Source organism: Solibacillus faecavium (genome assembly GCF_014836905.1).
GTDB lineage: Bacteria > Bacillota > Bacilli > Bacillales_A > Planococcaceae > Solibacillus > Solibacillus faecavium.
Window position 1 is genome coordinate 230,685 of sequence record NZ_JACSPZ010000001.1, and the last position, 230,686, is coordinate 461,370.

At 38.1% G+C, this 230,686-nt stretch carries 226 protein-coding genes, 1 pseudogene and 1 other annotated feature (2 of these 228 only partly in view); of the genes and pseudogenes, 14 read left to right on the top strand and 213 right to left on the bottom strand.

Annotated elements, in window-relative coordinates:
- The 18 genes from H9635_RS01200 to H9635_RS01285 all read right to left on the bottom strand — a co-directional run.
- Positions 1 to 230 carry the beginning of a PH domain-containing protein gene (locus tag H9635_RS01200; protein ID WP_191698317.1) on the bottom strand. The gene continues 385 nt to the left of window position 1, outside the view, so only the first 230 of its 615 coding nucleotides appear in the window; the start codon lies at positions 228 to 230; its stop codon lies beyond the left edge, outside the window.
- A 70-nt stretch (positions 231 to 300) separates the two neighbouring features.
- A complete protein-coding gene (locus H9635_RS01205) occupies positions 301 to 1,878 on the bottom strand; it encodes a phytoene desaturase family protein (protein ID WP_191698318.1) in 1,578 nt (525 codons plus the stop codon).
- A 337-nt stretch (positions 1,879 to 2,215) separates the two neighbouring features.
- A complete protein-coding gene (locus H9635_RS01210) occupies positions 2,216 to 2,959 on the bottom strand; it encodes a 16S rRNA (uracil(1498)-N(3))-methyltransferase (protein ID WP_191698319.1) in 744 nt (247 codons plus the stop codon).
- Positions 2,960 to 3,024: 65 nt separating this feature from the next.
- Positions 3,025 to 3,963, bottom strand: coding sequence for a 50S ribosomal protein L11 methyltransferase (gene prmA / locus H9635_RS01215; RefSeq protein ID WP_191698320.1), 939 nt, complete (start codon positions 3,961 to 3,963; stop codon positions 3,025 to 3,027).
- A gap of 14 nt (positions 3,964 to 3,977) precedes the next feature.
- Positions 3,978 to 5,099 carry a molecular chaperone DnaJ gene (gene dnaJ, locus H9635_RS01220; protein WP_191698321.1) on the bottom strand — a complete coding sequence of 374 codons (1,122 nt, stop codon included), beginning with the start codon at positions 5,097 to 5,099 and terminating at the stop codon, positions 3,978 to 3,980.
- An 862-nt stretch (positions 5,100 to 5,961) separates the two neighbouring features.
- Positions 5,962 to 7,815, bottom strand: coding sequence for a molecular chaperone DnaK (dnaK, locus tag H9635_RS01225; RefSeq protein ID WP_191698322.1), 1,854 nt, complete (start codon positions 7,813 to 7,815; stop codon positions 5,962 to 5,964).
- A 112-nt stretch (positions 7,816 to 7,927) separates the two neighbouring features.
- Entirely contained in the window at positions 7,928 to 8,485 is a 558-nt protein-coding gene (gene grpE / locus H9635_RS01230) for a nucleotide exchange factor GrpE (RefSeq protein ID WP_318245165.1), read from the bottom strand.
- Between the two features lie 48 nt (positions 8,486 to 8,533).
- Complete coding sequence (gene hrcA / locus H9635_RS01235) at positions 8,534 to 9,559, bottom strand: heat-inducible transcriptional repressor HrcA (protein WP_191698324.1); 1,026 nt, start codon at positions 9,557 to 9,559, stop codon at positions 8,534 to 8,536.
- Positions 9,560 to 9,723: 164 nt separating this feature from the next.
- On the bottom strand, positions 9,724 to 10,869 hold the full coding sequence (gene hemW / locus H9635_RS01240; protein WP_191698325.1) for a radical SAM family heme chaperone HemW: 1,146 nt from the start codon (positions 10,867 to 10,869) through the stop codon (positions 9,724 to 9,726).
- Between the two features lie 134 nt (positions 10,870 to 11,003).
- Positions 11,004 to 11,333 carry a geranylgeranyl pyrophosphate synthase gene (locus H9635_RS01245; RefSeq protein WP_191698326.1) on the bottom strand — a complete coding sequence of 110 codons (330 nt, stop codon included), beginning with the start codon at positions 11,331 to 11,333 and terminating at the stop codon, positions 11,004 to 11,006.
- 787 nt (positions 11,334 to 12,120) lie between these two features.
- Positions 12,121 to 12,987, bottom strand: a complete 867-nt coding sequence (locus H9635_RS01250; protein ID WP_191698327.1) for a 2-oxoacid:ferredoxin oxidoreductase subunit beta — start codon at positions 12,985 to 12,987, stop codon at positions 12,121 to 12,123.
- A gap of 2 nt (positions 12,988 to 12,989) precedes the next feature.
- Entirely contained in the window at positions 12,990 to 14,723 is a 1,734-nt protein-coding gene (locus H9635_RS01255) for a 2-oxoacid:acceptor oxidoreductase subunit alpha (protein WP_191698328.1), read from the bottom strand.
- Between the two features lie 339 nt (positions 14,724 to 15,062).
- Entirely contained in the window at positions 15,063 to 15,344 is a 282-nt protein-coding gene (locus H9635_RS01260) for a stage V sporulation protein S (RefSeq protein WP_191698329.1), read from the bottom strand.
- Between the two features lie 714 nt (positions 15,345 to 16,058).
- The gene (locus H9635_RS01265) at positions 16,059 to 16,967 is read right to left on the bottom strand and encodes an LCP family glycopolymer transferase (RefSeq protein WP_191698330.1); all 909 of its coding nucleotides are present in this window, start codon (positions 16,965 to 16,967) and stop codon (positions 16,059 to 16,061) included.
- Positions 16,968 to 17,160: 193 nt separating this feature from the next.
- Complete coding sequence (locus H9635_RS01270; protein WP_191698331.1) at positions 17,161 to 17,958, bottom strand: TIGR00282 family metallophosphoesterase; 798 nt, start codon at positions 17,956 to 17,958, stop codon at positions 17,161 to 17,163.
- Between the two features lie 95 nt (positions 17,959 to 18,053).
- Positions 18,054 to 18,839, bottom strand: coding sequence for an NAD-dependent epimerase/dehydratase family protein (locus H9635_RS01275; RefSeq protein ID WP_191698332.1), 786 nt, complete (start codon positions 18,837 to 18,839; stop codon positions 18,054 to 18,056).
- Positions 18,840 to 18,974: 135 nt separating this feature from the next.
- Positions 18,975 to 19,928: a glycosyltransferase family 2 protein gene (locus tag H9635_RS01280; protein ID WP_191698333.1), complete on the bottom strand. Its 954-nt coding sequence runs from the start codon at positions 19,926 to 19,928 to the stop codon at positions 18,975 to 18,977.
- 48 nt (positions 19,929 to 19,976) lie between these two features.
- Positions 19,977 to 20,888: an ATP-grasp fold amidoligase family protein gene (locus H9635_RS01285; protein WP_191698334.1), complete on the bottom strand. Its 912-nt coding sequence runs from the start codon at positions 20,886 to 20,888 to the stop codon at positions 19,977 to 19,979.
- An 864-nt stretch (positions 20,889 to 21,752) separates the two neighbouring features.
- Between H9635_RS01285 and H9635_RS01290 the strand changes: the two genes are divergently transcribed.
- Positions 21,753 to 22,043 carry a hypothetical protein gene (locus H9635_RS01290; protein WP_191698335.1) on the top strand — a complete coding sequence of 97 codons (291 nt, stop codon included), beginning with the start codon at positions 21,753 to 21,755 and terminating at the stop codon, positions 22,041 to 22,043.
- Between the two features lie 152 nt (positions 22,044 to 22,195).
- Here H9635_RS01290 and H9635_RS01295 read toward each other — a convergent pair whose 3' ends face one another.
- The 23 genes from H9635_RS01295 to H9635_RS01405 form a co-directional block, all read right to left on the bottom strand.
- Positions 22,196 to 22,327 (bottom strand): transposase, encoded by a 132-nt coding sequence (locus H9635_RS01295; RefSeq protein WP_191698336.1) that lies wholly within the window; start codon positions 22,325 to 22,327, stop codon positions 22,196 to 22,198.
- A 156-nt stretch (positions 22,328 to 22,483) separates the two neighbouring features.
- Entirely contained in the window at positions 22,484 to 24,037 is a 1,554-nt protein-coding gene (rny, locus tag H9635_RS01300) for a ribonuclease Y (protein WP_191698337.1), read from the bottom strand.
- A gap of 724 nt (positions 24,038 to 24,761) precedes the next feature.
- The gene (gene recA / locus H9635_RS01305) at positions 24,762 to 25,826 is read right to left on the bottom strand and encodes a recombinase RecA (protein ID WP_191698338.1); all 1,065 of its coding nucleotides are present in this window, start codon (positions 25,824 to 25,826) and stop codon (positions 24,762 to 24,764) included.
- 167 nt (positions 25,827 to 25,993) lie between these two features.
- Positions 25,994 to 27,253, bottom strand: a complete 1,260-nt coding sequence (locus tag H9635_RS01310; protein ID WP_191698339.1) for a competence/damage-inducible protein A — start codon at positions 27,251 to 27,253, stop codon at positions 25,994 to 25,996.
- Between the two features lie 150 nt (positions 27,254 to 27,403).
- The gene (gene pgsA, locus H9635_RS01315; RefSeq protein ID WP_191698340.1) at positions 27,404 to 27,982 is read right to left on the bottom strand and encodes a CDP-diacylglycerol--glycerol-3-phosphate 3-phosphatidyltransferase; all 579 of its coding nucleotides are present in this window, start codon (positions 27,980 to 27,982) and stop codon (positions 27,404 to 27,406) included.
- A 46-nt stretch (positions 27,983 to 28,028) separates the two neighbouring features.
- Complete coding sequence (locus H9635_RS01320; RefSeq protein ID WP_318245166.1) at positions 28,029 to 28,922, bottom strand: helix-turn-helix domain-containing protein; 894 nt, start codon at positions 28,920 to 28,922, stop codon at positions 28,029 to 28,031.
- A gap of 54 nt (positions 28,923 to 28,976) precedes the next feature.
- The gene (locus H9635_RS01325; protein WP_191698342.1) at positions 28,977 to 29,765 is read right to left on the bottom strand and encodes a DUF3388 domain-containing protein; all 789 of its coding nucleotides are present in this window, start codon (positions 29,763 to 29,765) and stop codon (positions 28,977 to 28,979) included.
- A 203-nt stretch (positions 29,766 to 29,968) separates the two neighbouring features.
- Positions 29,969 to 30,226 carry a DUF3243 domain-containing protein gene (locus H9635_RS01330; protein WP_191698343.1) on the bottom strand — a complete coding sequence of 86 codons (258 nt, stop codon included), beginning with the start codon at positions 30,224 to 30,226 and terminating at the stop codon, positions 29,969 to 29,971.
- A 49-nt stretch (positions 30,227 to 30,275) separates the two neighbouring features.
- Positions 30,276 to 31,004, bottom strand: coding sequence for an elongation factor P 5-aminopentanone reductase (gene ymfI / locus H9635_RS01335; protein WP_191698344.1), 729 nt, complete (start codon positions 31,002 to 31,004; stop codon positions 30,276 to 30,278).
- Positions 31,001 to 32,305: an EF-P 5-aminopentanol modification-associated protein YfmH gene (gene yfmH / locus H9635_RS01340; protein WP_191698345.1), complete on the bottom strand. Its 1,305-nt coding sequence runs from the start codon at positions 32,303 to 32,305 to the stop codon at positions 31,001 to 31,003. The genes ymfI and yfmH overlap by 4 nt, the downstream gene beginning before the upstream one ends.
- Before the next feature lie 3 nt (positions 32,306 to 32,308).
- The gene (yfmF, locus tag H9635_RS01345) at positions 32,309 to 33,571 is read right to left on the bottom strand and encodes an EF-P 5-aminopentanol modification-associated protein YfmF (RefSeq protein WP_191698346.1); all 1,263 of its coding nucleotides are present in this window, start codon (positions 33,569 to 33,571) and stop codon (positions 32,309 to 32,311) included.
- A 451-nt stretch (positions 33,572 to 34,022) separates the two neighbouring features.
- Positions 34,023 to 34,982: an ABC transporter permease gene (locus tag H9635_RS01350; protein ID WP_191698347.1), complete on the bottom strand. Its 960-nt coding sequence runs from the start codon at positions 34,980 to 34,982 to the stop codon at positions 34,023 to 34,025.
- A 1-nt stretch (position 34,983) separates the two neighbouring features.
- Positions 34,984 to 36,033, bottom strand: coding sequence for an ABC transporter permease (locus H9635_RS01355; protein WP_191698348.1), 1,050 nt, complete (start codon positions 36,031 to 36,033; stop codon positions 34,984 to 34,986).
- Complete coding sequence (locus H9635_RS01360; RefSeq protein ID WP_191698349.1) at positions 36,033 to 37,574, bottom strand: ABC transporter ATP-binding protein; 1,542 nt, start codon at positions 37,572 to 37,574, stop codon at positions 36,033 to 36,035. The genes H9635_RS01355 and H9635_RS01360 overlap by 1 nt, the downstream gene beginning before the upstream one ends.
- A 318-nt stretch (positions 37,575 to 37,892) precedes the next feature.
- Complete coding sequence (locus H9635_RS01365; RefSeq protein ID WP_191698350.1) at positions 37,893 to 38,993, bottom strand: BMP family lipoprotein; 1,101 nt, start codon at positions 38,991 to 38,993, stop codon at positions 37,893 to 37,895.
- Between the two features lie 61 nt (positions 38,994 to 39,054).
- Positions 39,055 to 39,783, bottom strand: a complete 729-nt coding sequence (locus H9635_RS01370) for a GntR family transcriptional regulator (RefSeq protein ID WP_191698351.1) — start codon at positions 39,781 to 39,783, stop codon at positions 39,055 to 39,057.
- A 206-nt stretch (positions 39,784 to 39,989) separates the two neighbouring features.
- The gene (locus tag H9635_RS01375; protein WP_191698740.1) at positions 39,990 to 42,200 is read right to left on the bottom strand and encodes a DNA translocase FtsK; all 2,211 of its coding nucleotides are present in this window, start codon (positions 42,198 to 42,200) and stop codon (positions 39,990 to 39,992) included.
- A gap of 442 nt (positions 42,201 to 42,642) precedes the next feature.
- Positions 42,643 to 44,310 (bottom strand): ribonuclease J, encoded by a 1,668-nt coding sequence (locus H9635_RS01380; protein WP_191698352.1) that lies wholly within the window; start codon positions 44,308 to 44,310, stop codon positions 42,643 to 42,645.
- A 326-nt stretch (positions 44,311 to 44,636) separates the two neighbouring features.
- Positions 44,637 to 45,548: a 4-hydroxy-tetrahydrodipicolinate synthase gene (gene dapA / locus H9635_RS01385; RefSeq protein ID WP_191698353.1), complete on the bottom strand. Its 912-nt coding sequence runs from the start codon at positions 45,546 to 45,548 to the stop codon at positions 44,637 to 44,639.
- A gap of 15 nt (positions 45,549 to 45,563) precedes the next feature.
- Positions 45,564 to 46,604 (bottom strand): aspartate-semialdehyde dehydrogenase, encoded by a 1,041-nt coding sequence (locus H9635_RS01390; RefSeq protein ID WP_191698354.1) that lies wholly within the window; start codon positions 46,602 to 46,604, stop codon positions 45,564 to 45,566.
- A gap of 84 nt (positions 46,605 to 46,688) precedes the next feature.
- The gene (locus H9635_RS01395; protein ID WP_191698355.1) at positions 46,689 to 47,279 is read right to left on the bottom strand and encodes a dipicolinate synthase subunit B; all 591 of its coding nucleotides are present in this window, start codon (positions 47,277 to 47,279) and stop codon (positions 46,689 to 46,691) included.
- Positions 47,272 to 48,051, bottom strand: a complete 780-nt coding sequence (locus H9635_RS01400; protein WP_225231062.1) for a dipicolinate synthase subunit A — start codon at positions 48,049 to 48,051, stop codon at positions 47,272 to 47,274. The genes H9635_RS01395 and H9635_RS01400 overlap by 8 nt, the downstream gene beginning before the upstream one ends.
- Entirely contained in the window at positions 48,041 to 48,313 is a 273-nt protein-coding gene (locus tag H9635_RS01405; protein ID WP_191698357.1) for a YlmC/YmxH family sporulation protein, read from the bottom strand. The genes H9635_RS01400 and H9635_RS01405 overlap by 11 nt, the downstream gene beginning before the upstream one ends.
- A 409-nt stretch (positions 48,314 to 48,722) precedes the next feature.
- On the opposite strand from H9635_RS01405, the gene H9635_RS01410 reads away from it, so the two are divergent.
- Genes H9635_RS01410 through H9635_RS01425 form a run of 4 tightly spaced genes read left to right on the top strand, consistent with a single transcriptional unit; the run spans position 48,723 to position 51,152 of the window.
- Entirely contained in the window at positions 48,723 to 49,094 is a 372-nt protein-coding gene (locus tag H9635_RS01410) for a GntR family transcriptional regulator (protein WP_191698358.1), read from the top strand.
- Positions 49,095 to 49,096: 2 nt separating this feature from the next.
- Positions 49,097 to 49,942, top strand: a complete 846-nt coding sequence (locus tag H9635_RS01415) for an ABC transporter ATP-binding protein (protein ID WP_191698359.1) — start codon at positions 49,097 to 49,099, stop codon at positions 49,940 to 49,942.
- Entirely contained in the window at positions 49,939 to 50,535 is a 597-nt protein-coding gene (locus H9635_RS01420) for an ATPase (protein WP_191698360.1), read from the top strand. Before H9635_RS01415 ends, H9635_RS01420 begins: the two co-directional genes overlap by 4 nt.
- Positions 50,532 to 51,152 (top strand): hypothetical protein, encoded by a 621-nt coding sequence (locus H9635_RS01425; RefSeq protein ID WP_191698361.1) that lies wholly within the window; start codon positions 50,532 to 50,534, stop codon positions 51,150 to 51,152. The genes H9635_RS01420 and H9635_RS01425 overlap by 4 nt, the downstream gene beginning before the upstream one ends.
- Before the next feature lie 41 nt (positions 51,153 to 51,193).
- Here H9635_RS01425 and H9635_RS01430 read toward each other — a convergent pair whose 3' ends face one another.
- The 92 genes from H9635_RS01430 to H9635_RS01885 form a co-directional block, all read right to left on the bottom strand.
- Positions 51,194 to 52,420, bottom strand: a complete 1,227-nt coding sequence (locus H9635_RS01430) for a M16 family metallopeptidase (RefSeq protein ID WP_191698362.1) — start codon at positions 52,418 to 52,420, stop codon at positions 51,194 to 51,196.
- Between the two features lie 87 nt (positions 52,421 to 52,507).
- Entirely contained in the window at positions 52,508 to 54,619 is a 2,112-nt protein-coding gene (pnp, locus tag H9635_RS01435) for a polyribonucleotide nucleotidyltransferase (RefSeq protein ID WP_191698363.1), read from the bottom strand.
- A 272-nt stretch (positions 54,620 to 54,891) separates the two neighbouring features.
- On the bottom strand, positions 54,892 to 55,161 hold the full coding sequence (gene rpsO, locus H9635_RS01440) for a 30S ribosomal protein S15 (RefSeq protein ID WP_191698364.1): 270 nt from the start codon (positions 55,159 to 55,161) through the stop codon (positions 54,892 to 54,894).
- A gap of 138 nt (positions 55,162 to 55,299) precedes the next feature.
- Positions 55,300 to 56,250: a riboflavin biosynthesis protein RibF gene (gene ribF, locus H9635_RS01445; protein WP_191698365.1), complete on the bottom strand. Its 951-nt coding sequence runs from the start codon at positions 56,248 to 56,250 to the stop codon at positions 55,300 to 55,302.
- A gap of 10 nt (positions 56,251 to 56,260) precedes the next feature.
- Positions 56,261 to 57,172: a tRNA pseudouridine(55) synthase TruB gene (gene truB / locus H9635_RS01450; protein WP_191698366.1), complete on the bottom strand. Its 912-nt coding sequence runs from the start codon at positions 57,170 to 57,172 to the stop codon at positions 56,261 to 56,263.
- Positions 57,173 to 57,539: 367 nt separating this feature from the next.
- Complete coding sequence (rbfA, locus tag H9635_RS01455; RefSeq protein WP_191698367.1) at positions 57,540 to 57,884, bottom strand: 30S ribosome-binding factor RbfA; 345 nt, start codon at positions 57,882 to 57,884, stop codon at positions 57,540 to 57,542.
- 58 nt (positions 57,885 to 57,942) lie between these two features.
- On the bottom strand, positions 57,943 to 58,221 hold the full coding sequence (locus H9635_RS01460) for a DUF503 domain-containing protein (protein WP_191698368.1): 279 nt from the start codon (positions 58,219 to 58,221) through the stop codon (positions 57,943 to 57,945).
- Positions 58,221 to 60,683 (bottom strand): translation initiation factor IF-2, encoded by a 2,463-nt coding sequence (gene infB / locus H9635_RS01465; protein WP_191698369.1) that lies wholly within the window; start codon positions 60,681 to 60,683, stop codon positions 58,221 to 58,223. The genes H9635_RS01460 and infB overlap by 1 nt, the downstream gene beginning before the upstream one ends.
- A gap of 14 nt (positions 60,684 to 60,697) precedes the next feature.
- A complete protein-coding gene (locus H9635_RS01470; RefSeq protein ID WP_191698370.1) occupies positions 60,698 to 61,006 on the bottom strand; it encodes a YlxQ family RNA-binding protein in 309 nt (102 codons plus the stop codon).
- The gene (gene rnpM / locus H9635_RS01475) at positions 61,003 to 61,281 is read right to left on the bottom strand and encodes an RNase P modulator RnpM (protein WP_191698371.1); all 279 of its coding nucleotides are present in this window, start codon (positions 61,279 to 61,281) and stop codon (positions 61,003 to 61,005) included. The genes H9635_RS01470 and rnpM overlap by 4 nt, the downstream gene beginning before the upstream one ends.
- 38 nt (positions 61,282 to 61,319) lie before the next feature.
- Positions 61,320 to 62,447, bottom strand: coding sequence for a transcription termination factor NusA (gene nusA, locus H9635_RS01480; protein ID WP_191698372.1), 1,128 nt, complete (start codon positions 62,445 to 62,447; stop codon positions 61,320 to 61,322).
- Positions 62,448 to 62,460: 13 nt separating this feature from the next.
- On the bottom strand, positions 62,461 to 62,946 hold the full coding sequence (gene rimP / locus H9635_RS01485; protein ID WP_191698373.1) for a ribosome maturation factor RimP: 486 nt from the start codon (positions 62,944 to 62,946) through the stop codon (positions 62,461 to 62,463).
- Between the two features lie 302 nt (positions 62,947 to 63,248).
- Complete coding sequence (locus H9635_RS01490) at positions 63,249 to 67,574, bottom strand: PolC-type DNA polymerase III (RefSeq protein ID WP_191698374.1); 4,326 nt, start codon at positions 67,572 to 67,574, stop codon at positions 63,249 to 63,251.
- A 360-nt stretch (positions 67,575 to 67,934) separates the two neighbouring features.
- On the bottom strand, positions 67,935 to 69,641 hold the full coding sequence (locus tag H9635_RS01495) for a proline--tRNA ligase (RefSeq protein WP_191698375.1): 1,707 nt from the start codon (positions 69,639 to 69,641) through the stop codon (positions 67,935 to 67,937).
- 361 nt (positions 69,642 to 70,002) lie between these two features.
- The gene (gene rseP / locus H9635_RS01500; RefSeq protein WP_191698376.1) at positions 70,003 to 71,259 is read right to left on the bottom strand and encodes an RIP metalloprotease RseP; all 1,257 of its coding nucleotides are present in this window, start codon (positions 71,257 to 71,259) and stop codon (positions 70,003 to 70,005) included.
- Positions 71,260 to 71,397: 138 nt separating this feature from the next.
- On the bottom strand, positions 71,398 to 72,543 hold the full coding sequence (gene dxr, locus H9635_RS01505) for a 1-deoxy-D-xylulose-5-phosphate reductoisomerase (protein ID WP_191698377.1): 1,146 nt from the start codon (positions 72,541 to 72,543) through the stop codon (positions 71,398 to 71,400).
- A gap of 85 nt (positions 72,544 to 72,628) precedes the next feature.
- Entirely contained in the window at positions 72,629 to 73,426 is a 798-nt protein-coding gene (locus H9635_RS01510) for a phosphatidate cytidylyltransferase (protein WP_191698378.1), read from the bottom strand.
- Positions 73,423 to 74,217: an isoprenyl transferase gene (locus H9635_RS01515; protein ID WP_191698379.1), complete on the bottom strand. Its 795-nt coding sequence runs from the start codon at positions 74,215 to 74,217 to the stop codon at positions 73,423 to 73,425. Before H9635_RS01515 ends, H9635_RS01510 begins: the two co-directional genes overlap by 4 nt.
- Before the next feature lie 442 nt (positions 74,218 to 74,659).
- A complete protein-coding gene (gene frr, locus H9635_RS01520) occupies positions 74,660 to 75,217 on the bottom strand; it encodes a ribosome recycling factor (RefSeq protein ID WP_191698380.1) in 558 nt (185 codons plus the stop codon).
- The gene (gene pyrH / locus H9635_RS01525) at positions 75,217 to 75,942 is read right to left on the bottom strand and encodes a UMP kinase (protein ID WP_191698381.1); all 726 of its coding nucleotides are present in this window, start codon (positions 75,940 to 75,942) and stop codon (positions 75,217 to 75,219) included. Before pyrH ends, frr begins: the two co-directional genes overlap by 1 nt.
- A gap of 162 nt (positions 75,943 to 76,104) precedes the next feature.
- A complete protein-coding gene (gene tsf / locus H9635_RS01530; protein WP_191698382.1) occupies positions 76,105 to 76,989 on the bottom strand; it encodes a translation elongation factor Ts in 885 nt (294 codons plus the stop codon).
- Positions 76,990 to 77,147: 158 nt separating this feature from the next.
- Positions 77,148 to 77,870: a 30S ribosomal protein S2 gene (gene rpsB, locus H9635_RS01535; protein ID WP_008403254.1), complete on the bottom strand. Its 723-nt coding sequence runs from the start codon at positions 77,868 to 77,870 to the stop codon at positions 77,148 to 77,150.
- Between the two features lie 159 nt (positions 77,871 to 78,029).
- On the bottom strand, positions 78,030 to 78,623 hold the full coding sequence (locus H9635_RS01540) for a hypothetical protein (protein WP_191698383.1): 594 nt from the start codon (positions 78,621 to 78,623) through the stop codon (positions 78,030 to 78,032).
- Positions 78,624 to 78,631: 8 nt separating this feature from the next.
- On the bottom strand, positions 78,632 to 78,937 hold the full coding sequence (locus tag H9635_RS01545; protein WP_191698384.1) for an RNA polymerase subunit sigma: 306 nt from the start codon (positions 78,935 to 78,937) through the stop codon (positions 78,632 to 78,634).
- A gap of 12 nt (positions 78,938 to 78,949) precedes the next feature.
- On the bottom strand, positions 78,950 to 79,720 hold the full coding sequence (locus tag H9635_RS01550; RefSeq protein ID WP_191698385.1) for a FliA/WhiG family RNA polymerase sigma factor: 771 nt from the start codon (positions 79,718 to 79,720) through the stop codon (positions 78,950 to 78,952).
- A gap of 144 nt (positions 79,721 to 79,864) precedes the next feature.
- Complete coding sequence (locus H9635_RS01555; protein ID WP_191698386.1) at positions 79,865 to 80,236, bottom strand: multidrug transporter; 372 nt, start codon at positions 80,234 to 80,236, stop codon at positions 79,865 to 79,867.
- Positions 80,236 to 80,739 carry a chemotaxis protein CheD gene (locus H9635_RS01560; RefSeq protein WP_191698387.1) on the bottom strand — a complete coding sequence of 168 codons (504 nt, stop codon included), beginning with the start codon at positions 80,737 to 80,739 and terminating at the stop codon, positions 80,236 to 80,238. The genes H9635_RS01555 and H9635_RS01560 overlap by 1 nt, the downstream gene beginning before the upstream one ends.
- Positions 80,736 to 81,374 carry a chemotaxis protein CheC gene (locus H9635_RS01565; RefSeq protein WP_191698388.1) on the bottom strand — a complete coding sequence of 213 codons (639 nt, stop codon included), beginning with the start codon at positions 81,372 to 81,374 and terminating at the stop codon, positions 80,736 to 80,738. The genes H9635_RS01560 and H9635_RS01565 overlap by 4 nt, the downstream gene beginning before the upstream one ends.
- 55 nt (positions 81,375 to 81,429) lie before the next feature.
- Positions 81,430 to 81,879 (bottom strand): chemotaxis protein CheW, encoded by a 450-nt coding sequence (locus tag H9635_RS01570; protein ID WP_191698389.1) that lies wholly within the window; start codon positions 81,877 to 81,879, stop codon positions 81,430 to 81,432.
- Between the two features lie 21 nt (positions 81,880 to 81,900).
- Positions 81,901 to 83,994 carry a chemotaxis protein CheA gene (locus H9635_RS01575; RefSeq protein WP_191698390.1) on the bottom strand — a complete coding sequence of 698 codons (2,094 nt, stop codon included), beginning with the start codon at positions 83,992 to 83,994 and terminating at the stop codon, positions 81,901 to 81,903.
- A gap of 18 nt (positions 83,995 to 84,012) precedes the next feature.
- On the bottom strand, positions 84,013 to 85,152 hold the full coding sequence (locus H9635_RS01580) for a protein-glutamate methylesterase/protein-glutamine glutaminase (protein ID WP_191698391.1): 1,140 nt from the start codon (positions 85,150 to 85,152) through the stop codon (positions 84,013 to 84,015).
- On the bottom strand, positions 85,153 to 86,031 hold the full coding sequence (locus tag H9635_RS01585) for a MinD/ParA family protein (RefSeq protein ID WP_191698392.1): 879 nt from the start codon (positions 86,029 to 86,031) through the stop codon (positions 85,153 to 85,155). It lies immediately after the preceding gene.
- Positions 86,015 to 87,208: a flagellar biosynthesis protein FlhF gene (flhF, locus tag H9635_RS01590; RefSeq protein WP_191698393.1), complete on the bottom strand. Its 1,194-nt coding sequence runs from the start codon at positions 87,206 to 87,208 to the stop codon at positions 86,015 to 86,017. Before flhF ends, H9635_RS01585 begins: the two co-directional genes overlap by 17 nt.
- Positions 87,205 to 89,238: a flagellar biosynthesis protein FlhA gene (gene flhA / locus H9635_RS01595; RefSeq protein ID WP_191698394.1), complete on the bottom strand. Its 2,034-nt coding sequence runs from the start codon at positions 89,236 to 89,238 to the stop codon at positions 87,205 to 87,207. The genes flhF and flhA overlap by 4 nt, the downstream gene beginning before the upstream one ends.
- Positions 89,239 to 89,265: 27 nt before the next feature.
- Positions 89,266 to 90,360 (bottom strand): flagellar biosynthesis protein FlhB, encoded by a 1,095-nt coding sequence (flhB, locus tag H9635_RS01600; RefSeq protein WP_191698395.1) that lies wholly within the window; start codon positions 90,358 to 90,360, stop codon positions 89,266 to 89,268.
- A 1-nt stretch (position 90,361) separates the two neighbouring features.
- Positions 90,362 to 91,138 carry a flagellar biosynthetic protein FliR gene (fliR, locus tag H9635_RS01605; RefSeq protein WP_191698396.1) on the bottom strand — a complete coding sequence of 259 codons (777 nt, stop codon included), beginning with the start codon at positions 91,136 to 91,138 and terminating at the stop codon, positions 90,362 to 90,364.
- Between the two features lie 4 nt (positions 91,139 to 91,142).
- Complete coding sequence (gene fliQ / locus H9635_RS01610; protein WP_191698397.1) at positions 91,143 to 91,412, bottom strand: flagellar biosynthesis protein FliQ; 270 nt, start codon at positions 91,410 to 91,412, stop codon at positions 91,143 to 91,145.
- Positions 91,413 to 91,425: 13 nt separating this feature from the next.
- A complete protein-coding gene (gene fliP, locus H9635_RS01615; RefSeq protein WP_008403271.1) occupies positions 91,426 to 92,091 on the bottom strand; it encodes a flagellar type III secretion system pore protein FliP in 666 nt (221 codons plus the stop codon).
- A complete protein-coding gene (locus tag H9635_RS01620; RefSeq protein ID WP_191698398.1) occupies positions 92,088 to 92,771 on the bottom strand; it encodes a flagellar biosynthetic protein FliO in 684 nt (227 codons plus the stop codon). Before H9635_RS01620 ends, fliP begins: the two co-directional genes overlap by 4 nt.
- Before the next feature lie 4 nt (positions 92,772 to 92,775).
- On the bottom strand, positions 92,776 to 93,138 hold the full coding sequence (locus H9635_RS01625; protein WP_191698399.1) for a response regulator: 363 nt from the start codon (positions 93,136 to 93,138) through the stop codon (positions 92,776 to 92,778).
- Between the two features lie 24 nt (positions 93,139 to 93,162).
- A complete protein-coding gene (gene fliY, locus H9635_RS01630; protein ID WP_191698400.1) occupies positions 93,163 to 94,395 on the bottom strand; it encodes a flagellar motor switch phosphatase FliY in 1,233 nt (410 codons plus the stop codon).
- The gene (fliM, locus tag H9635_RS01635; protein WP_191698401.1) at positions 94,388 to 95,383 is read right to left on the bottom strand and encodes a flagellar motor switch protein FliM; all 996 of its coding nucleotides are present in this window, start codon (positions 95,381 to 95,383) and stop codon (positions 94,388 to 94,390) included. The genes fliY and fliM overlap by 8 nt, the downstream gene beginning before the upstream one ends.
- A gap of 42 nt (positions 95,384 to 95,425) precedes the next feature.
- Positions 95,426 to 95,851: a flagellar basal body-associated protein FliL gene (gene fliL, locus H9635_RS01640; RefSeq protein WP_191698402.1), complete on the bottom strand. Its 426-nt coding sequence runs from the start codon at positions 95,849 to 95,851 to the stop codon at positions 95,426 to 95,428.
- Positions 95,841 to 96,062: a flagellar FlbD family protein gene (locus H9635_RS01645; RefSeq protein WP_191698403.1), complete on the bottom strand. Its 222-nt coding sequence runs from the start codon at positions 96,060 to 96,062 to the stop codon at positions 95,841 to 95,843. Before H9635_RS01645 ends, fliL begins: the two co-directional genes overlap by 11 nt.
- Before the next feature lie 75 nt (positions 96,063 to 96,137).
- Positions 96,138 to 97,118, bottom strand: coding sequence for a flagellar hook-basal body complex protein (locus H9635_RS01650; RefSeq protein ID WP_191698404.1), 981 nt, complete (start codon positions 97,116 to 97,118; stop codon positions 96,138 to 96,140).
- A gap of 97 nt (positions 97,119 to 97,215) precedes the next feature.
- Positions 97,216 to 97,587, bottom strand: coding sequence for a TIGR02530 family flagellar biosynthesis protein (locus H9635_RS01655; RefSeq protein WP_191698741.1), 372 nt, complete (start codon positions 97,585 to 97,587; stop codon positions 97,216 to 97,218).
- Positions 97,588 to 97,599: 12 nt separating this feature from the next.
- Positions 97,600 to 98,289, bottom strand: a complete 690-nt coding sequence (gene flgD / locus H9635_RS01660) for a flagellar hook assembly protein FlgD (protein ID WP_191698405.1) — start codon at positions 98,287 to 98,289, stop codon at positions 97,600 to 97,602.
- Positions 98,290 to 98,292: 3 nt separating this feature from the next.
- The gene (locus H9635_RS01665) at positions 98,293 to 99,567 is read right to left on the bottom strand and encodes a flagellar hook-length control protein FliK (RefSeq protein ID WP_225231063.1); all 1,275 of its coding nucleotides are present in this window, start codon (positions 99,565 to 99,567) and stop codon (positions 98,293 to 98,295) included.
- Positions 99,568 to 99,604: 37 nt separating this feature from the next.
- The gene (locus tag H9635_RS01670) at positions 99,605 to 100,252 is read right to left on the bottom strand and encodes a MotE family protein (RefSeq protein WP_225231064.1); all 648 of its coding nucleotides are present in this window, start codon (positions 100,250 to 100,252) and stop codon (positions 99,605 to 99,607) included.
- Positions 100,224 to 100,670, bottom strand: a complete 447-nt coding sequence (gene fliJ, locus H9635_RS01675; RefSeq protein WP_191698408.1) for a flagellar export protein FliJ — start codon at positions 100,668 to 100,670, stop codon at positions 100,224 to 100,226. Before fliJ ends, H9635_RS01670 begins: the two co-directional genes overlap by 29 nt.
- 2 nt (positions 100,671 to 100,672) lie before the next feature.
- Positions 100,673 to 101,998 carry a flagellar protein export ATPase FliI gene (gene fliI / locus H9635_RS01680; RefSeq protein WP_191698409.1) on the bottom strand — a complete coding sequence of 442 codons (1,326 nt, stop codon included), beginning with the start codon at positions 101,996 to 101,998 and terminating at the stop codon, positions 100,673 to 100,675.
- A gap of 5 nt (positions 101,999 to 102,003) precedes the next feature.
- The gene (locus H9635_RS01685; protein ID WP_191698410.1) at positions 102,004 to 102,801 is read right to left on the bottom strand and encodes a FliH/SctL family protein; all 798 of its coding nucleotides are present in this window, start codon (positions 102,799 to 102,801) and stop codon (positions 102,004 to 102,006) included.
- Positions 102,794 to 103,807, bottom strand: a complete 1,014-nt coding sequence (gene fliG, locus H9635_RS01690; RefSeq protein WP_191698411.1) for a flagellar motor switch protein FliG — start codon at positions 103,805 to 103,807, stop codon at positions 102,794 to 102,796. The genes H9635_RS01685 and fliG overlap by 8 nt, the downstream gene beginning before the upstream one ends.
- Before the next feature lie 14 nt (positions 103,808 to 103,821).
- On the bottom strand, positions 103,822 to 105,417 hold the full coding sequence (fliF, locus tag H9635_RS01695) for a flagellar basal-body MS-ring/collar protein FliF (RefSeq protein WP_191698412.1): 1,596 nt from the start codon (positions 105,415 to 105,417) through the stop codon (positions 103,822 to 103,824).
- Positions 105,418 to 105,474: 57 nt separating this feature from the next.
- Positions 105,475 to 105,783 carry a flagellar hook-basal body complex protein FliE gene (gene fliE / locus H9635_RS01700; RefSeq protein WP_191698413.1) on the bottom strand — a complete coding sequence of 103 codons (309 nt, stop codon included), beginning with the start codon at positions 105,781 to 105,783 and terminating at the stop codon, positions 105,475 to 105,477.
- A 7-nt stretch (positions 105,784 to 105,790) separates the two neighbouring features.
- Positions 105,791 to 106,255: a flagellar basal body rod protein FlgC gene (gene flgC / locus H9635_RS01705; protein ID WP_191698414.1), complete on the bottom strand. Its 465-nt coding sequence runs from the start codon at positions 106,253 to 106,255 to the stop codon at positions 105,791 to 105,793.
- Positions 106,256 to 106,257: 2 nt separating this feature from the next.
- The gene (gene flgB / locus H9635_RS01710; RefSeq protein ID WP_191698415.1) at positions 106,258 to 106,647 is read right to left on the bottom strand and encodes a flagellar basal body rod protein FlgB; all 390 of its coding nucleotides are present in this window, start codon (positions 106,645 to 106,647) and stop codon (positions 106,258 to 106,260) included.
- Positions 106,648 to 107,194: 547 nt separating this feature from the next.
- A complete protein-coding gene (codY, locus tag H9635_RS01715) occupies positions 107,195 to 107,974 on the bottom strand; it encodes a GTP-sensing pleiotropic transcriptional regulator CodY (RefSeq protein ID WP_191698416.1) in 780 nt (259 codons plus the stop codon).
- 84 nt (positions 107,975 to 108,058) lie between these two features.
- Positions 108,059 to 109,450, bottom strand: coding sequence for an ATP-dependent protease ATPase subunit HslU (gene hslU, locus H9635_RS01720; protein ID WP_191698417.1), 1,392 nt, complete (start codon positions 109,448 to 109,450; stop codon positions 108,059 to 108,061).
- A complete protein-coding gene (hslV, locus tag H9635_RS01725) occupies positions 109,450 to 109,992 on the bottom strand; it encodes an ATP-dependent protease subunit HslV (RefSeq protein ID WP_191698418.1) in 543 nt (180 codons plus the stop codon). Before hslV ends, hslU begins: the two co-directional genes overlap by 1 nt.
- Positions 109,993 to 110,011: 19 nt before the next feature.
- Entirely contained in the window at positions 110,012 to 110,911 is a 900-nt protein-coding gene (gene xerC / locus H9635_RS01730; RefSeq protein WP_191698419.1) for a tyrosine recombinase XerC, read from the bottom strand.
- Between the two features lie 262 nt (positions 110,912 to 111,173).
- Positions 111,174 to 112,487 (bottom strand): FADH(2)-oxidizing methylenetetrahydrofolate--tRNA-(uracil(54)-C(5))-methyltransferase TrmFO, encoded by a 1,314-nt coding sequence (gene trmFO, locus H9635_RS01735; protein ID WP_191698420.1) that lies wholly within the window; start codon positions 112,485 to 112,487, stop codon positions 111,174 to 111,176.
- 18 nt (positions 112,488 to 112,505) lie between these two features.
- Positions 112,506 to 114,590, bottom strand: coding sequence for a type I DNA topoisomerase (gene topA / locus H9635_RS01740; protein WP_191698421.1), 2,085 nt, complete (start codon positions 114,588 to 114,590; stop codon positions 112,506 to 112,508).
- A 124-nt stretch (positions 114,591 to 114,714) separates the two neighbouring features.
- Positions 114,715 to 115,608: a DNA-processing protein DprA gene (dprA, locus tag H9635_RS01745; protein WP_191698422.1), complete on the bottom strand. Its 894-nt coding sequence runs from the start codon at positions 115,606 to 115,608 to the stop codon at positions 114,715 to 114,717.
- Between the two features lie 105 nt (positions 115,609 to 115,713).
- Positions 115,714 to 116,616, bottom strand: a complete 903-nt coding sequence (gene sucD / locus H9635_RS01750) for a succinate--CoA ligase subunit alpha (protein WP_191698423.1) — start codon at positions 116,614 to 116,616, stop codon at positions 115,714 to 115,716.
- The gene (sucC, locus tag H9635_RS01755; RefSeq protein WP_191698424.1) at positions 116,613 to 117,794 is read right to left on the bottom strand and encodes an ADP-forming succinate--CoA ligase subunit beta; all 1,182 of its coding nucleotides are present in this window, start codon (positions 117,792 to 117,794) and stop codon (positions 116,613 to 116,615) included. The genes sucD and sucC overlap by 4 nt, the downstream gene beginning before the upstream one ends.
- A gap of 181 nt (positions 117,795 to 117,975) precedes the next feature.
- Entirely contained in the window at positions 117,976 to 118,266 is a 291-nt protein-coding gene (locus tag H9635_RS01760; RefSeq protein WP_191698425.1) for an EscU/YscU/HrcU family type III secretion system export apparatus switch protein, read from the bottom strand.
- Entirely contained in the window at positions 118,263 to 120,179 is a 1,917-nt protein-coding gene (locus tag H9635_RS01765; protein WP_191698426.1) for a hypothetical protein, read from the bottom strand. Before H9635_RS01765 ends, H9635_RS01760 begins: the two co-directional genes overlap by 4 nt.
- 3 nt (positions 120,180 to 120,182) lie before the next feature.
- Positions 120,183 to 120,956, bottom strand: a complete 774-nt coding sequence (locus tag H9635_RS01770) for a ribonuclease HII (RefSeq protein ID WP_191698427.1) — start codon at positions 120,954 to 120,956, stop codon at positions 120,183 to 120,185.
- Between the two features lie 186 nt (positions 120,957 to 121,142).
- On the bottom strand, positions 121,143 to 122,096 hold the full coding sequence (gene ylqF / locus H9635_RS01775; protein WP_191698428.1) for a ribosome biogenesis GTPase YlqF: 954 nt from the start codon (positions 122,094 to 122,096) through the stop codon (positions 121,143 to 121,145).
- A gap of 208 nt (positions 122,097 to 122,304) precedes the next feature.
- Complete coding sequence (gene lepB, locus H9635_RS01780) at positions 122,305 to 122,868, bottom strand: signal peptidase I (protein ID WP_318245167.1); 564 nt, start codon at positions 122,866 to 122,868, stop codon at positions 122,305 to 122,307.
- Between the two features lie 179 nt (positions 122,869 to 123,047).
- Entirely contained in the window at positions 123,048 to 123,392 is a 345-nt protein-coding gene (gene rplS, locus H9635_RS01785; RefSeq protein ID WP_191698429.1) for a 50S ribosomal protein L19, read from the bottom strand.
- Between the two features lie 131 nt (positions 123,393 to 123,523).
- A complete protein-coding gene (trmD, locus tag H9635_RS01790; protein ID WP_191698430.1) occupies positions 123,524 to 124,252 on the bottom strand; it encodes a tRNA (guanosine(37)-N1)-methyltransferase TrmD in 729 nt (242 codons plus the stop codon).
- Entirely contained in the window at positions 124,249 to 124,770 is a 522-nt protein-coding gene (gene rimM, locus H9635_RS01795; protein ID WP_191698431.1) for a ribosome maturation factor RimM, read from the bottom strand. The genes trmD and rimM overlap by 4 nt, the downstream gene beginning before the upstream one ends.
- A 249-nt stretch (positions 124,771 to 125,019) precedes the next feature.
- Positions 125,020 to 125,253, bottom strand: a complete 234-nt coding sequence (locus H9635_RS01800; RefSeq protein WP_008403311.1) for a KH domain-containing protein — start codon at positions 125,251 to 125,253, stop codon at positions 125,020 to 125,022.
- A gap of 27 nt (positions 125,254 to 125,280) precedes the next feature.
- Positions 125,281 to 125,553 (bottom strand): 30S ribosomal protein S16, encoded by a 273-nt coding sequence (gene rpsP / locus H9635_RS01805; RefSeq protein WP_191698432.1) that lies wholly within the window; start codon positions 125,551 to 125,553, stop codon positions 125,281 to 125,283.
- A gap of 94 nt (positions 125,554 to 125,647) precedes the next feature.
- Positions 125,648 to 127,006, bottom strand: coding sequence for a signal recognition particle protein (gene ffh, locus H9635_RS01810; RefSeq protein WP_191698433.1), 1,359 nt, complete (start codon positions 127,004 to 127,006; stop codon positions 125,648 to 125,650).
- A gap of 12 nt (positions 127,007 to 127,018) precedes the next feature.
- Positions 127,019 to 127,354 (bottom strand): putative DNA-binding protein, encoded by a 336-nt coding sequence (locus tag H9635_RS01815; protein WP_191698434.1) that lies wholly within the window; start codon positions 127,352 to 127,354, stop codon positions 127,019 to 127,021.
- A 134-nt stretch (positions 127,355 to 127,488) separates the two neighbouring features.
- The gene (gene ftsY, locus H9635_RS01820) at positions 127,489 to 128,730 is read right to left on the bottom strand and encodes a signal recognition particle-docking protein FtsY (protein WP_191698435.1); all 1,242 of its coding nucleotides are present in this window, start codon (positions 128,728 to 128,730) and stop codon (positions 127,489 to 127,491) included.
- A gap of 13 nt (positions 128,731 to 128,743) precedes the next feature.
- Positions 128,744 to 132,307 carry a chromosome segregation protein SMC gene (gene smc, locus H9635_RS01825; protein WP_191698436.1) on the bottom strand — a complete coding sequence of 1,188 codons (3,564 nt, stop codon included), beginning with the start codon at positions 132,305 to 132,307 and terminating at the stop codon, positions 128,744 to 128,746.
- A gap of 1 nt (position 132,308) precedes the next feature.
- Positions 132,309 to 133,070, bottom strand: coding sequence for a ribonuclease III (gene rnc, locus H9635_RS01830; protein ID WP_191698437.1), 762 nt, complete (start codon positions 133,068 to 133,070; stop codon positions 132,309 to 132,311).
- Positions 133,071 to 133,639: 569 nt separating this feature from the next.
- A complete protein-coding gene (acpP, locus tag H9635_RS01835; RefSeq protein ID WP_191698438.1) occupies positions 133,640 to 133,876 on the bottom strand; it encodes an acyl carrier protein in 237 nt (78 codons plus the stop codon).
- 37 nt (positions 133,877 to 133,913) lie between these two features.
- On the bottom strand, positions 133,914 to 134,660 hold the full coding sequence (gene fabG / locus H9635_RS01840) for a 3-oxoacyl-[acyl-carrier-protein] reductase (protein WP_191698439.1): 747 nt from the start codon (positions 134,658 to 134,660) through the stop codon (positions 133,914 to 133,916).
- Complete coding sequence (fabD, locus tag H9635_RS01845) at positions 134,651 to 135,604, bottom strand: ACP S-malonyltransferase (protein WP_191698440.1); 954 nt, start codon at positions 135,602 to 135,604, stop codon at positions 134,651 to 134,653. Before fabD ends, fabG begins: the two co-directional genes overlap by 10 nt.
- A gap of 24 nt (positions 135,605 to 135,628) precedes the next feature.
- On the bottom strand, positions 135,629 to 136,624 hold the full coding sequence (gene plsX / locus H9635_RS01850; RefSeq protein ID WP_191698441.1) for a phosphate acyltransferase PlsX: 996 nt from the start codon (positions 136,622 to 136,624) through the stop codon (positions 135,629 to 135,631).
- Between the two features lie 5 nt (positions 136,625 to 136,629).
- Positions 136,630 to 137,193 carry a transcription factor FapR gene (gene fapR, locus H9635_RS01855; protein WP_191698442.1) on the bottom strand — a complete coding sequence of 188 codons (564 nt, stop codon included), beginning with the start codon at positions 137,191 to 137,193 and terminating at the stop codon, positions 136,630 to 136,632.
- Between the two features lie 142 nt (positions 137,194 to 137,335).
- Positions 137,336 to 139,375: an ATP-dependent DNA helicase RecG gene (gene recG / locus H9635_RS01860; protein WP_191698443.1), complete on the bottom strand. Its 2,040-nt coding sequence runs from the start codon at positions 139,373 to 139,375 to the stop codon at positions 137,336 to 137,338.
- A 144-nt stretch (positions 139,376 to 139,519) separates the two neighbouring features.
- A complete protein-coding gene (gene sdaAA / locus H9635_RS01865; RefSeq protein WP_191698444.1) occupies positions 139,520 to 140,440 on the bottom strand; it encodes an L-serine ammonia-lyase, iron-sulfur-dependent, subunit alpha in 921 nt (306 codons plus the stop codon).
- Positions 140,441 to 140,452: 12 nt separating this feature from the next.
- Entirely contained in the window at positions 140,453 to 141,115 is a 663-nt protein-coding gene (sdaAB, locus tag H9635_RS01870; protein WP_191698445.1) for an L-serine ammonia-lyase, iron-sulfur-dependent subunit beta, read from the bottom strand.
- A 273-nt stretch (positions 141,116 to 141,388) separates the two neighbouring features.
- A complete protein-coding gene (locus tag H9635_RS01875) occupies positions 141,389 to 143,035 on the bottom strand; it encodes a DAK2 domain-containing protein (RefSeq protein ID WP_191698446.1) in 1,647 nt (548 codons plus the stop codon).
- 18 nt (positions 143,036 to 143,053) lie between these two features.
- The gene (locus tag H9635_RS01880) at positions 143,054 to 143,416 is read right to left on the bottom strand and encodes an Asp23/Gls24 family envelope stress response protein (protein WP_008403339.1); all 363 of its coding nucleotides are present in this window, start codon (positions 143,414 to 143,416) and stop codon (positions 143,054 to 143,056) included.
- 219 nt (positions 143,417 to 143,635) lie between these two features.
- On the bottom strand, positions 143,636 to 144,511 hold the full coding sequence (locus tag H9635_RS01885) for a diacylglycerol/lipid kinase family protein (RefSeq protein WP_191698447.1): 876 nt from the start codon (positions 144,509 to 144,511) through the stop codon (positions 143,636 to 143,638).
- A gap of 217 nt (positions 144,512 to 144,728) precedes the next feature.
- On the opposite strand from H9635_RS01885, the gene rpmB reads away from it, so the two are divergent.
- Positions 144,729 to 144,917 carry a 50S ribosomal protein L28 gene (gene rpmB / locus H9635_RS01890; protein ID WP_004227417.1) on the top strand — a complete coding sequence of 63 codons (189 nt, stop codon included), beginning with the start codon at positions 144,729 to 144,731 and terminating at the stop codon, positions 144,915 to 144,917.
- 196 nt (positions 144,918 to 145,113) lie between these two features.
- Here the strand turns inward: rpmB and H9635_RS01895 are convergent, their stop codons facing one another.
- The 14 genes and pseudogenes from H9635_RS01895 to H9635_RS01960 form a co-directional block, all read right to left on the bottom strand.
- Positions 145,114 to 145,743, bottom strand: a complete 630-nt coding sequence (locus H9635_RS01895; RefSeq protein ID WP_191698448.1) for a thiamine diphosphokinase — start codon at positions 145,741 to 145,743, stop codon at positions 145,114 to 145,116.
- Positions 145,740 to 146,405, bottom strand: a complete 666-nt coding sequence (gene rpe, locus H9635_RS01900) for a ribulose-phosphate 3-epimerase (RefSeq protein WP_191698449.1) — start codon at positions 146,403 to 146,405, stop codon at positions 145,740 to 145,742. The genes H9635_RS01895 and rpe overlap by 4 nt, the downstream gene beginning before the upstream one ends.
- Before the next feature lie 2 nt (positions 146,406 to 146,407).
- The gene (gene rsgA, locus H9635_RS01905; RefSeq protein WP_191698450.1) at positions 146,408 to 147,289 is read right to left on the bottom strand and encodes a ribosome small subunit-dependent GTPase A; all 882 of its coding nucleotides are present in this window, start codon (positions 147,287 to 147,289) and stop codon (positions 146,408 to 146,410) included.
- Between the two features lie 12 nt (positions 147,290 to 147,301).
- Positions 147,302 to 149,266, bottom strand: a complete 1,965-nt coding sequence (gene pknB, locus H9635_RS01910; protein WP_191698451.1) for a Stk1 family PASTA domain-containing Ser/Thr kinase — start codon at positions 149,264 to 149,266, stop codon at positions 147,302 to 147,304.
- A gap of 2 nt (positions 149,267 to 149,268) precedes the next feature.
- Positions 149,269 to 150,015, bottom strand: a complete 747-nt coding sequence (locus H9635_RS01915) for a Stp1/IreP family PP2C-type Ser/Thr phosphatase (protein WP_191698452.1) — start codon at positions 150,013 to 150,015, stop codon at positions 149,269 to 149,271.
- Between the two features lie 10 nt (positions 150,016 to 150,025).
- Positions 150,026 to 151,174 carry a 23S rRNA (adenine(2503)-C(2))-methyltransferase RlmN gene (rlmN, locus tag H9635_RS01920; protein ID WP_191698453.1) on the bottom strand — a complete coding sequence of 383 codons (1,149 nt, stop codon included), beginning with the start codon at positions 151,172 to 151,174 and terminating at the stop codon, positions 150,026 to 150,028.
- Positions 151,175 to 151,177: 3 nt separating this feature from the next.
- Entirely contained in the window at positions 151,178 to 152,545 is a 1,368-nt protein-coding gene (gene rsmB, locus H9635_RS01925) for a 16S rRNA (cytosine(967)-C(5))-methyltransferase RsmB (RefSeq protein WP_191698454.1), read from the bottom strand.
- On the bottom strand, positions 152,542 to 153,483 hold the full coding sequence (fmt, locus tag H9635_RS01930) for a methionyl-tRNA formyltransferase (protein ID WP_191698455.1): 942 nt from the start codon (positions 153,481 to 153,483) through the stop codon (positions 152,542 to 152,544). The genes rsmB and fmt overlap by 4 nt, the downstream gene beginning before the upstream one ends.
- 3 nt (positions 153,484 to 153,486) lie before the next feature.
- Positions 153,487 to 153,978 (bottom strand): peptide deformylase, encoded by a 492-nt coding sequence (def, locus tag H9635_RS01935; protein ID WP_191698456.1) that lies wholly within the window; start codon positions 153,976 to 153,978, stop codon positions 153,487 to 153,489.
- Positions 153,979 to 154,002: 24 nt separating this feature from the next.
- On the bottom strand, positions 154,003 to 156,411 hold the full coding sequence (gene priA, locus H9635_RS01940) for a primosomal protein N' (protein WP_191698457.1): 2,409 nt from the start codon (positions 156,409 to 156,411) through the stop codon (positions 154,003 to 154,005).
- A gap of 26 nt (positions 156,412 to 156,437) precedes the next feature.
- A pseudogene (gene coaBC, locus H9635_RS01945) lies at positions 156,438 to 156,971 on the bottom strand (bifunctional phosphopantothenoylcysteine decarboxylase/phosphopantothenate--cysteine ligase CoaBC); the annotation flags it as partial.
- Between the two features lie 88 nt (positions 156,972 to 157,059).
- Entirely contained in the window at positions 157,060 to 157,284 is a 225-nt protein-coding gene (gene rpoZ, locus H9635_RS01950) for a DNA-directed RNA polymerase subunit omega (RefSeq protein WP_008403352.1), read from the bottom strand.
- Between the two features lie 4 nt (positions 157,285 to 157,288).
- Positions 157,289 to 157,906, bottom strand: a complete 618-nt coding sequence (gmk, locus tag H9635_RS01955) for a guanylate kinase (protein WP_191698458.1) — start codon at positions 157,904 to 157,906, stop codon at positions 157,289 to 157,291.
- 16 nt (positions 157,907 to 157,922) lie between these two features.
- Complete coding sequence (locus tag H9635_RS01960) at positions 157,923 to 158,798, bottom strand: YicC/YloC family endoribonuclease (protein WP_191698459.1); 876 nt, start codon at positions 158,796 to 158,798, stop codon at positions 157,923 to 157,925.
- A gap of 239 nt (positions 158,799 to 159,037) precedes the next feature.
- On the opposite strand from H9635_RS01960, the gene H9635_RS01965 reads away from it, so the two are divergent.
- The gene (locus H9635_RS01965; RefSeq protein ID WP_191698460.1) at positions 159,038 to 160,720 is read left to right on the top strand and encodes an Rqc2 family fibronectin-binding protein; all 1,683 of its coding nucleotides are present in this window, start codon (positions 159,038 to 159,040) and stop codon (positions 160,718 to 160,720) included.
- Between the two features lie 301 nt (positions 160,721 to 161,021).
- On the opposite strand, the gene H9635_RS01970 is transcribed toward H9635_RS01965, so the two are convergent.
- The 21 genes from H9635_RS01970 to H9635_RS02070 all read right to left on the bottom strand — a co-directional run bounded on the left by H9635_RS01970 (position 161,022) and on the right by H9635_RS02070 (position 184,742).
- Complete coding sequence (locus H9635_RS01970) at positions 161,022 to 162,866, bottom strand: oligopeptide ABC transporter substrate-binding protein (protein WP_191698461.1); 1,845 nt, start codon at positions 162,864 to 162,866, stop codon at positions 161,022 to 161,024.
- A 20-nt stretch (positions 162,867 to 162,886) separates the two neighbouring features.
- Positions 162,887 to 163,798 (bottom strand): ABC transporter permease, encoded by a 912-nt coding sequence (locus H9635_RS01975; RefSeq protein ID WP_191698462.1) that lies wholly within the window; start codon positions 163,796 to 163,798, stop codon positions 162,887 to 162,889.
- Positions 163,799 to 163,835: 37 nt separating this feature from the next.
- On the bottom strand, positions 163,836 to 164,798 hold the full coding sequence (gene opp4B / locus H9635_RS01980; protein ID WP_191698463.1) for an oligopeptide ABC transporter permease: 963 nt from the start codon (positions 164,796 to 164,798) through the stop codon (positions 163,836 to 163,838).
- 1 nt (position 164,799) lies between these two features.
- The gene (locus H9635_RS01985) at positions 164,800 to 165,747 is read right to left on the bottom strand and encodes an ATP-binding cassette domain-containing protein (protein ID WP_191698464.1); all 948 of its coding nucleotides are present in this window, start codon (positions 165,745 to 165,747) and stop codon (positions 164,800 to 164,802) included.
- Entirely contained in the window at positions 165,744 to 166,760 is a 1,017-nt protein-coding gene (locus H9635_RS01990; protein WP_191698465.1) for an ABC transporter ATP-binding protein, read from the bottom strand. The genes H9635_RS01985 and H9635_RS01990 overlap by 4 nt, the downstream gene beginning before the upstream one ends.
- A gap of 630 nt (positions 166,761 to 167,390) precedes the next feature.
- A complete protein-coding gene (gene pyrE, locus H9635_RS01995; RefSeq protein ID WP_191698466.1) occupies positions 167,391 to 168,023 on the bottom strand; it encodes an orotate phosphoribosyltransferase in 633 nt (210 codons plus the stop codon).
- Position 168,024: 1 nt separating this feature from the next.
- Positions 168,025 to 168,732, bottom strand: coding sequence for an orotidine-5'-phosphate decarboxylase (gene pyrF / locus H9635_RS02000; RefSeq protein WP_191698467.1), 708 nt, complete (start codon positions 168,730 to 168,732; stop codon positions 168,025 to 168,027).
- Between the two features lies 1 nt (position 168,733).
- Positions 168,734 to 169,645 (bottom strand): dihydroorotate dehydrogenase, encoded by a 912-nt coding sequence (locus tag H9635_RS02005; protein WP_191698468.1) that lies wholly within the window; start codon positions 169,643 to 169,645, stop codon positions 168,734 to 168,736.
- Positions 169,642 to 170,415, bottom strand: a complete 774-nt coding sequence (locus H9635_RS02010; RefSeq protein WP_191698469.1) for a dihydroorotate dehydrogenase electron transfer subunit — start codon at positions 170,413 to 170,415, stop codon at positions 169,642 to 169,644. Before H9635_RS02010 ends, H9635_RS02005 begins: the two co-directional genes overlap by 4 nt.
- Before the next feature lies 1 nt (position 170,416).
- Positions 170,417 to 173,614: a carbamoyl-phosphate synthase large subunit gene (carB, locus tag H9635_RS02015; RefSeq protein WP_191698470.1), complete on the bottom strand. Its 3,198-nt coding sequence runs from the start codon at positions 173,612 to 173,614 to the stop codon at positions 170,417 to 170,419.
- On the bottom strand, positions 173,607 to 174,707 hold the full coding sequence (locus H9635_RS02020; protein WP_191698471.1) for a carbamoyl phosphate synthase small subunit: 1,101 nt from the start codon (positions 174,705 to 174,707) through the stop codon (positions 173,607 to 173,609). Before H9635_RS02020 ends, carB begins: the two co-directional genes overlap by 8 nt.
- Positions 174,707 to 175,981, bottom strand: coding sequence for a dihydroorotase (locus tag H9635_RS02025; RefSeq protein ID WP_191698472.1), 1,275 nt, complete (start codon positions 175,979 to 175,981; stop codon positions 174,707 to 174,709). Before H9635_RS02025 ends, H9635_RS02020 begins: the two co-directional genes overlap by 1 nt.
- 1 nt (position 175,982) lies before the next feature.
- Complete coding sequence (locus tag H9635_RS02030) at positions 175,983 to 176,861, bottom strand: aspartate carbamoyltransferase catalytic subunit (protein WP_191698473.1); 879 nt, start codon at positions 176,859 to 176,861, stop codon at positions 175,983 to 175,985.
- 242 nt (positions 176,862 to 177,103) lie between these two features.
- Positions 177,104 to 178,402: a solute carrier family 23 protein gene (locus tag H9635_RS02035; protein ID WP_225231065.1), complete on the bottom strand. Its 1,299-nt coding sequence runs from the start codon at positions 178,400 to 178,402 to the stop codon at positions 177,104 to 177,106.
- A 25-nt stretch (positions 178,403 to 178,427) separates the two neighbouring features.
- Positions 178,428 to 178,973, bottom strand: coding sequence for a bifunctional pyr operon transcriptional regulator/uracil phosphoribosyltransferase PyrR (pyrR, locus tag H9635_RS02040; RefSeq protein ID WP_191698474.1), 546 nt, complete (start codon positions 178,971 to 178,973; stop codon positions 178,428 to 178,430).
- Positions 178,974 to 179,359: 386 nt separating this feature from the next.
- The gene (locus H9635_RS02045; protein ID WP_191698475.1) at positions 179,360 to 180,052 is read right to left on the bottom strand and encodes a hypothetical protein; all 693 of its coding nucleotides are present in this window, start codon (positions 180,050 to 180,052) and stop codon (positions 179,360 to 179,362) included.
- Entirely contained in the window at positions 180,045 to 180,560 is a 516-nt protein-coding gene (locus H9635_RS02050) for a sigma-70 family RNA polymerase sigma factor (protein WP_225231066.1), read from the bottom strand. Before H9635_RS02050 ends, H9635_RS02045 begins: the two co-directional genes overlap by 8 nt.
- Before the next feature lie 623 nt (positions 180,561 to 181,183).
- Complete coding sequence (locus H9635_RS02055) at positions 181,184 to 182,086, bottom strand: RluA family pseudouridine synthase (protein WP_191698476.1); 903 nt, start codon at positions 182,084 to 182,086, stop codon at positions 181,184 to 181,186.
- Positions 182,086 to 182,562, bottom strand: coding sequence for a signal peptidase II (gene lspA / locus H9635_RS02060; RefSeq protein ID WP_191698477.1), 477 nt, complete (start codon positions 182,560 to 182,562; stop codon positions 182,086 to 182,088). The genes H9635_RS02055 and lspA overlap by 1 nt, the downstream gene beginning before the upstream one ends.
- Before the next feature lie 346 nt (positions 182,563 to 182,908).
- On the bottom strand, positions 182,909 to 184,051 hold the full coding sequence (locus H9635_RS02065; protein WP_318245168.1) for a glycosyltransferase family 4 protein: 1,143 nt from the start codon (positions 184,049 to 184,051) through the stop codon (positions 182,909 to 182,911).
- On the bottom strand, positions 184,044 to 184,742 hold the full coding sequence (locus tag H9635_RS02070) for a glycosyltransferase family 2 protein (protein ID WP_191698478.1): 699 nt from the start codon (positions 184,740 to 184,742) through the stop codon (positions 184,044 to 184,046). Before H9635_RS02070 ends, H9635_RS02065 begins: the two co-directional genes overlap by 8 nt.
- Before the next feature lie 154 nt (positions 184,743 to 184,896).
- Here H9635_RS02070 and H9635_RS02075 point away from each other — a divergent pair, with 154 nt between their 5' ends.
- Entirely contained in the window at positions 184,897 to 185,073 is a 177-nt protein-coding gene (locus tag H9635_RS02075) for a DUF2642 domain-containing protein (protein WP_191698479.1), read from the top strand.
- Positions 185,074 to 185,091: 18 nt separating this feature from the next.
- On the top strand, positions 185,092 to 185,307 hold the full coding sequence (locus H9635_RS02080) for a hypothetical protein (protein WP_191698480.1): 216 nt from the start codon (positions 185,092 to 185,094) through the stop codon (positions 185,305 to 185,307).
- Positions 185,308 to 185,459: 152 nt separating this feature from the next.
- Here the strand turns inward: H9635_RS02080 and H9635_RS02085 are convergent, their stop codons facing one another.
- The 35 genes from H9635_RS02085 to H9635_RS02255 form a co-directional block, all read right to left on the bottom strand.
- Positions 185,460 to 185,786: an AzlD domain-containing protein gene (locus tag H9635_RS02085; RefSeq protein ID WP_191698481.1), complete on the bottom strand. Its 327-nt coding sequence runs from the start codon at positions 185,784 to 185,786 to the stop codon at positions 185,460 to 185,462.
- A complete protein-coding gene (locus H9635_RS02090) occupies positions 185,783 to 186,499 on the bottom strand; it encodes an AzlC family ABC transporter permease (protein ID WP_191698482.1) in 717 nt (238 codons plus the stop codon). Before H9635_RS02090 ends, H9635_RS02085 begins: the two co-directional genes overlap by 4 nt.
- A gap of 92 nt (positions 186,500 to 186,591) precedes the next feature.
- Complete coding sequence (gene ileS, locus H9635_RS02095) at positions 186,592 to 189,357, bottom strand: isoleucine--tRNA ligase (protein ID WP_191698483.1); 2,766 nt, start codon at positions 189,355 to 189,357, stop codon at positions 186,592 to 186,594.
- A gap of 257 nt (positions 189,358 to 189,614) precedes the next feature.
- Positions 189,615 to 189,834, bottom strand: a binding site (T-box leader).
- A 67-nt stretch (positions 189,835 to 189,901) separates the two neighbouring features.
- Positions 189,902 to 190,447: a DivIVA domain-containing protein gene (locus H9635_RS02100; RefSeq protein WP_191698484.1), complete on the bottom strand. Its 546-nt coding sequence runs from the start codon at positions 190,445 to 190,447 to the stop codon at positions 189,902 to 189,904.
- A 96-nt stretch (positions 190,448 to 190,543) separates the two neighbouring features.
- Positions 190,544 to 191,332, bottom strand: a complete 789-nt coding sequence (locus tag H9635_RS02105) for a YlmH family RNA-binding protein (RefSeq protein WP_191698485.1) — start codon at positions 191,330 to 191,332, stop codon at positions 190,544 to 190,546.
- A 142-nt stretch (positions 191,333 to 191,474) separates the two neighbouring features.
- A complete protein-coding gene (locus H9635_RS02110) occupies positions 191,475 to 191,735 on the bottom strand; it encodes a YggT family protein (RefSeq protein ID WP_191698486.1) in 261 nt (86 codons plus the stop codon).
- A gap of 22 nt (positions 191,736 to 191,757) precedes the next feature.
- Positions 191,758 to 192,294 (bottom strand): cell division protein SepF, encoded by a 537-nt coding sequence (locus H9635_RS02115; protein WP_191698487.1) that lies wholly within the window; start codon positions 192,292 to 192,294, stop codon positions 191,758 to 191,760.
- Positions 192,295 to 192,306: 12 nt separating this feature from the next.
- On the bottom strand, positions 192,307 to 192,975 hold the full coding sequence (locus H9635_RS02120) for a YggS family pyridoxal phosphate-dependent enzyme (protein ID WP_191698488.1): 669 nt from the start codon (positions 192,973 to 192,975) through the stop codon (positions 192,307 to 192,309).
- Between the two features lie 75 nt (positions 192,976 to 193,050).
- Entirely contained in the window at positions 193,051 to 193,290 is a 240-nt protein-coding gene (locus tag H9635_RS02125) for a PRC-barrel domain-containing protein (RefSeq protein WP_191698489.1), read from the bottom strand.
- A gap of 107 nt (positions 193,291 to 193,397) precedes the next feature.
- Positions 193,398 to 194,168, bottom strand: a complete 771-nt coding sequence (gene sigG / locus H9635_RS02130; protein WP_191698490.1) for an RNA polymerase sporulation sigma factor SigG — start codon at positions 194,166 to 194,168, stop codon at positions 193,398 to 193,400.
- Between the two features lie 90 nt (positions 194,169 to 194,258).
- Positions 194,259 to 194,969 carry an RNA polymerase sporulation sigma factor SigE gene (gene sigE / locus H9635_RS02135; RefSeq protein ID WP_191698491.1) on the bottom strand — a complete coding sequence of 237 codons (711 nt, stop codon included), beginning with the start codon at positions 194,967 to 194,969 and terminating at the stop codon, positions 194,259 to 194,261.
- Between the two features lie 16 nt (positions 194,970 to 194,985).
- Positions 194,986 to 195,804: a sigma-E processing peptidase SpoIIGA gene (locus H9635_RS02140; RefSeq protein ID WP_191698492.1), complete on the bottom strand. Its 819-nt coding sequence runs from the start codon at positions 195,802 to 195,804 to the stop codon at positions 194,986 to 194,988.
- 185 nt (positions 195,805 to 195,989) lie between these two features.
- Positions 195,990 to 197,147 carry a cell division protein FtsZ gene (gene ftsZ, locus H9635_RS02145; protein WP_191698493.1) on the bottom strand — a complete coding sequence of 386 codons (1,158 nt, stop codon included), beginning with the start codon at positions 197,145 to 197,147 and terminating at the stop codon, positions 195,990 to 195,992.
- Between the two features lie 40 nt (positions 197,148 to 197,187).
- Complete coding sequence (ftsA, locus tag H9635_RS02150) at positions 197,188 to 198,483, bottom strand: cell division protein FtsA (RefSeq protein ID WP_191698494.1); 1,296 nt, start codon at positions 198,481 to 198,483, stop codon at positions 197,188 to 197,190.
- A gap of 113 nt (positions 198,484 to 198,596) precedes the next feature.
- Complete coding sequence (locus H9635_RS02155) at positions 198,597 to 198,950, bottom strand: small basic family protein (protein WP_191698495.1); 354 nt, start codon at positions 198,948 to 198,950, stop codon at positions 198,597 to 198,599.
- 14 nt (positions 198,951 to 198,964) lie between these two features.
- A complete protein-coding gene (locus tag H9635_RS02160; protein WP_191698496.1) occupies positions 198,965 to 199,672 on the bottom strand; it encodes a DUF881 domain-containing protein in 708 nt (235 codons plus the stop codon).
- A gap of 23 nt (positions 199,673 to 199,695) precedes the next feature.
- Entirely contained in the window at positions 199,696 to 200,436 is a 741-nt protein-coding gene (locus H9635_RS02165) for a DUF881 domain-containing protein (protein WP_191698497.1), read from the bottom strand.
- Complete coding sequence (locus H9635_RS02170) at positions 200,426 to 201,277, bottom strand: cell division protein FtsQ/DivIB (protein ID WP_191698746.1); 852 nt, start codon at positions 201,275 to 201,277, stop codon at positions 200,426 to 200,428. The genes H9635_RS02165 and H9635_RS02170 overlap by 11 nt, the downstream gene beginning before the upstream one ends.
- 7 nt (positions 201,278 to 201,284) lie before the next feature.
- Positions 201,285 to 202,379, bottom strand: coding sequence for a putative lipid II flippase FtsW (ftsW, locus tag H9635_RS02175; RefSeq protein WP_191698747.1), 1,095 nt, complete (start codon positions 202,377 to 202,379; stop codon positions 201,285 to 201,287).
- A gap of 6 nt (positions 202,380 to 202,385) precedes the next feature.
- Positions 202,386 to 203,738: a UDP-N-acetylmuramoyl-L-alanine--D-glutamate ligase gene (murD, locus tag H9635_RS02180; protein ID WP_191698498.1), complete on the bottom strand. Its 1,353-nt coding sequence runs from the start codon at positions 203,736 to 203,738 to the stop codon at positions 202,386 to 202,388.
- Entirely contained in the window at positions 203,735 to 204,709 is a 975-nt protein-coding gene (gene mraY, locus H9635_RS02185; RefSeq protein WP_191698499.1) for a phospho-N-acetylmuramoyl-pentapeptide-transferase, read from the bottom strand. Before mraY ends, murD begins: the two co-directional genes overlap by 4 nt.
- A gap of 141 nt (positions 204,710 to 204,850) precedes the next feature.
- On the bottom strand, positions 204,851 to 206,767 hold the full coding sequence (locus H9635_RS02190; RefSeq protein ID WP_191698500.1) for a penicillin-binding transpeptidase domain-containing protein: 1,917 nt from the start codon (positions 206,765 to 206,767) through the stop codon (positions 204,851 to 204,853).
- Positions 206,768 to 206,826: 59 nt separating this feature from the next.
- Positions 206,827 to 209,055 carry a penicillin-binding protein gene (locus tag H9635_RS02195; protein ID WP_450097563.1) on the bottom strand — a complete coding sequence of 743 codons (2,229 nt, stop codon included), beginning with the start codon at positions 209,053 to 209,055 and terminating at the stop codon, positions 206,827 to 206,829.
- A complete protein-coding gene (ftsL, locus tag H9635_RS02200) occupies positions 209,052 to 209,432 on the bottom strand; it encodes a cell division protein FtsL (RefSeq protein WP_191698502.1) in 381 nt (126 codons plus the stop codon). Before ftsL ends, H9635_RS02195 begins: the two co-directional genes overlap by 4 nt.
- A gap of 3 nt (positions 209,433 to 209,435) precedes the next feature.
- The gene (gene rsmH / locus H9635_RS02205; RefSeq protein ID WP_191698503.1) at positions 209,436 to 210,386 is read right to left on the bottom strand and encodes a 16S rRNA (cytosine(1402)-N(4))-methyltransferase RsmH; all 951 of its coding nucleotides are present in this window, start codon (positions 210,384 to 210,386) and stop codon (positions 209,436 to 209,438) included.
- Positions 210,387 to 210,412: 26 nt separating this feature from the next.
- A complete protein-coding gene (gene mraZ / locus H9635_RS02210; RefSeq protein WP_191698504.1) occupies positions 210,413 to 210,844 on the bottom strand; it encodes a division/cell wall cluster transcriptional repressor MraZ in 432 nt (143 codons plus the stop codon).
- A 176-nt stretch (positions 210,845 to 211,020) separates the two neighbouring features.
- Positions 211,021 to 212,637, bottom strand: coding sequence for a bacillithiol biosynthesis cysteine-adding enzyme BshC (bshC, locus tag H9635_RS02215; protein ID WP_191698505.1), 1,617 nt, complete (start codon positions 212,635 to 212,637; stop codon positions 211,021 to 211,023).
- Between the two features lie 107 nt (positions 212,638 to 212,744).
- On the bottom strand, positions 212,745 to 213,140 hold the full coding sequence (locus H9635_RS02220; RefSeq protein WP_191698506.1) for a DUF3397 domain-containing protein: 396 nt from the start codon (positions 213,138 to 213,140) through the stop codon (positions 212,745 to 212,747).
- A complete protein-coding gene (locus H9635_RS02225; RefSeq protein WP_191698507.1) occupies positions 213,137 to 214,030 on the bottom strand; it encodes a ketopantoate reductase family protein in 894 nt (297 codons plus the stop codon). The genes H9635_RS02220 and H9635_RS02225 overlap by 4 nt, the downstream gene beginning before the upstream one ends.
- 69 nt (positions 214,031 to 214,099) lie before the next feature.
- Entirely contained in the window at positions 214,100 to 215,638 is a 1,539-nt protein-coding gene (locus H9635_RS02230; RefSeq protein WP_191698508.1) for an acyl-CoA carboxylase subunit beta, read from the bottom strand.
- A 17-nt stretch (positions 215,639 to 215,655) separates the two neighbouring features.
- Entirely contained in the window at positions 215,656 to 215,868 is a 213-nt protein-coding gene (locus H9635_RS02235; RefSeq protein ID WP_191698509.1) for a biotin/lipoyl-binding carrier protein, read from the bottom strand.
- 136 nt (positions 215,869 to 216,004) lie between these two features.
- Positions 216,005 to 216,391, bottom strand: coding sequence for a transcriptional regulator (locus H9635_RS02240; protein ID WP_191698510.1), 387 nt, complete (start codon positions 216,389 to 216,391; stop codon positions 216,005 to 216,007).
- Between the two features lie 177 nt (positions 216,392 to 216,568).
- On the bottom strand, positions 216,569 to 217,333 hold the full coding sequence (locus H9635_RS02245) for an enoyl-CoA hydratase/isomerase family protein (protein ID WP_191698511.1): 765 nt from the start codon (positions 217,331 to 217,333) through the stop codon (positions 216,569 to 216,571).
- A gap of 184 nt (positions 217,334 to 217,517) precedes the next feature.
- Positions 217,518 to 217,691 (bottom strand): 50S ribosomal protein L32, encoded by a 174-nt coding sequence (gene rpmF / locus H9635_RS02250; protein ID WP_008403415.1) that lies wholly within the window; start codon positions 217,689 to 217,691, stop codon positions 217,518 to 217,520.
- 23 nt (positions 217,692 to 217,714) lie between these two features.
- A complete protein-coding gene (locus H9635_RS02255; protein WP_191698512.1) occupies positions 217,715 to 218,248 on the bottom strand; it encodes a YceD family protein in 534 nt (177 codons plus the stop codon).
- A 187-nt stretch (positions 218,249 to 218,435) separates the two neighbouring features.
- Between H9635_RS02255 and H9635_RS02260 the strand changes: the two genes are divergently transcribed.
- Positions 218,436 to 219,644, top strand: coding sequence for a nucleotidyltransferase (locus tag H9635_RS02260; protein ID WP_191698513.1), 1,209 nt, complete (start codon positions 218,436 to 218,438; stop codon positions 219,642 to 219,644).
- Here H9635_RS02260 and H9635_RS02265 read toward each other — a convergent pair whose 3' ends face one another.
- Positions 219,645 to 220,694: a SepM family pheromone-processing serine protease gene (locus H9635_RS02265; protein ID WP_191698514.1), complete on the bottom strand. Its 1,050-nt coding sequence runs from the start codon at positions 220,692 to 220,694 to the stop codon at positions 219,645 to 219,647.
- A 100-nt stretch (positions 220,695 to 220,794) separates the two neighbouring features.
- On the opposite strand from H9635_RS02265, the gene H9635_RS02270 reads away from it, so the two are divergent.
- On the top strand, positions 220,795 to 221,673 hold the full coding sequence (locus tag H9635_RS02270) for a hypothetical protein (RefSeq protein ID WP_191698515.1): 879 nt from the start codon (positions 220,795 to 220,797) through the stop codon (positions 221,671 to 221,673).
- A gap of 71 nt (positions 221,674 to 221,744) precedes the next feature.
- Here H9635_RS02270 and coaD read toward each other — a convergent pair whose 3' ends face one another.
- Genes coaD through H9635_RS02285 form a run of 3 tightly spaced genes read right to left on the bottom strand, consistent with a single transcriptional unit; the run spans position 221,745 to position 224,239 of the window.
- Positions 221,745 to 222,230, bottom strand: a complete 486-nt coding sequence (gene coaD / locus H9635_RS02275) for a pantetheine-phosphate adenylyltransferase (protein ID WP_191698516.1) — start codon at positions 222,228 to 222,230, stop codon at positions 221,745 to 221,747.
- Positions 222,227 to 222,799: a 16S rRNA (guanine(966)-N(2))-methyltransferase RsmD gene (rsmD, locus tag H9635_RS02280; protein WP_191698517.1), complete on the bottom strand. Its 573-nt coding sequence runs from the start codon at positions 222,797 to 222,799 to the stop codon at positions 222,227 to 222,229. The genes coaD and rsmD overlap by 4 nt, the downstream gene beginning before the upstream one ends.
- A 24-nt stretch (positions 222,800 to 222,823) precedes the next feature.
- Positions 222,824 to 224,239, bottom strand: coding sequence for an RNA polymerase II (locus H9635_RS02285; RefSeq protein WP_191698518.1), 1,416 nt, complete (start codon positions 224,237 to 224,239; stop codon positions 222,824 to 222,826).
- Between the two features lie 52 nt (positions 224,240 to 224,291).
- Between H9635_RS02285 and H9635_RS02290 the strand changes: the two genes are divergently transcribed.
- Complete coding sequence (locus H9635_RS02290) at positions 224,292 to 224,681, top strand: DUF7147 family protein (RefSeq protein WP_191698519.1); 390 nt, start codon at positions 224,292 to 224,294, stop codon at positions 224,679 to 224,681.
- Positions 224,682 to 224,685: 4 nt separating this feature from the next.
- Here H9635_RS02290 and H9635_RS02295 read toward each other — a convergent pair whose 3' ends face one another.
- Positions 224,686 to 224,958: a YlbG family protein gene (locus H9635_RS02295; protein WP_191698520.1), complete on the bottom strand. Its 273-nt coding sequence runs from the start codon at positions 224,956 to 224,958 to the stop codon at positions 224,686 to 224,688.
- A 278-nt stretch (positions 224,959 to 225,236) separates the two neighbouring features.
- On the opposite strand from H9635_RS02295, the gene H9635_RS02300 reads away from it, so the two are divergent.
- Positions 225,237 to 226,145 carry a glycerophosphodiester phosphodiesterase family protein gene (locus tag H9635_RS02300; RefSeq protein WP_191698521.1) on the top strand — a complete coding sequence of 303 codons (909 nt, stop codon included), beginning with the start codon at positions 225,237 to 225,239 and terminating at the stop codon, positions 226,143 to 226,145.
- 65 nt (positions 226,146 to 226,210) lie between these two features.
- Here H9635_RS02300 and H9635_RS02305 read toward each other — a convergent pair whose 3' ends face one another.
- From H9635_RS02305 to H9635_RS02315, 3 genes are all read right to left on the bottom strand, one after another.
- Complete coding sequence (locus H9635_RS02305; protein WP_191698522.1) at positions 226,211 to 226,657, bottom strand: YlbF family regulator; 447 nt, start codon at positions 226,655 to 226,657, stop codon at positions 226,211 to 226,213.
- Positions 226,658 to 226,715: 58 nt separating this feature from the next.
- The gene (locus tag H9635_RS02310; protein WP_191698523.1) at positions 226,716 to 228,185 is read right to left on the bottom strand and encodes a UDP-N-acetylmuramoyl-L-alanyl-D-glutamate--2,6-diaminopimelate ligase; all 1,470 of its coding nucleotides are present in this window, start codon (positions 228,183 to 228,185) and stop codon (positions 226,716 to 226,718) included.
- Positions 228,186 to 228,258: 73 nt separating this feature from the next.
- On the bottom strand, positions 228,259 to 229,308 hold the full coding sequence (locus H9635_RS02315) for a CAP domain-containing protein (protein ID WP_191698524.1): 1,050 nt from the start codon (positions 229,306 to 229,308) through the stop codon (positions 228,259 to 228,261).
- A 150-nt stretch (positions 229,309 to 229,458) separates the two neighbouring features.
- Between H9635_RS02315 and H9635_RS02320 the strand changes: the two genes are divergently transcribed.
- Positions 229,459 to 229,815, top strand: a complete 357-nt coding sequence (locus H9635_RS02320) for a YugN family protein (RefSeq protein ID WP_191698525.1) — start codon at positions 229,459 to 229,461, stop codon at positions 229,813 to 229,815.
- Between the two features lie 212 nt (positions 229,816 to 230,027).
- Here the strand turns inward: H9635_RS02320 and H9635_RS02325 are convergent, their stop codons facing one another.
- Both H9635_RS02325 and ctaG read right to left on the bottom strand, forming a co-directional pair.
- Complete coding sequence (locus H9635_RS02325) at positions 230,028 to 230,489, bottom strand: DUF420 domain-containing protein (protein ID WP_191698526.1); 462 nt, start codon at positions 230,487 to 230,489, stop codon at positions 230,028 to 230,030.
- A 78-nt stretch (positions 230,490 to 230,567) separates the two neighbouring features.
- On the bottom strand, positions 230,568 to 230,686 hold the final stretch of the coding sequence (gene ctaG / locus H9635_RS02330) for a cytochrome c oxidase assembly factor CtaG (RefSeq protein ID WP_191698527.1). It continues 796 nt past the right edge of the window; 119 of the gene's 915 nt are visible here — the last part of the coding sequence; its start codon lies off the right edge, out of view — the gene reads right to left on this strand; it ends in the stop codon at positions 230,568 to 230,570.

Here is a 230,686-nt window from a genome sequence, read left to right on the forward strand (position 1 = left end):
TAACGACGAAGCATCCGCTTTTTACTAATGGCATTGGCACCGTCAACGTGGATTAATGCATAGTTTGTAAAGCAATATTCGTCAGCTTTCGTTTTAATAAGAAAATAGATTTTTTCATCCATTTCATTAAAAATAAAATCATCTGCATCTGTCTTGTCAAAATCTTCTCTTGAAATAACTACACCAATATCAGATAAGCCTAAAGCATCTGAAGCAAATTTTTTAAACATTTTAGCGCCTCCTTTAATTGCATATATCGTTATACGTATTACACAATTAAAAGTTCCAAAAATACGATTATTAGTTCATATGGATTGCTGCAGGCTGATGCGCGAGATCCTTATCCTTACGTACCGGTTTATAGTGTTCAACTTTCGGTAATGGTTTAACTGGATGAAGCGGCTGTTTATGTTCCTTCAATATTCCATTGGCTGTAATACGGGCAGACTCCAAAATAATCGGCAAGCCACTTCCCGGGTGCGTACCCCCACCTACTAGCCAACAATGGTCAAGCTCTTCGAATTTATTGCGCGGACGGAATACAAGCATTTGCGATAATTGGTGCCCCAAATTGAATGTTGCCCCTTTATACACATGAATGTCTCGTTCCCAATCTTCCGGTGAAATGATACGCTCTTCTTCGATATATTCTCTAATATCTGTAATCCCTAATTTATCCGATACCATATTCAAAATTAAATCTTTGAATGGGGCAGTTATTTGTGACCAGTCAATTCCACTTGTATTGTTCGGTACCGGTACTAAAATATAAAGTGTCGACTTCCCATCTGGTGCTACTGTATCGTCTGTAACAACAGCATTTTGAATATAGATGGAAGGATCTTCAGACAATAGCTTTGTTTTCGTAATTTCCTCAACATTTTTACGATAGTCTTTTGCAAACCAAATTGTATGATGCGGAAGATCAAAACGTTTATTTACACCTAAATACAGCATAAACGTCGAACAAGAATATTGCTTTTTCTCCAATTTTTCAGGCGTATATTTTTTTAATACACCTGGCTCTACTAATTTAGTCATGGCATTGGCAAAATCACCGTTTATAATTACTTCATCTGCAATAATTTCTTGACCATCCTCAAGCACTAAACCTGTCACCGTTTTACCATTTACTTTCAGTTTTTTTACACCGCTATTCAGTTGAATTTTCCCGCCCAATTCCTTCACGACTTTGGCCATCGCATCCGTTAATTTATTGATACCGCCTTTAATATGATAAACACCGAATGCATGCTCTATATACGATAGGATCGAAAAGGCACCCGGGCTTTCCCACGGAGACATCCCCAAATATTTCGCCTGGAATGTAAAGGCTAGCTGTAAATCTTCATCTTTATAGAACTTCGACAATGTATCTACAAGCGAGTTGCCGATTTCTAATTCCCCAGCAGCTTTTAGCACTTTCGGATTCAATAAATCTGTCATTCGATTCATAGGAGCTTGTAAAACAGGTGCGAGAACTTCCAATTTCTTTTGAGTACGCTCCATATAACGTTCATAGCTGCCTTCATTTCCTGGGAAAAGTTCATCGATTTGACGAATCATTTCGTTTGCATCACGCGTCATATTGATCTTTTTATCATGGAAAATCAACTGATACATAGGATTTAAATCAATTAAATCTACATAATCGTTTATACTCCGTCCCGTTAACTCGAAAATTTCCTCCGCAATGTAAAGCATGTTCAAAAATGTAGGTCCCATATCGAACTTATATTCACCAAGTTTAATTTCACTTGTACGCCCACCTACATAGTCCTGTTTCTCATAAATTGTTACGTCATAGCCTTTATGTGCCATTAACATCGCTACCGCTAATCCACCAGGTCCAGCACCTACTACCGCAATTTTTTTCATCTCTACTGCCTCCTTTTATCCCAAGCATTGGACAATGATTAAAATAAATAATTAAATGTTGTACAACGTTAGCAACTTTCTTCATTGCCCTATTACTTTATTTGAATATTAATCGTTAAAATAACGACTTATAGCATGATATTTCACGTTAGACTGTTATTAATATATCCATCACCTTTAAAAAGGCTACAAATGTTATACAAACATTGTACAATTAATACATGTGATTATACAAGTGGAAATTTCGAATTTGAGATAAAATTAATCAAATAGGACTAATTCATTCATACAAAAAAGGGATTGATTCGAAAGTTACCTTTCAAATCAATCCCTTTTTTTATTCAAATTCGTAAGAAATGGCTGACAAAGCATATAATGGCGCTGTTTCTGTTCGCAATATACGAGGGCCGAGTGACATTGTTTGGGCACCCGCTTCAATCAGTACCTTTGATTCATTGCGGGAAATTCCACCTTCCGGACCAAAAATACATAGAATGCGTAATTCCTTATCTGTAATAAGTGATTGTAGCTTTTGCTTAAAGCTCGTCCGGTTTTCCAATTTAGCATCTTCTTCATCCGCAATAAAAATCGCATCGTAGTTAGCGAACTTTTGTATAAGCTGTTTAAAGCTTATTGGCTCTTCCACTTGCGGTATATGGGTACGGTGTGATTGCTCCGCAGCCTCCTGCGCAATTTTTTGCAGGCGTTCTTGGTTTTTTTTCGCTTTTTTCGCATCCCATTTCACAATAGAACGCTCCGCCGCAAATGGAATCATTGCATACATCCCTAGTTCCGTTGCCTTTTGTGCAATAAGCTCCAGTTTATCTCCTTTTGGCAACCCACATGCGATATCCACCTTTATAGGCATTTCCGGTGAGGGGATAGTTTGTCCAGTCTTTTTAACGCGTATATCCTGATCGATCTCCACAATTTCACATATATTCGCTACATTCTCATGGACAATGATGATTTCTTCCCCTACTGTCATCCTCATGACTTTACTAATGTGACGTGCATTTTCACCCGTTACAATAAATTCATTTTCATCATTTCCGGCTGATTCAATAAAATACCGTTGCATCGTATTCACTCCTTGTTATACAAAAACAACAGCTGCACAAAACAGCTGTTGTTCTAGAAATTTAATTAAGGACGGCGCGAAATAATCGCTACCCAGTCTTCCATCATTAGAACTTCTTCAATTTCGAAGCCGGATTTTTCCAACGCTTCTTTTACTTCATCTTTTTTAGCACCAATGATTCCTGAAGTAACATAAAGTCCACCAGGTTTCACAATTGAAAATGCATCATCAGTAAATGACATAATGATTTCCGCTAAAATATTCGCCACTACAATATCGGCAGGCTCCTTAACGGTATCCAATAAGTTGCCGTGGAATACTTCAACAATAGCATCCATTTTATTTAATTCCACATTTTCACGTGCCGCTCTAACAGCTACCTCATCCAAATCTAGTGCATGCACTTTTTCCGCTCCAAGCATCGCAGCCCCGATCGACAGGACACCTGATCCTGTTCCAACATCGACAACTGTATGACCTTGCTGTACAACTTTTTCAAGCGCTTGCAGACACATAACAGTAGTTGGGTGTGTCCCTGTACCAAACGCCATGCCAGGATCTAGTTCAATAATCAATTCGTCCGTTGAAACTGGTTTATAATCTTCCCAAGTCGGTACGATTGTAAAGCGCTCAGAGATTTTAACAGGATGGTAATATTGTTTCCATGCTGTTGACCAATCTTCCTCATCCACTTCACAAAGCGTTAAAATATTTTCACCAATATTTATATCAAAGTTTACAAGGTTTGCAATTGCAAGCTTAATTTCTTCGATTGTCTCCGCCAAAAAGCTTGAAGCTGATAAATATGCTTTTACAATGACACCTGTTTTTGGGAAGTCTTCTGGATTCAGCGCATAAATCTCACCAAATTTATCGATTCTTTCCTTATCTAATTCCTTTGAATCTTCAATTACTACACCACTTGCACCAGCTTCATGCAAAATGTTCGTCACTGCATCAACGGCCTCATGCGTCGTTAAAATCGAAAGTTCTGTCCATTTCACTTGCAATACACTCCTTAGTCGCCCTTAATTTTTTTTTTGATTTTATCAAATAGTGAACTACCTTGTTCTTCCGGAATGTCACCACTGATTTCTGCAAACTCTCTTAATAGTTGCTTTTGTTTTTCTGTTAATTTAGTAGGTGTGACAACTTTTACGATGACGTATTGGTTACCCATACCATAGCCGTGTACATTTTTTACACCTTTGTCTTTTAGGCGGAATTGCGCTCCTGATTGAGTACCTGCTGGAATTTTCAACTTCACTTTACCATGGATCGTCGGTACTTCTATTTCATCACCTAATGAAGCTTGTGGGAATGTTAAGTTTAGTTCATATAAAATATCGTCGCCATCACGTTCAAAATGTTCGTGCTTACGTACAGCAAAGATAATGTATAAATCTCCCGCTGGACCATTGTTATAGCCTTCTTCACCTTGACCTGCTACACGTAGTTGTTGACCATCATCAACACCAGCCGGGATTGTAATTTTGATTTTTTTCTTTTTCGTGATGCTACCTGTACCTCGACATGGTGTACATTTATCCACGATAATTTTCCCTTGACCACGGCAACTTGGACATGAGCGTTTGTTTACCATACGGCCAAACGGTGTATCAACCGCTTGATTAATTTGACCTGCACCATTACATTGTGAACATGTTTGAGGCTGAGTTCCTGGTTTCGCACCTGATCCGTGACAAGTATCGCACGTTTCTTCTTTCGGAATTTCGATTTCTGTTTCTTTCCCGAATACTGCCTCTTCAAATGTAATATTCATACGGAATTGCAGATCGTCACCTTTACGTGGTGCGTTCGGATCTTGGCGTCGACCGCCACCAAAGAATGAACTGAAAATATCCTCGAAGCCGCCAAATCCGCCGCCGCCATTGAAGCCACCGCCGCCAAAGCCCGCATTCGGATCTTCGTGACCAAACTGATCATAGCGGGCACGTTTTTGATCGTCAGATAGCACTTCATATGCTTCAGCTACTTCTTTGAACTTTACGTCTGCCCCCTCTTCTTTGTTTAAATCAGGGTGATACTGTTTTGATAATTTTCGGTATGCTTTTTTTATTTCATCTTTACTTGCACCTTTACTTAGGCCAAGCACTTCATAGTAATCACGCTTACTCATTGTTCACTCTCCGCTCTTTTTACATAACGTCTATTTTAGCATGTTGAAAAAATGATGTATACCTTTTGCTATCCTACTTTTTATATCAAATAAATAGTGGGTGTTATTTTATGGTTTCTAGTGCTTTCCATAACCGATAGAAAGCTTTCCACGGGCACGAGGCCAACACGATGTTGGTTACAAAGTCATTGTTACAGGACGTGGCGTTCTTAGCTTTTGTTCCTTCTTCTTAGGCGTCGTGAATCGCTCACCTTCGTGTAAGTTCTGCACTTTAATGGCACAGATGTCTCACTCAGACGAAATAAGCGGAGGATTTCCGCTTATTTAACTGATGATCCTCTTTTTAATTGTAAATAAGGGGAAGTTTTCCGCTTATTCATTAAAAAACCAGTGATTTTCATGCTTTTTACGTTAATAGACGGAATTTCTCCGCTTATTTTTGGCATTTTTCACGATTTTTTTAAAATAACCGGAATTTCTCCGTCTATTTAAGTTCCGTGCTTGCCATTTACACGGTAGCATGGGAGTCTCACACGAAATAAGCGGAGGATTTCCGCTTATTTAACTAATGCCCCTCATTTTAAGTGTAAATAGAGGGACGTTTTCCGCTTATTCATTAAAAAAAACGTTATTTTCCTGCTTTTTAAGTTAATAGACGGAATTTCTCCGTTTATTTTTGGCATTTTTCATTATTTTTTTAAAATAACCGGAATTTCTCCGTCTATTTTTCTCTTTCAATTTCAAAACGGTTAAGCACCCATCCATTTCCGCTAGCTCATCAACAAACTTAAAAGCCAAAGCCGCGAGCGGTCTTTGGCTTTTAAGTTTTATCAATCTCACTTTAGCGAAATTGTGTTAACGATTATTTATTGTCTTTATCGTCTTTTACTTCTTCAAAGTCAGCGTCTACTACACCGTCATCTTTTTTGCCTGCATCTGCAGCGCCATCAAAGCCTTCAGCTCCGCCTTGTGCTTGTGCAGCTGCTGCCGCTTGCTCGTATACTTTCATAACTAATGGCTGTAATACGCCTTCTAATTTTTCTTTAGATTCTTTAATACCATCGATTTCGCCTTTTTCTAAAGCAGCTTTTAACTCATCGCGTGCATCTTCAACAGATTTCTTTTCGTCTTCTGTAATTTGCTCACCTAAATCTGTAACTGTTTTATCAACTTGGAACACTAATTGGTCAGCTTCGTTGCGAAGATCTGCTTCTTCTTTACGTTTAGCATCTGCTTCAGCGTTTGCTTCTGCATCTTTAACCATACGCTCGATTTCTTCTTCAGATAAACCTGAATCAGATTGGATCACGATTGTTTGTTCTTTTTGTGTACCTAAGTCTTTCGCTTTAACTGATACGATACCGTTTGCATCAATATCGAATGTTACTTCGATTTGTGGAATACCACGTGGTGCTGGTGGAATATCAGATAATTGGAAGCGACCTAATGTTTTGTTGTCTGCAGCCATTGAACGCTCACCTTGTAATACGTGAATGTCTACTGCTGGTTGGTTATCTGCAGCTGTTGAGAATACTTGAGATTTAGATGTTGGGATTGTTGTGTTACGATCGATTAATTTCGTCATAACGCCACCCATTGTTTCGATACCTAATGATAATGGTGTTACGTCTAATAATAATACGCCTTGTACGTCACCAGCTAATACGCCACCTTGTACAGCAGCACCCATTGCTACTACTTCGTCAGGGTTAACGCCTTTGTGTGGCTCATGACCTGTTGCTTTTTTAATTGCTTCAACTACTGCAGGAATACGAGTAGAACCACCAACTAAAATTACTTTATCTAATTCTGAAGCAGAAAGACCTGCATCTGATAATGCTTGACGAGTAGGAACGATTGTACGCTCTACTAAGTCTTTTGTTAAATCATCGAATTTCGCACGTGATAATGATACTTCTAAGTGAAGTGGACCATCAGCACCAGCAGTAATGAATGGTAATGAAATTTGAGTAGAAGTTACACCTGATAAGTCTTTTTTCGCTTTTTCAGCTGCATCTTTTAAACGTTGCATTGCCATTTTATCTTTTGATAAGTCTACTGCATTTTCTTTTTTGAACTCTTCTACTAAGTAAGCAATGATTTTGTCGTCGAAGTCGTCACCACCAAGTTTGTTGTCACCTGCTGTTGCTAATACTTCGAATACGCCGTCAGCTAATTCAAGGATTGATACGTCAAATGTACCGCCACCTAAGTCGAATACAAGGATTTTTTGGTCAACATCTTGTTGATCTAAACCGTAAGCTAATGCTGCAGCAGTTGGTTCGTTAATAATACGCTCTACTTCTAAACCAGCGATTTTACCAGCGTCTTTAGTTGCTTGACGTTGTGCATCGTTAAAGTAAGCAGGAACAGTAATAACCGCTTTCGTTACTTTTTCACCTAAGTAGTCTTCAGCATAGCCTTTTAAGTATTGTAAAATCATTGCAGATACTTCTTGAGGTGTGTACTCTTGATCATCCACTTTAACTTTCTCGTTAGTACCCATTTTAGATTTAATAGAAATGATTGTATTCGGATTTGTTACCGCTTGACGCTTAGCAACTTCACCCACTTGTTTTTCACCGTTTTTAAATGCTACTACAGATGGAGATGTACGGTTACCTTCTGGATTTGGAATTACTTTTGGCTCGCCGCCTTCTAATACAGATACACAAGAGTTTGTTGTTCCTAAGTCAATACCGATAATTTTGCTCATAATTTAATTTTCCTCCTAATATTAAAAAACAGAATGTATGTGTTTATTTAACAATTACTGTCCAACCAAGCTTGACAGCCATTTTATATAACTAGCACTAAAAAGTACTGAATTACTCGTTTACTGATACCATTGAAGGTCTTAGAACACGGTCTTTAAGTTTATAACCTTTTTGCAACTCGCGTAAAACGATACCCGATTCCTTCTCACTATCCTGTTCCTGCATTACTGCCTGATGGAAGTTCGGATCAAAAGTTTCGCCTTCTGCTGGAATAATTGCTAAACCTTCTTTTTCCATTGCGGCTAACAATTGACCATATACCATTTCTACACCTTTATATAAAGAAGTCGCTTCTTCAGATGTCACTTCTACTTGAAGTGCGCGATCTAAGTTATCTAATGCCGGCAATAGTTCAGTTAATAAACTTTGCGCACGGTATTTTTCAGCAGATTCACGATCTAGACGACTACGGCGAGATAAATTATCATAATCCGCGCGTAAACGTAGGTAACGTGCATCTTCCTCTGCTAATTTCGCTTCTAATTCAGCAATTTTTTGTTCTTTTTCATCTAATACTGTTTCTTCAGTTTCAGCTGTTTCTACTACTTCTTCTTGCTCAGCAGTTTCTTCTTGCTTCAACTCTTCATTTGTTTTTGTTGTTTCAGACAATTCTCTTCCTCCTCGTATATCAACCATTTATTAAGTTACGCCGCTGCGTTACTGTTTCTTATCGAAAAACGCTTGGGAAAGACTGTTTGTCATAACATCTAATAATGTCACAACCCGTCTATAATCCATTCGCGTTGGTCCGATAATTGCGATAGCGCCTTGCTGTTCCTCACCGACTAAAAAGGAAGCGGTAATGACACTGCAGTTTTCCATCGCTAAATGATTGTTTTCTGAACCTATTCGAATTTGAATACCATGATTGCCCTGATTAAACAGCGTTTGAACTTGATTTTCTTTATCAAATAAGTCCATCAGCATTCTCATTTTGGCTATGTCATGGAATTCAGGCTGGTTTAACATATTCGATTTCCCGCCATAATAAAGTTTACTTTCATTTGGGTGGGTAGTTATGGACAATAAAGACCGAATGATTGATTCCGATGCGTTTATATGAGATTTCAATACCGACACTGCCTCTGTTTGAAGCTTTGTTGGAAGGTCATATAATGGTACACCTACTAATCGGTCATTCAGAATATTTACCATTTTTTCAATATCATGCGGGCTAAAACCCGTTGGTAACGTTAAAGTACGATTTTCTACATGACCGTTATCCGTTACAATAATAGCCACTGCCGTTTCCTCTGTTAAAGGAACGATCTGGAATTTCTTTACACGGTGCTTCTGCACATCCGGACCGAGCAATATCGTCGTATACGTCGTTAACTCCGACAAGATATTCGCCGATTCTTTAATAATTTGCTCCGCCTCAACAATTTGCTTTTCAAAGAGCGAGTGTATTTGTGCTACTTCGCCAGTCGAAATGACTTGAGGCTTAAGTAAATGGTCAACATAAAAGCGATAACCTTTTTCGGATGGCACTCTCCCTGAAGAAGTATGCGTTTTTTCTAAATAGCCTAATTCCTCTAAATCAGCCATCTCATTACGTATCGTAGCTGCACTGTACGTAATACCTTCTTTTTTCGATAGTTGACGCGAACCAACAGGCTGAGCAGACATCACAAAGTCATCTACGATTGCTTGCAATATTTGTAACTGCCGATTTGTTAACATCTCTTCACCTCTGTTAGCACTCGATTAAGAGGAGTGCTAATATATTATATAAATTAGCAAATCTCTAAAATGATGTCAATGAATTCGTCCGAAATTTTTAATATTCTTTTTGTGTCCATTTTACGCGCAGTAGGATTTACATCGAACAGCACCTTTACTTAAATTTATTCCCCTACTAAAAAGCGTTGAAAAACTTCATTGCCTATAAATCGGCCTTTTCTAGTTAAGCGAATGCCTTTTGTATCAAATTCAATCAATTGTTCCTCTAGTAAACGTGAAATCGTTTCCTTATAAAGATCCTCCATTGATTGATTAAATTTCATTTCAAATTCTTCATGTGTGACACCGGCCGTTTTTCTTAGCCCTAAAAACATTTGCTCTTCCAGCTTTTCCTCAACTGTCACTTCATGCTCGTGCAATAGCGGAAGCTTTTCTTCCATAACGATTTCGATATATTTTTTTATCGGTGCGACATTTGAATAGCGAATACCGTTTAAATAACCGTGAGCGCCTGCACCAAAGCCTGCATACTCATCATTATCCCAATAAATTTTATTATGTGTAGATGTATAGCCTTCATGCGCAAAATTGCTAATCTCATACTGCTGCAGTCCGTGCGCTTCCATCTTATCCATTAAAACACCGTACATACTCGCTTCAAGATCTTCAGTCGGCAAAACCAATTTCCCTTTCGCATATTGAATGTAGAAAATCGTTTTCGGCTCGACAATTAACGAATAGGCTGAATAATGGGGAAGCTTTAATGCCAATGCTTTTTCCAGTGTATCTTGCCACTGCTCCATCGTTTGACCAGGCAATCCATACATTAAATCAATGCTAATATTCTCAAAGCCGACGTTTTTTGCGTTTTGAATCGTTTCGTACACATGCTCATTAGAATGTGTGCGACCAATCTTCGTTAGAAGGGATTGATCAAATGACTGCACGCCCATACTTAAGCGGTTTACACCGCCATTGTAAAGCGCCTGTAACTTCTCGATAGTGAGTTCATCCGGATTCGCTTCACTACTAAATTCTTTTACGGATGACATCGGAATATGTTTCGTTATTAGCTGTAATAATTTCTCAATTTGCTGTGCGGATAATGCAGTAGGTGTGCCTCCACCGAGAAAAATTGTTTCTATATTAGTAAAAGCTTCAGGAGTTTTGGCAACCGTCATTGCCATTTCACGTCCTAGTGCTTCAATATACTCATCCACTGGCTGATTTTTAAAAAATACTTTATTAAAATCACAGTAGTTACAAATCTGATGACAGAAAGGAATGTGAATATATACACCTCTAGCCATTTAAATCACTTCCTTAATATTGTTATTCTCCTTTATTGTAGCCTTTCTACATTAAAATACAAATAGAGGCACTCAGAAAGAAACGACAAAAAAAGCTTTGTTAAATGAAATATCATCCAACAAAGCTTTACAACCTATTGCATGGAAAGCACAGGCTCTTCTTTATTCATAAGCATAATCAAATCAATGGCATTTAGTTCAGGTAGCTTTGAGCAAAATAATTCTGCCTCTTCTACTGTTTTAAATTGGAATGATTCAAGTTCCTTGGCTAATTCATATTGATCATCAACTAAACGAATTGTGTAAAGACGTACAATTGGATTGTACTGCTTGGAAGCATCGAAGTTTTCTCCCGCAATCACAATACCCGATGTGCCAGAAGCTTTACTAATGATTGTATCCACAATATGCAGCTCATCTTGGACAAACCACTCAGGTACCATAAGTTGAATTTGACTGTTCATAAAATCCATCCCCCTAAAATGTATTATTCTAGCTGTGTTTTATCTATTTTTTACAGCAGTTTCCCCAATTATTAAAATAGCTAATTTTTACTGTAGATGATTGTTTTCTACCACAGTAACAAAAGCATAAAAACCCAATATTTTTACAGCTTTTATAAAATAATTAATGCTATTGTACTATAACGGGCGACTTAATAAAAGAAGTTATCCCAAAAAAATTTTAATATAAATTACCAAATATTAGGTAATTTAACATATGGGATAATTTAACATATCACTCAGTAATATATCTTATTGATTAAATATAACAGGTATTTTGTTGAATTTCACTACTTTTCTGAAAATAATTATTAAATTTCACATTTTTATGTTTTTTTGTTAAATATCAAAAAAGTAGCATGTTATAAATAAAAAAGCATACTATTTAAAATTATAAATTACTTTATAGGAGTGTTTAGAAAAATATTCGTATAAAAATAATTAGAAATTCCCATAAAAAATATTGTGAAGAAGTTTATTGGATTATTGATATGTGATATTCACCACCATGGGTCACTTATTCGTCACCTTCAATCAGATAATCGTCAAGTCACTCAACATAATCGTCACCCCGCCTCCCTTATTCGCCACTTGATCACCGATATCCGCCACCTTCAACCAGATAATCGTCAACTCGCTCAACTTAATCGCCACTCAACCACAATTATTCGTCACCCTCTCACCACTCCAAAATAAAAAGAGCTATACAAGCTGAAATAACAGCCTGTATAGCTCTAAATTTTTATATTTACATGAATTCTTTAATTAGTTGATCGAATTGATCTTCCGATAAGCTAATATCGATATCAGTTAATGGCAGCTCTGAATAGCCTTTAATTTTATCTTGATAAGAAGTTGTTTCTGTATCCTGATAAATAATGCCTGTTACAAGACCTTCATGGCGCATTACAGTTTGCATCGCCATTTCGCGGTTAGAAGAATCATAGCCTTCGATGTCCGCTAGCTTTGTTAAATTCTCTTTGAACCAGTCGTATGTGTTTACTTTGTTGTACGTTACACATGGCGAGAATACGTTAATGAATGAAAAGCCCTTATGGTTTAAGCCAGCTTCAATCATTGCTGTTAATTCTTTAATATCTGTTGAGAAGCCTTGTGCCACAAATGTCGCACCTGCTGTTAAAGCTACTTCCAACGGCTTTAATGAAGGCTCGATTGCCCCGCCTGGTGTTGATTTCGTAATGAAACCAGCAGCAGAACGTGGAGAAGTTTGCCCTTTTGTTAATCCGTAAATTTGGTTGTCCATTACTACATACGTAATGTCGATGTTACGGCGAATCGCATGGATTGTGTGACCCATACCGATCGCGAAGCCGTCACCGTCACCGCCTGAAGCGATTACTTTTAAATCTTTGTTCGCCATTTTCAAACCTTGTGCAATCGGTAAAGCACGACCATGGATACCGTGGAAGCCATATGAATTAATATAGCCTGAAATACGGCCTGAACAGCCGATTCCTGAAATAACTGCCGTTTCGTTCGGTTCATAGCCTACGTTTGCTGCTGCACGCTGAATCGCCGCTTGTACGGAGAAGTCACCACAGCCTGGACACCAGTTAGGTTTTACGGAATTTCGGAAATCTTTAAATGTTGCCATGATTAAATTTCCTCCTTCACTAAGTTTGTTAATTCACGTGGTAAGAAAGGTGTACCATCGTATTTTAAAATCGATTTCGTCTTCGCGTGACCACCGATATTCATTTTCATCACATTTGCAAGCTGTCCGGTCGCATTGTTTTCCACGACAATCACCTTTTTCGCTTTATCCATTAATGCGCTCATCTCATCTGCAGGGAATGGGTGGATCAGCTTAATATGGGCGTGGTTTACTTTCACACCTTCAGAGTTCAGCTTTTCCTGTACTTCTTCAATTGCTCCGCGCGTTGAGTTGAAGCCTACAAGTAAAACGTCCGCATCTTCATGAGGCGCGTTCACGTATACCGGATTTTCAAAACGGACATGCTGTAATTTACGCATACGCTTATCCATTTGCGTGCGGCGGTTACCAGTCGCTTCAGATGGCTTACCAGTTTCATCATGCTCAACACCCGTTACGTGGTGAATACCGCCTTTTAAACCTGGTAAAACACGTGGTGAAACACCGTCTTCTGTATTTTCATAACGCTTGAAGTAATCTTTCGTTTCTTCATCTTCAACCGCTTCTACAATTTTACCGCGGCGAATTTCAATTTTGCTGTAATCAAATGGATCGACTGACTGTTTCCCTAATGATAACTGCAAGTCTGTCATTACGATTACCGGCAATTGCAGTTCTTCGGCAATATTAAATGCCTGGATCGTATCGTAAAACGCTTCTTCCATTGTAGAAGGCGCAATGACAACTTTCGGAATTTCACCGTGTGTACCGTAAAGCATCGCCATTAAATCCGACTGTTCTTGCTTTGTTGGTAAACCTGTAGATGGACCACCACGCTGTGTATCGAAAATCACAAGCGGCTGTTCTGTCATACCTGAAAGACCGATTGCTTCCATCATTAATGAAAGACCAGGACCTGCTGATGCCGTAAATGCACGCACACCACCGTAGTTCGCACCAATCGCCATTGTTGCTGCAGCAATTTCATCTTCTGTTTGAATAACCGCTCCACCTACTAATGGAAGCTTTTTAATCATGTATTCCATAATTTCAGATGCCGGTGTAATTGGGTAAGCTGCCATGAAACGAGAGCCAGCTGCTAATGCACCTAATGCCGCTGCATCGTTACCGATCATGAACATACGGCGTTTTCCGTCAGCAGGAGCAATCTCCCATGCACCTACACGGTCACCAATTTGCTCAGAAATCGCCTGGCGTCCGCGTTCGATCGCTTCGATATTTTTCGCAACGACTTCTTCACCTTTACGTCCGAAAATTTCATTTACAACACTTTGGAAAACGGATTCATCCAAGTTTAAAAGTGCTGCAGTTGCACCAATTGCAACCATGTTTTTCATTAAAGACGTACCAAGCTCAGCTGCAATTTCCGTAAATGGCACAGCATATAATGGTGCGACACAATCTTCCGGATTTGTTGGATTAAATTTAGCATCGGCTAAAATGATACTGCCTGGAGTTAATTCTTTATAGTTCACGTCGATTGTTTCCTGGTCAAACGCCACTAGTATATCTAAATCGTCCGCAATTGAACGTACTTCTGTTGGACGAACTGTAATTTTATTATTCGTATGGCCACCTTTAATTCGAGAAGAGAAATGACGGTAACCGTATAGGAAATATCCTAGACGATTCATTGCCATTGAGAAAATTTCACCTGTACTCTCAATCCCTTCACCTTGCTGCCCACCGACTTTCCATGAAAGCTGATGTAACATATCAACATCTCCTTAAAATTTCTGTATTATATAATGGTTAGAGCGAATGTAGCTAGCATCAAGCTTTGCTACGTATAGATATTTTTCCTACATTAGTTTAACATGAAGTGTAAGTCTCTTCTATTGCAAATGTCATATAGTAGTAAAAATCAGACCTTTGACGGAAAGTTTCTGTACACAATTTGTTTTGCGGGTAAAGTTGATTATTTATGCAGTTATTTAAGAAACGAAATTTTTTACATTTTGTTTCATTATTATGTAATATATTTGTTCTAACAAAATTTCTTGAAAATAAAAAACACCCGCTTAGCACTACCTAGGTGCTAAGCGGGTGTAGGACTATTGATTATTAGCTGAACGAGTTCTTTTTTCAACGAGTAATTTTAACGCCGTACGATCTTCTCCTGCAATTGTAATGTCTGCGAAAGCCGGGGCACAAATTAAATCTGTACCACTTGGTGCCACAAACCCTCGAGCGATTGCTACTGCTTTAATTGCTTGATTTAACGCACCTGCACCTACAGCCTGCATTTCTGCAAAACCCTGCTCTCGTATAACCGCCACGAGTGCTCCTGCAACAGAATTAGGATTAGAACGAGATGATACTTTCAATGAATCCACAGCTATTTCCCCCTCATCTAGTACTGCAATATCTTTTTAGACAATTTTTATTGCCTGTACGTCATTGTATGCACGTTATTTCTAAATTAGACTTCCAAAATCATAGATTACTTAAGAAAAATTAATCTGCGAAACTACAGTTCTCATAATAATAATGATGGTTAGGTGATTTGTAATTATTCATTACAAATCCAAAAATTTTCGTCTGCTCAGAAGTCAAAATCGTGGTCGCTTTTTGACCGCTCTTTTATCGACACCTCCTCTATTCAGAATTTCACATTTACTCGTCAATATTTGCAGGTCCGATAACAATGTGACTGAACTTATATCAATATCAGAATCCGAATAAATATTAAATGTCGGATGCAATAAAAAAACTAATAAAAATGACTGACAATACAATCAACGAGTCTAGTATGGAAAAAAACCGTGTGCCTGGCAGTATAGTCCCCTAATCATCCCTACCAAAATACCTATAAAATGCGATTTAAAATTTTTTAACTTCATATCCTAAAAAATCGGTCGTTTTAGCATATTATCGAAAGTTGAAAACTATAACTTACTACCAAAAAAGAGAGTAGAACCTTGAAAACAAGATTCTACTCTACATTTTATTCATATTTCCAAACCTTTTCACTGGTTCTTTATCCGTGTCTTTTTAGAACGAGGATTTCTACTTTTCCCTATAAAACTAATGATAGAGGCAATAGTGGTTTATATTTCCATATGTTTTTTCAAATCTTCCTGAAGCTGCTGCAATTCACCTTCATCCGGCATATAGTAATAAATGCCGTCCAGCTTCGTATTCGTGCCTTTGTTCATATAAAGCTGCTCTATCTTTTTCAAACTATCACCATAATTTTTTTGAATACTAAGGAGGTCCTCAAATGGGACATTCATTTCTACATTTTTCTCCAAAGTTTTGAAAATCGATTTGTAGTTCCATACTTTTTTTATCGACAAGCTTTCGTCTAAAACGCCCTGAATGACTTGTTTCTGTCGATTTTGTCTGCCGAAATCACCAGTAGGATCGTCATAGCGCATGCGTACATATTTCAAAGACTGCTCGCCATTAAGTACTAATTCCCCAATTGGAAAATGCTCGCCCTGAAAATTGAAATTCAAAGTGTTTTTAACCTTTACTCCACCGAGGATATCTATAATATCGACAAAGCTTACCATATTCACTTTCACTACATAATCAATTGGAATGCCCAATAAATTTTCCACCGTTTTCATCGACATTTCCATGCCACCAAAGGAATAGGCATGATTAATCTTGTCTTTAAAGTCTTTCCCCACCATCTCGGTATAGGTATCCCGTGGTATACTCAGCATCTTTGTCGTTTGAAGTGTTGGGTTGACGGTCAAAACAATCATCGTATCCGAGCGCCCTACATCGCCTTCCCGTTCATCTACCCCTAGAACGAGCGCTGAAAACGGCTCCATTTCTGTTGTAATATTAACTGGCTGCATCCGTATTTCAGATGATTTATCCTCCATCGGTGTATAGATCTCATTTGCAGTACTTTTTATATCTCCATATACATTCAAAATGACAATGAGACTCGTACTGACTAAAACAATTGCGGTGCTAATTATCCATTTCCATGCTTTTTTCATCCTGATTCTCCTCAGACTCTTTTCAACTATAGTAGAGAGCATATGAACTATAATTTCCACCGCAATTGCTAAATATTCACTTAGTTTGTGCAATTAATATCCTATAAAAAAACACCTACACATTGATTAAAAATAGGCAATCGCCAAGTTTTTCAATAGTAGGTGTTATATTTTGACCGATATTTTCTTTTATTTAAGCTCTAAAAGGGTTGTCTTCGTTAATCAAAACACGTTCCTGTCTGATCGCTTTTCCTGTTTTATCATCAATTTCAACAAAGAATGCACTCAATACAGCACGGCCTTTTTTCGGTACTTCATAGCGTGCAGGCATATTTGTCAAAAATTTATAAATGACATTGTCTTTACCCATACCTAAAACTTCATCGTATGGACCAGTCATACCAACATCCGTAATATATGCTGTACCACCTGGATATATACGATTGTCAGCTGTTTGTACATGGGTATGCGTTCCAACAACAACAGACGCTTTGCCATCCAAATGCCAGCCTAGTGCAATTTTTTCACTTGTTGCTTCTGCATGGAAATCGACAAATACGATTGGCGACGTTTTTTTCGCTTCTTCGACCATTTCGACTGCCATTGCAAATGGATCTTCATGTGGCGGTAAGAACACACGACCGTGTAAGTTAATAACTGAAATCGTTACACCGTTTTTCGATACTTGCGTCATACCACGACCTGGTGCATCTTTCGAAAAGTTTGCCGGACGGACTAAATAATCCGCATCATCGATAAAATCAAAAATGTCCTTGTTATCCCACGTATGGTTGCCCATCGTAATGACATCGACACCCATTTGCAGTAAATCATTATAAATTGCACGTGTAATGCCGCGCCCTGCTGCAGCATTTTCTCCGTTAGCAATAACTACATCCAAATTATATTTTTTCTTTAATCGGGGTAAATACTGTTCCACAGCATCTCGACCAATTGAACCTACGATATCTCCAATAAATAATACTTTCATTTTATACAACCACACTTTCTCATGTTAAGCATTCATTTTACCATTGTTTTTGGAATGTACGCAAAAAAACTGCTACAAATTGAATTGTAACAGAATCAGAAGTTGAAATTTTTATTTTGATGACCATTCCATGTATCAGAGATGATACGCTGCAAATTTTTCTCAGCATATAAGCCTAATTCTTGCTGTATTTTTTGCAGATTTGCAATGAATACAGGTGTATCTTCTATACGGCTCTCTGACTTAGTAATCGTCTCTTTTTCTTTCGTTTCCTTTACCGAGTAACCTTGCCCATTTCCTAAATTATAAATTTTAAAAGACTGCTCATTTTTTACAACCGTTTCTATTGCTAACGAATAGGCGTTCACTAGATCTTCCACTTGTATATCCGAAGCATTTAAATAGCGCAGCACAATACAGTTCATCTTATAGGCCATAGTATAATCCTGCAAAATTTGTTCACTAAAATATTTAGACCTTGCATATGGATTCGTCGTCTCGATATAGCTTTTCTCATGCAAAGGCTCTGTTAAAGCTGTAGACGAGTAGACAATATTTTTAACATGATGTTCCCGCATTATTTTCAGCAACACTAACGTTGCAGTTACATTGTTTTCATAATAAAGTTGCGGATTTTCATGGGATTCAACTTCCAGACCTGCTGCTGCCAAATGCACAACAGTCTTAATTGGGAAAAGAGAAAAGACCTGCGTTAAACGCTTTTCATCTGCTATGTCCCCTTCAATAAAGATCGCCTGTTCATTCACTGCTTCACGACAACCTGTCGATAAATTATCGTACACAACAACCCGTTCTGACTCGACTAAGCGATTTACAACATGACTCCCAATATAGCCTGCTCCCCCAACGACTAAAATCATCGTGCATTACCCCTTTCTATTCAAGAGTGAATAAATCTATTTGTATGGTAATGATGTCCTCCCCATGATGCATCTAGGTATTTGTATATTAATTTGATCCCCCTTAAAGTGGGGTTGATTAGCAAGTAACCCCTATCAAGCCTTAACTTTACGTACTAACCGGAAAAATGTCGGATATACTCTTAATCTCACTAACGGCTTCATCATCCGGTGTTTCCACGGTAACTGAGAGAAATTTTTGCTCTCTCTTATAATTTGCCGTTCCAGAGATTTTAATTGCCTTGTGTTCGAAGTGGTCAATAATACATAATGATAGCGGTGAATATACAGCCGTAAATTTAGCGCTTCTATTACATTTCGATATTGTCTTTTATCAAAAAACTGCTTTAGTTGAGCGTACGTTTGCTCATGTGATTGTGCAATGGACGGGTTGTAGATTTTAGCAGGTCTACCCTCGCTTTGTACAAAGTTATACTGCGGCTCATTGACAATCGCAATTTTTTTCGCAAACGATAAATAACGGGCAACAAACCCTACATCCTCAAAGAAGGTGCGATTTTCAAAATACAGTTCCTCATCGTGAATGATTTTCCGTAAAAACAGCTTATTCCACGCCACCGTATATGCTTCATTATGCTTTGCCAAAAAATAATCTACCGGATTCGTTTTAGACAATAACGCTTCATTGATTTTATAATGCTTTTTGCGGTTCGTTTCCGGCCAATATTTCGTATAGCCGCATAAGACGAAATCTGCATATTTTTGCTCCGCCCGCTCGACAAGCTTTTCATACATTCTATATTCTACGAAATCGTTCCCGTCAACAAAGGCAATGTATTTTCCTTTGGCCTCTTTTATCCCCTCATTGCGTGCTTCACTTAAACCGAGTTGATCAGAATCAATGAGGCGAAAACGGTCATCCTCTTTTACAAACTCTTCACAAAGACGGACTGTGTTATCGGTAAAAGCATGTTTAACAATAAGCACTTCTATCGCTTGCAAAGATTGGTTTTGCAAGCTATGGAGACACGGTTTTATAGAGCCCTCCATACTATGGGCAGCGACAATTATTGATACAATTGGTATCATGTAAAATCCTCCTTGCAAATTAAAGTAATGAAATAATTTAGAGCATCGTTACGATTTTGACCGAGCAATTGAAATAGGTTGTTTACGTTTTCCGATATTCAACTCAAGCCATTGCCCAAGTTCTCGGTTCGCCTGCTCATGAATATCGATATTCAGGCAGGCATCAGGTGTAAAGCTCAGCTTATTAAAATAAATTTTCTCATCCACGATATTCAAATCGACACGGACATACGTAAATGGTTTACTTAGCTTTTTAGCAATTGCCAGTAGATCTTCCAGCTGTTTTGGCTTAGATTCTGAAATCTCATAAGGAAGCTTTTTCTCAATATATCCCGTATCTTCCCAATCGGGTGTCAGCATAACCGATTGCTCATTTCGTGTATTACGTTTTAATGCAAGTTCAATAATTTTAGGTTCTCCATGGAAGCAATGTATTTTGTATGCATTGGAAATGTCGCTTCTTGAAGGCTCTATATATTTCTCAATAATAATTCTCGGTTTAATCTTTAAATAATGAGGTTCCGCATTAATAAGTGCATAGTTCGTCGCCATCATTTCCGCTAATTGTAACCTCGTTTTTTGGTAGTCCAATTCTCTTTTATTCTCGCAAACAATTGTAAACCCAGAGCCATGCGTGCATTTCATAACGAATTTCCTTGGTAATTGCTCAAAAATAATATCCTCTATTTCTTCAAAAATACCGATAATCGGTACTAATAAATGGCTATATCCGAGTGCAATCATATATTCTCGCATCTTCACTTTATCCGTAAACCTCACTTTGAACTCTACATCCTCAAACAATTTAAGCCACATAAGCTTCTCACTGAAAGTTTGCGGATTGTCCAAATTCAAACTATGTTTAAACGTTTTCCAGAACAGCAGTTTACTTGCAAAGACCGGGGATAATTTCACAATCTGCGCAAAAGTAAAACGCTTTGCTTTTAAAGTTGTTTGCATTAACTAACCTCCTCTTTCACATTACTAATAGTCTTCAAAGATTAGTGGAATGAAAGTGAGTGTGAATAATAATGCAGATGTAGTGCAGTTAAATTTATATTGATCGCTTAAAATATTGCTGTTAATAGATTATAAAAATAAATTTAATGATTACAGAAAATACCATAACTTTCTTTTTTAATATTATAGTCACGAGTGATTTAATATATACCTAATATTGTAAGATTTCTCTCTATTAATTATTGAAATGCCAAATAGCACCCGCCTGATAGAAGACGGGGGCTACTCTATATTTTTTAATTGTCGATTTCACTCGAAATACCATTTCTACTGAAGGTTTTGATAAAAATGGACAGCATTCGTCAGTACGTTATTTTTTATTGGAAATCCAAAAATAATGTAGAATGATGTCATCAACATATTTTAAATAAGTCGTTTTTTGTTTTAAAAATTCACGAAAAATAGAGTATACTACATATAAGTATTATGTAAACTAACTTTCTCTATGAGCAATAATTAATTATTTTAAAAAAATTTTCTTTAACAAATTTCAACCTCATTTCAACCTCATTTCTTCAGTGCAAAAAAACCTCTTCCATCAACCTGTTTTAATCCTCTCAACAACGAACCATTTTTGTCCCTTCACATGAGCACAAAAAAGTCCGCTCAAAAAGATTTAATTATTTTTTTAATTATTTTTAAAAAGATATATTGTTGCGTTAAAACGCAACTGCGTGTTTTTTTTCTCTGTGCATTTCATAATCGGATCTCCCCAAAAAATTATTTTCAATTTGTATGTCCCTTTTTTTGATTTTGGAAGCCATATATAGGGCAAGACAGAATTCAAAGGATGGAGGTTGCAACATGCAATTATTAGAGAATGGTAGACAGCTATTTTTATCACAGGATTTAGCGGTACGTATCGGTATTGTGTTGGCGCTATTCCTTCAGCATCTGTATTACCGATTACAAACGCAAGATGTGGTGAAGGACGGAACATTTGGTACCGGCAAACTTATCAAGGGTGAGCAAAGCAATGCTCATTTATGGATGCAAAAGACCATATCCGACTGTATAGCTGATATAAGTTTGCTACAATATGATTTCTTTCTCTTTACTACAAAATTAGAGAAACTATCCTCTACAGCTCCGTAATATTAATGATAATAGTGACTTTTATCAATTTTTTAATTATTTAATATTGCTCCATAAATATTCGCTTTAGAAGCTATTAACATATCTTTCGCTTAAAGTATATTATCTTTCTCAGCTTCTTCTGAATTAATAATTAAAAGAGTGCCTTCACATTATTGTTTCGCCCAATTAAGAATTGCTTTGTGATCTGTTCCAATAGTTTTAGCAATTTCGTGTGAACTTTCATTGCCTTTTATGTATCGGAAGACTGCTTGTAGTTTTTCTTCTAATGTAAATTTAGCCATATAAAAACTACTCCTCCAAATGAAAGAGGTGTCTGACATTTGGGGAGCAGTTCAATAGCAGGGGGGTTCATTTCCATAAAAAAACTGTAGAAAAACTCAAGTTCTTTGAGTTTTTCTACAGTCTAAATTTAATTATAAATATCCAGTAGTTTTAGATTACTTCGCGTATTCCACCGAACGTGTTTCACGGATAACCGTTACTTTAATATGCCCTGGATAATCGAGTTCTTCTTCAATACGTTTGCGAATATCACGCGCTAAACGATGTGACGCAAGATCATCAATCTTTTCCGGTTGTACAATAATGCGTACTTCACGGCCTGCTTGAATCGCAAACGATTTTTCAACGCCATCATAGCTTTCCGAAATTTCTTCAAGCTTTTCAAGTCGGCGAATATAGTTTTCAAGTGTTTCACTACGTGCACCTGGGCGAGCGGCTGATAATGCATCGGCTGCTGCTACAAGTACTGCAATGACAGAAGTAGCTTCAGTATCACCATGGTGAGAAGCAATTGAGTTAATAACAACTGGGTGCTCTTTATACTTAGTTGCTAGTTCCACACCAATTTCTACGTGGCTTCCTTCAACTTCGTGGTCAATTGCTTTCCCGATATCATGCAGTAAACCTGCACGACGCGCTAATGTCACATCTTCGCCTAATTCAGCAGCAAGTAATCCTGCTAAGTGGGCTACTTCGATTGAGTGTTTCAATACATTTTGACCATAGCTTGTACGGTATTTCATACGACCAAGGATTTTCATTAAATCTGGATGCAGGTTGTGAATACCTACTTCAAATGTTGTCTGTTCCCCTGTTTCGCGGATTTGTTCATCCACTTCACGGCGGGATTTTTCAACCATTTCTTCAATACGTGCCGGGTGAATACGACCATCTTGAACTAGTTTTTCCAGTGCAAGGCGTGCTGTTTCACGGCGGATTGGATCAAAGCCAGATAGAATAACTGCTTCAGGTGTATCATCAATAATTAAATCAATACCAGTTAGCGTTTCCAGTGTTCGAATGTTACGACCTTCACGACCTATGATGCGACCTTTCATCTCATCATTTGGTAAATTTACAACGGACACTGTTGTTTCTGCAACATGGTCAGCTGCAAAGCGTTGTAGTGCAAGTGATAATATTTCGCGAGCTTTTTTGTCTGAATCTTCTTTCGCACGTGTTTCCGCTTCTTTTGTCATGACTGCAATATCCGTTGAAAGTTCATTTTCAACTTCTTGCAAAATAACCTCTTTTGCTTCTTCACGTGTCAGAGCTGCAATACGCTCAAGCTCTGTTTTTTGACTTGCAACAAGTTCTTCTACTTTGCTTTCCATCTGTTCAATATGCTGTTGTCTGCTTGCCAGAGCTTCTTCTTTACGCTCTAGGCTCGTCTCTCTTTTATTCAGAGCATCATCTTTGCGGTCAAGATTTTCTTCTCTTTGCAATAAACGGTTCTCTTGTTTCTGAAGCTCGCCACGACGGTCTCGAATGTCGTTTTCTGCTTCAGAACGAAATTTGTGAGTTTCATCCTTTGCTTCAAGTAGTGCTTCCTTTTTAAGAGCATCTGCTTCGCGTTTCGCATCTTCTACGATTTGCTCAGCTACATGCTTTGCACCAGTGACTTTTGATTCATTCACGTTTTTCATGTAAAAATAGATAACAGCAACACCGACAGCGAATCCTAGCAAAGCAGGGAGAATCATTTCCATAATACTAATCCCTCCTAAGCTGATATGTCTGATGTTCTTCTAGTCGGCTATATATGTTTTCGAATTTTCAAACATATTGCCTATTTCATTTCAAAATTTAGAAATTATACATTTTAATTGTATAGTTCATAATTAGGTATGTCAAGAATAGCCATGGTTAAAGGGGTTTTTATATTTTTAGGATTGGGTTGTTTCAGAGCATGCCGCGTCGAGGTGGAAAGTACTTGTTTATTGCGGTGGCACACGGCGACTGGGTTGGCAGGATTTTCTAATAAATCTTTAAAAGTTCTAATATATTTTTATTTGTGCTAATAAACTTTCGATTTTCTAATATATCCCAAACTTTTTTAGATATCTTTATCTTAAAGTGTCTCTTAAGACGTGTCCATTTTTCATACTAACCTCACTTTTGCTAATAAGTGAACCCCATTTTCCAATATCCCCATCTGATTTTCTAATATCAGGTGGAGATTTTCGAATAAAGAAAACAATTGTTCTAATAAAATCCCCGAAAGCATTCCCCAACGGTTTCCCCAGAGCAAAGTCAGACCAAGTTTCTAATATCCACCTCTAAACTTCTAATCTAACGCAAAGTTCTTCTAATAAATTTACACGCCGCACACTCCACATGACTAAATGAAGTCATTCAACCGCCCCAGCCCATGCACTCCCCCCTACCAAAAACAAAAACCCAAGCAAGAACACTCGCTTGGGTTCGCAAATATTATTTTTCTTCTTCAAATAATTCCAGTTCATCGATTTCTTCTTCTGCTGTGTCATTGGCACCGATTGTATAGCCAAGCTCGCCGATTCCGAAATGTTGACGGATTTTTTCTGTTACATCCTCTTTAATTGCAGGGTTTTCTTTTAAGAATTGTTTTACGTTTTCACGGCCTTGGCCAATTCGTTCATTATTATATGAATACCATGAACCGCTCTTTTGGATAATATCCAGTTCTGCACCGATGTCGACGATTTCACCTTCTTTTGAAATCCCTTCACCGTACATAATGTCTACTTCTGCTGTACGGAATGGTGGAGCTACTTTATTTTTAACAACTTTGATTTTCGTTTTGTTACCGATAATTTCTGTACCTTGCTTAATCGCTTCACCGCGACGTACTTCTAAACGGATAGAAGAGTAGAATTTAAGGGCACGTCCACCTGTTGTTGTTTCCGGATTACCGAACATAACTCCGATTTTTTCACGAACTTGGTTGATGAAAATAGCAAGCGTATTTGATTTGTTGATAACACCTGATAATTTACGTAATGCCTGAGACATTAAACGAGCTTGAAGACCCATGTGCGAGTCACCCATTTCGCCTTCAATCTCTGCTTTTGGTACTAATGCTGCTACAGAGTCGATTACGATAATATCAATCGCACCAGAACGTACTAATGCTTCCGCGATTTCAAGTGCTTGTTCACCTGTATCCGGCTGTGATAATAGTAACTCATCTATATTAACGCCTAATTTTTGTGCATATACCGGGTCAAGTGCGTGCTCAGCATCGATAAATGCTGCTGTACCGCCATTTGCCTGTATTTCTGCGATGGCATGTAATGTAACTGTTGTTTTACCAGATGATTCTGGTCCGTATACTTCTACAATACGTCCACGTGGGTAGCCGCCTATACCTAATGCTGCATCAATTGCGATAGAGCCTGATGAAGTTGTCTCCATATGTCGGTTGGAATTTTCACCTAACTTCATGACAGAACCTTTACCGAATTGTTTTTCTATTTGTTTTAACGCCATGTCTAACGCTGCTTTACGATCGCTCAAACTATTTCCTCCTTAAGAAAAAAGCTTTATTTAACTTATGTCTCTATTATACTTGCTAATGAGATAACATTCAAGAAAAAAGCGAACATATTTTCGCTTTTTCTTAGAAATCTTCTGAATGCCTTATTTCCCGCTTCCAAATCTACATTTTTCCACTAAAGCTTAAACTAGATTAGCTTTTTATAACCTAGTTTAGCCAGTTCCCTCATTAAATAGCTAAATGTAAATTTAACGGCCCTGATTCGATTCGTGTTTCGGGACCCTGTTAGCTGCAAACGATATGTGAAAGGCTCATGGTCGCCGATACTAATTCCTACCCAAATGGCTCCTGCAGGTAGACCGTCATGACTGCCTGGTCCTGCTGCGCCTGTTAACCCTATACCGATATCTGTATGGAATTTTTCTCGAACTTTCGTAGCCATTGCAGCTGCACATTCACTGCTTACAATGCCATATTCTTCGATAAGATCCGCGGAAATGCCGAGCTGTTCTATTTTTGTTTCCTTCGTATACGTCACAACGCCGCCAATTAATGCAGAGGCGACACCAGGGACCTCTGCCAGCTCTGACTGGAACAGACCGGCAGTTAAACTTTCTGCGGCAGAAATCGTTAATTCATTTTCCAATAACATTTGGACAAGATTAAAGCCTAGTGATTCATCATTAACCCCGTAAAAATACTCTCCGACGATATCCAAAATTTCACGTTTCTTTAATTCAATTAAGCGAAATGCCTGCTGTTCATTTTGCGCTTTCGCTGTAATTCGCAGTGTCACTTCCCCATCTGAAGCAAGCGGTGCAACAGTTGGGTTCGTTTGTTCATCCAATATATTCTCAATACGATCTTCCAGTTCTGCTTCCCCAATGCCATAAAAACGCAGTACATGCGATAAAATAACGCCACCATCATGTAAAAGTGCGGCTAACTTCGGTTTCGTTTCATATTGGAACATTGGCTCCAGCTCTTTAGGCGGTCCTGGCAGCAAAATATAAATGCGGTCATTAGCGGATAAGAACATGCCCGGTGCCATGCCATGCTGATTCAGTAGCACATCGGAGCCTTCCAATACAAGCGCCTGTTTCCGGTTGTTTTCTGTCATTGGACGTTTTTGTTTCGAAAAGAACTCTTCAATCGCATAGAGTGCCGTCTCATCAAATACTAAATTTCGATCTAAATGCTTTGCAATTGTTTCCTTCGTTAAATCATCCTTTGTCGGTCCTAAACCGCCGGAGAAAATAATCAGGTCTGCACGCTGCTCTGCAATATGGATTGCCTCGAGAAGCCGCGCCTCATTGTCCCCTACAACGGTATGATAATAAACATTAATCCCAAGCTCAGATAGCTGGCTTGAAATAAATTTTGCATTCGTATTGGCAATTTGTCCCAATAACAATTCCGACCCTACCGCAATAATTTCTGCATTCATTCAAAGACCCCCTTATATAAAGAAAAACTAGATTAGAAAAACATCATCCTGTACAAACGTGCGGGAATTTGTTTTATCTTAATGGATTCATAATACTACTATTCCTATCCATAAAGAAAATCTAACCTAGTTTTTTGAAATTTATTTATTTTATTTCGAATCCAACAGTACACGACGGTTAATGTAGAAATAATCCCATCCGGACCATACTGTAAAGATAAGGGCAACATAGAGCATAATCATATCAAATGGTATGCCAACTAAAGTAAAAATTGTGTTGTGTAAAATCAATGCGGAGATTGCGACAATTTGGGCCCAAGTTTTAATTTTACCGAGCTGATTTGCGGCCACCACTTCACCTTGACCGGCCAAAATCAGTCGTAAGCCTGTTACTGCAAACTCACGCGAAATGATGATAATGACAATCCAGGCAGGCGCTAATTCGATTTCCACCAATAATATAAAAGCAGCTGAAACGAGCAGTTTATCTGCAAGCGGGTCCAAAAACTTCCCTAAATTCGTCACTAAATTATATTTACGGGCATAATAGCCATCTACCCAATCCGTTGCTGAAGCGAAAATAAAAATCAGTGCGCCTACAAAATAGTTCACTTGCATTTCCGCGCCAAACAGCGTCATATTCCCCCAACCAAAATCAAACATCATTACAATCACAAATACTGGGATTAATAAAATGCGGGAGACTGTTATCTTATTTGGAATGTTCATTTGTTAACACCTTTCATCGAAAGAAAAGAGCCATCTTAATAGATGACTACTCCCCTTGTTGTTCATTCACTAATTTTAATATGACATTTTGCGTCATACGATCTTGTGCATATATTAATTCTACATCATTTATATATACTTTAGCCACTTTTGAATTTCCTAAACGAATTCTTGCATATCCATCTGCCGTCGAATCATTTTCAGCAATTTCCCCTGCTTTGTATACACGTGCAGGAATTTGCTCCTGGCGTTGTTCATTACGAATGCCAACCCAAGTTTCGCCCGACACTTCAACTCGAACATTCAATGTATCTGTTCCAGTCACTTCAAATGTTGTATCTTCTCCAGAAACAACTCCTGAGCTAATTGTTTGTGCAGGTTCAGGTTCTTCTTCAACCGGTTCTTCTACTGGTTCTTCATCTTCTTCGTTGTTTTCCTCTGTATCTTCTACAGGTTTAGTCGGTGCTGAGTTTGGATTTTGTTCATATTCAATCGGTTTATTCTCATCTTCTACTATATCTGGAACACTACCTATTTTTTTCATAGAAAGTGTAGTAATCACAATGATTATAACAATCGCAAATAATGCTACTATTATTTTAGGCATTGTTTCCATCATCTTATTACTTGATGTTGCCTTCATTGAACGGCGACTTGGACTTTGTGAAAAAGACTGTGCTACCTCTTCTTTCTGAATCTCCGGAATATCTTTGCGATACTCGGTTAAAGTTTCATCCGCATCCAATCCAACAGCCTCTGCATACTGCTTAATAAAAGCTCGTACATAAAATGAACCCGGCATAATCGCATAATTGCCTTCTTCTATTCCAATTAAATACCGCTTTTGAATTTTCGTGATATTTTGTAAATCTTCTAAACTATAGCCTCTAGCTAATCTCGCTTCTTTCAAGCGAGCTCCTAGTTCTGTCAAAAAAAACACCTACTTTTAATATATTGAACTAATTAATTCATAATAAAATGAATTACTATTTTTCTAAAATTCAAACCCTCCAAAATGATCCGTACTTGATAACATATTATTCTTTTCAATAATTTCATAAGTAATTTCTTCGTCCGGATCGTGACGTAATTCAATAATGTAATCGAAATCTTCTATTTTATATGATGAATGCTGTACGAAAAGATCTGGATGTTCAATTACTTTAATCGTCGGCATTCCCATGATTTCTCGAACTAATTGCTGGTGTCGTTCGTCAGTTGTACGACGCGTAACAGCACCATCTAAAATAAATATATTATTCCCATTAAACTCATCGCCCATTAAAGCATTTCGGACAGTTTGTTTAATCATTGTAGAAGAAATGAAAATCCATCTCTTATTGGCACAGACACTTGCAGCAACAATCGACTCTGTCTTTCCTACACGAGGCATTCCACGAATCCCAATTAATTTATGACCATCCTTCTTAAATAATTCCGCCATAAAATCAACTAAAATCCCTAATTCATCCCGGACAAATCGGAATGTATTCCTTTCATCGGCATCCCGTGGAATATAGTACCCATGGCGAACTGCAAGCCGGTCCCGCAACTTTGGTTCACGAAATCTAGTCACATTAATATTTTCCATTGTGGAAACGATCGAGATAAACCGTTGAATTGATTCTTCGTTTTCAGTAGACAGCAACATACCGCGATGCCCTTCATCCACACCGTTAATCGAGACAATATTAACACGAAGCATCCCTAGTAGCGAAGCGATATCGCCTAATAAACCTGGTCGATTCACTTGAATTTCGTATTCAAAATACCATTCGCCCATTTTTTATCTGTCCCCTCGTAATAGAAACGTTTTTATTTCTTATAAGTTCCATCATAGCGGATTTTGTACCTATTGAAAAGTTAGAAACCCACGTTTTTCTTAGATTTCTTGAAATTATTTTAGAAAAACCTCTTGCAAAAATTTAAAGACCGAAAAAAATGCCGCTCACAGATTTTGTGAGTGACATCTTTTTCAAAATTCAATTAATGTGTTGGTTTATTTTGAACAAGTTTCATGATACAGCTAGCAATTGCTTGCTTTTCATCTTTCTCAGCAACTGACCATAAATCTGATAATACACGCTCTTGCTCATTTTGTGGGTCAACGTTTTTCGCAAGATACTCACCAATCTGAACTGCTGCCTTCTCAATCATTTTCGTAGGCATACCGCTTTCTTTTGCGTCAGATACTTGTTTACCTAAAAAGCTTGTCCATTGCTCCCAGTTTTGTAAAATTCCCATATGTTTTTCCCCTCCTCTCGCACAAATAGTATGTGCAAGTATCGGGAAATTATATGTACCATCCACCATTAATCCGAATTATTTGTCCGGTTACATAATCTGCCTGACCGCTTAAATAAAAGGCCGCCATATTTGCAATATCACGAACTTCTCCAAATGTTTGCAAAGGAATTTGACTTTCAATTTCAGCCCGCTCTTCGGTACTGAACTTTGCATTCATATTCGTATCAATAATGCCTGGAGCAATCGCATTAACGCGAATGCCATTATACGCAACTTCTTGAGCATAGGCTTTAACGAAACTATGCTGGGCACCTTTCACTGCGGAATAGGCAACTTCCCCGGCAGCACCAACATCGCCCCATATAGAGCCGATGACAAGCACATAACTGACTTTATTGGCACGCAGTTTACTTGCCAGTAACGCTGTTGTACGCATTGGATTTTGCACGTGGACATGCCATAGCTTCGTCATTTCCTGTGCAGGTGTATTTTCCAATAAGTCATAAAACGCATGACCATTTGCAAATACTATTGCTTGCAATGAAAAAATTTGTGCCGCAATTTGTTCGGCCCCGGTGTCACTGCTGAAATCTGCTTTTACTGGCATAAACTCCTGATTCGGGTACTTTTCAATAAAAGTATGGAGCATACCGTCAATGACAGTATGCCCAGTGTGGTAATGCAGATAGAGTGACCAGCCATCCTGTGCCAATTGCTGACAAATTGCTTGCCCAATCGCACCGGATGCACCGCACACTAATGCAAATTTTTTCATTTTTTATCGCGCTCACTAATCGGTAAAATCGTAAACACTGTTTGTTGATCATCACCTTGTATTGTTTCAAATGCTTTTGCAATATCTTCTACATTAATCGTTTCAAGTACCGGCACAACATCAAACAAGTTCATATCATTAAATTTATAACGTGTAAACTGGTTGGCGATAAACTCGATTGAATTCAGTGCGCGCAGGAAGAATCCAATTTTTTTACGTTTAATTCGCTCTACATCTTCTGTCGTGAATAAGTTTTCACCTTCAGCCTGTGCCAGCTTCTCTTTAATCAAGTTAACAAGCTGCTCCGGCTGTTCTGTATCCGATCCAATTAACGCAAAGCCAAAGCCGCTTTCCAATGTAAAATCATATCCATACGACTCATCAATCAGGCCCTCTTCATATACATCTGTATAAAACGAAGAAGCACGCCCGAATAAGCATTCTACGGCAATTTGTACGGCAAGTTCATGCTTGAGCATTTCTTCGCCGCTCAGGTCGACTTGTTTAGCCTTTAATCCAACATAAACTTTTGGCTTTTGAACATCCATGTGAAGAACGCGTTCTGATGTTGCAACATCTGTAGGCTCTTCATCAAACATTCTCTTTATATCAGTCGGTTCCGGGAATGTCTTTTTACTTTGATTGTCTTCAATAAATGCCATCATTTCAACAGGATCTACTGCCCCGATAACGAACAGCAGCATATTCGATGGATGATAAAATGTGTTGTAGCATGTGTATAAATGCTCTGCCGTAATACCATCAATCGATTCAATCGTACCGGCGATATCAATTTTCACAGGGTGATTATGGTACATATTTTCAATAGTACCAAAATATAAACGCCAATCTGGCTGATCATCGTACATCGTAATTTCCTGTCCGATAATCCCTTTTTCCTTATTAACCGTTTCCTCAGTGAAATAAGGTTCTTGAACGAAATTCAGTAATGTCTCAGTGCTCTTGTATATATGATCTGTTGCAGAGAATAAATAAGCCGTTCTTGTAAACGATGTAAAAGCATTTGCTTGTGCTCCTACTTCACTGAACTTTTGAAATACATCACCATCTTCTTTTTCGAACATTTTATGCTCCAAAAAGTGGGCAATCCCATCTGGAACGGTAATCGGCTCCGTCTCTCCAAGCGGAACAAAAGTCCGGTCAACCGAACCATATTTAGTCGTAAACGTAACAAATGTTTTAGAAAAACCTTTTTTCGGCAAAATATATACGTCTAATCCATTATTTAGTTGCTTATAGTATAATGTTTCATCTAGTTGCTGGAATTCAATTGTCTCCATGGATTACTCCCCCTTACCGCATAAGAAATACGTTGCTTGCAATTCGATTTGCTGCGCCATTTTCTGCACATCTTCTTTTGTGACAGATTGCCAGCGCAATGTCCACGTATCTAATGTAAACGGCTCGTCTAAAGTTTTATACTGGTCAAAAATTTCAATTTGCCCACGAGGCGAATCTAATGCTTCTTTTAACTGGTTAATAAGCATTGCCTTCGTTTGCGCCAATTCTAAATCAGAAATTTCACCGTTTTGCATCGCTTTTAACTGGTCTTCAATTAAATTGCGTGCCTTCTCTTCATTTGCCGGCTCAATACCTGAAACAACAAATAATAATCCGTAGTGTGAAGCATAGGAGCTTGAGGCATAATAAGCTAAGCTTTCTTTTTCACGTACATTCATAAATAATTTTGAATGCGCATAGCCGCCGAAGATGCCGTTGAAAATTTGCATTTTCGGGAAATCTTCATCTCCGAATCGGACTGGAGTCGAGTAGCCGATATGCAGTTTCCCTTGCTTCATTTCTTGCGTTTCTTTTGTATATGGTTCAACTTTTGTCGAAGTCGTATCTTCTTTAGTCGGTTGTGGTACATTACGGTCAGCAAATGGGAAGGCTGCTTTTAACTGCTTCGTCATTTCTTGAACATTAATATCACCGACAACATAAATATCAATCACATCATTTGCGATCATCTCTTCATATGTTTTTGTAAGTGATTGTGGTGTAATCGCTTTTACCGTTTCAATTGTTCCGTTCGCAGAAATAGACGCTGCGCTATTTGGACGCATAATTTCTGTTAAACGTTTTTGTGCATAGCGTGATTTGTCATCAAAAATTGATTGGATACGTTGGATGACCATTTCTTTTTCGCGTTTTACAATGGCCTCTTTAAATACTCCGTTTTCAAAATTCGGTTTAAAGATGGCTTCCTGAATAAGGCTAATTACCTCATTTAATACATTGCCATGCGATAAGTACTGGTCATTAACCGTTTCGACATTTAATAGTACCGTATGCTCTTGACCGCGCTTTGTCGTATCAAAATACAATACCGTCCCAAAAAGGTCATCTAAATAGCTGCGGTAACTAGCCGCTGTTGGAAATTTCTCGTTACTGTGCTGTAGTACATTTGATAATACCGTACGTTCTGCCGCTGTTTCTTCATTTAATGGCGCTCTCCATTTGATCGAAAAGTTCACCGTCTTAAATTGAGCGGTTTGTCGTATATGAAGCGAAACACCTTTCGCAATTTCTGTCTTTAAAAACAAAAAAACTCCTCCTGACTACCTCTTGAATATGGATAAAATTGCTTCTTCTCTACTATACATGTGTTGCCTTCATTTATGCAAAGTTATTATACGTACTAAGTGTTCCCTAAATCGTGACAAATATGAACAAAAAGTATTAGCTATTTTAAAAAATGATTACTTTATACTTTCCGGGCAATATGTTCTACTTTTCTGTGAATAGTTTCAACTTTTGCATCAGAGCTTTCTACTTTCACACGCTATCTGGCTAATTAATTCAGCGCTTTCTACTTTCCGAGCGATTCGTTCTACTTTTCTGTGAATAGCTTCCACATTAGCCGCAAAAATTTCTACTTTCTCTTCAATCCGTTCTACTTCCTCACACTACCCGGCTAATAAATTCAGCGCTCCCACTTAATCCACAAAAAAACCGCCTGCACAAATGTTACTTTGTACAGGCAGTTATTAAAATTTATCGTTTTCCTTTAATATATGGAACTCCTGAAGCTTTTGGAGCTACTGCTTTACCGATGAATCCTGCCAACGCTAAAATTGTCAGTACATATGGTAAAACTTGCAGAATAACGGATGGAATATCCTGAACGAAAGGAATGTTACCTCCAGCGATACTCAATGTTTGGGCTAATCCGAAGAACAATGCAGCACCTAATGTACCTAGTGGATGCCATTTCCCGAAAATCATCGCAGCGATCGCAATGAAACCTTGTCCTGCTACTGTAGAACCAGAGAAATCACCAGATGCTGTCATCGCTAATGAAGCACCACCAACACCTGCTAATGCGCCGGAAATCATTACGCCGATATAACGCATTTTTGCTACGTTAATCCCCATTGTATCCGCAGCCATTGGATGTTCTCCTACCGAACGAATACGTAAACCGAATGGCATTTTGTAAAGAACAAACCATGCACCTACCGCAACAACCAATGCGATAATGGTTGTGGAATATACATTCTGGAACAATAGCGGACCTAAAAACGGTATATCTGATAAATACGGTATTTCAAAACGTTGTAATGGCGCAGAAACCATATCTGTTTGACCTTTACCATAAATTAATTTTACTAAGAATACTGTTATCGCTGCAGCAAGCATGTTCGCTGCTACACCTGTAACTGTTTGGTCTGCACGGAACGTTACAGCAGCAACGGCAATAATTAACGAGAAAATTGCTCCTGCCAATAATGCAGCTAATAAAGAGAGCCAAATGACATTTTTCCCAAAGTCAGCATAGTATTCTAAGTTTACATAAATACCTGTAAATGCACCGACAATCATTAACCCTTCAACACCAAGACCAATTACCCCAGCACGCTCCGAGAATAGAGCCCCGATACCTGTTAAAATAAGCGGTGTTGCGTATAAAAGAGCGGAAGGGACGATAAAGTATAACACTTCTAAAAAGCTCATGTTACTTGCCCTCCTTTTTCTTTCCAAATTTCTCTAAACCGACACGCAGAATATAGCCTGATGCTACGAATAAAATGATAACCGCGATAATAATTGATACAATTTCTTCTGGAATTCCAGCTGCGTTTGGCATGTTTAAAGCGCCGTATTTTAGGGAACCGAATAGAGAGGCACCGAAGAATACCCCGATTGGATTGTTTGCACCAAGTAATGCAACGGCAATACCGTCGAATCCAATTCCTGATGCGGCAGCTTTAATTGATGCGTTTTGATATGTACCTAACGCTTCCATTGCACCACCTAAACCAGCAAATACACCTGAAATTGTCATAGCTAAAATGATATTACGATTTACATTCATACCTGCATATTCTGCAGCATTTTTATTGAAACCAACTGATTTCAACTCATAACCACGAGTTGTTTTTTCCAAGATGAACCACATTACTACGACCATTAAAATGGCCACGAAAATCCCTAAGTGCAAACTTGAGTTATCAGTAATTTCACGTAGCCACTGATTACGTAATGTTGCAGATTCTACAACTGTCGGTGTTTTAAAGCCACCGTCAGATAATGATTTAATGGCAGCATTCGTTAAGTATAATGCTGTGTAGTTTAACATAATTGAAGCAATTACTTCGTGTACATGAAGTTTTGCTTTAAGGAAACCTACGATAAATGCCCAGAAAGCACCTGCTGCAGCTGCTGCAAGTAACGCCAATGGCAAGTGGATAATTCGTGGTAGCCCTTCGATTGCATAACCTACATAGGCAGCAGCAAGCCAACCCATTAGTAACTGGCCTTCTACCCCGATGTTAAATAAACCAGTACGGAATGCAAACGCTACTGCAAGACCTGATAAAATATATGGTGTGATTTGGCGAATTGTATTACCAATTGAATAGGCATCTCCAAAAATACCATTCCATAGAGCGATATACCCATCCATGGCGTTATATCCACTGACAACCATGATAATACCACCAACTAGTATACCTAAAACTACTGAGATTAATGGAACGAGTATATTCACAACGCGATTTGACATTATTCGTTCCCCTCCTTGATGGCTTTTGCCTTACGCTTTTCACCGGCCATTAATAAGCCAAGTTCCTGTTCAGAAGTTTCTTTCGGATAAACAGTATCTACAATCGTTCCATCATAAATTACCGCAATACGATCTGAAACGTTCATTACTTCGTCCAATTCAAAGGAAACTAATAATACGGCTTTCCCTTTATCACGCTGTTCAATTAAACGCGAGTGAATAAATTCAATTGCCCCTACGTCCAGTCCACGTGTAGGAAGTGCAGCAATTAACAGATCCGGATCACGATCTACTTCGCGTCCAATAATTGCTTTTTGCTGGTTACCACCTGAAAGTGCACGTGCAGGCGTCATTTCACCTTGACCTGTACGAACATCAAACTCTTCAATTACTTGACGAGCTTTTTCGTTAATTTTACGGTAGTCCATAATGAAACCTTTTGAAATTGGCGCCTTATAGTAAGTTTGTAGCGCGATATTATGCCCAATTGGGAAATCCAATACTAGTCCGTGCTTATGACGGTCTTGTGGAATATGGCCAAGACCTGTTTCCGTAATTTCACGAGGCTTCAAACCAGTAATATCTTTGCCGTTTAAAGTAACTTTACCGCTTTTAATTTTACGCAATCCTGTAATTGCTTCGATAAGTTCAGATTGACCATTTCCGTCAATACCAGCAATCCCGACGATTTCGCCACGGCGTACTGATAAGTTCAACCCTTTTACCTTATCAATATTACGGTAATCGGCTACGACTAGATTTTCTATAGTTAGAACCTCTTCTGTAGGATGAGCTTCCCCTTTTTCCGTTTTAAACTCGACTTGACGGCCAACCATTAATTCCGCAAGTTGATCCGGGTTCGTTTCAGCAGTAACAACTGTTCCAATCCCTTCACCTTTACGAATAATCGTTACTCGGTCAGATACTTCCATAATTTCTTTTAATTTATGTGTAATAATAATAATCGATTTACCTTCTTTAATCAGAAGCTTTAAGATCGCAATCAATTCAGTAATTTCCTGTGGAGTTAACGAAGCTGTCGGTTCATCAAAAATTAGGATTTCTGCACCACGGTATAACGTTTTTAAAATTTCAACACGCTGCTGCATCCCTACAGAAATGTCCTCAATCTTTGCGTATGGATCCACATCCAAATTATATTTCTTTGATAAGGCCGCAATATCTTTTGCCGCATCTTTAATATTAATAGCACCTAGTTTTGTAGGCTCACTACCTAGAATGATATTTTCGGTTACCGTAAAGTTTTCAACAAGCATAAAGTGTTGGTGAACCATTCCGATTCCTAAATCATTTGCTTTGTTTGGATCAGTAATTTTTACCGATTCCCCACGTACTTTTATTTCACCTGCTTCAGGTTGATAAAGACCGAAAAGCACATTCATTAAAGTCGACTTACCTGCACCATTTTCACCGAGTAGTGCATGAATTTCGCCTTTTTTTAATTGGAGGGTGATATTATTGTTCGCTACGAAACTCCCGAATTCTTTCCGGATTCCTAGCATTTCAATCACGTATTCCACAAGACTCACTCCCTTAGGCTTATTTATATTTTAAAAATTTTTAGAAATTAACACATGAAAGATTTTTTACAAAATCTTTCATCTATTAACTTTTATTCCAAACTTTTGTTTCAATTATACCATTCGACGCATTAACAATTATATCCTTTTCAATATTATATTGAAATAGAACGCTTACATTTTCACAATTCCTACAATTATGAAATTTCTGGTAATATACATTATACTTTGCAGAATATTTAAATAAATTATCGTATACAGTAGAAAATCATCATGGGGGAATAAACCCCCATGATGATTACTCCGTAAAAGTTTATATTATTGTTTTGGTTTTTCTTCAGAAACTGTAATTTCACCTGAAGCGATTTTTTCTTTATATTCTGCTACTTTATCCATTACATCTTGTGGAATTGCGCCACGAGAATCTGCTAAATCAACGCCATTTTCAGCTAAACCGTAAACAGTTGTTGTACCACCAGGGAACTCACCATTTTTTGTTTTAGTTGCGATATCAACTACAGCTGTATTAACACCTTTTAACATAGAAGTTAAAGTGATGTTTGTTGAATCATCTACTTGTCCTTCTGCGTATTGGTCAGCATCTACACCAATTACCCATACGTTAGCGTCTTTATCTTTTGTTTTACGTTCTTTTGCTTCTGAGAATACACCGTTACCTGTACCACCAGCAGCGTGGAAAATAATATCTACACCTGAAGAGTACATAGAGTTTGCAGCGATTTTACCTTTAGAAGCATCATCAAATGCACCTGTATAGTTCACTTGAATTTCGATATCCGGGTTAACTGCTTCAGCACCCTCTTTGAAACCAGCGTGGAAGCGGTTAATTACAGGAATATCTACGCCACCAATGAAGCCGATTTTACCAGACTCAGACATAGAAGCAGCAACAACACCAGCTAAGAATGCACCCTCTTGCTCTTTGAATAAGATATTTGCTACGTTATCAGCAGCAACTTCTGCATCGATAAGAGCTAATTTTGCTTCTGGGTTGTCATTTGCGATTTCTTCAATTGCGTCACCCATCATGAAACCAACACCGAATACTAAATCGAAGTCACGGCGTAATAAGTTGTTTAAGTTTGTGTTGTAGTCAGCATCTGTTTGTGATTGTAAGTAATCGAAACCACCGTTACCTTTAGATAAGCCGTTGTCAGCACCAAACTGTTGAACACCTTCCCAAGCTGATTGGTTGAATGATTTATCATCAACGCCACCAACATCAGTTACCATTGCGATAGAGAAATTATCGTCAGAACCTGTGTTTGTTTCAGAACCAGTGTTGTTGTTTGAAGTGTCTGTTGAATCCGTTTTTTCTTCGTCGGTACCACATGCAGCTAAGATTGCTCCAGTTGCTACTACAGATGAAATTAATAAACCAAATTTACGCTTTTTCATTAATGAGTCCCCCTCAAAGGTAATTGATATTAGCAGGAATTAAATAATAGAAATTATTGTTCTACACCCGTTTTCGTACTACATGGAAACTAAATTTGTCAGCTCTGAAATAATTTTTTGAATAAAGCACTACACGATCACTTTCGTCATAATGTAGCTGTTTCAATACAAGTAAAGCTGTTTCCGGACCACATTTTAATATCGGTGATACTTCATCATGGAAGCCTACAGGATCAATATAGGTCACCGCATATGCGACACGGATGGCACCAGTTTGCTCTAATGCCGAAAATATTGAAACGTTTTGATCACTTATAAATTCTTTTGGCAGTAAACTTGCCGGTACTTTGTCTACACAGTAGACTACTGGCTCATTATCTGCCGTCCTTACACGTTCAATCGTGATAACATTGTCATCAATGTCCGTTTGGAAGCGTTCCACATCATCTTCCGTAGCCGTTTCTTCCTTTGCACTAATAAAAATAGTACCAGGCTTCATCCCAGCGTTTTCTATCATAGATGATACACTCGATAATTGTTCAATGCCTGATGAAAATACCGGCTTTGGATTTACAAATGTTCCAACTCCATGACGACGGACTATGATATTTTCTTCTTCTAACAGTCGAAGTGCTTCACGAAGCGTTGCACGACTTACTCCGAGTGTTTTTGAAAGTTCAAATTCAGAAGGTAATTTTTCGTTTTCACAATAAATCCCTTTATCTATATCTGATTTTAAACGGTCAATAACTTGTAAGTATAGATGACGATGATCCGCTTTAATTGTCATTTAGTATCACCACCATAACATAGAGATCAGACATCTGATGTACAACATTCCTACTAATTCGTGAATAATATAACACTTTCAACGTAAAAAGAAAACATATTTCTTTAAATGTGTTATGTTATTGTGAAAATTTAGCGAATTTATTTAAAAACTTATAGAAAATAATATATTCAGAAATGTTGAAATAGTCCGTTATAATGGGCTTTCTAATACTTTAAAACTTGTCGTGGTTTGCTTCCTTCTGGTGGTCCTACGACACCGCGCTGTTCCATTTGATCAACAATTCTCGCTGCCCGCGAATACCCGATTCTAAATCGACGTTGCAATAAAGAGACAGAAGCGGTTTGCATTTCCATTACAAGTTGAACTGCATCATCATACAATTCATCCGTTTCATCCATTGCATCTATTATCGGTTCATCCGTAGGTATCATCGCTTCCTCGTATTGTGCTTTTTGCTGCTGGATGACACTTCCGATTACTTTTTCCACTTCCTGATCACTTACAAAAGCACCTTGAACACGTACTGGCTTCGATGCACCTGCTGGTAGATACAGCATATCCCCGCGTCCAAGTAAACGTTCTGCACCACCCATATCCAAAATCGTCCGTGAATCGACTGCGGAAGATACGGCAAATGCAATTCGTGATGGAATATTAGCTTTTATTATTCCGGTAATAACATCTACAGACGGTCGTTGTGTAGCAATAATAAGATGGATTCCTGCAGCTCGGGCCATTTGTGCAAGCCTTGTAATTGCGTCTTCCACTTCACTAGAAGCGACCATCATTAAGTCTGCCAACTCATCCACAATAACGACAATATACGGAAGTTTTGGCTGTTTTTCAGATAATCCTTCATTGTTCATCTCAATGAAATCATTATAGCCCTCGATATTTCTTGTACCTGAGTGCGAAAATAAATCATAGCGACGTTCCATTTCCGAGACTACTTTTTGCAATGCTTGGGCTGCTTTTCTTGCATCCGTTACAACAGGGGCCAATAAATGTGGAATCCCATTGTACACACTGAGCTCTACCATTTTTGGATCAATCATCATCATTTTCACTTCGCTTGGCTTAGCCCGCATTAATACTGAAATAATAATCCCATTAATACATACACTTTTACCACTGCCCGTCGAACCGGCAACAAGTAAATGCGGCATTTTATTCAATTCGGCGGAAATGGATTGACCTGTAACATCTCGACCTAAGCTGACGAACAACTTTGAGCCCACTTTTACTTGTTCGTTCGCTTCAATCACTTCTCGTAAAGTTACCATAGCGACTTCACTGTTCGGAACTTCTATCCCAATTGCAGACTTCCCAGGTATCGGTGCTTCAATTCGAATATCTTTTGCAGCAAGTGCGAGCGCTAAATCATCTTGTAGGCCGACTATTTTACTTACTTTCACGCCTATATCCGGCAAAACCTCATATTTCGTTACGGCAGGTCCTAAATGAACTTGCGTCACTTTTGCCTTTACACCGAAACTTAAAAATGTTTGTTCCAGCTTTTTAGCGTTCATTTGAATGACCGAATATTCCCCACTTTGATCGTGTTCAGGCGGTGCATTTAATAATTGAAGGGATGGCAACATATACGTTTGATCTGTATTGGACGCCATACTCATAATCGGCTCACTCAATGGTACTTCTTCCACGTCGATGTCTTTTTGTTTCTCTTGTTTTACTTGCTCAACAAAATTTGAAATAATGGGCTCCTGTCGGACTGGTGCGGCTGTAATAATTAGTTGTTCCAAATCCGCGGCATCTTCTTCTTCCATGGGTGGCTCTACATTAGAACGTCGAACTTTTTTTTTGCTTTCGGCATTTGCCTTACTTAATTTGCTTCGTTTCGTTCTTTTCAATGTGCCCTTAATATCTGGTGCTTTTTCCAGTAGAAACGGGACGAGTGCTTTACCAGTAATTAAAATAACACCAATGGACAATAATACGAATGCAGCAATTTTTGTACCTGATGAATCAAACAGTACATGGAACATGCTGAACAAAAGTCCGCCAATCATACCACCGCCAAGAGAGTTACTGCGATTCGTAATACCTTCCATGCTGATTAGTATTCTCCAAGTTTCTTTTAATACCGAATTTGATAGCAGCGTGTTTGTGGCAAGTAATTGTTCAAATAACAAGCCATGACTAAATACCGTTAAGCTTGCCCCGACAAAAAGCACTCCATAAACAACACGGCTATTAAAAGCGACGCCACGTCGTTTTACCATTAACATTCCTGCGACTAAAAAGCATAGTAACGGAATAATGAAATGTAAATTCCCAAAGAAAAACATTGCCAATGAATGGAGCCATCTACCGACCAGGCCAAATTCCAAAAACTCAATAATAGCTATGGCGATCAGCAGCACTCCGATAATTTCATATGCAAGTGGATGCATTTCCTCTTTACTTTTTGCTTTTAAGGATGGCTTTGCTTTTGGTTTTGGTTTTGGTTTTGGTTTTGATTTAATATTTCTCTTTCTTTCCAATTGATGTTCACCTACTTCAAGTTGTTCCTAATTATAAACGCCGTACTTATTCATTTGACTTCCATTTCCCCTATAGTAATTTCATCATATCCTTCGTCTTTTGCAAGAATCGTACTGAAATTAAGTTAGAAAAAGGGCTTTCTCACGCAAATAGTAAGAAAACCCTTTTTAATTTATTCATCTGGTTCATCCTTATCATATAGGGATGATTTCCATTACGGGTCGGACGCTTTCCGCGGGCACGGCCTGAGCCTGTAGTCTCAGGCGTCGCGCTATTCCCGCTGGAGTCGCCTCCCCTTCATTCCAATCATCTACTTTAATAGTTGAAGTGGATTTATAATTATTTTAAAAATTAATATTCCATAATAATTGGAATGATCATCGGACGACGCTTTGTTTTTTGGAATAAGTATTGATTTAATGTATCTCGTATTTCCTGTTTAATATTCGTCCATTCAAACGTTTCTTTGCCCACGTATTTTTCAATTACTTCACGTGCCATGTCAGCCGCTTCTTCCATTAACTGTTCTGACTCACGCACATAAACAAAACCACGTGATAAAATTTCCGGACCTGAGGCAATTTTCTTCTGTGCACGGTTCAGTGTCACAACGACAATGAAAATTCCATCTTGAGAAAGTAACTTACGATCACGTAATACGATATTTCCTACATCGCCTACTCCAATTCCGTCAATTAGAACATTTCCGGCTTGTACACGGCCTGTCATGCGCATTTTACCGTTTTTGTATTCGATGATATCGCCTTTATCCGCGATGAAAATTTGTGACTTTTGTAAACCTACTTGTTGCGCCAGCTTAGAGTGCGCAATTAGCATACGGTACTCCCCTTGAATTGGCACAAAGTATTTAGGCTTCATAAAATTAAGCATTAATTTTAAGTCTTCTGCACTGCCGTGACCCGAAACATGTACTTTCTTATTCGATGTCATGACATTTGCACCTGCTTTTGCAAGTTGATTCATCGTGTTGTACATTTGCACTTCCATGCTTGGTGAAGGTGTAAATGTAATTAATACTGTATCTGTATTTTTGATTTTAATATCACGGTGATGTTTACGGACAATTTTATCTAGTGCATCAAGTGGCTCGCCTTTATTGCCTGTTGCCATCACAATAATTTCATCGTCCTGGTATTTATGGATTTCATTTACTGGCACAATGATGTCTTCGTCTACTTCCAAATAACCTAAGTTAACGCCGATATCGACAATTTTCTCCAAAGATTTTCCGACTACTGCAACTTTTCGGTACGATGAAGCAGCTTGTCTAAACACTTGCTGAATACGAATGAAATTCGAAGCATAAAGTGCTACGATAATTCTGCCTGGTGCCGAGTGGAAAGTTTTTTGCAATTCTTCTGCAACAACCGCTTCACTTGTTGTATAGCCTGGACGTTCTGCTTCAATAGACTCCGATAAAAGCATAAAGACGCCTTCTTCTCCAAGCATCGCCATTTTTGCTAAATCTGGCTTAAACTTGCCTGTTGCTGATTGGTCAAATTTAAATTCACCAGTATGAACGATTGCCCCTTCAGAAGTATGGAACACAATACCTAAAGAATCCGGAATACTATGCGTTGTATGGAAGAATGTCACATACGTTGAATTAAAATTCATACGGCTATTGCTTGTTACTTCAAAGAATTTCACCTGATATGGTGCCGGCAATTCTTTTAAATGTTCTTTTGCTAGTGCAATCGTTAATTTAGACCCGTATACAGGAGCCTTTACTTTTTTTAGTACATACGCAATCGACCCAATTGCATCTTCATGTCCGTGCGTAAGGAAAATTCCTTTTACGCGATCTTTGTTTTCCTCTAAATAAGTAATATCTGGAATAACTATATCAATACCCAGCATTTCGTCCTCTGGGAACATGAGCCCGCTGTCTACTACGAATAGCTCTTCATCGATTTCTATTACATACATTGATTTTCCGATTTCGCCAACTCCACCTAATGGAATGACACGGATTAGTTCATTTTTTGTTTTTGTCACTTTATTTCCTCCTAAATTGTTCCGAACAGCAACCACTTAAACTTCATTATACGGTGAGAATGTCGTTAGTACAAATAAAAAAGTGATTTTATCTTTTTTATGAAAAATATGTAAAAGCTAAACCACTACAGCGCCTAAAGAGTTTGTTGTTTACAATATAACATATCACGCGCTCAAATCGATAGCATCGGTCCCGGAATGGAAATCAACGGTTTTCATTAGTTAACTTTATTTTAATAAAAAAGACTGTAGGCAATCCCGAATTTCTTCGAGTTTGTCTACAGTCTGCAACCACTAACTCTTTGAAAGTAGTGGTTGTTTACTTATTAGTTTGTTTGTAGAGCGCGGAACTGTTCTGCTTTTGCCTGATACGTATTCCAAATGTCATCAAATGCTGCTTTTTCTTCAGGCAGCATTTCCATCATTGGCATACGAACATCTAATGTATCAAAGCCTAATTTTGTCATCGCATATTTAATTGGTGATGGATTAGGCTGTGCAAATAATGCACGGACTAGTGGTAGTAAAGCACGGTGAATTTGGGCAGCTTCCTGATGGCGTCCTTCTTCAAAAGCACGAACCATTTGCTGCATATCTTTTCCGACTACATGTGAAGCAACTGAAATAATGCCTCGACCGCCGATTGCAAGTAATGGTAACGTCAACCCGTCATCTCCCGAGTATACAAGGAAGTCTGAATTAACATTTTCAATAATATCACCCATTTGATCCAAATTGCCGCTCGCTTCTTTAATGCAAGTAATGTTCGGTACATCCTTGCTCAAAGCGATTGTCGTTTCCGCTAATATATTTGCACCCGTTCGACCAGGTACATTATATAGCATTACCGGCAGTGAAGTTTCTTTGGCAATCGTTTCAAAGTGGGCATACATACCGCGCTGGTTTGGCTTATTATAATATGGTGTAACAAGCATAATACCATTTGCGCCATTTTCTTCAGCTTTATGTGTCATCATAATTGAATAGGCAGTTTCGTTATCCCCTGTACCTGCAATAACCGGCACACGTCCCGCTACTTTTTCGACAGTAAAACGAACGACCTCAATTTTTTCCTCCGTTGACATCGTTGGGTTTTCTGAAGTTGTTCCACAAGCGATAATCGAATCTGTTCCATTATCAATCAAATGGTCAATAATTCGTTCTAGTTCAGGATAATTAATCGTGCCGTCCTTTTTAAACGGTGTAATCATCGCTGTACCAATTCGTCCAAAATCCATTACTAAATCCTCCCCTTATAGTAAGTTATCCTCTAGCATAGCCTCTGCGATTTGAATAGAGTTGAGTGCAGCACCTTTTAGTAAATTATCTGACACAATCCATAAGTGGAATCCTTTTTTATTGTCCAAATCTTGGCGAATACGTCCAACGAATGTCGGCTCCTCGTTTTCTGCAAATATTGGCATCGGATAAACTTGCTGTGTTACATCATCCTGTAACACGATTCCTGGTGCATCTTTTAATACGTCGAAAATTTGCTGTACTGTCGCTTCTTCGGCAAGCTCGATATACACTGATTCCGAGTGACCTGATACGACCGGTACACGGACACAAGTAGCAGCAACTTTTAATTCAGGTGCTTCCATAATCTTTTTCGTTTCGTTAATCATTTTCATTTCTTCATATGTAAAGCCATTGTCCGTAAACTTATCAATTTGCGGAATGACATTACGTGCGATTGGATAATGTTTTTTATCCGATTTTACAGGAAGAACTTTTGCTTCCACGTTTTTGCCTGCGTCCCATTGTGCGCTTTGATCACGCAATTCATCAATCGCTGCAATACCTGAACCTGATACAGCCTGATATGTCGATACAACGATTTTTGTTAAACCAAACTTTTCACGGATTGGCTGCAATGCTGCTACCATTTGAATTGTTGAACAGTTTGGGTTTGCTATAATCCCTTTAGGAATCGTTTTTAATGCATGACGGTTTACTTCTGGTACTACAAGCGGTACTTCCGGATCCATACGGAAATGGCTCGTATTATCTATTACAATTGCGCCACGTTTTGCTGCTTCGGGTGCCAAAGCCTCCGAAACAGCGCCACCTGCTGAAAATAATGCAATATCAATACCTTCAAAGCTTTCAGGTTTTGCTTCTTCTATTGTATAAGTCTCACCGTTGAATTCTATTTTATTACCTGCAGAACGAGCAGAAGCTAAAAATTTAATAGATGCAATCGGAAATTTACGCTCTACTAATTTCTCCATCATTTTTGTACCAACTGCTCCAGTTGCTCCTACTACCGCAACATTTAACTTTTTCAACATGTCTCATCTCTCCTAAAAATATCGGTATGTATATAATGTTGGATATTGTAACATATATTATTTGAATTGTGTTAGGAATTTTGATTATTTAAAATATTGTATAAATATTGGCTGGATCTGTTTTTTATGAGCGAGCGTATATGCTACAGTATCGAGCATTTTTGTAAAATCCGCTATAAGTGATGTAGGTTTATTAATTGGATCATCTTGACCGAATGGAATAAAGAAGATGTTTTTTGCATTCATTAGTTTCATTAAATTCATACCATTTAAACCAAGTGCATCATTCGTCGAAATACCAAGTACAACAGGTGAGCCATTGCGCAATGTCGCCTTTGCAGCCATTAATACTGCACTGTCTGTAGCAGCATTGGCAAATTTACTAATTGAATTGCCTGTCATTGGTGCAATCACCATACAATCCAATGGGTTTTTAGGTCCAAACGGCTCTGCCTCTGCTATTGAACTGACAACCTTTTCTCCCGCCTGCTCTTCTATTTTTGCAATCCACTCTTCACCCGTACCGAATCGTGTTGCAGCATGTAATACAGAAGGAGTAATAATCGGTACTACTGTTGCACCCGCTTCCCGAAACTGAGAAATTTTCGGTACAACATCTTCATAAGTACAATGTGATGCAGTTATCCCTAAACCAATGCGTTTTCCTTCAAGCACTTGTATCCTCCTTTCGCAATTCTAGTATTGTTTCTGTTAACAACTTTGCCGCAGCCTGCGGAAAGTATTTGCCGGGTAATCCAGGTAATAATTCATATTGAGATAATTTCACATCATTTAGACATCCTGGATTTGAAGCAAGATCATAAATGGGACGTGTAGTCCATGATGCATAGTTTTTTGTTAGCCAATCTGTTGGAATCGTATTAATAAGGAAATCAGCATCCACACTGTTTCCTTCCTTAAGTTCTATACCTTTATAGCCATATGCAAGCGCCTCAGCTTTTTGATGATCGGATCTTACTGCGATAATGACTTTCGCATTTAAACGAGTCAAAAACAATGCAAGCATTTTTGCTACGCGTCCAAATCCAGTGATAATGAATGTTTTATACTGCACATTCACTTTCCCCTGATATAAATGAGCTAAAAAGCTTTCTGCAGTAAGCGCTGCATTTTTCCAAATAAATGTTTCATCTGTTAAATAATAATGAATACGCTTCCCCTGAAGAAGTTGATTCCACTCATCATTAAGTTTTCCTGCAAAGAACTGCGCTTGACGTATACCTAATAATTCATCTACCTGGATCGTTAAAGGATGAATCGGCAGCACAATTTCTGTCGGGTGTAACTCTAACGCTACTTTGTTTAACGCTTCATCCCATACAGCCGTGTTTTTGTAGTAAACGGTACGATCATTAGTAGATAATTGCTTTGCTAAAAAACGCATTCGTTCATCTGTTCCAATTATGAGCCAACGTTCATTCATCATTTGCATGCTTTAAAGATGATGTTGTTTTTTGAAATAATACTCGATCTTCGCCAATCAAAATAATTTCTTCCCAAGGAATATACTTCACCATACCTGGCTTTTTCTTTTGAAATGGCATTTTCACCATTTGTGGCGGCATTTCAAAGCCTGTAATTTTCCCTGTCTTTGCATCGAAAATACATTCGGTCTCTGCTAAAAAGCCATATCGAACCCCGTTTTCCATTTCGATTAATTCTTTCTCAGCGAGCTCTGATAAAAGCATTGTATCCCTCCTCTTGTAAGAGCCTACCATTACTATATGCATCAAGTCAGTTAGAAGTGAAATGGTTCATCATATTAAGTTGAATTGCAGTAACTAAAGATTTTCTAGGTATTCGCTTTGTAAAAATAAAGGTAAGAATTTCCTTTATTTGATAAATCTCATTAAAAAACAGCTGAAAATAGCGGTAGAAATTTCCGTTATTGAGTGAATATCAATGGAAAAAACTAATTTTTCGAAGGATAACGGAAATTTGTTCCCTTATTCCCCCTAAAACACCCGTCATTTTGAAAATAAGCGAAAAATCTTCCCTTATTTCATTACATCCAAAATTTTCAAAACTTTTAATAGACATCCACCGAACAACTGTATATACTGTACATATACAGTTTTACATTAGGTGGTGATCACAGTGATAATTAAATTAAGCAATAATAGCGAAAAGCCGATTTATGAACAAATTACCGATCAATTAAAGCAAGCTATATTAACAGGTGCGCTTGTTACAGGAGATGCCCTACCATCAATAAGGGCTCTGGCGAAGGAATTGAAAATTAGTGTCATGACGACAAAGCGGGCGTATGCGGATTTGGAACGGGACGGCTTTATTGAAACAATTGCCGGCAAAGGAAGCTATGTATCCGAGCGCAATCAGGATTTTCTTCGTGAAGAGCTGATCCGTCACATTGAAGTTCATTTTACAAAAGCAGTATCCATTGCAAAAACGGCAAATGTGCAAAAACAGGAGCTGCATGACTTACTCGATTTACTATTGGAGGAATGATGATGAATGCAATTGAAGTAAAAAATGTATCGAAGCAATTCAAGAATTTCCGGTTAAATAATATTTCATTTACTGTTGAAAGTGGGACAATTGCAGGCTTTATCGGACAAAATGGGGCCGGGAAATCAACAACAATAAAAATCATATTAAATTTACTGAAAAAAATCGAAGGCGATATTCTCCTGTTCGGAAAGGATCATGTTGCACATGAAGTGGAGTTGAAGTCTCAAATCGGTGTTGTGTTTGATGAACTGCATGTGCCCGAAAACTTTACCGCAAAAGATCTCGATGTCCTTTACGGCCATGTATACCCTACTTGGGATCGTCCATATTTTTATGATTTACTTGAGCGGCTGAATGTACCAAAGTACGACAAAACAAAAACGATGTCCAAAGGGACGAAAATGAAGCTGGCTCTATCATTGGCATTGGCACATCGACCGAAACTTTTGCTGTTGGATGAACCTACGAGCGGACTTGATCCGATTGTACGTGATGAAGTGCTGAGTATGCTGCAAAGTTTTATGGAACAGGAAGATCATGCGATACTGTTTTCTTCGCATATTACAACCGATTTAGAGAAAATTGCGGATACGATTACGTTTATTCATGAAGGCGAAATACTGTTTAGTGAAAACAAAGACGACTTGCTGTACGGCTACGGGATTTGGAAAGGATCACTTGAAGAAGCGAAAGTAATCCCGAATCATTCGATTGTCGGTAAACGGGATTATGTATTTGGAGTCGAGTATTTAGTCATGCGTGAATTTGTAAACCCTGTTATTGAACTGCAAAAACCGACGATTGATGACCTCATGCTGTTTTTCGTAAAGGGGCGAAAAAGATGAAACAAATGCTTTTTCGTTATTATCAACAGGAGCTGTCCGCTTGGATTTTGTTTACACCACTTGTGGCATCATTTTTTGCTCTTCCTTTACTTTTTGAACGTGCTGAGCTAGCTTCCTTATTTATACTATCCATCACTATATCCGTACTTTGTTCACTTTATTTAGATCTGCGTGAAAGACAGCTCATCATGACAAGTCTTTTTCCTATTTCCAAAAAGACATTTTTCTTTGTGGATATTTCTTTTATCGGCCGGTACACCTTGTACTATATCCTTTATACAATGGTAGTAACTACGATTTTTCAAACTTTACTAGAGCAGCAGCTTATACTTCCATCTGCCAAGCAAATTTTATTAAGTATTGTTATCAGTCTTTTAATAATTAGTATTTTCCTGCTGTTACGCCGTATCAAATATGGTTATTACGTTAACCTTTCCATGTTTTTTATCCCGTTAGCTTTTACACAGTTAATTTCCTTGATTGTTAGGCTTTCTACATTTCACAGCATACTATTATTCTTTAGTTCACTCGTACTTATTATCATTGCAGCTAGGATTACTTATGTTCGCGAACAGAGGAGGGATATTACATGATTTCATTGCTGAAGATGCACTTTTATTTATCAAGAAAGCTATTCATTACTGCTTTGATATTCATTTTAGGACTTTTAGCCACTCAGTGGATAATTTTAAAAGAAATTAATTTAGGGTTTCTAACTTTATATTTTTTAACTTTGACACCGGTATTCGGTATTAGCTATTTACTCGAAAACCATTTTATAAAACAGATGAGGGTAATGCCAATCGCACCGAAAGACTTTGTGAAAAGTTTATTTATATTCAGTTTAATTCAGATACTTGTCATTTTAATCCCTATTGGAATTTATCAAACTGTTTTGTATATGGACAATGAAATAGGAGCCTTTGAATTATCATTTCTCGTCATCTTCTTTACTGCAGGGATTGCTTCTATTGGCTCACTGCTGAAAAACTATTTAAGCAATCCGTCAAAGGGTACGAGAAGTATTTCATTGTGGTCCATCTTCGGTTATTTTTTGCTATTTACCTTTATTCATCTCCTTATAATGCTCATACTTAGTATTATGGACATCAAACTATTAGGGGCAACTATCTTGCCGATTGTTGGATTAATTGTTTACTATAAGCACTATAAAACAGCCGTAACAAAATTTATGACAGCAGAATTTTAAAAGGACAGCGCTTGCTAAATGTTAGCCGCGCTGTCCTTTTGTTATTCGTTTTCCGGTCCAATAATAGCAATGGCAGGCTCGGTTAATAAAATTTGTGTAATGAGCTCATCAATTGTTTCCATTGAAATCGCATCAATTTTTGCCAACACTTCATCAACAGTACGATGGTTTTGATGAATAAGCTCATTAACCCCATTACGGTTCATAAAGTCTTCTGTTCCTTCAAGACCTAATACAAAACCGCCTTTTAGTTGCTCCTTTGCATTATCCAGTTCCACTTCCGTTATCCCGCCTGTTACGAGATCAAATAAAGTTTGGTCGATTTGCTGCTTGAGCGCATCCAAATTTTGTTTGGAAGCTGAAGCGTAAATTGTAAATGTTCCAACATCCTCATAACTCGACTGATAGCTGAATACGGAATATGCTAGTCCGCGTTCTTCCCGTACTTCCTGGAACAGGCGTGAACTCATATTGCCACCGATAATATTATTCAGTGCAATAAAGCTGTACATTTTCGGGTCTTTTACAGAAATCGCTGGGAATGAAATGGCGATATGTGCTTGTTCTGTATCTCTTAACTTTTCAATTTCACCTGGTATAAATGTTGGATAAGAAGGCTTAGAAACAATCGATTCCGCGCTAGCTTCATAGTTTCCAAACAAAGCTTCCACCTTTTCCAATAAATCTTTTTCGATATTACCAGCTATTGAAATGACAACATTTTGAGGACCGTAATGTTTCGCCATATAGTCACGAATCATCTTTTCATTAAAAGTCGCCAATGTTTCAGGTGTCCCTAAAATTGGTCTCCCTAAAGCATCCCCTGGGAACATGACACCCCATAATTTCTCATGTACATCATCAGCCGGATCATCTTCGCTCATATATATTTCTTCAAGCACTACTTGTCGTTCCCGCTCGATATCTTCCTGCGTAAATAATGAATTAAAAAACATATCCGCTAAAATATCAACCGCCAGCTCACCATGATGGTCCAGCACTTTTGCATAATAGCACGTATGCTCCTTTGACGTGAAGGCATTAATCTCCCCGCCAATCCGGTCAAATTCTTCTGCGATTTGACGAGCTGTTCGGTTTTTTGTTCCTTTAAATAGCATATGCTCAATAAAATGGGTAATCCCGTTTTCTTCTTTCGTTTCATAGCGTGAGCCTGCGTTGACCCAAATTCCGACAGATAATGAACGGACATGCGGCATTTGCTCTGTTACAATGCGCACGCCGTTTTTTGCTTTAATTACTTGTACCATAAATTTCTCCTTTAATTCGGCTCTTATTTCTTATTTAAAAAAGAGGCTGTACATAGTGTACAACCTCCCTTTTTATATTGTTGAAAATTACGCTTTTTCTGCGCGCTCTTTTTCTTCTTTGATAACGACTTTGCGTGATAAGTTTACGCGACCTTGCTTGTCGATTTCGATACACTTCACAAGTAATTCATCGCCAAGTTTTAATACGTCTTCTACATCTTTCGTACGTTCTTCTTGAATTTCCGAAATGTGCAGTAAGCCGTCTTTACCTGGGAAGATTTCACAGAATGCACCGAATTTTTCAATACGTTTTACTGTTGATAAGTAGTACTCGCCTACTTTAGCTTCACGTACGATTGATTCGATCATTTCTTTTGCACGGTTAATCATTGCTTCATCTGCTGAAGCGATGTAAATTGTACCATCTTGTTCTGTATCAATTTTAACGCCTGTTTCATCAATAATTTTATTGATTACTTTACCACCCGGTCCGATTACATCGCGGATTTTGTCAGGGTTAATTTTGATTGAAACAATTTTTGGTGCGTATTGTGATAATGAAGTACGAGAATCAGAAATCGTTGACATCATATGATCTAAAATGTGTAAACGACCAATTTTCGCTTGAGTTAATGCTTCTTCTAAAATATCACGAGACAGACCATCAATTTTAATGTCCATTTGAAGTGCTGTTACACCTTTAGCTGTACCTGCCACTTTAAAGTCCATATCGCCAAGGTGGTCTTCCATACCTTGGATATCTGATAATACTGTATAGTGCTCGCCTTTTTTAACAAGACCCATTGCAATACCTGCAACTGGTGCTTTAATTGGAACACCTGCAGCCATAAGTGCCATTGTAGAAGCACAAATTGATGCTTGAGAAGTAGAACCATTTGATTCTAATACTTCCGATACACAACGGATTGCATATGGGAATTCCTCTTCTGATGGCATTACTGCTAAAATCGCACGCTCACCTAATGCACCGTGACCGATTTCACGACGACCTGGGCTACCGTAACGACCAGTTTCCCCAACTGAGAATTGTGGGAAGTTGTAATGGTGCATCCAGCGTTTTGACTCTTCAATACCTAAACCATCAATAATTTGCACATCGCCTAAAGCACCTAATGTACAAATTGATAATGCCTGAGTTTGTCCACGAGTGAATAATGCAGAACCGTGTGCACGTGGCAATAAATCTACTTCAGAAGATAGTGGACGGATCTCATCTTGTTTACGACCATCCGGACGAACTTTGTCTTCTGTAATTAAACGACGCACTTCATCTTTTACCATTTTATCTAAAATAGCTTTCACTTGCTTCATCGTCTCATCATCAGCTTCTTGAGCTTCATATGATTCAATAATACGTGTTTTTACAGCTGTAATATTTTCTTCACGTAATTGCTTGTCTACTGTTTGGATTGCTGTATTCATATCAGCTTCACATTCAGCTTTGATCGCTGCTGTTAAGTCTGCATCTAATTCATATAATGTAACTTCTAATTTTTCTTTACCAACTTCAGCAATAATTTGCTCTTGGAAAGCGATTAATTTTTTGATTTCATCGTGACCGAACATAATTGCTTCAAGCATGATGTCTTCAGATACTTCTAAAGCACCTGCTTCTACCATGTTAATCGCATCTTTGTTACCTGCTACTGTTAAGTGAACAGTCGATTTTGCTGCTTGTTCTACTGTTGGATTCACAACGAATTCACCGTCGATATAGCCTACATGAACACCAGCGATCGGTCCATCGAAAGGAATATCCGAAATAGCTAATGATAATGAAGAACCGAACATTGCCGCTACATCTGCCGGGCAATCTGAATCATTTGACATAACCATTAAAATTGATTGTACTTCATTACGGAAACCATCTGGAAACATTGGACGGATTGGACGGTCGATTAAGCGAGAAGTTAATACTGCCGCTTCTGATGGACGTCCTTCACGTTTAATGAAACCACCTGGAATTTTTCCTGCTGCGTATAGACGTTCTTCAAAGTTAACTGTTAACGGGAAGAAATCTAATGGCTTTGGGTGTTTAGACATTGTTGCTGTAGCTAACACTGCTGTTTCGCCGTAGCGTACCATTGCCGCCCCATTTGCTTGTTTTGCTAACTGACCTACTTCTACTACGAGTGGACGACCTGCCCATTCATACGAAAAGACTTTTTTTTCGTTCATTAATTGAACCCCTTTCTTATTGAAACACTCTACGTATCATTTTATGTACCATAGTAAGTGTATCAAAAAAGCGTTTTCTATGCTAAATTTTTTGATTAAATTTATATAAATTTAATCATTATTTTAAACCTTCCAGCAATGGTTTAACTTCTTTCAACAGGCGTTTTTACACCTGCTCAAAGAAGTTAAACATCGCACCATTATTCTGGAAAGCTGACTGATTTCAAAACATAATAAAAAGCGGGAAAAATCCCGCTTTTTATATTGTCAGATTAGCGACGTAATCCAAGTTTAGTAATTAATTCACGGTAACGAGCTACATCGTTTTCACGTAAATATTTTAATAAATGACGACGTTTACCTACCATTTTAAGAAGACCACGTTGAGAGTGGAAATCTTTCTTGTGAGTAGCTAAGTGAGCGTTTAAAGCGTTGATTTCTGCAGTTAATACAGCTACTTGTACTTCTGGAGAACCAGTATCTGTTTCGTGCACGCGGTACTCAGCGATAATTTCGTTTTTACGTTGTTGTGTAATTGCCATTTTAAAATGACCTCCTAATAAATTAAATATCCCCAATAGCACAGCAATCGCTGGAGTTGCGTGAAAGCCGAGCTAAGGTTCATACGAGAGTTTCGTACTTATGAATAGTACCATAGTTCTTTATATGTGTGCAACTATTTAGCGCAGTTCTTCAAAATAGGCGATTGCTTGTTGTTTATCCATTTCGATTTGCTCAATTAAAGCTTCAATTCCGTTGAATTTACGCTCACTGCGAATTCGTTTATACCAGCCGACAATTACCTCTTCACCGTATATATTTTTATCAAAATCCAAAATATGCACTTCGATGGATAGTCGCTTTTCGTCCGGATTGTGGAAAGTCGGTTTATAGCCAACGTTGCATACACCATTATACCACTCGTTTTGCACTAAAATTTTTACTGCGTAAACACCTGTAGCTGGTATGTAACATCCTTCCATTGCCTGTACGTTTGCTGTCGGGAATCCCATCGTACGTCCTCGCTTGTCCCCATGAACAACAATACCAGGCACTTCAAATGCACGACCTAATAGATTACGAACTTGCTCCATCTCACCATCCTGTAAAGCTTTTCGGATACGTGTTGAACTGATTTTTTCTTCAATATCTGAAAGCTTATCAATCACTGTTACACCGTAATGGCCGTTAGACAATTGTGCCATTAGCTCCATATTCCCTTTGCCAAACGCACCAAATGAAAAATCAAAGCCTGCTGTCACATGCTGGACGTTCAAATCAATAATAAAATACTCGATAAATTGTTCAGGAGTTAACTTCGCAAAGTCTGATGTAAAATTCACAACAAATACAGTATCGACATTCAGTTTTTCCAGCGTATCTAATTTTTGTGAAAGTGGTGTAATATAAAACACTTTTTCATTGCGTCCACCTAATACGATTGATGGATGCGGATCAAATGTCATAACAGCACTTTTAATATTTAGTTCTTCTGCTTTTTGTATTGCAGATTCAATCACCGCTTTATGACCTTTATGTACCCCGTCAAAAAAACCAATTGCCAATGAATATGGCTGATCTTTAACTTTTTGTGCTAATTGATGGGGGTATTTTAAATGAATAACGTTCATCATATGCCTCCTAATTAATTTCGGGGAACATTTTATCCGGCTTCATTTGCCCTTGTTTAGTCGGGTGGGCGATGTAAACCGCAAATGCTCTTCCCTCTACACCATACACAATTTTATCATGTTCTTTTAATAATGCATGCATTGGAAGTACTTGTCCATTGAAAATTTGCTTCTCAATATCAGCCGTAACTTCAATATAAGGATAATCTGACAAGGCATATTCTACAGGCAGTAAAAATTTCTCCTGTTCCCCTGCTTCCATCATTTCTGCAATTTGTGCTAAGGTGAAGCAATTGTCTTTCGTAAATGTGCCGGAAGCTGTTCGGACAAGCTCATGCATATGTGCAGGATAGCCTAGCGCTTCCCCAATTTGTACAGCTAATGTACGGATATACGTGCCTTTTGAACACTTAATACGGATTGAAAATGTTACTTCTTCTCCCTCGAACTTTTGTGCATCATCTAATAATTCCAACTCATAAATTGTAATTTCACGTGTTGGGCGCTCTACCGTTTGACCTGCCCGAGCATATTCATAAAGTTTTTTCCCATTTACTTTTACAGCTGAGAACATTGGGGGTGTTTGTTCGATTACGCCTGTTAAAGATGTGAGTGCCTGTAAAATATCAGCACGTGAGAAGGATTTAACATCGCTGTTTTGTTCGACAGTTTCCCCTTCTGCATCTTCTGTTGTAGTCGTACGTCCGATTGAAACGACCGCTTCATATGTTTTGCCTGCATCAGTTAAATATTCTGCAATTCTTGTTGCCTGGCCTATACAGATTGGTAAAACACCTTCAACACCTGGATCCAGTGTCCCGGTATGTCCTACCTTTTTTGTCTTCAATATTTTTCTTAGCTTGAACACGCAGTCATGACTTGTCATACCGCGCTCTTTCCATAATGGTAAAATACCGTTCATTGTTTTGCTCCTTTGTTGGTTGGCAATCCACCTTGTACGTGCTTCATGCGGATAATATTAATTGGTTCATTATTATAAATAAGTTTTGACGTATTTAATCAGTTTTAAAATAAGCGGAGAGTTTCCGTTTATTTTACTGACTACCCTTCATTTCAGGAAAAATAAAGGTATGTTTTCCGCTTATTCATTGAAAAATCATGTTTTTAGTTATTATTTTAATTAATAACCGGAATTTCTACCGCTATTTTGACCTTTTTTCACTCGATTTTCCAAATAAGCGGAATTTCTCCGTCTATTTCATCCAATATACTTTCGTATTACGAAAAAAAGTCTGCCTGCATAGTTATGCAGTGCAGACTTCTTTGTATTATTTATCTTCGTGTAAGCCACGTAGTAATGCATCAATTTTATTGCCGTATTCGATTGCTGTATCGAATTCGAATGCTAGTTCAGGCGTACGGCGTAAACGAATACGTGAACCAACTTCCGAACGGATAAAACCAGATGCTTTTTCTAAAGCTTGCAATGTTTCCGCACGTTCGCGGTCATTACCTAACGATGTAATATAAACAGTTGCTTGCTGTAAGTCACCTGTTACGGCTACATCTGTAACTGTAACGAAACCTACGCGTGGGTCTTTGATTTTGCGTGCAATGATTTCAGTAATTTCCTTTTTCATTTGCTCGCCAACTCGATTAGAACGTAGAGACATAAATGTCACCTCATTTAACTTGCGTAATTGATGTTTTAGTTTCCACTAGATGTGGATTTTATAAATATTCACGATAAAAATCCAGCTGTTCCCATTGTGGATTTGACTGTAAAAAGTGTACTGCACGCATTAGCTCGCGTTCAGCCGCTTCTTTTGAAGAAGCCACTGAAACAAGTGCTAACCTCGTACGCTGCCATACATCCTGATGGTCAATTTCAGCAACGGAAACATTGAACTTTTGTTTCGTCCGCATTACCATTCGTTGTAGAACAGCACGCTTTTCTTTTAATGAGTGGGCAGTCTGAATGATGAATTCAATCTCTGCATACACAATCATTATTTACGAACAATCTCTTCCATTACGAAGGCTTCAATAATGTCGCCTTCTTTAATGTCGTTGTAGTTTTTAATTGTGATACCACACTCATAGCCTTTTGCTACTTCTTTTGCATCATCTTTAAAGCGTTTTAATGAATCTAATTCGCCTTCAAAAACAACAACATTTTCACGGATTACACGTACACCCGCATCGCGTACCATTTTACCTTCAATAACGTATGAACCGGCAATTGTACCGACTTTAGAAACTTTGATAGTTTGACGAACTTCCGCTTGACCAACGATTTTTTCTTCGAATTCAGGATCAAGCATCCCTTTCATCGCATGTTCGATTTCTTCGATCACTTTATAGATGATACGGTGTTGACGAATATCTACACCTTCTTCATCCGCAGCACGCTTAGCATTCGTATCTGGACGTACGTTGAATCCGATAACGATAGCGTTTGATGCAGCAGCAAGTGAAATATCTGATTCTGTAATAGCACCCGCACCTGTGTGGATGATTTTTACGTTAACACCTTCAACATCAATTTTCATTAATGAAGAAGCCATTGCTTCCACTGTACCTTGTACGTCTGCTTTTACGATTAAGTTTAACTCTTTCATTTCGCCTTGGCTCATTTGTTCAAATAAGTTATCAAGTGTTACACGTTGCTTTTCAGAACGTTGTGCTTGAATCGCTGTCATTGAACGTGATTCCCCAACTTGACGAGCAGTTTTTTCGTCTTGGAATACTACGAAACGGTCACCTGCTTGCGGTACTTCATTTAGACCTGTAATTTCCACTGGTGTAGATGGACCAGCAGTTTTAATGCGACGGCCTAAATCGTTTACCATTGCACGTACACGACCATATGCATGACCAACTACAATTGGGTCACCAACACGTAATGTACCATCTTGAACTAATAAAGTTGCAACAGCACCGCGCCCTTTATCTAATTGTGCTTCGATTACTGAACCGATAGCAGCACGAGTTGGGTTTGCTTTTAATTCGCCAACCTCTGCAGTTAAAAGAATCATTTCTAATAATTCATCGATTCCTTCACCTTTAAGAGCTGAAAGTGGAACGAACACTGTGTCTCCACCCCATGCTTCAGGAACTAAACCGTGCTCAGTTAATTCTTGCTGAACGCGATCAGGATTTGCCGATGGTTTATCCATTTTGTTTACAGCTACGATAATTGGTACTTCAGCTGCTTTCGCATGGTTAATTGCTTCAACTGTTTGAGGCATTACACCGTCATCAGCTGCTACAACAATAATAGCGATATCAGTGATAGATGCTCCGCGCGCACGCATAGTTGTGAAGGCTGCGTGTCCTGGTGTATCTAAGAACGTGATTTTTTTGCCGTTTTCAGTAACTTGGTAAGCACCGATATGTTGTGTGATACCACCTGCTTCGCCAGCAGTTACTTTTGTGTTACGAATTGAGTCAAGTAACGTTGTTTTACCGTGGTCAACGTGACCCATGATTGTTACAACTGGTGGACGCTCTTCTAGAGCATTTTCATCCACTTCTACGATTGTATCATCGAAGTACGTATCTAAATCTGTTTTGTCGATACGGATTTCTTCTTCTACTTCTACACCGTAGTCAGCACAAATAAGCTCAATCGCATCTTTGTCTAACTCTTGGTTAATTGTCGCCATTACACCAAGCATGAATAATTTTTTGATAATTTCCGATGGCTCACGGTGTAATTTTTTTGCAAGTTCTGCAACTGACAAGCTTTCGTAGAACGTAATTTTTTCCGGTAATTCTTTTTGTACCATTGGCTGCGGTGCTGGGCGATGCGTACGACGTTTACCACCATTAATTCCTGGCTTTCTACGTTGTTGGTAGCCACCCTTATTCTGCGTGTTACCGCCTTTATTATTACTATTATTTTGGTTTGTGCCGCCTTTGCGGTTGTTATTATTATTTTGAGTCATATTTCGATTTTGGTTACCTTTTTCATTTCTTTGTTTTTCGCCTTGTTGCGATGATGTTTGCCCTTGGGCATTTGTAGGTCTGTTTGATTGTTGCGGTCTTGATTGCCCTTGGGTATTTGTTGATTTGTTCGGTTGTTGCGATCTAGTTTGCCCTTGGGTATTTGCTGATTTGTTCGGTTGTTGCGATCTTGTTTGCCCTTGGGCGTTTCTTTGCTTGTTCGGTTGTTGGTTAGTTGAAGCAGATTGTGGACGATCCTGCTTTAGATTCTGTTGTGATTTTCTCTGTCCTTGCTCACCAGGTTTTGGCGATGCATTTACAGCTTTGACAGATGGTCTTGCAGGAGAATCTTTCGTTGGTTCTGCTGCTTGCTTAAAGACAGAATTTAGTTTTGATACCGCCTGGTCATCAATTACCGCCATGTGATTTTTCACCGGCAGATTGAAACTTGCAAGCTTCTCAATAACTTCCTTACTTGTTTTATTTACCTTTTTCGCATATTCATGAACTCTTACTTTGCTCATCTGCTCACCCCCGATTAATTTTCGTTGAGTAGACTAGACATTTTTTTAGCAAATCCGCTATCTGTAATAGCAATCGCTACACGGGCTTCCTTCCCGGTAGCATGTCCAAGATCATATCGATCTCCGAAAACATAATACTCAACGTTATAAAACGTACATTTATCTTGAATTTTTTTACTTGTATTCGCTGAAGCATCTGATGCTAAAAATACTAGTTTAGCTTTGCCATTACGAATTTCCCTTATGACAAGCTCTTCTCCAGAGATTGTTTTTCGAGCACGTGCCGCTAAGCCTAATAGCTGCAGCAATGCAGGGTTTGTCATAAAATCGACTCCCTGCGGATTAGTGTCAGCAATTCCTCATACACTTCATCCGGCACTTTTGCATCAAGCTGGCGATCTAAAATATTCTTTTTACGTGCGATTTCCACCGCTTGCTCCGTTTTAGAAACATATGCTCCACGACCGGATTTTTTTCCTGTAATGTCAACTGTTACTTCGCCTTCTTTGGAACGAACGACACGAATCATTGACTTTTTTGGAAGCATCTCACCTGTTGCGACACATTTACGTAAAGGAATTTTTTTATTAACGACCATTTTGCTCACCCTCCTTGCAAAATCATTCCAACAGATGGTTACTCTTCATCGTCACCATATAAATCAAATTGTACATCTTCTTTATCTTCATGTGGTATAAATGTGCTCGTTTCAGAAGGATAGATTCCTAATTCACGGGCATCAGTTTCACTCTTAATGTCGATTTTCCAACCAGTTAACTTTGCAGCTAAACGTGCATTTTGACCGCGTTTACCGATTGCTAAAGATAGTTGATAATCCGGTACAACAACTGTTGTTGACTTTTCTTCTTCATTTACTTGAACGTCTAAAACTTTTGAAGGACTTAATGCATTTGCAACGAATACAACTGGATCTTCAGACCATTCAACGATATCGATTTTCTCACCATTTAGTTCGTTTACAATTGTTTGCACACGTGCACCTTTTGCTCCGACACATGAGCCTACAGGATCTACTTCTTCATTATGTGCATATACAGAGATTTTTGAACGGTCTCCCGCTTCACGTGCAATTGATTTAATTTCAACTGTGCCATCATAAATTTCAGGAACTTCCATTTCAAATAGACGACGCAGTAATCCAGGATGAGTACGAGATACGATTACTTGTGGACCACGTGTAGTGCGCTCAACTTTAGTAATGTAAACACGGATGCGCGAAGTTGGCTTATACACTTCACCTTGAATTTGTTCGTTTACTGGTAATGCCGCTTCTACTTTACCGATGGATACGTAAATATTACGTGCATCTTGACGCTCAATTACGCCAGTTACGATATCATCTTCACGGTCTACATACTCTTCATAAATTAAACCGCGCTCTGCTTCACGTACACGTTGTGTTACAACTTGTTTTGCAGTCTGTGCTGCGATGCGCCCGAAGTTACGTGGTGTTACTTCTTCTTCTACGATGTCACCAATTTCATAAGCTGCATTAATAAACTTCGCATCTTCCAATGCGATTTCTAAGCGATCGTCTTCTACTTCTTCCACTACGTCTTTACGCGAATAAACGACCATTGAACCTGTTGCAAGGTTAAGGTCGACACGTACGTTTTGTGCTTGGTTGAAATTACGTTTATACGCAGTTACTAAAGCTGCCTCAATCGCTTCAATCAATACATCTCTTGAAATACCTTTCTGCTCTTCAAGGGCAGTTAGGGCATCTAGTAATTCACTACTCATTTTGTTTTCACTCCTAAATTTGCTTATCTGAAAAATCGATGGCAAGACGTGCCTGCGCAATTTTTTCTTTTTCAATTTGTACTGTAACTTTACGTGTTTTAATACGGAATTCAAGTTCTAAATATTCATCTGTATATGCGCGTAAATAACCATAGAATTCTTTTAAATCCTTAACTGGCTCATAAGTTTTTACATAAATGTATTTGCCGATTGCTTTTTCAAAGTCCTGTTGTTTTTTTAATGGACGTTCGGCTCCTGGTGAAGAAACTTCTAAATAATAGTTTTGCTCGATTGGATCGTTTTCATCCAGTTTCTCGCTTAAACGTTCACTCACTTGTGCGCATTGTAAAATATCAATGCCGCCCTCAGGTGTATCAACGTAAATACGAAGGAACCAGTCGCGTCCTTCTTTTAGGAACTCGATATCAACTAATTCTAACTCAAGCTCTTCCACGATCGGTGTCACTAGCTCTTCAATGATCGACGTAACTTTGCTCATCGTATCCTCCCTAGCGTCTTTGTCTCTTAAAAATCATGATGTTATTTGTTAAACAAAAGACGAGTATTCATTGAATTTTATCAATTGAAACCTGTGATATTCGCCAGTGGTTTATCTTCATTCAGCACGTGTTTAAAACACGTGCTGAATGAAGATAAAATAGTTGTGTAAACAACAGAAAAGAGCGGGAAAACCCACTCTTTTGCTGGCGAACTATCAACAAATTATTGATTTTAGCATAGCATAAAGGCTTATTGAATGCAAATATTGCCTATTGCTGTAGGCTACAATAAAGTTTCTTCTTAAAATAGTGAAAGCTGATTTGCATCTGGCATACCTTCAAGGCAGCCTAATTCATCCATGTACTCAATTAAAGTTTTCGATACACGGCCTCGTTGCTGTAAATCCTCTTTTGATAGGAATTCACCGTTTTTACGTGCTTCAACGATTTGTTTTGCTACGTTTGTACCTAGTCCAGGTATAGCATCAAATGGTGGGATCAGTGAATTTCCTTCAATTATAAACTCACTCGCATGTGAACGGTATAAATCTACTTTCTTGAAGCTCATCCCGCGTTCACACATTTCAAGTGCAATCTCCATAACCGTTAATAAACTTTTTTCTTTCGGAGCTGCATCGAGACCCTTCATATTAATCTCATCAATTTTTTTGCGAATCATAACAGAACCTTGTGTCATCGCAATTAGGTCGAAATCAGATGCACGCACTGTAAAGTAGGCTGCGTAGTAAAGGATTGGATGGTGAACTTTAAACCATGCGATACGTACCGCCATTAAAACGTAGGCTGCGGCATGGGCTTTCGGGAACATGTATTTTATCTTTTTACATGAATCGATATACCATTCCGGTACTTTTTTCGCGCGCATTTCAGCTTCCATTTCTTCTGTTAAGCCTTTTCCTTTACGTACAGATTCCATAATTTTAAAGGCAAATGATGGCTCTAAATCCTGATAGATTAAATACACCATAATATCGTCACGACAACCAATTACTTCTTTTAATACACAAGTACCGTCTTTTATAAGCTCGGCTGCATTTCCTAACCAAACGTCCGTACCGTGAGAAAGTCCGGAAATTTGAACAAGTTCACTAAATGTCGTTGGTTTTGTTTCTTCGAGCATTTGACGAACAAATTTTGTACCAAACTCAGGAATGCCTAGTGTACCCGTTTTTGCACCTATTTGTTTATCTGTCACACCAAGCGTCTCTGTCGAACTGAAAATTTTCATAACGATTGGATCATCGGTTGGAATTGTTTTTGGATCAATTCCTGATAAGTCCTGCAGCATACGAATGACAGTCGGATCATCGTGACCGAGTATATCGAGTTTTAAAATATTATCATGAATTGAATGGAAGTCAAAGTGCGTCGTTTTCCATTCAGAATCCTGCGCATCTGCAGGGAACTGTACTGGAGAGAAATCATATATATCCATATAATCTGGCACTACAATGATTCCACCTGGATGTTGTCCTGTTGTTCGTTTTACACCCGTACATCCTTGAACTAATCGGTCCACCTCGGCGTTGCGGTACGTGATACCATTATCGCTTCCATAGCCTTTTACATAGCCATAAGCTGTCTTTTCCGCAACTGTTCCTATTGTTCCAGCACGGAATACATAATCTTCACCGAAAAGCACTTTCGTGTAGTTATGGGCTTGCGGCTGATATTCTCCGGAGAAGTTCAAATCGATATCGGGTACTTTGTCTCCCTTAAATCCTAAGAACGTTTCGAACGGAATATCCTGACCGTCTTTTTTATACTGTGCCCCACACTCCGGACATTCTTTGTTCGGTAAGTCATAACCGGATGCAACTGAACCATCTGCGATAAACTCCGAATGTTTACACTTAGGGCAAACATAATGCGGTGGCAACGGATTTACTTCGGTAATTTCCATAAATGTAGCGACGAGTGACGATCCAACCGAACCACGTGAACCTACTAAGTATCCATCTGCCAACGATTTTTTTACAAGCTTTGCCGATATTAAATAAATAACGCCGAATCCATGTCCTAAAATGGATTTTAACTCCTTATCAATTCGGGCTTGTACAATTTCCGGTAAATTTTCACCATAAATCAAATGGGCCATTTCATATGTCAAGTTCGTTACTTCGTCATCGGATCCTTCAATTTTCGGTGTATACAAGTCATCTTTAATCGGCTTTACATCACCAATCATATTGGCAACAAGCTGTGTATTCGTTACAACAACCTCTTTCGCTAAATCCGGTCCTAAAAAGTCGAATTCCTTCAACATTTCATCCGTCGTACGGAAATGGACTTTTGGCAAAGGGTTACGATTTAGTGGGTTTGCTCCTCCCATTGAACCGACTAGAATTTGGCGGAACTTTGCATCTGTTTCATGCAAGTAATGAACGTTTCCTGTTGCAACAACAGGCAGGTTCAGCTTTTTGCCAAGTTTTACGATACGGCGAATAATATCTTCTAGCGCCCATTCATCATGTACCGTTCCCCCATCAACCAATGGAGAGTATACAGGTTTAGGCATGACTTCCAAGTAATCATAAAATTTCGCAATACGTTCGGCTTCTTCCTGTGTTTTATTCATCATTGTTTCAAACAGCTCACCATTCGAACAGCCCGAACCGACGATTAAACCTTGGCGTAACCGCTGCAAATCCGAACGGCGAATACGTGGTACTCGGTAAAATGTTTGCGTGTGCGATATCGAAATTAATTTAAATAGATTTTTCAAGCCTGCATCATCTACTGCAAGTATAGTGCAGTGACTTGGGCGAGCCTGCTTATATCCATCTTCTCCTCCGACATGGTCATTCATTTCAATAAGGTTTTTAATACCTAAATCGGCAGACTGTTTGAGTAAATGCAGGAATAGTTCACCGGTTGCTTCAGTATCATAGATTGCCCGGTGATGCTGTGTTAATTCAATATTATATTTTTTCGTTAATGTTTTTAAGCTATGCGATTTTTGCCCCGGATTTACTAGTCGGGAAAGCTCCACCGTATCGATACCTGGGTGCCTTACTTCAATACCAGCATTTTTATAGGCAACATATAGGAAACCTAAGTCAAACGCTGCATTGTGGGCAACGACAACCCCACCACCAATAAAGTCATGGAATTCGCGTATGACATCATTAAGCTCTGGTGCATTAACGAGCATATCATCGGTAATATGGGTAAGTTCAATGATTTTTGCTGTCAGTTTGCGGTGAGGATTTGAAAACCGTTCAAATGTATCTATCACTTGGCCGTTTTTTATTTTAACAGCGGCCAGCTCGATAATCGTATCATATACGTTTGAAAAACCTGTAGTCTCTACGTCAAATACGACGTACGTAGCTTCTTCCAAATCAATATCAATCGGATCATACACAATTGGTTTCCCGTCATCCACTAAGTTTGCTTCCACACCGTAAATCACTTTTATGCCATTTTTCTTGCCTGCTGCATATGCGTCCGGGAATGCCTGCACGACTGCATGGTCGGTTACCGCAACAGCGGGATGCCCCCATTTTGCTGCTTGGGCTACTAATTTATCAACGGATGTCATGGCATCCATCTGGCTCATCGGTGTATGCAAGTGAAGCTCTACTCGTTTTTCACCTTCTGGAGCTTGATCTTTACGAGGTTCATGCTTGATTTCATTAATATCCTTGACCATCATTACTAAGTCACGGGCAAATGTATCAAGTTGAATAGAGCCGCGTACACGAACCCACATTCCTTTACTAATTTGCTTCATTTTAACTACATCTTCGTCACCGTTTGAGAACATTTTTACGAGTAGCGAATCGGTGTAATCGGAAATTTTGAGTTCCAATAATGAACGGCCACTTCGCAGTTCCTTCACTTCACAGGCAAATATAAACCCTTCCAATACAATGGAGCGTTCCTCTTCCAATACTGTACGGATTTCAACTGGATCTGGATTTTTTATAAGTGCACCGATTTGGAATGGCGTATCTCCTTGCATCGCAGCACCTGGATTATTTGCCTTCTCTTTTTCACGTGCCGCAAAATCTGCCATTGCCTGTTTGGACAGACGCTCTTCCTCTTCTTTACGTTGCTCGTAAAATGCTTCCTGCTGTGCGATGAACTCATCCGATTCCTCGATAAGTTGGAATTCTAACGGAATATGTGGAAAACCAAATGTTTTATAGGACTCTGCAATTTTATCCGTATACTTTGATTTTAATGATAAGTATTCCACTTCCAGCATCGATGTCACAACAAGCTTATGACCTGTCCACCGAGGTGTTTGCTTCATAAGGTTTTCGCGTAATAAAGGCGACATTTCACCCATTTGTTCAATCGCCACTTGCCAGTAATCAAGTATATGCTGCTCATTCACTACAGGGTTGTGGGATTCTACTGTTAACAGGACATTGGCTATATGTGAAAACTTCTCTGCTAAACGCATGCGAAGTAACTGATACACTTGGAATGGTAATATATTTTCTATTTTAATTTTAAAATGCCAAATTCGTTTCTTTTTATGGACGGTTACTCGTTCGAGTGTGCCATTTTCAAAAAAGGACATATAGACATCATCAGTCAACTCAAGTTGTTGGATTAATAGTAGGAATTTTTGTCTTCCTTCCTGTTTTGACAATTGTTTCAACCCTTTCTTTTTAATGCTTTTTTCAATATGAGATGGATTGGATTTCCGTTTCGTTTAAAATAAGCGGAGTTTTAACCGTTATTTGCAAAATAAGTATCATATAGAGGTAAATAAGGGTAGTTTTTCCGGTTATCCATTGAAAAATCAGTGTCTTTCATGTTCTTCAGCTTAAATAAGGGGAATTTTTACCTCTATTTTGGCTAAATTTCAATTAATTTATCAAATAAGCGGAATTTTTACCCTTATTCAGTGATAACTTCATTCCCCCATAAACTACAGACCCTTCACATGAAAAAGAAAAGAAAGTACATGTAATTTGTACTTTCCCATTCTCTCTATCTTAACAAATTATTAGTTTTGACGGAAAAATTCGTTTAAACGGTCTACTACTTCTTCTTTAGCCCATTCTGCCGATTCGCCAGTCGCACGGAACTTCACTTCTACTAAACCTTCAGAAGCTTTTTTACCTACTGTAATACGGACAGGCAAGCCAATTAAGTCTGCATCGGCAAATTTAACGCCTGCACGCTCTGCACGGTCATCATATAGCACGTCATAACGATACGATTTTAATACACCGTAAAGTTCGTCTGCTAATTGTACTTGCGCTTCGTCTTTTGTATTAATCGGTACTAATTGTAAATCATATGGAGCTAATTGTGCCGGCCATACAAATCCATTTTCATCTTGGAAATGTTCTGCAACAGCAGCTAATAATCGTGAAACCCCAATACCGTAGCATCCCATAATGAACGGTTGTGCTTTCCCCTGCTCATCAAGGAACGTAGCATTTAATTTCGCTGAATAAGTTGTACCTAATTTAAAGATATGACCAACTTCAATTCCTTCAGCAAATTTAATAACTCCCTCACCATCTGGAGAAGGGTCTCCTACTTGGATAAAGCGAATATCTTCATAAGAACCAATCGCAAAGTCACGCTCAGGATTTACGTTTAATAAGTGGAAGCCATCTTCATTTGCCCCCGCTACACCGTTACGAATTGATTTAATTGCATTATCGGCAATAACTTTTACATTGACCGGTAATTTAACTGGACCAATTGAACCTGGTGCGCAGCCAAGCAATTCTTTTATAGAAGCATCATCGGCTAACTCTACAGACGTAGCTCCCAATGCATTTTTTAGTTTAATATCGTTAATTTCGTGATCGCCACGTGCTAAAACAACAACCAATTCCCCATCAACATTAAATACTAATGATTTAATAACATTCGATGCTTCTACATTTAAGAATGCCGAAACTTCTTCGATTGTCTTTTGATCAGGTGTTGCGATCTTTTCAACTTCTTTCATTGGCGTTGTAGGTGCTGTATATTCTACAACAACTTCCGCCATTTCAATATTGGCAGCATAATCAGAAGAATCCGAGTAAGCAATTGTATCTTCACCAATTTCAGATAGAACCATAAATTCATGAGTACCTTTACCGCCAATTGTACCAGCGTCGGCAATTACCGCACGGAAGTTTAAGCCAAGGCGTGAGAAAATATTCGAATAGGCACGGTACATATCATCGTAAGTCGCATCTAAAGATTCACGTGAAGAATGGAAAGAATAAGCATCTTTCATAATAAATTCACGACCGCGTAAAAGACCGAAACGAGGACGTTTTTCATCACGGAATTTACTTTGGATTTGATAAAGTGTTAACGGTAACTTTTTATATGATTTTATTTCATCACGTACTAAAGTTGTAATTACTTCTTCATGTGTTGCACCTAATGCGAAATCACGGTCATGACGGTCTTTTAAGCGCATAAGTTCTGGACCATATGCTTCCCAACGACCTGATTCCTGCCATAATTCAGCTGGTTGAAGTGCTGGCATTAATAACTCAATGGAATTGACTGCTTCCATTTCTTCACGGATGATTTGCTCGATTTTCGCTAATACTTTGCGAGCTAATGGTAAGTATGAATATACTCCTGATGCGTTTTGGCGGATAAAGCCTGCACGCATTAGCATGCGGTGTGATTTCACATCGGCATCAGCTGGATTCTCCCTTAAAGTAGGGATAAACGTTTTTGTTTGTTTCATAAGTAGTGCCACCTTTTTTTAATTTAAGAATGATCTATATTTCATTATTATCTGCGCTTTAGCCAATGATTGCTCTATATCCATTAACTAATATTAAATGCTACTTCTATAATACTAATCAAATTTAGCTTTGAACGCTAGTATTATTCATACAAACGCTCAAAGCCGTCATTTTTAAACCTATTTTGTTAAATTAAGATTACTCAACTGACATAGAGGTGCTTTCCATTACTGGAAGGCGCTTTTCATGAGGCACAGCTCGAGCCTGTAGTCCCTCCCTCGTGCTTATCCCCCAAGGAGTCGCCTCCCCTTCATTCCAATCACCTTGCTTGCCATTAAGTTAAATCATCTCAAATTGACTTTAGAAGAAGAATCGCTGGATATCGTTCCATGTTACGACGACCATTAAGATCATCAGGAGGAGGATACCGACGAAGTGAACCATACCTTCTTTTTGGCGATCGATTGGTTTGCCTCTTACCGCTTCTACTGCGAAGAATAATAAACGGCCACCATCAAGTGCTGGTAGTGGTAACAAGTTCATGATTCCTAAGTTTACGCTTAGCATTGCCGCAAAGTATAAAACGTTGTAAAGACCGAACGTTACGACGGTTTCAGTTGTTTTATATATCCCTACCGGACCTGATAAAGCATCAATTGAGAATTGACCTGTAACCAGTTTCCCAACAAGAGTACCAATTAACACAATCATATTGTAAGTTTCCTCCACACCATAAACAACTGCTTGGAGTGGATTTTTTTCCATCGTACGCATAACACCAATTTGTCCATAAGTTGTACCATCTTCCTGCACAACTTGCTTTGGTGTCAGTTCAATTATTTCATTCCCTGTTTCACGTTCTACTTCAAATGTTATTGCTTTATTTGGGTTGTCGTATATTTGTTCTGATAATTGCTCCCAGGTAGAAATGGCTTGACCATTCACTCTCACGACTTTATCGCCTTCCATTATACCTGCACTGCTCGCCACGTTATTATCAATTACTTCTGCAATAATCGGTTCCTCAGAAGGAATCCCTTGAATAAGCCCGATAATCAGAAAGATGAAGAACGCTAAAATAAAATTGAATAATGGGCCAGCGAAAATCGCCATTGCACGAGCACCGACAGATTTTGAATTAAATTGGCGGTCAAGAGGCGCAATCATTTGCTCCATCCCATTCTCAACAACCAACGCTGTACGCGATACATTGTAGCGAACGAATTGGTCATCCTCATCATAGCCTTCTATCCAAAGTTCACGTTCTAAATCTGCACGTTCTACTTCCAAAAATATAACATTTTGATAATGTGTTTTTTGATTTAGAATAATTTTTTCTACAATATTATCTTCGTTGGTTATTAAAGCTACCCGATAACCCGGTTGTAATTCTACGGTATCAGTATCCTCACCAGCCATTCTCACGTAGCCGCCAATTGGCAAAAGACGCAGCGTATAAATGGTTTCACCTTTCGTCATACCGAAAATTTTCGGTCCCATACCTATTGCAAATTCACGAACCATAATGCCCGCGCGCTTTGCAAGTAAGAAGTGACCTAGCTCATGGAAAAAAACGAGTGAGCCAAAAATTAAAATAAAGGCTATAACTGTTTGCATAATCTCCCACCTTCATTGGAACTGAGTCATAAAGTTAGTTCTCTTTTTTTCTAGTGTTAACTAATAAAAAAATATGCTTTTAAATGCATATGAATGTCCAACTTATAGTTGACTGACACTCTTTTTTCTCGCACTTCACTATTTTACCATGCTTGCTACTGTTTTTCTTGTTTCACTATCTACATGTAAAATTGTTTCTAAATCTGGTAATGCGATATTGTTATGACTATTCATAATACGCTCAATACATTCTTCAATTTCTAAAAATGTTATTTTTTCTTGTAAAAATAATTCGACAGCCGCTTCATTTGCCGCATTCATTGCCGTTAAAATTGTACCGCCCATTCGACCGGCGTCATAGGCAAGTTTTAGGGCGCGGAATCGATCAAAATCAACTTCCTTAAAGTGAAGTTGTCCAATTTGGGCTAAGTTTAAACGTTGACCATTTGAAAGGGGCAAGCGATCCGGATAGCTAAGCGCATACTGTATCGGCACACGCATGTCCGGTGTTCCAAGCTGCGCTATAACGCTAGTATCTTCATATTCCACCATAGAGTGAATAATACTTTCACGGTGCAGTAATACATCGATATTGTCATACGGCATATTGAATAATACATGTGCCTCAATAACTTCAAGTCCTTTATTCATCATCGTTGCGGAGTCGATTGTAATTTTAGCCCCCATTGACCAGTTCGGGTGATTCAGAGCATCTTTTACCGTTACACCGACTAATTCATCACGTGTTTTATCGCGGAATGAACCACCTGAAGCTGTTAAAATGATTCGTTCAATACGTTTTTTATTTTCACCGTTCATCGATTGGAAAACAGCAGAATGCTCACTATCTACAGGCAATATTGGTGCATTGTACTTTTGCGCTTCTGACATCACAAGGTGACCTGCCGTTACAAGTGTTTCTTTATTCGCAATGGCAATCGTTTTCCCCATACGTATTGCTGCAAGTGTCGATTCCAACCCAACACTCCCTAAAACTGCATTGACTAGAACCGTTGAATCAGGATGAGTCGCAACTTCCACTAACCCTTTTTCACCATATGTAAAGGAAACATGCGGAAATTCCTCCTGTAAAGTTTTAGCCGCTTCCTCTGTTTGCATTGAGACTAACTCTGGTTGTAACTTTTGGATGATTTCACGAGATTTTTCAATATTTTTTCCGGCAGAAAAAGCAACAAGCTGAAAAGCATTTGGATGTGCAAGTAAAACATCAAACGTTTGCCATCCAATGGAGCCCGTTGCACCTAATAAACTGATCTTTTTCACAATGATACTTCCTCCTAACAAATCAATTGCGTTACACTGCAATTATGTCTAATACAAACTATCTTTATCTATTCACTGAAAGAAATTAATTAAAAAAGTGCAAGAAATGAAGTAAAGGCACTACAAATAAGAGACTGTCAAAACGATCTAAAATGCCCCCATGCCCAGGTAAAATATTTCCTGAATCTTTTACACCGTAATGGCGCTTAATTGCCGATTCGACAAGGTCACCCATTTGTCCGACAATCGATGCTACAATCGTTACAATAATTAATTGCATCCAACTTGAAGCTATCGGATAAATAAGTTGCATCGCGATCGCAAAACATACAGCAATGACAATGCCACCGACAAAACCTTCTACTGTCTTTTTCGGGGATATTTCCGGCCATAATTTATTTTTCCCTAGCTTCCGCCCAACAAAATATGCGCCAGAATCCGTTGTCCAAACAATTAACAATACAAATACGACAAATTCCAGTCCGATAAACCGAGTTTCGATAAAATAATGGAAACCAAGTCCGACATAAAATGCGCCAATTAATATAAAACCAATTTCATCAAATGTCATTTTATTTTTTACAAGCACTATATAAATTAACAATAATATAACTAAACCGTATACAATCATTAATGTTGATTCATATTGCAGAAATTCTACTATGTTTTTGGACCAGTCACTTGGTACCACCAATAGTAATAGTGCAAGAGTTCCTAATATTCCTGGAACAGATGCAATTGAAATTCCTTTCATTTTTAATAATTCATAAAAGCCGACGACTGCGATAATACTCATTAGCACCGCAAACGGCCCGCCTCCATAAATTACAAATGGGATAAATAGTGCTGCAGCAATTACTCCAGTAATGATGCGCTGTTTCAATTTGTTTCTTCTCCTTTCAGCCCTCCATAACGGCGGTTACGGTTTTGATATACAGAAATCGCCTCTTTTAAACATGCTTCGTCAAAATCAGGCCAATGCGTATCAGTAAACCAAAACTCCGTATAAGCAAGCTGCCATAGCATAAAGTTACTTATGCGTACTTCTCCACTTGTCCGTATTAGTAAATCCGGTTCAGGTAAATGAGCTGTCATTACATATTGTGAAATATGTTGTTCATTTAATTCGTCAATTGTCAGTCTTCCTGCTTCAACATCATTCATCAGTTGCTGCATCGCCATAACAATTTCCGCGCGCCCACCGTAATTCATCGCAAAGTTTAAAACCAATCCGGTATTATCTTTCGTTTCATCCATCGCTTTTCTAAGAGCTGATTGAGTATATTCCGGCAAGGAATCCATTACACCAATCATTTCAACTTTAATATTACGCTCCATAAGCTCCGGTAAAAAGGAAGTTAAAAATTGCTCTGGTAAACGCATTAAAAATTCAACTTCTGATTTAGGACGCTTCCAATTTTCTGTCGAAAATGCATACAGCGTTAAAACTTTTACTCCTAAATCACAAGCGCAACGTGTTATTTTCCGGACATTTTTCATTCCTTCATGATGTCCTGCAACTCTTGGCATTGAACGCTTTTTCGCCCAACGTCCATTTCCGTCCATTATAATTGCAATATGGGTAGGGATATCCTCTCCCTTAACTAAGTCCATACTTCCATCGCTGAATGGTTGCTCTTTACTTGTATTTTTCCCAAAAAGTTTTTTAAACATAGTTAATTCCCCCAACTGCATAAATCGGACTACTTACTTCTCCATCATATCAAAAAAGGTATAGCCTGTCCTTCTTATATTCGCCATCTCTTTTTTAAAAAACAGAAAAAATGTCCTTTTATTTTCTATCCTATGTATCATTCTTCCAACTCATCCTTCAAATAACAGGAAAAAATGGGGGGTGACCTAGTATTTCTATACCGATATCAAAAATTCCCTCCAATGTTAACTTTTCAAAATGAAATTTTATCTCCATTATTAAAAAAACGTCCTTACTAACAGGACGTCTTAATCCATTTAAAGTTCATACAACTTCAGTAAAAGATTTCGCGCTATAGTTGTCCAATAGCGCGAAATAAAGTAATTATTAACAATAGTGTCTTCACCGCGGAGAGTAAACTCCATTAAGGATTCTTTACCACCTTTAAGTGAAGGATCAAAATTAAACTGTTAAAATTTCTTTTTCTTTTTCTTTAACTAATTCCTCAATTTTTACGATTGAGTTATCTGTTAATTTTTGGATATCTTCACCGAAGCCGCGTAATTCGTCTTCTGTGATTTCGCCATTTTTCTCTAATTTTTTCAAGTCATCATTAGCATCACGACGTACGTTACGTACAGCAATTTTTGCTTCTTCAGCTTCTTTTTTTACTTGTTTAACGAGTTCTTTACGACGCTCTTCTGTTAAAGCAGGAACTGCCAAACGAATAACATTACCATCGTTTGTCGGTGTAATACCGATATCAGAACGCATAATTGCTTTTTCAATTTCACCTAAGATAGATTTATCATAAGGTTGAATTACTAAAAGGCGTGCTTCCGGTACTGCAATACCCGCCATTTGGTTGATCGGTGTTGGAGAACCATAGTAGTCCACCATAATACGATCTAATAATGAAGCATTTGCTACACCTGCACGAATTGATGCCAATTCACGTGAGAAGGCACCGATTGATTTTGTCATTTTTTCCTGTGCTTGATCTAATACTTGTTTAGTCATTACGCATCTCTCCTAACAACTGTTCCAATTTTTTCGCCCATTGCGGCACGTTTAATATTACCACGTTCTGACAAGTTGAAAACGACAAGCTTAATATCATTATCCATACATAATGTTGAAGCTGTTGAATCCATTACTTGTAAACCTTGCTGAATAACGTCTAAATACGTAAGTGTGTCATACTTAACTGCTTCAGAATCTAATTTTGGATCTGCAGAATATACACCATCCACATTGTTTTTCGCCATTAAAATTGCATCTGCATTAATCTCTGCGGCACGCAAAGCTGCTGTCGTGTCTGTTGAGAAATAAGGGTTACCTGTTCCCGCAGCGAAAATTACGACACGTGACTTTTCCAAATGACGAACTGCTTTACGTCGAATATATGGCTCTGCCACTTGCGTCATAACGATTGATGATTGAACACGTGTTGGAACGCCTAGATTTTCTAATGAGTCTTGTAGAGCAAGTGCATTCATCACTGTTCCCAACATACCCATATAATCTGCATTGGCACGCTCCATACCCATTTCAGCGCCAATTTTCCCGCGCCAAATGTTTCCGCCACCGACAACTAATGCAACCTCTACACCCAAGTCGATAACATCTTTAATTTCTGCAGCGATTGATTTAATTACATCTGGTGAGAAACCGAAGCCCAATTCCCCAGCTAATGCTTCCCCGCTTAGTTTAATTACTACTCGTTTGTATTGTGACACACTCATAGTAGACCTCCGTTACTCATTTATTTTAAAGGAAATACGACCCGATTTGCTATGTATCGCACTTCACTTAAATCAAAAATAGATTTCTTTAAAAATAGGGAACACGCAAATGGTGCTCCCTACTGTTTGCTTAAATTAAGGTTAATTTAAGTTGTAATTTAATTAGTTACCTTTAACTTGGCTCATTACTTCTTCAGCAAAGTTATCTTCACGTTTCTCGATACCTTCACCAACAGCATAACGAGTGAAGCTTGTTACAGTAGCATCTAAAGATTTTACGAAGTCACGAACTTTTTGATCTGAGTTTTTAACGAAAGCTTGGTCTAATAAACATACGTCTTCGAAATATTTACCAAGACGACCTTCTACCATTTTCGCTACGATGTTTTCTGGTTTACCTTCGTTTAACGCTTGCTCAGTTAATACTTTGCGCTCACGTTCAACTTCGTCAGCAGAAACTTCGTCACGAGAAATGTAAGTTGGGTTGATAGCAGCGATATGCATTGCGATATCTTTTGCAGCAGCAGCATCAGTAGAACCTTCAAGAACTACTAATACACCAATACGGCCGCCCATGTGTAAGTATGCACCGAATGCATCTGCATCAGTTTTTGTTTTGATTTCAAAACGACGTAATGAAATTTTCTCACCGATAGTAGCTGTAGCTGTAGAAATTTGATCAACGATTTTCACGCCGTCTTTTTCTAACTCCATAGCAGCTTCTACTGATTCTGGTTTAGCAGCTAATAATTGCTCTGCTAATGAAGAAACTAAGAATTGGAATTTATCGTTTTTCGCAACGAAATCTGTTTCAGCGTTTACTTCTAAAAGAATCGCTTCATTACCGTTTTCTAAAATATAAGTTGTACCTTCAGCAGCGATACGGTCAGCTTTCTTACCAGCAGCAGCTAAACCTTTTTCACGTAGGAAGTCGATTGCAGCATCGATGTCGCCTTCAGTTTGTACTAAAGCTTTTTTACAGTCCATCATACCTGCGCCTGTTTTTTCGCGTAATTCTTTTACTAATTGTGCAGTAACGTTTGCCATGTTGAGTTTCCTCCTAAATATATTGAAAAATTTATTTATACTATTTCATACTTTAAGCGATAAATCGTGAAGTTTCAACGATTCACACATTTTTACATTCATTTCTCAAAAAAAGGTGATAAGGGGTTCATCCACTTATCACCTTTTCTAAAAGTGAATTACTCAGCTGTAGCTTCTTCTACTGCTGGAGCTTCTTCTTCACCTTGTTTAGCTTCTAATAAAGCGTCAGCCATTTTAGCAGTTAATAATTTAACCGCGCGGATAGCATCGTCGTTTGCAGGGATTACGTAATCAATTTCATCTGGATCACAGTTAGTGTCTACGATACCAACTAGAGGGATGTTTAATTTGATTGCTTCTGCAACTGCGATACGCTCTTTACGAGGGTCTACTACGAACATTACGTCTGGAATAGCTTTCATATCACGGATACCGCCTAAGAATTTAACTAAGCGTTCGTGCTCTTTTTTAAGTTGGATTACTTCTTTTTTAGGAAGTACAGCAAAAGTACCATCTTCTTCCATTTTCTCGATATCTTTCATACGTTTAACACGTTTTTGAATAGTACCGAAGTTTGTTAAAGTACCACCTAACCAACGTTGGTTGATGTAGTAGTTACCTGAACGTTCAGCTTCTTCTTTGATCGCTTCTTGTGCTTGTTTTTTCGTACCTACGAATAAAACTTTACCACCGTCTTGACCAACTTGACGCATGAAATCGTATGCTTCTTCTAATTTTTTAACCGTTTTTTGTAAATCGATAATGTAAATACCGTTACGTTCTACGAAGATATATTTCTTCATTTTTGGGTTCCAACGGCGAGTTTGGTGACCGAAATGTACACCAGCTTCTAGTAATTGTTTCATTGAAATTACTGACATGAGTGTTTCCTCCTAATATGTTTGGTTTTTTTCCTCCGCATTTTTCATCTGCAACAAGCTACCCGTAGACTTACGAGCACCACTTACTACATCAAAATACGTGTGTATTGTTAACACCGCTTGTAACTATATCACACTCGCCTTTCAAGTGCAACTCCTTTACGCGTGAAACTTTACGAGAAGCTCAATTTCAGTTTTGCCTCGTTGCATGATTTTAGCGATTTCTTCTATTGTCTTTCCATTTCGGTAAAGCTCGACTGCTTGCTGTTCAGTAGTTAACTGTTTTGGCGGTACATCTTCGGCTGCTGTGAACAACTCGGATTCTACTGATTGTTCCACTGCATCGAATTGTTTGTTCTTTTGTTTCTTGTATGCATTTGCTGCTTGCTTGACGGGAATGAATTTTCGCGGTTCTTGTTCTGTAACCGGACTTTTTTTAGTTATTCCAGTCGCAGCTTGTTCCTCATTCATCTTTATGTTTTTATCTCCGGAATGCTGTGTAAGCTGCTTATCTGTGTTTTCATGCACTGCCTTTTGAGGAACAGGCTGCTTTTTTAGTTCATTAATTAGTCGGTCATTCTCTTCTCTCATTTCCATTAAATACACACTGATGGCGTTGTCCATCTCATTTACCAGTTCATTTTGACGCTTTTCTAAATCATTAAATTTAGAAAGCTTACTGTTCAGAATGACAATGGCGAAAATCGTAATTAATTGGATGAGAAAGAGCATAACTATTAGTGCTGTCGTCATAACTTCTCCTAACCACTAAAATCAAAAAGATTCCCTTTAAAAGGGTGTTGTGCTTTTTGTTCCAATTGGTCTTTATTTTTCTTATCGTGCTGCGTTTGTGACTGATTGTTTTCAGAGTGTTCATCATCATCTTTTAGGGCATCCATTTTATCCGATTCATTTACCGAAAGTTGCTTGCGTTCTATTTCCCTTTTAAGTGCTTCATTTGCATGCATTTGCTGGAGAATAGTGTTTTGTTGATGCTGATCCGCCATTTTCCCTGCATCAAAGGTTTTTGGAATCGCAATTTGGAGCTCCAGCCCTTTTAAACTCATACAGACGCCTCCTTACGTATTAATCATTTCTGAAGACAATAATTTACGTAATTTAAACAATGCTTTAGAGTGTATTTGAGAAATGCGTGATGTAGATAACTCCAAGACTTCCCCAATTTCAGTCAATGTCATTTCTTCTGAGTAGAATAAGCTAATGACAAGCTGCTCTTTTTCGTTCAGCTTTTTTATATTGGCTGCCAAATCGCCTAAAAGCTCTAAATGTATTGTATGCTGTTCGGGTGTCTTTGTATGGTCATCACGAATGACAAAAGTTTTGCCTTCACTATCTTCTTGATCAAGTTGCTCATTTATTGAAAGTACATTTGAAAAAAAATGTTCCTGATAGGTTTGATAAACTTCTTCAACAGGTAAATTCATTTGTGCAGCAACTTCCTCAGGGGTTGCATGGCGCATTAGCTTTTGCTCAAGTGATTCAATTTGTGCTTCCAACTTTTTAGCCTTTTCACGTGCTGAACGCGGAAGCCAGTCTTCTTTCCGAAGTCCATCAATTATTGCGCCCCGTACACGAAAGGATGCGTACGTATCAAACTTTAAATCTCTATTTATATCAAATTTATTTAAAGCATCAAAAAGTCCCATCATTCCAAGACTCATTAAATCATTTCTCGAAACATTTTTAGGAAGTCCAACAGCTATACGCTGTACATGATACGTTACAAGTGGCTTATATTTTTTGATTAACATGTCTCCTGCTTCAGGATCTCGGTTCTTTGTCCAACGAACCCATAAGGCTTGTTCGTCTCCATGTCCTTGTTCAGTCAAACGTACCTCCCCCTTTTGTAGTTAAAGTGAGTATAATTACTATTCATTATACCAAAAAGCCCAAGAATAAACATGTAAGGAACTGTGAGACACAACATCTACACATTTTCAAAAAACAAAAAAAGAGCCGAAAGTACGACTCTTTTATCGGGAAAGTGCCTCATCTCCATGCAACATCGTTCGAACGACTTGAGCAATATCCTCCGTATTTTCTTCATCAAATTCCATTGTGGACTGATTACTACGAGTTGAAAATTGCTGATCACTCTCATCTAACATTGTTTGACCGATAATCTCATCTTCGGTTTCTGCAAAGACAGGCGTTTCCGGTGTATAGAAAACATAGCCTAGAAAATAACGCAGGAAATACATCCCAACGAATGCTATGAACGCGACTAAAAAAGATGTACTTATTATTTGGAGTGGCAAAGCATACGGATTTTGAATTGCCAAAATAAAATAACTAGCGAAGGATAGTAATGCTGCCCAACAGTTATAAAATATTGAACCAAACATCAAATTTCACTCACTCCTTTATTTACTGTTCGGACATTCAGTATATTTGTTTCCGGACTAAACTCGATTGTGCGACCACTATTTCCACCCGTATCCTCTGAAATAATCGGTATGTTCAGCTTTTTTAATTGCGCTTTTACCGCTTCGACATTTCTTGGACCGATACGCATCGAATCTTTATCCGATGTAAATTGGAACATTTGTGCACCACCGGCGATTTTAGCTTTCAACTTATAGCTTTGTGCCCCATCCCGCTTTAATCTGTCTACTAAAGCAAGAATACCTGTATCTGCGAATTTCGCTTCATTTAAAGTGTTAGTACGATTCAGGCTTGAATCAGGCAGCATTACATGAACCATGCCGCCTATTTTTTTGGATTCGTCATAAATAACAACTCCAACACATGAACCAAGACCTGAAGTACGGATTGTATGAGGGGCTTTAACAATATCCATTTGTGCAATCCCTACTTTAATCACTTCGTATAAATTGGTAACCATCATGTAGTAGGCACTCCTAATGCTTTAAAAATTGTTTCGAATGAATCAGGCTCCGGCATCAAAAGGAAATGCCCCTTCACTGCCTCATCATCGGAAATAGCTTCCTCATAAATGGATGTATTTATAACAATTACAGTGTCGCTTACTTGCGAGAGTTCAATAAGTCCGATACTAATAATGGCACCGAACATATCAATACTTAAACCTGGTACAGTCGGATAAATTTTAAGGCCTGTAAAATCCGATAAAGCAGATAAATAAGAGCCCGATAAAATGTTACCCATTTCCTGCATAGCAGATAAACCTAACTCAGAATATGGAGGCGTATTGAAGTCAAAAGAATCATCGCGTATTAAGCTACGAATAAATCGATTGGCCTGTTCAAGCGGCAGAATAAAAAACATACTTCCCTGGGCATCACCTTCAATACGTAGGTAAATACCTACAACAACATTTTCCGGCCCACCCGCCAATTCCATCATTTCATTAAATGAAACCATTCTCACATCTGGTACACGCATATCGATTTTCTTTTGCAGTAAAGTCGATAATGCCGTAGCAGCATGGGCAGCGCCGATATTTCCAATTTCCTTTAATACATCTAAATGGAGTGAAGTGATTTTTTCACTGAAGTTCATTAATAATCCCTACTTTAATAGATTCCAGGTAAGATGAACTTACCCGGAAAATTAATCATTTCTCATTTAGATTTAACACTTTATCTAAATGAAGTAAAATCAATAAGCGGTTTTCCAATTTAGCAACTCCTGCGATAAAATCCTCTTCCAAGGAGCCAACTACTTCCGGTTGCTGTTCAATTGAGGCTGCATCAATGTCCAATACGTCGTTTGCAGAATCCACTATAAAACCAACTTCCATTGTTTCAAGTGTTATGATAATAATTCGTGTTGTTTCTTCGTTTCCCGAGATAGGCAAATCAAAACGTTCTCGTAAATCGATAACTGGTGTTACGACGCCCCTAAGATTAATGACACCTTTAACGAAACGTTCAGTTTTCGGTACACGGGTGATGTGCATTAATTTTTCGATTCCCTTAACGTGAGAAACAGGAATTGCATATTCTTTATCAGCTAATTGAAATACAATTACTTTTAAGTTTTTTTGCTCTATTGCATTCGTCATCTTTCACACCTCTTATCCTTTTTACTTCATTAATGCATTACAATCCACAATTAACGCCACTTGACCATTCCCTAAAATTGTTGCACCAGAAATCGCAAAAATATTAGTTAAATAGTTTCCTAATGACTTCAGGACAATTTCTTGCTGTCCGATGAATGAATCCACTACTAATCCCGCTAACTTATCACCTTTACGGACAATGACCACAGAATGGAAACCATCATCATTTTTTTCGTCACGCGGCACTCCAAAAATCTCTTCAAGGAAGACAAGCGGCACAACTTTCCCACGGAAATCAATTACTTTTTGATTATGTGCATTTAAGATGTCTGAAGTCCGTATAATGGATGTTTCAATAATTGAAGATAACGGAATTGCATAAATTTCCTTCTCAATTTCCACTAACATAACAGAAATAATCGAAAGAGTTAACGGTAATTGAATAGAGAACACAGAGCCAACATTCAATGTCGATTCGATGGAAATATTCCCACCTAAAGATTCAATTGTCGTTTTAACAACATCCAGGCCTACACCTCGACCGGAAACATCAGAAATGACATCCGCCGTTGAGAATCCTGACGCTAAAATCAGCTCATTAATTTGCTTTTCTGTCATCGTCAATGATTGTTCATGTGATACGATTCCTTTGGAAAGTGCTTTTGCCAGCACTTTATCACGATTAATTCCTGCTCCGTCATCCTCTATTTCAATAAAGACATAATTGCCGCTATGGTAGGCGCGTAGTTCAACTGTTCCTTCTTCCGGTTTGCCTTTTGAACGTCGTACTTCCGGACTTTCAATGCCGTGGTCCACAGAGTTTCGGATTAAGTGTACAAGTGGGTCACCGATTTCATCGATTACTGTACGGTCTAGCTCTGTTTCAGCGCCAACTATATTAAGTTCGATTTTCTTATTTAAATCACGGGATAACTGACGCACCATTTTAGGGAAACGGTTAAACACTGTTTCCACCGGAACCATCCGCATAGTTAGGACGATATTCTGCAAATCACCCATTGTACGGCTCATACGTTCTACCGTTTCATTTAATTCTCCATGATTGACTTCAGAAGCAATTGACAATAAACGACCACGATCAATTGCAAGCTCTTCAAATAAATTCATTAAAATATCTAGACGCTCAATATTTACACGAATTGTTTTGCTAGACGTATGGGCAGAAGATTTACTGTTAGTATTTGGCGTTGATTTTTGTTTTTCAGTTGGAACTGAAACATCATTGGCTGAAGGCGCCACTACTTCCAAAATAGGTGCTACTTGCGTATCAATCGCAGTTGTCTTTGTAACAAATACTTCCTTATGAATTTCATTGACAATAACATAATCAATTTCTGAAACTTTCATTAGCATTTTATGTAGATCTTCAGATGACTCCCTTGAAATAAACGCAACATGGAATTCACTATCGAACTGTTCGTCTTCTAATCTATCTACTGTTGGCGATGATTTAATAACATCACCGTTTTTCTCCAAAATTTCAAATACCATAAAGACACGGGCAGCTTTTAATAAGCAATCTTCCCGTAAAGCTACCGTTATTTCATAAGCATTAAAATCTTGTTCAGACGATTGTTGAATAACAGTTTTTTCAAAGTCATCGTAGGATAGTTTTAATCCAGCTGCTGTAATTGTAATCTTCTCATTAGGGATATCAGCGGTTGTAGCTACTGTCTCCTGCTGGGACATCTTCTCTTCTGCTGCTACAGAAGGTTCCCCAGCTTCAATGCGCTTTAATTTTTCAACCGTTGCCTGGACATTGCGTTTGCCATCTCCGCCATCAGCGATATGAAATACCATCTCTTCAAGATGATCAACAGATTCAAAAACTACATCTAAAATTTCAGCATTAACTTTAATTTTTCCGTTACGGATGGCATCTAGTATATTTTCCATTTTATGCGTTAAATCTGCTAAATCCTCATAACCCATTGTTGCTGCCATTCCTTTTAATGTATGGGCAGACCGGAAAATTTCTCCGACAATTGTTAAATCGTCCGGATTTTTTTCCAATTCCAATAAGTGTTCGCTGCATGCTTGCAAATGTTCTTTGCTTTCTTCAATAAACATTTCTAAATATTGATTTAATTCCATTTAGAAGACACCCCTTTTTTAAGGCATATATTTCATAATTGTCTGTGCAATATTATCAACATCTGCCACTTCATCTACAAGCTGCGTTTCCACAGCAGCTTTTGGCATTCCATAAACGATACACGTTTCGGCTGACTCTGCAATAGCAATTACATTTCCTGTATTTTTAAGTGAAACTAATCCTTTTGAACCGTCATATCCCATTCCAGTCATAATTACAGCGATTTTATCAAAATCGGAATATTGACTTACATTTTCAAACATGACATCTACAGATGGACGATGACCTGATCGAGGAGGCTCATCTTGGTCCAGTACGACTGCGAAACTTGATCCGACCTTTTTTAATTTAAGATGATATCCGCCTGGTGCAAGGTAAGCAGTTCCTTTTTGTAATATATCGCCCTGCTCTGCTTCTTTCACATGAATTTCACTTAATTGATCAAGTCTTGTAGCCAATGATTTTGTAAATCCTGCAGGCATATGCTGTACAATCAAGATTGGAGCATTTACTGTTGCAGGTATTTTGGTAATTACTTCTTGTAAAGCTCTTGGACCTCCTGTAGAAGTACCAATTAATATAATTTTTTTGGACGTCTTTGCCCATGATTTTTGTGAAATTGTAGGAAATGACGTTTCCAATGGTTTTGTCTTTGTAGTGTCAATAGATTCTTCATTTGAAACTGTTACTCTCATTGGTTGATTAATGGCTAATTTTGTACGGAGCGGCTTATGCAACTTCGAAATAGAAATTTTCGAAGCACCTATCACTTTCCGAACTAATTCATCTTGAATTTTATGTAAATCTAACGAAATTGTCCCACTCGGCTTCGCTACAAAGTCAACTGCACCATACTCCATCGCCATTAAGGTATTATCGGCTCCACGCTGTGTGGTACTAGAAAGCATGACAACAGGCACAGGATGCTTTTGCATAATTTCCTTTAAAGCCTCCAACCCATTCATTTCAGGCATTTCTACATCCATAGTTACGACATCCGGCTTTAACTGTTCAATTTTTTTTAGTGCGTCTTTACCGTTGCGTGCTGCTCCTATTACTTCGATGTACGGATGGTCCAAAAAAAAATCACTTATTAACTTCCGCATAAAGGCGGAGTCGTCAACAACCAATAATTTACTTTTCTTTAAGATGCTCATTTAACCACGACCTCTCGAAAAGATGTTTTTTAATTTGGATAAAAACTTACTTGACTGACTTGAAGCGTGCACTTCTTTCATTTCCGTTTCTACTGTTAAAAACTGCTGAACGAGCTTGCCCATAGTTTTTGAAACAGGAGCATCCGGATAGATCGTCGTAAACAAGGATTGTTGACGCACGGCTTGGCGGACAACTGAATCTTCCGGAAGCGAACCAAGAATGTGGACATCCTTTCCCAAAAATTTCATCATGACTGTTTTTAATCGCTGAGTCGTTTCTAAACCTTCCTCTACTGTAAATGCTCGATTACATAATAAATAAAATTTCTTCTGAGGATCATTTAGGTGAATAAACTTCATCATCGAATAGGCATCCATAATTGAAGTCGGTTCAGCTGTTGAAATGACGATGATTTCTTCGATTGATGTTAATAAATCGAGCGACCAATTAACGACTCCTGCACCCATATCAAAGAATACAAAATCATATTCCTTCTGCAGTGTTTCAAAAGCAGTTATTAGACGATCAAAAACAGCCGGTGACCAATCCATTAATGACGACATGCCAGATCCTCCAGATATATAACTGACACCTTCTTCTGTTTTGAACGTGACATCCTCCAATGCTATTTGGCCATCCAAGTAATCTTTCAAACTATATTTTACAGAGTTGCCCACGAGAATATGGACATTTCCCATCCCGATATCCATATCAAGGATGATTACCTTTTTACCTGTTTTAGCCAATAGTGTTGCAAAGTTGGTTGTAAAATTGCTTTTTCCTACCCCGCCTTTACCGCTTACAACTGCAATTGATCTTCCTATCGTCTCTTCGCTTTCAAGCATTTTTTGACGTAGTTTATCAGCTTGATCCTTCATCTAAATTCTCCTTGAAAAAAAGCTCTAGTAGCTTATCACTACTTGGCTGTTCTATATCTTCTGGTACTTCTTGACCATTCGTATAGTAAGCGAGTCCTTTATTATATTTAATCATTAAATTAAACATAGTGCCAATAGAATTTGTTTCATCAAGCTTTGTAAAGATAAATTTTTCTATATTTATGTCCTTAAATTGTTCAATAATTGATTCCAAGTCTTTTTGCTTTGCCGTTAAAGATAATACTAGGTAAGACTCCAGTTGGTCATCAAATTGTATTAAAGATTTTAAATCATTTACGTATTTAGCTTCTTTATAGTTTCTTCCAGCAGTATCAATAAAGATCAAGTCTAAATGCGCTAATTTTTTTATCGCCTCTGCATAATCTGCAGCATTATAAACGACCTCTACAGGTGCCTGTAATAGGGCAGCATAAGTTTTTAATTGCTCTATGGCCGCAATTCGGTATGTATCGGTCGTAATAAATCCAATCTTCTTTTTCTTTTCCAAAACTGATCGTGCTGCTATTTTAGCAATCGTTGTTGTTTTTCCGACACCGGTTGGACCTAAAACATTAATATATTTTTTATCATATGACATCCCACTAATGGGAAGGTCATATAATTCTTTTCTTAAATAGTCTTTCGCTATTTCCTGCATTTCGTTCCATGTAAGTTGATTATTTTGACTGTAATGTTCAAAAAGCTCATCACTAATTGCTGTGATAAGCTCCTCTCCAAGTTCCTGCTGTTTTAAAAAATCGACAAAAGGTAAGAGCTCATTCGGATATTGAGATTGCGTCGACATGCGTTGCATTGACTGCATCATAGACTTTAATTCTGCAATGTCTTTCACTAAATTTCCTGATATTGCAGAACTATCCTCCTGTGATGCTTTTTTAGGCTTTTCCACAGGTGAAGATGACTGGTTCATAGGCATTGTTCTATCATCCTTGAAAGTAGGACGAGTTGGAATGTCTTGTGAAGAGAAGTAGGCTGGTATTTTCTCTACCTGGTCATAGCCAGCGACTACTTCATAGCTTTTATTTTTTACCAATCCAAAAAATCTTTTCGTTACGACAACTTTTGAATTTAAAATAACTGCATCCTCGCCTAAATCTGACCGGATTTGTTTCATCGCTTCGGCAATAGAAGGTGCATTATATTTTTTCATCTTCATTCAACATTCACCACCCCAACACTTTGAATTTCTACTGCTGCATCTAGCTCATTATAAGATAGAATTGGAACTTGTGGGAAATACCGCTCTGTCAACTGTCTTAAATACATACGCACACCTGGTGAGCAAAGCATGATTGGTGATTGCTCCATATAAGATACACGCTCCACTTCCTTTGCTATTGCTTCCAGAACAAATTGTGATTCTTGCGGATCCATTGCCAAATAGTTTCCATGGTCTGTTTGTTGAATGCTGTCTGCCAATAACTTTTCCACTTTTGCAGAAACAGTAATGACTTTCAGGGCTTGTTGACCACCAACAAACTGAGCCGTTATTTGTCTTGCCAATGCTTGTCTTACATACTCGGTTAATATATCCGTATCACTCGTAAGTTTTGCATAATCTGCAAGTGTTTCAAATATAATTGGTAAATTGCGTACGGAAACATTTTCACGTAGTAATTTCGCCAATACTTTTTGCACTTCACCAATTGAGAGTGGCGCTGGGATTAATTCGTCTACTAATATCGCATGTGTTTCACGTAAGTGGTCTATCAATTGCTTCGCTTCTTGACGTCCTAGTAAATCATGGGCATTTGCACGAATGATTTCCGTTAAATGTGTTGATACAACACTTGGTGGATCCACAACTGTATACCCAAACATTTCTGCATCTTCTTTTACTGCTTCTGTAATCCATTTTGCAGGAAGGCCGAATGAAGGCTCGATTGTATCAATACCATCAATTGAGTCGTCATCCCCGGGGCTCATTGCTAAATAATGGTCCAGCAATAATTCACCTCTTGCCATTTCATTTCCCTTAATCTTAATTCGATATTCATTCGGTTGTAGTTGTATATTATCACGGATACGAACAATTGGAATAACAATCCCAAGTTCTAATGCAAGCTGACGGCGAATCATGACAACTCTGTCCAGTAAATCCCCACCTTGCGCAGCATCTACCAATGGAATCAACCCATATCCAAATTCAAACTCTATTGGATCTACATTTAATAAGTTAATAACATTTTCGGGACTTTTCATCGTATCTGAAGCTACTTCTTCTTCAATTTCCATCATTTCTTCTGGAGTTTCATCCTTTTTACGATCCATTAGAAACGCACCAATTGCCAAAACTGCAGCGACAGGCATTGTTATCCAATCAGGAATTGGTGTAAACAATCCGAGCAATAAAATCGTACCTGCAGCAACATAAAGTAGTTTTGAATGTGCAAATAATTGATCGGTAATATCCGAACCAAGATTTCCTTTAGAGGCAGCACGTGTTACTACAATCCCTGTAGCGGTTGAAATTAATAACGCGGGAATTTGTGATACAAGTCCGTCACCGACTGTCAGCAGTGAATATTTTGCTGCAGCTTCGCCAAAACTTAGCTCCATTTGCACCATACCAATAATCATACCAAACAATAAGTTTATACCTACCATGATAATAGAAGCAATTGCATCACCTTTTACGAACTTTGTAGCACCATCCATCGCGCCATAAAAGTCCGCTTCTCCGGATACCTTTTCACGTCGTTCACGCGCTTCCTTCTCGGAAATCATTCCTGCATTTAAATCAGCATCAATACTCATTTGCTTACCCGGCATCGCATCCAACGTGAAACGTGCAGCTACTTCAGCAACACGCTCGGCACCTTTTGTAATAACGATGAATTGAATAATAACAAGTAATAGGAAAATTACTAAGCCGACTAAAATATTCCCGCCTGTAACGAAATTACCAAATGTCTCTACTACCTGTCCTGCATCACCTTCTGCTAAAATAGCACGTGTTGTTGAAACCGATAATGCCAGACGGAATAGGGTTAATAAAAGAATAACTGTCGGGAAAATCGAGAAATCAAGAGCTTCTTTCATATTCATGGCTGTTAATAATACAAGAATCGCCAATGTAATATTGACGATAATTAAAAAGCTTAATAACCAATGTGGAAGAGGGATAATGAGCATCGCTACAACCATAATAACTGCAGCTAAAACCCCTAAATCGCGTATTTGCATTGATTGATGTCCCTCCTGAAATCTATGTTAAATTTTGCGTTTAATACGGTATACATATGCAAGAACTTCAGCGACCGCTTTGAAAAATTCTTCAGGCACTGCTTGGCCGATCTCCACTTGATCATACATTGCACGGGCAAGTGGCCGGTTTTCGACCATGATGACATCATGTTCTTTTGCAATAAGCTTTATTTTTTGGGCAACAAAGTCAGTCCCTTTTGCCACCACTCTTGGCGCATCCATTTCGTCCTCATCATATTTTAACGCAATGGCATAATGGGTCGGGTTTGTAATAACCACGTCTGCGGCAGGAATTTCCTGCATCATTCTTCGCATCGCCATTTCCCGTTGACGCTGTTTAATTTTGGACTTGATTAAAGGATCACCTTCTGCATTTTTATGTTCATCTTTAATATCCTGTTTTGACATTTTCAATTGTTTTTCATATTCAAATCGTTCATAAATATAATCAATCAATGCGATGAATATGAGCATTATGGAAGCCGCTATCCCCATAATGGCAGATAAATAGGCAACAGTCGCCAATATTTCTGCGGGACTATGTAAAGCAAGTGATAATACATCTTCCAAGTAAATGATGATTACCACTGTCGTAACCGTACCGATCAACGTCACTTTCAATAATGATTTAATTAAATTGACGATTGCCCGGACAGATATAATTTTTTTTATCCCTTTAATAGGATCCATTTTCTTTAAATCAATTTTTAAAGTTTCTGTTGTAAATAATAAGCCAAACTGAAAAAAGTTAGCTCCAATACCTGCAATCATGGCGACAACCATAATAGGTAAAACTATAATCGCCATCTCTTTTATGGACTCGACATACATATACATAACTGTTTCGGCATTCAGCGTTTCGATTAACATATTGCGCTCAAGCCCTTGTAATAAAAATCCTTTTACCCCGTTATACATAAATGGTGCGAAAAAGAGTAAAAAGAAAAATGAAAGTAATAATAAAAAAGCTGCAGTAACATCTTGACTCTTTAATACTTGTCCCTTTTTACGTGCATCCTGTCGCTTTTTTGGAGTTGCCTTCTCAGTCTTTTCTCCTGCAAAAAATTGAAGATCTACTTTTATTAAGAGTTTTAACTCCATCTTAGCCACCACCTAAAATAACCATTAAATCACGCAATGAAACAATCATAAATTCAATCAGTTCTTTCATAACTCCAACTAATACACCCATTGTCACTATCATTACAAGAAAGCCTACCGCTATTTTAATAGGAAAGCCGATAACAAAAATATTCATTTGTGGCACGGTTTTCCCTGTAATCCCTAACGCTAATGTTACTAAAAATAGAGTTGCAACTATTGGAGCTGACATTTGAAATGCAATGGCAAAAACAGAAACAAACATTTTCATAATAAATAAGACAGTTCCTTCTTCCCCAAATTTCGGAAAGAATTGATCCATTGGTAAAAATTGATAACTATAAAATATACCATCCAAAAGTAGATGGTGACCGTTAATCGCCAACAATAAAAGCAACGTTAAAAAGTTTAGAAATTGCCCCATTAAAGGAGATTGTGCGCCTGTTTGAGGATCAATAATGTTTGCCATCGCAAAGCCCATCTGGAAATCAATGAACCCCCCTGCTATCTGAACAGCAGATATAATAATCATCGCAGCTAAACCTAACATGAGCCCGATAATGGCTTCTTTTAAAACGAGCAATAAATACACACCATTAATTTCAAATGGTTCCATATTAAACGTGTAATACATCATCCACGCTAAAACAACTGCCAAAGTAATACGTACTTGTGGGGGGATAGTACGGTAAGAAAATAAAGGTACAGTGACAAAAAATGCAGAAACGCGAACTAAAATTAATAGTAATATTGATAGATTCGGTATTATTTCCGTCATTTTCTCACCCAATATACCGGACTAAATTATTCAAAATATCATGAAAATAATCTGTCATTCTTGAAATCATAAAAGGACCAAAAAATATAATCGCAACTAATACAGCTACGATTTTTGGTACGAAAGCCAATGTCTGCTCTTGAATGGAAGTTGTTGCCTGAAAAATACTTACAACTAGACCGCTAGCTAAAGCGATTAAAAGTAATGGTCCCGAAACTATCAATATTGTAAAAACTGCATTTTCTGCAACTGCAATGACCATTTCCTGTGTCACTATGTATCATCCCCTAAAAACTTTGAAGTAAAGATTTCATCACTAAATACCAACCATCGACGAGTACAAACAGCAATATTTTAAATGGTAGTGAAATCATTACTGGAGGTAGCATCATCATCCCCATTGACATAAGTGTACTTGCGACAACCATATCAATAACTAAAAATGGAATAAAAATCATAAAACCCATTTGGAAAGCTGTTTTAATTTCACTTAAAGCAAATGCAGGTACTAACAGCGTCATCGGAATTTCTTCTATCGAATCCGGATACTCCGCTTGGTTATATTCTATAAATAATTCCAGATCTTTTTGCCTAGTATGCTGTGCCATAAATTGTTTAAATGGTATCGTTGCCCTGTCATACGCTTCTTCTAAATTGATTTCTTCATCAAAAAGCGGCTGCAATGCCTGCTCATTTACTTGCTGGAATGTCGGCGCCATGATAAAAAATGTTAAAAATAATGCCAAGCCGATAATGACTTGGTTCGGAGGCATTTGGTTTGTCGCAAGGGCCGTCCTAGTAAATGACAGTACGATGACAATACGAGCGAACGATGTCATTAATATTAAAAGACTTGGTGCTAATGAGAGAACCGTCAACAGGAATAATAGCGTAACCGATGTGGATACATTTCCCGGGTCGCTTTCAGAAAAGACGGAAAGAAGATCGTTCATCGTTCATCACGCTCCCGCTCTTTCCAACGCTCTAACTCATTACTACGCTGTTTTTTTATTTCCCCTATTTTTTCATTGAACATATCATTAAATTTAGGGCTATTCGATACATCTTCCGGTCGGTTCTTTTTTGAAAATTTTCTGAACAGCTCTGCAATATACGGTGAAGTATTCATCATAGTTTGGTTGCTTTCAGTTTGACTTAGCAATTGTTCAATTTCCTCTTCGGAATCGATTTCCTTGAGAAGCTGAATATTATCCCCTACACCTACTACATATACATTTTTACCGATTAACAGTAATTGTACGGACTTTTGCTGCCCTACAGACAAGCCGCCGATATTTTTAACTACGGCATTTTGTTGATAGTTTAAGTTACGTTTGTTTAAATACTTCAAAATAAACAATAATAGCCCTAGTACAAATACAAGTGCTATTAAAACTTTTATGTAATCCAAGAAACCGATGCTGTCAGATGCCGATTCAGTAGATTCTGCGTCGGCATCTGTAACATTATCTTCTGAAATATTTTCTTCCGAACATACTTCAGGATTTTCATTACAGTTCTCATATACGTTACTTACCATCGCAAAAGTTCCATTTGAGATTGGTGCAAACAATGCCGTCATCAATACTATTCCAACAGCAAGCCAAAATCGAAATGATTTTTTTGCTTTCATATCATTAACCTAATGCTTTTTGAATGGCTTCGATTACACGGTCAGCTTGGAATGGCTTAACTATAAAATCTTTTGCACCGGCTTGAATTGCATCAATTACCATAGCTTGTTGTCCCATTGCTGAGCACATAATGACCACAGCATTTGGATCTGTGCCTTTAATTGCTTTTAATGCCGCAATGCCATCCATCTCAGGCATTGTAATATCCATTGTCACTAAATCCGGACGTAGCTCATTGTACTTTTCAACTGCCTGGATACCATCAGCTGCTTCCCCAATTACTTCATAGCCATTTTTCGTTAGAATATCCTTAATCATCATGCGCATGAAAGCTGCATCGTCAACAATTAAAATTCTTTTAGACATACTCTGATTCCTCCAATTAGAAAACTATCTTAGATTGTTCAAGCGATCGGCTTGACTTAAAATATCTGTGATTCGAACACCAAAGTTCTCATCAATTACTACTACTTCACCTTTTGCGATTAACCGGCTATTTACTAAAATATCAACAGGCTCACCTGCAAGCTTATCAAGCTCAATTACAGAACCACTGGAAAGCTCCAATATTTCTTTTACTGAACGCTTTGTACGTCCCAACTCCACTGTTACCTGCAATGGAATGTCAAGCAGCATATTTAAATTGCGTGCTTCTGTCTGTGTTATATTTGCAGATTCGAAGCTAGCAAATTGAGCTTGCTGAACATTTGCTGTTGGTGCCGAATAAACCGGTTGTTGGTACATTTGCTGTTGTGCCGGTTGTTCGTACATTGGTTGCTGATACATTGGCTGCTGGACCGGTTGCTCATGCATCGGCTGTTGAACTTGCTGTTGTTGTACATTTTGTTCCTGTTGCATCGTTTGTTGTGGTTCTGGTTGTGATACCGGTGCAGGCGGAGCTGCTGTAGTTGCAACAATAGGCTCGTCAGTTTCTCCCAATAATGACTTTACTATTTTTTTACTAAACTTTAAAGGCAGTAATTGCATTAAATTTGAATCTATTAATTCCCCTATGCGCAATCTAAATGAAATTTTCACTAATAAATCATCCGGCGGTATATTATCTGTACCTTCATTTTGCGAAAGGTTCATTAAATCAATGGACGGTGGTGAAATATCCACCTTTTGATTAAATACAGTCGACATCGATGTAGCAGCAGAACCCATCATTTGATTCATCGCTTCCTGTACTGCACTTAATTGTATTTCATTTAACTGGGGTTTCGGGTTTAACCCATCCCCACCAAGCATTAAGTCCGCTATAATTGCAGCATCTGATTGTTTAATTACAAGTAAATTCATACCTGATAAACCAACAGTATATTCTACTTGAACGGCAACGTAAGGATTTGGAAATTCCTCTTCTAAACGATTACGATTAATCATTGTGATACTTGGCGTTGTAATATCAACTTTTTGTCCTAATAATGCAGATAAAGCAGTGGCAGAACTTCCGAACGATATATTTCCTACCTCACCTAATGCATCAATTTCTATTGGAGTTAAGTAATCCTCAACTTTCACTTCTTCTTTTTGAGGTTCCAAATTGGCAGAGACATCATCTAGTGTCTCCCCTCTTAATAGGGCCTCTATCTCTTCTTGGGAGAGCATTTCATCACTCATCTTCGTCTCCTCCTTTCAAAGGTTCGATAATTTGAACAGCCATTTTTTTATTTAATTTTCCAGGCTGTACGGTGAATTTAGGTAAATCCCCTACTTTTAAAGTTAACGGATGATCAATTTTTTGATTTAGCGGAATGACATCGCCTATCGTCATCCCCAAGAAATCTTCAATTGTAATATCTGTCGTACCTAATTCGGCAATAACAGGTAATTTTGCTTGTTTCACTCGTGTTTCAAGCATCTTTGTTTGTTCAGGAGAAATCTCCTTCGTATTAGTCTGCATCCAGTAACGAACAGATAAATTCGGTACAATTGGCTCCAATACGACATGCGGTATACAAATATTAATCATCCCTGTCGTTTCACCAATAATAGTATTCAATGAAATGACAACAACGGTTTCATTTGGTGAAATCATTTGTAAGAACTGTGGGTTAACTTCTAATTCTACAAGCATCGGATCGATTTCAGCAATATTTTCCCATGCCTCCCGTAAATTATCAAATGAACGTTCAAATAGATTCGTCATAATTTTCGTTTCTATTTCGGTTAAATTATCGACATTGCTATGACTTGCACCCGTTCCGCCCATTAAGCGATCCAACATTGAATAGGCAATATTCGGGTTAATCTCCATTAGTATATTGCCATCTAATGGCGGCACCTCAAATACATTAATTAATGTCATATTCGGTATAGAACGAACAAATTCTTCAAATGGAATTTGGTCAACAGATGCAACTGTTATTTGTACATAGCTTCTTAACTGAGCAGAAAAGAAGGTTGTTAACAGTCGTGCAAAATTTTCATGTATACGGGTCAAACTTCGGATTTGGTCTTTAGAGAAGCGTAATGCACGTTTAAAGTCATACACTTTAACTTTCCGTGTTTCGTCTTCTTTTTTCATGTCCGCTGCCGACATTTCTCCTGTTGAAATCGCTGACAAAAGCGCATCAATTTCGGATTGGGACATTATATCTCCTGCCATTTGCCCACCTCCATTTCAAGATATAAAATAATGTAAATTCATTTATTGAAGTACATATGAAGTAATATATACTTGTGTAATCTCTCCAACTTGCATTAACTCATTTACTTGAGATTTTATCGAATTCTGGAAAGCTATTTTACCTTGTTTACCTTCCAAAGCCTCTTCTTCCATTTCTGAAAGTTCCTGAATAACGATGTTTTTCACTTGGAAATCACGTTTCAGTAATTCTTCTCCAGCTTTTTTATCTGAAGCCTGAATTTTTAATGTTATTCGAACAAAGCTTCCATCAGCTAAATTCGTTGTAATTTCCGGGATATCGACTGATGACTCAACAATTTCATCGATTGACGGACCACTTGATTTTTGTTTATCAAGCTGAGTTATTAATACCACTACAATAATACCTAATAGTGTAATAGTCACTAAAATAATGAGCATTATCGTTAATAATTTATTATTCTTCATCTTCTTCACCTCTTAGATGCGGATTAGATAAAACTTGTATATTTTGATAAAATACCTTCACCTTCTGCCGCACCTGTTCTTCAGTTTCTAAAACAATGAATTTACGCCCAGTCGTCAGCGTAATTTGGGTATCTGGAAAAGCTTCGACTGTTTCTATGTATAGAGCATTTAAAGTAAATGCTTTGCCATTCAGACGAGTTACTTCGATCATTGAAATAGGGCCGGAACTGCACTTGAGAGCCGGCCCGCCCCCCCTTTACAATGAATATATAATTTGTATTTTAGATTATCGTTTTAAGTTAACTAACTCTTGTAAAATCTCATCTGAAGTTGTGATAATTCGAGAATTTGCCTGGAAACCACGTTGTGCCACGATCATTTCAGTGAATTCTTCAGAAAGGTCTACGTTGGACATTTCCATGAATCCTGATTGAACAGAACCGATACCTTCAACAGTAGCTGTTTGACCATACGCAACTCCCGAGTTTGCAGTTTCTTGGAAATAGTTACCGCCATTTTTCTGTAACCCTGATGCATTTGGAAACTTCGCTAATATGAGTTGTCCCGCATATTGACGGTCTCCTTTATAGTCAACATAGTTAACTGTTCCATCTTGACCAATTGTCATTGACTGTGCTGTAGTAGGAATACGAATAGGATTACTAAATGTTGCTAAATCGATTTGCGGCGCACCACCACTCCCATCAATTAAGTTTCCAGGCAAAAGTAAACCATTTTCTTCTTTATCATTATCCGCTTCACTACCGTCAATTGTAGTTGTATCGTCAATCGATAAAGTATCATTAGCATGACCTACTAAATATTTACCTTCTCCATTTACTAAATAACCATTTCTATCCATATAGAAATTACCAGCTCGCGTATAAAGAATGTTTTCATAACCTGGATCTGCAATATCACCAGTAATAGGATCTGGTTCACCCAACGAGTCGGCTACCATGAAGAAACCATCACCTGAAATTGCTAAGTCAAGAATACGTCCTGTTGTCTGCATTGATCCTGGATTATGAATAGTATCAATTGCTGCTAATTGAGAACCTAAACCTACTTGAGTTGCGTTTACTCCCCCACGAGTTGGAGTAGGAGCAGATGCACCTGCTTGTGTTTGTGATATTAAATCTTTAAAAATTGTGCGTTCCTTTTTAAATCCATAAGTATTAACATTTGCGATATTATTCCCAATCACGTCTAATTTCGTTTGGAAGTTTTTTAACCCTGAAATACCTGAATACATTGAACGTAACATATTATGCCGTTCTCCCTTCAATTTCCAATTTTATATTTTTGTTTAGTTGTCTCAATCAGTCAACAACTGTAGGCTTCCTTACTTCTGAAGGTCCAGCCTATAAGAGAATTGTTCCATCGATATTTGTAAATATTTGTTGTTTTGCTTCGGTACGGTCTAATGCTGTAATGACCGTTGCATTTTTAGCACTTACAATCAAAGCCGCCTGTTCTAAAAGAACTAATGGCTGTTTCACACCTTTATCTTTTGCCTCGGAAACCTTTTCAGTAATTTGCTGCCATTCTTTCGCTGAAATTGAAATATTACGTTCCTTCAGACGTTCTGATGCATGCTTACTTATTTTAAGGTCCTCTACCGTTGCTTGTTTTAAATGGTCTATAAACGACTGTTTAGATACCTCGGTATTTTGTTTAACTGCTGGCTGGATAGGTGGATGATACGGTATATGTTGTATATTTACTCGATTCATCATATTCCTCTCTTACTCTGGCGCCGTTTCAGTATTTTGTGTGATGACAGTAAATTGTTCCTTCGTTAAACGAGATCCATCATTTAAAATATACTCGATATTTACGTTATTCGTTTTAATGGCTTCAATAATGGCTTCAATTAACTGTTCTCCACTCGTATATTGAACTTTTTGTCCAATAAGTTGACTAGCTTCTGCTAATGGATTCCCAGCTGGGATACTCGGTTGTGCTGAACTGTCACTACCTAAAATAGATGATATATTACCGGGTTTTATTTCTTTTCCATCTGCTAAGACGAATACTGCGTCACCGTCTACAAATTTCAATTCTTTAATAACGCTTGTACCTTCGCTATAAATCGGCTTATTATCTGCATCTACTTTATCTGTAAGCTCATGCCATTTCACTTCTTTACCGACGAAAGTTGAATAATTCATTAACTGCGTTTGCTCTTGAGATGCGAGTAAGTTCTCCATCGCTTTTGTCATATTCTGCATTTGCTCTAAAGAAGAAAACTGTGCCATTTGTGAAATAAATTCTTTATCGTCCATTGGGCTTGTTGGGTCCTGATTTTGAAGCTGAGTAATTAATATTTTTAAAAACGCATCTTTTCCAAGTGCTCCGTTATCTTGCTTATCTGTTACTTTGAAATTAGGATTATTTGCAGGTAAATAATAATCAGTTGAAATTGGGTTTGTCATTGACTATACCTCCTCACTTAATAAATCTTTAAACGAAATAGTTTCTTCTTCAGGGTTATCTTCCTTTTCCTCTAATTCTTCTTCTTTTTGTTTACCGAAGAAGTTATTGAAGAAATTTTGATCACGAGTATTACGATCCGCATCCTGTAATGATTGTGCGACATCTATTCTATCCATTTGGATATTTTGCGCTACAAAGCCAGCTTTTAATTGGTTAATATTATTTTCTAATAGTTCTTTACCCATTGCAGTCGTTGCTAATAATCGAGCAGTAAGTACACCATCTTTTTGCACTAATTCAATACGGATTTGACCTAAGTTTTCTGGGAATAGTTTTAAAAACAATTTCATATTGCCTGGTTGACCAGAAAGTTGACTACGATTGATTAAGTTTTGAATTTCTTTTACTAGCGCCTCTGATTGTGCTGGTTTTTCAGCTGGTAATGTAATTGTAACGTTTTTTATTTGAGTCGATTGTTGCTGTAATTGAATAGCCGATTGTGTATCAGATTCAATTTTCACAGTAGTCTGTTGAGTCGATTGATTTTGTTGTGATTGATTTTGACTGTTTTGCTGAGACGATTGCTGTGTTACTTGTTGTACTATTTGTTGAAAAGTACTTGTTTTCGTCGTATTTTGCTCTAGATCAACTGTTTTTCGAGTTTCATTTGCTAATGCTAATAATGCTTCTTTTAATTGCCCTAATTGAACTTCCTGCTGATATACTGTGTCAACTTTATTTCCTAAAAGCTCTGTCATTTTTAAAAATTGAATGACTTGTTGTAATTCTTTTGGTTGAACATTTAAGGAATCATTTTGTTGTAACCCTTGAATTGTCGCTAATATTTCACTCAAAATTTGTGGTGCTTGCTCGATAATTGACCAAATATCTTTAATTTCATGATTTGTATTACCTAATAATTGCTCAATAGTTCGAGTAAGTTGCTCCTCAGTCATGCCTACAAGTTCTGCTAGGTTTTCAAGTGATAACATTTCATCAACTGAAATTGGTGTACTTTCCTCGCCAATGAAAGCAAATAACTCCGAATCGTCCATTTCAATACCTAATTGCTGTAACAAACTTGGCAATGAATCATTTTCTAAGATATCTGTCACACTGTTAGCTAAAGAATCTTCAGTCGATTCTATTTGTTGATTAGTCTGCTTTGTTGTTGAGACGATAGATTGAAACACACTCCCAAAAGCCTTTTCATTGGGTACTGAAGATTGTACTGTATTTGATTGCAATACTTGCTTCGGCATTTTTGTTTGTAACATTCCTATATTCATCTGTTCCACCTCCCTTCAAAGTTACTTATTGTTGAGATAATAACTCGGTATAACGAGCCGCATCTGCAGGAGTCATTTTCGTAAAAATTGCTGATAATGTATCGGGTTTCATACTCGACATTATACGCAAGCTTTCCGTATCACTCATTTGAACTAGTATCGGTGCTGCCGTTTTAGCGGACATTTTTTCAAAAGTTGATAGGATTTCTTTAAATTCCTTTTGTGTCTCTTCCTGATTGCGTTTAAGTTTTTCTATTTCAAACAGTAGACGTTCCTGCTCAACCAACAGCTCTTCCTTTTCAATTACAGAAGAATCTATTTGTGATTGGAGCTGAGAAATTTGAGCTTCTTTCTCCTGAATCTCCGCTTGCAATTCTACAACTTTTTGTTCATTTACTAAACTGTTTTCTATAACTCCTTCGCCTTCTTCAGAGCTGATAAATGGAATTTTCTCAACGACACCATCCGCCATTTTAAATACGTTATATTCCGTCACAGATGTAATAATTAATAAAATTGCAATAAGGAACATAAATGGAATTAAAAACAAATAAAAAAACTTTTTAAAAAAACCGGGTTGAGATTCTACTTCATTTTCTTCCACCTGTTGTTCTATTTTATTTTTATTTCTTTTTGCCACGGAATCACCTAATTTCTTTCTTGAAAAACGCAATCGTTGAAAGCTCATCTAGTTGCATTGCTTCAATGCGTAACTGATCCTCTTTAAATCTTTCAAAATCGTTTTCACGCATTTTTTCGTATTTACGTACTTCCAAGTTTTTTTCTAATAATTTTTGCTCATGCCAATTCATTTTTGCCCGCGCCTGTACTACTTTTTGCTGGGCATCTTCAATTGTTTTTTCCATGCTATCGATGAATTTAGAATAATGGTTAATTTCATCTATAGAAGAGCCTTCTTTTAAGCGTTCCTGCTGATAGACAATTAAATCTTCCTTTTTCTTCAATAGTCCATATAGCTTTGTCGCAATTTCCTCAAATACATGGACTGATTCTTTAAAGGCAAGTTCAGATTCTGTTTTTTCCTGATCTTTTACAATAAGGATTTTTTCAAAACGATAATTGTAATTCATACTTAACGTGCACCACCATTCGATAACGCGATAATTTCATTTACAGTTTGATCGATTGAAACTTTATCTTTATACCCTTGCTTTAGAAACGCGGTAATAAGCGGTTCATATAAAATAGCTTCATCGATTTCTTTTGATGTACCACGTTTATAAGCACCTATATTGATTAAGTCCTCCGATTTCGAATATGCGTAATACAATTCCCGCAATCGGCTTGCTGCACTTACATGTTCCGGATCAGCGATATGATTCATCAAACGACTTACGCTCTTTAACACATTTATCGCAGGATATTGTCCTTTATTTGCAAGATTCCGATCCAATACGATATGTCCATCCAATATTCCGCGCACTGCATCGGCAATCGGTTCATTCATATCATCACCGTCTACTAACACCGTATAAAACGCGGTAATTGTGCCGTTCACATTCGTACCGGAACGCTCCAATAATGTTGGCAAAATAGCGAATACAGAAGGAGTATATCCTCTAGTTGCCGGTGGTTCTCCGATAGCCAGTCCAATTTCACGTTGGGCCATCGCTACACGGGTCACGGAATCCATCATCAACATAACGTTTTTTCCACGATCCCGGAAATATTCTGCAATCGCTGTTGCTGTAAACGCTGCTTTTATTCGCATAAGTGCCGGCTGATCACTAGTTGCTGCTACCACTACAGAACGCTTTAACCCTTCAGGACCTAAATCACGTTCAATAAATTCCCGAACTTCCCGTCCACGCTCACCGACAAGGGCGATTACATTAATATCTGCCTCTGTATTACGTGCAATCATACCGAGCAATGTACTTTTCCCGACTCCTGAGCCGGCAAATATACCGACACGTTGACCACTTCCCACAGTAAGCATCCCGTCTATAGCCTTTACCCCAACTTCCAATTGTTCATTTATCGGGGGACGACTTAATGGATTTGGGGGATCTTTTTCTGTCTGGACAGTTGTTAAACCTCTTGGCAACGCTTGCCCATCAAACGGGTTTCCCATCGCATCCAATACTTTCCCGATTAGTTCCGGACCTACTTTCACTTCTAACGGTGTTCCGGTTCCTTCTACGAGACAGCCAATTGATATTTCCTTTAAAGATGAATAGGGCATTAAAATGACGATTTCATCTTTAAAGCCCACCACTTCAGCCAGCAAAACCTGATTACCGTTTTTGGATGTTTGAACATGGATTTTACATACATCCCCAATCGAACTCTCCGGACCTTGCGACTCTATCATCAAGCCAACAACCCGTGTAACTCTTCCATATTTTTTAAATGTATTTAAATTAGGAATTTGTTCAACTAATTGAGCCGCTTTCATCCGTATCATTCCTTACTTTCGATTAGTTCATATAATTGTCGGCGAAGCTCTTGCAATTGGTCATCTATCGATACGACAATTCGTCCATGATTCGTTTCTATATAACTTTCAGTAGACTCTAAATCTTCATTGACAAAAATCATAAAAGGTACATTTGCAGGAAACATTTCAGCCAATTCATTATGATGCTCTGTAATGAGCGCATGGTATTCAGGCGAAACATATAGTTTTATTTCTTTCATTTCACGTGCCTCTTTTAATCCACGTTCAATAATAGAGACAAAAAGCTGATCATCCCGGTCCAGCTGCGCATTAATAATACGCTCTGTAGCCGTTAAAGCTAGTTCCAGTAATACTGTTTCCTGTGATTCTATATAGGCGGCAGCATTTTTTTGTGCATCATTCATTGTATTATTGGCTATTTGCAATTGCTGTTGCATATTGGCATTTGCCTTTTGAATACCATCTTCGTATCCTTGGGCAAATCCGGCATCATACGCTTCTAGTTGAAGTAATGATTTTTCTTCTTCCCATGCTTGCTTTAGAGCATCAATTGTAGCGAGCTGTTCATTACGATATTGCTCGAACTGAAGTTTTTGCTGCTCTATTTCATTTGATGTCTCCTTTAACATTTGTTGACGTTCACGTTGAATGTCTTCAATCGTTAATTGAGGTGTATCGTCCATTTGTTCTTCTTCCGTTTTCGCATAATGAATAGGCTCGAAGAAGTTTTGAAGTTTAATCTCTACAGTAGACGCTTCTTCTGCTTTTTGTGCATTTGTTGAACGGATGATTCTAGACAATTACGTCATCTCCTCCACCACGTGCAATTATAATTTCCCCTGCATCTTCTAAGCGGCGTATTACTGCAACGATGCGGGATTGTGCTTCTTCTACATCACGCAGACGTACTGGCCCCATAATATCCATTTCTTCACGGAATGTCTCAGCCATACGTTGCGACATATTGCGGAAAATAATTTCCTTTACTTCATCTGAAGAAACTTTCATTGATAATAGTAGGTCTTCGTTTTCACAGTCTCGGATAACCCGTTGAATTGAACGGTTGTCCAATGTAACAATATCCTCGAACACAAACATACGTTTCTTAATTTCCTCCGCAAGTTCTGGGTCTTGAATTTCAAGCGCATCGAGAATTGTCTTTTCTGTTTGACGATCTACACCATTCAATACTTCCACCACTGCATCGACGCCACCTGTTTCTGTGTAATCCTGTGTAACTGTCGATGACAATTTGCGTTCCAATACGGATTCAATTTCACTAATTACTTCTGGTGAAGTAGATTCCATAATGGCAATTCGCTTTGCAATATCTGCCTGTACTTCCTGTGGCAATGAAGAAAGAATTACCCCTGCTTGCCCCGGTTCCAAATAAGAAAGAATAAGGGCAATTGTTTGAGGGTGTTCATTTTGAATAAAATTAAAAATTTGTGACGGGTCTGCTTTTCTAGCAAAATCAAATGGTCTTACTTGCAACGAGGAAGTTAGACGATTTAAAATAGCCTGCGCTTGTTCAGCACCTAATGCTTTTTCAAGAACGGTCTTTGCATAACCAATACCACCTTGCGTAATATAATCTTGCGCAAGTGCAATTTGATGAAATTCTTCTATAATCTCTTCTTTAACATTCGATTCTACTTTTTTTACACCAGAAATTTCTAGTGTGAGGCGTTCAATTTCCTCTTCACTTAAATGCTTATATACAGAAGCCGAGACTTCCGGTCCTAGAGAAATCAGCAGTAAAGCAGCCTTTTGCTTTCCTGACAAGTCTTTATCTTTCTTGGACACAGCTGAACCTCCTATTAGTCTTCAGCAATCCAACTACGCAATAGCTTCGCAAAATCTTCTGGCTTTTCTTTTGCCATTTTTTCTAATTGCTTACGGCGTACAGTCGCTTCAGTTTCTTTTTCTTCAGAAATATCTTCTATTTCAATTAATTGTTGTTGCTGTTCTATTATTTCCAATTCTTCTTCTTCTTGTTTGCGTCTACGTACTCGAATGACGTAAATTATCAGTAAGACAATTGCTACTAGTAAAATACCGCCAATGACCCATACCCACCAAGGAATAACTGATTCCGGCTGTCCGTCGGATGAATTGTTACCTTGGAATTGCTGTACAGATACAACTATACGATTGGCAATCTCTTCATCTGTTAAATTACCTGCAGCTTCTTGATCAATTGAAGTACGGACAATTGTCGACAAAATTTCCTCGATATCTGTACGGACACCTTGATCAAACTCATCTACTGCGTTAGGTGGTGCTACCATTACTTGAATGCCTAAATTCCGAATTTTGTATGGACTTTCCTGGATTTCACGACGTATACGATTGACATCGTTATTAATTGTTTCCTCTACACGCTCATAATCGCCATCACCTGTAGCACCTTCCACATAATCAACAAAGTTATCCGTAACGCCTCCAGCTTCTGTGGAACCCTCTGCTCCGGCTCCAGCTGCACCTGAATACGTTTCCGTAATACGTTGGGCACTTATTTCTATACCCGTCATATTTTCTTCGTCAACAGGCTGTACTAAGTTTTCTTCACGATTTTCTTTTTTAAAGTCAATATCTGCCGATACATTTACTACGACATTCTCCGGTCCGATTAACGTAGCAAGCATTTGCTGAACTTGGCGCTGTAAATCGCGTTCAATCGTCTTCTTTACTTCCATCTGTCCCGTAACCGTATTGATCCCGTTACCCCCACTTTCTGCAGAAGCAAGGTCATAATATTCGGAATACTGGTTCATAATGGTAATATTTTCTTTCGGTAAATTCGGAATACTCATAGAGATTAAATTAAATAATCCTTTAATTTGATCATCCGAAAATTTATGTCCCGGAGCTGTATTTAATACAATCGCTGCTTGTGCCTCACCTTTCGCATCCTTAAGAAATACGCCTTCTTCCGGTAAACTTATCATGACACTCGCATCTTTAACACCTTCGAATTTACGGACTAAGTTAGCTAAATCAGTTTCGATTGTCGCTTGTTTTATAACATTAAATTCATTGTCCGTCATACCAAACCCGGCATTCGATGTGAAAAACGAAGTATCAATTTCACCAGAATCAGGATATCCTTGTGCCGCTAACGATACTTGTAGATCCTGCACTTTATTTTCCGGTACCAGTATTGTAGTACCACCATTTGTCACTTCATATTTTACACCTTGTGAAGCAAGTACTTCCGTAATCCTTCCTACCTCAGCTTGAGACATTTCCGGAAATAACTGCGCCATTGTAGTGCGTGTCGAAAAATATGTAATTGTAGCTGCAATTGCAATCACAGCTAAAAGTGCTCCAATTATCGCACCTTTTTGATTTTTTGTGCGACTTTGCCAGAAACCAGTGGAGTCGCTTTTAATTTTAGTAAGTCGTTCATTCATTATGAATCCTCCGCTAATAGTGAATGCCCAACAATTTATTATTCGTTGTTCAAATCATTACACACTCATACGCATAATTTCTTGATAAGCTTCCACAGCTTTATTACGAACTTCAATTGTTGTGTTTAAAGTAACACTTGCTTTTTGCGCTGCAACCATTACTTCAAATAAATCAACATCTCCACCATTGATTAATTTTTGTGTCATTGTATCTGATGTTTTTTGATGTTCATTTACACTAGCAATCGCTTCTTTTAAAGTATTTGCAAATTGTTGCTGTGCATTTGCAGGTGTTATTTGATTCTGAACATTTAACTCATTCACAGATTGTGCGGGAGACATAAATGTTATTGGATTAATTGCCATTTAATAATCATCCTTTCCCAATTTCTAGAGCTTTTGTTAACATATTTTTGTTTGCATTAAAAGCAGTAATATTCGCTTCATATGATCTGCTCGCAGAAATTAAATCAACCATCTCTCTTAATACGTCAACATTCGACATTTGTACATAGCCGTCATCATTTGCATCAGGATGTGCCGGATCATAAACTAGCTTAAATGGAGTCTCTGTATCATCTTTAATGGAGGAAACTTTCACTCCACTCCCTACACCGCTTTTCACCGTTTTGCCCATCGCAGTATTCAAGAAACTGGAAAATTGACCTTCCTGTTCTTTTAAAGTAACGGATTTCTTACGGTATGGCTCCCATTCTCCGTTCACTTGTTTCGCCCGGGTCGTATCAACATTTGCTATATTCGAAGAAATAACATCCATGCGCAAACGTTGTGTCGTTAAGGCAGAAGCTGTCGTATTCATACTATGAAAAATCGACATGATTATCTCCCTCCTTTGACAACATTATTTAATGTTGAGAATTTACTGCTAATCCGGTCGATAAGCGCATTGTAGTAAATTGTATTTTCCGCCAATTTTGCTTGTTCGGCATCCATATTCACTGCGTTACCATTTGGTCTACTACGGAAATTATTTGAGTAAACACCATTACCGCCAATTTCCATTTTAAAATCGTAATGTCTGGCATCTGTACGATAGGCCGAGATAGAATCTTTTTTCACATCATTGAAAACGTCTTTAAAGCTTACTTCTTTTGTTTTATAGTTCGGTGTATCAACATTTGCAATATTTTGGGAAATTGCTTTATTCTTTAATGTAGCATACGAAAGTCCATTTTCCAGGTTGCGTATAGTGCCACCAAATAAATCCAAATTGCTCACCTCATTCATTGTTTGCTAAATAATGTTCCTAAAAACTTAATAATACAATTGTAATTATAATAATCCATAGTGTCTATTGACTTTTGTCCCTATTAGATAGGCTTATTTAACTATTTTTTGTATTTTTATTTTTACTAAATTAGTATTTAAATCAATAAAATTGAAATATTACAGAGTAACTTAATCCTTTTGCACCTAACATTTTATTATTATAATATAAAGTTACTACTTTTTAGTATATTAAGCACTTCATCACAAATGAGTATTTAGTGCTTCATTTAAATTCAACCTAACATATCATACACTAAAACCCTGTGAAAGTCGGGTTTTATTATAACAATTCATAATATTGTAACAAAACATTTGTCACATCATTTATAATTTATCATAGGTATAAATAATATTTATTTGATTTCTTATTCTAATTCATAACTATCATTACTTTTACATAATTAACCATTATAGTTCTTTATAATTATTCGGCTAAAATAAAAAAACAGACATAACAAGGAGAACCTCATTATGTCTGTAAATTTTTTTATTTCATTTTGATTTCAGCTAAAGCTGTTAAGAATTTATCATTTAAAACTTTAATATATGTTCCCTTCATCCCTAAAGAGCGTGATTCAATAACACCCGCGGATTCAAGTTTACGTAATGCGTTAACGATAACCGAGCGAGTAATTCCTACACGGTCAGCAATTTTAGAAGCTACTAGCAAACCTTCATTACCGTCTAGCTCTTCAAAAATATGCTCAATCGCTTCAAGTTCCGAATAAGATAACGAGTTAATCGCCATTTGAACAACAGCCTTCGAACGTGCTTCCTCTTCAATCTCTTCCGACTTTTCACGCAAGATTTCCATACCAACAACAGTTGCCCCATATTCAGCAAGTATTAAATCATCATCTTCAAATTGATCACTTATGCGCGCTAAAATTAACGTTCCTAAACGATCACCGCCACCAATAATAGGAACAATAGTAGTTAAACCGTTTGAAAACAGATCTTTGTTTTCAACAGGGAATGCTGTATGTTCATTGTTAACATCCAAGTTAGGAGATGTTTCAGTAATATTGAATAGGTTTTGTGTATATGCTTCCGGGAATTGACGCACTTCAAACATTTTTTTCATACGCTCATTCTCGATTTGCTGGTGAATTGAAATACCCAACAATTTCCCTTTTCGGCTTACGATAAATACGTTACTTTCGATTATATCACCTAAAGTGTTGGCCATTTCTTTAAAGTTAACTGGTTTCCCAGCGGATGCTTGTAACATTGAGTTGATTTTTCGTGTTTTTGTTAATAAATTCATTTCTATTTCCTCCTACAGGACTTGTTTAATTCACTTAATATTCTAAAGGTTTTTACAATTTAAAGATACTATTTCAACTTATTATTACAGAATAAATTGCGATAAATCTTTATTTTTTACTATATTCGACAATTTTTGATCGACATAATTCGGGGTAATGTCGATATGTGCCGGTGCAATTTCAGAAGCTTCATAAGATAACTCTTCAAGTAAACGTTCCAAAATTGTGTGAAGTCGACGGGCACCAATATTGTCTGTTTCCTGATTTACTTCTGTAGCAATTTCTGCAATACGTTCAATTGCTTCTTTTGTAAATTCAAGAGTAACGCCTTCTGTTTCAAGTAACGCTTTATATTGTAAAATTAACGATTGATCCGGCTCCTGTAATATGCGCACAAAATCATCCTTCGTTAATTTTTCAAGTTCTACACGAATCGGGAATCGCCCTTGCAGTTCCGGGATTAAATCACTCGGCTTAGATATATGGAAAGCACCTGCTGCGATAAAAAGCATATAATCGGTTCTAACAGTTCCATATTTCGTATTTACGGTCGAACCCTCTACAATTGGTAATATATCTCGCTGCACCCCTTCACGGGATACTTCAGCAGATGAAGAACCTTTACTCGCAATTTTGTCAATTTCATCAATAAAAATAATACCTGACTGTTCCGCACGGTGAATTGCTTCACTGGATAAAGCATCTGTATCGATTAGTTTATTGGCTTCTTCCTGAACTAAAATGCGTCGCGCATCCTTTACTTGGACTTTGCGTTTTTTTGTTTTTTTCGGCATTAAATTAGACAGCATATCTTGCATACCGTTTGCATTATCCATATTCATCCCCGGCATTGCATCAAAAAGTGATGGTGCACTTTCCGTTACTTCAATCGTAACCCACTGTTCTTCTAATTTTCCGTCTTTTAAATCCTGAGCAATTTGCGCACGTCGCGTACGAATTTCTGGCTCTTCCTGCTGAGCTGTATCTTCTTGGGCAGTATCTTTTTGACCAAACAGCATTTCAAATGGATTTTGCGTAAGCTTTTCTTTTACTTTTGTAGGGACTAATAGTTTTATTAGTACATCATTCGCGTTACGCTCAGCTTGTTCCTTAACCGCTTCAACCATCTCGTCTTTCACAAGACGACGGGACGCTTCCACTAGGTCACGTACCATTGATTCGACATCACGACCCACATATCCGACTTCTGTAAACTTCGTTGCCTCCACTTTAATAAATGGAGCATTCGTTAGTTTAGCGATTCTACGTGCAATTTCTGTCTTCCCTACACCAGTAGGTCCAATCATTAATATATTTTTCGGAATTACTTCAGTTTTTAGTTCTTCACTTAGCAGTGAACGGCGATAACGGTTGCGCAATGCAATCGCAACAGCACGCTTGGCAGTTTCCTGACCAACAATATGTCGGTTCAAATGTTCCGTAATCTGTCTTGGTGTTAAATTGATCGAAGTCATTATAATACCTCCACGATTATATTATGGTTTGTAAACACACAAATATCCGCAGCAGTCGTTAATGCAGCCTCTGCGATTTCCTTTGCCGTCAAATGATCTGCAGCATGTTTCTTTAATGCACGACCAGCAGATAATGCGTAATTTCCACCTGAACCGATTGCTAAAATACCATCATCCGGTTCAATTACTTCACCTGTGCCTGATACAAGCAGCAATGTTGATTTATCCATTACGAGTAGCATAGCCTCTAGCTGTCGCAGCATTTTATCTCCACGCCATTGTTTCGCTACTTCGACTGCAGCCCTTTGTAGATTGCCATTATATTCATTGAGCTTTGCCTCAAACATTTCAAATAATGTAAATGCATCTGCAACAGAACCTGCAAATCCCGCTAACACTTTCCCATTAAACAGACGTCTGACCTTACGTGCCGTATGCTTCATTACAACAGCATTTCCTAGTGTTACTTGACCATCCCCGGCCATTGCACATTCACCTTTATGATGAACGGCGAATATCGTTGTCGCATGAATTTGACCCATATTTCATTTCCCCCTTAACTTATGCTCTCGGATGACTTTTCATATATGTCTTTCTTAAAGCTTCTTTCGTTACATGAGTATAAATCTGAGTTGAAGATAAATTCGCGTGCCCTAGTAATTCCTGAACTGTACGCATATCCGCTCCATTATTCAATAGATGCGTAGCAAAGGTGTGGCGCAGCATATGTGGATAAATTTTAGTGTGCATACTTGCATTATCGATCATCTCACTTAATATATAACGCACACCGCGGGTAGTAAGTTCGCCACCTCGCATATTGACAAAGACTTTTTGATGGTTTTCTTTTTTCATTAAAGATGGACGGACCTGCTCTATATAACGAGTAAGTGCCTCATGCGCATACTGTCCAAACGGGATAATTCGCTCTTTACGCCCTTTTCCCATGACACGGACAATACTGTAATGAAAATCGATGTCTGCAATTTCTAAACTTACACATTCACTTACACGCATGCCGGTAGCATATAGAATCTCCAACAATGCAATATTGCGAATTTGGATTGGCTCATTGCCTTCATTTTTTTCGAATAGTTGTTTCAATTCTTCCTCATAAAAAAAGCTCGGTAATCGCTCTTCCTTTTTCGGATGATAAAGTGAACGAAACGGAGCATCATCAATATTCAGTTCTCGATTTAAAAACCGAAAAAAAGAACGGATAGATGAGATTTTCCTTGAGATGGAAGTTCTTGCTTTTTGTTCATCATAAAGCTTTGTTACATACAAACGTGCATGGATATATTCAACTTCTGTAATTTTTTGTACACCTTCAGAATGTAAAAACGCAAAAAATTCATGTAAATCAGATTGATATTCTCGAACGGTATGTAGAGAAAAGTTCTTTTCCAACTGTACATATCGAATAAATTGTTCTAAATGATTTTGCAATGATACATCCATCCTGTATACCCCCATTTCATACAAAAGAAAAATGATGTGTATGGACACTTAATATTTCCTAAAAAAACATACATATTGACACTATACCTATCATGATAACTTTTCAAGTAAAATATGCTAGAATTATTCGTTTTTCTTGTATTTATTCAGCTAATCTAATAATTATCACGATATTTTTTCTATTTTATCCATTATTTCACGGAAATTATTGTATAAATGTAAAAGCCCTTAAAGTATATCAGTCTTTAAGGGCTTTTCGCAATTAAATTACTTGAGTATTAATAAAATTCTGAATTGATTCCAATGCGCGATTTGCATGTCGCTCTGCACGCTCCGGCTTTGATTTAATGCGTTCGCCAAGTTCTGGGAAAATCCCGAAGTTAACGTTCATCGGCTGGAAGTTTTTCGCGTCTGTATGTGTAATGTAACGAGCCATCGCACCTAACGCTGTTTCGTGCGGGAAGTACAGCAACTCTTGACCTAGCGCCATGCGAGCGGCGTTGATTCCCGCTATTAACCCACTACCTGCAGATTCCACATAACCTTCAACTCCAGTCATTTGACCAGCAAAGAATAGGTTTGGACGTGCTTTTAACTGATACGTCTGTGTTAACACTTTCGGTGAGTTGATAAATGTATTGCGGTGCATTACCCCGTATCTTACAATTTCCAAATTCTCTAAACCTGGAATCATTGAGAAGACACGCTTTTGTTCAGGCCATTTTAAATGCGTTTGGAAACCTACCAGATTATAAAGTGTTCCTGCTGCATCATCCTGACGCAATTGAACAACCGCATATGGACGTTTATTTGTTTTAGGATCCTCTAAACCTACTGGCTTCATTGGACCGAATGTCATTGTTTTTTCACCACGAGCAGCCATTACTTCAATTGGCATACAGCCTTCGAAATACTTTTCTTTTTCGAATTCCTTTAGTGGTGCACATTCTGCAGTAATTAATGCTTCACGGAATGCGTTGAACTCTTCTTTCGTCATTGGACAATTCAAATATGCCGCTTCACCTTTGTCGTAGCGTGATTTTAAGTATACTTTGTCCATGTCGATTGAATCTTTTTCGATAATAGGTGCAGCTGCATCATAGAAGTATAAATACTCTTCCCCAGTCAGCCCTTGAATTTGTTTTGCTAATGCTTCGGATGTTAATGGTCCTGTCGCAATAACAGTAATTCCTTCAGGGATTTCAGTTACTTCTTCATTAATAACCTCAATTAACGGATGGTTTTTCACTTTATCTGTTACATGCCCCGCAAACTCATGACGGTCTACAGCCAAGGCTCCACCTGCAGGTACTGAGCTATTGTCTGCTGCTGCAATAATAACAGAATCCAATTTGCGCATTTCTTCTTTGATTACACCAACAGCATTTGTTAAGCCATTTGCACGTAAAGAGTTGGAACATACAAGTTCAGCGAATTTATCAGTGTGATGTGCAGGAGTTTGCTTTACAGGGCGCATTTCATATAAACGTACGTTCACGCCACGCTTTGCAATTTGCCATGCTGCTTCAGAACCGGCTAAACCAGCACCAATTACATTTACTATTTGTTGTGTCATTTTTGTTACCTCTTCATTTTATTGTGATGGTGTTTCTTCATAATCACATTCACTGTTTGTACATTGAATTTGAACACCTTTTTTCAATTTCTTCTCTACTAATAATGAACTACACTTCGGACAAGGTCTACTAATTGGCTTATCCCATGAAACAAAATCACAATCCGGATAGCGATTGCAACCGTAGAAAATCCGCTTCGTTTTGGATTTACGCTCAACAATTTCACCATCGTCACATGTTGGACATTTAACATCGATCGGTTTGACTATCGCTTTTGTGTTACGGCAATCAGGGAAGTTGGAACAAGCCATAAATTTCCCGTAACGTCCAAGTTTAAATACCATTGGATTACCGCATTTTTCACAGTCTTCTCCTGCAGGCTCATCTTTTATTTCGATTTTTTCCATCACTTCATCCGCATGTTTAACACGTGGTTCAAAATCTTTATAAAATTCATCGATTACATTTACCCATTTTGTAATGCCTTCTTCGATTTCATCCAGATTCTGTTCCATTTGTGCAGTGAATTCGATATTAATGATTTCCGGGAAAAACTCCAGTGTTGCCTGGTGGACAATTTCACCAAGCTCTGTAGGTACGAAACGTTTTGCATCCAGTTGAACATAGCCACGTTTTTGAATGGTATCCAATGTCGGTGCATATGTTGATGGTCGACCTATACCTAGCTCCTCTAACGATTTCACAAGACGCGCCTCCGAATAGCGTGGTGGTGGTTGTGTGAAATGTTGCTTTGGCTCGATTTCAAGTGACTTAACTTTATCGCCAACCTTCATTTCAGGCAGGAGTTTGTTCGTTTCTTCGGTTTGATCATCTGTACCTTCGATATAAAGTTTCATGAATCCCGCAAACTTTACTTGAGAACCATTTGCACGGAATAATACATCGTTATTCTGAAGGTCTACTGTTACCGTATCCAGGACTGCCGGCGCCATTTGACTAGCGATAAAGCGTTCCCAAATTAAACGGTACAGACGAAGCTGGTCACGGCTTAAAATCGTTTTTAGTTCTTCCGGCGTACGCATCGCACTCGTTGGTCGAATTGCTTCATGGGCATCTTGTGCATTCGCTTTTGATTTCACTTGTTTTTGCTCTAACGCGATGAAGTCTTTGCCGTACTTTGTTTCGATATACGATATAGCTTCCGATTTTGCAGTTTCCGAAATTCGGGTTGAGTCTGTACGCATATACGTAATTAAGCCGACTGCGCCTTCTTTTTTGCTTAGCTCAATACCTTCATAAAGCTGTTGGGCAAGCATCATTGTTTTTTTCGCACGGAAGTTTAATTTACGCGCGGCTTCTTGTTGTAGTGAGGATGTAGTGAAGGCTGGTGATGCATTACGCTTACGCTCTTTCTTTACAACATTCATAACTTCGAAGTCAGAGCCTTTTACACGTTTTAAAACATCCTTAACTTGGGCTTCATTTGTTAGCTTAATTTTTTCTTTGCCGTCTCCGTAGTAGAAAGCATCAAATTGCTTTTTACTTTTCTCGAAGCTCGCATCAATAGACCAATATTCTTCTGGTATAAAGCTTTTAATTTCATTTTCCCGATCGATAATTAGACGCAATGAAACCGATTGCACACGACCTGCAGACAAGCCTTTTTTCACTTTTTTCCATAGAATCGGACTAATATTATAACCTACTAGACGGTCTAGAATACGACGTGCTTGTTGTGCATCCACTAGATCCATATTAATCGGACGTGGGTGTTTGAAGCTTTCTAATATGGCTTCTTTCGTGATTTCATTAAATACGACACGGCAATCTGATTGAATATCAACATTCAATGCTGTTGCTAAGTGCCAGGCAATTGCTTCCCCTTCACGGTCTGGATCGGCTGCGAGATAAATCTTTTTTACTTTTTTTGCTGCCGATTTCAGATCCTGGAGTACCGGACCTTTTCCTCGAATCGTAATATATTTTGGTTCATAATTATTTTCGGTATCAATTCCCATTTGACTACGTGGTAAATCACGTACATGTCCAATTGAAGCTTTTACTTTATATTTTTTTCCTAAGTAGCGTTCAATTGTTTTTGCCTTTGCAGGTGATTCAACAATTACTAAATAATCTGCCATCTGTTTTCCTCCTTATAGAGGTATTGTTATTTTCTTAAATTCAATCATATGAATTTGTCAATGTTTTTCAAAGCTTTTCCTGTTGCAAAATGTATAACAGATTGGCTAATAATGCAACTTTTTTTCAACGATATTTTGAAAACATTTGTAATTCCTGAAGGATTTGAAAGCCATTCCATACTGGAATTGCCCCTTCTTTTATTAATTTATTTGTACCTCGCGACTGCTCACTGAATATATTTCCAGGCACCGCAAACACTTCTTTTCCTTGTTCAAGTGCAAGCTCTGTAGTAATTAAAGTACCGCTTTTAAGTGCAGCTTCTGTAACGATAAGCGCTTCACTTAGACCGCTAATAATTCGGTTGCGTGCGGGGAAATGCCATTTTTGCACTCCTACATAAGGAGGGTATTCTGTTACTAATAAATGTTCGCTTGCCATATGCTTGCTTAATTCTATATTTTCTTTCGGATAATGATGGAACAACCCATGTCCCAATACACCGATTGTCTTTCCACCATAACCAATTGTTGCCTCATGTGCAAGTCGGTCTGCTCCTTTAGCAAGACCGCTGACTATGATGAATTGTTCATCGATTAGTGGAGGAATCAGCATTTTCAATACTTCCTCACTATAGCTAGTTGCTCCTCTGGAACCAATGACCGCAATTATTTTTGATTTATTTAATAATTGTATATCCCCTTTTGCATAAAGCACTGATGGCGCATCGTAAAGTTGTTTCAATCGTTCCGGATAAAATTGACTTGTATAGGGGATGGCGTGAATATTTTCTTGCTCATAATAACTTGTTATTGATTTTGGCAATAGTTCTTTATAATGACGTAGAAGCTGTATGGCTTTTTCTTCTTTAATTTTTAAATGCAACGCTAAAATTTTTGGTGAAACATGTAACATTTTGTCGAAATCTTCTAAAATAGTCATCAATTTTTGGAATTTTTGCCATGATAGAGGGAGGATATAGTGTAGTTTCAATAATTGTTCATTTAAGTGATTCATCATTTCAACACTCCTTTTATAATAGAAGAAATTAAAATGACCGCTTTTATAAATAGTGAGGTAGACATACGAAAAAGATGTAGCGAGGCGACCGCTACATCTTTTATATTAATGTGTTTTACAAACTTCGTATAGACCTTTTTCTTTAATTACTTTAATTAGTGTCTCTCCAATAACAGAAGGTGTAGGGGCAACTTCAATACCCGCTGCGTTCATCGCTTTAATTTTCTCTGCAGCTGTTCCTTTACCACCAGAAATGATAGCACCAGCGTGTCCCATACGTTTACCTGGAGGAGCTGTTTGACCACCGATAAAGCCTACAACCGGTTTTGTCATGTTAGCCTGAATCCACTCTGCTGCTTCTTCCTCCGCTGTACCGCCGATTTCCCCAATCATTACTACTGCATATGTTTCAGGGTCTTCATTGAACGCTTTTAGGCAATCGATAAAGTTTGTACCATTTACTGGGTCTCCGCCGATTCCTACTGCTGTTGTTTGGCCAATACCCGCTTGAGATAATTGATGTACAGCTTCATATGTTAACGTTCCAGATCTAGATACAACGCCTACATGCCCTTTTGTATGAATATAACCTGGCATAATACCAATCTTGCATTCATCTGCTGTAATAACACCAGGACAGTTTGGACCTACTAAACGTGTTTTTTTGCCTTCCATATAGCGCTTAACTTTTACCATATCAAGGACAGGAATGTGCTCTGTTATACAAATAGTCATATCCAAATCAGCGTCAACCGCTTCAATAATTGCATCTGCTGCAAACGGTGCCGGTACATAAATAACCGATACGTTTGCACCAGTAGCATCTACTGCTTCCTGTACAGTATTAAATACAGGAACACCCTCGATTTCTAGACCGCCTTTACCAGGTGTTACCCCAGCAACGATTTTTGTTCCGTATTCCAACATTTGTTTCGTATGGAAAAGGGCTGTTTCCCCTGTAATCCCTTGTACGATTACTTTTGTGTCTTTATTAATGAATACGCTCATGCCTTAACCCCGCCTTCAGATTCAACTAATTTCACGATTTTTTGTGCGCCATCAGCCATAGAGTCAGCGGCTACAATATTTAAACCAGATTCATTTAATAATTTTTTACCAAGTTCTACGTTCGTTCCTTCCAAACGTACAACTAACGGAACTTTTAAGCCTACTTCTTTTGCAGCTGTAATAACACCTTCTGCAATGATATCGCACTTCATAATTCCACCGAAAATGTTTACAAAAATACCTTTTACATTTTTGTCTGATAAAATAATTTTAAATGCTTCTGTTACTTTTTCAGCTGTTGCACCGCCCCCAACATCAAGGAAGTTTGCGGGTGAACCGCCATAATAGCTAATTGTATCCATCGTAGCCATAGCAAGACCTGCACCATTTACCATACAGCCAATGTTGCCATCTAAAGAAATATAGCTTAAGTCATATTTTGAGGCTTCAATTTCCTTTGCATCTTCCTCATCAAAGTCACGTAATTCTACGATATCTTTATGACGGTACAGTGCATTTGCATCAAAATTGAATTTTGCATCAAGCGCCACTACCTGGTCATCACCAGTTACAACTAGCGGGTTGATCTCTACTGTCGATGCATCTTTATCGATAAATGCTTTGTAAATACCAAGCATTAATCCTACTGCTTTATTTACTAACTTCGCCGGAATATTCATATTGAATGCCATACGGCGTGCTTGGAAGGCATTCAAGCCTGTTACTGGATCGATTATTTCTTTGAAGATTTTTTCTGGATTAGATTCTGCTACTTCCTCAATATCCATACCGCCCTCTTCAGAACCCATCATTACTACTCTAGAAGTTGCACGGTCTAATACTAAACTTAAATAGTACTCTTTTTTAATGTCCGAACCTTCCTCTATATAAAGACGTTTTACTTCTTTACCGTCTGGACCTGTTTGGTGCGTTACTAAAACTTTCCCTAGCAGTTCTTTTGCGTAAGAGCGAACTTCATCTAAGTTTTTCGCAATTTTTACGCCTCCTGCTTTACCTCGGCCACCTGCATGGATTTGCGCTTTTACTACTGTTACATTTGAACCTAGTTCTTTTGCTGCCTTTACCGCTTCTTCTGGTGAAAACGCGACACTCCCTTTAGGAACCGCAACGCCGTACTGCCTTAATATTTCTTTCCCTTGATACTCATGGATATTCATGATACATCCTCCCATCGGACATTTGGAAATTATTCTACTAACATAATCTATTTTATACAATAATTCAGATAATGTCTATATTTGTCACACAAGCAATTTTTACTTTATTTTATGTCAAAAAATTCTCTTCAAATATATTTTTTAATTTTCTGAAAGATATATTCTACTAAATAGATAAATTTCACTTATTTAGCGTTAGCTTATGCTTCTCATCCAAGTGATAAATAAAGGCAAATACTTCAGCAACAGCCTGATACAGTTCCTCTGGTATGGAGGTATTTAAATCCAGTTGGCCAAGCAGTTCCACTAAGTTTGGATCTTCATATATAGGCACATCATGCATTGAGGCTTTCTCTAGTATATTGTCGGCAATTTTACCTTTCCCTTTTGCGACAACAGTAGGTCCACTACTTTTCTGAGAATCATATGATAGGGCAATTGCTTCTTTTCGCACATATTTTTTTTCGTTCATACCCGAATATCCACACCGCCTTGTTGATCTTCCAATTGTTTTGAAAGTTTTGTGTCAGTTTTTAATTCCTGATTTCCAAAAGGTTTGATAAATAAACCGGACAATGTATATTCCTTTTCAAGTAAACCAGTTTTTAATGTAGCTTTTAATGATTCAGCTAATGAATCCAAATGTGGAATATCATTATATACATTAATTGTCACTACTCGATTTTGCACTTGCATGTCAATGACGGTTTGCTGCAGGGATTCCATATCTAAATAAAACATAATCCGCGCAAAATTAGCATCAATTTTACCATCTTCCTTCATGCGGCCATTCCATTGAAGTGTTGCATCCATTTTCTTACCAAAAAAGTCCAATGGCAGTTGCATTACAAGTTGATGTTGGTGCCCGTTTTCCCCAGAAGACAACTGCATGCCATTAAGCCTGGCCATTACCATTTCAGCCGTGTCCTTTAAAACCGTGGGTGTCTGTACGTCTTGAAGAAGCGCTAATAGTTGCGGTTTAAGCTGCTGTGTAATCGCCTGAATATCTCCTGCCTTATTTGCAAGCGTTGCCTCATAGCTAACTCCTAGCCCTTTTAAAATTGTTTTTATTGCTTGTTCCATTGCACGGCTATCTACCGCTGCCTGTACTTGCGCTTCAGCTTGAGTAAGGGTACTTTGCATGACTGGTTGTGGACTATCAGCTGTAACTTTCACTAAATTTCGCAAGAGCTGATCAGCTAGCGTAAGATTAGAATCGGGCTTAATCAATGAAAGAAGTTGATCCTTTGCTGAAATCCCCTGGTCATTTTGCACAAATAACCTTGACGTCACACTTTCACTGTAACCACTTGTCAATTGTTGCTGTACTTGATTAGTCAGTACTTCTATTGCCTGCCTTGTTGCAGGTAACTGCTCAAAACGTCCCAATAATTGCTGTAATTGTTGCTTTTGTGTTTGGGATAACAGATTATCATTGTTAATCCAACCCTTTACCTGGTCCAGCATCGGCTTTATATGCTTAGGAGCAGTTTGGGCCAACTGCTGTAGCATTTGCCCTGCTTCCTTTAATAGCGGTGTTGCAGGAGACTGATTAATAGATTGCTGGTTTGCTTGCAGATTAACAGTTTGCCAATTTTGTAGATTCGCATTTTGCGGTAAAATACCGGCTTCTTTTAAGATGGTTAGCGCTTGAAGCTTGGAGGAAATCGGCGCACTATTATCTACTAATGTTTGTGTAGCACGTGCAAGAAGTAGGCCCCCTGTTTCATTGTTCAATGGCTTTGCAAGGAGTTCAATTTGCTGACGTAAATTTGTTTTAATCGTTTCATTCCCACCAGGCTGATTTGCCAACAGCTGGGCCAAATTTGCCAAATTGGTAGATAATCCATCAGTTTTTATTCCTTGCGTTAATGCTTGAAATACTGTATTTGTAAATGGCATCTTTAACTCAACCATTCGTTGCAATGCTTGCAGAGCATTGTTTTTATCCACTCCAGCAGGCAAGGCTTTCATCCAGCCTTCTGCAGCTAGCAACTGTTCTTTTGCAAGGGGGAGCTGGTTCTTTATAAAATGCGAGAGTACTTGTTGCAATTCATTTGTTTTTGGTAAATTCATCGTGTCCAATAGCTGGGATATTTGTTGTCCAGATGTCATTGATTGCGACATAGGTCCTGTTACAACTTTCAACTCTGTTTGTGGATTAGTTGCTGTTACTTGAAAGAAATGCGCGTCCCCTAACTTTAAAGGCACCTCAAGCTTGGCCATGAGCTTTTGATTACCGACTTGAACTTCCGCCATTTGATTTGGATACAGCTGCTTAATCGTCCCGTGAAATATTTGATCTTGTTTCAATGATAATGGCTGATTTACTGTCGTTTGTTGTGCCATATTCGTTTGAATGGAATTTGATGATGCAAAGTTCATGCGTTACTCCCTTCTTTGAAGCATCGATTTAATCGGTTCAAATGTTTTTCGGTGATGAACTGTCGGTCCATGCTGCTGGAGTGCTTCTAAATGTTGCTTTGTACCATAGCCAGCATGTTGGGCAAATCCGTATTGAGGGTATTGTATATCCAAGTTTTCCATATACTCATCACGTGCTGTCTTTGCTAAAATGGACGCCGCTGCAATTGCTAAGCTGCGTGCATCACCTTTTATTATTGAAGCTTGGGGAATCGCTACTGGAAGCGACATTGCATCCGCTAAAATAAAATGTGGCGTTGCCTCAAGTGCTTCTATACTTTTTAACATCGATTGCCGTGTCGCCTCATATATATTAAGTCGATCAATTTCTTCAACACTTTGGAAATGAACGGCATAGTATAGTGCATGTTTTTTAATTCGCTCGGCATACTCTTTACGCTTTTCCTTTGACAATAGCTTCGAATCATTAACACCTAGCAACTCTTGACAGTAGTTTGGCAAAATAACTGCTGCTGTTACAACAGGTCCTGCTAATGGACCTCGTCCTGCCTCATCAGTACCTGCTATATAAGCATCTTCATATGGTAGGTAGCCTGCATCAAATTGTAGTTTTTCATCATGTGCTTTTTGCAGTACCTCTATTTTTTCTAAACGTTTTTGAAACTGCGCCCATACTTTCACTACACCTGCACGGTCATCTTGTGCAATTTCATCCATCCACGGCTCAATTTGCGTAGATCCTTTTAATACTTCTGTAATCTCTTTGATTGTTTTCATTTATATTCCTCTAATCTAATAAGTTCACTGTAATTTTATAGAGTTGATTTTCATATGGGTATATTATTTGTTATTGCCCTTAACTCCAATCAACTTAACTATAGTTCTAACTGTTATATCGTCTATTCTTTTCATTATAAAAGAAAAAACCTTTTTCAAATAATGAAAAAGGCTTTGTTCCTAATTTTATTGCTCGGTTTCCTGTTTTTGTTGGCGGCGAAGTTCTGCTGTTTTTTTTCGACGTTCTTCGTTTTCTTTTTCAATCGCTTCTGCTAATTGTTCTTTTTCAATTTGCTCAGATACAAAGTCGAATGTGAGCTTTCCTAGATGTTGATCACGAATATCACGTACAATCAACACTGCTACTTGATCGTAATCAATTTCTCCACCTTGTCCAAATACACGACGTAATTTTCCAATGGCATCAAACGTTTCAACTAACTCTTCAGACACAGAAGAAATTTTATACCGTTCTTCCATTCGGGCTGGGTAATGTAACGCTAAAAAGTTTAAGCCATATACAGCCAAGTCTTCCATATTAGTAATTGTATCTTTAATGGCACCTGTTAGAGCAAGCTTGTAGCCTACTTCCTGATCTTCAAACTTTGGCCATAATATACCTGGCGTATCAAGAAGTTCTATTTCCTTGCCGACTTTAATCCATTGCTGTGCCTTCGTAATCCCTGGTGTATTTCCCGTCTTCGCTAAGTTTTTCTTTGCCAAACGGTTAATCAATGTTGATTTCCCTACATTCGGAATCCCTACAATCATTGCCCGAATTGCACGGGGCTTCATACCTTTTGATCGCATACGGTCCCATTTGTCAGCTAGAATCTCCTGTGCAGCTTTTGTTACTGCCTGTAAGCCTTTGCCTTCCAATGAGTTGATAGCTACTGCCTTGAAGCCTCTATCGGCGAAATATTGAATCCAGCGCCGTGTTTCATGCTCATCTGCCATATCTTGTTTATTTAAAACGAGTAGACGTGGTTTTTGGTGAATTACCTCATCAATCATCGGATTACGTGATGATAAAGGCAAACGTGCATCCACCAGTTCAAAAATAATATCTACAAGCTTTAAACTTTCCGATACTTGACGGCGCGCCTTTGCCATATGTCCCGGAAACCATTGAATTGTCATATTAGTACCCTCCTGAAAATAATTCATCTCTTTATTCACACACAATTGTGTTACTTTTTTCAGCCCAGACATCTCGATTTTTTTAAAAATAGAAACCCATTGCTTAGTTATTCCAATTGTCATGATGATAATTTCTTAAACAAAAAAATGAGGAGTTTAAACTATCCCCCTCATTTTAGACAATATTTATAATTTAGAATGATAAATATTATTTTACGATTTCAATCTCGCTTAATGGCCAGAAAATAATACTCGTATTACCGATAATTTCCTTTTGTTCTACAATACCGATATGACGACTATCTTTACTGAAGCGTCGGTTATCACCCATTACGAATACATAACCTTCCGGAATTACATCTAATGATGGATCAATATCTTTTAGGGAGAAGTCACCTGTTAAGTTGCCTTCGCTAATTTGTGCTTTATATGCATCTAAATATGGCTCATCAATTGCTTCACCATTAATGTATAATTGGTCATCTTTATATTCCACAAAGTCCCCTGGAACGCCAATGACGCGTTTTATATAATCTTTTTGTTCAGGTGCGTGGAATACGACGATGTCAAAACGACTAGGCTCGCCGATTTTATAGCTAAATTTGTTAACAATCATCCGATCACCATTCTCAAGGGTTGGCATCATTGAATCCCCATCTACTACAATCGGTGTAAATAAAAAGTAGCGAATAAATGCGGCAATTGCAAACGCAATAAGTAGAGCTTTTGTCCATTCCCACAGCTCATTTTTTTCTTTTTCAGTTTTTTCCACGTAGCTATCCCCCTTGCTCATCACATTTATTGTATACGAAATATGTATTTCAAGCAAAAATCTAACCTATATTTATTTATCCAACTAATATGCTTTATGTGTTTAAACGTATATTTAATACAATTTATTTGAGAAAGAAAGAAAGGGACTTGTAGATACAAGCCCCTTCTAAATAGTTCTTATCGAATTTCTTTAATACGAGCAGCTTTACCACGTAGGTTACGTAGGTAGTAAAGTTTAGCACGACGTACTTTACCTTTACGAACTACTTCTAAATTAGCGATTTTTGGAGTGTGTACTGGGAAAGTACGCTCTACACCAACGCCGTAAGAAATTTTACGTACTGTGAAAGTTTCGCTAATTCCGCCACCACGACGTTTAATAACTACACCTTCGAATAATTGGATACGCTCACGAGTACCCTCAACGATTTTAACGTGTACCTTAACTGTGTCACCTGGTTTGAATGACGGTAAGTCTGAACGTAATTGATCTTTAGTGATCTCTGTAATAATGTTTGACATTGTTTTCTCTCCTTGGACAGATGCTCTTGCACGCTAATCTCAGCCACAGCGGAACACCGTAATTCAGTGCCTACATAGAAGCACAAAATGAATCTTATCATAAATTTTACAAGCTTGCAAGTAGTTTTGCTTTACATTTCACTCTTAATCTTTTCAAGCAATTTCAATTGTTTATCCGTCAATTCTAATGCATCGAACAAATCGGGTCTGCGTTCCAATGTACGGACAAATGATTGTTCCTCACGCCAGGCATCAATTTTCGCGTGATTACCTGACAACAGTATATCCGGTACTTTCATGCCTCTAAAATCAGCCGGTCGTGTATAATGTGGATGCTCTAGTAGCCCTGTAGAAAATGAATCCTGGATATGTGAATCTTCCTGCCCAAGTACCCCTGGCAATAAGCGAACCACTGCGTCGATCACCGTCATCGCTGGAAGCTCTCCACCCGTCAACACGAAGTCTCCAATGGAAATTTCATCTGTTACAAGGTATTGACGAATACGCTCATCATACCCTTCATAATGACCACATAGGAATACTAAATCTTCTTCCTTCGCTAATTCCTCTGCCTTTTTCTGGGTGAAGCGCTCACCTTGTGGGCACATTAAAATAACGCGTGGCTTGCGGCCTTCTGTAATAGCCTCAACAGCATTAAACATTGGCTCTGGCTTTAATACCATTCCTGCACCACCACCATATGGGTAGTCATCAACTTGCTTATGCTTATTTTCACTATAGTCCCGAATATCTGTTACTGCTAACTCCACCGCACCTTTTTCCTGAGCCTTTTTTAATATCGATGCACCAAAGACACCGGAAAACATGTCAGGAAATAAACTCAATACATGAATCTTCATTCTAATAGACCTTCCATTACATGTATAATAATTTTCTTCTCTTCGACATCGATTTCTTTTACGATATCCTCAATATAAGGAATATAATGCTTTTTACCGCCTGATGCTTTAACTTCCCAAACATCATTAGCACCTGTTTCCAGAATGTCGGTTACAACTCCAATTAATTCGCCTTCTTCCGAAAACACTTCACAATCTTTAATTTCAAAGTGATAGTATTCGTTTTCATCTAGCTCGTCTTCTTCTAGCTGGTCCATCGTTATTTTCAGTAGACCTTCCTTAAAAGGCTCCACTAGGTTAATGTTTTCCATTCCTTCAAATGTTACTAAAATAAAGTTTTTATGGCGACGTGATGAAGCGATTGTTACCCAAGTCGGCTTTTTATCATCCTTTTTAAATGCCGCTAATTTAGAACCTACAGCAAAACGCTCTTCTTCAAAATCTGTTGTCGATAAAATCCGAAGTTCTCCACGAACTCCATGTGTATTTACAATACGTCCTACATTAAACCATTCCATATATATTCCACCTTTAATATCCCGTTGATTTCCATTTCGGCGGACGCTTTCCGCGGGCACGGCCTTACACGAACGTCTCAGGCGACGGTGCTCCTGACGCTACGCTTTCGTCGCAAAATAAATTTTGCTCTTCCCGCTGGAGTCGCCACCTCCATTCCAATCAACTAGTTGTAATTGTTCAATAAAATATTGCTGATTGAATTATCATAACAAAAAAAGAAGGGTTAGCAAAATGCCACCCTTCTTTTATTAATCCAATATATCGACATACGTCTTTTTCTTCTGGTGGCCGCCCGCTGCTGAGTACACAATCGTACGAATTGCCTTCGCAACACGTCCTTGCTTGCCTATTACTTTCCCTCGATCCTCTGGATGAACAAAAAGCTTATAAACAACTCGATTTGAAGTTTCGTCCGTCTCAATACGAACGTCTTCAGGATAATCGACTAATGGTTTAACAATTGCTTCAATCAGCTGCTGCATAATGCCACCTCCGAATTAATCATTGAATTATTTGCTGTATTTAGCGTTATGGAATTTCTCCATGATACCTTGTTCTGAGAACAGGTTACGTACAGTATCAGATGGTTTTGCACCATCAGCTAACCATTTAAGAGCTTTCTCTTCATCGATTTGTACTGTAGCTGGAACTGTAAGTGGGTTGTAAGTACCTACTGTTTCGATTTGACGACCGTCACGTGGTGAACGAGCGTCTGCAACTACGATACGATAGAAAGGAGATTTTTTAGCTCCCATACGTTTTAAGCGAATTTTAACTGCCATTTTATATAGCACCTCCGAATAAGTTTCACACAAGATATTATATTATCAATGTCTTAGTGGTTTGTAAAGTGTTTTTTCTTAACACCCTATTTTTTTATTTAAATAACGAATCTAAACCAGGCATTTTCATCTTTTTCTTACCTTTACCCTGCGTCATACCTGTCATTTGTTTCATCATTTTTTTCATATCTTCAAACTGCTTCAATAAGCGGTTTACTTCTTGAATTGTCGTCCCTGAACCAGTTGCGATACGTTTTTTGCGGCTCGCCGAAATAATTTCAGGGTTTGTCTTTTCTTTTGGTGTCATCGAATAAATAATCGCTTCAATGCGCCCCATTTGCTTTTCATCGACTTTGACATTATCTAAGCCCTTCATTTTGTTCGCACCTGGAATCATTTTTAGTAATTCATCCAGCGGTCCCATTTTTTTCACGGCTTGAAGCTGCTCAATAAAGTCGTCAAACGTGAATGATTGCGTCATAAACTTTTCTTCAAGTTCTTTCGCTTTTTCCATATCAACGTTCGCCTGTGCTTTTTCAATGAGTGATAACACGTCACCCATACCTAGAATACGTGATGCCATGCGTTCTGGATGGAATGGCTCCAATGCATCCATTTTTTCGCCCATACCAACAAATTTGATCGGCTTTTCAGTAACGGCACGGATTGATAAAGCCGCACCACCACGTGTATCCCCATCTAATTTTGTTAAAACAACGCCCGTAATGCCGACTGCTTCATTAAAGTTTTGCGCAACATTTACCGCATCTTGACCTGTCATCGCATCTACAACTAAAAATACTTCGTCCGGCTCTTTTAATCCGCGAATGTCTTTCAGTTCCTGCATCAGCTCTTCATCAATATGGAGACGACCAGCTGTATCGATTAATACAACATCATGATGCTCTTCTTTTGCATGTTCAATCGCTTGACGTGCAATTTCAACTGGAGAGACATCTGTACCAAGTGAGAACACTGGTAAAGATAGCTGTTTCCCTATTGTCTGTAATTGCTGAACAGCGGCTGGACGGTATACATCCGCTGCTACTAATAGTGGTTTTTTATTGTATTTTTTACGTAATACATTTGCCAATTTACCTGTAGTCGTCGTTTTACCGGCACCTTGTAACCCCACCATCATAATGACTGTTGGGGGACGGTTGCTAAATTTAATAGGGCTTTGTTCTCCACCCATTAAGTTCTTCAATTCATCCTGTACAATTTTAATGACTTGCTGACCAGGCGTTAATGACTTCATAACGTCGACGCCTACCGCACGCTCACTAACCTTTTTAACGAACTCTTTTACTACTTTTAAGTTTACGTCCGCTTCGATTAAGGCAAATCGGACTTCACGCATCATTTCTTTAACGTCTTGTTCCGTAACTTTCCCTTTACCTTTAATCTTTTGGATCGTACCTTGGAGTCGCTCTGCTAAACCTTCAAAAGCCAACTCGTTCGCCTCCTAATCCGATTCCTTTAATTGTTCAACCAATGCCAGTTTCGCTTCTATTGTAGAAGCCTCATCTTGTATCGCATCCGTCAATTGTTTTAGCACTTGTTGACGTTGTTGAAACTTTTCGAATAAATTTAATTTATCTTCATATTCTTCAAGCATCGCCTCAGTACGGCGAATATTATCATAAACAGCCTGGCGTGAAATATTATAACTTTCGGCGATTTCTCCTAACGAGTGATCGTCTAAGTAATAAAGTTCCATATAGCTGCGCTGTTTGTCAGTTAATAATGCTTGATAAAAGTCGAAGAGAAAGTTCATGCGTGTTGTTTTTTCAAGTAGCATTTTTATCTCTCCAATCATAATTTGTCTATCTTATCATAATCTTGTGAGCACTTACTGTCAAGGTAATCTCCTTGTCCAAGAGATATGTTAACGGAAAAAACGAGCAACAAATTCCATCTGTTGCTCGCTTATATTTAATCTTCTATTTTCTCTAGTTCTTTTTCCAGACCTTCAGCAAATAATCCATATACATAACGTTCTGCATCAAATGGCTGTAAGTCATCCATTTTTTCACCAAGACCAACGAATTTTACCGGAATATGCAATTTATTACGAATAGCTAATACAATACCACCTTTAGCAGTACCATCCAATTTCGTTAACACAATGCCTGTAACATTCGTTACTTCTTTAAAAGTTTGTGCCTGTACAAGCGCGTTTTGACCTGTTGTTGCATCCAATGCCAATAGTACTTCATGAGGTGCATTTGGAATCTCGCGTGAAATGACACGGTGTACTTTTTGAAGTTCGTTCATCAAGTTCACTTTATTTTGCAAACGACCTGCTGTATCACAAATTAAAATATCAACACCGCGTTTTTTCGCTGCACGAATTGCATCATACATTACTGCTGCAGGATCAGAACCTTCTGATTGCGCAATTACTTCCACGCCAACACGTTCGCCCCACACTTGTAATTGATCAATTGCGCCCGCACGGAATGTATCTCCCGCAGCAAGCATAACCGATTTACCTTCAGATTTCATACGATGCGCTAATTTACCAATTGTCGTTGTTTTACCAACGCCATTAACACCTACGAACAAAATAACCGTTAAATCGCCATCTTGCTGAATATTTAAGTCCGTTAAGTTTTCTTCTCCAGACTCATAAATTTCAACTAATTTCTCAGAAATAATAGATTGAATACCGTTTGTATCTTTAATATTTTGACGCTGTACTTCGTAGCGCAACTTATCCATTAAATCCATAACCGTTTCAAAGCCTACGTCTGCCTGTAGTAGTAATTCCTCAAGTTCTTCAAAGAAATCTTCGTCAACTTTACGGTAACGGGCTACTAAATCATTCACTTTGGAAGTAAATGAATTACGCGTCTTTTCCAAACCGGCTTTGAATTTTTGTGTTATGGACCATGCGGAAGGTTTCTTTTCTTCCACTTGCTCCTCAACAACTACTAACGCTGTATCATTATCGCTCAGTTCCGGTTCTTCCTGAGGAGTCGATTCTTCTTGATTTGAAGCTTCTACTTCAACCGCTTCTTGTTCCACGGAGTTTTGAACTGCCGTTTCTTCAATTAATTCAGGTTCGGGCTTATCAGCCGGTTGCTGTTCATCAAGCTCTGGTTGGTCAACTTTTTGTTCCAGTTCCTCGTTGCCGCCAGTTAGCTTTTCTTTTAGTCGTTTAAAAAAGCTCATTTATGACACTCCCTTACATTACTAATTCCGTTTGTTCTTCCAGTTTTACCGAAACAAGCTTCGACACACCTGATTCCTGCATTGTAATACCATATAGAACATCCGCACCTTCCATCGTACCTTTACGGTGAGTAATGACGATAAATTGTGTATGCTCACTATATTTACGTAAATAATCGCTATATCGGGCTACATTCGATTCGTCCAATGCCGCCTCAACCTCATCCAAAATACAGAATGGAACAGGCCGCGTATTTAATATAGCAAATAATAAAGCAATGGCTGTCAATGCACGTTCACCACCTGAGAGCAAACTTAAGCTCTGCAGTTTTTTACCTGGTGGTTGAGCAATAATTTCAATGCCTGTCTCTAGCATATTATTTGGATCCACCAACACTAAATCTGCTGTACCGCCTCCAAATAATTCCCTGAATGAAATAACGAATTGCTGACGAATTTGCCTAAATGTGTCGCTAAACCGTTCCGTCATTTCTTCATCCATCTCACCAATCGCTTTGTGGAGCGTATCTTTTGCAGAGACTAAATCTTCTCGTTGTTCACTTAAAAATGTATAACGTTCCTGCACACGATCATACTCTTCGATTGCTGACAAGTTAACTGGACCGAGTTCCTCGATCGATTGTTTTAACAGTTTTACTTTACGGCGTACATCTTCTTCGTTCTCTATATCAATTACTTCGTCCTGAGCAGTCAAGAAGTCCAGCTCATACTGTTCAAGTAGCTGCTCTTGTAAATTATTCATTTCAAATTCAGTACGACTGCGCTTTAATTCTAACGATCGCAATGCATCCACATAACTTTTATGTACACGCTGAATTTCCTGTAAATGAATTTCATTTTCCGTAATTTGTTCGTGTAGAACGGAACGAGTTGTACGGTTTTTTTGAATAATATCTGTTAATGCATCCTTTTTCGTCACCCATTGAATAATCGTTTGTGCCAACTCATCTGCAGAAGGACCGTTTAACCCATCTTCAGATTCGATCCACTCTATTTCCTGGGAAATTTTTTCGACCGTATTTTGTGCTTTCGCTAAGTTAAGCTCAATTCCTGCAATGGATGCCTGTACTTGTGTTAACTGTTCTTGTGCAACTGCAAGTTCTGATCGTTGGACTGCCAACTGTTCACGCAATACATCTTTTTGCGTTTCACTTTGAGTTTTAGCGAGTGTGAGTTCATCAACCGTTTGCTGTATTTCCTGCAATTCTTCGCTCAATTCTGCTAATCGTTTTTGTGCAATTTTTTGCTCAACACTTAACGATTGCTTCCTTGTAGAAACGGATGATTGCTCCGATTGTGTAATCGTAGCAGTCGTTTGCAAACTTTTTACAATCATATCCAACTCTAAAAGCTTTGCTCGATGAATCTGCTCTTGCTCCCGCATCGCCTCACCTTGCAGCTTCAACTCTTCCAATGCATGACGCATTTCGGCAATTTGTTCTTTTTTCTTTGCTACTGTCTGCTCGGCAGATCGGATTGTTGCTTCCATTCCCTCTAATGTAGCGACAAGTTTATCAAGCTCGGCTTTCCGTGAAAATAGTGAGCTTTGTTGCTTTAAAGCACCACCTGTCAACGAACCACCTGCATTGACGATATCCCCTTCAAGAGTGACAACACGGTATTTAAAGCCACATAAACGAGCTATTTGACTCGCGCCTTCTAATGAAGAGGCTACAAGTACATTACCTAAAAGATTTTCAATTATTGTCGTATTTTCCTGCGCATAGCTAACAAGCTCATATCCTAATGCAATATAAGCCGGGTGTGATTGAATATCACTCAGTTGTTGTGCATTAATTTTTCGGGAACGCATAACTGTTTTCGGTAGAAATGTTGCACGTCCTGCCCGCTTTTGCTTTAGCCAGCTTATTGCCTTTTGAGCATGTTGTTCGTTTACTGTAACAATATGCTGAGATGCTGCACCTAATGCGGTTTCAATTGCTTGAGAATACTTTGCTTCAACTTGAATTAGTTCTGCTACAGCGCCTTCAATACCATGCAGTTCCCCGCGATCCCGCGCTAACAACACTTCCTTAACGCCATGGAAAAATCCGGAGAAGTCAGCCTCTAATTCGGCTAATGTTTCTTTTCGTGCCTTTAATTGCTGATGGTGTTGATACGCTTTATATAATAGTGCCTGCTTTTCATCTAAATCGGACGAAGCTGTTTTTAATTGTGCTTGCATGACATCAAATTGGCTAAGTTGCTCTTTAACAGATAGTGACGTCTGCTGAAGTGCCTGCTCTGTCGTTTCCTTTGCCAATAGGGCTTCCGTCAGATCTTTTTGGACTTCCGAAGAACGACCTGTCATTCGTTCAACAGATGCTTGCTCTTGTGTTAATTGTTGCTCAATATGCTTTAATTCGTTTTTAACTGTTGCCTCTTCATTAAGCAAATTGATATACGTATTTTTTGCTTCTTCAATTTCTTGCTCAATTTCAGACGCTGAACGTGTCAATGCCTGATCGACTTGTTTCAGGGTAGAGCGAATTTGCGAAACTATTTTTTGTTTTTCAGTAAATTGCTGATGTTTTTCCAGTTTTGCCTGTTCCAACTCAATAACAGTGTTCGATGCTTCTGTTAAAGTTTCACGCAATTGTTGCGCTTGCTTTTCGGCATTGGAGCGCTTTTCATTAAAGAGCGCTTTTCGTCCTTCCCATCGTTCTACTTCCGCACTGGCTTCAACAAGCTGTTCTTGGGAACTATCCAATACATCATCAATTGCTTTTAACTCATTACGCATTTTACGCAACTGTTGCTCAACTTTTGATATTTCGATTGCATGTTCCTTCTCGGACGTATTTAACTTTTGCTGTTCTTGATTGTAATTTTGCAATGTATTTTCAAATGCACTGATATCATGCACCATTAATGCAATATCAAAGTCTTTTAATTCCTCTGTCATTCGAACATAATCTTTTGCGCTCGATGCTTGAATTTTTAACGGTTCCAGACGCTGATCAATTTCATGCAGAATATCCAGAACACGATTTAAATTCTCATCCGTTTCAACAAGCTTATGCTCCGCTTTTTTCTTGCGTTGTTTGTACTTCAGTACACCAGCTGCTTCTTCAAAAATACTGCGGCGATCATCGGGACGACTGTTTAAAATTTCATCAACGCGTCCTTGCGAAATAATAGAAAAAGCTTCTTTTCCAAGCCCTGAATCCATAAACAGGTCCGTTATATCCTTTAGGCGGCATTGCTGATTATTAAGCAGATATTCACTCTCACCCGAACGGTATACACGTCTTGTTACGCTAACTTCAGTGTATGGTATCGCTACTTGCTGATCCGTATTATCCAGTACAAGTGTTACTTCTGCAAAATTCAATGCTTTACGTGATTCGCTTCCTGCAAAAATAACATCTTCCATTTTAGCACCACGTAAACTTTTAACAGACTGTTCACCTAAAACCCAGCGAACAGCATCTGTTACATTACTTTTCCCACTACCATTTGGTCCTACAACTGCTGTAACACCCGGAACAAAATCAATTCCGATTCGCTCGGCAAAAGATTTAAAACCTATTACTTCGAGTCTCTTAAGGAACATGTTATTCCCCCTCTTGCTTTGACTGCTTAAGCATTAGCATGGCACTTTGCGCCGCTTGCTGCTCAGCCTCTTTCTTTGATTTTCCACGGCCAATACCTAATTCGTCATCATTTAGCAGCACACGAGAAACAAACGTTCTATTGTGTGCCGGACCTTTTTCATCAACAATTTCGTAGTATAAAAGACCGTTATTTGTTTGCTGTATAATTTCTTGCAATTGACTTTTAAAATCCATCACATGCGAAAAAGCACCGACTTCAACTTTAGGGAATACGATACGCTCTAAAAAGGCGACAACTACATCTAAGCCTTGATCTAAATAAAGGGCACCAATAAATGATTCAAATACGTCAGCAAGTAGTGCTGGACGTTCACGACCACCAGTTAGCTCTTCCCCTTTACCTAATAAAACATATTGTCCAAAATCAAGTTCATTCGCAAATACAACGAGCGATGGCTCACATACAATTGATGCACGTAATTTAGTAAGCTCACCTTCACTCATATTTGGGAATTTTTCAAATAAATATTTGGATACAGATAATTCTAGTACAGCGTCCCCTAAAAATTCTAATCGTTCGTTGTCCGTAAATAATTTGCGGCGATGCTCATTCACATAGGATGAATGCGTAAAAGCTTGATATAATAAAGCTTTATTTTGAAAATGAATATTCATTTCGTCTTGGAAAATTTGGAATTGTGATTTTACTTTATCAGGGAGTACACCAGGTTTGTGGTTGTTCCCTTTTCTTCTTTGGGTCATAGAGTTTCTGCCTTCCTATTAGTTTCTCACGTTTAGTTTACCTTGTTATATAGTATTGTGCAAAGGGTATCAGCCAAAATAGTTCCGAAATCCTTTTTATTTTGTTTATCCAATAAAATCTTGCAATTCCCCTGAAAAATCAGTTAATTACCCCCTTCCTGAATTTTGGTTGGATGGGGAAGTAAAATAAGTGGTTCATACTATAAGTGGGGGAGAGAGATTGAATTGCGGAAGGAGATAAATAACGGAATGAATTCCCCTTATTTCGAAAATAAAATAAAAAGCAGCAAAAATAAGGGAAGTAATTTCCGTTATTGATCAAAAAAACATAAAATTTCACGATTTTATTTAAATAACGGTAAAACGTTCCCTGATTTATCCTAAAAATGGACTACATCATTCAAATAACGGTAAAAATCTCCCCTTATTTTAGGAGGGCACTGAAAACTTATATTTTGCTGCGAGACTAATTCCAAATAAGCAACATTCCTCCGTTTATCTCCCCAATACGTAAAAGGGCTGTATTAAAGTCAAATCGACTTTTAATACAGCCCCAATAATTCTATGAATTAGCTAATTTTGCTTTCGATGTATGAAATTGCATTACCAACTGTAGCAATTTTTTCAGCATCTTCATCAGAAATTTCCATATCGAACTCATCTTCAAGTTCCATTACTAACTCAACAACATCTAATGAATCTGCACCTAAATCCTCACGGAATGATGCTTCTAATTTCACTTCGCTTTCGTCAACGCCTAAACGGTCAACGATAACTTTTGAAACACGCTCAAATACTGTAGACAAATCAGTCACCTCCCCTCAAGAATTTTAATAAACCATTTTAAGCCATCACCATGCCGCCGTCTATTTGCAGTGTTTGCCCTGTAATATAATTGGCGCTGTCTGATGCAAAGAACACTACTGCTTTTGCGATATCTTCCGGTTGACCTAGTTTCGCTAATGGAATTTGCTTCAGCATCGTTTCTTTTATCTCTTCCGGCAACGCTTCTGTCATTTCAGTTGTAATGAAACCTGGAGCGATTGCATTCACTAAAATATTACGTGATGCAAGCTCTTGGGCAGTTGTTTTCGTCAATCCGATAACACCGGCCTTTGCTGCCACATAATTTGCCTGTCCTGCATTTCCTGCCACACCTACTATAGAGGAAATGTTAACAATACGACCTGCTCGTTGCTTCATCATTTGACGTGTTACCGCTTTTGTACATAAGAAGACACCTTTTAAATTCGTATCAATGACGTCATCCCATTCATTTTCTTTCATACGCATTAATAAATTGTCGCGTGTAATACCTGCATTATTTACTAGAATATCAATTGATCCATATGTATCAATTGCTGTTTTCATTAAGTTTTGAACGGAATCGGATTCTGCAACATTCGCCTGTACAGCAATCGCTTCTCCGCCATTATTTTTAATCTCTTCTACAACTTCCAGTGCCTTTTGCTCGCTGCCGCTATAATTGACAACTACTTTAGCCCCTTCGCTTGCCAATTGTAACGCTATAGCGCGTCCAATACCGCGTGATGCCCCTGTTACGACTGCACATTTACCACTTAAACCCATTGTTTCCACTCCTTTGATGCTTCGACAACTTGCGTTAAACTCGCTTCATCATAAACACAATATGTTTGTACATTGCGGTCAATTTTTTTCACTAAGCCTGATAATACTTTTCCAGGTCCACACTCGATAAAGACCGTTACCCCTTCAGCAATAAGCTTCTCAATGTTTTGTTGCCATTGTACGGAGCTCGTTACTTGGGCTACCATTTCCCCTTTAATCGCTTCAACGGTTGTTAAGAGCTCTGAAGTTACATTGCTCACTACCGGAATGTTTGGTACCTGTAATGGCAAAGTTTCTACTGTATTCTTTAAGTTATGTGCAGCTTTCTGCATTAATGAACTATGGAATGGACCACTTACCACTAATGGCAATGCCCGTTTCGCTCCTGCTTCCTTTGCTCTTTTACACGCTTCTTCCACACCTTGTTTCGTCCCTGAAATCACAATTTGGCCCGGGCAATTGAAGTTTGCTACTTGCACAACTTCACCTTCAGCGGAAACTTGTTGGCATATAGCGTCCAGTTTTTCGGCATCTAACGCTAAAATTGCTGCCATCGCTCCCTGACCTGCAGGTACCGCCTCGTCCATAAATACACCCCGCTCATGAACTGTTTTTACTGCATCCTCAAACCCAATAACTCCCGAAATGACAAATGCACTATATTCTCCTAATGAATGTCCCGCCGTATAATGCGGTGTAATGCCCTCATCCATCAGCTTATTGGCAATCATTACCCCCGTTGTTAACAATGCAGGCTGAGCATGGTAAGTAAGTGTTAACGTTTCTTGAGGACCGTTCAACATATAGTCCGACAATGGAAGTTGCAACACTTCATTTGCTCGCTCATAAAATTGTCTGCTTTTTTCATCATTCGCAACGAACTCCGCGCCCATCCCTACAGATTGTGAACCTTGTCCTGGAAAAATAAAAGCAATTTTCGTCATTAAATAATCCCCTTTGTGAAGTTCTTATTCTGGCTTTGGCATTTGCTCGATTGTTTTGGCAATCGTTTCACATACTTCATGCTCTACCATAATCGTCGCCTGGCGAATGGCACTATAAATCGCACGTGCATTCGATGAACCATGAGCCTTAATTACCGGTGCTTTCAACCCGAATAATGCTGCACCACCATATTCTGTGTAGTCCATTTTATCTTTAAGTTGTTTTAAATCATTCTTTACTAAAGCAGCTGCGATTTTCGTTTTAGTTGTAGAAAACAGTGTTTCCTTCAGCATTTTGAATATTGTACCCGCAGTTCCTTCAATTGTTTTCAGTACCATATTACCTGTAAAACCATCTGTAACGACAACGTCTGCAACGCCATTTAATAATTCACGTGCTTCCACGTTCCCCTGGAAATTAAAGTCTGCATCCTTCAATAAGGTAAATGCAGATTTTGTCAGCTCATTGCCTTTTTTATCTTCTGTACCGATATTCAGCAATCCAATACGTGGTGCCTTTTGAGCACGTACTTGCTTTACATAAATATCGCCCATAATAGCAAACTGAAGTAAATTTTCCGCTTTAGCATCCGCATTGGCACCAAGATCCAGCATTAAAAAGCCGTCCCCATTCATTGTTGGCAATGTCGTTGCTAATGCAGGGCGTGATACTCCGTCAATGCGACCTACTTTAAATAGACCACCCGCCATTAAAGCTCCTGTATTTCCTGCTGATAGACAGGCATCTGCCTTCCCTTCAGCAACAGCATCCAGCATACGTGCCATTGACGAATCCTTTTTACGACGTACAGCACGTGCCGGATCATCTTCGGCTTCTACTACTTCACTGCAATGTACAATCGTTAAACGGTTATGTTCTTTTAAATATGGAGCCATTTTTTGTTCGTCACCATATAAATCAATTGTTATATTCTGAAAGTCATCCAGTGCAAGTAGCACACCTTCTACGATAGCTTGTGGGGCGTTGTCTCCACCCATGCCGTCTACTGCTATTTTCATATTATTTATTCACCTTTCGTACGGTACATTTCAAATTCCCCTTTGAAAACTAATTCGTTATCAACAGAAGAAATCACTTCAACAAATGTACGATTTTTTTCAGAGTTTTTCCCTTTTACAATTGCTTTCGTTACGACACGGTCACCCGCACGAACTGGCTTTACGAAAGCAACACTTGATTTTACTGTAAGGGCAAGCTCGTCATCAATTACCGCCACCGCCAAAGAGTTGGCCTGTGCAAATAAATGATGCCCACGCGCTATGCCATTGCGTTGGAATACATGTTCATCTCCAACATCAAAAATGGAGATAGCCCGGTTATCCAATTCAATATCAATAATTTCACCGATGACTTCATCTAGTGGTAAAGATTTTACTTCGTCATATTTTTTAGCAGCAACATCTTTAATACGCTCCCGTAATTCCGGGATTGCAAGTTCCATCCGATCCAGTCGAATCGTTTGAACGCTCACATTAAATTCAGCTGCTAATTGTTCATCAGTAACGAAAGGATTGTCGGCGATTTTTTCAGTCAATAAGGACTGTCGCTCTTTTTTGGAACGCTTCATACGTATTTGTTACCTACCTTTAATTTTATAAAAGATTAGTATTAGCACTTGGTACTAATATCAATATACAGGTATAAAAAAAGGAACGCAACATATTTTTGCTACGTTCCTAAAAAACCTGTGTTTCTAACTGTCCCACTAACTAATCGATTCGTTCCCCTTGCAGAACACCAGAAGCCTCTAACTCTTTACGAAGATACTCATATTCAGCATCGTGCCAAAACGCTTCTTCATATAGCATTTTAGCAGCATCTTGTCTTGCAGTTTCCAATGCACGATAGTCGTGTACGAGATCAGCCAATTTAAATTCAGGCAACCCACTTTGACGCTTTCCAAAAAAATCTCCAGAGCCCCGAAGTTCCAAATCTTTTTCAGCTAAACGGAATCCGTCATTCGTCTCTGTCATGCTCATCATGCGCTCTTTTCCTTCATCTGTTTTTGGATCCGCTATAAGTACACAATACGATTGATGCTCTCCCCGGCCAACACGTCCACGTAGCTGATGAAGTTGGGCTAAACCAAATCGTTCCGCATCATAAATTGTCATAAATGTAGCATTTGGAACATTTACCCCTACTTCAACTACGGTCGTTGAAACAAGAACATGGATTTTCCCTTCACTAAATCCGCGCATTACCGCATCCTTTTCATCAGAATGTAAGCGCCCATGCATGAGCCCTATTTCAAACTGATTGCCGAAGTAAGCTTTTAACTGTTCATATGCTTCAACAGCATTTTGCACATCAAGCTTATCCGATTCTTCAATTAACGGCGTAATAACATAAGCTTGGCGACCTGATACAAGCTCTTGTTTCATACGCATTAATACACTATTTAACTGCTCTTTCTTTAGCCAGTGAGTTTCAATTTCCTTACGTCCTGCAGGCAGCTCATCGATAATGGAAACATCCATTTCACCAAAAGCTGTAATCGCCAATGTACGCGGAATGGGAGTAGCAGTCATAAACATAACATCCGGACTTTCTCCCTTTTCCCGTAATACTCGACGTTGTTCTACCCCAAAACGATGCTGTTCATCTGTAATTACAAACCCTAGGTTATGAAATTCGACATCTGGCTGAATCAATGCATGTGTACCAATCAGAATATCGATTTCACCTGCTGTCAGCTGTGCCAATAATTCACGACGGGCCTTTACTTTTGTTGAGCCAGATAACAAGGCGACCTTGACACCAATTGCATCAAACCATGTATGTAAGTTTTCAGCATGCTGCTCTGCCAAAATCTCGGTTGGTGCCATTAAAGCCCCTTGATAGCCTGCTGTTACCGCAGCATAAAGACCGATTGCAGCCACAACAGTCTTACCGGAACCTACATCCCCTTGTAGAAGACGGTTCATACGCTGTGGAAGCAGTAAATCTTTACATATTTCATTGACCACTCGCTTTTGTGCACCTGTCAACTCATATGGTAATGTAGCGATAAACTCCTTTAATTTTTCTAAATCAAAACGAATTGAAATTCCCTTTTCATTTTCCTTATTCGCTTTTCTTAAGGCTTGAATACGGAGTTGAAATTGTAATAGCTCCTCATAAACAAAACGACGGCGCGCCTGTTTTGCATGTTCAGCATTTAGTGGGAAATGTACACCTTCAAGTGCATCATGAATATTAACTAATTGATAATTTTCACGAAATACACTCGGCAATGTTTCAGGCAATTGTTCCTTTACAGAATCTAATGCTTGTCGCATGTATTTACGAAATCGCTTTTGCTGGATATTTCCCTTTAAACTATATACCGGCTCAAAATCTATTTGATCGGTTTTCGGACCAAATGTAACAGTGGACCCTACAATTACTTGACGGCCACGATCCCATTTACCTGTCACCGTAATAATATTGCCCGTTAACAGCTTTTGCCGCAAATAGTTCTGATTGAAAAACACTACTTTTATTAAATGTCTTCCTGCAAGCGCCGTAAATTGAAGTCGGGATTTATTTTTCCCTAAAAATAATACTGTTGGCTCACTTTCAACACGCGCCTCAATAGTGACACGCTCATTATGTGGTGTTTCTGTTAAATCCTTCAATCGGAAATCTTCATGGCGATACGGAAATGTCCAAATCAAATCATGAACGGTATGTATGCCAATTTTCATCAAATTTTCAGCTGTTTCTTTTCCGATACCCTTTAATTGTGAAACTGGCTCATGGATCATTTTCGACACTTCCTTTACGAAATATTTGTTCCTTAAGAATAGCATAAAATAGGTGCATACGTTCTCTTTCAAATGAAAAAAAGCTTGTGCTAAAAATCTGAAAGATCTTTAACACAAACAAATAAACCTCTATACATTCAAATACTAATTGCTGTTTACACGTGATTTTAACAGGCTCTTTAAATCTCCACCTTCAAAAATTGCATGTGTAATCGCTTTACCAGTCGGTGTTGCCGCTAAGCCGCCACGAGCCGTTTCTTTTAAGTTCGGGCTCATTGCCTGACCGATACGGTACATTGCACCAATAACTTCATCACACGGTATGCGGCTAGTCACACCTGCCAACGCCATATCCGCTGCAACAAGTGAATTCGATGCACCCATTGCATTTCTCTTTACACACGGTACTTCTACTAAGCCGGCAACCGGATCACAAACTAAACCAAGCATATTTTTCAATGTAATTGCGAATGCTTCTGAACTTTGCTGAGCAGTTCCTCCAGCCATTTCGACAATCGCTGCAGCAGCCATTGCGGATGCACTTCCTACTTCCGCCTGACAGCCACCTTCTGCTCCTGAAATCGAGGCATTGTTTGCCACGATAAAACCAAATGCTCCTGAAGTGAATAAATAGCGGATCATTTGTTCACGCGTCGGATTCAATTTATTTTGCACAGCAAATAATGTCCCCGGAACTACTCCCGCAGAACCTGCAGTCGGAGTCGCACAAATTGTACCCATTGCTGCATTTACTTCATTTGTTGCAACAGCTTTGCTGACAGCATCAAGTAAAAGATCTCCGGCTAATGAATTGCCTTTTTTAATATAATTTTGAATGAGTACAGCATCTCCACCAGTTAAACCCGTTACGGACTGTACTCCTTTTAAGCCGCGCTCCACCGCTTCTTCCATAATCGTCAAGTTACGATCCATCTGCGCAAAAATTTCTTCACGAGTACGGCCTGTAATTAACATTTCCTGCTCTATCATTAATTCAGAAATTAGCTTTCCTTCTTTCTCTGCTAATTCCACCAATTCTCGAACACTACGAAATAAAACATCCATTTTTGTCACCCCTTAATTATTAATTTTTGAAACTTTCGTAATATGCGGGATGTAAGAAATTTGCTCTAGTAGACGCTGATCTATATTCTGGTCCACTTCAATAACCATTAAAGCAGTTAAGCCACGTTCGATACGTGATACTTCCATATGCCCAATATTTACGTCATGCATCGCTAAGCAATTAGCTACGTTTGCGATACATCCTGCACGGTCATCATGCACGACTAAAATAGCCGGCATTCCTCCTGTAAGTCGCAGTTTAAAGCCATTCACTTCGCTAATTTCAATTTTACCGCCGCCAATTGAAATACCTTCAACACTCATTTCCGACTCATCATCGCCCATTAAAAGACGTGCTGTATTTGGATGTTCTTTATTTGCTGTTTCTGGAATAAATTCAAATTGCAAACCGGCTTTTTCCGCTTCGGCAAAAGCTGTTTTAATACGTTCGTCATCTGTATCATAGTCGAGTAATCCTCCGACAATAGCGACATCAGTGCCATGCCCTCGATAAGTTTCAGCAAATGAACCATATAAATAAATTTTTACCCATTTAGGTTGACGTCCGAACAAATCACGCGCGACACGACCAATGCGTGCTGCACCAGCTGTATGTGAAGAGGATGGCCCAATCATAACTGGACCGATAATATCAAAAACTGATGTAAATTTCATAATGATAATCCCCCATTTTCTTTCATACTTTCATATACATCTAGTGTACTCATTTTCTCTGCAATTAACAAACTTCTTGTTGTTAAAACAGAATAATAACCATTATAAGGAGAAATACCCTTATCATTCCGGATTGAAAAATAAACGGAGAAAATTCACTTATTATAGGTTACTTCGTAAATTAAATCATGATTGCAAACAGAAAAACATCAATTTTTCTCACAAAGAGAAATAATTGATGTTTTTCGTATGATCCCAGTTGCTTTTTACTATTTATTCTACAGAAAGAATGAATGGGTAAAGGGATTGTTTACCTTCAACAATTTCCACTTCTGCATCCGGGTAATTTTCTTCGATAAAGTTTTGTAATTCATCTGCCTGCTCTGCTGTTGCATCTTCACCAAAAATGATTGTAACGATTTCCGAATCTTCATCCATTAATCCTTCAAGCACTTTTTTCGCTGCATCCATCATTTCAGGAGTCGATAAAATAATTTTACCTTCAGCTAATGCCATGTAATCATCTTTGCGGATTTCAACACCATCAATCGATGTATCGCGTACTGCAAATGTTACTTGACCTGTCTTCACATGAGCAAAACCTGATGTCATGTTATTTTTATTATCCTCAACCGACTCAGCAGGATTGAATGCTAAAATAGCTGCCATCCCTTGAGGAATTGTTTTTGTTGGCACAACAGCAGCTTCAATTTCCAGAAGCTCAACTGCTTGTTCTGCTGCCATAATGATATTTTTGTTATTCGGCAAAATTAATACACGTTCTGCACCAATTTCCTGAACAGCTTTCACGATATCCTCAGTAGAAGGGTTCATCGTTTGTCCACCTTCTATTACATAAGAAGCACCGATTGAACGTAATAAATTTGAAACACCTTCACCCATTGCAATCGTTACAATTGCATATGGAACTTTTGTTTTTTGCTGTTTAGCAGGCGCTTTTGGTGCATCATTTACGATAGCAGAATGCTGTTCACGCATATTATCTACTTTAATTTTAATAAGACTACCATATTTTTGACCAGCTGCAAGTACGTCTCCAGGAGTTTCCGAGTGAATATGTACTTTCGCAATTTCATCATCTGAAATGACTAATAATGAATCACCCATTGGATTTAACTCTTGGCGGAACCGCTCTTCGTCAAATGGTGTTTTATCTTCTTCAAAGCGCACCATGATTTCTGTACAATATCCAAATTCAATATCAGATGTGTCCATGAAATCCTGTACACGATGGTGTTCAGCATTGATTAAATCATCTAGTGAAGATTCATTTTTCGCTGGTAAAGGTTCACCTTTCATTGAAGCAAGGAATCCTTCGTAAACAAATAGTAAGCCTTGGCCACCACTATCCACAACACCAACCTCTTTTAATACTGGTAAAAGATCCGGTGTGCGATTTAATGATTGCTTGGCTTCTTCGATAAATGCTTCCATTAGCGTAATCATATTATCTTCTGTTTCCGCTACTTCGACACCTTTTGCCGCAGCTTCACGTGCTACCGTTAAAATTGTACCTTCCACGGGTTTCATAACGGCTTTATAGGCAGTATCTACGCCTGCTTGGAAAGCATTCGCTAAGCCCTTTGCATCAATTTCAGCATCTTTCTCGATTGCTTTACCGAAACCACGGAATAATTGAGATAAAATTACACCTGAGTTACCACGAGCTCCCATAAGTAAGCCCTTTGATAGCGCTTGTGCCGTTTTACCGATATGTGCACTTACATTTGCTTCTGTTTCATCTGCACCAGATGTCATTGATAAATTCATATTTGTCCCTGTATCACCATCCGGCACAGGGAATACATTTAGTGAATCAACATATGCTGCATTTTGGTATAGGTGATGTGCACCCATTTGGACCATTTCAGCAAATTTAATTCCGTCTAAAGACTTCATTCGATTCATTTCCTCCTCTTACACATTCGCAACACGAACGCCCTGTACAAAAATATTAACTGATTTAACGCTCATACCTAATGTTTTATTTACTGTATATTTTACTTTTGATTGTACTTGATAAGCGATCTCAGAAATTTTTGTACCGTAGCTTACAATAATGTACATATCAATATGTAAGTCATCACCTTCTTGGCGGATGAGCACACCTTTAGCAAAATTCTCTTTTCGTAAAATATCTGTTAATCCATCACGAATTTGATGTTTTGATGCCATGCCTACAATGCCATAACATTCAATCGCTGCTCCACCAGCAATTTGAGCAATAACATCATTGGAAATATCAATATGACCGAATTCGTTATTTAATTCTACTGACATAGTGAATGCCCCCTTGGCTCTATTTAACTAATTTATATTGTACTACACAAAAGTTGATTATAAAAGAAAACGTTCATCCCCGTCTAGCTTGAAGTCATCTTTTTAACAAACTTCACTTTTTTATTTCAAATTTTTCCATTCAGATATAGAATTATTTAAACTTGATAATTTGAGTATTCGACAAAATCCAATTGTTATACGGGAGCATAATTAATAATGTTAATTATTACAATAAAATTCGATATGATTATGCAAAACTGAAATTTTTGCCGGTAATTGACTGATTAAGTCACCATCAACATTTAAAGCAAGTGGTTGATCCGCTTTAATTTGAATTTCCTGTGCATCAAATTTTGTTATATTATCGTCCTTCTCATGATTGCCTGTTATAAGGTTTTTAGCTGTACCGACTACCTGTAATGTATTGGTGCTCTTCACGATAAAACCGTGCAGTAGACCATCCGACGTGTCAGCATCTTCATTGATTTGTCGGAAACTGCCGACAGAGTTCGTTAACACACATATAAAAATCATTATATCTTCTTTATAAGTTTGTCCGTTTGCTGTTATTACTATATTACAAGAGTCATTTTCGATCGCTGCTTTTACCCCCTCAAATAAATAGGCGAGTGCACCAAGTGATGTTTTTTGCTCTACTGACACCTCTCCTACTGCTTCCGCCAATGAACCAATGGCAATAATGTTTGTAAAATATATATCATTGACCTTACCAATATCCGCCTTTCTTGTACGCCCTCCAAGTAAAGCGATCGCTTCATCAGGATCGAGGGAAATATTTAATGCGCGTGCAAAGTCGTTCACTGTTCCTAAAGGGACAATTCCGACAACCGGTCTGTGCGGCTGTTCAGCAATTCCGTTAATTCCTTCATTTAAAGTTCCATCTCCCCCTACTAAAATGACCGTGTCATAGTTTTCATCACATGCCTTTTTAGCATATCGGGTCGCATCCCCTTCACCCATTGTTTCTTTCATCACCACTTCATAATTATGTAATTGGGCAATGATTTTTTTTTCATATTCTAACGCTTTCTCTTTTCCTGAAGACGGATTTATAATGACCATACATTTTTTCATGCATATTCCCCCAATAAAATATATTTTTTCATATATTCTATTACCTTTTATCCGGAATTTTTAATCTATAATTTCAAATAGGGTGTAAAGGTTTTTTTCTTGAAAGGTTATGTAAAATGTCTTGCACTCATTGCTTTGGTATGTTAAATTATTATGGTATGTGAAATAACGAACTGAAATAAAGATTTCAGATTCAGCTGTAAGGAGGAATTTTACAATGCCAAAACAATGCGTAATTACTGGCCGTAAAGCTCGTACAGGCAACAACCGTTCACACGCTATGAACGCTAACAAACGTACTTGGGGTGCTAACCTTCAAAAAGTTCGTATCTTAGTTGACGGTAAGCCAAAACGTGTATGGGTTTCTGCTCGTGCTTTAAAATCAGGTAAAATCGAACGCGTTTAATCGCGTATAGAGTATCGGCTCTCTTGCTGGTACTCTATTTTTATGCAAAAAAACTACAGCCCCCATTCTTTATGAGCTGTAGTCAGGAACTTTATTTTTCTTTCTTTTCTTTACGAAACAACTTCACGCAGCCTCTCGCGACCCCACTTAACCATTTCGGCATTTGAAATGTATAGACTTTCAGTGTTGTTCCTCCTTAATCTTTACTCTTTATCATTAAACATATGCCACCCGTAAACGAAATAGACCCTTCGTCTATTATTTCATTGCTTGTAAAACGCGATGTCCCTTGCTCAATCACTTCATCAAATGTTTCATATTTAACACCGCGCAACGTCACATTTTGAAGTGTCTTACCATATGAAAAAAAGGAAACATATGAATAATCGGATTGTTCTAACAGATGTGTACCCGGGAGTAAAAATTGAATGCTATTTTGGGAATTAATAATCTTAAATACTATATGAGGATATTGTTGCTGCATGAAAGATACAGATCGTAATGTTGCTTCATAATGATCTAAGCGACCACCTGTAACACCAGTCAATAATACTTCCGTCGGCTCATAGGTTAGTGCTTTTTGCAATGCCAAATCTGTATCTGTTTCGTCCTTTTCTGCCTGAAATTGTTCAATATGATCAATAGCTTCGGATATTCGCGCAAACTCCTCCGCGGTAACTGAATCAAAATCTCCTACTATATGGTTTGGGTAAATGCCTTCGTCGATTAAATATAAAGCCCCCCGGTCAACCCCAATCCATATGTCAGGCATTAAAGAAAAGGCGACCTCATAGATAGGGCCGCCTGAGCAGATTGCTACAATCACTGGATTGCCGCTAGTCCTGCTTGTTTAATTTCCTGTAAAGCCTGTGCGCGATCTTCTTTACTGTAAATGGCAGAGCCCGCTACAAAAACCGTTGCTCCTGCTTTAGCACACGGGACAATTGTTTCTGCATTAATGCCACCATCAATTTCGATTTCAATATTTAAACCGCGTTCTTTAATAATTTTTGATAACGCTTCTACTTTTGGTACTACTGATTCGATGAACTTCTGCCCACCAAAGCCTGGGTTTACAGTCATAAATAATACCATATCTACATCTCCTAAAACGTGCTGAATCGCTTCAATCGGTGTATGTGGATTTAACACGACACCTGGCTTTACACCGTAAGAACGAATCAATTGGATTGTACGGTGCAGATGACGGCATGCTTCCACATGAACAGTAATATAATCTGCTCCTGCTTTAGCAAATTGCTCAATATATTGGTCTGGATTTTCAATCATTAAATGTACGTCCATCGGTAAAGTAGAGAGCGGGCGAATCGCTTCTAGTGCAATCGCACCGAATGAAATATTCGGTACAAAATGACCGTCCATTACATCGATATGAATCAATTCTGCTCCTGCTGCCTCTACTTCTTTCACTTCTTGTCCCAGCTTTGCGAAATCTGCTGCTAAAATCGATGGTGCAATTTTAATCATGTCTAATACCTCGGCTTTCGATCGATAATTTCTTGTAAAATTTGTTCGTAATGCTCATAACGGTAAGGTCGAATTTCACCAGCTTCTACCGCTTGTTTTACCGCACATTTCGGTTCCTTTATATGTAGGCAACCACGGAACTTACAATTCTCGCTGATTCGCTCGAATTCCGGTAAACAAGATGTCAGTTCTTCCTTTTCAATCATATCAAAATCAAATGAACTAAAGCCCGGTGTATCCGCCAACAATCCACCACAAACTTCAATAAGCTCGACATGGCGTGTTGTATGTTTCCCACGCCCTAAGCTTTTTGAAATAATGCCTGTCTTCAAATCCAATTCAGGAAGTAATGTATTTAATAAGGTTGACTTCCCAACACCTGACTGTCCGGCAAGCACTGATGTCTTATCTTGCAGAAACGGTTTGATTTTCTCCAGTAATGTTGGATCATCGATATAAGTTTCAATAATTTCATAGCCGATTTCTTTATAGTCATCGATATATGTTTGTAAATGCGCACGTTCCGCATCATTCAATAAATCCATTTTTGTTAAAATAATAATCGGTTGTACTTGGAACGATTCTAGCACGACTAAAAATCGATCAAGCAGAACCGTATTAAAATCGGGCTCTTTTGCGGAAAACACAAGTAATGCCTGATCAACGTTCGCAATCGGTGGTCGAACCAATTCATTTTGTCGTTCCAAAATTTTATCAATAGAACCGTCCGATTCTCCATCATACGAATATTCTACAAAGTCACCGACAAGTGGAGATTCTCCGCGATTACGGAAAATCCCACGTCCACGGCATTGTATTAATTTGCCTTCTTTTTCAACATAATAATAGCCACTTAATGCTTTTCGAATTTGGGCTTTCGCCATCCAATTCCTCCTCTATTCCATTAATTCTTCATAAGTTATTGTTTTATTTTCAATGACACTGTTATCACGATCAATTCGGTAGGCCGCTTTATCACCTTCGACAATAAATAGTTCAATTTGATACATTGTGTCTTCGGTAATCGTAAACGTTTCTACAGGCTCTACCATCGAACGTGATTTATCCTGAATATAAATCGTTACTGTCTGTTCCATACCTTCTTCAGCAGGTTCGTACGGAATTTCAATTGTACTTCTATATGGCTTTTCTTTTTTTGCCTGTGGACCTTTAGATACTACTACATTAATGGTACCGCCCTTTTCAAGCGTAGTGCCTGCCTTTGGTGTTTGGCTAATTACTTCTCCGACTGGTTTATCCGAATATTCCTCACCTGTCACATTCACTTTAAAGCCTGAGCTAAGTTCGTATTCTTTACGGTTTGCTTCGTTAAAAGTTAGTAAGTTTCGTACTTCGACTACTTCTTTCCCTTTACTAACTTTCAAAACAACATCCGTTTCATTGAAGAGCACTTCTTCTCCCGCTTCTGGTGTTTGCTCAATAATTTCGCCTGGTACGTGATCAGAAGAATACACCTCTTCAAATTTGTAGTCCTTAAAGCCGCCTTCCTCTAAGAGCGATATAGCTTGATCCCGTTGAATCCCTACAAAATTCGTCATAGCTATAGGTGCTTTTCCAATGCTGACAATTAAATCTATTTCCGAACCTTTTTCTCTTTCGCGGCCGGCAATTGGATCTGTTTCAATAACTCTTCCCGCTTCAATCTCTTCAGAATTACGTTCCTCTTGTTCGCCAATAACAAAGCCTTGTTCCTGTAAAATACGGATGGCATCCTCTAATGTTTCGTTTGTCACATCTTCTATTACAACTTTATTCGGTGTCATCATAAATGCTATGACAGTAAAAATTATCGCTAAAGCAACCAGTATACCGACAATTAGTGGCCACTTTTTCTTTTTTTGTTTCTTCTGCTCCTGCTGTTGCACTGTCGGGTCTGTTTCCATGCGTACTGTTTGTTCCGTCAAACCTGTGGATGGTTGCTGAACAGATGCTACTGCAGGTTTAGGGTCTTTAATAATTGGAATCAGCTTTGTTGCACCGTCATCTACAGGTGGTACAAATTTAGGCTCATTCACTCGTTGAATGGATAAACAAGTATCTAAATCTTCTTCCATTTCTTCTGCGCTCGTGTATCGGTGGTTCGCATCTTTTGAAGTTGCTTTTAATACGATATTCTCTACACTTTGCGGAATGCTCGCATCAAATTCCCGAACAGACGGTGTTTCTGTCTGTAAGTGCTTTAAAGCAATTGAAACAGCTGATTCACCCGAAAATGGCAATTCCCCTGTTAACAACTCATATAGCACGATACCGAGTGCATAAATATCGGATTTCATCGTTGCAATGCCACCACGCGCCTGCTCTGGCGATAAGTAATGAACTGTTCCTATGACCGAATTTGTTTGAGTAAAGCTTGTAGCTCCAAGCGATGTCGCAATCCCAAAATCGGTAATTTTCACATTGCCTTCTTCATCCATTAATATATTTTGCGGCTTAATATCCCGATGAATAATACCATTCTCATGTGCATGTGCAATCGCAGAAGTAAGCTGTTTCATAATATGAACACTCCGCGCTGCAGATAAAGGTGAAAACTCCTGTATGTATTGTTTCAATGTTTTCCCTTTAATATATTCCATAACAATATAGTGCATATCCCCATCTTCGCCAACATCATAAATGCTAACGATATTTGGATTTGTTAAACTTGTAGCGGACAATGCCTCACGCTGAAAACGACGGTGCAATTCTTCTTCATTTGCTAAATCATAGCGTAAAATTTTGATCGCGACATCTCGACCTAAAATAATGTCATGTGCTAAATACACATTTGACATACCGCCTCCGCCAATTAATTGTAATATCTTATAACGGCCACTTATATGTTTTCCTACAAGCATTGCTACACCTCCTGCACCGTTGTCATTAAAATAAGGGAAATATTATCTTCGCCACCACGGTCATTTGCTAGTTGCACTAATTTTTTCCCCTTTTCCTCTATGGAGATTTGGGGCGTAATAATTGTTGCCATTTCTGTTGTCGTCAGCTTATTGCTTAGACCATCTGAACAAATGAGTAAGTAGGCTTCATTCGATAAAGTCAATTCATAAAAATCCGGTTCAATTGAAATTTCTGTACCTAGTGCTTTTAAAATGAAGTTTTTCTGAGGATGATTTAGTGCCTCTTCTTCACTAATTTCTCCATTTTCCAATAAAATATTTACGTAAGAATGATCTCTTGTTACTAACTTTACTTCTTCGTCTGCAAAATGGTAAACACGACTATCACCTACATGACTAATAAGGCACTCATTTTCATCAAGCAGCGCCGCAATCATCGTCGTTCCCATACCTTGACAATTTTCATGTGTTAAGGAATATTGATAAATTTTTTGATTAATATGTGAAACCGCATTGCGTAACCAATCCAACTTTAATTGTTTCGATGCAAAATCTTCAGCATCCACCAGTTTAAAAAGCCTGTGCATTTCCGTGATGGCCATTTCACTTGCAACATCACCTGCATTATGTCCACCCATACCATCTGCTAAAATTGCAAGCTTAAAATGATCGGGGCGCTCAAAAAACGCGGCCCGATCTTCATTTATTTTTCGCTTTAACCCAATATCACTTTCCACTGTAAAGTTCACTATAGTCCACCTACTTTGTTTCGTGTGATCGTTCCTGTGCACGTAACTGGCCACAAGCAGCAGCAATATCCGCACCTTGCTCACGACGGATCGTTACGTTAATACCTTGCTCTTTAAGCGTTTTTTCAAAGGCAAAAATCTTACTGCGTGACGTACGAATATAATCGCGCTCCGGCACGTAGTTAATAGGGATTAAGTTGACATGGCATTTAATGTTTTTAATAAGCTTAGCAAGCTCTAACGCTACTTCTTCTGTATCATTTTCTCCGGACATTAGACCATATTCAAACGTGACACGGCGTCCAGATTTCTTCGTATAGTATTTTACCGCTTCCATCAGCTCTTCTAATTTATATGCTTTCGCAATCGGCATTAGTTTTTGGCGTGCTTCCTGATTTGGTGCGTGAAGTGATACAGCAAAGTTAATTTGCATGCCTTCATCAGCAAATTCATAAATTTTCGGTACGATACCAGAAGTTGAAACGGTAATATGACGTGCACCGATATTTAGACCTTTGTCATCATTCATGATTTTCAGGAAGTTCATCATCGCATCATAGTTATCAAATGGCTCACCGATTCCCATAATTACGATTGATGATACACGTTCATTTGTTTCATCTAATTGTTGCTGCACTTTTACAACTTGCTCAACAATTTCACCAGCCATTAAGTGACGTTTTAAACCGCCTAAAGTTGAGGCACAGAATGTACAGCCAATCCGGCAACCTACTTGAGTCGTAACACAGATTGAATTTCCGTAATCATGACGCATTAATACTGTTTCGATAGAATAACCATCTTGCAATTGGAATAAAAACTTAATTGTACCGTCTTTTGATTCCTGTTTAATAATTGTTGAAAGCGTCGTTAAAGCAAACTCCGCCTCTAGCTTTTCACGTAATGCTTTCGGTAAGTTTGACATATCCTCAAATGTTTGGACACGCTTTTCATATAGCCATTCATAAATTTGCCCTGCACGGAAAGCTTTTTCCCCGTTTGTTGTTAACCATTCTTTCATTTCATCTAGACGCAATGAGTAGATTGAAGGTTTTAACTGAGGCTTTTCTTTTTTCACACGACGTACTGGCTTATCTGCTGTTTCTTCCACTAAATCCTGAATTCGTTCATCAAATTGTTTTAATTGTTCTTGCTCCATTAGTTAATTGGACGCTCCTTTTTTTACGAATGCAGCAACGAAAAATCCGTCACTACCAATATCTTGAGGGAATACTTGCAGCATCCCATTTTGTTGTTTCGCTTTTAGTTGTTCTGGCAAATTTTCTATTGGCTCCAAATTCATTTCAGGATGCTCATTTAGGAAGGCTTGTACCGTACCTTCATTTTCTCTGCGGTCAACTGTACACGTTGAGTATACTAATCGCCCGTTTTGCTTTAATAGCTGTACTGCATTATTTAAAATCGCAAGCTGGATTGTCTGCAGACTTTCCAAATCTTCTTCGCGCTTCGTATATTTAATATCCGGCTTACGTCTCATTACACCAAGTCCTGAGCAAGGGGCATCAACAAGTATTGCATCATAGCTTTCTTTTGTTAAAAAGCTGGCTGCCTTTCTTCCATCAAGCGGTGCCGTTTCAATAATATTTAATCCTAAACGTGCAACATTCTCATCGATTAAATCTAATTTCTTCACATGAAGATCAGTCGCTAAAATTGAACCTTCATTTTTCATAACTTCTGCTAAATGCGTCGTTTTTCCGCCAGGTGCTGCACACATATCCAACACTTTCATACCCGGCTGTGGATTCAGTACTTTTGCCGGAAGCATTGAGCTTTCATCCTGAATCGTAATGAGGCCATTTCGGAAGGCTCCTGTTCGTGCTGCCTGACCGCTTTCCAGATGGATACATTCAGTCATAAATTCACTGCGTCGCGCTTTTACACCTTCACGCTCAAGTGTTGTCAAAACTTGTTCAACAGTTGCTTTCGTCGTATTTACACGAACGGTTTGCAACGGTGCGATATTGTTTTCAAGAAGCATTTCGCGTGTTTGTTCATAGCCATAGCTTTCAACCCAACGATTAACTAACCACTGCGGATGGCTCGTTTCCACGGCTAAACGTTCATTTGCATCCTTTATTAAATCAGTTGAACGAACACCTTCACGTAAAATGGAACGTAATATTCCATTTACCATTGAGGCAATCCCTTTATGGCCACGACGTTTTGCAATTTCCACAGCTTCATTCACTGCAGCATGTGCCGGAATACGTGTTAGATAATGCATTTGGTACAGCGACATGCGGAGCAGCCAGCGAACCCAGATATCAACCTTGCCATGAATAAAAGGTTCTAAATAATAATCAAGTGTCAGCTTATACTGCAAAGTTCCATATGTCAGCTCTGTCAACAGGCCACGATCTTTTGCTTCTATTTTATATTTTTCAATCGTTTGGTGTAATAATAAATTACTGTAGGCCTGACTTTTATCGACCGTTAATAAAATCGTTAACGCCGCATCCCGCACATTGCCATCCCAAATTACTTGCTTTTTATTATTTTTACTCATTCAAAACGGTCCCCAATCTGTAATTTCGAGCCCGTTCCACGTAGAAATTCTTCTGCGGTCATACGTTTTTTCCCGGCTGGCTGGACATCATAAAGCGCCAATGTATTTCCATCACCTGTCGCAACTTCAAAGTGATCTTTTGCTATTTTCACTACTTCTCCCGGTGTCGCATTCGTTGTAGTATCCCCAACTTTTGCCCACCAAACTTTAAAATTAGCACCTTCAAAAGTTGTATATGCTACTGGCCATGGATGTAGTCCGCGCACTTGATTATACAATGCACGTGCATCATTATTCCAATCAATCAACTCCTGCTCACGGCTAATATTGCGTGCATATGTCACAAGCGTTTCATCCTGTACGATGCGTGCATTCGTACCATTTATAATCGAAGGCATTGTTTCTTTTAATAATTGACGGCCGACCATACTTAGCTTTTCAAACATGCTACCTGTATGATCCGTATCTTCAATTGCGATTTCGCTTTGGGAAATGATATCCCCTGCATCAAGCTTTTCCGCCATATACATAATTGTTACACCTGTTTTTGACTGACCATCGATAATCGATTGGTGAATTGGTGCCCCACCTCGATATAAAGGTAAAAGAGAGGCATGTACATTAATGCAGCCTAGTCGTGGAGCTTCAAGAAGTTCTTTCGGTAAAATTTGACCGAATGCAGCTGTTACGACTAAATCCGGGTTTAATGCTAAAATTTCTTCAAGCTCCTTCGAACCGCGCAACTTTTCAGGTTGAATTATTGGTAAGCCTAATGCGAGTGCTTCTTCTTTTACAGGTGGTGGCGTCAATACCTTTTTACGTCCTACAGGTCTGTCCGGTTGAGTAACAACAGCTAGAACCTCATAGCCTTCTTCATGAAGCATACGCAAAATTGGCGCTGAAAAGGCAGGCGTTCCCATAAATACGATTTTTGTCATCGATTATTCCTCCTCAACATCCGCGTACAGCTCTTCTATTTCTTCCTCTGTCAATACCCGCGTCATTTTGGAATCAAATAATACACCATCTAAATGATCAATTTCATGCAATATACAGCGTGCTTCAAAATCTTCCGCTTCAAGCTCATATACACGGCCTTCACGATCAGATGCTTCAATTTTTACGTAAGTAGGTCGCTTTACCATACCAAAAAGGTCAGGGAAGCTTAAGCAGCCTTCCACATCTTCCGCTTCGCCGCGCGTTTCAAGTACAATCGGATTAATCATTTCAAGAATATCTTCACCTAATTCTACAATCGCTACACGCAGGCTAACGTTAATTTGAGGTGCCGCAATACCTACACCATCATTTTCGACCATTGTGTCATATAAATCATCCAGAAGCTGAATTGTACTTTCATCAATCACTTCTACTTCTTTTGTTACTTGCGATAATACATTTGCCGGGTTTTTTACTACTTCTTTAATAGCCATTTCTACTACCTCTTTCTATATGCATTAGATCATTGTTGGATCTAAATCAACTGTCAACACAATGCCTTTTTTTATCCATTCCGAACGATACATCTTAATAAGCTGTAAAAGGACTGGTATTAATTGAGGCTCTACTTTATATTTTATCAAACATTGATAGCGATATCTATTTTGGAGCCGGGCAATACTAGCAGTCGTTGGCCCAATCACCGAAACATTAAATGATAAATTCTCTCGCAAATATTCCGCTACACGTCCTGCATATTCTGCAGCAAGCATCACATCTTCGTGAGAAACTTGAACAAGCGCAATATAATAATACGGTGGATATCCCGCTATATGTCTAGCATGCATTTCCCGTTCGTAAAACGGTGGATAATCCTGATCTTTCGATAACTGGATCGCATAATGATCGGGCGTATACGTCTGTACAAATACTTCACCTAATTTTTCATGGCGCCCTGCTCGTCCACTTACTTGCGTCATCAGCTGGAACGTCTTTTCTGCCGCCCGGTAATCCGGTAAATGGAGCGAAGTATCGGCACTTAAAACCCCGACTAACGTAATATTCGGGAAATCAAGACCTTTCGCAATCATTTGTGTACCGAGCAGAATGTCTGCTTCACCACGCCCAAAAGCATCGAGCATTTTTTCATGTGCCCCTTTTTGCTTTGTCGTGTCTACGTCCATTCGAAGTACACGTGCTTCGGGAAATAATTTATAAATCTCCTCTTCTACCTTCTGTGTTCCGGTTCCAAAATAACGAATGTTTTCACTTTGGCATTCAGGACAAGTTTCCGGAATGTATTCATCATGACCGCAATAATGGCATTTCAGCTTTTCCTGATAACGATGATACGTTAACGAAATATCACAGTTTGGGCATTGTACCGTCGTTCCGCAATCACGACATATAACAAAGGAAGAGTATCCTCTGCGATTTAAAAAAAGCACGGTTTGCTCTTTTTTATTCAGTCGATCCTGCAATGCCTCCATTAATGGCTCAGAAAACATTGAACGATTTCCCGCCTGGAGTTGTTCACGCATGTCTACAATATGAACTGTAGGCAATGCTTGGTTTTTCGCACGATGGGCCAATGTAAGCAATGTATAAACACCTTTTTTCGCCCGCGCAAAAGATTCCAAAGCAGGCGTCGCACTACCTAAAATTACCGGGCAGTTATAATATTTTCCGCGCCAAATTGCTACATCTCTGGCATGATAACGTGGTGAATCTTCCTGCTTATATGTGGACTCATGCTCTTCATCCAAAATAATTAACCCTAAATTTTTAAAAGGGGCGAAAATAGCTGAACGAGCTCCAACGACAACTTTCACTTTCCCTTGTTGTACTTTTCGCCATTCATCATATTTTTCACCAACAGATAATCCACTATGCATTACAGCAACTTCATCGCCGAAACGTGACTTGAAACGCTCTGTCATTTGAGGTGTCAATGAAATCTCAGGTACTAATACGATGGATTCTTTTCCGTCCGCAATAGTACGTTGAATCGCCTGCAAGTAAACTTCTGTTTTACCGCTCCCTGTAATACCGTGCAGTAGAAACGTTTCCTGACGCTGATCATCTATTGCAGCAATAATTTTTGTCAGTGCATGATCCTGTTCATCTGTTAGCTGTAGAAATTCTGTTTTCTCAACATTTTTTGTGAAAGGATCACGGTATACTTCCTCTTGAATATACGCTGCAGCACCTTTATCAATGACACTATTCAATACACTATTTGTAATATGCACAGCTTCGCAAATATCATCAGGCAATAAGATTTCTCCCGCATGCTGCATCAGCCATTCGACTAACGCTACTTGCTTCGGTGCACGTTTCCCCATTTGCTGCAGTACATTTTCTAATTGCTCCTGAGAATGTATTTGGACTTTCCGTACTTGCTTAACTTGCCCTTTTTGTTTCACTTCATTGTCGATAATTATAAGACCATCTTTTACTGCACGCTTTATCGGTTTTAATAAGTTCGCTTTTTCAAACTGAGACAAATTCACTTTCGCTGTTTTCTCATAGTATGGCTGAAGTGTTGTAGGTAAATGTGAAACTTCCCCATTTAAAACCGCATACTTTTCATACTTCACCCGCAAAGCACCTGGCAGCATTACTTGTAATGCATCAATTTCATAGCAAATTGTTTGGTGCTTTAGCCATTTTGCCAAATTAAGCATTTCCTCTGTTAAAATCGATTCTATATCAAGTATTTCGGTAATCGGCTTCACTTTTTCTACTGGTACTTCAGACTCGGACGTAATACCTACGACAAAACCGAGTACATTCCGTGGCCCAAATGGTACTTTCACTCGACAACCTAAATCGATTAATTCTTCCCAATCTTCCGGTATTAAATAATCAAACGGACGGTCCACCGGATAAGCTGAAACATCTACGATTACTTGTGCAAATCTCATTGTCCATCGCTTCCTAATTGATGATGGAAATAATTCACTACAAGTTCAGTAATTTTCTCCGGCTCTTCTAATCGGCCTTTTCCAACATACCCACATGCTAAAAACCCTTCAGACGGTTCGATAAAACGAATGCCATCTTCATGTAGCTGGTTGATATTGCGTAGAACTGCCGGATGCTCGTACATATGCACATTCATCGCCGGTGCTACCCAAACCGGAGCAGTAGCCGCCAAAAGTGTTGTCGTCAGCATATCATCAGCCATTCCGTGCGCCATTTTCGCAATAACATTTGCAGTTGCTGGTGCCACGATGATTAAATCAGCCCAATCAGCTAAATCGATATGGGCAATGACATTTGAATCTTTTTCATCAAAAGTATCGTAAAACACATCATTTTTTGACATCACTTGAAAACTTAAAGGTGTCACAAACTTTTGTGCTGATGCTGTCATCAATACTTTTACATTAAACCCTGCCTGTGACAGCTTACTTACTAACGCCACAGCTTTATAAACGGCTATTCCACCGGAAACACACAATAATACATTGTTTTTCTTCATCACTTTAACCGTCCTTTCAAAGGATAAGCTCCCAAAGAAAGATTCTTAGGGAGCTTCTACTCAAAGATTATTCGATTATGCGCAAAAACTAAATTTCGTCTTCATAAACAGTAGAAGCATCTTGCTGAACTTTACGTAGCTTACCAGCAGCTACCTCTTCTAATGCTTTTCCTACTGGTTTATAAGAAACGTATGAGCTTAAATGCTCGCCGCCCTCTTCTTGCATTTGGCGTGCGCGTTTTGATGCTAAGCTCACTAAAGAATACTTTGAATCGATTTGTTTTTTTAACTTATCCACTGATGGGTATAACATGGTTTCATTCTCCTCTCAACATTGACAAATAGCGTTTTTCCACACGTTCACGACGACAGTGTTCCGCTACAATGATTGCATTAATTTTATCACATGCATTATAAACTTGGTCGTTTTCTACAACATAATCGTATAAACTCATCATTTCGACTTCTTCACGAGCGGTTGCGATACGACGGGCGATGACATCTTCTGTTTCCGTACCACGTCCAACTAAACGTTGCTCAAGTTCTGTTATGCTTGGTGGTGCTAAAAAGATAAACAACGCATCTGGTGCTTTTTCACGAATTTGGGCTGCTCCCTGAACTTCAATTTCCAAAAAGACATCACGCCCAGCTTCAAGTGTTTCTTGTACGTATGCAAGCGGTGTACCGTAATAATTACCAACAAACTCTGCATGTTCAAGTAATCCGCCTTGTTCGATTAATGCTTCAAATTCCTCACGTGTTCTAAAGAAATAGTCTACACCATCTACTTCGCCTTCGCGAGGATTACGTGTTGTCATCGAAATCGAATATTCGTAATTTGTATCAGGCTGCGAAAAAAGCTCTTTACGAACCGTACCTTTTCCAACACCCGATGGACCAGATAAAACAATTAATAATCCACGTTGTTTCTTCATAAATAACTCCTTTATTTCATTCAATATTTTGAACTTGTTCCCGCATTTTTTCTAAAATGGTTTTTGCTTGCACAACTGCCGCTGAACAATCAGTTGATTGATTTTTTGAACCAATAGTATTAATTTCACGGTTCATTTCCTGCATGATGAAGTCAAGCTTTCGACCAATTGCTACTCGTTCGTTTAGCGTTTCTGTTAACTGATTAAAATGACTATCCAGACGATCCAGCTCTTCTGAAATATCAATTCTCTCTGCAAAAATCGCTACTTCTGTAAGCAGGCGATCATCTAATGTTTGCCCATTCGCCACTTCTTCCAATCGAGTCATTAAACGATTACGATACTTTTCAACAGCACTAGGCGCAGTTTGTCTTATATGAGCAATTTGCGCTTCAAGGTCTGCCTTATACTGTAACATTACGCCCTCTAATCCTTGTCCTTCACGTTCTCGCATGGCAATCAAGTTTGAAATAGCTTCTGACAAAGCACTTTTTACAGCTTCAACGATTTCCTCCTGCTGGAGCTCTACCTTTTCCACAAGAAGCACTTGTTCAAGACTTACAATTTCCTGCATTGTCCATTTCTCCTGCATCGGAACCGTCTGAGACAATTCTTCTTTAGCTTGAAGAAAAGAATTAAGCAACGACCAATTAATTTGGATTGTTTGTTGTGTATCATTAAGCTCTTTCAAAAAAATGATAACATCTATTTTCCCACGGGAAATAGAATCCGACAACATTTTTTTTGCTATAACTTCGGATTCCATCCATTCTTTCGGAAACTTCGTATTAATTTCTAAAAAACGATGATTCACAGCACGAATCTCAACAGTTAGTTGAAAGTTTTTCGTTGTTGTGACCCCCCTGCCGAATCCGGTCATACTGCGTACCAAGGTTCGTCACATCCTTCTTTACATATTGTTTCAATTATAGCATATGTTCTACATATATTGCTTTAACGTTTATTGTATAGAAACATATTTTATCATAGTTAAGTTGTAATAAAATAGTTTTTATCTTTTTAATAAATGTTTAATTATCATTATGGTAGATCTGATCAACTACAGAATTGAGCTAAATAATGGTATGATAAAACAATCAAGTAGACTTATTTAATGAAAGAGGCATAAAGATGGCATTTGACGGACTATTTACTCGTTCGATGAGTAAGGAATTACAAAACTTAACATCTGGACGAATTACAAAAATTTATCAGCCGAATGCACTTGAAGTCGTATTACAAATCCGTGCAGCCGGTCAAAACGTGAAGTTATTATTTTCTATCCATCCTTCATACTCACGTATTCACTTAACAAATCAATCTATTGAAAATCCAGCAGACCCTCCTATGTTTTGCATGCTTTTAAGGAAACATCTAGAAGGAGGATTTATTCAGTCTGTTGTTCAAGATGGTTTTGAACGAGTAATTACATTGGAAATTGATAGTAAAAATGAAATAGGCGATGCTGTAAAGCGAAAACTCATTATCGAAATTATGGGACGCCACAGTAACTTATTATTAATCGATTCAAAAAAAGATACAATTATAGATAGTTTAAAGCATTTACCTCCATCGATGAACAGCTTCCGAACTGTTTTGCCTGGTCAGCAGTATATTGCGCCACCAAAACAGCAAAAGGTTGCGCTTACTAGTTTATCAGATGAGGAAATTAAGCAATTCTTTTCTAAAGAAGTAACGACGAAGGAAATAATTGAGCATTTTGCAGGCTTTTCTCCTCTCCATGCTACCGAATTATTACATCGTTTATCCACAACTGATGCTGTTACGGCATGCCGACAGCTAATGAATGAAATTGCAACGAGCGCACAGCCAACTTATGTAGAGCAAGACGGTAAAATTTATTTTTCTCCTACAAGCTTGACACATTTATCAGGCGTTTCAACAACTTATGAAACGCTTGGTGAATTATTGGACCGAGTATTCTTTGCTCGCGCTAAACGAGACCGCGTGAAGCAGCAAGCCGGTGATTTGGAACGCTGGTTGCAAAATGAATTAAACAAATTAAAGCTCAAACAGAAAAAGCTTCAAAAAGATTATGAACGCGCACAAAATTTGGAGCAGTTCCAACTATACGGAGAATTATTAATGGCAAACCTTTATAATTTTTCAAAAGGTGCCGAGTTTGTAGATGTAGAGAACTACTATAGTGAACAGGCAGAAAAGGTAAGAATTCCAGTCAGCCCAAGGAAATCACCGATTGAAAATGCGCAAAGTTACTATACGAAATACAATAAGGCTAAAACAGCTTTAATCATGATTGAAGAACAGAAGAAGAAAGCTGCAGATGATATTGATTATTTAGAAATGCTTACTCAACAAGTGCAACAGGCGTCACCTGCTGATATAGAGGAAATTCGTGAAGAACTTGCTGAACAAGGTTTACTTCGTATTCGACAAGCGAAACGCAAAAAGAAACCGACAAAACCCGATCCTGAAAAGTTTACTTCTTCAACAGGGGTTCCGATTTCTGTCGGTAAAAATAATAAGCAAAACGATTATTTAACATTCAAAATTGGAAAGCGCAATGAAATTTGGTTGCACACGAAAGATATTCCAGGCTCACACGTTGTCATTCATTCTGAAAATCCGGATGAAACGACACTGAAGGAAGCCGCAATGTTATGTGCATATTTTTCAAAAGCACGTGATTCTTCTTCGGTTCCTGTCGATTATACGGAAATCCGCCATGTAAAAAAACCGAATGGAGCTAAACCTGGATTTGTCATTTACTTTGAACAAAAAACAATTTATGTGACTCCTGATGAAGCAATCGTTATGCAGTTGAAAAAATAGCTATAACTGGTGAAACTCTGGCTCGATTTGAAAAATAAGCGGACGTTTTACCGCGATTTACGAAACACTCTAGTTTTAGGGATAAATAAAGGGAATTTTTCCGTTTATTCGTTGAAAATTGGCCTATTTTCATATTTTTTAAATAGATAAACGGAATTTCTCCGTTTATTTTAACTCATTTTTAGATTCCTTTTTAAATAGACGGAATTACTCCGTCTATTTTTTATGAAATTATAGGAATCCTTCTGAAATACAAAAAACCGCTTAGAAAATTCTCTAAGCGGTTCTTTTATGCTAAAGCTTATTTAATTGGGTCTTCAGCTGTTACTTCAAGTAAATGTAAATTATCCATTGAATCATTTGCATAGTTAACATTATAGTGTTTTACACGTTTGTTAACTGGGATAATTTCTGTACGGAAGTACATTGGAACTGTTGATGCTTGCTCGAACATGTACTCTTCCCATTTACGGAATGCATCAGCACGGTAACCTGAATCAATCGCCTCTTTAGAGTCGATATCAGCTAATAATGTTTGTAATTCAGGAGTTACGAAACGGCTGTAGTTGAATGCCGAACCTTCACCGTATAAACCAAGTGGTGATGGGTTTGTACCTGTACCCCAAGCTGCCATGAACATATCAATTTCCGGATCATCCGCTTTTACTTTATCATAGAAGCTGTTGAACTCGATTAGGCGGCCAGTAGTTAACTGTACATCTAAACCTACATCTTTCCAGTTTTGACGGTAGTACTCTACGATTGCTTCGTCAGTATCTGAACCTGACATACCCGCTAAACGGATTGCAAATTTCTCACCGTTTTTATCTTCACGGATACCATCGCCATCAACATCTTTATAACCTGCTTCGTCCAATAATGCTTTTGCTTTTTCTGGATCATAATTGTATCCTTCTAAGCTGTTATCATGGAATGATGCGAATGCTGGTGGAATTAATGATGTTGCACGAGAACGTAAGCCTTGGTAGAAGCGCTCTCCAACTTGCTCAATATCCATTGCATAAGCAACAGCTTGACGTAATTTAGCGTCGTTCATTTTCGCATTTTCATCCATAATGTTTAAGCCTGCATCACCTGCAGCCGCATCCCATTTACCAAGTTTGAAACCAATATAAGAGTATGCTAACTCTGGGCGAGCTAATACTGTTAAGTTTTCTAAATCTTTTACACCGTCGTACTGGTTAGTCGGATAAGATGATGCCATATCATATTGACCAGTACGTAATGCTTCACCGATAGAAGCTGAAGGTACTACTTGTAATACAACTTTATCTAATTTCGGTTTACCTTTCCAGTAGTGCTCGTTGGCTACGAATTGAACAGATTCACCGTCGATTAATTTGTCTAATTTGAAAGCACCTAAAGTTACTGGAGCTTTACGAACTTGTGGTGAAGAAATTAAATCTTTGATTGGTGTTGTTTCTAAGTAATGTTTAGGCGCTGCAGTACTCCATAAACCGTCACCACCAGAGTAGATCGCTGGTGAAACTTTTGTCATCGAAATCTCTACAGTTTTGTCATCAATCTTTTTAATCCCTGAAATTGTATCAGCTTTACCAGATTTATATTCCGCAGCCCCGATAATGTTTTGGAAGTCCGCATCATAACGAATTCCTGTATAATCTGGGTGACCAATAATTTCATATGAATAAATAATGTCATCAGCAGTTAATGGTGTACCATCAGACCACTTAACATCATGTTGAATTGTAATTGTAACTTTATTGTTATCAGCATCAACGTCTAATTTTGCGATACCTTCGTCAGTAATTAAGAAGTCACCATCTGTAGCAAAAATTGAGTTTGTCATAAAGTCCATAATGTCAGCGTCATAACCATTTTCATATAATTCAGCTAATAAAACCCCTGAGAATGGAGAGTCTGTAACTAAAGCGAACTTTAAAGTACCACCTTGAATCGCTTCACCATCGTTTGTTACTTCTTCTGGTAATGTAGGTGATTCAGCAGTAGTAGCACCGTCATTTTTATTTTCCTCTGTTGTTGTATCTTCCTTCTTGTCAACTGGTTTTTCAGTTGCTGTTTCTGTATCGTCTCCTCCACAAGCAGCTAATACTAAAGCAGTAGCAAATACAGAAGAAAGCATAAGACCTTTCTTTTTCATCATTTGTTTTTCCTCCCTTTTTTTTATCCTAAACGTTGTTTTGCGTCAGCTGCACGACGTAGCGCTTGGCCAACGTAATTTATACCAAGCATCAAAATTAAAATTAATAATGACGCGGGTAACCATATCCACCATTTACTCGATAAGATTATCGGGTTCATAGCATAACTTACTAAAGTACCTAGACTTGGTGTTGACGGTGGTAAACCGAAACCTAAGAACGAAAGACCTGTTTCGATCCCTACGTTGCCTGCAAAGCTTAATGTCACTTCAACAATTAACAGCGAACTTAAGTTTGGTAGTAAACCTTTAAACATAATCGCGAAATCGCTAGTACCCATTGTTTTAGAGGCACTAATGTAATCGCGACGTGCTTCAGATAGTGCTTTTGAGCGCACAAGTCTGGCCGTCGACATCCATTGAAATGCTGCAAGAATTAAAATTAAATCCATTATTCCGTATGATGGAATGATTGTTATAACTACAATGACAATCATAAGAGTTGGTAGAGTGATGAAAAAGTCGATAATACGCATGAAGAAGTTATCGATAAATCCACCGTAGTACCCCATGATAATCCCTAAAGCAATACCTACAACATTGGCTAGAACCGTAATAGCGATTGCAATTAAAATCGAGTTTTTTGCACCTATGATCAGCTGACCGAACATATCTCGACCAGCTTCATCGGCACCAAGAATATAACCTCTTACCCCCGGTTCAGTAAAGCGCTCCAATAATTGAATATTCATGATTTTAGCTTGGTCGATTACAATTGCTAATACCATAACTGTAACCATTAATAAAATAACCCCTATTAAAGAGAACATTGCTAATTTATCTTTTTTAAACTCCCGCAAAATAACTTGAATACCAGTTGGCGGAGAGCTTTGAGATTCTAACTTATCTACAGTCTGTGCATCATTATTTTCCATGATTAAAATCACCTCTCCTTAGTCATTATTAATTTGATTAGTCTATGCGAATGCGCGGGTCAACAATACTTAAAATAATGTCGGACAATAGACTACCTAATAATGCTAAGAAGCCAAATAACATAACTAGTGCTGTAATAACACTGTAGTCACGACTTAAAATTGAATCGATAAATAATTTACCCATACCTTGATATCCGAATACCGTTTCAATAAAAATTGATCCGCTAAGTAATCCGGTAATTGTGAATCCTAAAAATGCTGCGATTGGTAATAGTGAGTTCCGGAAGATATGTCGAGAATATACTTTCTTCATCGGAATTCCTTTACTGCGCGCTGTTTTCACATAATCCATCGTCTTTGCATCAATAATCTCTGTACGTAAATATTGAATTATCCCTGTTGTCCCTAACAGCGCATATGTTATAGCTGGTAACAGCAGGTGGTAGAAACGGCTCCAATAATACTCCCATGTCCCTGCATCGAGAGATATATCTACCGTACCACTTGTTGGAAACCACATGAGCCTGTACCCAAATACGTATACGAAAATCAGCGATAATACAAACGTCGGGATAGCATAAGAGATAAAGCTATATAGGACGATAGATTTATCCAAAAATGACTCTTGATAACGACCTGCAAGCACCCCTAGTGGAATGGCAATTAAATATACTAAAATCACACTTAATAATGAAAGTAATAAAGTATTCATTCCACGAGCTCCGATAATATCGGCAACCGGTTTTTTATACGTATAACTTTGTCCAAAGTCACCTTGTGCGGCATTGGCAATCCAGTTATAGTACTGAACATACCACGGGTCATAGAATCCGGCTTTAATTCGTAATTCCTCAATTACGTTTGGATCAGTTTCCGGTGTAATTAAGCCTGTAAAAGGATCTCCCGGCATTTGTTTCGCTAATATAAAAATTAGGAGACTTAAAACAAATAGCTGCGGAATCATTATTAATACACGGCGAACTATCGTTTTCCACATACTATACACTCTCCTTTTCATCTGCAGACATGGCCACTTTATGTGTGTCTGAAATCGATTTTAAAGGATATACTTTTCCATCCTCATCATAATATTTATGCTGTTCTTCACGGTATGCTGCTTCAACTTTTTGACGTTCAAGCTTTCGCTCAATTCTCGTTTCCGGCTCTATATCAGGAATAGCAGAAAGTAGTCGGTTCGTATAGATATGCTTTGGATTTGTATATATATCTTCACGCTTTCCTGTCTCTACAAATCTACCTTTATACATAATTGAGATGTTATCACACATATGACGAACTACCCCTAAATCATGCGAGATGAATAAATAACTTATTCCATATTGCTCTTGAATGTCCTTCATAAAGTTTAAAACTTGTGCTTGAACAGATAAATCAAGTGCTGATACTGGCTCATCCGCAATAATCATTTTAGGGTTACATGCTACTGCTCGGGCAATCCCTAATCGCTGCTTTTGACCGCCTGAGAATTCATGCGGATATTTTAGTAGAACATCTTCTGACATCCCTACGATTGCAAGAAGCTCATTAATACGTTTACGTTCTTCTTGCGGTGACAATTTCAAGAAGTTGCGAATTGGTTCTGCTAAAATATCCAAAACACGCTTTCTTGGATTCATACTGGAGTGTGAATCCTGGAAAATCATTTGAATATCCCGGTTATATGCTGAATCACGTTTACGACGCGCATTTGTTACATCTTCACCTTCATAAATAATGCGTCCTGATGTAATTTTCTCCAACCCAATTATTGCTTTACCAGTCGTTGACTTCCCTGACCCAGATTCTCCTACAAGACCGTAAGTTTTTCCACGTTCAAATTCCATTGTTACACCATCTACTGCATAAACATGGTCAACTACTGTGTTAAAAAATCCACCTCGGATAGGATAGTGAACTTTTAAATCTTCTACTTGCATAAAACTCATTGATTTACGCTCCCTTCCTCATCCTCAAAATGGAATTCCTTCCAGCAAGTACAGCGAACAAGATGGCCTGGAGCAACTTCATGAAGCTCTGGGTTTTCTTCGTGTGCTGATTGCGGAATCCACGGGATACGTGATGAGAAACGACAGCCTTTACGCGGCAGCTTCATAAGAGAAGGTACCATCCCTTGTATTACTTCCAATTGTTCACTCTCACTATTCGTTTGAGGAATTGATTTCAGTAATGATCTTGTATAAGGGTGCTTTGGATTTCTAAATAACTCTATAACCGGTGCTTCTTCAATAACTTCACCTGCATACATTACTGCTACACGATCTGCCACTTCAGCAACAACACCCAAGTCATGTGTAATTAGAATAATGCCTGATTGAATTTCATCTTGAAGCGATTTTAACAAGTCCAATATTTGAGCTTGAATTGTTACATCCAGTGCTGTTGTCGGTTCGTCAGCAATTATAATTGCCGGCTTTCCTGATAATGCGATCGCGATCATTACACGTTGACGCATACCACCCGATAATTGGTGAGGAAATTGTTTAGCAACACGCTGAACGTTTGGAATCCCCACTTGATCCAATAATTCCAATACGCGGCTTTCACGTTCCTGTTTGTTTAATTTAGTATGATAAACTAAACCTTCCTCAATCTGATCTCCAATACGCATTAACGGATTCAATGCCGATAGTGGATCTTGGAATATAAATCCAATATCGTTACCTCGCAGTTTGTTAAATTGGTTATCCGTTAAATTTACTAGATTTTGATTGTTATAAAGAATTTCACCTTCAACTTTTGTATTATTTGAATTATGTAATCCAACGATTGAAGTTGCTAATGTACTCTTCCCACAACCTGATTCTCCTACAATTGCTAAAATCTCATTTTTACGAAGCGTTAATGAAACATTGTCTACAGCTGGGTAGTATGTATCTTTAATACGGAAACTCGTACGTAAATTTCGGATTTCTAATAATTCGTTCGTATTAGTAGACATTAAATAATCGCTCCTTTCTACATAAACATTCTTTCAACTCAGCTAAGCTCATCCTATAATCAAGTACGCTCTAGCGTAATTGCATCTTCACTTGAGAACCGCAGTACATTTTTCCTGGATGTCAGTAGTTCGTACAATACTTTTGAACAATTTTTCATCCGCGCACTTAGTCCAATTTCCTGATTGTTGATCCAGCTTTAAATTTTCCCAAACGTGTAATATACCCCTGTTGAAAGAATTAAAACTTTTAAAATAATCAGATTTCTTTAAGTGTTAATAATTTGTTGGTTTTTTGTCAAATTTGTTAAGACATAAAATTTTATGTTAATTATTAAACTTTCTAACTATTCTAATTTAACATTTAAAATTTATCAATAGCAAACTATTCTTTAAAATTAAAATTTTCCATTAATTTTTTATAATAAATTGCGTTTATGACTATATTTATATCTTTTTTACATAAAACAAACAGAACAAATCAATCAAAAAAGTTTAATATGACAACTATCTATTAAACTTCACTTTTAAAAAAACTGAAAATTTTCATAACTGGATTATATAACTATAATAAAAACGTGTAAAGTAATTTTTTTTTACTTTCACACGTTTTTGAAATTTTATAATATTTTTTTATTTTAATTTTCCGTCTTTTAAGTCTTTATGCCAATTTTTCAAGAATGGAATCTCTGTTTCTTGAATATTTCCTGATTCTTTAGCCGCATCCACTAAAAAGTCAAAATTAGTTAAAGAAGTATATTTTACATTTGCCGCTTCAAATGCCTGCTCAGCTTTCGGTAAATTATATGTATATACACAAACAACACCTAAAACTTCACAGCCTGCCGCTCTTAACGCCTCTACCGCGGTAATTGATGAGCCACCCGTCGAAACGATATCCTCTACTACAACAACCTTTTGACCTTTAGCATATTTCCCTTCAATTTGTTTTCCACGGCCATGTTCCTTTGCCTTTGAACGTACGTAAACCATCGGCAATTCTAAGATATCTGAAACCCATGCAGCATGTGGAATACCTGCTGTTGCTGTACCTGCTACAACATCACAGTCTGCAAAATTTTCTTTAATTAGCGTTGCTAGGCCATTTGCAATTTGTTTACGAATAGTTGGATCGGAAATTGTTAAACGTGTATCACAATATATGGGTGATTTAATACCGGAAGCCCATGTAAATAAATCTGTCGGATTCAGTTCAACTGCTCCTACCTTTAACATTGCGTGTGCGATTTCGTTTTGTAATGACATATTATTTTTCCTCCCATAGTTCACAAACTTTTTTATAGGCAATAACAGGATTGTCTGCACCTGTTATTGCACGGCCAACTACGATAAGCGATGAGCCGTCTTTTTTTGCTCCATCTGGTGTAGCAATTCGTTTTTGATCATGCGCTTCGCCGCCAAGCATACGAATACCTGGGGTCACCCGTAAAAAGTCTTCGCCGCAAGCTTCACGGATTGCGTGTGCTTCATGAACTGAGCATACTACTCCGTTAAGGCCAGCTTGTTTCGATAACTGAGCATAATGTAAAACCGACTCTTGAAGCGATAAACCGATTTTTTGTTCATTTTGCATTTGCAGTTCTGTCGTTGATGTTAGTTGGGTCACTGCAATGAGTGCAGCGCGTTTTCCTCCTGCTACTGTTCCCGCTTCTAAACCTTCCAAAGCACCTTCCATCATTGCACACCCGCCTGCAGCATGAACATTCACCAAGTCCACACCAAGACGTGCTAAGCCCTTCATAGCCGATTTGACAGTATTAGGTATGTCGTGAAGCTTTAAATCCAAAAAGATATCATGCCCATCACTTTTTACTTGATGAACGATACGGGGACCTTCCTGCATATAAAGCTCCATTCCAATCTTAACGAAAAGCTTTTCTTCAAACTGCGCTAAAAAGCCCATTACATCCTTTTCACTCGGAAAATCCAATGCAATAATAGGTTTTGTGTTCATATTAACGGTGGCTCCTTCCGATAATTTCTGATATATGTTCAACCTGCAATACATCTAGCAAGCCTGGTAATTCTTCAATAATCGTAGGACATACGAAATGATCGACAAAGTTTGCAGTACCAACTGCAACGGCTGATGCACCTGCCGACATAAAATCAATGACATCTTGCGCACATGTTATGCCACCCATACCGATAATCGGAATATTTACCGCTTTATAAACATCATATACCATACGAATAGCAACTGGTTTAATTGCCGGACCGGATAATCCACCTGTTCCATTTGCAATAACTGGTTTACCTGTTCGCTCATCTAAACGCATACCAACTAGTGTATTAATCATTGTAATGCCATCCGCCCCACCTGCCTCAACAGCTTTTGCGATTTCGACAATATTCGTTACATTTGGCGATAATTTTACATAAACCGGCACACTCGAAACCGCCTTAACAGCAGCAGTTAATTGTTGCGCAGTACTAGGATCTGTTCCGAACTGAATACCCCCACATTTAACATTCGGACATGATATGTTTAATTCCAACGCTTTTACATTGGATGCTTTCGAAATACGTTCTGCGACTTCTACATAGTCTGCAACTTCAGTACCCGCTACATTTGCAATGATTGGAACATTATAGTTTTCTAAAAACTTAAGTTCTTCTCCCATTACCTTGTCGATACCCGGGTTTTGCAGCCCAATCGCATTTAACATCCCCGCAGAGGTTTCTGCTACACGTGGCGTTGGATTTCCTTTACGTGTTTCTACAGTTGTTGCTTTAATCATAATTGCACCAAGAAGTGAAAGATCATAAAGTTTTGCATATTCGCGACCAAAGCCGAAGCAACCTGAAGCAGGCATAATTGGATTTTTTAGTTCTAATCCTGGAAGTTGTAAATTTAATCGACTCATAATGCCACAACTCCTTTCGGGAATACTGGTCCGTCTGAGCACACTTTCACATAATCTTTTACATAGTTTTCCGTTGTATCACATACACAGGCAAAGCACGCCCCGATACCGCAACCCATACGTTCTTCAAATGATAAATAGCCCTCTTTGTCCGGGTAATAACCTTCCAATGCTCTTAGCATCGGTAATGGACCACACGAATAAAATACATCAAACTCAGGTTTCACCTCATCAAATACAGTTGTGACAAAGCCCTTCGTTCCTTTCGTGCCATCAACAGTTGCATAATACGTGTCGCCAAGAGCTTTAAATTGCTCCTCATAAAAGCACACATCCTCAGATTGGAACCCTAAAACGTGAATTGTTTTCACTCCGCGAGCATTTAGTTGCTTAGATAATTCGTGAAGTGGCGGGACACCAATTCCTCCACCGACTAAAAGCGCAGTTTGACCAGGTTCCGCTGCTTCAACTGGGAAGCCATTTCCAAGAGGACCTAATACATCCACGATTTGACCTTCACGGTTTGTTGCAAGGAATTTTGTTCCGCGGCCCTCTGCACGGTAAATCATCGTAAACTCATTTTTTTCTTTATCTACATTTGCGATACTAATAGGTCTACGCAGCAACGGTTCGAATGTATCTGACACTTTTACATGAACAAACTGGCCAGGAGTCATGTCCTGAACCAGTTGTCCTTGTAGTGTCAATTCGAAAATATTCGTGGCAATTTGCTTTTGCAAAATAACAGTCATTTTCTCTTGACGAATCATTTTAATGTACTACCTCCGCTTTCGGCATTTCTTCTGCAGTAAATGTCATCGATTCAATAACACGCAACATTGCTTCTGCTGTATCAAGTGATGTTAAACAAGGTACACCATTTTCCACTGACTCACGGCGAATTCGGAAGCCATCACGTGCCGGTTGTTTACCTTTAGTTAATGTGTTAACAACTAATTGTGCTTCGCCATTTTGAATTATATCGATTAACGTTTTCCCTTTACCGCCGATTTTTTCAACGACATCGGTTTTCACACCATTTTCTTCAAATAGCTTCGCTGTACCTTCTGTCGCTACAATGCGGTAGCCAACTGTTGAAAAGCGTTTAGCTAAAGTAACAGCCTCTTCTTTATCTTTATCCGAAACTGTGAATAGGATTGTACCGTGTGTCTTAATTTCCATACCTGCCGCTACAAAGCCTTTGTATAATGCCTTTTCGAAAGTTGCATCTTTCCCCATTACTTCACCTGTCGATTTCATTTCAGGTCCTAAAGTGATATCAACACGACGTAATTTTGCAAACGAGAATACCGGTACTTTCACGAATACGCCTCGTTTTTCAGAAGCTAATCCTGTAGGGTAGCCTTGCTCGATGATTGTTTGGCCTAGAATTGCTTTTGTAGCAATGTTTGCCATTGGGATATTTGTGATTTTACTTAAGAATGGTACTGTACGAGAAGAACGCGGATTTACTTCGATTACGTAAATCTCCCCTTCACTCATGACATACTGGATATTCATTAACCCAACAATCCCCAAACCTTTTGCAAGACGTGTTGTATAGTCTACTAATGTTTCTTTCTGTGCATCTGTTAATTTTTGCGGTGGATATACTGAAATGGAGTCACCAGAGTGTACCCCTGCACGCTCAATGTGTTCCATAATGCCTGGGATCAATACATTTTCTCCATCACAGATTGCATCAACTTCAATTTCCTGACCTGTTAAGTAACGGTCAACTAACACCGGGTGATCTGGAGATGCCTCTACCGCATGCTCCATATAGTGTGCCAGTTCTTCCATATTGTAGACAATTTCCATTGCACGTCCACCAAGGACATATGAAGGGCGGACTAATACTGGGAAGCCTAATTTCTCACCGATTATTAACGCTTCTTCCTTCGATACTGCTGTCTCCCCAGCAGGCTGTGGAATACCAAGTTCCTGTAAGGCTGCTTCAAATTTATTACGGTTTTCGGCACGGTCAATATCTTCCAATTTCGTACCTAAAATTTTCACACCGTTCGCTTCTAGCTTGTCTGCCAAATTGATTGCTGTTTGACCACCGAACTGGACAACAACGCCAATTGGCTGCTCTAAATCGATAATATGCATAACGTCTTCGATTGTCAGTGGCTCAAAGTATAATTTATCTGAAATCGAGAAGTCCGTTGATACCGTTTCAGGGTTTGAGTTGATAATAATCGCTTCGTAACCTGCTTCTTGAATTGCCCATACCGAGTGAACTGTTGCATAGTCAAACTCTACTCCTTGACCTATACGAATTGGACCTGAACCAAGTACAACAACAGATGGTTTGTCTGTACGGATTGATTCATTTTCTTCCTCGTATGTACCATAAAAGTACGGTGTGTTCGACTCGAATTCGGCAGCACAAGTATCTACCATTTTATATACCGGGATGATGCCTTCTTCTTTTCGGAATGCATATACCTCTGACTCTTTCATCTCCCAAAGCTGGGCAACTTTCTTGTCTGCAAATCCTAAACGCTTCGCTGTTCTTAATACATCTTTATCCATTTTATTTTCGACAAGAGTCGTTTCCATATCGACAATTTTCTTCAATTTTGTTAAGAAGAATAAGTCAATGGCAGACCATTCATGGATTTTTTCTACTGAAACACCACGGCGGATCGCTTCTCCAATGAAGAATAAGCGCTCGTCTCCTGCTTTTTTAATACGCTTTTCAATCCATGAATCCGACAAATCTTCAGCGTGTTTCATCTCAAGGTGTACATGACCTGTTTCTAATGAACGGACTGCTTTTAATAATGCTTCTTCAAATGTACGACCAAGTGCCATAACTTCACCAGTTGCCTTCATTTGTGTACCTAAGTTACGTTTTGCAGACTCGAACTTATCAAATGGCCAACGTGGAATTTTAGCTACAATATAGTCAAGTGCTGGCTCGAAACAAGCGAATGTTGAACCAGTTACAGGGTTTTTGATTTCATCCAAAGTAAGGCCTACTGCAATTTTAGCTGCAAGTTTCGCAATTGGATAACCTGTCGCTTTAGAAGCTAGTGCAGATGAACGGGATACACGTGGGTTTACTTCGATAACATAGTATTGGAATGAATATGGGTCTAACGCTAATTGCACGTTACAACCACCTTCAATTTTTAGTGCACGAATAATTTTCAGTGAAATATTACGCAACATTTGATTTTCGCGGTCCGATAATGTTTGTGTCGGTGCTACTACGATTGAATCTCCCGTATGAATACCTACTGGGTCGAAGTTTTCCATATTACAAACAACGATTGCATTATCTGCAGCATCACGCATTACTTCATACTCAATTTCTTTAAATCCGGCAATTGACTTTTCAAGTAAACACTGCGTTACTGGAGAATATTTTAAACCTGATGTTACAATCTCCTGTAAATCCTGGTCATTGTAACAAATTCCCCCACCTGTACCGCCTAGTGTGAATGCTGGACGGACAATTACTGGGTATCCAATTTTTGCAACGAAAGCTTTTGCTTCTTCCATGTTGTGGATGATGTCTGATTCTGGAACAGGTGCTCCTAGCTCATACATTAAATTACGGAACAAATCACGGTCTTCAGCTTTATGGATGGCATCCAGTTTTGTCCCTAAAATTTCGATTCCCAACTCGTCTAAAATTCCAGACTCATCAAGTTCAATCGCCATGTTTAACCCTGTTTGCCCACCTAAAGTTGAAAGGATCGCATCAGGACGCTCTTTACGTAAAATACGAGATACGAATTCTAAAGAAATTGGCTCGATATATACTTTATCTGCAATTTCTGTATCCGTCATAATTGTCGCCGGGTTTGAGTTAATTAAAATTACTTTATAGCCCTCTTCTTTTAATGAAAGACAAGCTTGTGTTCCTGCATAGTCAAATTCTGCTGCTTGTCCGATAACAATTGGACCTGATCCGATTACTAAAATTGTATTTATGTCTGTACGTTTAGGCATACTGATTCTCCTTCGCTGCTTCTTTTTCCATCATTTCAATAAATTCATCAAATAAGTGATTCGAGTCTTCCGGGCCTGGTGAAGCTTCCGGATGGTATTGCACAGTGAAGATTGGATATTTCTTATGGCGTACACCTTCACAAGTCCCGTCATTTAATGCAACATGTGTCAGTTCTAAATCTGTATCTTTTAAAGAATCGATATCTATAGCATAGCCGTGGTTTTGGCTCGTTAAATCGGTACGACCTGTGCGTAAATCTTTTACTGGATGATTGCCGCCGCGGTGTCCAAACGGTAACTTAAAGCTTCGCGCACCACATGCTAATGAGAATAATTGGTGACCTAAGCAAATACCGAAGATTGGCACTTTTCCGATTAAACCTTTAATTGTTTCAATACCTTCTGATACGTCTTCCGGGTTACCTGGTCCGTTTGATAACATAATCCCGTCCGGATGCAAGGATAAAATTTGCTCAGGCGTTGTGTTATAAGGAACAACAAGTACATCGCAATCACGTTTGTTCAATTCTCGTAATATGCCATGCTTCATTCCGAAATCCAGTAAAACTACTCGTTTACCACGACCTGGTGATGGATATGCTGCTTTAGGCGAAACTTCACGGACATGGTGCGTAATAAATGGTGTTTCTTGAAGTTGTGCAACCGTTTCTTCTATATTTACTTCTGCATCCGCTTCAGTTAAGATGGCACGCACCGCACCTTTTTCACGAATAATTCGTGTTAATTTACGAGTATCTATTCCTTCAATACCAGGAATGTCCTGTGCTGTTAAATAAGCATCTACCGACATATCAGATCGCCAATTTGAAGGCTGATCTGCCAATTCACGTACGACAAATCCTCTGATAGCAGGTGTAATAGATTCAAAGTCATCACGGTTAATGCCGTAGTTTCCGATTAATGGATATGTTAAAGTTACAATTTGACCATAAAATGATGGATCAGATAATGTTTCTTGGTAGCCTGTCATCCCTGTTGTAAATACGACTTCTCCCTGACTTGCTTTATCACTACCAAATGCCGTACCTGTAAATACAGTGCCGTCTTCTAAAATTAATAAACGTTTTTTCATTATTCTGCCTCCTGGTATACAATTTTGCCTTCGAAAATCGTTGCTACTGGCCAGCCTTTTGCTGCCCATCCGTTAAATGGTGTATTGCGACCTTTTGATACAAAACCTTCAGCATCAATCGTCTGCTCTTTTTCTAAATCGATTAGTACGATATCCGCTGAAGCACCAACCTCCAATGTTCCGTATGGAAGATCAAAAATTTGAGCTGCCTTCACACTCATCCAATCTACTAATTGTTTTAATGTCCATTTTCCTGTTGCTACAAAGTTTGTATATAGTAATGGGAATGCTGTTTCAAAACCAACAATTCCGAATGGCGCACCCACCATGCCACAGCATTTTTCTTCTACTGTATGTGGGGCATGGTCTGTTGCGATACAATCAATCGTTCCGTCAAGTAATGCTGCATGCAGTGAATCTTTATCGTCTGCAGCACGTAATGGCGGGTTCATCTTCCAGTTGGCATCATCTGAAGGAATGTCCATTTCTTCTAATAATAAATGATGCGGACAAACTTCTGCCGTCACTTTAATTCCTGCTGCTTTAGCGTCTCTTACTGCGCGTACAGATTCTTTCGTCGATACGTGGCATACATGGTAGCGCGCACCTGCTGCTTCAGCAAGTAGTACATCACGTGCAATTTGAACAGATTCACAAATTGACGGAATGCCAGGTAAGCCAAGCTCTTTATTTCGTTTTCCTTCGTGCATAACACCATCGTAAATAAGTGAGTTATCTTCACAGTGTGCTACAACTACCGCATCCAGTTTTGCTGCTTGTTGCATTTGCTCATACATTGTAGAAGCGAGCTGAATACCAACACCATCGTCAGAGAATGCAACTGCGCCATGTGCTTTTAACTCTTCCATGTCAGTTCGAACTTCTCCTGAAATATCCTTAGTTAGTGATCCATATGGCAATACACGAATGATTGCACTGTCTTGAATTAAATTATTAATCAGTTGCATATTTTCAACAGAATCTGGTACAGGCTTTGTATTTGGCATGGCACAAATTGTTGTAAAGCCTCCCTTTGCTGCTGAAGCTGTACCTGTTGCTATCGTTTCTTTATGTTCAAATCCCGGTTCACGTAAATGTGTATGTACGTCTACAAAACCTGGTGATGCAAAAAGACCTTTTCCGTCTATAATTGTTGCATTAGATGGTATATTTCCATTAATTGAAGCGATTTTGCCATTCTCTATTACAATAGTAGAAATTACTAATTCTCCTTTTTCATTTAGCAACTTCACGTCCTGAATAACTGTTGTCATCTTAATCTCTCCCTTTCAAAATCGTTTCTAATATAGCCATTCTTGTGTAAACACCGTTTCGTACTTGTTGGAAAATTCGGGAACGTTCACATTCTACAAGAGCATCAGCAATTTCTACATCACGGTTGACCGGGGCCGGGTGCATAATAATCGCATTTTTTTTCATCAGCTTTTCTCTTTCAACCGTTAAACCGTACTCTTCATGATAGCTCTCTTTTGAAAAATTTTTACTTACTGAATGCCGTTCATGTTGAATCCGTAAGAGCATAATGACATCACTATCTTCGAGCACTTCATCCCAACTATGCGCAGCTTCAAAATCACCTGCCCAGGCAGGCGGACATAAAAATCGGATATTTGCCCCTAAACGCTGCAGTGCTGTTGCATTTGATTTTGCGACACGGCTATGTGATATATCTCCGACAATAGTTATATTCAAGCCTTCAAATTCACCGAACTCTTTACGAATGGTATAAAGATCGAGTAAACATTGAGAAGGATGTTGACCAGCACCATCTCCTGCATTAATAACCGCACACCCGATTCCTTCTAAAAGCTCATTGTAATATTCATCTTCTTTATCCCGGATTACGACTGCGTCTATTCCGATCATTTCTAATGTTCTGACAGTATCGTACAGCGTTTCTCCTTTTGTAGTGCTCGAAAATTCTGCATCAAAGGGGATTACCGTACATCCTAGACGGCGCTCCGCCATTTCAAAGCTTGTTTTTGTACGGGTGCTAGGTTCAAAAAATATATTTGCTACATTGTAAGCGCGCTTTAGAATCGGTTCTTTTCCATTTTCGAAATGTTGTGCTCGATCTAAAATAGACATTATTTCTTCATTCGATAAATGTTCCATTGATAATAAATTTTTCATGCCCGCGCCCTCCGCTACTATCAATTACATGTCAAAGTAACTGATAGCTTAATTTTATTTTATTACATTATGTATATTTAATCTACTTTTTGTTTAAATATGCATACGTTGTTTATAAATAAGCCCCGCTATAACTTTAGCGAGGCTTAAAGGGTGTAACAAACTAAGGTATCATCTTGATAATGAACCTTGTATGTCATACCCTTCGTAGCCTCTCTGGACAAATCTTTAAAAGGTATTGCTTATTCTTCTATTTCATAAATATCTTTTTCAACTATTTCACGACCTGGTAATACTAGATTTAAAACAACACCGATAATCGACGCTAACGCCATACCTTCAATAGCAAAGCTTTCAGTGAATCGCATTGCGGCTCCGCCGATTCCTACTACTAAAATGACAGAGGCAATTACCATATTTCGGTTGTTCCCAAAGTCTATGTTGTTCTCCACAAACATACGCAAACCGCTTGCTGCGATGATACCGAACAGTAAAATTGAAATCCCCCCAAGCACTGCTGTTGGAATTGTTTCAATTAAAGCCATTAGCTGCCCTGAGAATGACACAATAATTGCGACTATCGCTGCACCTAAAATAACGTAAACCGAGTAAACACGTGTGATTGCAAGTACACCAATATTTTCGCCGTAAGTTGTTTTTGGAGGTCCTCCAATTAAGGCCGATGCAAATGTTCCTAGCCCATCCCCTAAAAGTGAACGATGTAAGCCTGGATCCTTAACATAGTTACGATTTACAACTTTCCCCAACACCAGCTGGTGACCGATATGCTCTGAAATCGTTACAATAACAACTGGTACCATACCGATTAAAATTGCACTTGTAACTTTAAATTCATAATCAACGCCTGGAATCAGGAATTCCGGCATTGCCAGGAATTTCGCATTTTGCACTGCTGTAAAGTCAACGATACCGACAATTACTGAGTAAATATAGCCAACTACGATTCCAAGTAAAATTGGCATTGCACTTAATATATTTTTAAAGAATACGTTGAAAATAATAGCTGCTGCCAATGTTACTAATGCTGCCGAGAAGTGAAGTCCGTTGTATTTCCCATCCACGTTCATCGCCATATCGACTGCTACACCTGATAGTCCTAATCCAATAACGATAATAACCGGTGCTACAACAATTGGTGGTAAAATATTCATTAACCATTTATAACCTGTTTTCCAAATTAATAAAGAAACAATTCCGTATACTACCCCGACTGCCATCGCTCCGATCATGGCATTTCCTGGATTTACTTCTACACCCGCTTGTCCAAATCCTGTTACTAAAATAATTGGTGAGATAAAAGCAAAGGAAGAGCCTAAGTAAGCCGGCACTTTAAATTGTGTTACGAGCAGGAAAATAATTGTGGCAATTCCGCTTGTTAATAGTGCAATTGCAGGGCTTAACCCGACTAATTTCGGTACTAAAATTGTTGATCCGAACATGGCAAACATGTGCTGGAAACTAAATGTGATCAGCTGACCAGCACTTGGCTTCTCTTGAATATCTAATACTGCTTTTGACATTATTTTCTCTCCCTGTACGCTCTAATTAATCTACTTTATGAATCGTGATAATATCTTGTCCATCTGTTTCTTCTAAATTCACTAGAATACGCTCTGTACTCGATGTCGGAATATTTTTCCCTACATAATCTGCTCTAATTGGAAGTTCTCTATGACCACGATCCACTAAAACTGCTAATTGAATTTGCGCAGGTCTTCCTAAATCCATGACAGCATCCAAAGCCGCGCGTACTGTCCTTCCTGTATAAAGCACATCATCAATAAGAACAATTTTTTGGTCGCTTACTTGATATTCAATATCTACTTGCTGTACTTGAGCTTGATCATCCACTTGCTTTGTTGATAAATCATCACGGTACAATGTAATATCCAGCTCTCCTGTACGAATTGCTTTGCCTTCAATTGTTTCAATTCTTTCTGCAAGACGTTTAGCTAAATAAGCACCACGTGTTTTAATTCCTACTAGAATTACTTCATCAATACCTTTATTACGTTCAATAATTTCATGGGCAATCCTTGTAATGGCACGATTCATTGATGGGCCATCCAGTAATACGGAAATATGTTCCATGTTGTTTCTCCTTTCATTTTTTAGTAATGTTCACGGGATGTTAAATGTCTTCATTTCAAACAAAAAACCCTCTAGAAGTTCTAGAGGGTTTGAAAAGGTCATGTTGAAAAAACTGCATACGGATATTTTTGCGCACAAAAATGCCGTAAATGCTTACATTATCCCTTCTCAGCCTCTCTGGACTGCCATTAAAGGTGAACAATATTCTGAATAGTAGCGTCTACCTGCTTGCTCTCGTCAAGGTCTGTAGCTCACTGTAGTCAGTATATGCCTCATCAATTTAGAAGTCAATAAACATTCCGAAGGTCAGACAACTGAAAATAAATGTTTAAATAATCATAATTATCTGTTATTTTTAAAAAAACTAAATCACCTAATATATAAAGCTAATTTGTACTTTCCATCAATTTTATATACCCTTCATTTTCTCTAAGCTGCTCTAGCTCGGCAATTGATAAATATAAATACAAATTCCCCATAGGCGTTATCTCAGCTTTTATTATTTGTGAAGTTTCACTTGAATAAAGGTAATGTTGTCCATAAGCCGTAAATTTCATTCCATTGTATGCCTTATATATTTTTTCAAACTGTTCTTCATTTGTATTCAGAAGCAACATTGAAAATAACTTCTCATCATAAAAGTAAAATCTGGCCTCTCCCTTATAATTTAATATAAAGTCAGCACCATTGCCGTCCTCCTGAATCTCTGTTAACTCACTGTCAGCTATTAATTCTGCTACTCGAATTTCTGTTAAATTCTTTTCTCCTAAGCGTTCTACTATATCTGATTTTAAATCACCTAAAGTAAATCCATTTAAATAAAATAAACCATGTTCTTCATAAAATTGCGGTTGAGTAAAATCAAATTGCGGGGTATTAGCTGAATGCTGGTTATCACTCATTATTTGGTTTAGCATAAAGAACATCATACATAATGTAAAAATTGCGCTAATCATTATAAATCGCCATCTATATTTTGGTTTTGTTCGTTTATTCTCGATCTCTTGCACTACATTTTGAATAACACGTTGTTTCATTACTTTTAAATCTTTTATCTCTTTAGGTGTATAGTTATCCATTTAGCAGCACCTCCCATTCAATATCTTTCAATACATCTTTTAATAATTCTTTTCCTCTTCTTAGACGTGTTTTGATCGTACTTTCTGGAGTAGATAGTAAAAGAGCGATCTCACTAATTTTCATATCATTAAAATAATAATAGATAAGTACTTCTCTATGTTTTAACGGTAATTCTAGAATTGCATCACCAACGATTGTTTGTTCATCTTTCCTAACCAATCCATCTGAATCTATTTTAATCGTGGAAGGAAAAATCTTTTGCAGTTGTACTTTTTTATATGTCCAACTTTTTAAGTAATCTTTACTTTTATTAGCAGTCATTTTGTATAAAAAAGCTTTTAGTTCTCCACGTTCTTCATATTTATATTGAGCATGATAGATCTTTATAAATACTTCCTGTACAATATCCTCTGCTGCCTGGCGATCCTTTACGTAGTAATAAGCCAAACGGATTAACGGCTCTGTATAGAGATTCATTATTTCTTTTAAATCATGAATAGTTAACAAGAATACAACTCCTTTCTCTAGATTATTAACGATTTCCAATATGTGAGAGTTTGGATTTATAGAAATATTTTTATGAATGTTTTAATTTCTCAGCAAGATCAAATAATAATATGGCTCATCACCATAACATGTGGTTGCTTTTCTAATAAAATTCCACTTGATTGGTGGGCTGGGGCAAGACAGCGCTAAAGCCACGTGATACGTGTCTTTATCACTGCCTTTATTGCCGTTTACGAGGCCCACCAATCCCAAAATTTTGCCCTCGTTATAAAGTGAGATAAAAAACACCTAATCAAGCCGCTTGCGCCATCGCGAGGCGGCAATTTTGTCATCCCCAACTTTTTGGTGATGAATCAATAATATGGTATATATTGTATTATTTTACATTATCCCAACACAAACGAATAAGTTTTTTATTGCCTTCCTAAAATAAGGGGAGAATTGACCGTTAATTTTATGATGTAGATCATTTTTAGGTCAATAACGGAAATTCCTTCCTCTATTTTTCTCGTCACGCAATTCAATAAAAGCTTTGGAGCCAAGCCATCCGGAATCCCTGCCCCGGGACAGCAAAAAAACCGAACCCTCTAAAGGATTCGGTTGCTCTTATAAGAAATGTATTATTACCCGCGTAACTCTTCTATTAATTGTTTGAAGTCTTCCGGTAGTGGTGATTCAAACTCTAAATATTCTTTCGTAACTGGATGGATAAATCCTAATACACCTGCATGTAATACTTGCCCACCAAAATCGATTGTTTTCTTTGGACCGTATTTTGGATCCCCTGCCAATGGGAAACCGATATAATTCATGTGCACACGGATTTGGTGTGTTCTTCCTGTCTCCAAGCGACATTCAACTAAAGTAAACTCACCGAAACGCTCTATTACTTGGAAGTGCGTCACGGCATGTTTGCCTTTATCTACAACTGCTTGCTTTTGGCGATCTTTTTGATCACGCCCGATTGGAGCATCAATTGTTCCTTTTTCGTGGGCAATATGACCATGTACCAGCGCTGTATATTTACGTGTTACCGATTTATCGACTAATTGATTCACTAATCCTTCATGGGCAACATCATTTTTTGCAACCATTAATAAGCCCGAAGTATCTTTATCAATACGATGCACAATTCCTGGACGTGCTACTCCGTTAATACCTGATAAATCTTTGCAATGATGCATTAAGCCGTTTACTAAAGTACCTGAAGTATGTCCAGGTGCTGGGTGTACCACCATACCACGTGGTTTGTTTACAACTAATACGTCTGCATCTTCATAAACAATTTCTAAATTTAAATCTTCAGGAACGATTTCTAAATCTTCTACTTCAGGGACGTCTACTTCAATGACATCCCCTTGTCTTACTTTGTATTTTGCTTTTACTTTCACGCCATTTACTAAAATGCGCTCTTCGTCAAGCCAATTGCCAATTTGTGAACGTGACCATGATCCTTCCATTTGTGAAAGTGCCTTATCAATACGTTCTCCAGCTAGTTCCTCTATCGTTAATGTGACTACTGCCATTATTTCACCTTTTTCTTATCCTTTTTTTCTTCTAGAATGATCGTAATAAAGAGCATGACTACAGCAATTGTCAGTGCTGCATCAGCTATATTGAAGATTGGGAAATGATAATTGACTACCGGTATATAAACATCGACAAAGTCAACTACTTCTCCTCGGAATAAACGGTCAATAAAGTTACCAACCGCACCACCTAAAAGTAGCATTAAACTAATATGAAAAAGTGGCTTACCTTTTGCTTCTGTATGATTAAAATAAATAATGGCGATAATGACTGCAACTGTTACGATTGTGAACAACCACATTTGTCCTTCCAGCATACCCCATGCTGCACCACGGTTACGATGCGATAAGATGCCAAACCAAGGATCCCAAACACTGATGCGTTCACTTAATTCCATATTTTTAACGACTAGCCATTTTGTCCATTGATCTAAAATGACTGCAACTATAGCTATTCCGTAATATTTATACACAGCAAATCCTCCGTTTACGATATATCTTTCCTATCTTAACATATAGACAATGCAACAAGCTACAAAAACACAAGCTCAAAACCTTATAATATCAAGGTTTTCTATTTATATTATTAACTTCAACTTTGTAATAAAATGTATAACAACGTTTGTATTTGGGGCAAATTGGGACTAACCTTATGTACTAAATTTGCAGAGAAGGGAAATTGATAAAGCAAAGGTTTATGAATTTAAAAATTTATGAAAATAGCTCAATTCCACTGATTAGGGAATTGAGCCATTATTATGTAATAGATGGACCAGCGATAAACAATTAATCCAATCCATCCAATATAAAATAAATTTTTCACTTTGAAGTGTAATCTTTTTTAGTTTCATAGTAGATTTTCAAAATTTCTTGTGTGACTGTCTGAATGTTAAATTTCTCTTTGACAATCTCTCTAGATTTCTTTCCATTTAGCTTGAGCTGTTCTTGATCCTTCAATAATTTTGTTAAATCGTCTCTTAATATGTGTCTGCTACAAGGCATTATTGATCCATGGTCTCCAAAGTAATGGTTCCATGCTTCTTCTAGATTGTCATTATTCACAATCCCAAAATAGCCATGGTTTCCAATCGCAATAATTTGTTTTTCCGATGCCATTGCTTCTAAAGCCACGCGTCCTGTTCCGACTATACAATCAGCAGCTCCATAAAAAGCATTCAAATTTTTTTGTTCACCTACTACATGAATGAACTTGTCATTACATGTTTCTTCAATCTTTTGGGATAAGAATTTAATGTCATCTAATTTGTCGCCATCTCCTACAATAATGACATGAAGATCAGGAAATAAACTCAATTTCAAATCCTTACAAGCTCGTAAAAAAATACTACAAACATGAGCCTTTGCCCATGCAATTCTACTTGCGTAAAGAAGGACAATAGAGTCTTCATGTATCTTCAATTCATTTCTAATCTCTTCAGAAGATGAATTTCCTGGATAGTCCTCTAAATTAATTCCGTTTGGTACTAAGTAAGGATTTTCTATATTAAATGTATTTGCATAATTACATAAAGGAGGACTTACACAGATTACTGCATCGGCTAATTTAAAGAGCTCCTGTATTTCATGGTTTGGATAATAAGTTCCATGTATAGTTAAGACTGTAGCAATTCCTTTATTATTTGCTGCCTGGCCAGCTAAATAACCTGATGGCGTCTGATGAATATGAATATGAGAAATATTTTCAAATTCTATGATCTGTTCTATTTTTTGAACTAACTCTAACTCATGTTCTTTTGGAAGGGAAATCGTTTTGGGGAAATCTATATTATAAATAGGGCATTGTAACTCTTCAAAGGAATTGACTAAACTTCCGTTTTTTTGAGCAGCAATTGCAACAAAAATATTATTTTTAATTAATTCTTTTGCTAAACCTAATACATGTGTTTCAGTTCCTCCAACATATAATGCATCGATTACAAGTAAAATTCTTACCCTATCCACTATTATCTCCTCCATAAAATTTTTTAGATCGTTGTTGATCATGTTGTCGATAGTAATATAAGACCTCATTTAGGTTTTCTATATTTAAATGCGCATTTAAAAATTTAACGATAAATTCATAGTCTTCTGCACCATGTATTCTTCGAGTCGGACCTCCAAGCATGTCAAAAATCTTTCCACGAAACAAGATGGTTCCATGACAGATGCAGTGACCACCTTCTGCATAAACCTTACGAATAGCATCTCCATATTCTAACCAATTTGCCATTTGACCACTTTCTTTTAAATTGATATCCGTAAACACCTGATAATTTGTTCCAATTAAATCATACTCTTGATTTTCTTCTAAAAAGTCTACTTGTTTTTCAAAACGTAAAGGATGTGAGATATCATCTGCATCATTTACCGCAATATACTCACCCGAACTCATAAAGTATCCGACTGTAAGTGCTCCTGCAAACCCTATATTTATAGGAAGATTACATACGATTATTGGGAAAGGCGGATTTGATTTTTCTACCCACTTTTCTACTATACTTTGCGTTTGATCAGTCGAGGCATCGTTCACCAGTATTACTTCCATTTTTTTGTATGACTGTGCTTGTAGTGAATTTAGGCAATCTACTATATATGGGCCAGCATTATAGCATGGAATAACAACACTTACTAAACCTTCTTGTCTATCCTTCATAATCTTCACCTCAAAGCTATGATATGAATCTTACTTCACATACTTTGTGCGCAATACTCAATTTTATTAAAATAACAAAAAATAGAATATATACCTAAGCAACTTTTTATTACAAACATATACTTTAAGATTCCATTATAGAAGGGGGATTATTATGCAACTACTTCGCACTTTTCTTAATTCTTTAAAAGGTTCGACTTTAGAAGTTACAACGGAATATTCAAGAGTTTCCGGGAAGTTAATAGAAGTTAAAACTGACTATATCAAGCTTAAGTCAAATTCTAATTTACTGTATATTCCATTAGGAAGTATTCAAAATATAGCTTATTAAAATAGGGGGGTGATTGAATTGAATGCAAAATTATATTTACAGCTTGGAGAGTATTTGAATAAGGAAATAACGGTCGCGGTAGGTGAAGTGCTTATTACTGGAACATTAGTATCGGTAAATACGGAATTTTTAACACTAATTGAATCAACAGAGCAGTACGAAAGAGAGTCTATAACTAGAGTCATCATTTTATCACAAATAGGCTTTGTACAAGTGGCCGAACAGTTAGTATAAATAAATGCATAGTTGATGTAGTGGAATACAAAAGGTTACTGTAAAAAAACGGCTATCCGAAAGTTCAGTTTTTGTGGATAGCCTTATTAATGTAAAAATGTAATTTTAGCAAGAAAATTATGTTTGGAATCATAAAATATAAACTTTTCACTTTAACTAAAAAAAAATCTAAATCCAGCCATCGTTAGAACACCAGCAATAACAGTTTTAGATAAACTTTTTGTAAGTAATGCGACAAATAATGTCGGGATAAATACCAACACATTTATCCATTGTACCGTTACTATAGTTGAATCTTTTTCAAAAAAACCTTCAATTACCAATGCTGATAATATACAAACCGGTATGTACGCAAGCCATCTTAACACTATTTTAGGCAACTTCATGTTTTTCACTAATATAAATGGTAATATTCTTGGAATCCAAGTCACGAGTGCACAGCCTAAAATTAATAATACCATCGCAATAGAAGTCGTCATTTTTCCATAGCCACCCCTATCGTTGCTACAATAATTGTAGATAGTAGTACTGCCAAATGGCCAGGCATAAAATACAGCATCCCATACATACTTATCGCCATGATGCCAATAAGCTTTATGTAATGCATAAGTTTTTCTTTCGGAATGCTGGCAAGTGTTAGGACAAGTAGTGCTACAAACATTGCTACCAATGCATAATCTAAACCCAATTTTTCCGGATTCGGCAGCCATTGACCGATGACTCCACCTATTGTGCACGCCGCAATCCAAGTCGTATACGCTGTAATATTTAATCCATCCATCCATTTCCCGCCAAGGTGCCCTTCTTTCCCGGCTGTAACGACAGATACACCGAATGTTTCATCGGTCAGTAATGTGCCAAAGCCTATGTTGCGCAATGTTGAATACTGAGTGAAATACGGGGCAATTGTTAAGGACATTAGTAAATGGCGCAAATTTACGATGAAAATAGTGATGATAACCGCAGTAACTGGTGCACCCGCTAAATAGAGTCCACAAAAAATAAACTGTGCAGATCCTGCGTATACAAGTACCGACAGTAAAAACACCTCAAGTAAAGAAATACCGGATGCAATTCCAACGACACCAAATGCAAGACCAATGCTTATATAGCCGAGTAAAGTCGGAATACAATCTTTTACCCCCTGGATGAATGTATCAGGTGTAAATAGCTTTTGTTCTACTTGTGCCAAAGCTATATCTCTCCTAAATTTTTTATTTTTCAGAAAACTAAAAATGCTATAAAGAACGCCATTACCTTATCGGCAACAGCGTTCTAACTTTTTTATACGTAATAGTCTTCTACAACATCCGCACAGCGTTTACATAATGTTGTATGTGATTCGCTCGTACCTACTGTTTCTGAAATTGTCCAGCAGCGCTCACATTTTTCACCGTCTGCTTTTTCTACTACTAAAGCTGTTTTCTCTAGAACTAAAGCTTCTTCCGGTGCATTTTCTTTACTGCCGGCGATAAAGAATTGAGAAACGATAGAAAGCTGTGCAAAGTCGATATTTGCATCATTTAACAATTCGATTGTTTCACTATCTGCATAAACTGAAATTTTTGCTTCTAATGATTTACCGATCGTTTTAGCATTACGTGCCTCTTCTAACGCCTTTAATACTTCATTTCTTACTACAATTACTTTCGCCCACTTCGCACGTAATTCGGCAAAGTTTTCTTGCTCCACAGCTTCAGGGAAGTCTGTTAATTGGACAGATTGTGGTTTGCCTTCGAATTCGATGTAGCTCCATAATTCTTCTGTAGTATGTGGAATAATTGGAGTTAATAATTTTACTAACGCCATTAATGTGTCATACATTACTGTTTGCATAGCACGACGGTATTTATTATCTTTTCCTTCGATATATACAACGTCTTTTGCAATATCTAAATAGAAAGAAGATAACTCGATCGCTACGAAGTTATTCACTGTTGTATAAACTGTAGAGAAATCATAACGGTCATATGCAGCACGGACTGTTTTGATCACATCTTGTAAACGCATATACATATATTGATCCATTTCACGTAAATCTTCATATGCCACACGGTCAGTCAGTTCGTTGAAGTCTGTAACGTTACCGTGCAGGAAGCGTAGTGTATTACGCACTTTACGGTATGTTTCAGAAACTTGTTTCAGCATATCCATTGAAATACGAACATCACCCGTATAATCAACAGATGCTACCCACATACGAATAATATCGGCACCATATTGCCCCATAACTTTGATTGGATCAATCGTGTTTCCTAGTGATTTGGACATTTTGCGTCCTTCACCGTCTAATACGAAGCCATGTGTTAATAGACCTTTATATGGTGCATGACCATTAATGGCAACAGATGTGATTAGTGACGAGTTGAACCAGCCACGGTGTTGGTCGGAACCTTCCAAATAAAGGTCTGCCGGATATTTCATACCGCGTTCAGCAAGTACACCTTGGTGAGATGAACCTGAGTCGAACCAAACATCCATAATGTCATTTTCTTTTGTAAATTTACCGTTCGGGCTACCTTCATGTGTAAAGCCTTCCGGTAATAAGTCTTTCGCCTCGCGCTGGAACCAAATATTTGAACCGTGCTCACGGAATAATTTTGAAACATGTGCAATCGTTTCAGGTGTAATAATTGGTTCGCCGTTTTCTGCATAGAAAATCGGAATTGGTACACCCCATGCACGTTGACGGGAAATTACCCAGTCACCACGGTCACGAATCATATTGTAAAGACGTGTTTCACCCCATGCAGGTGTAAAATCAGTTGCAGAAACTGCATCTAATAACTCGTTACGGAACATTTCTACAGATGCGAACCATTGTGGTGTTGCACGGTAAATTACTGGTTTTTTTGTACGCCAGTCATGTGGGTATGAGTGTTGGAATTTAGAAACGCTTAATAACGCGCCTTCTTCCTTTAATTTTTCAATTACAATTGGATTAGCTTTTTCATAGAATAACCCTTCAAAGCCAGGTGCTTCGTCCGTATAGCAACCACCGTTATCTACTGGTGATAAAATATCCAAGCCGTATTGTTTACCTACTTGATAGTCATCTTCACCATGTCCTGGTGCTGTGTGTACACATCCAGTACCAGCTTCAGCCGTTACGTGCTCACCAACCATTACTAATGAATCGCGTTTATAAATTGGGTGCTCAGCTACAATCATATCAAGGTCTGCGCCTTTTACTTCTTGAACAATTTGCGCATCTTCCCAACCGAATGTAGAAGCTAATTTATCTAATAAATCTTTTGCTACGATATATTTGCCGCCATTTGCTTCTACTACAGCATATGTGAATTCCGGATTCACTGAAATCCCTAAGTTTGCTGGAATTGTCCATGGTGTTGTTGTCCAAATAACAAATTTTGCATCTGCAGGAACAACTCCTTTTCCATCTTTAATACCAAATGCCACGTAGATTGAATACGACTCAACATCTTTATATTCAATTTCCGCTTCTGCAAGTGCAGATTCAGAAGATGGTGACCAGTAAACTGGTTTTAAACCTTTGTAAATATAGCCTTTTTCAGCCATTTTACCGAAAACTTCAATTTGGCGTGCTTCGAATTCCGGTTTTAATGTGATATAAGGATTTTCCCAATCACCACGTACACCTAGGCGTCGGAATTGACCCTTTTGGTTTTCCACTTGTTCATAAGCATATTTTTCACAAAGCTGACGGAATTCTGCTACCGACATCTCTTTACGCTTAACACCTTTATTTGTTAACGCCTGCTCGATTGGTAAACCGTGTGTATCCCACCCTGGAATATAAGGCACATGGAAACCTGTCATCGATTTTTGACGATTGATCATGTCTTTTAATACTTTGTTTAATGCATGCCCGATATGGATATCACCATTGGCATATGGAGGACCATCATGTAATACATAATGTGGACGATCTTTTGTGCGCTCTAACACCAATTTATTGATGTCCATTTCATCCCATTGTGCCTGAACTTGCGGCTCCTTCGTTGGTAATCCTCCGCGCATCGGGAAGTCGGTTTTCGGCATTAATAACGTATCTTTATACTCTACCATTTAAAATTCCTCCTAATTATCTTATTGATTGCTGATTACTGATTGTTGATTTCCATTCCGGGTCGGGGGCCAACACGATGTTGGTCACGAATGCGTTGTCACAGGACGTGACGATTTTAGCATTCGTTCCATCTCCCCTCCATTCCAATCAACGTTTAAGCAAATGATTTAGCATTCTATATTAATCCTAATTTTTTTAACGCTCTTAAGGATTTGGATACTTTTTAAACAACAAAAAAGCCCCTCCATCCCTTATAAAAAGGGACGAGGAGCATTAGTCTCGTGGTACCACCCTAAATTCGCTAAAAATATAGCCTCATTAGACACTGTAACGTCGTGTTCTACGAAATAGCTTACTCAATTTCAGCTATTTAGCTCAGGAGTGATTTTCATTTTAACCTGCTTCGTTCGAGCTCCCACCGTCCTCGAATCGCTAAACCACAATGTTAAATTTACTGTCTCCGTCAACGCATGATGCATTATACATCCTATTCATTATTTTTCAGTATATGAAAAGGCTAGATGAAATGTCAAGCCCCCACTATTAATAGACCGCATTTTCATCATTTTGACTATCTTCATTTGTCTCATGACGATTATTATTCTGTATTTCTGTTAAATCGACATCATATTCTAACAAACGATCCCAATCATCCGTATTTAACAAATCTAGCTGAGCTTCTACCAGCATTTTAAAACGATTACGGAAAACTTTAGATTGCTTTTTTAATTCGTCAATTTCAATTGCAATTTTTCGTGCTTTTGTTAAGGCATCATTTACAATACGATCTGCATTTTTCTCGGCTTCTTTGACAATTAATTTTGCCTCTTTTTCTGAGTTGCGACGTACTTCACCCGCAGCCTCCTGTGCAACGATAATCGACTTTTGTAATGTGTCTTCCAAAGAATTATAATGATTCATTTGAGTAGACATCATTTTCACTTTCTCTTCCAGATCCTTTTTCTCACGCAAAATAATTTCATAGTCTTTAATAATCTGATCTAAAAACTCATTTACTTCGTCTTCAGCGTATCCACGGAATCCACGCGTAAATTCTTTATTATGTATATCAAGAGGGGATAATGGCATATCGTTCTACTCTCCTTTTTTTACGTATGTTCTTAAGAGTATTATAATCGTTTCTCTAATGAATAACATCATATTTCCCCAAAAACAGTTGAAAATTTATACTTTTTGCTCTAAACGTCCTACTTGCAAACGTATTTTATCTTTTTTCGTTCGCCCTTCTGTCATAATGACTTTCATGCGTCCATAGCCGCGCGCAGAAATAATATCCCCTTCCTGTAATTCGAAGGCAACCGCTTCACGCACTGTCCAATTTACTTTCACTTTGCCGGCCTGAATTAAACTTTGCGACTTTTGACGTGAAATATTTGTAATTGTTGCAAGTACAACATCTAAACGCATCGAAGATACTGTGTGTGAACTTTCACTCCATTGTTCCTCATTTAGAATATATGGTGTATCAGGGTTTACTACTTCCGCATGCACCTTTACTTTGCCAATTCCCGATAAATTTGCTCTTACATAATCAGCTATTTCTGTCGCCAATGCAAATTGTACGGTATTTTCACTAAGTCGTATATCCCCAAACTTTCCACGATCCAAGCCAATGGACAAAAGTGCACCTAATACATCAGGATGGCGGAGCTGCACGAATTTTGATGGATAACTTAACGAATAAACTTCTATTTGAAAATCTGATTCTTCCGGCTGTAAATAGGAAGGGGCAATCAACATGCGCTTGCGCTCTGCCTCTTCAAAAACTCCTTCTGTAAACACTTGAAGATCTTCCGATTGCTGAATGATGGATTGCACGATAAATCGTTGTCGCGGATCTAAAAAATCAGTCAGCTTTGGGGCGTAACGATCCTCTACTTCACGTTGCCAACCGATTACCTGCTCAATAAATGGTTGCTCATCTTTGCGGAAATGTTGTATTAAATGCTCCATCATTATGCCTACTTTCTTATAGAATATCTTTCTATTTTTTCCACTTTTCTTTTAAATTAAACTTCTCGTTAAAACATTAATTGTATATTTCATTATTAAAATAAAGAAAACTCCTACATTGGCAGGAGTTCTTGCAACTATATTATAAGAAAAATGCTAGTACGCTATAAACGCCGCGCTCAATAAATACTAATGCAAATAAACCTACAATTGGTGATATATCAATCATGCCAATCGGTGGAATAAACTTACGGAAGAATCCTAAATACGGTTCACATACTGTTTCAAGGAAACGACCCACGGCTGAATCTTGTAGCGCTGGAATCCAAGACATTAATATGTAACCAATCAGCATAAAACGATACACAAGAAATGCTGTTTGTACAATTGAAAATATAATCATTTTTTTACCTCACAAAATTTAATTACTCAAACGTTAAATTAGAAATTTCTCCGGATACTTCTACATTTTCTGGTGTACATAAGAAAATATCATTTCCAATACGTTGAATATCTCCACCTAAAGCATACACTGTTCCACTTAAAAAATCGATAATTCGTTTCCCTTGGTCACGATCGATTCGTTGTAAATTAACTACGGTAGCGCGCTTGTTTTTTAAATGTTCCGCGATATCCTGCGCTTCAGCATATACTCTAGGCTCTATTAAAACAAGTTTTGAATTTTTTGATGACGATGCAGCCTGTAAGCTCACAACATTGTTATGATTTTGCGTAACAACTTCATTGCGTGGTGGTTGCTGTTGCATTTTACGCTCCTTTTTCATTCGATTTTGAATGAGTTGTGGTTGTTGTTTTTGCCCTGAATCCTGGTAATATTGCTGTGAATCACTGTGTACAGCTTTTGGTACTTGTTTTTGCGATGTTTGCGTTTGAGCTTGATCATATTCTTCTTCCAATTCTTCTAAATAGAAGAATTTATCAAAAATGTTTTTAATGCTCACATTAAACCCTCCTTAACCAACAAGAGCTGTTCCAATCCTAACAAATGTCGCCCCTTCTTCAACTGCAATTTCGTAGTCATTTGACATGCCCATCGATAATTCAGTACAAGGTACATTTGGTATGTTCAATTGTGACATTTCCTGTTGCAATTGTTTTAACTGTTTAAACACTTGTCTTATAACGGTTTCGTCTTCTGTAAAAGGAGCCATTGTCATTAAACCCACTACTATAATCTTTGAAAATTGCTCAAGTTGCTTCACAAAATCCAGCGCTTGCTGCTTCGTTAAGCCATGTTTCGATTCCTCTCCCGAAACATTCACTTGTATAAAACATTTCACAGCTTTTGTAGCTCTTTTTTCAATTTCCTCAGCTAAGCTTAAACGATCAAGTGAATGTAAATAGTCGATATCATTGATGACTTGTTTAACTTTTCTCGTCTGCAGGGAGCCAATATAATGCCAGGAGACATTTGAATTTATAGATTGTAATTTATTCATTAAGCCTTCAGGGCGATTTTCTCCCAAGTTTGTTAGCCCGGCTTCTATAGCCTCTTTAGTACGAGCGATATCTACTTCTTTTGTCACTGCGATAATATTTACTGTTTGATCTGTATTTGCTCGTTGTTTAGCGTTTACTATTTGATTTTGAATATTTAATAGATTTTCTTCGATTTTCGCCACTTTTTTCCCAACTTTACAACAATAGTTTCTTACATTGTATCAAGGCACACTGGAATTTTCAATGAATAGGGTGAACTAATCATCGTATGATTTCACTAATATAACATCTTTCCCAACTGTGAGTATATGACTAAAAGCAATCTTCTTTACTAACTCTTCCCCTTGAAATAAATGGTAAAACTTTTTTGGAGGAGATATTATAAAGGCCGTGATGACCCCTTCCTTTTCATCCACTTCTGCGTCCACAATATACCCTATAAATTTTCCACTTGTCGCTTCAATAATTTCCTTCTCCTGAACGGTTGAAAAACGCATTCCTCCATCCTCTCTTTGAAATTTAAATTACTTTCGAATAAAGTATTTGAATATAGAATAAAAGGACAGCCCTACAAGTTGGACAGTCCCTCATCATTTCTATCTATTTAACGAAAATCACGTTTCATCATTTCTACTGCACTTTTTTCCAATCTTGAAATCTGAGCCTGTGAAATACCTAAAGATTGGGCAATTTCAGTTTGTGTTTCACCTAAGAAAAAGCGTTTTTCTATAATCATTTTTTGTCTACTATTTAATTTTTTCATGCTTTCTTGCAGTGAGATTGAACCGACCCAATGTTCCTCCGTCACTTTATCTTTGATCTGATCGATCATAAATATAGCATCACCGCCATCAGAATAAATAGGCTCCTGCAATGACATCGGGTCCTGAATTGCATCCAGTGCAAATAGTACATCTTCTTTTTTCATCTCAATAGCATGAGCTAATTGCTCGATAGTTGGCTCTGTTAAATTTTCTGCAATAAATTGCTCCTTCGCTTTCATCGCTTTGTATGCAATATCTCGCAGTGATCTGGAAACACGCAATGCATGGTGATCCCTTAAATGACGGCGAATTTCTCCCATAATCATCGGTACAGCATATGTCGAAAATCGGACATTATGCTTTAAATCAAAATTATCAATTGCTTTCATTAAGCCAATGCAACCTACCTGAAATAAATCATCCGCCTGTTCACCACGATATGCATAGCGACCGACAATGCTGAGCACTAACCGTAGATTGCAAAATACCAATTGCTCACGAACAACCAATTCCCCTTGCTGTAATCGGATAAATAAATCTTTCATTTCATCTGGCTTTAGTACTGGTAATGTTGATGTATCTACACCACATAATTCCACTTTTGTACGCATACAACTTCACCTTCCGAACTTGATTGTCTTTTGTCTTTTCAATCATTTTGTCCGAATTGTCCATTGCTATGCGCGCCAAAATTAACCATCTTATGCAATTGGTTCGTTTAAATATTCCCGTAAATCTAAAATGATTTTTTTCTCTAATCTAGAGATATATGATTGCGATATGCCTAAATGATCTGCTACTTCCTTTTGCGTCATTTCGTCTTTCCCGTTTAATCCAAAACGGCATTCCATAATGTATTTTTCTCTTGGAGTTAGTTGATTAATGGCATTGAACATGTGCTGACGTTCAATTTTACGTTCTACGTCTAATGTAATAATATGTTCCTCAGTACCTAGTATGTCTGATAGTAATAATTCATTGCCATCTGCATCAGCATTTAACGGCTCATCAAAGGAAACTTCGCCTTTCATACGGCTCGTCTTACGTAGATGCATTAAAATTTCATTTTCAATACAGCGTGATGCATATGTGGCTAATTTTATATTTTTATCTAAATTAAATGTTTCAATTGCCTTAATAAGCCCAATTGAACCTATGCTAATTAAATCCTCTATCGGTGTGCTAGTATTATCAAAACGTCTTGCAATATAAACGACTAAACGTAAATTTCTTTCAATTAACATATCTCTGGCATGCAAGTCACCATTCATAAAGGCTTCGACTACGACAACTTCTTCTTCTCTAGTTAATGGAATAGGCAATGAATCATGTCCCCCTATATAGTATGTCCCTTTTTTTCTTCTAAAGTAGCTCAGTATGTTTAAAATTATCGATTGAATTTTTTTAAGCAATATCGATCCTCCCTTATTAATTCGTTAGGACAAACACATGTGCAATCATTTGGGCATTTTGCGGAAAGCGCGCATCATTTTTCGTAAAAACAACATAGTGGTTTGAATACGCTTTATCGCCAACACTAATCGAGGCACGGAAAGCTGGTACAAGTACTGTGCCTTTTTGTACCGTGGTAATCGGAACTATACGTATTCGTTTTTGTACTTCTTTTGAAAACATTGTCAATGAGTAAGGCTCCTGTTCGTTCCATGCAAGCAAACATTTGTTAAACTCCTCGGATAACATAGATTGAACGGTTTTAAATGAAATAAAATGTACGGGTGCTTGGCTAAAAGGTTCCGTGCATTCATTCCCTGTATCGATATACGTTAATAGCTCTAATTGCATATCCAGTAATTCAACTTTACTAGTTGTCACATAACGACTTTGTGCAACTTGCTGCAATTTTTGAAACCAGCCTTTTCTCATTACTGTCAAACTAATACATACTATGCCGAAACATATAAAAATATATGCGAAAAATGGAGATGCAAGCAAAAATGGCTGTAATGCTGTTAATAATCCACCAGCGAGCAAAGTAGCAATCAATATCCACTTGCCTTGCTCATAAAATATTTTCCATTTAAATGAAAAAGCAATACCTAATAGTAAGATGAAACTTACAAGTAACATAAAGATGTTTCCCATAAATAACACAGCAATCATCGCACTACAAAAGGCTGCTAAAATTAATCTCCAAATTGGAATGATGGCGTTAGTCATAGTTGCTGTAAATTTTAGTAATACGAGATTCATTAAAAAGTTCATTAAAAGAATCCATTCTGCATACATGTATTGTCCTCCTAAAACAAGATTATCAAAGCAAATGCGAGATTTTTGTCTAACCGTTGCAGTAAAACCCAATAATCGTATGACATAGTATTACTTCATTCAAAAGCATTCGACAAAAAAAGCTAGCTTAACGTTTCCATTTCGAAACGTTAAACTAGCTTTTATATTGTATATTGGATTGATAATTAGCGATTGCGACGATTACGTAAAAACGTCGGAATATCCAGCGCATCATCCTGTTGATAGTTTGTTTGCTGTTGTTGTTGCTGCTGTTGACGCGGCGCTTCCTGTTGTACCGGTTCTTGCATACGTGAAGGTTGCTGTTGTGTCGCAGCTTGTTGGCGCGCTCCAATTGACGGACGCACAGGCTGTGGTTTTTGGACAATAAAGTCGTCAGAGAACCCTGTTGCGATTACAGTAACAATTATTTCATCATTTAAGTTGTCATTAATAACAGAACCGAAAATCATATTAACCTCTTCATCTGAAGCTAATTGTACGATATCTGCTGCTTCCTGAACTTCAAATAAACTTAAGTTCGTACCACCTGTGATGTTCATAATAACGCCTTTTGCTCCATCGATCGATGTTTCAAGCAATGGAGAAGAAATGGCCTTTTTCGCTGCTTCTACTGCACGGTTTTCACCAGCAGCAATACCAATACCCATCAATGCCGAACCTTTATCAGACATGATTGTTTTCACGTCAGCAAAGTCCAGGTTGATTAAACCAGGTGTAGCGATTAAATCCGAAATACCTTGTACACCTTGACGCAATACATTGTCCGCCTCACGGAAGGCTTCCAGCATCGGTGTTGATTTATCAACAATTTGTAATAATTTATCGTTTGGTATCACGATTAATGTATCAACGGCTTCCTTCATAGAAGTAATCCCGCCAATAGCCTGAGTTTGACGTTTACGGCCTTCAAATGTGAATGGACGTGTTACAACACCTACTGTTAATGCACCTAAATCACGTGCAATAGAAGCGATTACTGGTGCTGCACCTGTACCTGTACCTCCGCCCATTCCAGCAGTTACGAATACCATATCTGCTCCGCGCAATACTTCTTCCAGCTGCTCACGGCTTTCTTCAGCGGCTTTTTTTCCTACTTCCGGATTGGCACCTGCGCCAAGTCCTCGCGTTAATTTTCCGCCAATCTGTAATTTATATTCTGCTTTTGATAGATTTAAAGCTTGTGCATCTGTATTAACAGCAATAAAATCTACACCTTGTACACCATGCTCTATCATGCGGTTGACAGCATTGTTACCGCCCCCACCAACGCCGATTACTTTAATAACGGCTAATTGGTCCATATCCGTTTCGAATTCTAACATACACTTCTCCTCCTAATTATTCACGTCATTCATTTTCGTATTAATCGAAAAATTTGTTTAATAGGTTTTTTGCGCGATCAATCACACTTACTTTATTTGCGCTTTCTACTCTCTCCGGCCCATTTGCTTGTTTTTTAGAAGGAGTTGATTGAGTAGGATAAGGTGCTACATATGAAGAAGGGTCTACCGGCTCACTTCTTCCGTAAAAATCGTCTTCTGCATTTGCGTATCGTATTAAACCAACCGAAGTTGTAAAGGCCGGTTCACGAACACCGATATAATCAGGCGTATAAATACGAACTCGCGTCAGCATAATTTGACGTGCCAGTTGGGCAATGCCCTCCAGCTGTGCTACTCCACCAGAAATCACTATACCACCAGGTAAATCCTGTACACCCATTCGAGCTAATTCATCTAAAACTAATTCAAATAACTCTTCTAAACGTACACCGATAATTTCCGAGATATAGCGTTGGCTATATTGATCTGTTGTATCTGTTCCAACAACAGGTACATCAAATAGTTGCTCATCTGAAGCATCATCATAAAAAGCATGTCCATACTGCTTTTTAATTTTTTCAGCTTGTTCAGTAGGTGTTTTTAGTACAATCGATAAATCTTTTGTAATATGATCTCCACCGACTGGTATAACTGCCGTATTCTTCAGTAAACCATCCTGGAATACAGCAACCGTTGTGGAGCCGCCACCTAAATCTATATAAGCCGTTCCTTGGTTTTTCTCGTCTTCCGTTAGCGCAAAGTTTCCTGCTGCCAATGGTTGTAAATAAATTTCACGAATTTGCAAACCTGCACGTTCTACACATCTTAATACATTATGTACAAGCGTCTTTGAGGTTGTAATCATCGTTGCATCCATCTCTAAGCGAATACCAATCATTCCGCGCGGGTCCTTAATTTCATCCAAGTTATCTACTATAAATTGTTTAGGAATTAAGTTTACTAGCTCTCGCTCTGGTGGAATCGACATAACTTGTGCAGAGTCAATTACCCGTGCCAAATCATCATCCGTAATTTCACGGTCTTCACCATTTACCGCCACTACTCCCTTTACAGGCTGTAAAATGGTTTGATTTGCTGGTACACCGAGCACTACTTCCTCTATTTTTATACCAGTCATTCGTTCTGCTTGGTCCACAGCTTTTTTTATCGATTGTACAGTTGCATCTATATCAACAATTGCACCTTTTCTTATACCAGTTGATTTCACATGACCTACACCAATTACGTGCAATTGATCATCGTTCATTTCTCCGATTAGGACCTTTATAGAAGAGGATCCAATATCGAGCGAGACATATATTTCTTGATGATTCAACTTCTGCACCTCCTTCGATTACTCCTATAGTTTATTCTATTGTAAATTTACATGATTGTCTAAGTAAAACGATAAATTGTAATGATATTTTAACGTGATTGTTATGAGTTTTCCTACTTATTATGTTTTCTATTTTCAAATTTTGTCAAAATCAGCCTGCGAATTACCGCAATATTTTGAAATAGTCGTACTCCAAAGGCAAAAATTGCAGCTAAATACAAATCTACACCTATATGAACGCCTAAAAAAGCCAATCCTGCTGCTAAAATTATATTAAAGAAAAACCCTGAAATAAATACTTTATCGTCATATACTTGTTGTAATTGTGCGCGAATTCCGCCGACCATCGTATCGAGAGCAGCTAGTACAGCAATTGATAAATAGTTTTCATAGACAGATGGAATTTGAATATCTGTTAAAATACCCAATACCACACCAAATATAAGTCCTAAAAGTGGTAACCACATATTCGCATCCCCTTCTATTTCTCAGTTAAATAATTACTTTTTTGTACGGTTACGACTGAGTTTATTCGTACATTTTTTTCTGCTTCATGAATTGTCAATACAAGATTGTCGATGTAGAATTCATCCTGAAATGAAGAAGCCAATAAATGATTCTTTAACTTTTCAGCTTGCTCATAAGTGGGTGTTATCACATTTATTTCTATATTAGTTTCCCCTATCGGCTCACTATTTATAGTTGTTTGTCCGTTAATATCACGAATGGCGGTATTATAGGTCAACCTTTTGTCATCAATTTCAATTGCATGTGCATTACTACGGTATAAATCGTTAACAAGGCGAATTAATAATTCAGGGGATACAGGCTTGATTTCATAACCAAAGTCTATTAGCTCCTGTGAAGGTTCGACGCTCAATGTCAAACCTGGTCCGCTTATTGGTAAAATACCTGCACGCTCTTTTAAATTATTTACTGTTTGTTCTAATAAAATTTCAGGATTATTAAATTCCTTATCTTCGTATTTACTTACTGTTTCAGACAGGTCGCTAATTGCTGTCAGAAGCTCTGAATGCCGCTCCTGTTCCACTGAAAGTTGTTGACGTATTTCCCATATATCTACTGTGTTACGTTCAGCCGGGCTTTGAACAGTGTTGTATTGCACCGCCAGCATAAAGCCAATGATGAACGAGATCATCGTAATATTACGGTACATTTTTTTCGTCATCATCTTCCCTCCGATATTATGCCTTACTCATCGCTGATAGTTTTCATTTCTATTAAGTCGCTTTTTTCTACAGTCACGACAATTTGTTCATTGATCAACTGGTCAAATACCCCACCTGACAATTCCAACGAGGAGACTAACACCTCTTGGTTACCTACTGCTTCTACTACAAATGGTGCTGGATACTGTTGCCCATCGACCGTAATAACCGGTCCGTTACAAATAATATACGAATTCGGTTTTAACCGCTGTCCGTTTATTGATATGGCCTCAGCCCCAGCAATTTTCAGCTCATTTAATAATTTAAATATGTGACTTTCGTGAACAATATACTCATTTGGATTCGTTGTATTGGAATTATAATCACCATCTCGAAGCGTAACTTTAATGCCTTGTCCTACTCCAGCCGATAACCCTAATAATAATCGTAATTGTTCTGCATCCTGCCGATTTTGTTCATATTGAGCCTCATTAGAGGAAAATTGCTTTTCATATGCACGAATTTTATCTTCCAATTGCGCAAGTTCCTCTGCCAACTCTTTGTTGCGTTCCTTTTTTGCAATTAAATCTTCCCTATATTGATTTTCTTGCTCAAATTGTGGAGAGGCAGAACTTAGCGTACGCTTGTCCTTTGATAAATTATAAGAAAAACCGATTATAAAACCGGTTATTATACATACTATTAGTAAAGCAATATATTTACGAGACAACAATATTGATTTTTTCTTAGGTTGTTTTTTGTTGTTGTTTTCGCTATTCATCATTTTCTACTTCCAGTTGCCCCCCTTCTTCGACCTCCGCACTGCCTTCATCATTTAGATCCAGGTTTTCTGAATCCTTGTCAACTAAAGAATATTCATCTGAAAAAGGTCTGTAGTAAGAACCAACTTCAATATCTACAACCCCTTTTTCAAATGCTTCCTCATTTTCGATTTGGGCAACGATTGACGGATAGTAATTGAGCTTTTCGGCTAGAGTATTCGCATCTGCCCGAACTTCATAACCATCATTCATATAAAGCGTTATCGAATAGGGATCGGCTTCGGAAGGGTTTGCATTGATTTGAGATATAAGTGACAATACCTCAGGCTTCAATTTTGCAAGCTCCTTTAATAACTTTTTCCGTAAAGACTCATCTTCAAATTTCAAAAAAATTGGCGCATCGATTGGAACAATTGCATTGGGTTCATTAAAAACAACCCCATTATCAAGCATGGGGTAAAATTCCCCATCCTTTGATATATAGGCAACTTTTTGCCATTCCTCGACAGTGATTTCAACTTCATTTAAAAACTTCCGTCGTACCTCTACAGACTTTACCCATTCATGCTGAGCAATCTTTTGCTGCACATCCGGAATTTTAAATCCCCATAAGGAATCATCAATATTTAGATTCGTCTGTTCAATATAAAATGTGTCTTCTTTAAGTTGTGCACCCTTTATATTGATTTTTTTAATATCACTATAAGGTAATTGAAAATAAAGAAGTATCATGATGACGAAAAGAAATACCGTAACTAATGCAAGAAATTTTAAATTTGTACGGCGTCTTCTACGTTTTTTCATAGTAGGTACGCGCTCTGTAATATCGATTATCTTTTCCATCATCTGTCTACTCCTTTCTTTTATCATTTGAAAGATTCAAAATGAGCGCTACGGTAACCCATATTACGACTAACGAAGTCCCCCCATAGCTTATAAATGGCAATGTTACACCTGTTACGGGTAATAAATTAATGACAACCCCGATATTAAGACCTGCCTGGACAGCAATCATCGTTGTTAATCCGCATATTGCATAAAAGTGAAAAACATGATCACACTGTAAAGCCAATCGATAACCAAATACTAAAAAGCACGCAAAAATAAGCAGTAGTCCCATTCCACCAACAAGTCCGATTTCTTCTAAAATAATTGCGAAAATAAAATCATTCTGCGGTTCTGGTAAATATAAATACTTTTGTCTGCTTTTTAATAAGCCATGTCCAAATAATCCTGCGGGACCTATTGCAAATAAGGATTGTACTGCCTGGAATCCACTACCCAAAGGATCGGCCCATGGATTGATAAATGCTTCAATACGTTTTAGCCGGTATGGGGCGGCAATGATTAACCCGACCAATCCAGCCATTCCTAGACTTATTAGAACGACATATAGGCGTAACGGATATTGAGCAATAAAAAATACAATTAAAACGACGACGACTAAAATGAATACAGCACCAAAATCCGGTTGTAGCATAATAAGAGCGGATGGAATCATTAAAATCATAAAATGTTTCCATTGAACAATTCGTTCATACGATTTCCGCTGTGATAACAATGCGCTAATATAAATAATTGTGGTCACTTTGGCGATTTCAGCAGGTTGAACAGTTAATGGACCTATGCCAATCCAGCTTTGTGAGCCATTTCTAACGATTCCGATACCAGGAATCATTACTGCAACAAGTAACACTAACGAGACAATATAGAGCATACCCCATATTTTTTGACTTCTTAATAATTCCCAATTCATCATTGCTATGCAAATAAATAGCGCAATAATAAAATAAATGGCCTGCTTTTGGTAAAATGGGGTTTGTCCAGTATAGTGAACATTACCCCAATATGTACCAGCAGAAAAAATAAAGACTATACCTATAATCGACAAAACGATTGCACTTATAAAAAAATATTGTTGTAACTTTTGCGACAGTGTAACTATCCTTTCTTATGAAAGTTTCATAACACGATCAATAAATAAGTCGCCACGAATTTCAAAGCTCGCATGTTGATCCCAACTTGCACATGCAGGTGACAATAAAATGATGTCACCTTCCTCAGATATTTTTGCCCCGTAACCGACTGCATCCTCTACATCAATTGCACGTACGATATTTGTAATGCCACATGACTTTGCAAATTCAATTAAGCGAAGTGCAGTTTCCCCAAATGCGACAACTGCTTTTACGCGTGTCATTTCCTTACGAAGCTCTTCAAATGAATGCCCACGATCCAATCCACCGGCCAACAAAACAATTGGACTGTTAAAGGCTGCTAAAGCGCTTTTTGTTGCGAGTACATTCGTTGCCTTTGAATCATTATAAATTTTTCGCCCTTGCCATTCTCGTACAAATTGTGTACGGTGGCGAACACCTGCAAAGGTTGCAAGTACTTCCTGAATCGCTTCAATCGGACAGTTTTGCAGCTTAGCGGCCGCAACGGCACATAAAATATTTTCTAAATTATGATCACCGGGTAATACAATTTGTTCACGACTTAATATCGCTTCTCCGTACCAGTAAATATTTTTTTCATCTGCACTAATGCCATGATCTGATCGGCCTTTTGTAGTGAAAGGTATTAGTTGAGCTTTTGACTTACTTGTATATTCAGCAACAATTTGCTGATCCGCATTATAAATAAAATAGTCATCGCTCGTTTGATTGCGTGTTACACCAAATTTAGCTTCTGCATATTCCTCAAATGTCCCATGATAATCTAAATGGGCTTCATAAAGATTTGTTAAAATGGCAATGTGTGGTCGGAAAGTACGTGTACCCATTAATTGGAACGAGGATAATTCAGTTACAATAACTTCATCCTCACTTGCTTCTGCTGCAACGCCACAAGCCACAGTTCCGATATTCCCGGCAATTAACGGCTTTAACTGACCAGCTTTTAACATTTCATAAAGTAAAGTCGTTGTCGTCGTTTTACCATTTGAACCCGTAATACCGATGAAAGGTGCTTCACTTACTAAATAAGCAAGTTCCATTTCTGTAATGACTGGCAAACCCTTTTCAATAGCATCTGCAATAATCGGGTTTGTATAGGGAATACCTGGATTTTTAACGACAAGTTCAAACCCTTCATCCAACAAATCCTCTGGATGCCGTCCGCAAATCACCGTAATTCCTTTTGATAATAGCTCTTGCGCCTCGGGATTTGCATCAAATGGTTTTGCATCATTTACTGTTACAAATGCTCCTAATTGATGAAGTAGCTCAGCTGCCGCAACTCCACTTTTTGCTAAACCTAACACTAGTACTTTTTTTGATTGCAATCCTTCATACTCCCTCATAATAACGCCTCCGCTAAAACTGCTATAAGTGCTACGACACAACCAGTCGACCAAAATACAATAACTACTTTCCATTCAGACCATCCTGATAATTCAAAATGATGATGAATAGGACTCATTTTAAAAATACGTTTTTTACGAAGTTTATAACTTCCTACCTGTAAAATAACCGACAATGTTTCAATGACGAATACAAGACCGATTAATAATAACAACAGCTCTTGCTTTACTAAAACAGAAATCATTGCCAATGCACCACCAAGCGCAAGAGATCCTGTATCACCCATAAATACTTTTGCCGGGTTTGCATTGAAAATTAAAAAGCCAAGTAGAGCACCTGTTACAGCAAATGCAAATAGCGCAATATCGGCCTGCTCATTAAACAGTGCAATCACACCGAATGCTGCAAACGCGATGGAAGCCGTACCTGATACAAGTCCGTCTAAGCCATCTGTTAGATTGACTGCATTTGAAAACCCTACTAACCAAAAAATTAAGAAACCTACATACAAGATTCCTAAGTCTATGGATATATCTGTATATGGAATACCTACAGATGTGTCAAAAGATCCTAAACGTAACAGTAAGAATGCTGCGATCGCAATTGCGATTTGGCCAATTAACTTTTGTAGTGAAGTTAATCCTAAATTACGTTTAAAAATAACTTTTAATCCATCATCCAAAAAGCCAATTACCCCAAATCCAACTAAAACAAGTAATAGTACAACCGTTTGTGTTGTAAATAAGTCAAAAATTATTGCGACAACAATTGTCGAAATTATAATAGCTAATAAGAAAATTAATCCACCCATTGTAGGTGTCCCAGCTTTTTTCATATGGGATTGAGGTCCTTCTTCTCGTATGCTTTGCCCGAACTTCAATCTTCGTAAAAGCGGTATACCCATTGGTGCTAAAATGACCGTCAATAAAAATGATGAAAAAAGTATGGTCAATGTTGTTGATAATGTCATAATATATCTCCTTTAAAACTTCTGTCTGGATATGATGGATCGTTTGATTTTTCAACGGTTTGTATCTGATATGTTATTGTGAAAAAACAACCCTCACTATAATAGTTGTTTTAGATGAATTTTAAAAGGCTGAAATCCAATTTAATTTCCTAAATATAAATGAACAATGTCGGTTTGAAGAATCTGGCTATCAGGCGGTGGAACTTGCTCGATTATTTCATTTCCTTCTCCATGCCATTGAATTCTATAAGGATACAAATTCGGTATAACCTTTTCCTTTGTCAACCCAACAAAATTTGGTATGCGCTCTGTCAATTCATCGCCCCAAACGTAGTTTCGTTCTATTTGATTCTCTTGCTTTTCTATATTGTACAGTGGTGCCGCGTCTTCGATAATACGCCCGACAATCGGTGCAGCAATTACACTACCAAACTGCAATGAACTTTTCGGGTTATCTACCGCTACATAAACAATAATTTCCGGATCATTCGCAGGTGCAAAACCGATGAAAGAAACGATATAATCTCCATCCTTATAACGGCCATTTTCAACCTTTTGGGCAGTCCCAGTTTTTCCTGCAATACGTAATCCATCCCGGAAAGCTTGACGACCGGAACCTTTCGCTACAACTAGCTCTAAAGCATGACGAACTTTCTCCGAGGTTTCCTCACTAACTACCTGTGCTTTCACTTCAGGTTTCTGCTCCATAATCACTTCATTGGTATTTCCATCCAAAATTTTCGCTACAGTATATGGTTTATATAGTGTGCCGCCATTAACAGCTGCTGCAACAGCCTGCATTTGTTGGATTGGCGTTACGGAAACACCTTGACCAAAGGACGTAGTAGCGTGCTCTACCGGACCAAATGCCTCTTTTGAAAACAGTATTCCTGAAGATTCTCCTGCTATATTAGAACCTGTTTTTTTACCAAATCCAAATCGATGGATATAATCGAGTAATTTATCCGAGCCGATTCGTTGACCAAGCTCGACAAATCCAGGGTTACAGGAGTTTTGGACAACTTCGTAAAACGTTTGGTCTTTATGTCCCTCACGTTTCCAGCAGCGTAAACGTGCTCCTTCAACCATCGTATAGCCTGCGTCATGAAAATGGTCATGTTCCATATCTACAACGCCTTCTTCAATAGCCGCACTTAGAGTAATGATTTTAAATGTTGAACCTGGCTCATACGACATAAATACTGGAAGATTACGATTGTATATACTTGGATCCACTTCCGAAAACTTGGTTGGATCATACGTCGGGAAAGAAGCAAGTGCCAGTATTTCCCCACTGTTCGGATTCATGGCAATAGCCAGCGCCTGATCAGCATCGTATTCCACCATTGCCTGCGACAATTCCCGTTCAACAATCTTTTGGAGCTTTAAATCAATTGTCAGCTGGATTGTTGCTCCATCCTTACCGTTTTTCCATTCATCATCTACATGTTCTAACGTATTTCCTTTTGCATCAGTAAATAATCGAATTGCTGCATTCGAGCTTTTTAATAATTCATTATATTCGTATTCAATTCCTGCTAGCCCTTGATTATCAACACCTGTAAAACCTAAAAAACGCGCCAATAAGTTCCCATGCGGATAGGACCTCACATAATCAACTCCACTGTACAAGCCTGGAATTTGCATTTGTTGGATTGCCACTGCTTGATCATATGAAATATTTTTTGCTTCTGGTGCTATTTTCACTAAAGAAATACGTTGCTCTAATCTTTTTAAAATTTTGGCACGATCTTTGTTCAGCACTTTAGAAATGGCATCTGCTACATATTCTTTATCTTCGTTTTGCGATGGCATGAAGTACAACGTTGGCGCTAATTCATTCGAAACGATGACTTCTTCGTTTCGATCGGTAATTTTCCCTCGCTCCGCATGGAATGGAATTTCCCGGTCCCAATTCTCTTTCGCCATTGTCGAAAGCTTATCGTACTGAATCACTTGAACGGACACTAACTTAACAAAAATCGCCACGCCGTATACTACTAGTGCGATGGCGATCCATGTTAAGCGTTTTTTTGATTTCGTTGTTACCCACTTCATATTATGACACCTCACCTAAAATAGCGTATGTTATAAATGAAGTTTGTATTCAACTCTCTCTAATCTTGTGGAAGTTCTTCTTCAATTTCTTCGTCTACCATTTCCATATCTTCTGCTGGTGGTGTCGAATGTTTCTCTTCAGGTGTTTTAAGCTTTACTACGATTGGTGCATCGTCAACAATTACTGTCCCTTGGGATATACTCTGACTTTCTACATACCCTTCACCGACAATTTCAATCGGCAGTTTTGACAATGATTTATAGACAAGTAGATTACGTAAAGACCAACTTTCAAATGAAGGTACCGTTATGTCGCCATTTGTTTTTAAAAATACAATACTTCCTTTTGTTAACGAAGTATCGGCAGCCGGAAACTGTTCTGAGATTTCTCCCCCTTGACCGATTAATACCGGTTGTAGCCCTTCTGCCTGTAGTTTGGTCATTACCGAGTCAGTTTGTTGTCCTATATAATTCTCAATTTTGCTCGTTTGCACTTCAGCTACGTCTGCTGGATTTATATTCATGTATTTCAAACTATTTAATATCACAGAGTTAAATACTTGGGATACAGGATCAGAACCGATTTCTGTATCTGCAAGTTTGGGTTTCGCTACGGATATAAACATAACTAGCTCCGGGTCTTCCATAGGTGCCATTCCTAAAAATGAATAAAGGAATTCATTTTTCCCCCAGTCATAACCTACACCACTTGCTTTAGGCATTTGCGCTGTTCCCGTTTTTCCGGCTACTTTATAACCTTCAATTTGGAAACGTTTCGCATTACCTGCTTCCCCATAAACAGTAGAAGCTAAAAGCTCCCTTGCTTTTTTTGCTGTATCTGCAGAAATGGGTTGTCCTTTTTTTGTAGGCTCAGAATCTACTACAATCTCACCTGTATTTGGATTTACTATTTTATCAATGACATATGGTTGCATCATTTCACCGTTATTCGCAATTGCAGTTATTCCTTGAATTAACTGAATTGGAGTAACTGTAGAGCCTTGTCCAAATGTTGTTGTATACTTTTCCAAAGGATAACGGGAGTTAATAATTCCACTTGCTTCATTTGGAAGGTCAATACCCGTTTTTTGTCCGAAGCCAAATTCCTTAATATAGCTCTCGTACGTTTCCCATCCCATAATATCAAGCAAATTTGTCATTGCTGTATTTGATGAGCGTTGAAAGCCTACCAAATAGGAGATTTTCCCCCATCCATACCGATTGTGGTCACGGATAGTATCTTTATAAACTTTATACTGGCCCGACTGGTATTCGGCATTCGGGTACCAATTTCCAGAATCGATTGCTGCTGCAACCGTAAATGCTTTAAAAGTAGAACCTGGCTCAATCGTGTTTTCTATCACATCGTTCAGCCAGTTGCCATCCAATCCTTCACGTGTATCCGGGTTAAATGTTGGCCGTTGTGACATTGCCAATATCTCTCCTGTTTTAGGATTTGCAACGACAGCAACCATTGACTGGGGTTTGTACTGATCATTTACACGGGACATCGCCTCATCCAAAAAATTTTGAATGGTTTTATCGATTGTCAAATAAATGTCATTACCATCTTGTGCATCCTGTATAATTTTATCGCTATTTGGCAATAAATAATTACGAGCATCTCGTTGGTATGACAATTTACCATCTTTACCTGTTAACTGCTCATTATAAATAGATTCAAGCCCCATTTTGCCTACGACAGAGGAATTTCCATTATCATCCGTTTCGCGCAATGCAAAACCGATTAGATGGGATGCGAAGGCACCGTTCGGATAATAGCGCTTTTTGTCGCTATATAAAATAATCCCAGGTAATTTAAGTTCTTCAATTTTCTTTTTTACTTCATGACTGATTCCACGTCCGGCAAGTCCAAATTCAACTTGATATGTGTTTGCTCCAGACTTTGGAGTTAGTCTAGCCAATATTTTTTCTTCATCCATCGGGATAAACTGGGCTAACAATTTGGCTGTTTCCGCCTTATCTACAACATGGCGAGGGTTATTTTTATTTTCTGTTGCAGATTCATTAATCACGGCAACAAGTCGATAACTTAGTGTATCTTCAGCAATTACATTTCCATTGCGATCTAGGATTTTCCCACGGTCTGCCGATAGTACATAACCCGTCTCGTACCTTGCTAAAGCTTCAGCTTCCAACTCATGCCCTTTCACTACCCCTGTAGCCTGTATCGAAACGAAGCGCCAATATAATAGTAAAAAGAGCCCCCCAAAGATTAAAAACATTAGAAAGGCTCCATACTGGTAACGAAATCTTCTCTTTTTCATTCCCCCGGCACTACCTTCACATTTTTCTCATTAAGTGTTAATCCGAGTTCTTTCGCTTTTTCCCAAATACGTTGATGAGTGGAGCGTTCACTTACTTGTACTTTTAAATCAGTATTATTGTTATTTACCTCTGCTATGTCTCGTTCAATTGATTGGATTTCCATACTAAGTGTTTGGATTTCTCCTTGAGTATGTAATATGGAAACAGCGAAAGATGCTACTATGACTGTAAAGATTACGAACAAAAACTTTTCCTGAACAGAAAAAAACTTTAATTTAGGCTTTTTTCTTACGACAGGTTGTCTTTGTTCTTGCTGCTGATGTTGAGGTAGTTCTGGCTGCTGTTGAACATAAACTTGCCTAGCTCTTAATGCCATTTATTACCCACGTCCTTTGTCGTTAATTTTTTCAGCGATGCGCAATTTTGCTGAACGTGAACGATTATTCGCAGCTAACTCCTCGTCTGTTGGTAGAATCGGCTTTCTCGTCACTAATTTAAGAATAGGTTTCATATGTTCCGGGATAACCGGTAATCCATGAGGTAAATCCGGTAATGATGAAGCCTCTTTAAATAGAGTTTTTGTCAAACGATCTTCTAATGAGTGGAATGTAATGACACTAATACGACCGCCAATTTCCAATAAATCGATTGCATCTACTAATGAATCTTCTGCTGCACCTAACTCATCATTTACAGCAATTCGAATTGCCTGGAAGATTCGTTTTGCGGGATGCCCACCTTTTCGACGTGCTGGAGCTGGAATACCATCTTTAATAAGCTCTACCAATTGTCCTGTCGTTTCAATTGGTGCAATTTCACGAGCTTGTTCAATTTTACGCGCAACTTGTTTTGAAAACTTTTCTTCTCCATACCGGAAAAAAATACGAACTAGATTTTCGTAAGACCATTCATTCACTACATGATATGCACTAATTTCTGCCGTTTGGTCCATACGCATATCAAGTGGCGCGTCATGGTGGTAACTAAATCCTCGTTCTGGTGTATCAAGTTGTGGTGATGAGACACCTAAATCATATAAAATTCCATCTACTTGATGTATATTCAGTTTGTGTAATTCCTCTTTTAAATAGCGGAAATTTGAGTGTACGAATATAACACGATCTAAATAATCGGCTAACCGTACTTTAGCGTTTTCAATGGCTATTGTATCCTGATCAAAACAGATCAAACGGCCGTTTTCTGACAATTGCTGTACAAGGTATTCACTATGTCCTGCACCACCTAATGTGCAGTCTACATAAATACCGTCCGGATTGATGTTCAACCCATCAACAGTTTCTTTCAATAATACAGTTGTATGATCGAACATATTTTAAAGCACCTCTTACTTAGTAGTTAAAAATCAAAACCAATTAAATTCTCTGCTATGTCACCAAAAGATTCAGCAGATTGATCAAAGTATTGCTGCCAAGCATCTTTAGCCCAAATCTCAATTTTACTCGATACTCCTAAAACAACGCATTCTTTTTCAAGATTAGCGTACCCGATTAGTGTAGATGGAATGTTAATTCGGCCTTGCTTGTCCACTTCTACCTCTGTTGCACCCGAAAAGAAAAACCGTGCAAAGGCACGAGCATCCTTTTTCGTCATTGGTAAATCTTTTAATTTTTCTTCGAGTTTTCGCCATTCATCCATAGGATATCCAAAAATACATTGATCTAGCCCACGCGTCAGTACAAAGTGTTCGCCAAGCGATTCTCTAAACTTTGCAGGGACAATCATTCGACCTTTTGCATCAATAGAATGTTGATATTCTCCCATGAACATGCTACTCACCCCACTTTAATAAATAATGTACCACATCCCCCCACTTTCCACCACTTATTTCATTACTTCTAATACCAATAAAAATAAATTAAGTAAATGAGCATATTCTCACACATACGTTCGGTGAAAAAAGTCACAAAAAAAGAGTTATCTTCACATGAGATAACTCTTGTTTCTTATAGGACAATAAGATGATGCTGATCTGAAATACTCATAGGTAGTTCCAATAAATCATCAACCAACGTTTCACCATAGGTATTAAGGAATAAATAAGGGTTATAAAACCGTTCTTGATACTGGTTATTTGGATATAATAAAGCTTGGATAGTTTTGTAGTGTCGGATTTCTGTTTCATGCTTATCAATATTTTGCTTCTCGAGCTTCGTTTTCAAATAATCGAATTGTCTTTCATGGTAATTTTTATTCTTTTCTAATAAATCTTCCCCCTGATAGTTTTCAGTTCGTAAATAATCGGTAAGCTCTTCATATTGACGTTGCAATTGCATCTTCATTTGTTCAATGGAAATGTTGAGTCGGTCATCTTTTAAGCTTTCCACAAATTCTTTCATCTTTTGCTCAGATTTATTTGTAAATACATCCGTTATCGATAGCTCTTTTTGCTTCAACAATGTCTCAACTTGACGAGTAACCAATGTCACACTTAATCTCGGTGCGAAAATCGGCATCTGCAGTTGCAATGTCTCAAAAGCAGGCTTTAATGTTGCCCAGTAGGCTAATTCACCAGGACCACCAACGAAAGCTAATACTGGAAGTGCCATTTCCTGCATTAAAGGACGTGTTACAACATTGTTACTTAAACTTTGAGGAGATTCGCTCGCAATAGCTAACAGCTCCTCTTTCGAGAATTTTACAGAAGCTGCACTGTTTTTGAAGAAGTCTTTTTGGCGTTCCAATAAAAAACGCTCTCCTTCTCTAATGTAAAACAAATTCGCGTTTTGCACCGTCGCTTCAATCGGCTTCGGGTATCCTGCTTGAGCTAGCTTTTGTTCTTGAGCAAAAACACCTTTCGCAATTTGTTCATTTTGCTCCACCAATTGTGCAAAATACATTTTTTCATATTGTCTAAACGGCTCAAATGTAGCATCCAACATTAATAAACCATGCTTTTCAAACAAATCATTCATCAATAATGTGAAAAAGTCAGTAAATGTTTTACTATCATTTGCATGCCGCAACACATTTTTCAGTAAATCCTCTGTATATTGTGTTTCTCCAAAGTCTTTAAAAACATTGACTATAAATTGCTCTAGGGCTTCGCCATTCAATTCAGTCGTAGAAGCCATTTTTTTCAGCTTAGAACGTTCACTATAGCCACGCTTTTTCAATTCTCCATTCACCATTGTGTACGTATGATTTATCTCTTCGATGTCATGATCTTCACCAGCAATCCAAAACATAGGTACGACGGGTGTATTTAAAGCTTTTCGTTGCTGTTCGGCAAGTAAAATGACCGAGATCGCTTTATGAACAGAATAAAGCGGTCCCGTTAATAAGCCTGCTTGCTGACCGCCTACTACAACTACAGCACCTTGCTCCAGTTCATTTAAGTAATGATTTGCTTTTTGCGATAAGCCGTATTGTTCCATATAACTGCGTATCACTTGCGCTAATTCTTTTGAGCGGTACGAACGGTTCTTTAAATATTCGATTCTTTTCTCAAAAGATTCCACATTATATTTGTATTCAAAAAATGAATGTATATTAGCACGTTCCGACCAATAATCTTCCAATAGCTTATTCGTCACGGGGGAATGGATTTGTTCTAGCTGCATGAAAATTCTCCTCTACTTCTCTCTTACTCAATTTTAAAACAATCTTATAAATGCTTTACTCTTCTTTTTGCCATTCACCTACAAGCAAAAAGAGGCAGTAGCACAAATTAATCTATCATCATAAATACCATAACCGAATGGGTAATTCCAACAATCCATATCAGGAAATAGCTGAAGCTGAACAACAGGAAATAAATACGCCAAATTTTCCTTAAAAGTGGCTTTATTTCAATCTCCTTCTTCGTTCGCCAATCAATATATGTAAAAATAATCGCAATAACAAGCACTATAATGAGCATTGGCATCATTACTCCAATATCCCACAGTCCTCTCATCGCAATCGGAATTGAAAAAAATAAAAGGAATGTCGTTATATCCGCTGCTAAGCCAATTGTTCTATTTTTTTTTATTCTAAGCTTACGGCAAACGGCCATTACGGCGATAAAAGCAATGATCGGACATAAAATAATTGTCGCAAACGCGAATTGAAGAAATACGATCACGTTTTTTCACCACTCTCTTCAAACGCTTTCACGAGTAAATAAAGCGTCTGTAAAATAGGCATTTTTTTATTATTTTGCTCTGCTTTTTTTAAGACCGCACCAGTAATTGTATCAATTTCCGTTTTCCGATTAGCCAATCTGTCAGCCAGCATGGAGGAATTGTTTTCCGCCGTCCTTTTACATAGTGCAACAACTTGATCAAATTGGAATGTGCTTTCATATTGCGGAAATGTAAATATTATTTCACTGTATAGACTTTTCAACAACAAAAAAGTACTGTTGTCAGAGATTAATTGGCCATTCTTCACTTTCAAAATTGCGGTCAAGGGATTAATAAAACAATTTAATAACGCTTTTTCCATCAGCATTGCTTCTGCATCACGCTCAAATACGATAGGAAGCTGTGGAGATGAAAGGTTTTCTAAAAAAACAAATTTTTCATTATCACCTTTAGCTACTGCAACTTTCATCACACCATTACCTTTATGTGCAACATGCGTTTCCGAAAGTTTCTGCGCACCAAATTGAACTGAGCAAAACGCAATATTTTGCATTTTCAGTGCAAGCGCTTCATCATAATGAGCCAATCCATTTTGCACAAACAAAACAGGAATGGAGTTTTTTACACCTTCCATACTTGCATACACTTCATTAAGTTGTCCATATTTTACAGCTACGATTATTAAATCCGCTTTATTTGAAACTGCCGAAATATACTTACATTGAATAGTAGTGAAAGATTGATCTAAATTTGTACGTATATATTTAAAATCAGTATTCACCTTTTGTTTTGATGGTTTCCCGACAATATATACATCCATTTTCTTTTCCGTAAAATAACTTGCTAGTAATAAACCAACTGCACCTGCACCTATGATTTCAATTCGCATTTTATTATACCTCAAATTTATTTCGAATTAAAAAGGTCTGCCTTCAAGACAGACCTTCAGCTAACATTATTATACTGGATACACCGGATGTTTTCGATACGGTAAAGCAATTTGTTTTGAATTATAGTAATTAAAGCGTTGAATTAATGTATCGCGCAGTTGATTCGGCGCAACAATATCGTCGATTACCATTTCTGAAGCCAATTTATATAAATCAATTTCTTCTTTGTATTCTTCGATTTTTTGTTTTACAAATTGCACACGCTCTTTTGGATCCTCAATCGCTTCAATTTTATTTGAATAAACAGCATTTACAGCAGCTTCCGGTCCCATTACCGCAATTTGCGCAGTCGGTAATGCAATGACTGCATCAGGTTCGAATGCAGGACCACACATTGCATAAAGACCTGCACCGTAAGCCTTACGAACAATTACTGAAATTTTCGGTACAGTCGCAGAACTCATTGCAGAAATGAATTTCGCACCATGTCGAATAATACCTGCCTTTTCAACTTTCGTACCAATCATAAAGCCTGGTACGTCCGCCAAAAATAAAAGCGGAATCGAAAATGCATCACATAATGTAATAAACTTCGCCGCTTTGTCCGCAGAATCTATAAACAATACGCCACCTTTAACTTTCGGCTGATTTGCAATAATCCCCACTACCTGACCATCTATACGAGCGAGACCGGTAATCAGCTCTGATGCAAATAGTTTTTTTATTTCAAAGAAACTGTTTTCATCTATTAATTGATCGATACAGTCATACATATCGAATGGTGCATTTTGGTTTTCAGGAATAATTTCTTCCAATGTTTTACCGCTTTTCGGAGACTTTGTGTCGTCAACCGGCGGAAACTCTGCGAAGTTTGCAGGGAAATAGCTCACGTAACGTCTTGCTTCGAGTATTGCCTGTTCTTCATTCTCCGCTAATACATCTCCACAGCCACTTACGGTACAATGCATACGCGCTCCACCCATTTCTTCGAGCGAAACCTTTTCACCGATTACCTTTTCAGCCATTCGTGGAGATCCTAAGTACATTGAAGCATTGCCATCCACCATAATAACTATGTCGCAAAAGGCCGGAATATATGCCCCTCCAGCAGCAGATGGACCAAATAAAATACATATTTGAGGGATCATACCACTCATACGTACTTGGTTATGGAAAATACGTCCTGCACCACGGCGTCCCGGAAACATTTCAAGCTGATCTGTAATTCGGGCACCTGCAGAATCAACCAAATAAAGCATTGGAACCTGCATTTTTTCTGCAGTCTCTTGAATACGGATAATTTTTTCAACTGTGCGTGAACCCCATGACCCAGCTTTAATTGTCGAATCATTTGCCATAACACAAACAGTTTGTCCATCAATTTGACCAATCGCTGTTACGACACCATCTGCCGGTAAATCTCCAGCCTCACAATTGGCAAAACGAGCATCTTCTTCATATTTTCCATCGTCAAATAGTTGTTTTAAGCGCTCACGGACAAAAAGTTTGTTAGTTTCTTTTAACTTTTCATGATATTTCTGTTGTCCACCTGCATATATTTCTTCTACTTTTTTCTGTAAATGCTCATTATAAGTAGGCTGTGTCATTATCATTCCTCCGTTGCTTATGCTAGTTCTACTAATACATCATTCTCTTCGACAAAATCTCCTTCAGCTACTACAACTTTCGCCACTGTGCCATCTGATTCTGCATCATGAGCTATTTCCATTTTCATTGATTCTAGAATAATAAGTGTTTGCCCCTTTGTCACACTGTCCCCTTCTTTAACACTTACTTCAAATACCGTACCTGCCATTTGTGCTTTTACTTCCGCCATACTAAAAGGCCCCCTTGTTAGAAGATAATTGCGCGTTATTACGCTATGTTTCTACTTCTATTGTAAGTAGCCTTAAAATTAATTACAATTATTTTCTCGTAAAATAATTTTATTTCTATCTATTGTATCTTTTCCTTCAATTTGTTTTCCCTTTTGTCAAAGTAACTCCTTGCTGAAGCCACTTTGAAATTTTGTCATAATCCGACTGTAGTTCTGAATATTTCATTTCCAGATCGTTATATGCCTCTGTCAGTTCTTCGAAGCTGGATAGGGCTAATTTAAGATGACTGCGCATTAATTGCTTAGGACGCTTTCTGACGCTATTTAACACCTGTCCATACTGCGCACGTAATGTTTTATTCCAACGAAAACCACATGCTTGTTTTGTCCGGTTTAATTGCTGTGCTGCCTCTTCAAACGCTTCTAATTGTGTACGTCCATTCTGTACAGTTTGAATAACAATTTCAGCTAACTTTTCATCATCTGCAATTGTCCATTGATCTTTCCTTCTTTTTTGTTCCACAGTTGCACCACCTCATATTTTTTACTACTATATGCCATGATGAACGAAATAGACTTAAAAACAAAAAAAGTTACGAGAAAAATAGTTTTCATCGTAACCAGGGGAATTGATTGTCATTTCGGGTTGCATGATTCACTCAGGACTCGCTCCCACTCAATTCCAATCTCTTATAAAGTTTTATTTTTTCTTGTTCAAAAAATTCTGTACCGCCTGATGGTGTGCTTCAGACTCCCATAGCTTTGCACATAGTCTGATTTCTTCCATAACACGCTCATACATATTGCGCTCACGCCATTTTCTTAATTCAATTTCTTTATAGGCTTGGTGGACAGAAGGATGGATTTTCGCCATATGTTCGATAAAATCTGCAAGCGCCTGTTCTTTTGTCCCTTCAATATATACTCGCATTGCCCAACCAATATCAAATAATGTTTGTGCATCATACGGCTTTGCATCAACCAACATCTTCAATGCGCGGTCATGGCGTAACCCCCGCTCAAATAAATACGTTCCACCGCCCCATCCCGACGTAATCGCTAAAGAGCCTTGAATGAATCCAGCTTTTGCATGAGAGGCCATTAAGCGAAAATCACATGCTGTCGCAATTTCACAGCCACCCCCTACAGCAGCACCATTTATTAATGCAATTGTCGGAACTGGCAATGTAGCTAAATCATATAAAATCTGCCCCATTTTATTGAGCATACCGAAAGCTTCTTCTTCGGTTTCTAAACTATGGAACTCGGATAAATCCCCACCTGAACAAAATGATTTTTCACCTGCACCCGTGACAACTAGAAAACGTACATCATCGTGATTTTTTATGTATGTAATAACTTCTTTCAATCCATCCATAACAGCATAGTTAATTGCATTTCGTTTTTCTTCACGATTAATCGTAAACGTCATAATTCCGTCTTCATTATGAATTAAGTAATCCATCAGCCCATCCCCTTTTATTTATAATATAGCAGAAAATATATTTTGCTATTTTACAATCTAACATAATAGTAATGGAGCATGAATCGTTTGACAATCTATCCGTGCAAAACCATGAATATATAGAAAAAAGACTAGTTAAGAGCCATGGCCTCTTAACTAGTCTTTATATAGCGTAAATACTGAATTATTTCGCTACTACTTCTTTACCTTTGTATTGTCCGCAAGCTTTGCAAACGCGGTGAGATAATTTAGCTTCTCCACAGTTTGGGCAAGCTACCATACCAGGTACAGATAATTTGAAATGCGTACGACGCTTTCTTTTTGCAGTTTTAGAAGTTCTTCTAAATGGTACAGCCATTGATGGCACCTCCTTACAGATATTTATTCATCTGTTTGATCAAAATACTTAGCTAAAGCAGCCAGTCTTGGATCCAATTTTGGTTCGTCAACTTCCTTAGCTTTTTCTACATCTTCATCCGTTGAATAGGCCCAGCCTTTACCGCCTTGCACTTGTCCTTCGGTATCCTCTTTGAATACTTGCATCGGTACTTCCAGAAGAATTAATTCTTCTAGGACTGGTTTCATATCTACGACGTCTCCAACAACATAATGAATATCGCCTTCGATATCCCCGCGATTTTCTTCATCTACCCAACTGAAAATTTCAACTGTATCGATGTTCACAGGATATTCAACATCTTCCCACGTGCGAGCACATGGAAGCGTCAACGTAGTGCTTACCGTTAATTGACAAGTCATTTGCGATGCACCTAAAGTACAAAGCCCTTTTACATGAACGGGTGAAACGTTACGTATATCTGTGTTACGAGTTTTTACATCATCCAATTGTACATAAGTATCAATCGGCATTCCGTCTTTTCGAAACTTTGATAATTGATGAATTGACCATTTCATTCGTTAATCACCTCGAGACAACACTGTTGATTATATAGCTTACAAAAAAAGATGTCAAGATAATTTCTTGTCACTCTTTTAAAACATGCTTATAATCAAGTTAATTCTAACACAATGCATTATTACATTCATTTATAAATGCGTAATAATGTGAACAAAAATTTATTTTATCGTAAGGAGGAAGTTTATGCAAGCAGTCGGCATTATCGTTGAATATAATCCTTTTCATAACGGGCACTTACATCATGTAAAAGAAGCGAAACGTACAACAAATAGCGACGTTGCCGTTGCAGTGATGAGCGGTCATTTTTTACAGCGAGGCGAACCCGCACTCGTCGATAAATGGCACCGCACAAAAATGGCACTTGCAAGCGGCGTTGATGTTGTCATTGAGCTACCTTATATTTTCAGTACCGCACAGGCCACAGGATTTGCTTCAGGCGCTGTACAACTGTTAGAGGCAATGCAATGTACAACATTGGCATTTGGAAGCGAACAAGGTACCATTGAGCCCTTTCTCAACACTTATCATTTAATAGAAAACAATCGTGCACGCTATAACGAAATTATTAAAGAAAATATTCAACTCGGTAAAAGCTACCCACAAGCACTCTTTATTGCCTACGAACAGCTTAAACAACTTTCCCCAAATGCATACATTGATTTAGGTAAACCGAACAATATTTTAGGGTTTCATTATGTAGAAGCTATAAAGCAACTTAATTGCTCGATGCAGCCTGCTACCGTTCAGCGCATCATAGCTGGCTATCATGACGCCATAGATACGAATCATGAAATTGCAAGTGCCACAGGTATTCGCCAAGCGTTATTCAGTGGACAATCGCTCCAAGAAGTAACGAAATATTTACCTTCCGCCAGCATGGAGCAACTTCAAATTTGGCAGAAAGAACATCAGAATTTTGCCAGCTGGGAAAGCTTTTGGCCTTTAATGAAATATGCTATTTTAAGACATACTCCGCAGCAATTAAAACAGTATGCAGATGTATCAGAAGGGCTTGAAAATTCATTAATTAAATATGCAGCTTCAAGCTCAAATTATATGGATTTCATGAATGCGCTAAAATCAAAGCGCTATACATGGACACGTCTTCAAAGGATGCTTTTGCATATTTATACAGGTATAACGAAAGAGCAACTACATGCCTTTTCAAGCCCTAGCTACATTCGTATATTAGGTATGACAACAAAGGGACAGCAATATATTTCAAGCATTAAGAAATCTGTAACGCTACCACTTATAAGCAGAGTAGCAGCTATTACAGATCCGATATTGTCAATTGATATACGTGCCACACAAATGTACCAATTAGGCATACAGCAATTTTCAAATAAAAAAATAGACGAAGATTATAAAACTCCGCCTATACGCTTGTAGCTATTTTTTTGGTTGTAGGTTATTCAAATAGTTTAAAGCATCATCAATCGTTTTTACAGGAACAATTTTCATGTCTGATTCAATGACTGCTGCTGTTTGAACTGCGACTTCATAATTTGAGGTAATGCTCGGGTTATACTCAAGCATTGCTTCTGTTATGGTATCGTCAGGTGCAAAGAAAATGTCGATTCCTTCTTTATCGGCAGAAACAACCTTTTTCTCAATACCTCCAATTCTTCCAACTGTCCCATCCTCCAACATTTCACCAGTACCTGCAATTTCATAGCCCTTTGTAATATCTTCATCGATTAATTGATTTAACAGCTCTAACGTAAACATTAACCCTGCAGATGGACCACCAATATCTTCTGTTTTTACTGTCACTTTCGGGTCGGTTTTAATGGATTTACTTTCAGAGTAAGTTATCCCGATCCCAACCCGTCCTTCTGAGCCTGGTATTTCTTTTATCTCCAAATTTTGATCAATAAGCTCTCCATCACGTTTTACAACAAGGTGAATCTTATCGCCCTTAACTTTCGGTGTTACAATGGTACGAAACGTCTCTAAGCTATCAATCCGCATATTGTCCACTTCGACAATTTCGTCCCCCGGCTTCAAATGACCGTCTGCTGCACCTTGCGCAAGCACATTTAAAACGTATAACCCTTTATATGTGACTTGATAATCAAGACCAGCTCGGTTGAACGCTACATATGTCGCATTAAATTGCGAATCGGTCATATATTTTAATTGGCGCACAGTGTATTCTTCATCATCTTCTTCTTCCTGACGCACGTCGGTCATTTTAACGACATCATAATAATCTGTTACAGCCGCCATCGCGTAGGAAAGTGGTGTTGCCTGCCCCATCGCTACAGTCGTCATAAAAAATGATCCCTGATCATCCTGGTCGCCATTCTGAATTGCCAGAAAATCACTTACATTATATGTACCACCCGGTTTAGTTATATAAAAATCTAACCTGTAAAAAGATAAGCCCATTAATATTATGAAAAAAATACCGAATGCATATTTCCCTTTACTTTCCATTTTTTAGAACGCCCCCAAATTGTTGAAAGACTAATTCAATCGTTGTCTGCATACAATTAGTGTAGCATTTGAACGAGCGAATGACAAAATATTGAAAAGGATGAAAATTATTTGGACAATCCTTTTATGTATTGCATTAATTAGTTTATTATTATTTTTCCCAGAAATTACTCATGAAGGTGCAGATATTGGCGTCAGCCTATTTATGGAGGCTTTATTCCCATACTTATTACCTTACTTAGTATTAACAAATTGGCTTTTGAAATTAACTCATTCCCACAAAAATATATCTTTTCTTGTATTTTTACAGACGTATGGAATCAGTGCAATAGGGGGATATCCTACAGGTGCGGCGACAATTACGCAACTCGTGAAGCGTAATTCGATTACAAAAAAGCAAGCAGCCTATTTACTCGGAATATGCCATTGTCCAAGCCCTCTTTTTTTATTTGGATTCGTCGGTAGTGACCTATTAAATTCTACTACTCTTAGTTGGCAATATTTACTTCTTTTACATAGCTTTTCATTCATTTTGCTGATCATCGTATATTTAAAAGTCCCTACACTTTCCAATGAAGTTCAAAGAGTACCTAAGGATCCAACCCCTTTTACTACAAGCGTTCGGGAAAGTGCTCCGACTATTTTAATTGTAGCAACAACGATTATTTTTTTTACAACGATTTATCACGTGTTTTTACATAGTGTTGAAGTCGTATTTGATTCAATTCCTGCCTATTTGGAACTTGCAATTGCAAGCTTTCTTGAAATGACAAATGGTTTATTTTTACTTCATCAACATTTGTACGGTGATATGCTGTTGTTTTTTACAGTTGTATTATTAACTACTCAAAGTTTAAGTATTCACTTACAAGTAATCGTCATCGCACGCACTGCCAACATTGCCATACGTCCTTATATTATGATTCGGGTTCTATACAGCATTGTCATTCCACTCTTATTTGCTTTATTTTTTCTATAGAAGAAATTTAGCGGAAATTCCACAAAAAAAAAGCTTTTGCGGAGAATTTTTCTCGTCCGCAAAAGCTTTTATTAGTGATTAAATTTTTCTTTTAATGCTTTATCGACGACAGCTGGTACAAGCTCGCCCACTTTACCACCATACTTTGCTACTTCCTTAACAATGCTGGAACTTAAAAAAGAATATTGGTTCTTTGACATAATAAAGAACGTTTCAATATTTTCATCAAGCACACGGTTCATCGATGTAATTTGCATTTCATACTCAAAATCCGAAACAGCACGCAACCCACGGACGATTGCTTTTGCTTTTTTTTCGCGCGCATAATCAATAAGCAGTCCCGATGAAGTTTCAATTCGAATATTCGGCAAATCCTTTGTCACTTCTGATATTAATGCGGTACGTTCTTCAATCGAAAACAATGGATTCTTTGATGAATTATTCAATACAGCAACATATACAATATCAAATACATCTGCTGCACGACGGATAATGTCAATATGGCCATTTGTTATTGGGTCAAAACTTCCAGGTACTACTGCAATTTTCTCTGTCAAACGACTTCTCCCTCTTCCTCTACATGACGATAAATCGAAATGATTGTGCTGCCATAAACTTCTTGCCTCGCAAGGCTGAAGACCCCATATTTTTCCGGCAATGTCACTTCTGTAGAATGTTCACACATAATGATAGCATCTTCGGCCAATTTCCCGCCTTCTACAAGAGTCTCCACTAAATCATAATATTCTTTTTTATGATAGGGCGGATCCACAAACAAATAGTCAATGACGATATCTCTTTTTAGTAGTGCCTTTACCGCACGCATTGCATCTGTTCTGAAAAGTTCCGTTATCTCTTCATAGCGGCATTTTTTTATATTTTCCTGTAGCACTTGAAAAGCCCGTGCGTCCTTCTCGATAAATATAGCATGCGCAGCCCCGCGACTTAACGTTTCAATCCCAAGACCTCCACTACCTGCAAATAAATCCACCGCAGTACCGCCATTAAAGAATGGTCCTATCATATTAAAAATGGATTCTTTTACTTTATCTGTAGTAGGACGTGTCGTATTTCCCGCAATCGCCTTTAAAGGCATACCTTTTCTGTTTCCTGCAACAACGCGCATGATTTCCACCAAACTTTCTAATAACTAATTTCCAGGTTCCGTAATTGTAAGACGATTACTCGATTTATTTATTTCGACTAAAAATAGGCGCTGTAACCATGACTCTTCAATAAAGTACTGTCCCGCAACTTGTTTAATCGGCAGTGAAACCGTGTTGTATCGTCTTTGGTTGAATACATAGAATCCCGGATCATTTGGGAATCGGAAAGCACGAGTCTCACTCGTAACATAATACCCATTTTCCCCAATACTCACATCATACCCTAAATGTTTTAATAATGAATCTGCAGAATATAGAACTTCAGCATCTTTCAAAATAACCTGAACATCGGATTGTTTTTTTAAGTTCACATAAATTTCTCTTGGGTCATTATATAAAAATGGGTATCGCTTATCCAGTTGGGCATTCATCGTTAAAAACTTTGTGGAAGCTCCTAAAACTTCAGACAATAGGGCATCCAATGATTCCACGTTTAGAGCTTCGCCTTCCATTTCACGTAAACGCTCTCTCCACTCTTCTAACTGTTCATCCGTCATTTGAGCGGTAACTGTCGAAGAGATATATTTCGTTTTTTCACTTCCAAAAATCTCACCAGTTAAAAATGATGCGACCATCTCCTTAAGCCAGTGTGGACTCTCTCCAAAATCATAAGTTGTTTCAAGCTGAGAAATAATGACCTTTTGCTGTACTTTCGCTACGGTAATGTCTGGCAAAAAGAGCATACGGAATCCTTCCATACCATCGATGTTTGTACCGTTAATAACTGCTAAATGCTCTTCACTTAAAAATTTTACATTTTCCAATTTCTCATAAAACGCAGGCTTTAATGGAGTTTTAGAATAGATGGATAAAGCGCCTATCTTATTTTGCAAATCAAATCCGCCATCTTGCCAGAATAGATCTTTAACGGGACCTTCCCCACTGAACATAGAATAGTTGACTAAAGATAGTTTTTGCTCCCCAATTAAAGGTATTCCTGTTACCCACTGACCTTCAATTTCCTGTTCCGTCGTAATATGTATAGTTGAAAACTGAACATTGCCATCTTTTAATGAGGCAAATACATTTTTCATTAACTTTCGCGACTGCAGCCCATTCTCCAATGGAATAACGTAGGAAATAGATTGTGCCCTCGTTTCCCCTTCTTTAAACTTCTTGGAGTCCTCACTTAAGCGTGCACAGCTATGTTCATTTTCTATAAAGCAATTCGGGTTAATCGAGCTTCGCGGCCATTCTATTGTTAGCTCTTCTTTCGGCAAGTTTTTGAAATGTTGCCGAATATCCAAGCTTTCCCCCCGATATACTATTTCAATTTCCTGTGAATAATTGTAGCCTTTATCTACACTCCCAACTTCATCTGAATAAACTTGGAACTGCATAAAAAGCACAGTTCCAATTAATACGGCTAAAAATGAAAAAATACTTACGGCAATTTTCATGTGCCTATCCTCCTGCATCATGATACTATTGTAAAGAAAGGAAGTGCTATAATTGATTCAGCAATTTATCGAACTAGGTCAAGGCTACGGAGATATTTACGAGCTTTGTGAACTAATTAAAACAAATGAGCCTCGATTCCATAACGCGTTCATTTTTACTGCGAACCATGAGGGTGCTACTGTTGCTTCACTTGCCGTTGCATTTAAACCATCAGGTGAAAGCAAATTCATGCCAATTTATATTTGCCGCGAAGGGATTCCCTACAATGAGGAAAAACTTTCGAAGCGAATCCAAATATTTAAACAAACGGTCCAGGAAGCTGGACAGCAGGAAAATATTTTCGAAATTAAACACTCATCTATTTTTTCGGAAAAAAATCAATTTTATCAATACCTAATTGGAATTTTACGATTAAATCATTATATACCACCAATGCAATAAGCCATTATAAACCGATTTTATAATCGTATTCTTTTGCTTTATCTGGCTTTGCATTTTCAAATTCATTTTTTACAAATGGGCGGTACGATTCTACAACGTCTTTCACAAATGGAAGACGTTGTAATTTGTTTTTCAGCGTTTCAATTTCATCTCGATTGCAATAAATTACAACATACTTTAATTTTCTTGAGATGAAATTTACATGTCCATACTTTCTTAGCGACTTCGCGTGCTTTAATTGATGAACGTATATAATTAACCCTTGTCTTTCATTCATGGAAAACTCCCCATTTCTTCTATAAAAAAATTTATATTTAGCCAATTCATACAACAAATTTCTGCAAATTCCCTCTGTTTTTCTACCTTCTTATCCAATAAAAGCATACCAAATGTACAATTTGTTAGCAACAGAGTTTAGACAGTTGCACTTATTTTCCGTTATAATGGAAAATAGTAGCGTGTTATGAACACACTATATTAATCTAAGATTTCAACACCTTATATTTTGCACCTAACTTACAATGAACAATGTACGGTCAGAGGAGGACGAATTTAATGGGAAAGAAAACAAAAGTTGCTTTAGCAATTGCTGCGGCAAGCGCAGCGGCATGGGCAGGAACAAAAGCGATTTCGAAACCACAAAAACGTGAATCAAAAGAAGCATTGCAGTTTGAACGTCCAATAATTATCGCACAACACGGTGGAGCTGGTTTAGCACCTGAACATTCTTTGCTTGCCTTTGATCAAGCTAAAAAAATTGGTGTCGATGGTTTTACAGTCAGTGTCCGTCTTTCAAAAGATGAAGAAATTATTGCTTTTCATGACGAAACGATAGATCGTACAACAAATGGCTCTGGTTTTGTGAAAGACTTTACATTCGAACAATTAAAAGAGTTTAATATTGGTTATAATTTTGAGGATTTAGACGGTTCATTCCCTTATAGGGAACAGCAGGTTACTGCAGTTACGTTACGAGAGTTGTTTGAATCATATCCAGACAAATTGTTTATCGTTAACATTCAGGATAGTCCAGATACGTATGAAGGAAGTTTAATGCCTTCTAAACTATGGCGCTTAATAGAAGAATTAGATATTCAATATCAAATTATCGTTTCCAGCCCTTATAGCGAACAAATTGACCGCTTCAATCTGTATGCACAAAACCGCATCGCACTAGGTGCAGGTGAGGGAGATATTAAAAAGGCAATGACTTCATTTACAAGTCAATTCGGCCATTTATACCATCCGAAAGTTGATTTATTTGTAGTCCCACTTAAACAGGGCGTGTTCAATTTTGATTCACCGCGTTTTGTAAAGTTTTTATCGGAATTAAATGTACCGACAATTTATAGCGATATTGATGATTTAGTGACGATGAACCGCCTGCTTCGTCAAGGCGCAATGGGAATTGTAACAAATCGCCCGGATGTAGCTGAAGTATTAATTCAAAAAATTTCACAGTAATACGCATCTATTCCAGAATAAAACAAAAGCTCCCTAAAAAAACGGGAGCTTTTGTTTTTCTATTGTTAAGCCGAACAAGAACATCCTCCACCTGTGCCACAACCTGTGCCACAAGAAGAACTACTCGCGAAAAAGGGATTGCTTACCGGAACTTTAACTGCTTCTGAAACGGAGTGTCCGATAATCAAGCTGATTTCATCCAGTAGATCTTGAAAATCATTTTCTGCAACCTTTAATGTCGCAATCTGTTCGATCATATCAATCCGACGCTTTTCTGTTCGGATTTTTTTCATAATTGTATTGTAATCAGGATGATATTTGCCAAAGCGCTGTACATCCTCATATTGATCTTTTAAACGTTGAAAGGCCATAATTTGTGCGCTTAATTCTATATCCTCATATACCGCTTGCTTTGCAAGGCGTAAGTTTTCGGCTTGTTTAGAAGAAAGGATCATCGCACTTAATTCATCGACCTCATCTAAAATAAAAACCCAATCAGAAGTCATGAGCATTGTTTATTCCTCCCATCTCATTTTAATCATAACAGAAATGAAAGGAAAATCAATCTTGTTAAACTCGCTTTTCCAATTGTTTTACCATCTCTCGGACAAATGCCTTATCAGAAAAATACTTCTGTTTATCACCGATTTGCTGCGTTTTTTCATGACCTTTTCCTAATAGAACGATTGTATCTCCAGCTTCTGCATAGTTTAGTGCATGCTCAATTGCTTCTTTTCGATTCAATCGCTCAATATAGGATTGTGTGGAAGAGAAGCCTTGCCGAATTTGCTTATTAATAAGCTGTGGACTTTCATCACGCGCATTATCGGTCGTTAAAATAATATAATCCGCATATATAGACGCAATCATTCCCATCTTCGGACGTTTAGCCCGATCCCGGTTTCCTCCACAGCTAAATACAACAATTAATCTGCCTGTCGTATGCTTTTTTAACGTCTGTAAAATCATCTTCATTGCATCAGGGGTATGGGCATAATCCACGATGATTGATATACCTAATTGATTTTCTACCTTTTCAAATCTCCCTTCTGGCAATAGTAGTTTTTGAGCCGCGCTACAAATATCCCCCAAAGGAAAGTCTAATTGATTTACACAGGTAATAGCAGCAAGAACATTACTGCATTGATAGTCCCCTACTAAGGGAATATTCACAATATGCTTTTCTTTTTTATGTTGAATACAGCACGTAGTGGAAGATGGACCATCGACCAGCGTTTGCAGAAAATAATCGACATGGCTCCCTTTCCCAAAGAAAATACGCTTGCCCTTAGTTGCTAAACCGATTGAACGACAAACACTGTCATCACTATTAATAATATTCCTTTTAGCCAATGTTGCTAAAATTTGCTTCGACATTTTATATCTTTCAAAGCTTCCATGGTCTTCAATATGATCTTCCGTTACATTTAAAAAAATACCGATATCAATATCACAATAATCCAATCGATGTTTTTCCAGTCCTATAGAAGATGCTTCTAAAATGACGTACGGAATCTCAAGACGGATTGCTTCACTGAATAAAAAATGGATATTTTTTGCTTGCAGCGTAGTTAATGATTCCATTTCCGGATAGCTTTTTTCTCCATTTATAAAAACACCATTCGTTCCAATTACCATTGTTCTATTATTAAGGAGATTCAAAATTTGCCCTATAAAATGCGTGACAGTTGTTTTGCCATTTGTTCCTGTCACCGCAATTACCTTTAATGCTTCCGCAGGGAAATGATACATTTTTGCACTCGCATAGGCTATAAAGCTTAAACAATTTGGTACCCAAATAATCGGAACTGATAATTCAGACGTATTAAAATACGCTTCATCATCTACAACTACGGCAACGGCCCCTTTTTCCAAAGCACTATCGATAAAAGAAATACCGCTCGATTTATTTCCCTTCCTTGCAATAAAAATATCTCCAGGTAAAATATGGTTGGCGTTATCTTCCACTCGATTTATTTCCACTCTAATGGAGCCCTTCATAGTGCAAGGCCAATCTTTAATTAATTCTCCAATTTGCACGGTTTCACTCCTTACCATACTTTATGAAGACAATAAAAAAACGCTACAAATGCAGCGTTTAATTTTCAATATTTTATTTTTGCTGAACGTACAGTTGCGTAAAGTAATTCATATAAGCTCCCGAACCAATATGCGTAAATTGGTTATCTATCAATAGTGCCCGGTGCTCTTTGGAGTTTAGCCAGCCGTGTAATACCTCGATTGTATCTTTATAATTTGCCGCAACATTCACTCCATGCTTCTCATATTCCTGCTGTATTTCATTTAATTGCTGTTCAAATGAATATTCTTCATCAACCGTATAAACCTCCATCATCTGTAAAAACATATCCTCGCTGTTTTCACTGGCCAATGAGGAGAGCGTGTCTAACGGCAATAATGCTGGTAATTCATATTTTATACGAAAGGAATTCGCCAAGTCGGTCAGTTGCCTTCTGTTAGCCAAGTTTATATCAATTTGCATATAGCTTGAAGGAGTACTTGCTTCATAGAGTTCTCCAAAAAACTGCATTTCATAAGGTTTATGCAATACGAGTGTTTCTCCATCCAAAAAGCGCACCCCATGCAATTGTTTTGTGATCCGATCTATATAGAGTTGCGCGTATAGATCTTCATATTTCACTAAAATTCTATTATGTAAATCTTGTTCATTCATTGCGAAAATATATATATTTTCATCAATCTCCACAGTTATCTCCTGGCCAAAAACAGTCGATCGGTAGATTTCATCCAATGTTTGCCCTATTACAAAGGGATTTATAGGAAAGCTCTTATTATTCGTATAAATTTGGTTAACTTTCTCATTCTTTATACTAACCATTAACAGCTCACCCTTTATGTGATAAATCCACCATTCATAGCCAAATTCTGATTGATCTATGCGATTAGGTCGATCATAAGTTTCCAAAATATCCTTTGGTGATCTCCCGATAAATGTAGAAATACCAGTTGTCGGACGCGGTAGATTTTCAATATCTCTCTGTTGTGTTTCTACATCAGCAATCGGTTTTGTTATGACAGGCGGTCCTTCCAATAATTCCGTTTGTGGTGAGTTCCCCTCGGTATAATAGACAATAATTACAAGACATGTCGCTACAATTAATATTTGAAACATCACCTTCATAGAAGTCCCCCCACACACTTTTTTACTTAGTATAATTATACCAATTTTGGTGACGATGACACAATGTTGTCATTGCATCGATTACCATTTTGTTCTATTATTAAATTTGACCATATACTTATGTATGTTAGGCAAAAGGAGGATTACGAAATGTATTTTGAAGACACACAACTCGAAAATGTAAAGGTTGATCAAGAAGTTTTAACGACAGTAATGGGCAAATTCGGTTTAGAGTGCCATGGTGCATGGGATTATGACCGTATGGCATTTGACCGTTGTTATGATGTCCGTGAAGGCCGTTTTTATTTACGTGTTTTTTGTAACGCAGTATCAGGTGATGTAGGTGCTCTTAATGCCACTTTAAACATTAATAAGCCTGCAATCGGAAAATACTATTATCCACACGGCGTTGAATACACAGATGAAGTATTCCCTGGCCATCTTGTAAAAGAATGTGAAAAAGTATTATCAGATGTTCGTAGAGAGCTTGCTGCATACGGTATATAATCCTTTTAAAAAGCTGGCAACTATCCAGCTTTTTTATTTTGAGTTTAAAAGGAAAAAAGTTGGGACAAAACAAAAATACAATTTTTCTCCGTGGAGAAAAATTGTATTTTTTGATATGTGAAAAATTGGCTTCCGTTCCGGGTATTATTTCTGCGGGACGGTCTTAGCCTATAGTCTCAGGCATAGATGCTCCTGACCCTTCACTTTTTTAATTAAAAGCCTAAAATAGCTTTGAATACAGACGTTGTTTCTCCGCCTTCATAAATAATATACAACAGAGAATATACAGCCACGCCTGTAATAGCTACGAAGAACCAAATAATACTTGTAATCGCACCAATACGGCGATGAAGCTTCAGGTTATTCTTATATCCTGAAAGTAAGCTCGTTATTCCAAACACTGCACCAACTGTTGCTAAAGTGATATGGAATACTAAGAAGAATGTATAATATCCTTTTAGTTCATCTGGACCGCCGAATGCAGTGTTACCAATAAATACTGTACGTGATGCGTAAATTATAAAGAAAATCAAAGCTGATACACCAGCTGCCATCATCACTTTTTTATGTGCTTCTATATTCCTTTTTGCAATTAATACCCAACCAATTGCAACGAGCACCGCACTAATGACGATAAACGCTGTGCTTATTGTCGGTAAAATAGGTACATTCATTTTCAAATCCCCAATCTAAAATAATATATCCAATTTCAATTATTTGTTGCTTCTAAAGTGTACACATAGCTTATCATATTACTGATAGCGTGTTCTATTTTGGAACTCTTTTAAAGCATTTTCAGTAATTTCCTCTGGATTTTTACGTTCCGTATTCCACCATCTACGGAAAATCTTAAATAAAATAACGCCGAAAA

What these genes read in the sequence shown, in the direction of transcription:
- H9635_RS02235 (WP_191698509.1), bottom strand. Translation starts at nt 215,868, where the DNA reads ATGGCGGAAGTAAAAGCACAAATGGCAGGTACGGTATTTGAAGTAAGT.
- H9635_RS02005 (WP_191698468.1), bottom strand. Translation starts at nt 169,645, where the DNA reads ATGAGTCGATTAAATTTACAACTTCCAGGATTAGAACTAAAAAATCCA.
- ymfI (WP_191698344.1), bottom strand. Translation starts at nt 31,004, where the DNA reads ATGAAAAAATTTGCATTAGTGTGCGGTGCATCCGGTGCGATTGGGCAA.
- flhA (WP_191698394.1), bottom strand. Translation starts at nt 89,238, where the DNA reads ATGCAAATACGCGATTTAGGGGTTTTAGCTGCAGTTATTATGGTTGTA.
- H9635_RS01645 (WP_191698403.1), bottom strand. Translation starts at nt 96,062, where the DNA reads ATGATCGAAGTAACTCGTCTGAATGGCAAAGCATTTACTTTAAATGCT.
- ylqF (WP_191698428.1), bottom strand. Translation starts at nt 122,096, where the DNA reads ATGACAATTCAATGGTTTCCGGGACATATGGCAAAGGCGCGCCGTCAA.
- H9635_RS02320 (WP_191698525.1), top strand. Translation starts at nt 229,459, where the DNA reads ATGTATTTTGAAGACACACAACTCGAAAATGTAAAGGTTGATCAAGAA.
- rpsP (WP_191698432.1), bottom strand. Translation starts at nt 125,553, where the DNA reads ATGGCAGTTAAAATTCGCTTAAAACGTATGGGAGCTAAAAAATCTCCT.
- trmD (WP_191698430.1), bottom strand. Translation starts at nt 124,252, where the DNA reads ATGAAGATTCATGTATTGAGTTTATTTCCTGACATGTTTTCCGGTGTC.
- H9635_RS01565 (WP_191698388.1), bottom strand. Translation starts at nt 81,374, where the DNA reads ATGAACTTCAGTGAAAAAATCACTTCACTCCATTTAGATGTATTAAAG.
- tsf (WP_191698382.1), bottom strand. Translation starts at nt 76,989, where the DNA reads ATGGCAAACGTTACTGCACAATTAGTAAAAGAATTACGCGAAAAAACA.
- H9635_RS01770 (WP_191698427.1), bottom strand. Translation starts at nt 120,956, where the DNA reads ATGAAAACAATCAAAGAGATTACAGAAGTATTAAAAGGATCTACGCAA.
- fliJ (WP_191698408.1), bottom strand. Translation starts at nt 100,670, where the DNA reads ATGAATTACAATTATCGTTTTGAAAAAATCCTTATTGTAAAAGATCAG.
- H9635_RS02100 (WP_191698484.1), bottom strand. Translation starts at nt 190,447, where the DNA reads ATGCCATTATCCCCTCTTGATATACATAATAAAGAATTTACGCGTGGA.
- dapA (WP_191698353.1), bottom strand. Translation starts at nt 45,548, where the DNA reads ATGGATTTTGGACGAATTGGTACAGCGATGATTACACCGTTTAAAAAG.
- H9635_RS02285 (WP_191698518.1), bottom strand. Translation starts at nt 224,239, where the DNA reads ATGAAAATTGCCGTAAGTATTTTTTCATTTTTAGCCGTATTAATTGGA.
- truB (WP_191698366.1), bottom strand. Translation starts at nt 57,172, where the DNA reads ATGAACGGTATTTTACCATTATGGAAAGAGCGCGGTATGACAAGTCAT.
- bshC (WP_191698505.1), bottom strand. Translation starts at nt 212,637, where the DNA reads ATGCAGCTAGAACAAATCCATTCCCCCGTGACGAATAAGCTATTGGAA.
- flgC (WP_191698414.1), bottom strand. Translation starts at nt 106,255, where the DNA reads ATGTCGATTTTTCATAGTATGAATACGACAGCTTCTGCCTTAACGACA.
- rpmF (WP_008403415.1), bottom strand. Translation starts at nt 217,691, where the DNA reads ATGGCTGTACCATTTAGAAGAACTTCTAAAACTGCAAAAAGAAAGCGT.
- H9635_RS01625 (WP_191698399.1), bottom strand. Translation starts at nt 93,138, where the DNA reads ATGTCTAAAAGAATTTTAATTGTTGACGATGCAGCTTTCATGCGCATG.
- rpe (WP_191698449.1), bottom strand. Translation starts at nt 146,405, where the DNA reads ATGATTAAAATTGCACCATCGATTTTAGCAGCAGATTTCGCAAAGCTG.
- H9635_RS01310 (WP_191698339.1), bottom strand. Translation starts at nt 27,253, where the DNA reads ATGAATGCAGAAATTATTGCGGTAGGGTCGGAATTGTTATTGGGACAA.
- flhF (WP_191698393.1), bottom strand. Translation starts at nt 87,208, where the DNA reads ATGAAGATGAAAAAATATAATGCACCTTCTATTGCCGAAGCGATGAAA.
- H9635_RS01325 (WP_191698342.1), bottom strand. Translation starts at nt 29,765, where the DNA reads ATGGGCGAATGGTATTTTGAATACGAAATTCAAGTGAATCGACCAGGT.
- H9635_RS02160 (WP_191698496.1), bottom strand. Translation starts at nt 199,672, where the DNA reads ATGACGAAAAAAATGTACCGTAATATTACGATGATCTCGTTCATCATT.
- H9635_RS01295 (WP_191698336.1), bottom strand. Translation starts at nt 22,327, where the DNA reads ATGGCTAAATTTACATTAGAAGAAAAACTACAAGCAGTCTTCCGATAC.
- pknB (WP_191698451.1), bottom strand. Translation starts at nt 149,266, where the DNA reads ATGCTTGTAGGAAAACATATAAGTGGCCGTTATAAGATATTACAATTA.
- ftsL (WP_191698502.1), bottom strand. Translation starts at nt 209,432, where the DNA reads ATGGCATTAAGAGCTAGGCAAGTTTATGTTCAACAGCAGCCAGAACTA.
- H9635_RS01975 (WP_191698462.1), bottom strand. Translation starts at nt 163,798, where the DNA reads ATGGAAAATAATGATGCACAGACTGTAGATAAGTTAGAATCTCAAAGC.
- rpoZ (WP_008403352.1), bottom strand. Translation starts at nt 157,284, where the DNA reads ATGTTATACCCATCAGTGGATAAGTTAAAAAAACAAATCGATTCAAAG.
- H9635_RS01285 (WP_191698334.1), bottom strand. Translation starts at nt 20,888, where the DNA reads ATGCAAACAACTTTAAAAGCAAAGCGTTTTACTTTTGCGCAGATTGTG.
- rsmD (WP_191698517.1), bottom strand. Translation starts at nt 222,799, where the DNA reads ATGCGCGTTGTTGCAGGAAACAGAAAAGGTATGCCTTTAAAGGCGATT.
- hslU (WP_191698417.1), bottom strand. Translation starts at nt 109,450, where the DNA reads ATGACTTCGATCAATTTAACACCAAGACAGATTACGGAACATTTGAAC.
- H9635_RS01365 (WP_191698350.1), bottom strand. Translation starts at nt 38,993, where the DNA reads ATGAAAAAGCGTAAATTTGGTTTATTAATTTCATCTGTAGTAGCAACT.
- pnp (WP_191698363.1), bottom strand. Translation starts at nt 54,619, where the DNA reads ATGAACGAAAAAAAAGTCTTTTCGTATGAATGGGCAGGTCGTCCACTC.
- H9635_RS02230 (WP_191698508.1), bottom strand. Translation starts at nt 215,638, where the DNA reads ATGACACAGCCTACTTATAATGAGCATTTACAGAAAAAAGTAGAAGAA.
- rny (WP_191698337.1), bottom strand. Translation starts at nt 24,037, where the DNA reads ATGGAAATGATTCTCCCTGCTTTGCTAGGATTCGCTGTCGGTGTTGCT.
- rnc (WP_191698437.1), bottom strand. Translation starts at nt 133,070, where the DNA reads ATGACCCAAAGAAGAAAAGGGAACAACCACAAACCTGGTGTACTCCCT.
- fliP (WP_008403271.1), bottom strand. Translation starts at nt 92,091, where the DNA reads ATGAACGATCTTCTTTCCGTCTTTTCTGAAAGCGACCCGGGAAATGTA.
- pgsA (WP_191698340.1), bottom strand. Translation starts at nt 27,982, where the DNA reads ATGAACATTCCAAATAAGATAACAGTCTCCCGCATTTTATTAATCCCA.
- H9635_RS01800 (WP_008403311.1), bottom strand. Translation starts at nt 125,253, where the DNA reads ATGCAGCAGCTGATTGAAGCAATTGTTAAACCATTAGTCGATTATCCT.
- fliI (WP_191698409.1), bottom strand. Translation starts at nt 101,998, where the DNA reads ATGAAAGCGGCTCAATTAGTTGAACAAATTCCTAATTTAAATACATTT.
- H9635_RS01760 (WP_191698425.1), bottom strand. Translation starts at nt 118,266, where the DNA reads ATGAACGAAAAAAAATATGTGCGAAAAGAAGCAATTGCCCTATCATAT.
- H9635_RS02085 (WP_191698481.1), bottom strand. Translation starts at nt 185,786, where the DNA reads ATGACGACTTCTATTGCGATGGTATTATTAATTTTAGGCTGTGCACTC.
- H9635_RS01470 (WP_191698370.1), bottom strand. Translation starts at nt 61,006, where the DNA reads ATGACAAACCCTGCATTGCTGCAGCTATTAGGCTTAGCGGCACGTGCT.
- recG (WP_191698443.1), bottom strand. Translation starts at nt 139,375, where the DNA reads ATGATCCATGAGCCAGTTTCACAATTAAAGGGTATCGGAAAAGAAACA.
- H9635_RS02170 (WP_191698746.1), bottom strand. Translation starts at nt 201,277, where the DNA reads ATGGAAAAGATAATCGATATTACAGAGCGCGTACCTACTATGAAAAAA.
- rplS (WP_191698429.1), bottom strand. Translation starts at nt 123,392, where the DNA reads ATGTCAAACATTATTACAGAGATCACTAAAGATCAATTACGTTCAGAC.
- hslV (WP_191698418.1), bottom strand. Translation starts at nt 109,992, where the DNA reads ATGGGTCAAATTCATGCGACAACGATATTCGCCGTTCATCATAAAGGT.
- H9635_RS02315 (WP_191698524.1), bottom strand. Translation starts at nt 229,308, where the DNA reads ATGAAGGTGATGTTTCAAATATTAATTGTAGCGACATGTCTTGTAATT.
- H9635_RS02260 (WP_191698513.1), top strand. Translation starts at nt 218,436, where the DNA reads ATGCAAGCAGTCGGCATTATCGTTGAATATAATCCTTTTCATAACGGG.
- H9635_RS02225 (WP_191698507.1), bottom strand. Translation starts at nt 214,030, where the DNA reads ATGCGAATTGAAATCATAGGTGCAGGTGCAGTTGGTTTATTACTAGCA.
- fliE (WP_191698413.1), bottom strand. Translation starts at nt 105,783, where the DNA reads ATGGCAATTAATCCAATAACATTTATGTCTCCCGCACAATCTGTGAAT.
- H9635_RS01575 (WP_191698390.1), bottom strand. Translation starts at nt 83,994, where the DNA reads ATGGAATTAAATCAATATTTAGAAATGTTTATTGAAGAAAGCAAAGAA.
- rpsO (WP_191698364.1), bottom strand. Translation starts at nt 55,161, where the DNA reads ATGGCAATTACACAACAACGTAAAAACGAAATTATCGCTGAGTACCGC.
- priA (WP_191698457.1), bottom strand. Translation starts at nt 156,411, where the DNA reads ATGAGATTTGCACAAGTAATCGTAGATGTTTCAGCTTATCCGGTGGAC.
- smc (WP_191698436.1), bottom strand. Translation starts at nt 132,307, where the DNA reads ATGTTCCTTAAGAGACTCGAAGTAATAGGTTTTAAATCTTTTGCCGAG.
- H9635_RS01880 (WP_008403339.1), bottom strand. Translation starts at nt 143,416, where the DNA reads ATGTCAGTAGAATTAAATAACGAATTCGGTCATATTGATATTTCCAAT.
- fabG (WP_191698439.1), bottom strand. Translation starts at nt 134,660, where the DNA reads ATGGGTTTAAGTGGTAAATGTGCAGTCGTAACAGGGGCATCACGCGGT.
- rsmH (WP_191698503.1), bottom strand. Translation starts at nt 210,386, where the DNA reads ATGTTCGATCATACAACTGTATTATTGAAAGAAACTGTTGATGGGTTG.
- H9635_RS02125 (WP_191698489.1), bottom strand. Translation starts at nt 193,290, where the DNA reads ATGCGTTTTTCAACCGTTCAGGAGAAGGAAATTATTGAAGCGACAAGT.
- sdaAB (WP_191698445.1), bottom strand. Translation starts at nt 141,115, where the DNA reads ATGAAATTTACATCAGTTTTTGATATTATCGGTCCAGTTATGATTGGG.
- H9635_RS01545 (WP_191698384.1), bottom strand. Translation starts at nt 78,937, where the DNA reads ATGAGTTTAAAAGGGCTGGAGCTCCAAATTGCGATTCCAAAAACCTTT.
- H9635_RS02105 (WP_191698485.1), bottom strand. Translation starts at nt 191,332, where the DNA reads ATGGAGCATTTAATACAACATTTCCGCAAAGATGAGCAACCATTTATT.
- H9635_RS01580 (WP_191698391.1), bottom strand. Translation starts at nt 85,152, where the DNA reads ATGAGCATCTTAAAGAAAAGTAAATTATTGGTTGTTGACGACTCCGCC.
- rlmN (WP_191698453.1), bottom strand. Translation starts at nt 151,174, where the DNA reads ATGGAGCAAGAACAATTAAAACAATTTGATGAACGAATTCAGGATTTA.
- H9635_RS01555 (WP_191698386.1), bottom strand. Translation starts at nt 80,236, where the DNA reads ATGTTTGGTTCAATATTTTATAACTGTTGGGCAGCATTACTATCCTTC.
- fliR (WP_191698396.1), bottom strand. Translation starts at nt 91,138, where the DNA reads ATGACGGAAATAATACCGAATCTATCAATATTACTATTAATTTTAGTT.
- H9635_RS01245 (WP_191698326.1), bottom strand. Translation starts at nt 11,333, where the DNA reads ATGAACAGTCAAATTCAACTTATGGTACCTGAGTGGTTTGTCCAAGAT.
- carB (WP_191698470.1), bottom strand. Translation starts at nt 173,614, where the DNA reads ATGCCTAAACGTACAGACATAAATACAATTTTAGTAATCGGATCAGGT.
- H9635_RS02255 (WP_191698512.1), bottom strand. Translation starts at nt 218,248, where the DNA reads ATGAAATGGTCAATTCATCAATTATCAAAGTTTCGAAAAGACGGAATG.
- H9635_RS01420 (WP_191698360.1), top strand. Translation starts at nt 49,939, where the DNA reads ATGAAACAAATGCTTTTTCGTTATTATCAACAGGAGCTGTCCGCTTGG.
- hemW (WP_191698325.1), bottom strand. Translation starts at nt 10,869, where the DNA reads ATGGCTAGAGGTGTATATATTCACATTCCTTTCTGTCATCAGATTTGT.
- fabD (WP_191698440.1), bottom strand. Translation starts at nt 135,604, where the DNA reads ATGACGAAAATTGCTTTTATTTTTCCAGGACAAGGTTCACAATCTGTA.
- H9635_RS02300 (WP_191698521.1), top strand. Translation starts at nt 225,237, where the DNA reads ATGGGAAAGAAAACAAAAGTTGCTTTAGCAATTGCTGCGGCAAGCGCA.
- fliL (WP_191698402.1), bottom strand. Translation starts at nt 95,851, where the DNA reads ATGAAGAATAATAAATTATTAACGATAATGCTCATTATTTTAGTGACT.
- nusA (WP_191698372.1), bottom strand. Translation starts at nt 62,447, where the DNA reads ATGAGTAGTGAATTACTAGATGCCCTAACTGCCCTTGAAGAGCAGAAA.
- pyrR (WP_191698474.1), bottom strand. Translation starts at nt 178,973, where the DNA reads ATGGAACATATTTCCGTATTACTGGATGGCCCATCAATGAATCGTGCC.
- H9635_RS01570 (WP_191698389.1), bottom strand. Translation starts at nt 81,879, where the DNA reads ATGACGAATGCAATAGAGCAAAAAAACTTAAAAGTAATTGTATTTCAA.
- H9635_RS01205 (WP_191698318.1), bottom strand. Translation starts at nt 1,878, where the DNA reads ATGAAAAAAATTGCGGTAGTAGGTGCTGGACCTGGTGGATTAGCGGTA.
- H9635_RS02075 (WP_191698479.1), top strand. Translation starts at nt 184,897, where the DNA reads ATGCAACTACTTCGCACTTTTCTTAATTCTTTAAAAGGTTCGACTTTA.
- xerC (WP_191698419.1), bottom strand. Translation starts at nt 110,911, where the DNA reads ATGGATGTATCATTGCAAAATCATTTAGAACAATTTATTCGATATGTA.
- H9635_RS01875 (WP_191698446.1), bottom strand. Translation starts at nt 143,035, where the DNA reads ATGAAGTCTTTAGACGGAATTAAATTTGCTGAAATGGTCCAAATGGGT.
- H9635_RS01355 (WP_191698348.1), bottom strand. Translation starts at nt 36,033, where the DNA reads ATGTCAAATCGCGTTGTGAATATACTCGTTCCATTAATCTCAGTAGTT.
- H9635_RS01665 (WP_225231063.1), bottom strand. Translation starts at nt 99,567, where the DNA reads ATGTTACAAACAAAAATGCCGAAGCAAGTATTGCAATCAAATACAGTA.
- rnpM (WP_191698371.1), bottom strand. Translation starts at nt 61,281, where the DNA reads ATGGTCGTTAATAAAAAAATTCCTTTACGTAAATGTGTCGCAACAGGT.
- H9635_RS01495 (WP_191698375.1), bottom strand. Translation starts at nt 69,641, where the DNA reads ATGAAACAAACAAAAACGTTTATCCCTACTTTAAGGGAGAATCCAGCT.
- infB (WP_191698369.1), bottom strand. Translation starts at nt 60,683, where the DNA reads ATGAGCAAAGTAAGAGTTCATGAATATGCGAAAAAGGTAAATAAAACA.
- H9635_RS01620 (WP_191698398.1), bottom strand. Translation starts at nt 92,771, where the DNA reads ATGAAAGCAAAAAAATCATTTCGATTTTGGCTTGCTGTTGGAATAGTA.
- fapR (WP_191698442.1), bottom strand. Translation starts at nt 137,193, where the DNA reads ATGAAGCGTTCCAAAAAAGAGCGACAGTCCTTATTGACTGAAAAAATC.
- H9635_RS01540 (WP_191698383.1), bottom strand. Translation starts at nt 78,623, where the DNA reads ATGACGACAGCACTAATAGTTATGCTCTTTCTCATCCAATTAATTACG.
- H9635_RS01990 (WP_191698465.1), bottom strand. Translation starts at nt 166,760, where the DNA reads ATGTCTACTAATACGAACGAATTATTAGAAATCCGAAATTTACGTACG.
- H9635_RS02140 (WP_191698492.1), bottom strand. Translation starts at nt 195,804, where the DNA reads ATGTATGCAGAATGGATTCTTTTAATGAACTTTTTAATGAATCTCGTA.
- H9635_RS02025 (WP_191698472.1), bottom strand. Translation starts at nt 175,981, where the DNA reads ATGACAACAGTTATTCAGGACGTGAAGTTGCTAAATGAAAAAGGAGAA.
- H9635_RS02055 (WP_191698476.1), bottom strand. Translation starts at nt 182,086, where the DNA reads ATGGCAGTAGTCACATTAACGATAGAGGAACTAGCTGGAGAACGTATT.
- H9635_RS01430 (WP_191698362.1), bottom strand. Translation starts at nt 52,420, where the DNA reads ATGGTACAAGTAATTAAAGCAAAAAACGGCGTGCGCATTGTAACAGAG.
- H9635_RS01370 (WP_191698351.1), bottom strand. Translation starts at nt 39,783, where the DNA reads ATGACAATTAAAGCGGATCATCGTCATCTATACTTACAAGTTATTGAC.
- H9635_RS01290 (WP_191698335.1), top strand. Translation starts at nt 21,753, where the DNA reads ATGCAATTATTAGAGAATGGTAGACAGCTATTTTTATCACAGGATTTA.
- frr (WP_191698380.1), bottom strand. Translation starts at nt 75,217, where the DNA reads ATGACTAAACAAGTATTAGATCAAGCACAGGAAAAAATGACAAAATCA.
- fmt (WP_191698455.1), bottom strand. Translation starts at nt 153,483, where the DNA reads ATGACAAAAATCGTATTTATGGGAACGCCTGCCTTTTCAGCGCCAATT.
- pyrF (WP_191698467.1), bottom strand. Translation starts at nt 168,732, where the DNA reads ATGAACACAAAACCTATTATTGCATTGGATTTTCCGAGTGAAAAGGAT.
- H9635_RS02035 (WP_225231065.1), bottom strand. Translation starts at nt 178,402, where the DNA reads ATGTCAAAAGCAGTATTAGATATTCAAGAGAAGCCAAGTGCTGGTCAG.
- H9635_RS02155 (WP_191698495.1), bottom strand. Translation starts at nt 198,950, where the DNA reads ATGTGGTTACCACTTTTAGGACTTATATTTGGTGTGGTATTGGGTATT.
- H9635_RS02305 (WP_191698522.1), bottom strand. Translation starts at nt 226,657, where the DNA reads ATGCTCATGACTTCTGATTGGGTTTTTATTTTAGATGAGGTCGATGAA.
- rimP (WP_191698373.1), bottom strand. Translation starts at nt 62,946, where the DNA reads ATGAGCAAAGTTACGTCGATCATTGAAGAGCTAGTGACACCGATCGTG.
- sucC (WP_191698424.1), bottom strand. Translation starts at nt 117,794, where the DNA reads ATGAATATCCATGAGTATCAAGGGAAAGAAATATTAAGGCAGTACGGC.
- yfmH (WP_191698345.1), bottom strand. Translation starts at nt 32,305, where the DNA reads ATGGAGACAATTGAATTCCAGCAACTAGATGAAACATTATACTATAAG.
- H9635_RS01585 (WP_191698392.1), bottom strand. Translation starts at nt 86,031, where the DNA reads ATGAAGGATCAAGCTGATAAACTACGTCAAAAAATGCTTGAAAGCGAA.
- H9635_RS02295 (WP_191698520.1), bottom strand. Translation starts at nt 224,958, where the DNA reads ATGAATGAAAGACAAGGGTTAATTATATACGTTCATCAATTAAAGCAC.
- rsmB (WP_191698454.1), bottom strand. Translation starts at nt 152,545, where the DNA reads ATGAGTAAAAATAATAAAAAGCAAGTAATTTGGGATGGCAATGTGCGG.
- H9635_RS01515 (WP_191698379.1), bottom strand. Translation starts at nt 74,217, where the DNA reads ATGTTTAAAAAACTTTTTGGGAAAAATACAAGTAAAGAGCAACCATTC.
- fliY (WP_191698400.1), bottom strand. Translation starts at nt 94,395, where the DNA reads ATGAGTGATGAAATGCTCTCCCAAGAAGAGATAGAGGCCCTATTAAGA.
- def (WP_191698456.1), bottom strand. Translation starts at nt 153,978, where the DNA reads ATGGCTATTAAAGAAGTAGTAAAAAACCCGGCAAATGTATTATCGCAA.
- H9635_RS02070 (WP_191698478.1), bottom strand. Translation starts at nt 184,742, where the DNA reads ATGAAGGATAGACAAGAAGGTTTAGTAAGTGTTGTTATTCCATGCTAT.
- H9635_RS01250 (WP_191698327.1), bottom strand. Translation starts at nt 12,987, where the DNA reads ATGGCAACATTTAAAGATTTCCGAAATTCCGTAAAACCTAACTGGTGT.
- H9635_RS02270 (WP_191698515.1), top strand. Translation starts at nt 220,795, where the DNA reads ATGAAAATTATTTGGACAATCCTTTTATGTATTGCATTAATTAGTTTA.
- H9635_RS01330 (WP_191698343.1), bottom strand. Translation starts at nt 30,226, where the DNA reads ATGGGAATTTTACAAAACTGGGAGCAATGGACAAGCTTTTTAGGTAAA.
- H9635_RS02030 (WP_191698473.1), bottom strand. Translation starts at nt 176,861, where the DNA reads ATGAAAAATTTATTATCAATGGAACATTTATCGAATGAAGAAATAATG.
- H9635_RS01400 (WP_225231062.1), bottom strand. Translation starts at nt 48,051, where the DNA reads ATGATGAATGAACGTTGGCTCATAATTGGAACAGATGAACGAATGCGT.
- H9635_RS01265 (WP_191698330.1), bottom strand. Translation starts at nt 16,967, where the DNA reads ATGAAAAAAGCATGGAAATGGATAATTAGCACCGCAATTGTTTTAGTC.
- pyrE (WP_191698466.1), bottom strand. Translation starts at nt 168,023, where the DNA reads ATGTCATTACAAAACGAAATCGCACACGCAATGTTAAAGGTAGGAGCA.
- pyrH (WP_191698381.1), bottom strand. Translation starts at nt 75,942, where the DNA reads ATGAGTGTGTCACAATACAAACGAGTAGTAATTAAACTAAGCGGGGAA.
- codY (WP_191698416.1), bottom strand. Translation starts at nt 107,974, where the DNA reads ATGAATTTATTAACAAAAACACGAAAAATCAACTCAATGTTACAAGCA.
- mraZ (WP_191698504.1), bottom strand. Translation starts at nt 210,844, where the DNA reads ATGTTCATGGGAGAATATCAACATTCTATTGATGCAAAAGGTCGAATG.
- flgD (WP_191698405.1), bottom strand. Translation starts at nt 98,289, where the DNA reads ATGACAAACCCAATTTCAACTGATTATTATTTACCTGCAAATAATCCT.
- H9635_RS02265 (WP_191698514.1), bottom strand. Translation starts at nt 220,694, where the DNA reads ATGGAAAGTAAAGGGAAATATGCATTCGGTATTTTTTTCATAATATTA.
- H9635_RS01970 (WP_191698461.1), bottom strand. Translation starts at nt 162,866, where the DNA reads ATGATGAAAAAGAAAGGTCTTATGCTTTCTTCTGTATTTGCTACTGCT.
- plsX (WP_191698441.1), bottom strand. Translation starts at nt 136,624, where the DNA reads ATGAAAATAGCAGTAGACGGCATGGGTGGAGACAACGCCCCACAAGCT.
- H9635_RS01815 (WP_191698434.1), bottom strand. Translation starts at nt 127,354, where the DNA reads ATGCTACTTGAAAAAACAACACGCATGAACTTTCTCTTCGACTTTTAT.
- H9635_RS01560 (WP_191698387.1), bottom strand. Translation starts at nt 80,739, where the DNA reads ATGATGGTTACCAATTTATACGAAGTGATTAAAGTAGGGATTGCACAA.
- sucD (WP_191698423.1), bottom strand. Translation starts at nt 116,616, where the DNA reads ATGAGCGTATTCATTAATAAAGACACAAAAGTAATCGTACAAGGGATT.
- dprA (WP_191698422.1), bottom strand. Translation starts at nt 115,608, where the DNA reads ATGATGAATCACTTAAATGAACAATTATTGAAACTACACTATATCCTC.
- dnaK (WP_191698322.1), bottom strand. Translation starts at nt 7,815, where the DNA reads ATGAGCAAAATTATCGGTATTGACTTAGGAACAACAAACTCTTGTGTA.
- trmFO (WP_191698420.1), bottom strand. Translation starts at nt 112,487, where the DNA reads ATGACACAACAAATAGTAAATGTAATTGGTGCTGGTTTAGCCGGTTCT.
- rseP (WP_191698376.1), bottom strand. Translation starts at nt 71,259, where the DNA reads ATGCAAACAGTTATAGCCTTTATTTTAATTTTTGGCTCACTCGTTTTT.
- sdaAA (WP_191698444.1), bottom strand. Translation starts at nt 140,440, where the DNA reads ATGGATGTTTTATTTCGTAGTGTTCGAGAATTGGTGGAATTAGCAGAG.
- H9635_RS01985 (WP_191698464.1), bottom strand. Translation starts at nt 165,747, where the DNA reads ATGAGTTTTATGCAAGTAGAAGATTTAAAAGTTCACTATCCTATCCGA.
- sigG (WP_191698490.1), bottom strand. Translation starts at nt 194,168, where the DNA reads ATGCGTACAAAAGTGGAATTATGTGGTGTAGATACATCAACATTACCA.
- rpmB (WP_004227417.1), top strand. Translation starts at nt 144,729, where the DNA reads ATGCCAAAACAATGCGTAATTACTGGCCGTAAAGCTCGTACAGGCAAC.
- dnaJ (WP_191698321.1), bottom strand. Translation starts at nt 5,099, where the DNA reads ATGAGTAAGCGTGATTACTATGAAGTGCTTGGCCTAAGTAAAGGTGCA.
- topA (WP_191698421.1), bottom strand. Translation starts at nt 114,590, where the DNA reads ATGGCAGATTATTTAGTAATTGTTGAATCACCTGCAAAGGCAAAAACA.
- H9635_RS01405 (WP_191698357.1), bottom strand. Translation starts at nt 48,313, where the DNA reads ATGCTTTTATCAGAGCTCGCTGAGAAAGAATTAATCGAAATGGAAAAC.
- H9635_RS02020 (WP_191698471.1), bottom strand. Translation starts at nt 174,707, where the DNA reads ATGAAAAAACGTTTATTAATTTTAGAAGACGGCACTGTATTTACAGGT.
- H9635_RS01350 (WP_191698347.1), bottom strand. Translation starts at nt 34,982, where the DNA reads ATGAGCTTTTTAGAAGTGTTATACTTTATCGTCCCTTCCGCTCTTTTA.
- ftsY (WP_191698435.1), bottom strand. Translation starts at nt 128,730, where the DNA reads ATGAGCTTTTTTAAACGACTAAAAGAAAAGCTAACTGGCGGCAACGAG.
- H9635_RS01460 (WP_191698368.1), bottom strand. Translation starts at nt 58,221, where the DNA reads ATGATTGTGTATGCAGAGATTGAATTCATCATTCAGACTGCCCACTCA.
- rimM (WP_191698431.1), bottom strand. Translation starts at nt 124,770, where the DNA reads ATGGAATGGTTTAATGTAGGACGTATTGTAAATACACATGGAGTTCGT.
- H9635_RS02165 (WP_191698497.1), bottom strand. Translation starts at nt 200,436, where the DNA reads ATGATGAATAGCGAAAACAACAACAAAAAACAACCTAAGAAAAAATCA.
- hrcA (WP_191698324.1), bottom strand. Translation starts at nt 9,559, where the DNA reads ATGTTAACAAATCGGCAGTTACAAATATTGCAAGCAATCGTAGATGAC.
- H9635_RS01210 (WP_191698319.1), bottom strand. Translation starts at nt 2,959, where the DNA reads ATGCAACGGTATTTTATTGAATCAGCCGGAAATGATGAAAATGAATTT.
- fliF (WP_191698412.1), bottom strand. Translation starts at nt 105,417, where the DNA reads ATGAATGAACGACTTACTAAAATTAAAAGCGACTCCACTGGTTTCTGG.
- H9635_RS02010 (WP_191698469.1), bottom strand. Translation starts at nt 170,415, where the DNA reads ATGATTCGTCAAGAGAAAATGACTGTTATTTTGCAAAAGCAAATTGCC.
- H9635_RS01255 (WP_191698328.1), bottom strand. Translation starts at nt 14,723, where the DNA reads ATGTTACATCAGCTTTCATGGAAAGTCGGTGGGCAGCAAGGTGAAGGG.
- rsgA (WP_191698450.1), bottom strand. Translation starts at nt 147,289, where the DNA reads ATGGCGAAAGCCCAAATTCGAAAAGCATTAAGTGGCTATTATTATGTT.
- gmk (WP_191698458.1), bottom strand. Translation starts at nt 157,906, where the DNA reads ATGAAGAAACAACGTGGATTATTAATTGTTTTATCTGGTCCATCGGGT.
- ileS (WP_191698483.1), bottom strand. Translation starts at nt 189,357, where the DNA reads ATGGTAGAGTATAAAGATACGTTATTAATGCCGAAAACCGACTTCCCG.
- H9635_RS01275 (WP_191698332.1), bottom strand. Translation starts at nt 18,839, where the DNA reads ATGATTTTAGTCGTTGGGGGAGCAGGCTATATTGGGAGTCATGTTGTA.
- fliM (WP_191698401.1), bottom strand. Translation starts at nt 95,383, where the DNA reads ATGGCAGGAGATATAATGTCCCAATCCGAAATTGATGCGCTTTTGTCA.
- mraY (WP_191698499.1), bottom strand. Translation starts at nt 204,709, where the DNA reads ATGACATTATCAACAACATTGACCATACTTTTTTCATCATTTTTATTG.
- H9635_RS01425 (WP_191698361.1), top strand. Translation starts at nt 50,532, where the DNA reads ATGATTTCATTGCTGAAGATGCACTTTTATTTATCAAGAAAGCTATTC.
- H9635_RS02045 (WP_191698475.1), bottom strand. Translation starts at nt 180,052, where the DNA reads ATGGATAACTATACACCTAAAGAGATAAAAGATTTAAAAGTAATGAAA.
- rbfA (WP_191698367.1), bottom strand. Translation starts at nt 57,884, where the DNA reads ATGTCTCTACGTTCTAATCGAGTTGGCGAGCAAATGAAAAAGGAAATT.
- rpsB (WP_008403254.1), bottom strand. Translation starts at nt 77,870, where the DNA reads ATGTCAGTAATTTCAATGAAACAATTACTAGAAGCTGGTGTACATTTC.
- H9635_RS01270 (WP_191698331.1), bottom strand. Translation starts at nt 17,958, where the DNA reads ATGAAAGTATTATTTATTGGAGATATCGTAGGTTCAATTGGTCGAGAT.
- H9635_RS02190 (WP_191698500.1), bottom strand. Translation starts at nt 206,767, where the DNA reads ATGAAGTGGGTAACAACGAAATCAAAAAAACGCTTAACATGGATCGCC.
- opp4B (WP_191698463.1), bottom strand. Translation starts at nt 164,798, where the DNA reads ATGTGGAAAACGATAGTTCGCCGTGTATTAATAATGATTCCGCAGCTA.
- ribF (WP_191698365.1), bottom strand. Translation starts at nt 56,250, where the DNA reads ATGAACGTTATTCATTTAAAATACCCCCATCAATTAGCACAAAAAGTT.
- H9635_RS01375 (WP_191698740.1), bottom strand. Translation starts at nt 42,200, where the DNA reads ATGCATCCACTTGCATATGAAATTATCGGAGTGCTGCTGATCGCCATA.
- murD (WP_191698498.1), bottom strand. Translation starts at nt 203,738, where the DNA reads ATGAGGGAGTATGAAGGATTGCAATCAAAAAAAGTACTAGTGTTAGGT.
- H9635_RS01650 (WP_191698404.1), bottom strand. Translation starts at nt 97,118, where the DNA reads ATGTTACGTTCAATGTATTCAGGTATTTCAGGGTTAAAAAACTTCCAA.
- H9635_RS02110 (WP_191698486.1), bottom strand. Translation starts at nt 191,735, where the DNA reads ATGATTATATTTTCAATTGTACAAACAGCATTTCTTGTGTATCGTTTT.
- flhB (WP_191698395.1), bottom strand. Translation starts at nt 90,360, where the DNA reads ATGGAGTTAAAACTCTTAATAAAAGTAGATCTTCAATTTTTTGCAGGA.
- H9635_RS01280 (WP_191698333.1), bottom strand. Translation starts at nt 19,928, where the DNA reads ATGATACCAATTGTATCAATAATTGTCGCTGCCCATAGTATGGAGGGC.
- H9635_RS01765 (WP_191698426.1), bottom strand. Translation starts at nt 120,179, where the DNA reads ATGAACTTTGCATCATCAAATTCCATTCAAACGAATATGGCACAACAA.
- H9635_RS01390 (WP_191698354.1), bottom strand. Translation starts at nt 46,604, where the DNA reads ATGTTGAAAAAGTTAAATGTTGCGGTAGTAGGAGCAACTGGAGCAGTT.
- H9635_RS02325 (WP_191698526.1), bottom strand. Translation starts at nt 230,489, where the DNA reads ATGAATGTACCTATTTTACCGACAATAAGCACAGCGTTTATCGTCATT.
- ftsZ (WP_191698493.1), bottom strand. Translation starts at nt 197,147, where the DNA reads ATGTTAGAATTCGAAACGGATATGGACCAATTAGCCGTTATTAAAGTA.
- H9635_RS01885 (WP_191698447.1), bottom strand. Translation starts at nt 144,511, where the DNA reads ATGAAAAAATGTATGGTCATTATAAATCCGTCTTCAGGAAAAGAGAAA.
- H9635_RS01655 (WP_191698741.1), bottom strand. Translation starts at nt 97,587, where the DNA reads ATGAATCGAGTAAATATACAACATATACCGTATCATCCACCTATCCAG.
- H9635_RS02195 (WP_450097563.1), bottom strand. Translation starts at nt 209,055, where the DNA reads ATGAAAAAGAGAAGATTTCGTTACCAGTATGGAGCCTTTCTAATGTTT.
- H9635_RS02245 (WP_191698511.1), bottom strand. Translation starts at nt 217,333, where the DNA reads ATGGATTACTTAATTCATAATGAAGACGGAATTATGACGTTTACGATT.
- H9635_RS01415 (WP_191698359.1), top strand. Translation starts at nt 49,097, where the DNA reads ATGAATGCAATTGAAGTAAAAAATGTATCGAAGCAATTCAAGAATTTC.
- H9635_RS01965 (WP_191698460.1), top strand. Translation starts at nt 159,038, where the DNA reads ATGGCATTTGACGGACTATTTACTCGTTCGATGAGTAAGGAATTACAA.